This window comes from Mycobacterium sp. IDUB_9 (assembly GCF_055419505.1).
Window position 1 is genome coordinate 1 of record NZ_JBVAXU010000008.1, and the last position, 230,686, is coordinate 230,686.

At 66.7% G+C, this 230,686-nt stretch carries 202 protein-coding genes, 4 tRNA genes and 1 pseudogene (1 of these 207 cut by a window edge); 135 read left to right on the forward strand and 72 right to left on the reverse strand.

What is annotated here, in order from left to right; translation table 11 throughout:
- The 6 genes from ACZY08_RS26090 to ACZY08_RS26115 form a co-directional block, all read left to right on the forward strand.
- Positions 1-240: biotin/lipoyl-containing protein (locus ACZY08_RS26090; protein WP_463747517.1), on the forward strand; the 240-nt coding region annotated here is incomplete at its 5' end.
- 60 nt (positions 241-300) lie between these two features.
- Positions 301-1,212, forward strand: coding sequence for a mycobacterial-type methylenetetrahydrofolate reductase (locus ACZY08_RS26095; protein ID WP_463747518.1), 912 nt, complete (start codon positions 301-303; stop codon positions 1,210-1,212).
- Between the two features lie 496 nt (positions 1,213-1,708).
- Positions 1,709-2,308: a GNAT family N-acetyltransferase gene (locus tag ACZY08_RS26100; protein WP_463747702.1), complete on the forward strand. Its 600-nt coding sequence runs from the start codon at positions 1,709-1,711 to the stop codon at positions 2,306-2,308.
- 111 nt (positions 2,309-2,419) lie between these two features.
- Positions 2,420-2,683, forward strand: coding sequence for an acyl carrier protein (locus ACZY08_RS26105; RefSeq protein WP_463747519.1), 264 nt, complete (start codon positions 2,420-2,422; stop codon positions 2,681-2,683).
- On the forward strand, positions 2,680-4,245 hold the full coding sequence (mbtM, locus tag ACZY08_RS26110; protein ID WP_463747520.1) for a long-chain-fatty acid--ACP ligase MbtM: 1,566 nt from the start codon (positions 2,680-2,682) through the stop codon (positions 4,243-4,245). The genes ACZY08_RS26105 and mbtM overlap by 4 nt, the downstream gene beginning before the upstream one ends.
- Before the next feature lie 77 nt (positions 4,246-4,322).
- On the forward strand, positions 4,323-4,970 hold the full coding sequence (locus ACZY08_RS26115) for a dihydrofolate reductase family protein (protein ID WP_463747521.1): 648 nt from the start codon (positions 4,323-4,325) through the stop codon (positions 4,968-4,970).
- 24 nt (positions 4,971-4,994) lie between these two features.
- Here the strand turns inward: ACZY08_RS26115 and ACZY08_RS26120 are convergent, their stop codons facing one another.
- The 8 genes from ACZY08_RS26120 to ACZY08_RS26155 all read right to left on the reverse strand — a co-directional run bounded on the left by ACZY08_RS26120 (position 4,995) and on the right by ACZY08_RS26155 (position 14,672).
- Entirely contained in the window at positions 4,995-5,561 is a 567-nt protein-coding gene (locus ACZY08_RS26120; RefSeq protein ID WP_463747522.1) for a TetR/AcrR family transcriptional regulator, read from the reverse strand.
- Between the two features lie 22 nt (positions 5,562-5,583).
- Positions 5,584-8,472: an MMPL/RND family transporter gene (locus ACZY08_RS26125; RefSeq protein WP_463747523.1), complete on the reverse strand. Its 2,889-nt coding sequence runs from the start codon at positions 8,470-8,472 to the stop codon at positions 5,584-5,586.
- Entirely contained in the window at positions 8,472-8,912 is a 441-nt protein-coding gene (locus ACZY08_RS26130; protein ID WP_463747524.1) for an MmpS family transport accessory protein, read from the reverse strand. Before ACZY08_RS26130 ends, ACZY08_RS26125 begins: the two co-directional genes overlap by 1 nt.
- Before the next feature lie 298 nt (positions 8,913-9,210).
- Complete coding sequence (locus ACZY08_RS26135; RefSeq protein WP_463747525.1) at positions 9,211-10,170, reverse strand: D-2-hydroxyacid dehydrogenase family protein; 960 nt, start codon at positions 10,168-10,170, stop codon at positions 9,211-9,213.
- Positions 10,171-10,173: 3 nt separating this feature from the next.
- On the reverse strand, positions 10,174-11,442 hold the full coding sequence (locus ACZY08_RS26140; RefSeq protein WP_463747526.1) for an amidohydrolase family protein: 1,269 nt from the start codon (positions 11,440-11,442) through the stop codon (positions 10,174-10,176).
- Positions 11,443-11,463: 21 nt separating this feature from the next.
- Positions 11,464-12,237 (reverse strand): class II aldolase/adducin family protein, encoded by a 774-nt coding sequence (locus tag ACZY08_RS26145; RefSeq protein ID WP_463747527.1) that lies wholly within the window; start codon positions 12,235-12,237, stop codon positions 11,464-11,466.
- Complete coding sequence (locus ACZY08_RS26150; protein WP_463747528.1) at positions 12,224-13,831, reverse strand: class I adenylate-forming enzyme family protein; 1,608 nt, start codon at positions 13,829-13,831, stop codon at positions 12,224-12,226. Before ACZY08_RS26150 ends, ACZY08_RS26145 begins: the two co-directional genes overlap by 14 nt.
- 58 nt (positions 13,832-13,889) lie before the next feature.
- Positions 13,890-14,672 (reverse strand): FadR/GntR family transcriptional regulator, encoded by a 783-nt coding sequence (locus ACZY08_RS26155; protein ID WP_463747529.1) that lies wholly within the window; start codon positions 14,670-14,672, stop codon positions 13,890-13,892.
- A gap of 82 nt (positions 14,673-14,754) precedes the next feature.
- Here ACZY08_RS26155 and ACZY08_RS26160 point away from each other — a divergent pair, with 82 nt between their 5' ends.
- The gene (locus tag ACZY08_RS26160; protein ID WP_463747530.1) at positions 14,755-15,588 is read left to right on the forward strand and encodes an MBL fold metallo-hydrolase; all 834 of its coding nucleotides are present in this window, start codon (positions 14,755-14,757) and stop codon (positions 15,586-15,588) included.
- Between the two features lie 10 nt (positions 15,589-15,598).
- Here ACZY08_RS26160 and ACZY08_RS26165 read toward each other — a convergent pair whose 3' ends face one another.
- Both ACZY08_RS26165 and ACZY08_RS26170 read right to left on the reverse strand, forming a co-directional pair.
- Positions 15,599-16,087, reverse strand: a complete 489-nt coding sequence (locus tag ACZY08_RS26165) for a universal stress protein (RefSeq protein WP_463747531.1) — start codon at positions 16,085-16,087, stop codon at positions 15,599-15,601.
- A 419-nt stretch (positions 16,088-16,506) separates the two neighbouring features.
- Positions 16,507-16,582 (reverse strand) — tRNA-Arg (locus ACZY08_RS26170).
- A gap of 97 nt (positions 16,583-16,679) precedes the next feature.
- On the opposite strand from ACZY08_RS26170, the gene ACZY08_RS26175 reads away from it, so the two are divergent.
- The 10 genes from ACZY08_RS26175 (at position 16,680) to ACZY08_RS26220 (ending at position 33,095) form a co-directional block, all read left to right on the forward strand.
- Entirely contained in the window at positions 16,680-17,024 is a 345-nt protein-coding gene (locus ACZY08_RS26175; RefSeq protein WP_463747532.1) for a group I intron-associated PD-(D/E)XK endonuclease, read from the forward strand.
- Positions 17,025-17,121: 97 nt separating this feature from the next.
- Positions 17,122-18,594: a wax ester/triacylglycerol synthase family O-acyltransferase gene (locus ACZY08_RS26180; RefSeq protein WP_463747533.1), complete on the forward strand. Its 1,473-nt coding sequence runs from the start codon at positions 17,122-17,124 to the stop codon at positions 18,592-18,594.
- Between the two features lie 35 nt (positions 18,595-18,629).
- On the forward strand, positions 18,630-20,249 hold the full coding sequence (locus ACZY08_RS26185) for an HAD-IB family hydrolase (RefSeq protein ID WP_463747703.1): 1,620 nt from the start codon (positions 18,630-18,632) through the stop codon (positions 20,247-20,249).
- Positions 20,246-22,594 (forward strand): glycerol-3-phosphate 1-O-acyltransferase, encoded by a 2,349-nt coding sequence (locus tag ACZY08_RS26190; protein WP_463747534.1) that lies wholly within the window; start codon positions 20,246-20,248, stop codon positions 22,592-22,594. Before ACZY08_RS26185 ends, ACZY08_RS26190 begins: the two co-directional genes overlap by 4 nt.
- A 30-nt stretch (positions 22,595-22,624) precedes the next feature.
- Complete coding sequence (locus ACZY08_RS26195) at positions 22,625-24,655, forward strand: bifunctional copper resistance protein CopD/cytochrome c oxidase assembly protein (RefSeq protein ID WP_463747535.1); 2,031 nt, start codon at positions 22,625-22,627, stop codon at positions 24,653-24,655.
- 170 nt (positions 24,656-24,825) lie between these two features.
- Complete coding sequence (locus tag ACZY08_RS26200; RefSeq protein ID WP_463747536.1) at positions 24,826-25,284, forward strand: single-stranded DNA-binding protein; 459 nt, start codon at positions 24,826-24,828, stop codon at positions 25,282-25,284.
- A gap of 110 nt (positions 25,285-25,394) precedes the next feature.
- On the forward strand, positions 25,395-27,068 hold the full coding sequence (gene ettA, locus ACZY08_RS26205) for an energy-dependent translational throttle protein EttA (protein ID WP_463747537.1): 1,674 nt from the start codon (positions 25,395-25,397) through the stop codon (positions 27,066-27,068).
- Positions 27,069-27,166: 98 nt separating this feature from the next.
- On the forward strand, positions 27,167-32,035 hold the full coding sequence (locus ACZY08_RS26210) for an NAD-glutamate dehydrogenase (protein ID WP_463747538.1): 4,869 nt from the start codon (positions 27,167-27,169) through the stop codon (positions 32,033-32,035).
- A complete protein-coding gene (locus tag ACZY08_RS26215; RefSeq protein WP_463747539.1) occupies positions 32,032-32,439 on the forward strand; it encodes an acyl-CoA thioesterase in 408 nt (135 codons plus the stop codon). Before ACZY08_RS26210 ends, ACZY08_RS26215 begins: the two co-directional genes overlap by 4 nt.
- On the forward strand, positions 32,436-33,095 hold the full coding sequence (locus tag ACZY08_RS26220; protein WP_463747540.1) for a DUF8185 domain-containing protein: 660 nt from the start codon (positions 32,436-32,438) through the stop codon (positions 33,093-33,095). The genes ACZY08_RS26215 and ACZY08_RS26220 overlap by 4 nt, the downstream gene beginning before the upstream one ends.
- 53 nt (positions 33,096-33,148) lie before the next feature.
- Here the strand turns inward: ACZY08_RS26220 and ACZY08_RS26225 are convergent, their stop codons facing one another.
- Positions 33,149-34,717, reverse strand: coding sequence for a glycoside hydrolase family 13 protein (locus ACZY08_RS26225; protein ID WP_463747541.1), 1,569 nt, complete (start codon positions 34,715-34,717; stop codon positions 33,149-33,151).
- Position 34,718: 1 nt separating this feature from the next.
- Positions 34,719-35,105 (reverse strand): globin, encoded by a 387-nt coding sequence (locus ACZY08_RS26230; RefSeq protein WP_196808296.1) that lies wholly within the window; start codon positions 35,103-35,105, stop codon positions 34,719-34,721.
- A 162-nt stretch (positions 35,106-35,267) separates the two neighbouring features.
- Here ACZY08_RS26230 and ACZY08_RS26235 point away from each other — a divergent pair, with 162 nt between their 5' ends.
- The 3 genes from ACZY08_RS26235 to ACZY08_RS26245 are packed head-to-tail and all read left to right on the forward strand — an operon-like array spanning position 35,268 to position 36,662.
- The gene (locus ACZY08_RS26235; RefSeq protein WP_463747542.1) at positions 35,268-35,912 is read left to right on the forward strand and encodes an HNH endonuclease; all 645 of its coding nucleotides are present in this window, start codon (positions 35,268-35,270) and stop codon (positions 35,910-35,912) included.
- 59 nt (positions 35,913-35,971) lie between these two features.
- The gene (ctaJ, locus tag ACZY08_RS26240) at positions 35,972-36,205 is read left to right on the forward strand and encodes an aa3-type cytochrome oxidase subunit CtaJ (protein WP_463747543.1); all 234 of its coding nucleotides are present in this window, start codon (positions 35,972-35,974) and stop codon (positions 36,203-36,205) included.
- Complete coding sequence (locus tag ACZY08_RS26245; RefSeq protein ID WP_463747544.1) at positions 36,192-36,662, forward strand: DUF5130 domain-containing protein; 471 nt, start codon at positions 36,192-36,194, stop codon at positions 36,660-36,662. The genes ctaJ and ACZY08_RS26245 overlap by 14 nt, the downstream gene beginning before the upstream one ends.
- A gap of 77 nt (positions 36,663-36,739) precedes the next feature.
- Here ACZY08_RS26245 and ACZY08_RS26250 read toward each other — a convergent pair whose 3' ends face one another.
- The 3 genes from ACZY08_RS26250 to ACZY08_RS26260 all read right to left on the reverse strand — a co-directional run bounded on the left by ACZY08_RS26250 (position 36,740) and on the right by ACZY08_RS26260 (position 40,208).
- Complete coding sequence (locus tag ACZY08_RS26250) at positions 36,740-37,081, reverse strand: HNH endonuclease (RefSeq protein WP_463747545.1); 342 nt, start codon at positions 37,079-37,081, stop codon at positions 36,740-36,742.
- A 92-nt stretch (positions 37,082-37,173) separates the two neighbouring features.
- Positions 37,174-39,765, reverse strand: a complete 2,592-nt coding sequence (gene pepN, locus ACZY08_RS26255) for an aminopeptidase N (protein WP_463747546.1) — start codon at positions 39,763-39,765, stop codon at positions 37,174-37,176.
- A gap of 38 nt (positions 39,766-39,803) precedes the next feature.
- Positions 39,804-40,208: a DUF732 domain-containing protein gene (locus ACZY08_RS26260; protein ID WP_463747547.1), complete on the reverse strand. Its 405-nt coding sequence runs from the start codon at positions 40,206-40,208 to the stop codon at positions 39,804-39,806.
- A gap of 281 nt (positions 40,209-40,489) precedes the next feature.
- On the opposite strand from ACZY08_RS26260, the gene ACZY08_RS26265 reads away from it, so the two are divergent.
- From ACZY08_RS26265 to ACZY08_RS26295, 7 genes are all read left to right on the forward strand, one after another.
- The gene (locus ACZY08_RS26265; RefSeq protein ID WP_463747548.1) at positions 40,490-41,134 is read left to right on the forward strand and encodes a mycothiol-dependent nitroreductase Rv2466c family protein; all 645 of its coding nucleotides are present in this window, start codon (positions 40,490-40,492) and stop codon (positions 41,132-41,134) included.
- 67 nt (positions 41,135-41,201) lie between these two features.
- Positions 41,202-42,599, forward strand: a complete 1,398-nt coding sequence (locus ACZY08_RS26270; protein WP_463747549.1) for a purine-cytosine permease family protein — start codon at positions 41,202-41,204, stop codon at positions 42,597-42,599.
- Positions 42,596-43,036, forward strand: coding sequence for a nucleoside deaminase (locus ACZY08_RS26275; RefSeq protein ID WP_055115642.1), 441 nt, complete (start codon positions 42,596-42,598; stop codon positions 43,034-43,036). The genes ACZY08_RS26270 and ACZY08_RS26275 overlap by 4 nt, the downstream gene beginning before the upstream one ends.
- Positions 43,033-43,992 carry an isopenicillin N synthase family dioxygenase gene (locus tag ACZY08_RS26280; RefSeq protein ID WP_463747550.1) on the forward strand — a complete coding sequence of 320 codons (960 nt, stop codon included), beginning with the start codon at positions 43,033-43,035 and terminating at the stop codon, positions 43,990-43,992. The genes ACZY08_RS26275 and ACZY08_RS26280 overlap by 4 nt, the downstream gene beginning before the upstream one ends.
- Positions 43,993-44,029: 37 nt before the next feature.
- Positions 44,030-44,509: a ribose-5-phosphate isomerase gene (locus ACZY08_RS26285; RefSeq protein WP_463747551.1), complete on the forward strand. Its 480-nt coding sequence runs from the start codon at positions 44,030-44,032 to the stop codon at positions 44,507-44,509.
- A gap of 3 nt (positions 44,510-44,512) precedes the next feature.
- Positions 44,513-45,307, forward strand: coding sequence for an Fpg/Nei family DNA glycosylase (locus tag ACZY08_RS26290; RefSeq protein WP_463747552.1), 795 nt, complete (start codon positions 44,513-44,515; stop codon positions 45,305-45,307).
- Positions 45,308-45,344: 37 nt separating this feature from the next.
- Entirely contained in the window at positions 45,345-47,030 is a 1,686-nt protein-coding gene (locus ACZY08_RS26295) for a cation:proton antiporter (protein ID WP_463747553.1), read from the forward strand.
- 25 nt (positions 47,031-47,055) lie between these two features.
- Here ACZY08_RS26295 and ACZY08_RS26300 read toward each other — a convergent pair whose 3' ends face one another.
- The 3 genes from ACZY08_RS26300 to ACZY08_RS26310 all read right to left on the reverse strand — a co-directional run bounded on the left by ACZY08_RS26300 (position 47,056) and on the right by ACZY08_RS26310 (position 49,827).
- Positions 47,056-47,883 (reverse strand): DUF1542 domain-containing protein, encoded by an 828-nt coding sequence (locus ACZY08_RS26300; protein WP_463747554.1) that lies wholly within the window; start codon positions 47,881-47,883, stop codon positions 47,056-47,058.
- Between the two features lie 51 nt (positions 47,884-47,934).
- Positions 47,935-49,116 carry a serine hydrolase domain-containing protein gene (locus tag ACZY08_RS26305; RefSeq protein WP_463747555.1) on the reverse strand — a complete coding sequence of 394 codons (1,182 nt, stop codon included), beginning with the start codon at positions 49,114-49,116 and terminating at the stop codon, positions 47,935-47,937.
- 429 nt (positions 49,117-49,545) lie between these two features.
- Complete coding sequence (locus tag ACZY08_RS26310; protein WP_039380771.1) at positions 49,546-49,827, reverse strand: GlsB/YeaQ/YmgE family stress response membrane protein; 282 nt, start codon at positions 49,825-49,827, stop codon at positions 49,546-49,548.
- A gap of 238 nt (positions 49,828-50,065) precedes the next feature.
- Between ACZY08_RS26310 and ACZY08_RS26315 the strand changes: the two genes are divergently transcribed.
- The gene (locus tag ACZY08_RS26315) at positions 50,066-50,212 is read left to right on the forward strand and encodes a hypothetical protein (RefSeq protein WP_088304406.1); all 147 of its coding nucleotides are present in this window, start codon (positions 50,066-50,068) and stop codon (positions 50,210-50,212) included.
- A complete protein-coding gene (locus ACZY08_RS26320; RefSeq protein WP_463747556.1) occupies positions 50,205-50,738 on the forward strand; it encodes an MBOE_33420 family protein in 534 nt (177 codons plus the stop codon). Before ACZY08_RS26315 ends, ACZY08_RS26320 begins: the two co-directional genes overlap by 8 nt.
- Before the next feature lie 46 nt (positions 50,739-50,784).
- Here the strand turns inward: ACZY08_RS26320 and ACZY08_RS26325 are convergent.
- A tRNA-Gly gene (locus ACZY08_RS26325) sits at positions 50,785-50,858 on the reverse strand.
- 123 nt (positions 50,859-50,981) lie between these two features.
- On the opposite strand from ACZY08_RS26325, the gene ACZY08_RS26330 reads away from it, so the two are divergent.
- The 5 genes from ACZY08_RS26330 to clpX all read left to right on the forward strand — a co-directional run bounded on the left by ACZY08_RS26330 (position 50,982) and on the right by clpX (position 55,577).
- Positions 50,982-51,055, forward strand: a tRNA-Pro gene (locus ACZY08_RS26330).
- A gap of 41 nt (positions 51,056-51,096) precedes the next feature.
- A complete protein-coding gene (tig, locus tag ACZY08_RS26335; protein WP_463747557.1) occupies positions 51,097-52,524 on the forward strand; it encodes a trigger factor in 1,428 nt (475 codons plus the stop codon).
- Between the two features lie 121 nt (positions 52,525-52,645).
- The gene (locus tag ACZY08_RS26340; RefSeq protein WP_029109764.1) at positions 52,646-53,248 is read left to right on the forward strand and encodes an ATP-dependent Clp protease proteolytic subunit; all 603 of its coding nucleotides are present in this window, start codon (positions 52,646-52,648) and stop codon (positions 53,246-53,248) included.
- The gene (clpP2, locus tag ACZY08_RS26345; protein WP_166905455.1) at positions 53,245-53,889 is read left to right on the forward strand and encodes an ATP-dependent CLP protease proteolytic subunit ClpP2; all 645 of its coding nucleotides are present in this window, start codon (positions 53,245-53,247) and stop codon (positions 53,887-53,889) included. The genes ACZY08_RS26340 and clpP2 overlap by 4 nt, the downstream gene beginning before the upstream one ends.
- A gap of 407 nt (positions 53,890-54,296) precedes the next feature.
- Positions 54,297-55,577, forward strand: coding sequence for an ATP-dependent Clp protease ATP-binding subunit ClpX (clpX, locus tag ACZY08_RS26350; RefSeq protein ID WP_463747558.1), 1,281 nt, complete (start codon positions 54,297-54,299; stop codon positions 55,575-55,577).
- 70 nt (positions 55,578-55,647) lie between these two features.
- Here the strand turns inward: clpX and fdhD are convergent, their stop codons facing one another.
- Positions 55,648-56,472: a formate dehydrogenase accessory sulfurtransferase FdhD gene (gene fdhD, locus ACZY08_RS26355; protein WP_463747559.1), complete on the reverse strand. Its 825-nt coding sequence runs from the start codon at positions 56,470-56,472 to the stop codon at positions 55,648-55,650.
- Positions 56,472-58,784 carry an FdhF/YdeP family oxidoreductase gene (locus ACZY08_RS26360; RefSeq protein WP_463747560.1) on the reverse strand — a complete coding sequence of 771 codons (2,313 nt, stop codon included), beginning with the start codon at positions 58,782-58,784 and terminating at the stop codon, positions 56,472-56,474. Before ACZY08_RS26360 ends, fdhD begins: the two co-directional genes overlap by 1 nt.
- A gap of 118 nt (positions 58,785-58,902) precedes the next feature.
- On the opposite strand from ACZY08_RS26360, the gene ACZY08_RS26365 reads away from it, so the two are divergent.
- A complete protein-coding gene (locus ACZY08_RS26365; RefSeq protein WP_463747561.1) occupies positions 58,903-59,856 on the forward strand; it encodes a LysR family transcriptional regulator in 954 nt (317 codons plus the stop codon).
- Positions 59,857-59,907: 51 nt separating this feature from the next.
- On the opposite strand, the gene ACZY08_RS26370 is transcribed toward ACZY08_RS26365, so the two are convergent.
- Positions 59,908-60,093, reverse strand: a complete 186-nt coding sequence (locus tag ACZY08_RS26370) for a hypothetical protein (RefSeq protein ID WP_463747562.1) — start codon at positions 60,091-60,093, stop codon at positions 59,908-59,910.
- Positions 60,094-60,349: 256 nt separating this feature from the next.
- Between ACZY08_RS26370 and ACZY08_RS26375 the strand changes: the two genes are divergently transcribed.
- The 6 genes and pseudogenes from ACZY08_RS26375 (at position 60,350) to ACZY08_RS26400 (ending at position 67,233) form a co-directional block, all read left to right on the forward strand.
- The gene (locus ACZY08_RS26375; RefSeq protein WP_463747704.1) at positions 60,350-61,174 is read left to right on the forward strand and encodes a PfkB family carbohydrate kinase; all 825 of its coding nucleotides are present in this window, start codon (positions 60,350-60,352) and stop codon (positions 61,172-61,174) included.
- A gap of 340 nt (positions 61,175-61,514) precedes the next feature.
- Entirely contained in the window at positions 61,515-63,467 is a 1,953-nt protein-coding gene (locus ACZY08_RS26380; RefSeq protein WP_463747563.1) for a 2-oxoacid:acceptor oxidoreductase subunit alpha, read from the forward strand.
- Positions 63,464-64,546, forward strand: coding sequence for a 2-oxoacid:ferredoxin oxidoreductase subunit beta (locus ACZY08_RS26385; protein ID WP_463747564.1), 1,083 nt, complete (start codon positions 63,464-63,466; stop codon positions 64,544-64,546). The genes ACZY08_RS26380 and ACZY08_RS26385 overlap by 4 nt, the downstream gene beginning before the upstream one ends.
- A 28-nt stretch (positions 64,547-64,574) precedes the next feature.
- Complete coding sequence (gene mobA, locus ACZY08_RS26390; RefSeq protein ID WP_463747565.1) at positions 64,575-65,138, forward strand: molybdenum cofactor guanylyltransferase; 564 nt, start codon at positions 64,575-64,577, stop codon at positions 65,136-65,138.
- Between the two features lie 1,141 nt (positions 65,139-66,279).
- Positions 66,280-66,513 (forward strand): annotated as a pseudogene (locus ACZY08_RS26395) (transglycosylase family protein); the annotation flags it as partial.
- Positions 66,514-66,759: 246 nt separating this feature from the next.
- A complete protein-coding gene (locus tag ACZY08_RS26400) occupies positions 66,760-67,233 on the forward strand; it encodes a transglycosylase family protein (protein ID WP_463747566.1) in 474 nt (157 codons plus the stop codon).
- A 2-nt stretch (positions 67,234-67,235) separates the two neighbouring features.
- Here the strand turns inward: ACZY08_RS26400 and ACZY08_RS26405 are convergent, their stop codons facing one another.
- On the reverse strand, positions 67,236-68,384 hold the full coding sequence (locus ACZY08_RS26405; RefSeq protein WP_463747567.1) for an FAD-dependent oxidoreductase: 1,149 nt from the start codon (positions 68,382-68,384) through the stop codon (positions 67,236-67,238).
- Between the two features lie 133 nt (positions 68,385-68,517).
- On the opposite strand from ACZY08_RS26405, the gene ACZY08_RS26410 reads away from it, so the two are divergent.
- The 13 genes from ACZY08_RS26410 to proB all read left to right on the forward strand — a co-directional run bounded on the left by ACZY08_RS26410 (position 68,518) and on the right by proB (position 84,970).
- Complete coding sequence (locus ACZY08_RS26410; RefSeq protein ID WP_463747568.1) at positions 68,518-69,129, forward strand: hypothetical protein; 612 nt, start codon at positions 68,518-68,520, stop codon at positions 69,127-69,129.
- A gap of 64 nt (positions 69,130-69,193) precedes the next feature.
- Complete coding sequence (locus ACZY08_RS26415; RefSeq protein WP_463747569.1) at positions 69,194-71,161, forward strand: S9 family peptidase; 1,968 nt, start codon at positions 69,194-69,196, stop codon at positions 71,159-71,161.
- A 10-nt stretch (positions 71,162-71,171) separates the two neighbouring features.
- Positions 71,172-72,422 (forward strand): saccharopine dehydrogenase family protein, encoded by a 1,251-nt coding sequence (locus tag ACZY08_RS26420; protein ID WP_463747570.1) that lies wholly within the window; start codon positions 71,172-71,174, stop codon positions 72,420-72,422.
- A gap of 116 nt (positions 72,423-72,538) precedes the next feature.
- A complete protein-coding gene (locus ACZY08_RS26425) occupies positions 72,539-73,153 on the forward strand; it encodes a DUF937 domain-containing protein (RefSeq protein ID WP_463747571.1) in 615 nt (204 codons plus the stop codon).
- Positions 73,154-73,252: 99 nt separating this feature from the next.
- Complete coding sequence (locus ACZY08_RS26430) at positions 73,253-75,904, forward strand: valine--tRNA ligase (protein ID WP_463747572.1); 2,652 nt, start codon at positions 73,253-73,255, stop codon at positions 75,902-75,904.
- The gene (gene folC / locus ACZY08_RS26435) at positions 75,819-77,339 is read left to right on the forward strand and encodes a bifunctional tetrahydrofolate synthase/dihydrofolate synthase (RefSeq protein ID WP_463747573.1); all 1,521 of its coding nucleotides are present in this window, start codon (positions 75,819-75,821) and stop codon (positions 77,337-77,339) included. Before ACZY08_RS26430 ends, folC begins: the two co-directional genes overlap by 86 nt.
- A 77-nt stretch (positions 77,340-77,416) precedes the next feature.
- Positions 77,417-77,755: a DUF4233 domain-containing protein gene (locus tag ACZY08_RS26440; protein ID WP_463747705.1), complete on the forward strand. Its 339-nt coding sequence runs from the start codon at positions 77,417-77,419 to the stop codon at positions 77,753-77,755.
- A gap of 85 nt (positions 77,756-77,840) precedes the next feature.
- On the forward strand, positions 77,841-78,263 hold the full coding sequence (gene ndk / locus ACZY08_RS26445; protein WP_044522837.1) for a nucleoside-diphosphate kinase: 423 nt from the start codon (positions 77,841-77,843) through the stop codon (positions 78,261-78,263).
- Between the two features lie 288 nt (positions 78,264-78,551).
- Positions 78,552-81,542, forward strand: a complete 2,991-nt coding sequence (rne, locus tag ACZY08_RS26450; protein WP_463747574.1) for a ribonuclease E — start codon at positions 78,552-78,554, stop codon at positions 81,540-81,542.
- A 165-nt stretch (positions 81,543-81,707) separates the two neighbouring features.
- On the forward strand, positions 81,708-82,019 hold the full coding sequence (gene rplU, locus ACZY08_RS26455) for a 50S ribosomal protein L21 (protein ID WP_044522855.1): 312 nt from the start codon (positions 81,708-81,710) through the stop codon (positions 82,017-82,019).
- Positions 82,020-82,034: 15 nt separating this feature from the next.
- Positions 82,035-82,301 (forward strand): 50S ribosomal protein L27, encoded by a 267-nt coding sequence (gene rpmA / locus ACZY08_RS26460; RefSeq protein ID WP_463747575.1) that lies wholly within the window; start codon positions 82,035-82,037, stop codon positions 82,299-82,301.
- A 90-nt stretch (positions 82,302-82,391) separates the two neighbouring features.
- Complete coding sequence (obgE, locus tag ACZY08_RS26465; protein WP_463747576.1) at positions 82,392-83,840, forward strand: GTPase ObgE; 1,449 nt, start codon at positions 82,392-82,394, stop codon at positions 83,838-83,840.
- On the forward strand, positions 83,837-84,970 hold the full coding sequence (gene proB, locus ACZY08_RS26470; RefSeq protein WP_463747577.1) for a glutamate 5-kinase: 1,134 nt from the start codon (positions 83,837-83,839) through the stop codon (positions 84,968-84,970). Before obgE ends, proB begins: the two co-directional genes overlap by 4 nt.
- A gap of 25 nt (positions 84,971-84,995) precedes the next feature.
- On the opposite strand, the gene ACZY08_RS26475 is transcribed toward proB, so the two are convergent.
- Positions 84,996-85,547 (reverse strand): DUF5994 family protein, encoded by a 552-nt coding sequence (locus ACZY08_RS26475; RefSeq protein ID WP_463747578.1) that lies wholly within the window; start codon positions 85,545-85,547, stop codon positions 84,996-84,998.
- 459 nt (positions 85,548-86,006) lie between these two features.
- The gene (locus tag ACZY08_RS26480; RefSeq protein WP_463747579.1) at positions 86,007-86,642 is read right to left on the reverse strand and encodes a TetR/AcrR family transcriptional regulator; all 636 of its coding nucleotides are present in this window, start codon (positions 86,640-86,642) and stop codon (positions 86,007-86,009) included.
- 66 nt (positions 86,643-86,708) lie between these two features.
- Between ACZY08_RS26480 and ACZY08_RS26485 the strand changes: the two genes are divergently transcribed.
- Positions 86,709-87,980, forward strand: coding sequence for a cytochrome P450 (locus ACZY08_RS26485; RefSeq protein ID WP_463747580.1), 1,272 nt, complete (start codon positions 86,709-86,711; stop codon positions 87,978-87,980).
- Here the strand turns inward: ACZY08_RS26485 and ACZY08_RS26490 are convergent.
- Both ACZY08_RS26490 and ACZY08_RS26495 read right to left on the reverse strand, forming a co-directional pair.
- On the reverse strand, positions 87,949-88,791 hold the full coding sequence (locus ACZY08_RS26490) for an NAD-dependent protein deacetylase (protein WP_463747581.1): 843 nt from the start codon (positions 88,789-88,791) through the stop codon (positions 87,949-87,951). The genes ACZY08_RS26485 and ACZY08_RS26490 overlap by 32 nt on opposite strands.
- A 22-nt stretch (positions 88,792-88,813) precedes the next feature.
- On the reverse strand, positions 88,814-89,353 hold the full coding sequence (locus ACZY08_RS26495) for a cysteine hydrolase family protein (protein WP_463747582.1): 540 nt from the start codon (positions 89,351-89,353) through the stop codon (positions 88,814-88,816).
- A gap of 57 nt (positions 89,354-89,410) precedes the next feature.
- On the opposite strand from ACZY08_RS26495, the gene ACZY08_RS26500 reads away from it, so the two are divergent.
- Positions 89,411-91,453: an NAD(+) synthase gene (locus tag ACZY08_RS26500; protein ID WP_463747583.1), complete on the forward strand. Its 2,043-nt coding sequence runs from the start codon at positions 89,411-89,413 to the stop codon at positions 91,451-91,453.
- A 134-nt stretch (positions 91,454-91,587) separates the two neighbouring features.
- The gene (locus ACZY08_RS26505; RefSeq protein WP_463747584.1) at positions 91,588-94,287 is read left to right on the forward strand and encodes a S15 peptidase family protein; all 2,700 of its coding nucleotides are present in this window, start codon (positions 91,588-91,590) and stop codon (positions 94,285-94,287) included.
- A gap of 29 nt (positions 94,288-94,316) precedes the next feature.
- On the opposite strand, the gene ACZY08_RS26510 is transcribed toward ACZY08_RS26505, so the two are convergent.
- Both ACZY08_RS26510 and ACZY08_RS26515 read right to left on the reverse strand, forming a co-directional pair.
- A complete protein-coding gene (locus ACZY08_RS26510; protein ID WP_463747585.1) occupies positions 94,317-95,141 on the reverse strand; it encodes an enoyl-CoA hydratase/isomerase family protein in 825 nt (274 codons plus the stop codon).
- 44 nt (positions 95,142-95,185) lie between these two features.
- Positions 95,186-96,046: a PfkB family carbohydrate kinase gene (locus ACZY08_RS26515; RefSeq protein WP_463747586.1), complete on the reverse strand. Its 861-nt coding sequence runs from the start codon at positions 96,044-96,046 to the stop codon at positions 95,186-95,188.
- Positions 96,047-96,130: 84 nt separating this feature from the next.
- Between ACZY08_RS26515 and ACZY08_RS26520 the strand changes: the two genes are divergently transcribed.
- The 8 genes from ACZY08_RS26520 (at position 96,131) to ACZY08_RS26555 (ending at position 103,175) form a co-directional block, all read left to right on the forward strand.
- Positions 96,131-97,390 (forward strand): glutamate-5-semialdehyde dehydrogenase, encoded by a 1,260-nt coding sequence (locus ACZY08_RS26520; protein WP_463747587.1) that lies wholly within the window; start codon positions 96,131-96,133, stop codon positions 97,388-97,390.
- A gap of 30 nt (positions 97,391-97,420) precedes the next feature.
- A complete protein-coding gene (locus ACZY08_RS26525) occupies positions 97,421-98,308 on the forward strand; it encodes an AAA family ATPase (protein ID WP_463747588.1) in 888 nt (295 codons plus the stop codon).
- A 13-nt stretch (positions 98,309-98,321) separates the two neighbouring features.
- A complete protein-coding gene (locus tag ACZY08_RS26530; protein WP_463747589.1) occupies positions 98,322-99,776 on the forward strand; it encodes a vWA domain-containing protein in 1,455 nt (484 codons plus the stop codon).
- Positions 99,777-99,848: 72 nt separating this feature from the next.
- Positions 99,849-100,496: a nicotinate-nucleotide adenylyltransferase gene (gene nadD / locus ACZY08_RS26535; RefSeq protein WP_463747590.1), complete on the forward strand. Its 648-nt coding sequence runs from the start codon at positions 99,849-99,851 to the stop codon at positions 100,494-100,496.
- Positions 100,493-100,879, forward strand: a complete 387-nt coding sequence (gene rsfS, locus ACZY08_RS26540) for a ribosome silencing factor (RefSeq protein WP_463747591.1) — start codon at positions 100,493-100,495, stop codon at positions 100,877-100,879. Before nadD ends, rsfS begins: the two co-directional genes overlap by 4 nt.
- Before the next feature lie 7 nt (positions 100,880-100,886).
- Complete coding sequence (gene gpgP / locus ACZY08_RS26545) at positions 100,887-101,579, forward strand: glucosyl-3-phosphoglycerate phosphatase (RefSeq protein ID WP_463747592.1); 693 nt, start codon at positions 100,887-100,889, stop codon at positions 101,577-101,579.
- On the forward strand, positions 101,569-102,333 hold the full coding sequence (octT, locus tag ACZY08_RS26550; protein ID WP_463747593.1) for a diglucosylglycerate octanoyltransferase: 765 nt from the start codon (positions 101,569-101,571) through the stop codon (positions 102,331-102,333). Before gpgP ends, octT begins: the two co-directional genes overlap by 11 nt.
- Positions 102,334-102,335: 2 nt before the next feature.
- Positions 102,336-103,175, forward strand: coding sequence for a DegV family protein (locus tag ACZY08_RS26555; RefSeq protein WP_463747594.1), 840 nt, complete (start codon positions 102,336-102,338; stop codon positions 103,173-103,175).
- A gap of 110 nt (positions 103,176-103,285) precedes the next feature.
- Here ACZY08_RS26555 and ACZY08_RS26560 read toward each other — a convergent pair whose 3' ends face one another.
- Positions 103,286-104,338: an NAD(P)H-dependent amine dehydrogenase family protein gene (locus ACZY08_RS26560; RefSeq protein ID WP_463747595.1), complete on the reverse strand. Its 1,053-nt coding sequence runs from the start codon at positions 104,336-104,338 to the stop codon at positions 103,286-103,288.
- A 163-nt stretch (positions 104,339-104,501) separates the two neighbouring features.
- Between ACZY08_RS26560 and ACZY08_RS26565 the strand changes: the two genes are divergently transcribed.
- The 4 genes from ACZY08_RS26565 to holA all read left to right on the forward strand — a co-directional run bounded on the left by ACZY08_RS26565 (position 104,502) and on the right by holA (position 108,774).
- Complete coding sequence (locus ACZY08_RS26565) at positions 104,502-105,293, forward strand: SPFH domain-containing protein (RefSeq protein ID WP_463747596.1); 792 nt, start codon at positions 104,502-104,504, stop codon at positions 105,291-105,293.
- 98 nt (positions 105,294-105,391) lie between these two features.
- Positions 105,392-106,246: a helix-hairpin-helix domain-containing protein gene (locus tag ACZY08_RS26570; RefSeq protein ID WP_463747597.1), complete on the forward strand. Its 855-nt coding sequence runs from the start codon at positions 105,392-105,394 to the stop codon at positions 106,244-106,246.
- The gene (locus ACZY08_RS26575) at positions 106,227-107,798 is read left to right on the forward strand and encodes a ComEC/Rec2 family competence protein (protein ID WP_463747598.1); all 1,572 of its coding nucleotides are present in this window, start codon (positions 106,227-106,229) and stop codon (positions 107,796-107,798) included. The genes ACZY08_RS26570 and ACZY08_RS26575 overlap by 20 nt, the downstream gene beginning before the upstream one ends.
- Positions 107,799-107,823: 25 nt before the next feature.
- Positions 107,824-108,774, forward strand: a complete 951-nt coding sequence (gene holA / locus ACZY08_RS26580) for a DNA polymerase III subunit delta (RefSeq protein ID WP_463747706.1) — start codon at positions 107,824-107,826, stop codon at positions 108,772-108,774.
- A gap of 33 nt (positions 108,775-108,807) precedes the next feature.
- Here holA and rpsT read toward each other — a convergent pair whose 3' ends face one another.
- Positions 108,808-109,068 (reverse strand): 30S ribosomal protein S20, encoded by a 261-nt coding sequence (gene rpsT / locus ACZY08_RS26585; protein WP_463747599.1) that lies wholly within the window; start codon positions 109,066-109,068, stop codon positions 108,808-108,810.
- A gap of 237 nt (positions 109,069-109,305) precedes the next feature.
- Here rpsT and ACZY08_RS26590 point away from each other — a divergent pair, with 237 nt between their 5' ends.
- The 3 genes from ACZY08_RS26590 to ACZY08_RS26600 are packed head-to-tail and all read left to right on the forward strand — an operon-like array spanning position 109,306 to position 112,802.
- Positions 109,306-110,967 carry a circularly permuted type 2 ATP-grasp protein gene (locus ACZY08_RS26590; protein WP_463747600.1) on the forward strand — a complete coding sequence of 554 codons (1,662 nt, stop codon included), beginning with the start codon at positions 109,306-109,308 and terminating at the stop codon, positions 110,965-110,967.
- A gap of 20 nt (positions 110,968-110,987) precedes the next feature.
- Positions 110,988-111,962 (forward strand): alpha-E domain-containing protein, encoded by a 975-nt coding sequence (locus ACZY08_RS26595; protein WP_463747601.1) that lies wholly within the window; start codon positions 110,988-110,990, stop codon positions 111,960-111,962.
- Complete coding sequence (locus tag ACZY08_RS26600; protein WP_463747602.1) at positions 111,963-112,802, forward strand: transglutaminase family protein; 840 nt, start codon at positions 111,963-111,965, stop codon at positions 112,800-112,802.
- Here the strand turns inward: ACZY08_RS26600 and ACZY08_RS26605 are convergent.
- Positions 112,786-113,283, reverse strand: a complete 498-nt coding sequence (locus tag ACZY08_RS26605; protein WP_463747603.1) for a MarR family winged helix-turn-helix transcriptional regulator — start codon at positions 113,281-113,283, stop codon at positions 112,786-112,788. The two genes, ACZY08_RS26600 and ACZY08_RS26605, sit on opposite strands and share 17 nt — an antisense overlap.
- 87 nt (positions 113,284-113,370) lie before the next feature.
- On the opposite strand from ACZY08_RS26605, the gene ACZY08_RS26610 reads away from it, so the two are divergent.
- Positions 113,371-114,078 (forward strand): hypothetical protein, encoded by a 708-nt coding sequence (locus tag ACZY08_RS26610; protein WP_463747604.1) that lies wholly within the window; start codon positions 113,371-113,373, stop codon positions 114,076-114,078.
- Positions 114,075-114,956 carry a TIGR03560 family F420-dependent LLM class oxidoreductase gene (locus tag ACZY08_RS26615; protein ID WP_463747605.1) on the forward strand — a complete coding sequence of 294 codons (882 nt, stop codon included), beginning with the start codon at positions 114,075-114,077 and terminating at the stop codon, positions 114,954-114,956. Before ACZY08_RS26610 ends, ACZY08_RS26615 begins: the two co-directional genes overlap by 4 nt.
- Here the strand turns inward: ACZY08_RS26615 and ACZY08_RS26620 are convergent.
- Positions 114,923-115,783, reverse strand: coding sequence for a ribonuclease Z (locus ACZY08_RS26620; RefSeq protein ID WP_463747606.1), 861 nt, complete (start codon positions 115,781-115,783; stop codon positions 114,923-114,925). The two genes, ACZY08_RS26615 and ACZY08_RS26620, sit on opposite strands and share 34 nt — an antisense overlap.
- 104 nt (positions 115,784-115,887) lie before the next feature.
- On the opposite strand from ACZY08_RS26620, the gene ACZY08_RS26625 reads away from it, so the two are divergent.
- The 6 genes from ACZY08_RS26625 to ACZY08_RS26650 all read left to right on the forward strand — a co-directional run bounded on the left by ACZY08_RS26625 (position 115,888) and on the right by ACZY08_RS26650 (position 121,474).
- Positions 115,888-116,319, forward strand: coding sequence for a CBS domain-containing protein (locus tag ACZY08_RS26625; RefSeq protein WP_064930790.1), 432 nt, complete (start codon positions 115,888-115,890; stop codon positions 116,317-116,319).
- A 212-nt stretch (positions 116,320-116,531) separates the two neighbouring features.
- Positions 116,532-117,140: a GNAT family N-acetyltransferase gene (locus ACZY08_RS26630; RefSeq protein ID WP_463747607.1), complete on the forward strand. Its 609-nt coding sequence runs from the start codon at positions 116,532-116,534 to the stop codon at positions 117,138-117,140.
- Positions 117,141-117,598: 458 nt separating this feature from the next.
- Complete coding sequence (locus ACZY08_RS26635; protein ID WP_463747608.1) at positions 117,599-118,642, forward strand: ABC transporter substrate-binding protein; 1,044 nt, start codon at positions 117,599-117,601, stop codon at positions 118,640-118,642.
- Entirely contained in the window at positions 118,639-119,661 is a 1,023-nt protein-coding gene (locus ACZY08_RS26640) for an ABC transporter substrate-binding protein (protein WP_463747609.1), read from the forward strand. Before ACZY08_RS26635 ends, ACZY08_RS26640 begins: the two co-directional genes overlap by 4 nt.
- A complete protein-coding gene (locus ACZY08_RS26645; protein ID WP_463747610.1) occupies positions 119,658-120,683 on the forward strand; it encodes a FecCD family ABC transporter permease in 1,026 nt (341 codons plus the stop codon). The genes ACZY08_RS26640 and ACZY08_RS26645 overlap by 4 nt, the downstream gene beginning before the upstream one ends.
- Complete coding sequence (locus ACZY08_RS26650; protein ID WP_463747611.1) at positions 120,680-121,474, forward strand: ABC transporter ATP-binding protein; 795 nt, start codon at positions 120,680-120,682, stop codon at positions 121,472-121,474. Before ACZY08_RS26645 ends, ACZY08_RS26650 begins: the two co-directional genes overlap by 4 nt.
- Here the strand turns inward: ACZY08_RS26650 and ACZY08_RS26655 are convergent.
- Entirely contained in the window at positions 121,456-122,103 is a 648-nt protein-coding gene (locus ACZY08_RS26655) for a type II toxin-antitoxin system PemK/MazF family toxin (RefSeq protein WP_463747612.1), read from the reverse strand. The two genes, ACZY08_RS26650 and ACZY08_RS26655, sit on opposite strands and share 19 nt — an antisense overlap.
- A 67-nt stretch (positions 122,104-122,170) precedes the next feature.
- On the opposite strand from ACZY08_RS26655, the gene lepA reads away from it, so the two are divergent.
- The 5 genes from lepA to ACZY08_RS26680 all read left to right on the forward strand — a co-directional run bounded on the left by lepA (position 122,171) and on the right by ACZY08_RS26680 (position 129,374).
- On the forward strand, positions 122,171-124,045 hold the full coding sequence (lepA, locus tag ACZY08_RS26660; RefSeq protein WP_463747613.1) for a translation elongation factor 4: 1,875 nt from the start codon (positions 122,171-122,173) through the stop codon (positions 124,043-124,045).
- Between the two features lie 101 nt (positions 124,046-124,146).
- On the forward strand, positions 124,147-125,451 hold the full coding sequence (locus ACZY08_RS26665; protein ID WP_463747614.1) for an NtaA/DmoA family FMN-dependent monooxygenase: 1,305 nt from the start codon (positions 124,147-124,149) through the stop codon (positions 125,449-125,451).
- Positions 125,452-125,623: 172 nt separating this feature from the next.
- Positions 125,624-127,156 carry an APC family permease gene (locus tag ACZY08_RS26670; protein WP_463747615.1) on the forward strand — a complete coding sequence of 511 codons (1,533 nt, stop codon included), beginning with the start codon at positions 125,624-125,626 and terminating at the stop codon, positions 127,154-127,156.
- Positions 127,153-128,142 (forward strand): GNAT family N-acetyltransferase, encoded by a 990-nt coding sequence (locus ACZY08_RS26675; RefSeq protein ID WP_463747616.1) that lies wholly within the window; start codon positions 127,153-127,155, stop codon positions 128,140-128,142. The genes ACZY08_RS26670 and ACZY08_RS26675 overlap by 4 nt, the downstream gene beginning before the upstream one ends.
- A complete protein-coding gene (locus tag ACZY08_RS26680; RefSeq protein WP_463747617.1) occupies positions 128,139-129,374 on the forward strand; it encodes an acyl-CoA dehydrogenase family protein in 1,236 nt (411 codons plus the stop codon). The genes ACZY08_RS26675 and ACZY08_RS26680 overlap by 4 nt, the downstream gene beginning before the upstream one ends.
- Before the next feature lie 7 nt (positions 129,375-129,381).
- Here the strand turns inward: ACZY08_RS26680 and ACZY08_RS26685 are convergent, their stop codons facing one another.
- Positions 129,382-130,296, reverse strand: coding sequence for a zinc-binding dehydrogenase (locus ACZY08_RS26685; RefSeq protein ID WP_463747618.1), 915 nt, complete (start codon positions 130,294-130,296; stop codon positions 129,382-129,384).
- Positions 130,297-130,350: 54 nt separating this feature from the next.
- Between ACZY08_RS26685 and ACZY08_RS26690 the strand changes: the two genes are divergently transcribed.
- Positions 130,351-130,893: a class I SAM-dependent methyltransferase gene (locus tag ACZY08_RS26690; RefSeq protein ID WP_463747619.1), complete on the forward strand. Its 543-nt coding sequence runs from the start codon at positions 130,351-130,353 to the stop codon at positions 130,891-130,893.
- Between the two features lie 215 nt (positions 130,894-131,108).
- Here the strand turns inward: ACZY08_RS26690 and ACZY08_RS26695 are convergent, their stop codons facing one another.
- A complete protein-coding gene (locus ACZY08_RS26695; RefSeq protein ID WP_463747620.1) occupies positions 131,109-131,390 on the reverse strand; it encodes an ANTAR domain-containing protein in 282 nt (93 codons plus the stop codon).
- A gap of 77 nt (positions 131,391-131,467) precedes the next feature.
- A complete protein-coding gene (locus tag ACZY08_RS26700; RefSeq protein WP_463747621.1) occupies positions 131,468-133,498 on the reverse strand; it encodes a glycoside hydrolase family 15 protein in 2,031 nt (676 codons plus the stop codon).
- Positions 133,499-133,614: 116 nt separating this feature from the next.
- Between ACZY08_RS26700 and ACZY08_RS26705 the strand changes: the two genes are divergently transcribed.
- The 6 genes from ACZY08_RS26705 (at position 133,615) to ACZY08_RS26730 (ending at position 138,014) form a co-directional block, all read left to right on the forward strand.
- Positions 133,615-133,818: a hypothetical protein gene (locus ACZY08_RS26705; protein ID WP_463747622.1), complete on the forward strand. Its 204-nt coding sequence runs from the start codon at positions 133,615-133,617 to the stop codon at positions 133,816-133,818.
- A 139-nt stretch (positions 133,819-133,957) separates the two neighbouring features.
- A complete protein-coding gene (locus tag ACZY08_RS26710; protein WP_463747623.1) occupies positions 133,958-134,050 on the forward strand; it encodes an Ms4533A family Cys-rich leader peptide in 93 nt (30 codons plus the stop codon).
- Positions 134,051-134,232: 182 nt separating this feature from the next.
- Positions 134,233-135,225, forward strand: a complete 993-nt coding sequence (locus ACZY08_RS26715; protein ID WP_463747707.1) for a sulfate ABC transporter substrate-binding protein — start codon at positions 134,233-134,235, stop codon at positions 135,223-135,225.
- Positions 135,222-136,085: a sulfate ABC transporter permease subunit CysT gene (gene cysT / locus ACZY08_RS26720; protein ID WP_463747624.1), complete on the forward strand. Its 864-nt coding sequence runs from the start codon at positions 135,222-135,224 to the stop codon at positions 136,083-136,085. The genes ACZY08_RS26715 and cysT overlap by 4 nt, the downstream gene beginning before the upstream one ends.
- Positions 136,082-136,903, forward strand: coding sequence for a sulfate ABC transporter permease subunit CysW (gene cysW / locus ACZY08_RS26725; RefSeq protein WP_463747625.1), 822 nt, complete (start codon positions 136,082-136,084; stop codon positions 136,901-136,903). Before cysT ends, cysW begins: the two co-directional genes overlap by 4 nt.
- 22 nt (positions 136,904-136,925) lie before the next feature.
- Complete coding sequence (locus ACZY08_RS26730; RefSeq protein WP_463747626.1) at positions 136,926-138,014, forward strand: sulfate/molybdate ABC transporter ATP-binding protein; 1,089 nt, start codon at positions 136,926-136,928, stop codon at positions 138,012-138,014.
- A gap of 19 nt (positions 138,015-138,033) precedes the next feature.
- Here the strand turns inward: ACZY08_RS26730 and ACZY08_RS26735 are convergent, their stop codons facing one another.
- The 9 genes from ACZY08_RS26735 to ACZY08_RS26775 all read right to left on the reverse strand — a co-directional run bounded on the left by ACZY08_RS26735 (position 138,034) and on the right by ACZY08_RS26775 (position 146,095).
- Entirely contained in the window at positions 138,034-138,294 is a 261-nt protein-coding gene (locus tag ACZY08_RS26735) for a metal-sensitive transcriptional regulator (RefSeq protein ID WP_463747627.1), read from the reverse strand.
- 64 nt (positions 138,295-138,358) lie between these two features.
- Complete coding sequence (locus ACZY08_RS26740) at positions 138,359-139,219, reverse strand: sulfite exporter TauE/SafE family protein (RefSeq protein WP_463747628.1); 861 nt, start codon at positions 139,217-139,219, stop codon at positions 138,359-138,361.
- Positions 139,216-139,812 carry a rhodanese-like domain-containing protein gene (locus ACZY08_RS26745; protein ID WP_463747629.1) on the reverse strand — a complete coding sequence of 199 codons (597 nt, stop codon included), beginning with the start codon at positions 139,810-139,812 and terminating at the stop codon, positions 139,216-139,218. Before ACZY08_RS26745 ends, ACZY08_RS26740 begins: the two co-directional genes overlap by 4 nt.
- The gene (locus ACZY08_RS26750; RefSeq protein ID WP_463747630.1) at positions 139,812-141,023 is read right to left on the reverse strand and encodes an NAD(P)/FAD-dependent oxidoreductase; all 1,212 of its coding nucleotides are present in this window, start codon (positions 141,021-141,023) and stop codon (positions 139,812-139,814) included. The genes ACZY08_RS26745 and ACZY08_RS26750 overlap by 1 nt, the downstream gene beginning before the upstream one ends.
- Positions 141,024-141,045: 22 nt before the next feature.
- The gene (locus tag ACZY08_RS26755; protein WP_463747631.1) at positions 141,046-142,425 is read right to left on the reverse strand and encodes an MBL fold metallo-hydrolase; all 1,380 of its coding nucleotides are present in this window, start codon (positions 142,423-142,425) and stop codon (positions 141,046-141,048) included.
- 144 nt (positions 142,426-142,569) lie between these two features.
- Positions 142,570-143,283 (reverse strand): sirohydrochlorin chelatase, encoded by a 714-nt coding sequence (locus ACZY08_RS26760; protein ID WP_463747632.1) that lies wholly within the window; start codon positions 143,281-143,283, stop codon positions 142,570-142,572.
- Between the two features lie 7 nt (positions 143,284-143,290).
- Positions 143,291-143,992 carry a phosphoadenylyl-sulfate reductase gene (locus tag ACZY08_RS26765; protein ID WP_463747633.1) on the reverse strand — a complete coding sequence of 234 codons (702 nt, stop codon included), beginning with the start codon at positions 143,990-143,992 and terminating at the stop codon, positions 143,291-143,293.
- The gene (locus tag ACZY08_RS26770) at positions 143,989-145,665 is read right to left on the reverse strand and encodes a nitrite/sulfite reductase (RefSeq protein ID WP_463747634.1); all 1,677 of its coding nucleotides are present in this window, start codon (positions 145,663-145,665) and stop codon (positions 143,989-143,991) included. The genes ACZY08_RS26765 and ACZY08_RS26770 overlap by 4 nt, the downstream gene beginning before the upstream one ends.
- 124 nt (positions 145,666-145,789) lie before the next feature.
- A complete protein-coding gene (locus ACZY08_RS26775) occupies positions 145,790-146,095 on the reverse strand; it encodes an Ms4527A family Cys-rich leader peptide (protein WP_463747635.1) in 306 nt (101 codons plus the stop codon).
- Here ACZY08_RS26775 and hemW point away from each other — a divergent pair.
- The 3 genes from hemW to ACZY08_RS26790 all read left to right on the forward strand — a co-directional run bounded on the left by hemW (position 145,988) and on the right by ACZY08_RS26790 (position 154,174).
- Positions 145,988-147,190, forward strand: a complete 1,203-nt coding sequence (gene hemW, locus ACZY08_RS26780; protein ID WP_463747636.1) for a radical SAM family heme chaperone HemW — start codon at positions 145,988-145,990, stop codon at positions 147,188-147,190. The two genes, ACZY08_RS26775 and hemW, sit on opposite strands and share 108 nt — an antisense overlap.
- 149 nt (positions 147,191-147,339) lie before the next feature.
- A complete protein-coding gene (locus ACZY08_RS26785) occupies positions 147,340-148,737 on the forward strand; it encodes a salicylate synthase (RefSeq protein ID WP_463747637.1) in 1,398 nt (465 codons plus the stop codon).
- A gap of 229 nt (positions 148,738-148,966) precedes the next feature.
- Entirely contained in the window at positions 148,967-154,174 is a 5,208-nt protein-coding gene (locus ACZY08_RS26790; protein ID WP_463747638.1) for a type I polyketide synthase, read from the forward strand.
- Here the strand turns inward: ACZY08_RS26790 and ACZY08_RS26795 are convergent.
- The gene (locus ACZY08_RS26795) at positions 154,131-155,813 is read right to left on the reverse strand and encodes a (2,3-dihydroxybenzoyl)adenylate synthase (protein ID WP_463747639.1); all 1,683 of its coding nucleotides are present in this window, start codon (positions 155,811-155,813) and stop codon (positions 154,131-154,133) included. The two genes, ACZY08_RS26790 and ACZY08_RS26795, sit on opposite strands and share 44 nt — an antisense overlap.
- 94 nt (positions 155,814-155,907) lie before the next feature.
- Here ACZY08_RS26795 and ACZY08_RS26800 point away from each other — a divergent pair, with 94 nt between their 5' ends.
- From ACZY08_RS26800 to ACZY08_RS26840, 9 genes are all read left to right on the forward strand, one after another.
- The gene (locus ACZY08_RS26800; RefSeq protein ID WP_463747640.1) at positions 155,908-159,468 is read left to right on the forward strand and encodes a non-ribosomal peptide synthetase; all 3,561 of its coding nucleotides are present in this window, start codon (positions 155,908-155,910) and stop codon (positions 159,466-159,468) included.
- 61 nt (positions 159,469-159,529) lie between these two features.
- The gene (locus ACZY08_RS26805; protein ID WP_463747641.1) at positions 159,530-160,288 is read left to right on the forward strand and encodes an AMP-binding protein; all 759 of its coding nucleotides are present in this window, start codon (positions 159,530-159,532) and stop codon (positions 160,286-160,288) included.
- A complete protein-coding gene (locus tag ACZY08_RS26810) occupies positions 160,285-161,031 on the forward strand; it encodes a thioesterase II family protein (protein ID WP_463747642.1) in 747 nt (248 codons plus the stop codon). Before ACZY08_RS26805 ends, ACZY08_RS26810 begins: the two co-directional genes overlap by 4 nt.
- Positions 161,021-162,358: a beta-ketoacyl [acyl carrier protein] synthase domain-containing protein gene (locus ACZY08_RS26815; RefSeq protein WP_463747643.1), complete on the forward strand. Its 1,338-nt coding sequence runs from the start codon at positions 161,021-161,023 to the stop codon at positions 162,356-162,358. Before ACZY08_RS26810 ends, ACZY08_RS26815 begins: the two co-directional genes overlap by 11 nt.
- Complete coding sequence (gene mbtD / locus ACZY08_RS26820) at positions 162,355-165,393, forward strand: mycobactin polyketide synthase MbtD (RefSeq protein ID WP_463747644.1); 3,039 nt, start codon at positions 162,355-162,357, stop codon at positions 165,391-165,393. The genes ACZY08_RS26815 and mbtD overlap by 4 nt, the downstream gene beginning before the upstream one ends.
- A gap of 1 nt (position 165,394) precedes the next feature.
- Complete coding sequence (locus tag ACZY08_RS26825; RefSeq protein ID WP_463747708.1) at positions 165,395-170,863, forward strand: amino acid adenylation domain-containing protein; 5,469 nt, start codon at positions 165,395-165,397, stop codon at positions 170,861-170,863.
- Positions 170,860-175,284 carry an amino acid adenylation domain-containing protein gene (locus ACZY08_RS26830; protein ID WP_463747645.1) on the forward strand — a complete coding sequence of 1,475 codons (4,425 nt, stop codon included), beginning with the start codon at positions 170,860-170,862 and terminating at the stop codon, positions 175,282-175,284. Before ACZY08_RS26825 ends, ACZY08_RS26830 begins: the two co-directional genes overlap by 4 nt.
- Positions 175,281-176,636: an NADPH-dependent L-lysine N(6)-monooxygenase MbtG gene (mbtG, locus tag ACZY08_RS26835; protein WP_463747646.1), complete on the forward strand. Its 1,356-nt coding sequence runs from the start codon at positions 175,281-175,283 to the stop codon at positions 176,634-176,636. The genes ACZY08_RS26830 and mbtG overlap by 4 nt, the downstream gene beginning before the upstream one ends.
- On the forward strand, positions 176,614-176,826 hold the full coding sequence (locus ACZY08_RS26840) for an MbtH family protein (RefSeq protein WP_463747647.1): 213 nt from the start codon (positions 176,614-176,616) through the stop codon (positions 176,824-176,826). Before mbtG ends, ACZY08_RS26840 begins: the two co-directional genes overlap by 23 nt.
- Positions 176,827-176,848: 22 nt before the next feature.
- Here ACZY08_RS26840 and ACZY08_RS26845 read toward each other — a convergent pair whose 3' ends face one another.
- Entirely contained in the window at positions 176,849-177,163 is a 315-nt protein-coding gene (locus ACZY08_RS26845; protein ID WP_463747648.1) for a type II toxin-antitoxin system VapB family antitoxin, read from the reverse strand.
- 206 nt (positions 177,164-177,369) lie between these two features.
- Between ACZY08_RS26845 and hrcA the strand changes: the two genes are divergently transcribed.
- The 9 genes from hrcA (at position 177,370) to era (ending at position 185,568) form a co-directional block, all read left to right on the forward strand.
- On the forward strand, positions 177,370-178,401 hold the full coding sequence (gene hrcA / locus ACZY08_RS26850) for a heat-inducible transcriptional repressor HrcA (RefSeq protein WP_463747649.1): 1,032 nt from the start codon (positions 177,370-177,372) through the stop codon (positions 178,399-178,401).
- 43 nt (positions 178,402-178,444) lie between these two features.
- A complete protein-coding gene (dnaJ, locus tag ACZY08_RS26855) occupies positions 178,445-179,587 on the forward strand; it encodes a molecular chaperone DnaJ (RefSeq protein WP_463747650.1) in 1,143 nt (380 codons plus the stop codon).
- Between the two features lie 16 nt (positions 179,588-179,603).
- Positions 179,604-180,353: a 16S rRNA (uracil(1498)-N(3))-methyltransferase gene (locus ACZY08_RS26860; protein WP_463747651.1), complete on the forward strand. Its 750-nt coding sequence runs from the start codon at positions 179,604-179,606 to the stop codon at positions 180,351-180,353.
- Between the two features lie 38 nt (positions 180,354-180,391).
- Positions 180,392-181,165 (forward strand): hypothetical protein, encoded by a 774-nt coding sequence (locus tag ACZY08_RS26865; RefSeq protein WP_463747652.1) that lies wholly within the window; start codon positions 180,392-180,394, stop codon positions 181,163-181,165.
- 187 nt (positions 181,166-181,352) lie between these two features.
- Positions 181,353-182,399: a PhoH family protein gene (locus tag ACZY08_RS26870; RefSeq protein ID WP_463747653.1), complete on the forward strand. Its 1,047-nt coding sequence runs from the start codon at positions 181,353-181,355 to the stop codon at positions 182,397-182,399.
- Positions 182,400-182,460: 61 nt separating this feature from the next.
- Positions 182,461-182,997, forward strand: coding sequence for an rRNA maturation RNase YbeY (ybeY, locus tag ACZY08_RS26875; protein WP_463747654.1), 537 nt, complete (start codon positions 182,461-182,463; stop codon positions 182,995-182,997).
- Positions 182,994-184,277, forward strand: coding sequence for a hemolysin family protein (locus ACZY08_RS26880; protein ID WP_463747655.1), 1,284 nt, complete (start codon positions 182,994-182,996; stop codon positions 184,275-184,277). Before ybeY ends, ACZY08_RS26880 begins: the two co-directional genes overlap by 4 nt.
- A gap of 3 nt (positions 184,278-184,280) precedes the next feature.
- Positions 184,281-184,598, forward strand: coding sequence for a cytidine deaminase (locus ACZY08_RS26885; RefSeq protein ID WP_463747656.1), 318 nt, complete (start codon positions 184,281-184,283; stop codon positions 184,596-184,598).
- Positions 184,599-184,668: 70 nt separating this feature from the next.
- Complete coding sequence (gene era / locus ACZY08_RS26890; protein WP_163660170.1) at positions 184,669-185,568, forward strand: GTPase Era; 900 nt, start codon at positions 184,669-184,671, stop codon at positions 185,566-185,568.
- Positions 185,569-185,586: 18 nt separating this feature from the next.
- On the opposite strand, the gene ACZY08_RS26895 is transcribed toward era, so the two are convergent.
- The 5 genes from ACZY08_RS26895 to ACZY08_RS26915 all read right to left on the reverse strand — a co-directional run bounded on the left by ACZY08_RS26895 (position 185,587) and on the right by ACZY08_RS26915 (position 189,854).
- A complete protein-coding gene (locus ACZY08_RS26895; protein ID WP_463747657.1) occupies positions 185,587-185,961 on the reverse strand; it encodes a hypothetical protein in 375 nt (124 codons plus the stop codon).
- 67 nt (positions 185,962-186,028) lie between these two features.
- On the reverse strand, positions 186,029-186,577 hold the full coding sequence (locus tag ACZY08_RS26900; protein WP_463747658.1) for a hypothetical protein: 549 nt from the start codon (positions 186,575-186,577) through the stop codon (positions 186,029-186,031).
- Between the two features lie 4 nt (positions 186,578-186,581).
- A complete protein-coding gene (locus ACZY08_RS26905; protein ID WP_463747659.1) occupies positions 186,582-186,896 on the reverse strand; it encodes an ESX-1 secretion-associated protein in 315 nt (104 codons plus the stop codon).
- A 24-nt stretch (positions 186,897-186,920) separates the two neighbouring features.
- Positions 186,921-188,165, reverse strand: a complete 1,245-nt coding sequence (locus ACZY08_RS26910; RefSeq protein ID WP_463747660.1) for an EspA/EspE family type VII secretion system effector — start codon at positions 188,163-188,165, stop codon at positions 186,921-186,923.
- 189 nt (positions 188,166-188,354) lie between these two features.
- On the reverse strand, positions 188,355-189,854 hold the full coding sequence (locus ACZY08_RS26915) for an amidase (protein WP_463747661.1): 1,500 nt from the start codon (positions 189,852-189,854) through the stop codon (positions 188,355-188,357).
- Positions 189,855-189,917: 63 nt separating this feature from the next.
- On the opposite strand from ACZY08_RS26915, the gene recO reads away from it, so the two are divergent.
- Genes recO through ACZY08_RS26935 form a run of 4 tightly spaced genes read left to right on the forward strand, consistent with a single transcriptional unit; the run spans position 189,918 to position 192,456 of the window.
- Positions 189,918-190,769 carry a DNA repair protein RecO gene (recO, locus tag ACZY08_RS26920; protein ID WP_463747662.1) on the forward strand — a complete coding sequence of 284 codons (852 nt, stop codon included), beginning with the start codon at positions 189,918-189,920 and terminating at the stop codon, positions 190,767-190,769.
- Positions 190,708-191,598: a decaprenyl diphosphate synthase gene (locus ACZY08_RS26925; RefSeq protein ID WP_463747663.1), complete on the forward strand. Its 891-nt coding sequence runs from the start codon at positions 190,708-190,710 to the stop codon at positions 191,596-191,598. Before recO ends, ACZY08_RS26925 begins: the two co-directional genes overlap by 62 nt.
- A gap of 13 nt (positions 191,599-191,611) precedes the next feature.
- On the forward strand, positions 191,612-192,061 hold the full coding sequence (locus tag ACZY08_RS26930) for a hypothetical protein (protein WP_463747664.1): 450 nt from the start codon (positions 191,612-191,614) through the stop codon (positions 192,059-192,061).
- The gene (locus ACZY08_RS26935) at positions 192,058-192,456 is read left to right on the forward strand and encodes an NUDIX hydrolase (protein WP_463747665.1); all 399 of its coding nucleotides are present in this window, start codon (positions 192,058-192,060) and stop codon (positions 192,454-192,456) included. The genes ACZY08_RS26930 and ACZY08_RS26935 overlap by 4 nt, the downstream gene beginning before the upstream one ends.
- A 4-nt stretch (positions 192,457-192,460) precedes the next feature.
- On the opposite strand, the gene ACZY08_RS26940 is transcribed toward ACZY08_RS26935, so the two are convergent.
- A complete protein-coding gene (locus ACZY08_RS26940; protein WP_463747666.1) occupies positions 192,461-192,859 on the reverse strand; it encodes a Fur family transcriptional regulator in 399 nt (132 codons plus the stop codon).
- Positions 192,856-193,224 carry an ArsR/SmtB family transcription factor gene (locus ACZY08_RS26945; RefSeq protein WP_463747667.1) on the reverse strand — a complete coding sequence of 123 codons (369 nt, stop codon included), beginning with the start codon at positions 193,222-193,224 and terminating at the stop codon, positions 192,856-192,858. Before ACZY08_RS26945 ends, ACZY08_RS26940 begins: the two co-directional genes overlap by 4 nt.
- A gap of 97 nt (positions 193,225-193,321) precedes the next feature.
- Here ACZY08_RS26945 and ACZY08_RS26950 point away from each other — a divergent pair, with 97 nt between their 5' ends.
- Positions 193,322-194,719 carry a glycine--tRNA ligase gene (locus ACZY08_RS26950; RefSeq protein ID WP_463747668.1) on the forward strand — a complete coding sequence of 466 codons (1,398 nt, stop codon included), beginning with the start codon at positions 193,322-193,324 and terminating at the stop codon, positions 194,717-194,719.
- A 4-nt stretch (positions 194,720-194,723) separates the two neighbouring features.
- Here the strand turns inward: ACZY08_RS26950 and ACZY08_RS26955 are convergent, their stop codons facing one another.
- A complete protein-coding gene (locus ACZY08_RS26955) occupies positions 194,724-196,757 on the reverse strand; it encodes a TPM domain-containing protein (protein ID WP_463747669.1) in 2,034 nt (677 codons plus the stop codon).
- Between the two features lie 59 nt (positions 196,758-196,816).
- On the opposite strand from ACZY08_RS26955, the gene ACZY08_RS26960 reads away from it, so the two are divergent.
- Positions 196,817-198,091 (forward strand): deoxyguanosinetriphosphate triphosphohydrolase, encoded by a 1,275-nt coding sequence (locus tag ACZY08_RS26960; protein WP_463747670.1) that lies wholly within the window; start codon positions 196,817-196,819, stop codon positions 198,089-198,091.
- A gap of 4 nt (positions 198,092-198,095) precedes the next feature.
- Here ACZY08_RS26960 and ACZY08_RS26965 read toward each other — a convergent pair whose 3' ends face one another.
- Positions 198,096-199,079: a sensor domain-containing protein gene (locus tag ACZY08_RS26965; protein WP_463747671.1), complete on the reverse strand. Its 984-nt coding sequence runs from the start codon at positions 199,077-199,079 to the stop codon at positions 198,096-198,098.
- 59 nt (positions 199,080-199,138) lie between these two features.
- Here ACZY08_RS26965 and dnaG point away from each other — a divergent pair, with 59 nt between their 5' ends.
- Both dnaG and ACZY08_RS26975 read left to right on the forward strand, forming a co-directional pair.
- On the forward strand, positions 199,139-201,052 hold the full coding sequence (gene dnaG / locus ACZY08_RS26970; RefSeq protein WP_463747672.1) for a DNA primase: 1,914 nt from the start codon (positions 199,139-199,141) through the stop codon (positions 201,050-201,052).
- Positions 201,053-201,114: 62 nt separating this feature from the next.
- A complete protein-coding gene (locus ACZY08_RS26975; protein ID WP_463747673.1) occupies positions 201,115-201,423 on the forward strand; it encodes a DUF7155 family protein in 309 nt (102 codons plus the stop codon).
- 3 nt (positions 201,424-201,426) lie between these two features.
- Here the strand turns inward: ACZY08_RS26975 and ACZY08_RS26980 are convergent, their stop codons facing one another.
- On the reverse strand, positions 201,427-201,690 hold the full coding sequence (locus ACZY08_RS26980; RefSeq protein WP_039321988.1) for a hypothetical protein: 264 nt from the start codon (positions 201,688-201,690) through the stop codon (positions 201,427-201,429).
- 192 nt (positions 201,691-201,882) lie between these two features.
- On the opposite strand from ACZY08_RS26980, the gene ACZY08_RS26985 reads away from it, so the two are divergent.
- Positions 201,883-201,955 (forward strand) — tRNA-Asn (locus tag ACZY08_RS26985).
- Positions 201,956-201,977: 22 nt separating this feature from the next.
- Here the strand turns inward: ACZY08_RS26985 and ACZY08_RS26990 are convergent.
- Positions 201,978-202,292 carry a hypothetical protein gene (locus ACZY08_RS26990; protein ID WP_209914806.1) on the reverse strand — a complete coding sequence of 105 codons (315 nt, stop codon included), beginning with the start codon at positions 202,290-202,292 and terminating at the stop codon, positions 201,978-201,980.
- Positions 202,293-202,427: 135 nt separating this feature from the next.
- On the opposite strand from ACZY08_RS26990, the gene ACZY08_RS26995 reads away from it, so the two are divergent.
- Complete coding sequence (locus ACZY08_RS26995; RefSeq protein ID WP_463747674.1) at positions 202,428-202,919, forward strand: LppP/LprE family lipoprotein; 492 nt, start codon at positions 202,428-202,430, stop codon at positions 202,917-202,919.
- A gap of 6 nt (positions 202,920-202,925) precedes the next feature.
- Here ACZY08_RS26995 and ACZY08_RS27000 read toward each other — a convergent pair whose 3' ends face one another.
- Entirely contained in the window at positions 202,926-204,848 is a 1,923-nt protein-coding gene (locus tag ACZY08_RS27000) for an acyl-CoA dehydrogenase family protein (protein ID WP_463747675.1), read from the reverse strand.
- Positions 204,849-204,944: 96 nt separating this feature from the next.
- On the opposite strand from ACZY08_RS27000, the gene ACZY08_RS27005 reads away from it, so the two are divergent.
- The 3 genes from ACZY08_RS27005 to ACZY08_RS27015 are packed head-to-tail and all read left to right on the forward strand — an operon-like array spanning position 204,945 to position 207,256.
- Entirely contained in the window at positions 204,945-205,679 is a 735-nt protein-coding gene (locus tag ACZY08_RS27005) for a VIT1/CCC1 transporter family protein (RefSeq protein ID WP_463747676.1), read from the forward strand.
- Positions 205,679-206,740 carry an esterase-like activity of phytase family protein gene (locus ACZY08_RS27010; RefSeq protein WP_463747677.1) on the forward strand — a complete coding sequence of 354 codons (1,062 nt, stop codon included), beginning with the start codon at positions 205,679-205,681 and terminating at the stop codon, positions 206,738-206,740. The genes ACZY08_RS27005 and ACZY08_RS27010 overlap by 1 nt, the downstream gene beginning before the upstream one ends.
- Positions 206,741-206,767: 27 nt before the next feature.
- The gene (locus ACZY08_RS27015) at positions 206,768-207,256 is read left to right on the forward strand and encodes a hypothetical protein (protein WP_463747678.1); all 489 of its coding nucleotides are present in this window, start codon (positions 206,768-206,770) and stop codon (positions 207,254-207,256) included.
- Positions 207,257-207,359: 103 nt separating this feature from the next.
- Here the strand turns inward: ACZY08_RS27015 and ACZY08_RS27020 are convergent, their stop codons facing one another.
- From ACZY08_RS27020 to ACZY08_RS27030, 3 genes are read right to left on the reverse strand one after another with little or no spacing between them, the layout of a single operon-like run.
- Positions 207,360-208,037, reverse strand: coding sequence for a YoaK family protein (locus ACZY08_RS27020; protein WP_463747679.1), 678 nt, complete (start codon positions 208,035-208,037; stop codon positions 207,360-207,362).
- A gap of 54 nt (positions 208,038-208,091) precedes the next feature.
- Positions 208,092-209,315, reverse strand: a complete 1,224-nt coding sequence (locus ACZY08_RS27025; protein ID WP_463747680.1) for an MFS transporter — start codon at positions 209,313-209,315, stop codon at positions 208,092-208,094.
- Positions 209,316-209,333: 18 nt separating this feature from the next.
- Entirely contained in the window at positions 209,334-209,810 is a 477-nt protein-coding gene (locus ACZY08_RS27030) for a MarR family winged helix-turn-helix transcriptional regulator (protein ID WP_463747681.1), read from the reverse strand.
- A 105-nt stretch (positions 209,811-209,915) separates the two neighbouring features.
- Between ACZY08_RS27030 and ACZY08_RS27035 the strand changes: the two genes are divergently transcribed.
- Both ACZY08_RS27035 and ACZY08_RS27040 read left to right on the forward strand, forming a co-directional pair.
- The gene (locus ACZY08_RS27035) at positions 209,916-211,967 is read left to right on the forward strand and encodes an ABC transporter ATP-binding protein (RefSeq protein ID WP_463747682.1); all 2,052 of its coding nucleotides are present in this window, start codon (positions 209,916-209,918) and stop codon (positions 211,965-211,967) included.
- Positions 211,964-212,806: an energy-coupling factor transporter transmembrane component T family protein gene (locus ACZY08_RS27040; RefSeq protein ID WP_463747683.1), complete on the forward strand. Its 843-nt coding sequence runs from the start codon at positions 211,964-211,966 to the stop codon at positions 212,804-212,806. The genes ACZY08_RS27035 and ACZY08_RS27040 overlap by 4 nt, the downstream gene beginning before the upstream one ends.
- On the opposite strand, the gene ACZY08_RS27045 is transcribed toward ACZY08_RS27040, so the two are convergent.
- The 4 genes from ACZY08_RS27045 to ACZY08_RS27060 all read right to left on the reverse strand — a co-directional run bounded on the left by ACZY08_RS27045 (position 212,696) and on the right by ACZY08_RS27060 (position 216,814).
- Positions 212,696-213,691 carry a DUF4349 domain-containing protein gene (locus ACZY08_RS27045; protein ID WP_463747684.1) on the reverse strand — a complete coding sequence of 332 codons (996 nt, stop codon included), beginning with the start codon at positions 213,689-213,691 and terminating at the stop codon, positions 212,696-212,698. The genes ACZY08_RS27040 and ACZY08_RS27045 overlap by 111 nt on opposite strands.
- A 52-nt stretch (positions 213,692-213,743) precedes the next feature.
- Positions 213,744-215,069, reverse strand: coding sequence for an ABC transporter substrate-binding protein (locus ACZY08_RS27050; protein ID WP_463747685.1), 1,326 nt, complete (start codon positions 215,067-215,069; stop codon positions 213,744-213,746).
- Between the two features lie 73 nt (positions 215,070-215,142).
- Complete coding sequence (locus ACZY08_RS27055; RefSeq protein ID WP_463747686.1) at positions 215,143-215,955, reverse strand: carbohydrate ABC transporter permease; 813 nt, start codon at positions 215,953-215,955, stop codon at positions 215,143-215,145.
- Entirely contained in the window at positions 215,942-216,814 is an 873-nt protein-coding gene (locus ACZY08_RS27060) for a carbohydrate ABC transporter permease (RefSeq protein WP_463747687.1), read from the reverse strand. Before ACZY08_RS27060 ends, ACZY08_RS27055 begins: the two co-directional genes overlap by 14 nt.
- Before the next feature lie 187 nt (positions 216,815-217,001).
- Between ACZY08_RS27060 and ACZY08_RS27065 the strand changes: the two genes are divergently transcribed.
- The gene (locus ACZY08_RS27065) at positions 217,002-217,784 is read left to right on the forward strand and encodes a cutinase family protein (RefSeq protein ID WP_463747688.1); all 783 of its coding nucleotides are present in this window, start codon (positions 217,002-217,004) and stop codon (positions 217,782-217,784) included.
- Between the two features lie 51 nt (positions 217,785-217,835).
- Here ACZY08_RS27065 and ACZY08_RS27070 read toward each other — a convergent pair whose 3' ends face one another.
- On the reverse strand, positions 217,836-218,822 hold the full coding sequence (locus ACZY08_RS27070) for an NAD-dependent epimerase/dehydratase family protein (RefSeq protein ID WP_463747689.1): 987 nt from the start codon (positions 218,820-218,822) through the stop codon (positions 217,836-217,838).
- A 99-nt stretch (positions 218,823-218,921) separates the two neighbouring features.
- Positions 218,922-220,589 (reverse strand): sulfatase-like hydrolase/transferase, encoded by a 1,668-nt coding sequence (locus ACZY08_RS27075; protein ID WP_463747690.1) that lies wholly within the window; start codon positions 220,587-220,589, stop codon positions 218,922-218,924.
- 33 nt (positions 220,590-220,622) lie between these two features.
- Between ACZY08_RS27075 and ACZY08_RS27080 the strand changes: the two genes are divergently transcribed.
- From ACZY08_RS27080 to ACZY08_RS27095, 4 genes are read left to right on the forward strand one after another with little or no spacing between them, the layout of a single operon-like run.
- A complete protein-coding gene (locus ACZY08_RS27080; protein ID WP_463747691.1) occupies positions 220,623-221,177 on the forward strand; it encodes a P-loop NTPase family protein in 555 nt (184 codons plus the stop codon).
- Positions 221,178-221,212: 35 nt separating this feature from the next.
- On the forward strand, positions 221,213-222,730 hold the full coding sequence (locus tag ACZY08_RS27085; RefSeq protein ID WP_463747692.1) for a TldD/PmbA family protein: 1,518 nt from the start codon (positions 221,213-221,215) through the stop codon (positions 222,728-222,730).
- Positions 222,727-224,097, forward strand: coding sequence for a metallopeptidase TldD-related protein (locus ACZY08_RS27090; protein ID WP_463747693.1), 1,371 nt, complete (start codon positions 222,727-222,729; stop codon positions 224,095-224,097). Before ACZY08_RS27085 ends, ACZY08_RS27090 begins: the two co-directional genes overlap by 4 nt.
- Positions 224,098-224,104: 7 nt before the next feature.
- The gene (locus ACZY08_RS27095; RefSeq protein ID WP_463747694.1) at positions 224,105-224,797 is read left to right on the forward strand and encodes a YwaF family protein; all 693 of its coding nucleotides are present in this window, start codon (positions 224,105-224,107) and stop codon (positions 224,795-224,797) included.
- On the opposite strand, the gene ACZY08_RS27100 is transcribed toward ACZY08_RS27095, so the two are convergent.
- The 3 genes from ACZY08_RS27100 to speB are packed head-to-tail and all read right to left on the reverse strand — an operon-like array spanning position 224,754 to position 228,797.
- Complete coding sequence (locus tag ACZY08_RS27100; RefSeq protein WP_463747695.1) at positions 224,754-226,226, reverse strand: sodium:solute symporter family protein; 1,473 nt, start codon at positions 226,224-226,226, stop codon at positions 224,754-224,756. The genes ACZY08_RS27095 and ACZY08_RS27100 overlap by 44 nt on opposite strands.
- 14 nt (positions 226,227-226,240) lie before the next feature.
- The gene (locus ACZY08_RS27105) at positions 226,241-227,845 is read right to left on the reverse strand and encodes a thiamine pyrophosphate-binding protein (protein ID WP_463747696.1); all 1,605 of its coding nucleotides are present in this window, start codon (positions 227,843-227,845) and stop codon (positions 226,241-226,243) included.
- Positions 227,838-228,797: an agmatinase gene (gene speB, locus ACZY08_RS27110; protein WP_463747697.1), complete on the reverse strand. Its 960-nt coding sequence runs from the start codon at positions 228,795-228,797 to the stop codon at positions 227,838-227,840. Before speB ends, ACZY08_RS27105 begins: the two co-directional genes overlap by 8 nt.
- A 217-nt stretch (positions 228,798-229,014) precedes the next feature.
- On the opposite strand from speB, the gene ACZY08_RS27115 reads away from it, so the two are divergent.
- Together ACZY08_RS27115 and ACZY08_RS27120 are read left to right on the forward strand one after the other, a co-directional pair.
- On the forward strand, positions 229,015-229,920 hold the full coding sequence (locus ACZY08_RS27115) for an Lrp/AsnC family transcriptional regulator (protein ID WP_463747698.1): 906 nt from the start codon (positions 229,015-229,017) through the stop codon (positions 229,918-229,920).
- Between the two features lie 7 nt (positions 229,921-229,927).
- Positions 229,928-230,686 carry the 5' portion of a carboxymuconolactone decarboxylase family protein gene (locus tag ACZY08_RS27120; RefSeq protein ID WP_463747699.1) on the forward strand. It continues 84 nt past the right edge of the window, so the window shows 759 of its 843 coding nt (coding positions 1-759); the start codon lies at positions 229,928-229,930; its stop codon lies beyond the right edge, outside the window.

Genomic DNA, 230,686 nt, shown 5'->3' on the forward strand with positions numbered 1-230,686 from the left:
CCGGCCGCGGAGAAGGCCGACCGCAACAACCCGGATCATGTCGCGGCACCGTTCGCCGGTGTGGTCACCGTCGGTGTTGAGTTGGGAGACAAGGTCGAAGCCGGGGAGACCATCGCCACCATCGAGGCGATGAAGATGGAAGCAGCCATCACCGCGCCCGAATCGGGCACAGTGGCAAGAATCGCGGTCGCCCGGACCGTGCAGGTCGAGGGCGGCGATCTTCTCGTCGTCGTCAGCTAGCCCGGTGACCGCTATGGTCCACTGCGACTGGCGGATTCGCCGCCGCTATTGGAGGTACCGATGCCGTTGAACACCGTCGCGCTCGAGTTGGTACCACCCAACCTCGACCGCGGGCTCCAACACGCGTGGGAGGAGTCGCAGAAAATACTGCGGTTGTCGGCGGAGTCCGGCATCGACGCGCAGCTGGGGCACGTCATGATCCCCGCAATGATCGCCGAAGACGGTGACCGGCCGATCGAGATGAGGCCCAAGCTCGATGTCCTCGACTACTGGTCGATCATCGGGGCCGAGTTTCCCGAGGTACGTGGGCTGTGCACCCAGGTGACGTCGTTCTCGGATGAGACCGCATTGCGTAACAGGCTCATCGACCTCGGCGGAGCAGGGTTCGACGGCGTGATCTTCGTCGGCGTGCCACGCACGATGAGCGATGGCGAGGGCTCCGGCGTAACACCGGCCGACGCATTGTCGAAATTCGACGGCCTCGTCGAGAACCGCGGGGTGATCCTGATCCCGACCCGGAACTCTGAACACGACCGCTTCTCCTTCAAGTGCGACAAGGGTGCCACGTTCGCCATGACGCAGTTGCTCTTTTCAGACGCAGTGGTCGATTTCCTCCGGCGGTTCGCGCAGGAAAACGACCATCGGCCAGAGGTCCTGCTGTCGTTCGGCTTTGTGCCGAAGCTGGAGACGAGAACCGGCCTCATCGACTGGCTCATTCAAGACCCCGGAAATGAGGCCGTCGCACATGAACAGGCTTTTGTGAAATCGCTTGCCGCCAGTGAGCCTGAGGCCAAGCGGCGGCAGCTGGTCGATCTGTACAAGAGGGTCATCGATGGAGTGGTCGATCTCGGGTACCCCCTGAGCCTGCATCTCGAAGCTCCATACGGCGTTTCCCGGCCTGCCTTCGAGACGTTCGCTGAGATGCTGGCCTACTGGTCACCCGATGAAGATGCACCGCGGAGTGTGGGATAGGCCACTCCTGGAGCGGGTGCCGGCACAGAATTGGCTGAGACGAGTGGGTGGTGTGAAAAGACGACCACAAACGCACTGCTCGCTTCACGCCGGCGTTCGCCATGGCGGCTCGATCGCATTACGGCGACTATCACCGCATTTCGATAATGATTGGCTTGGCGTGAAGCCGTCTCCTGCCTCGCGCGGGTTGTGAAAAGAGCTGTTGTACTGCATGTTTGAAAGTTCCGTCAAATATTGACGGTGGCTGTAGAACGCGCCTGTTGCCTCATGTGGGCCGAAAGGGAACCCCCCACCGCCTGAAATGTTTTGGTTAGTCTCACCTCGCTGGTCCAAGGAGGCTGCGGGTCTGAGCGTGGCGCACACGTATGTGGCGCCCCCGGTCTGCGCCGGAGACAGGGGGTGTGGCTTTGACGTGTGATGAAGTGCTGCAGCACAGCACAACTGGCGTTGCAGGTTCTCGAACGCAGTGCGCGTGACCGATCCGGTGGTCTACCCGGTGCTTCCACGGGAACTCAAGAACATCTCCGAGGATGTGCGGCGGGTTCCGGGACCACCGATTCCACAATTGTTGAAACCAAGCAGGATTCGGGTGGCGACCCCCGATGGAGACGCTGCGCTGATCGCCGAGTGGATGAACCGGCCACACTTGGCCGAGACCTGGGAATATGACTGGCCCGTCGAACGCTGGCGCAGGCATCTGAAAGGCCAGGTGGAAGGCGACTATTCGTTGCCTCTCGTCCTGAGCATCGGCGGGGTGGACCGGGGTTATCTCGAAATCTATCGGGCTGCCAAGGATTCCATCGCTGATCGGTATGACAGTGAGCCGCACGATCTGGGTCTGCACGGCGCGATTGCCGACGAGGAGTTGGTCAACCGGGGCCTCGGCCCCATGCTGTTGCCCAAGATCGTCGCAAGTGTCCTGGCCGCCGATCCTGAATGTCAGCGGATCATGTTCGACCCCGACCACCGCAACGCCACTGTGCGTGGGTTATGTGAGTTCGCCGGATGCCGGTTCCTCGGCGAGCACGAGATGTCCAACCGCAGGATGGCGCTCTACCAACTCGACCGGGACACCGCCCGGAAATGGATGGCCTGAGTCCAGCCTTGCCAACCCGACTGGCTGACAGTCGGTTCGATTGCAGTCGACCGATCCCGTACCGGAAACGAAAGGTGGGGCTGGGTCTCATCGACCCGCCGATACAAGAAAATGACCACTAGCGATTCACCCACATCGCCCGCCGTGTCCGAGGGGCTGGCCGCGATTCTTCGTGACGACCTGGAACTCCCATGTCAATCACTCAGCTCCGGTACACGTCTCGTCGACGACCTGGGAATGGACTCGGTGTCATTCGCCGTGGGCCTGGTGACGATCGAGGAGAAATTCGGCGTGCAGCTCAGCGAGGAGGACCTCATCACCTGCCGCACCGTGGGTGACCTGCAATCGGTGATCGATCTCAGGAGTGCAGCATGAATCCGCTCGCAGGCGCACTGAGGGAGGCGATGGTCGGGTCACCGCACGACCTGGTGGTCCTGGATCGCGACACTGATACTTGGCGGCGCCGCCCGTGGCCCGAGGTACACGGCATCGCCGAGCACATTGCGGCCTACCTGCTGGGCCGGGACCAGCCCGGCGCGGTAGGTCTCGTGGGCGAGCCGACAGTGGAACTGATTGCCGCCATTCAGGGTTCGTGGCTGGCGGGCGCCGGAGTGTCGATCCTGCCGCGTCCCCAGCGGGGCGCCGAACCTTCGGAGTGGGCACGGGCCACGCTGTCCCGGTTCAGCAGCATCGGCGTGACCACAGTGTTCAGCTATGGCACCACCCTCCAGCTACTGCGGGACGCGGGCGCGTCGCTGACGGTGTGCGATGTCGCCGACGCTGCCAGCACACCGAACTCGACGCAGCTGCGGTATCCCGACTACGCGGACGTGGCAATCCTGCAGGGGACAGCCGGATCCACCGGCTCTCCTCGTACGGCAGTGTTGGCGCCGGAGTCTGTGCTCAACAACCTTCTGGCCGTGACCCAGCGATTGTCCCTGAGCCGCAACGACATCGGGTGTACATGGCTGCCGATCTATCACGACATGGGTCTGGCGATGGTGTTGGCGTCGACAATGTCCGGTATGCCGCTGTGGCTGGCGCCCACGGGTGCCTTCTCGGCGGCACCGCTGCGGTGGGCCGAATGGCTCTCCGAATCCTCGGCGACCTTCACCGCCGGACCGAATTTCGGTTACTCGGTGCTCGGCCGATTCGCCAACCGAGTCTCCGACGTCGATCTCGGCGCGGTACGGATCGCGATCAACGGGGGCGAGCCCGTCGACTGTGCCGGTGTCGATCGATTTGCCACGGGAATGAGCAGGTTTGGTTTCGACGCCTCAGCGATGACTCCCTCCTACGGGATGGCCGAGTCGACCTGCGCGGTGACCATTCCCGCGCCGGGGGAAGGCCTCCGCATCGACATTCCGGACGCGGCGGACACCGGCCGGCGCTTTGCGCTGCTGGGTCGTCCGGTGCCCGGCATGGAGGTTCGTATCGTTCCGTCTCCGCACGACGAGACCGGCGAATCCGGCGAAGTCGAGATCCGTGGTTCGTCGATGATGACGTCCTACCTGGGACATGCTCCCGTCGACGCGGGCAGCAACGGGCAGTGGTTCGCGACCGGCGACATCGGCTACCTCGTCGACGGTGCACTGGTGATCTGTGGGCGGTCCAAGGAGATGATCACGATCGCCGGACGCAACATCTTCCCCACCGAGATCGAGCAGGTCGTCGGTGAGGTGGACGGCGTCCGCGAGGGAGCGGTCGTCGCGGTCGGCACAGAATCCGGGGCCGCGCAATCACGGCTCCTGGTGGCAGCGGAGTTCACCGGGACTGAGCAGGACACCACCCGCAGTGCCGTGATCCGGCGAATCGTGTCGGTGTGCGGCGTGACGCCCGCCGACGTCGTGCTGATGTCGCCCGGATCGTTGCCACGGACGTCGTCGGGAAAGCTCAGGCGACTCGAGGTCCGGCGACAGCTGGAGGCGGCACGGTAGCCACCTGCCGCGCGATGAGTTTCGCGCCCAACCCTGGTCTAATCAGCATCCAATGTTGACTGAACGGGAGAGAACGCGTGGCTCAGCTGCTCAAGGTCCAGAACTTCAACGTCTCCAGCGACGGCTACGGCGCCGGCGAGAACCAGAGCTTTGAGCGTCCGTTCGGTCATGCCGAGCCGGGTGAGATGTTCTTCTGGGCCGGGGCCACGGCAAGCTGGCCCAACCGCACCGAACCTGGTGGCAGCCGTGGCCTCGACGACTACCTCACCCGCGATTTCCACCACAACATCGGTGCCGAGATCATGGGCCGCAACAAGTTCAGTCCCTACCGTGGCGCCTGGGAGAACCACGAATGGCAGGGCTGGTGGGGTGACGAGCCGCCATTTCATACCCCGGTGTTCGTCCTGACCCACCACCAGAGGCCGTCGTTCACCCTGTCCGACACGACGTTCCACTTCGTCGACGCCGATCCGGCTACGGTGCTCGAACAGGCGCGCGCCGCCGCGCAGGGCAAGGATGTGCGCCTCGGCGGGGGAGCGAGCACCATCCGGGAATTCCTTGACGCCGGGCTGGTCGACACCCTGCACGTGGCGGTGTCGCCGGCCGAGTTGGGCAGCGGGTCCCGCCTGTGGGAATCGCCTGATGAGTTGAACGACAGGTTCCATCATGACGTCGTACCCAGCCCCAGCGGCGCCGTCACCCATCACCTGTTTTGGCGGCGATGACTGTCCAGCGCGGCGGTGACCCGCTCAATCGCGGCAACGCACTCCGCGCTCGAACGTGCGGATGACGGCGGGTGCGGCCGCGTGCTGCGGCATGAGGCCGTCCTTGGAGTCCTGGCAGGCCCACATCACCAGACCGTAGAGCGCGTGCTCGAGCCATTGGGTGCTCGACTCAGGGTCGAACACACCTTCGGCCTGGCCGCGTTCGATCAGGCTCGTCAGGTAGGTGCTGTCAGGCACCAACTCGGGTGGCAGGCCACGAAGAACGGTGGGGTCGTCGAAGAGAAACAGAAGCCGGTTACCGACCGAGATCATCGCGTTGATCACGCGCCGCATCGCCTCGATCGGGCAACCGTCCTCGGGTGCGGCAGCGGCCACCGCGTTGGTCAAGACCTGCACCGAGTCGACAATCGTCGCGTTGATCAGGCTTTCCCGGTCCGGAAAATAGCGGTGCACCGTGGTGCGGCCCACCCCGGCCGCCTTTGCGATTTCGGGCAAGGTGGCGGTCCGGTCGTCGGCCAGGACTGCGGCGGCGGCCTCGATGATGGCCCCGCGGGTGCGCGCCTGGGTGCCCGAGAGCTCGCCTGTGGTCATCCGTCGATGGTATCGACGGATGTCACGAAGGTCTTGCGACCGGTATCGGCGTCGTCCGGTCCGACAGGAAACGCGCGGGACGTTGCCGGACGGGCAGCGGCCACCAGAACCACCGGCCGAGGATCGCGGCGATCGTCGGCGTCATCAGCGAGCGCACGACGAGGGTGTCGAACAGCAGACCCAGGCCGATGGTCGTGCCGCCCTGGCCGATGGCGATCAGATCGCTGGTGGCCATCGACGCCATCGTGAATGCGAACACCAGGCCGGCGGCGGTGACCACACCACCGGTGGCTCCCATGGCCCTGATGATGCCGGTGTTGATACCCGCGCTGACCTCTTCCTTCATCCGCGAGACCACCAGCAGGTTGTAGTCCGACCCGACCGCCAACAGGATGATGACCGAGAACGCCAGTGTCATCCAGTGCAGATCCATTCCGAGCAGGTACTGCCACACCAGGACGGACAGGCCGAACGATGCTGCGAGGGAGAGGATCACGGTGCCGACGATGACGAAGGACGCGATCAGTGCGCGGGTGATCAACAGCATCACGATGAAGATCAACGTGATCGCGCCGCAGGCCGAGATCAGCAGATCCCACTGGGCGCCGACCTGGATGTCCTTATAGGTGGCCGCAGTGCCGCCGAGGTAGATCTTGGCGTCGGCGAGCGGCGTCGTCTTGATCGCCTCGCGTGCCGTCTTCAGCAGCGGGTCGACATGCGAAATACCTTCGGAGGTGGCCGGATCCACGTCGTGAGTGATGATGAACTGCGCGGCCTGACCATCCGGAGAGACCATCAGATCCAACCCGCGCTTGAAGTCCGGGTTGTCGAACGCCTCCGGCGGCAGGTAGAACGAGTCGTCATTGCGGGCATCGTCGAACGCCTGGCCCATCACGGACGCCGTGTCGGTCATCTTGCCGATCTGGTCCACCAGCCCGTTGAACGTGCTGAACATCGTCTTCATCGTGCCCTGCATGGACTTCGAGATGGCGATCAACGGTGGCAGTTGCGCCACCAACTGAGGCATCAGCTGATCCATCTCGTTCATGTTCTTCACCGATTGCGAGAGGGTTTCGGTCATGGTGTCGATGCCGTCGAGCCCGTCGAACAGCGAGCGCATGGACTGGCACATCGGGATGTCGTAGCAGTGCGGTTCCCAGTAGAGGTAGTTCCGCATCGGCCGCATGAAATCGTCGAAATCAGCCATGTGATCCCGCATTTCGTTGGTGCTTTCCTGCATGTCGTTCATGCTGGAGGTGAGTTCGTGGGTGATGCCGGTCATCCGGTTCATCAGGCCCAGCATGTTCTCCATGATCCCGATCATCCGGCCGAGATCGTCGGTCAGCGTATTCATGTCGCCCATGCGCTCGCGCAGGAACTGCAGGTTCTCGGTCATCGACACCGACTGCATACTCACCTGGAAGGGCACCGAGCTGTGCGCGATGGGACGGCCCAACGGGCGAGTGATGCTCTGCACGCGGGCGACGCCGGGCACGCGGATCAGCTCCCTGGCGATCTTGTCCAGCACGATCATGTCGGCCGGGTTGCGCAGATCCCGTCCAGCGTCGACGAGCAGCAGATCGGGATTCATCCGAGCGGCCGTGAAATGTCTTTCAGCGGCGGCGTATCCGACGTTGGACGGCAGGTCCTTGGGAATGTAGAGGCGCTCGTTGTAGGAGGTCTGGTAGCCGGGCAGGGCGAGCAGCCCGACCAGAGCCACCGCGATGGCCGCGGCGAGGATCGGAACCGGCCAACGCACCACCGAGGTGCCCAGCCGGCGCCACCCCCGCGAACGGATCTCGCGCTTGGCGTCGAGCAGGCCGAACCGGCTGCCGACCACCAACATTGCCGGCGCAAGGGTGAGTGAGGCCAGTACCACGACAGACATACCGATGGCGCTCGGCACACCCATCGAACTGAAGTAATTCAACCGGGTGAAGTGCAGACACAGCATGGCGCCGGCCACCGTGAGTCCCGAGCCGAGGATGACGTGCCCGACGCCGTGAAATGCGGTGTAGTAGGCGTCTTCTCGTTCCTGGCCCTTCTGCCGGGCCTCCTGATATCGGCCCACCAGGAAAATGGCATAGTCGGTTCCGGCCGCGATGGCCAACGAGGTCAGCAGGCTTACCGAGAACGTCGACAAGCCGAGGAGGCCGGCGTGGCCGATGGCGGCGACCACGCCGCGCGCCGCCGACATCTCCAGCAACACCACGATCAGCATCAGCAACATGGTCGCGAGCGACCGGTAGACGACGATCAGCATCACGGCGATCACGGCGATCGTGACGAAGGTGATCTTGACCATGCTCTTGTCGCCGGCTTCGTTCATGTCCGTGGTGAGCGGACCTTGGCCGGTGACATAGGCTTTCACGCCTGCAGGTGGGTGCGAGTCGTCGATGATCTTGCGGACCGCGGCCACCGATTCGTTGGCGAGCGTCTCGCCCTGATTGCCCGCGAGGTTGACCTGCACATAGGCGGCCTTGCCGTCGGTGCTCTGGGACCCCGCCGCGGTGATGAGGTCGCCCCAGTAGTTCTGCACGTGCTGAACGTGTTCGGTGTCGGCCTGCAGTGTGCGGACCAGCTCGTCGTAATAGTGATGGGCTTCGGTGCCGAGCGGCTCGTCACCCTCCAGCACGACCATCGCGATCGTGTCGGAGTCGAACTGATCGAAGCGCTCACCGATCTTCTTCATCGCCACCAGTGCCGGTGCGTCCTGCGGTGACAGTGATACGGCGTGCTCGTGGCCGACGACCTCGAGTTGGGGGACGAGGGCGTTGAGGACGACGACGAGTACCACCCACGCCAGGATGATCGGTATCGAGGCGACGCGAATGACGCGGGCGATGCCCTTGTGTTCGAGAGTGGCATCGTGGTTATTGGCACTGTGGTTACTGGCACTGTGGTTGCTCATCAGGCGGCCTTGTCCAAGCAGAAGGCCTGGGCGTCGTGCTGATTCACGGTCTGCTCATCTCGGACGTCTCCGTTGACCACGATTCGGCAGGTGATCATGCTGCTGTCTCCTTGTGCAACCACGTTGGCGAACACCGTCGGCAGGGTCGTGACCACCTCGTGCCGCCACGGCAGCGAGCTGAAGCTCTCGGTGTGGGGTTGGGCGTCGGCATCCAGGAAGCTGACGTGCCCACTGGTCCCACTCGGGCCCTCGATCTCGTAGACGACGCGCTTCGGGTTGAACTCCACGATGTCGTCGCCGGCCGACTGGCCCGGATCGGTGTTGATGTGGGTTCCGAAGATTCCGTGCATCCGATTCATCGCAAACCCGCTGATCGCCACGGCCGCCACCAACACCAGTGGTATCCAGAAGCGTTTCGCAAGCCGAGAAACCGCTGCCACGGCACACCCACCTTTCCGGATCTGCGCACGGCGACGAAACCCTCCGACCGCGCATTAGTTGGCTGAACGTAACAGTCCCTTAGTGGATCTTCAACGTTCCATTAAGGAATGTTGATCTTCCTCACAGTTACTTCCCAAACGGAATTTTTAGCTCCCCGCGATGCAGTGTTCAGCGCACATGATCTTCGGGATCTAGCTCCAGCGAACAAGATTGGGCCTCGGAACCTGATGTCCCAACACCGCGTCGGCGCTGCCCTCGGTTTGCTGCCCGCGGGAGCCGCCTCGGCCGGTGGCGAACCTATGCGGTGAGCAGGCGCACCGGGGACCCCGCGCAGTAGGCGGCAATGTCCTCGACGATGTCCCGGTAGAAGATCGTCATCACGCCCTCGGTGACGTATCCGAGGTGCGGGGTCAGCAGTGTGTTGGGCAGCGTCGACAACGGGTGTTCCGACGGCAAGGGCTCCTGCTGGTAGACATCCAGCGCCGCGCCGCGAATCGTCTTGCTGCGGAGTGCTCCCACAAGTGCGTCCTCATCGATCAGGCCGCCGCGTGAGGTGTTCACCAGGATCGCCGACGGCTTCATCGCGGCGAGTTCGGCCGGCCCGATCAAGCCGCGGGTCGAGTCGGCGAGCACCATGTGCAGCGATACCACGTCGGCATCGGCGAACAGGGTGTCGCGATCCACCCGCGTGACACCGGCTTTGGCGGCACGCTCGTCGGTGAGGTTGGGACTCCACGCGATGACGTCCATGCCGAAGGCCTTGCCGATCGCGGCCACCCGGCTGCCGATCCTGCCCACCCCGACCAGACCCAGGGTGGCCCCGGAGAGGTCGGTGCCGACCGTGCTCTGCCACAGCCCGCCGCGGATGCGCTGATCCTCGACGACCAGGTGGCGCTGCAGTCCGAGGATCAGTGCCCACGTGTGTTCGACCGTCGGTGTGATGGCTCCGCCGGTGCCCGACACGGTGATGCCGAGGCCAAGCGCGGCGGCGACGTCAATGGCCGCGTTGAACGGTCCGGTGGTCACCAGCAGTTTGAGCGCGGGCAACTGGGCGAGCAGCGTCGCGTCCAGCGGGGTGCGTTCCCGCATCGCGACGACGACCTCGTAGCCGGCGAGGGTCTCGACCAGTGCAGGACCGGGCGCGACGTGTTCTCGCAGTGATGTGATCTCGGTGGCGCGGGGAATCGGTGACCAGTCGATGGTGTCGGCGATTCCCTGGTAGTCGTCGAGGACGGCGATACGCAGCGGCTCGGTCATGGATCAGTAGGCATTCGGATCGTTCTGCACGGCCGGCGGCACTGGATGCTGGTAGAGCTGGGATGCGTTCTCCCAGGTGATCTTCCGGATCACCTCGGCGGGCAGGCCCTGGATCTGTTCATGGATGATGCGCTGGGTGTGCGGCCAGGTCGAGTCGCAGTGCGGGTAGTCGGCTTCGAGCAGGATGTTGCCGGTACCGATCCGCTCGTGCTGGATGAACGACGATTGGTCCTCGACTGCGCAGAACCAGAAGTTCCTGGTGAACACCTCGGCGGGGGAGAGGGTTTCGCCCAACGCCTTCCATGTCCCGTACATCTCGTGGTAGCTCAGCATGTGGTCCAGACGATCGAGTAGCCCCGCCACCCAACCGATTCCGCCTTCGGACAGACATATCTTGAGATTCGGGTACCGGCTGGGCAGGCCGGAGTACAGCCAATCGACCGCGGCGGTGATCGCGTAGGCGAAGAACAGCACACCCTGAACGTCCGGTGGGGCGTCGTCGGTGGTGGACGGTGCCGAGCCCGAGGACCCGATGTGCAGGTTGACCACCGTGCCTGTTTCCGCGCACGCCGCCATCATCGGTTCCCAGTACCCGGAGTGGATGGTCGGCAGCCCCAGCATCGCGGGGTTCTCGCTGAACGTCACCGCGTGGAAGCCGCGTTCGGCATTCTCGTAGATCATCTGGGCGCCGACCTCGGGGTCGAGGAGCCACGGCAGTTGGCAGGGGATGATCCGGTCGGGATACGAACCGGCCCACGCTTCGAGATGCCAGTCGTTCCAGGCCCGCACCGCAGCCATCGCCAGGTCCTGGTCCTTGGTCACCTGCTGCAACCGCTGGCCGGCGAACCCTGGAAGGAACGACGGGAAGTTGAGCGACGCGTATACGCCGTTGAGGTCCATGTCCTTGACGCGTGCATGAATATCCCAGGCGCCTCGGCGCATCTCGTCGAATCGCGCGGGCTCGAACCCGTACTCATCGACCGGGCGGCCGACCACGGCGTTGAAACCCACGTTGGGCAGCGACTGCCCGTCGTACATCCAGGTCTGTCCACCATTTTCGGTGTCGACCACCTTCGGGGCGCGGTCGGCGAACTTGCGTGGCACGCGGCCGGTGAACGTATCCGGCGGTTCGACGATGTGATCATCGACGGAGATCACCGTGTAGAGACGTTCTGCCCGCTGCGGTTCCGGCAGAAACGTGACCGTGCGGTCGGCGCCCTTGTTGGCGGTCGTGAAGTCGAGATTGCCGGCAAGCTCGTCGATGGACTTCATGGGCTGAATCTCCTTGCTGCGTCAGGCCAGAACTTCTGGATCGGCCTTGATGGTCATGCGGGCGGCCCCGGCCCAGTACACGTCGGCGGCCCGTTCGATGAGCGAGGCCTTCATGCCGTACATGTCGGAGCGGTTCATCGCCGTGGGCTCCCGGCCGGTCAGCATCACCTGGTAGGCGAGTTTGCAGACGCGGTCGATCGATGCGGCCCGGTACACGGCCTCTGCCACGGTGCCTCCGGTGGTGATGACACCGTGGTTGGCCAGAATGGTCAGATTGGCGGCGCCGATCCGCTCCGCGAGCTCGCGGGCGCGGGGTGCCGAATCGACTTCGCCGTCATAGGTTTCGACGAAGCACATGTCATCGAGAAACAGCGACCCGGTCTGGTGCACCAGGTCCGGTAGCTTCCCCAACGCCGCGATGAGGCTCACGTAGTAGGGGTGGTTGTGGATGACGACGCGGGCATCGTCGCGTGTGCGGTGCAGTTCGGTGTGGATGTGGATGGCCGGCGTGACATCCCAGCGGCCTCGCACGACGCGCGCATCTTCGTCGACCACACAGATGTCGGATGCGGTGAGCTCCTGCCACCACAATCCCCACGGGTTGACCAGCATCTCGGTACGTCCCTCGGGCTGCCAGGTGATGTGGCCGGCCATGTTCTCGGCGAACCCGATCGAGGCCAGGTGCCGGAACGCCACGGCCAGCGCCTGCTCCTCGGTCAGGTCGACACCGATCGGCGGCGTGACCGAGGGAGACCACACTTTCAACCCACCCTGTCGCATCTCACCGACGTTCATAGCCGCCTCCCAACCGCGTCCGGATATCCTCGCGGAGTTGCCCTTTGGCGATCTTCCCGCCCGAGGACCGGGGCAGCTCGTCGAGCACGATGAGCTTCTCGGGCAGCAGCTCCCTCGACATCCCCTGCATCAGAAGGTGCTCGAGGAGCCCAGGAAGGTCGATGGCCTGCCCGTTGGCGGATGCTACGGGCGCCACAAGCTCGATGTAGATGCAGACCTTCTCGCCGAAGACCGGGTCGGGCATCGCCACCGCGGCCGCCACGGCCACCGCGGGGTGAGTCATCACCGCATCCTCGACCTCGCCCGCACTGATGTTCTTGCCACCGCGCACGATGAAATCCGAGGTGCGGCCGGTAACCGATAGGTACCCCTCGGCATCGACTTCGCAGACATCGCCCATCCGCATCCAGCCGTCGCGGGTGTAGAGCTTGTCGTGGTCCACACCGCCCAGATAGCCCAGGCTGGTGGCCGGCCCGCGGCAGGCCGGTTGGCCGCGCCCGGTCGAGGTCACGTCGTCCTCCCCGTCGAACAAGCGGACTGCCATCTCCGGTACCAGGCGTCCGGCGGTGCGTAGCCTGCGCTCGCGGGAATCCTGCAATGTGGTCCCGCTCAGCAGGCCGGTTTCGTTGGAGCCGTAGAACTGCAGGATGGTGGCGCCGGTGAGTTCCTCGAAGTCGGCGGCCCGCTGATACGGCAGCGCCTCACCTCCGGTGAAGACCACGCGAAGCGAGCTCAGGTCATACTCACGCGATGCCGGGTCGGCCATGATCATCATCAATTGGGTGCTGACACAGCACAACACGCTGACCCGGTGGCGGTCGATCGCCTCGCACACGGCTGCCGCGGCGAACTTTTCCAGCAGGACCGTGGTGGCACCGAGGTAGATCGGGGTGGTGTGTGCAGTCCAGATGCCGAACCCGAATGGAGCGGGGATGACCGGCAGGAAAATGTCGTCGGAACTCAGCGCACCGTTGGCCACTGCCTGCTGATGAAAGTAGTGCCACCGGTTCTGCGTGTGCACAACACATTTGGGAAGGCCGGTGGTGCCCGATGTCGAGTTGATCAGGAACACGTCGTCGGCTCCGACGCCCGCGGCCGGTGGTCGCGAGGGAGTGTCGGTGTCGAGGGACAAACCGTCCAACACCAGCGCGCTGATCTCAGGAGTCAGTCCCGAGACGGTGGCACGTGCCGACGACTGCCGCGTCGTGTCACTGACCAGCAGGCGCGGCGCAGTGGTCCGCAGGATCTGAGTGGCCTCGCGAGTCCCGGCGCGAGCGCCGATCCCGACGACGACGGCGCCGCATCGCTCGATCGCCACGAACAGCACGTGGATGGCCGCGGTATCGCCGTGCCAGACCGCGACGCGATCACCGGGCGTGATACCCAGGCCGGCGAACTGGGCGGCGAGGCGAGATGCGGCACAGTCGAATTCGTGCCAGGTAAACGTAGTGGCCGGGTAGTCGACATAGGCCGGCTTGTCGGGTTGGGCGCGGGCGTGTTCACGCACGGTCTGCGAGAGTGTGCGGTCCGACCACCATCCGGCCGCGCGGTAGTGGGCTGCGTCGGCAGCAGGGGCGGCGTCGCCAGCCTTCATCACCAAATCATATGAAAATAAGGACCCGTGTCAACGGGCGCACTGCGACCGCTGGGGTTCACGGTCTGCGCGGGCCGGACTGGGTCCAGGTACGCACCATGGTCGGGTCGACGACGCCGTCGACACCCGGGTACTGCTGGGCGTTGACCAGATGTGCCGCGGCCAGATCGCGGGCTCGCTGCGCATCGCCCATGTCGATCGCGTCGATCACCTGCCGGTGATCCTCCAGGACGGCCCGGCGTTCCTCGACGGGCACCGTCGAGTGATCCGTCACCTGGGCCGACCAGTTTTGCTCATGTGCCGACCACAATGCCTCCAATGCGCCCGCCAGGATGATCATCGTCTCGTTCCCGCAGTGGCGGACCAGTGCTTCGTGATACCGCCGACTGGCGGAGGTGGCCTGCAGCAGATCCGATACCGATCTGACTGATTCGTCGTGCAGCTCACGGAGAATGGGGACGACGGTACGTTTGCGGTCCGCGCGTTGGGCGCAGAGTGCGGCGCATGCCGGTTCGACCTGCAGCAGCGCAGTGCCCACGTCGCCGAGCCCGACCTGCCCGGCGCCCAGGACCAGCCCCATGGTGTAGGCAAGGTTTGCGGAGTCGGGTCGGTGGACCACCGCACCGCCCAGCTTGCCGCGCCGTACCGTCAACAGCCCCTCGGCCTCAAGGATGCGCATCGCCTCGCGAAGCGACGGCTTGCTGATCGGGTACTCGACGAGAAGTTCGTCCTCCTTGGGGAGGATGCTGCCGTCGGTCAGTTCCCCGGCGAGGATCCGGCGCCGCAACTGGTCGGCGACCTGTTCGGCAAGTCGCTGAAACCGGACATTTGGCTGCGCCACGCATCGAGTGTGCCAGATGGCCGGCCGTTCAGGAGGCCACGCCGAGCCTTGTATCCAAATGATTTGTCTCATACGGTGAGCCATGCAGAAGTGGACCATCGGCACGCTGACCGTTCATTCTGTGCTCGAGACGGTGGTGCCGACCCCGCCTGACCGGGTGTTTCGCGGGCTGCCATCGGAGCTCCCACGCTGGCTGCATCCCCACTATGTCGATGATGCCGGCAACTTGCTGGTGGCCATCCAGTCGTTCTTCATCGAATCCGGTGAGGACCTCGTCGTGGTCGACTGCTGCTTTGGCGAAGGCCACGACCTGCCATACCAAATCCCCATGGACCCGGACCAATACCGACAGTCGCTGGCCGCAGCCGGATTCACCCCCGCTGATGTGACCACCGTTGTCTGCACGCACCTTCACCTCGACCATGCCGGACGCCACACGACGCGGCGCGACGGCGCGTGGGTCCCCACCTATCCCAACGCGACGTACCTCCTCACCGCCGACGAATACACGTCATGGCGGCATTCCTCGGCGACGAACCGCGCGGCCGCCGAGACCGTCGAACCGCTTGTCGCACACGATGTCCTGCGGCTCACCGAGATGGACCACGCGATCACCGACGAGATCCGGCTGATCGCGACGCCCGGTCACACGCCGGGGCACGCCGCGGTGCGGATCGAATCCGGCAGCGAGGTGGCGGTCATCAGCGGGGACGTCGTCCACCATCCGCTGCAGATCACGCATCCCGACGTGCAGGCTCTGCCCGATGACGATCCAGCGGCGGCCGCGGTGACCCGCGCCCGGTTGCTGAGCAGCATCGCCGAAGAGCAGGCCTTGCTGCTCGGCACCCACTTCGCCGCCCCGACCGCAGGCACCGTGATCGCCGATGACGGTCGGCTGATGTGGGTGGCGATGTAGGCGCCGCGTCCTAGTTCGCCGTGTGGACGATGAGGATGTCGATCTTGACGCGCCGGGCGATGGTGGCAGGCACCGAGCCCAACAGGCGGCCGGCGACGGAGTCCAGTCCGATGTCGCCGACGACGATCAGATCCGCATTGACCTCTTTGGCGAGTTTCACCAAGGCGTCGACCGGGGCACCTTCGACTGCCCGCTCGACTATATCCGTGGCACCGGCGGCCTTGGCCCGGTCGCGCGCCACCTGCAGGATCTCGTAGACCGGGGCGGCGCCGTGCATCCGGTAGCCCTCGCTCTTGAGGCTGTCCTCCGCACGGGTATCGACCACATGATCGGGCGACGGCGGTCGCGACCAGCCGCCCTTTTCGGCCACGGGTTGGTGAGCACTCGCGACGATCAGCTTCGCATTCTCCTGCGCGGCGATCTCGGCGGCGCGGTGGACCGCTCGTAGCGACGAGTCGGAACCGTCGGTCCCGACAACGATCGTCCGATAGGTGCTCATGTCGTCTCCGAACTGTCGGCTACCAGGACAAACAGACCTTAATGCACGTCAATCTTCAGCTGGTGGAGATTGGGCTTCGCGCCGCGTCAAGGATCAACCGAGACAAGTGTCAACCATCAGCCGACGTCACACAGATGGAAAGGGGTTCTCGGTCATATCCGCCGAGTAAACGGCAACGTTGAAGGCCCCTGCCGACTGAGAAGGTGGCCAAATGCGCTTGATGCTTTCGCCGAACGGGCACGCCGGCGAGGCCAACGCCGAAACGAGCATGCTGCCGAGCGTGTCCGCTAATCAGACGAGCTGCGTGAGGTTCAGGCTCACCTTTTGTAGTGAGCAAGCACTCGACCGACGTGGAGTTGTCGGATGTGCGGGGTACCGTGCGCTCAAGAATGAGAAGCACACGTCAAACGAACGAGACATGGCACCCCCGACAGGATTCGAACCTGCAACCGACCGGGTAGAAACCGGATGCGCTATCCGTTGCGCCACGGGGGCAAGTCGGACCACCACAATTTACACCGCGTGGATGTCGTTACCGAAACGGATATGCACGTGGGCTGCTCGAACCACACCCGATGAAGCGAGCGAGTCAGTGGGTCGACATCACACCAAAGACAAAGGCGATCTCGGCGTCGCAAAAGCGCATGCCGACCTGGTTGGCAAGGGTTTTTACGTGCTGTTCCCCGCGACCGAGCATGCGCCGTTCGACCTTGTGGCGTACGCGGCGGGCACCTTCCACCGCATTCAGGTGAAGTACCGGTCGGCACGAGCGGGAGCGGTCAGACTCAACTTCCGGTCCACCTGGGCCGATCGCCGTGGTGCGCACAGCACGCCCATCGACAAGGCCGCGATCGACGTCATCTGCATCCACTGCCCGGACACACAAACACCTCCCGCCGATCGGCGAAACCCGTACTTCGGCGTGAAGGGGCGGTGACGCGCGAGGGACGCCCGGCAAAGCGGACCCCCGGGGCCGGAGGCGGACTAGCGTGGACGCTGCACTGGCGGCCTGGGGAGGGGAGAGGGACCACGCTATGAGCGATGTGCCGGAGTTGGACGCGGCCGGACTGCCCGAAGAACTGAGCGCAGTCGATCAGCTGTTGCATCGGGGAGAGGCAAACCCGCGCACCCGGTCCGGGATCATGGGCGTCGAGATTCTTGACACCACACCGGATTGGGACCGTTTTCGGACCCGGCTCGAGTACGCGTCGCGCAGAGTGATGCGGCTGCGTCAGAAGGTGGTCATGCCCACGCTGCCCACGGCCGCGCCGCGGTGGGTCGTCGACCCGGATTTCAATCTGGACTATCACGTACGACGGATGCGGGTGCCCGAGCCGGGCACCCTGCGCCAAGTGTTCGACCTGGCAGAAGTGGCATTGCAGTCGCCGATGGACATCTCGCGCCCGCTGTGGAGCGCGACGCTGGTGGAGGGGCTGGCCGGCGGCAAAGCCGCCACGATCCTGCACCTGAGCCATGCGGTGACCGACGGTGTCGGGCTCGTCGAGATGTTCGCCAGCCTCTATGACCTGGAACGCGATCCGGAACCCACCGCAACGCCCCCGGTGCCCATCCCGCAGGATCTCTCCCCGAACGACCTGATGCGCCAGGGCATCAACCGGCTCCCCGGCTCGATCGCCGGTGGCATCGTCGGTGCGCTCGGTTCCGCGGCGCGCGCGGCGACAAAGGTCGTGCGGGATCCGGTATCCGCGGTCAGCGGAGCGGTCGATTACGCGATGTCGGGCGCCCGGGTGATGGGCTCGGCCGCCCATCCGTCACCGCTGCTGCGCCGTCGCAGCCTGTCCACCCGTACCGAAGCGATCGACATACCGTTCGGCGATCTGCACCGCGCGGCCAAGGCCGCCGGCGGTTCGATCAACGACGCATACCTGGCCGGCCTGTGCGGTGCGCTGCGGCGGTACCACGACGCCTTGGGCATCTCGTTGGAGACGTTGCCGATGGCAGTGCCGGTGAACCTGCGCTCGGAGGACGACCCTGCCGGAGGCAACCGCTTCGCCGGGGTCAATCTGGCTGCGCCGGTCGGCATCGCCGACCCAGAGATGCGGATCAAGGCCGTCCGTTCGCAGATGACCAGCAAGCGTGAAGAGCGCGCCATCGACGTGGTCGGCCTCATCGCACCGGTGCTCAGCCTGCTGCCCGACACCTTCCTCGAATCGATGGCAGGGTCGGTGGTGAACTCCGATGTGCAGGCCAGCAATGTGCCGGTGTTCCCCGGCGACACCTACATCGCCGGGGCTAAGATCCTGCGGCACTACGGTATCGGCCCGCTTCCGGGGGTGGCGATGATGGTGGTGCTCATTTCCCGCGGCGGCTACGTCAGCATCACGGCCCGCTACGACCGGGCGGCCATCACCGACGGATCGCTGTTCGCCCGATGCCTGGTGGCGGGCTTCGACGAGGTGCTGGCACTCGGCGGGGACGGCCGCGCGGTGCCGGCGTCGTTCAGTCTCGACGACTCCTCGGCGACGAATGGGAGTGCTGCACAGTGACTTCGAAAGAATCGGTCCCTCGCGGAACCAAACAGATGCGGCTGCCCGGCACGCTGGCCGAGATCGAGGGAAGCCCGGAGGGGCCGCAGATCGGCGCCTTCTTCGACCTGGACGGCACACTGGTGGCCGGCTTCACCGGGGTCATCATGACCCGCGACCGGTTGCGCCGTGGCCAGATGGGCGTCGGCGAATTCATCGGGATGGTGCAGGCCGGGCTCAACCACCAGCTGGGGCGTTCCGAGTTCGAGGACCTGATCGGCAAAGGCGCCCGGATGCTGCGAGGCAACTCGCTCAGCGATCTCGACGAGCTGGGTGAGCGGCTGTTCGTCCAGCACGTTCAGGGCCGTATGTACCCGGAGATGCGCGCCATGGTCCGCGCCCACATGGCCCGCGGGCACACCGTGGTGCTGAGCTCTTCGGCGCTGACGGTCCAAGTCGAGCCGGTGGCACGCTTTCTCGGCATCGACAACGTGCTGTGCAACGAGTTCGAGACCGACGCGGACGGGTTGATCACCGGCGAAGTCAAGACACCCGTCATCTGGGGTCCCGGCAAAGCCCGTGCGGTGCAGAACTTCTCGGCGGCCAACGGGGTCGATCTGTCCAAGAGCTACTTCTACGCCGACGGCGACGAGGACGTCGCCCTGATGTACCTGGTAGGCAATCCACGTCCGACGAATCCGGCAGGCAAGCTGGCCGCCGTCGCCGCCAAACGCGGCTGGCCCGTACTGAAATTCAGCAGCCGCAGCGGCAGCAGCCCCATCGCGCAACTACGAACGCTGGCCAGCCTCGCCACCATCCCCACGGTCGCCGCCGGCGCGATCGGACTCGGACTGCTCACCCGCAACAAGCGCACAGGGGTCAACTTCTTCACCTCGAACTGGAGCAAGCTGCTCATGCTCACCACGGGCATCGAGCTCAACGTCCTCGGTGAGGAAAACCTGACCGCGCAACGCCCCGCGGTGTTCATATTCAATCACCGCAACCAGGCTGATCCGATGATCGCGGGCCGGCTGGTCGGCGTCGATTTCACCGGCGTCGGGAAGAAGGAACTGGAACGCAACCCCCTCATGGGGCCGCTGGGCAAGGTCATGGATGCGGCGTTCATCGACCGCGACGATCCGGAGAAGGCCGTGGAGGGCCTGCACAAGGTGGAAGAGCTTGCCCGCAAAGGCTTGTCGATCCTGATCGCCCCCGAGGGCACCCGGCTCGACACCACCGAGGTCGGCCCGTTCAAGAAGGGGCCCTTCCGCATCGCCATGGCGGCCGGTATCCCGATCGTGCCGATCGTGATCCGCAACGCCGAGGTGATCGCACACCGCGATTCCAGCACGTTCAACCCCGGCAAGGTCGACGTCGCGGTCTACCCGCCGATCCCCGTCGAGGACTGGACGGCCGACAACCTGACCGAGCGCATCGCCGAGGTTCGCCAGATCTACCTCGACACCCTGAAATCCTGGCCGCAGGACGAATTGCCGACGTTCGACATCTACGCCCGCATGCCTGCGAAGGCGGCCGCTCCGCGCCGGCCCGCGAAGAAAGCAGCGGCAAAGAATGCGCCCGCGAAGAAGGCCACCGCGAAGAAGGTCACGGCGAAAAAGGCTGCCCCCAAACCGGATACCTCGTCCGCACGGTCGACCCCGAAGGGCCGACCGTGACCGCCGGTCTCGACGATTTCCCCAGCTTCAGTACCACCGACGATGCGCTCGTTCTCGCGTCGGTGTCCTCACCGGCCGAACTGGAACTGCTCAACGACTGGCTCAAGACGCAGCGGCGTGAACACCCGGACTCGACAGTCGAGGTACTGCAGTTGCCCGCCACTGACGAACCTGCGCCCGGGGTGGTGGCCCGGTTGGTCGAGGAGCTGGAAGCCGACGAGCAACGGCTGGTGGTTCCGGTGCGGGTGTTCTGGGTGCCCGCCGGATTACCCACCCGGTTGAAAGTGGTCGGGTTGATCTCGGGCCGCGACACCTACCGGCCGCCAGAAATCCTGCAGCGGCGCATTCTGCGCAAGGACCCGACGCGGGCGCGGGTCGTGGCCGGTGAGCCGGCCAAGGTATCGGAGCTGCGCAAGCAGTGGAGTGAGACCACGGTTGCGGAAAACCCCAGGGAATTCGCCCGATTCGTGCTCCGCCGGGCCGCGCTGGCGATCGAGCGGGTAGAGCTTCGCCTGCTGGGCCCTGAATACAAGTCGCCGCGGCTGGTCAAGCCGGAGATGCTCGACTCGGCGCGCTTCCGTCAAGGACTCGAGCAGATTCCCGGCGCGTCGATCGAGAAGGCCGGCGAGATGCTCGACGAGCTCTCCACCGGGTGGAGCCGCTTCTCGGTGGATCTGATCCCGACCCTGGGCCGGGCGATCTTCAGCCGCGGATTCGATCCGCGTATCGACTACGACCGCTCCGAGATCGAGTCGATGCGTCATGCCCTGGAACAACATCCGGCTGTGTTGTTGTTCTCGCACCGGTCCTATCTCGACGGCGTCATCGTCCCCGTCGCCATGCAGGAGAATCGACTTCCTCCGGTGTACACGTTCGCCGGGATCAACCTGTCGTTCGGCCTGATGGGTCCGTTGTTCCGGCATTCCGGCGTCATCTTCCTGCGTCGCAAACTCGATGACCCGCTGTACAAGTATGTGCTGCGGCAGTACGTCGGCTACATCGTGGAGAAACGGTTCAACCTCAACTGGTCCATCGAGGGCACCCGGTCACGGACCGGAAAGATGTTGCCGCCCAAGCTCGGACTGCTCGCTTACGTCGCCAACGCCTACCTCGACGGCCGCAGCGACGACATCCTGCTGCAGCCCGTGTCGATCAGTTTCGACCAGTTGCACGAGACCGCCGAGTACGCCGCATATGCGCGGGGTGGCGAGAAGACCCCCGAGGGCCTGAGCTGGCTGTACAACTTCATCAAGGCGCAGGGCGAACGCAACTACGGCAAGATCTATGTCCGCTTCCCCGAAGCGGTTTCGATGCGTGAGCACCTCGGTGAGCCGAACGGCGACATGGTCCACGACGAGGCGGCCAAACGCCTGGCCATGCAGAAGATGGCCTTCGAGGTGGCCTGGCGGATCCTGCGGGTCACCCCGGTCAACGCCACCAACCTGGTGTCGGCGCTGTTGCTGGGCGCCCGTGGAGTTGCCCTGACCCTCGATCAACTGCACCACACACTGCAGGACTCACTGGATTATCTGGAGCGCAAGAACACCCCGATGACCAACAGTGCGCTGCGGTTGCGGACCGCCGAGGGCGTGCGTTCGGCCGTCGACGCGCTGTCCGGCGGGCACCCCGTGACGCTGGTGGACAGCGGGCGCGAGCCGGTGTGGCGGATCGCCCCCGAGGACGAACTGGAGGCGGCGTTCTACCGCAATTCACTGATCCACGCCTTCCAGGAGACCTCGATCGTCGAGCTGGCCCTGGCATACGCCGCCCGCGCCACCGACGATCCACTGCAGGCGTTCTGGGACCAGGTGATGCGGCTGCGTGACCTGCTCAAGTTCGATTTCTATTTCGCCGATTCGGCGGCCTTCCGCGACAACGTCGCCGAGGAGATGTCGTGGTACGACAAGTGGGAAGAAAAGGTCACCGCCGGGAGCGACGAGATCTATCAGATGCTGCGGGACAAGCAACCGCTGTTGGTGGGCGCCATGTTGCGGCCGTTCTTCGAGGCCTACGGGATCGTCGCCGACGTACTGCGCGACGCGCCGCCCGAGATCGGGGAGCGGGACCTGACCAAGCGTGCGCTGGGCGTCGGGCGCCAGTACGTCGCCCAAGGCAGGGTGGGCAGCAACGAGTCGGTTTCGGCGTTGTTGTTCGCCACGGCGCGCCAGGTGGCGGCCGATCAGAACTTGTTGGTCAACGGCCCGGATCTGCGGGCCCGCCGCAACGCCTTCCGCGACGAACTGCGCGGGATCGTCGCCGATATGGACAAGGTCGACGAGATCGCACGTGAGCAGTTCTACATCCGGGAGCAGCTGCGCCGCGCTGAACGAGGACTGACCGGCTAGGCGCCGCGCCCCACGCCATACCCTTGCACCATGACTTCAGCCGGCCCGGTGGTCGCATCCAGCGTGCGCAACAGCGCAGTGTGGCCGGTGCTGGTCGGTGTGGGCCTGTTGGCCGGAGCAGTGGCGGCCGGTATCGGCGCGCTGTCGCTGGCCGACGCGCTGACCGCCACCGGCCTGCCCGATCCGGGCCCGGTCACCACCTACGGCCTGCCGTTCGTCCGGGCTGCCGGTGAGATCGCCGCCGTCGTCGCCGTCGGGGCCTTTCTGTTCGCGGCGTTCCTGGTGGCACCGCAGACCAACGGCGTTTTGGATGTCGCCGGTTACCGTGCGCTGCGGCTCGGTACGGCCGCCTCGGGCGTGTGGACGGTGTGCGCCGCGCTGCTGGTTCCGTTGACGATCTCCGACGTGTCCGGACAGCCGCTGCTCGATCATCTCGGTCCGGTCGACGTGTGGTCGGCGGCGAGCCTCGTCGACGTCTCCGCCGCCTGGCGCTGGACGGCGATCCTGGCGGCCGGCGTCACCATCGCGAGCCTGCCGGTATTGCGGTGGGGATGGACACCGGTGTTGCTGGCCGGATCCCTGGTGACTTTGATGCCACTCGTCCTGACCGGACACTCGTCGGCCGGTGGCGCTCACGACCTGGCCACCAACAGCCTGTTCATCCACCTCGTGGCGGCCGCGCTGTGGGCCGGCGGACTGCTGGCGTTGTTGGCCCATGCCCTCCGTGCCCGGGGCGCGGCTGACGGATCCAACACCGCGCTGGCGGCCCGACGCTTCTCGGCGCTGGCGTTGTGGTGCTTCATCGCGATGGCCATCAGCGGGGTGCTCAACGCAATGGTGCGGATCCAGCTGCCCGATCTGGTGCGCACCAACTACGGCTGGCTCGTGGTGGGCAAGGTCGTCGCGCTGACCCTGCTCGGTCTGCTGGGTTGGCGACAGCGACGGGTCAGTCTGACCGCCCTGGCCACCGACCCCGGCACGCGCACACCACTGATCCGGTTGGCGCTGACCGAGGCTGCACTGTTCGGCGTCACGTTCGGCATCGCCGTCGGGCTGGGCCGCACCCCACCGCCGCCGGAGCCGAGAGTTCCGAGCGCCACCGAGGTCGCGATCGGATATGACTTCGCCGGGCCGCCGACGGTCGCCCGGGTGTTGTTCGACTGGCGGTTCGACCTGCTGTTCGGGACCGCGGCGATCGTCGCGGCAGTGGTGTACCTGGCCGCGGTGTACCGACTGCGCCGACGTGGCGATGCCTGGCCGGTGGGCCGCACGTTCGCCTGGCTGCTGGGCTGCGCAACCTTGCTGTTCACCACGTCATCGGGTCTCGGCCGCTACATGCCGGCCATGTTCAGCATGCACATGATCGCCCACATGATGCTGTCCATGCTGGTCCCCGTCCTGCTGGTGCTGGGCGCCCCGGTGACCGTGGCGCTGCGGGCGCTGCCCGCTGTGGGCCGCGGATCGCCGCCCGGCCCCCGGGAATGGATCCTGGCAGCTCTGCACTCGAGGGTGTCGCAGTTCCTGACCCAGCCCATCGTCGCGACCGTGCTGTTCGTGGCCGGGTTCTACGGCTTGTACTTCGGCGGCATCTTCGACGCAGCGGTCAGCAACCACGCCGCGCACATCGTGATGAATGTGCACTTCCTGCTGTCGGGGTACCTCTTCTACTGGGTGGTCATCGGTGTGGACCCGACCCCGAGGCCCGTCCCGCACCTGGTCAAGATCGGGATGGTGTTTGCCTCACTGCCGCTGCACGCGTTCTTCGGTGTGGTGATGATGGGCATGGACACCGTGCTCGGCGAAAGCTTCTACCGCTCACTGCAATTGCCGTGGCACACCGATCTACTCGGAGACCAGCACCTCGGTGGCGGGATCGCCTGGGCGGCCGGGGAAGTCCCGCTGGTCATCGTGATGTTGGCGCTGCTGATCCAGTGGCGGCGCAGCGATCAGCGCACCGCCAAGCGGTTGGACCGGGCGGCTGACCGCGACGACGACGCCGATCTGGTTGCCTACAACGCCATGCTTGCCGAAATGGCGCGGCGTGACCGTCCTTCCGGATAGTCAGCGGTAGTAGTCGGGGTTATCCCCAGCGTTCGTTTCATCCACAGCCGACGCGTGCACCGGGTCCGCCGCGTATCTCCTGTCGGGGTGCCGACGGTCAATGGCTGCGTAAGGCGGTCGACGCTTCAGCTCCGGCCGCCGGCACAGATGAAGCGAAAGGAAACAGAAAAATGTTCGAGACCCCGTTCACCATCGTCGGCAACATCATCACCAATCCGGTTCGGCTGCGGTTCGGCGACCAGGAGCTCTACAAGTTCCGGGTGGCCAGCAATTCGCGGCGGCGCACCTCCGACGGCACCTGGGAGCATGGCAACTCGCTCTACGTCACGGTCAACTGCTGGGGCAATCTGGCCACGGGCGCCAGTGCATCGCTCATGAAGGGGGACGCGGTCGTGGTGGTCGGGCAGGTCCACACCAGTGAGTACGACGACAAGGAAGGTGTGCGCCGGTCATCTGTCGAGGTGCGGGCTACCGCAGTCGGCCCCGATCTGTCGCGGTGCACGGCCAAGCTCGCGCCCTTGCCGAAGCCGAGCGCCGGCCCGGTGACAGAGCCGGAACGAGAACCCGGCGACATGCTGGACGACGATGAAACCGAGCTTGACGAGGGGGACTTGCCACTGTCGGCCTGACCACATTCGACCACGCTTAGGATGGGCGCGAGTGAGTTGGGCTTGCCGCGTCCCGTCGCGCACGCGCCCATCCGACATTCCCGAAGAGCTTCAGAAAGGCACATCACGGCATGGCCGAATTTATCTACACGATGCGCAAGGTTCGCAAAGCGCACGGCGACAAGGTCATCCTTGACGACGTCAGCCTGAACTTCCTTCCCGGCGCGAAGATCGGCGTCGTCGGTCCCAACGGGGCTGGTAAGTCGAGTGTGCTGAAGATCATGGCCGGCATCGACCATGCCAACAACGGCGACGCGCTGCTCGCACCCGGCGCCTCCGTCGGCATCCTGATGCAGGAGCCGCAGCTCGACGAGACCAAGACGGTCCGCGAGAACGTCGAGGCCGGCGTGGCGATCAAGGGCAAGCTCAACCGGTACAACGAGGTCGCCGAGCTGATGGCCACCGACTACACCGATGAGCTCATGGAAGAAATGGGCCACCTGCAGGAGGAGCTCGACGCCGCCGATGCCTGGGACATCGACTCCCAGCTCGAGCAGGCCATGGACGCACTGCGCTGCCCACCGCCCGACGAGCCCGTCACCCACCTCTCCGGCGGTGAGCGCCGCCGCGTGGCGCTGTGCAAGTTGCTGCTGTCCAAGCCGGACCTGCTGCTGCTCGACGAACCCACGAACCACCTCGACGCCGAGAGCGTGCTGTGGCTCGAACAGCACCTGGCCAACTACAAGGGCGCCATCCTGGCAGTCACCCACGACCGCTACTTCCTGGACAACGTCGCCGAGTGGATTCTCGAACTCGACCGCGGCCGGGCCTACCCGTACGAGGGCAACTACTCGACCTACCTGGAGAAGAAGGCCGAGCGCCTCGAGGTCCAGGGCAAGAAGGACCAGAAGCTGCAGAAGCGGCTCAAAGACGAGCTGGCCTGGGTCCGTTCGGGCGCCAAGGCCCGGCAGGCCAAGAACAAGGCTCGCCTCGGCCGCTACGAGGAAATGGTCGCCGAAGCGGAGAAGAGCCGGAAGCTCGACTTCGAAGAGATCCAGATCCCGACCCCGCCCCGGCTGGGCAGTGTGGTGGTCGAGGTCGAGCACCTGGACAAGGGCTTCGAAGGCCGCACGCTGATCAAGGACCTTTCCTTCACACTTCCGCGCAACGGCATCGTCGGCGTCATCGGTCCCAACGGTGTCGGCAAGACCACGCTGTTCAAGACCATCGTCGGCCTTGAGCAGCCTGACAGTGGTGAGGTCAAGGTCGGCGAGACGGTCAAGCTCAGCTACGTCGACCAGAGCCGTGCCGGCATCGACCCGAAGAAGAACGTCTGGCAGGTCGTCTCCGACGGCCTGGACTACATCGAGGTCGGCCAGAACGAGATCCCGTCGCGCGCCTACGTGTCCGCGTTCGGTTTCAAGGGACCTGATCAGCAAAAGCCCGCGGGCGTGCTGTCCGGTGGTGAGCGCAACCGGCTCAACCTCGCGCTGACCCTCAAAGAGGGCGGAAACCTGATCCTGCTCGACGAGCCGACCAACGACCTCGACGTCGAGACGCTGTCCTCACTGGAAAACGCACTCGAGCAGTTCCCGGGCTGCGCCGTGGTCATCAGCCACGACCGCTGGTTCCTGGACCGCACCTGCACGCACATCCTGGCGTGGGAGGGCAACGACGACAACGAGGCCCAGTGGTTCTGGTTCGAAGGCAACTTCGGTGCCTACGAGGAGAACAAGATCCAACGTCTCGGCGCCGAAGCAGCGCGTCCGCACCGAGTGACCCACCGGAGACTGACCCGCGACTGACCTGTGAGGGGATAAGGACGCAGCAAGCTCGGGGACGCTACTAGTGTCGCAGCTACGCACCGAAGCCGGTGGATGGGCGTGAGTCAGGAGTGATCCGTATGGCGACCGAACCGGGAGCTGTTTCAGGGCAGGGGATTAGCGGCTTGGCTGATTTACAGGCGCCGCCTGAGGTGATCCACCGCCTTGCGCTGGCCTTCCTGTCCACCTACCGGGCTCCTCAGGTCGACGCGCCCGGAATCGCCGCTACCGGTCCCCAGGCCTCCGGTGTCGCCGAGCGACTGGTCTCCGACGGCACGGTCGTTGCCCAGTACGCGCTGGGCAGCCACCGGGCGCCGGGGGAGACCAAGGTCGCGGTGTATCCGGGCGATGCCGACTCGGGCCCGGCGCTGCAGATCGTCACCGAGCAGACAGCGATGCTGGTCGATTCGGTGACAGTGCTGCTGCACCGCAACGGCATCGCCTACCCGGCCATCATGAACCCGGTCTTTCGGGTGCACCGCGACGCCGATGGCGCACTGCTTGACTTCCGGCCTGCGGCCGAGGCCACCGGAGGGGACGGCGTCGACGAGTGCTGGATCCTCGTCCCGGTGATCGGGGCGGCCGACGGCCCCGCGCTCACCGAGGTGGTTCGGTTGCTGCCCGGCGTGCTCGCCGAGGCCCGCCAGATCGGCATGGACTCCGCGGCGATGGGCGCCGCGCTCCATGCCCTGGCCAACGATGTGGCCACCGATGTCGAGGGCCGGTTCCCCAATGCCGACCGCAGGGATGTCGCCGCACTCCTGCGCTGGCTGTCCGACGGACATTTCGTGCTGCTGGGGTATCAGCAGTGCGCGATCAGCGACGGGCGCGCCACGGTCGATCCGGGCAGCCGGCTCGGTGTACTCAAGCTGCGCGAGGATGTGCTCCCGCCGCTCACTGCCGCCGATGATCTGATGGTGCTGGCGCAGGCCACCATGCCGAGCTATGTGCGCTACGGCGCCAATCCATACATCGTCGTCGTTCGCGAGAGCGGCGGCGAACGGCGTGATGTCACCGCTACCGAGCATCGTTTTGTCGGCCTGTTCACCGTGGCCGCGATGAACGCCAACGTGCTGGACATCCCGTTGATCTCGCGGCGGGTAGAGGAGGCGCTGGCCATGGCCCGGCGCGATCCGAGCCACCCCGGCCAGCTGCTGCGTGACATCGTCCAGACCATCCCGCGCCCCGAACTGTTCGCGCTGAGTTCCAAGCAGCTGCTGGACATGGCGCTGACGGTGGTGGACCTCGGGTCGCGGCGCCGGACCCTACTGTTCCTGCGCGCGGATCAGCTGGCGCACTTCGTGTCCTGCCTGGTGTACCTGCCGCGAGACCGTTACACCACTGCGGTGCGGCTCGAAATGCAGGACATCCTGGTGCGCGAGCTCGGTGGTGAGAGCATCGACTACTCGGCGCGGGTCAGCGAATCGCCCTGGGCAGTAGTCCATTTCATTGTGCGCCTACCCGACGGTGCGGTCTCACACACCGTGGACACCTCGAGCGAGAACGAGAACCGGATCCAGAACCTGCTGACCGAGGCCACCCGCAACTGGGGTGACCGGATGACCAGCGCGGCAGCGCACGCGGCGCTCACCCCGGCCGCCGTCGAGCACTATGCCTCAGCCTTCCCGGAGGACTACCGGCAAGCCGTTGCGCCGGCGGATGCCATCGCCGACATCGCGATCATCGAAGCCCTGCAGGACAATTCGGTGAAGTTGGTGTTTAGTGAAGGTGACGACGACGGTGTCGACCGTGGCGCCCAGCTCACCTGGTACCTGGGCGGCCAGTCGGCCTCGCTGAGCGAACTCCTGCCGATGCTGCAGTCGATGGGTGTGGTGGTGCTGGAGGAGCGCCCATTCACGGTCCGGCGGGCCGACGGCCTGCCGGTCTGGATCTATCAGTTCAAGGTCGCCCGGCAGCGCAGTCTCCCCGGGGCGCCCGACGCCGCTTCGCGCGAGGCCACTGCCCAACGATTCGCCGATGCGGTGACCGCGATCTGGAAAGGCTGGGTTGAGGTAGACCGGTTCAACGAACTGGTGCTGCGCGCCGATCTCACCTGGCAACAGGTGGTGATCCTGCGCGCCTACGCGAAGTACCTGCGCCAGGCCGGTTTTCCGTACAGTCAGTCGCACATCGAGTCGGTGGTCAACGAGAATCCGCACACCACGCAGTCGCTGGTGCAGCTGTTCGAGGCGCTGTTCGACCCCTCCGAGGACACCGCGGGGGCCCGCGATGCCCAGGGGGCAGCTGCTGCGGTGGCCGCAGACATCGACGCGTTGGTGAGTCTGGACACCGACCGGGTGCTCAGGGCCTTCGCCACCTTGATCCAAGCCACCCTGCGCACCAACTACTTTGTGCAGCAGCCTGATTCGGCGCGGCAACGCGGTGTCGTGTCGATGAAGCTGAACCCGGGCCTGATCAACGAACTGCCGCTGCCGCGGCCCAAGTTCGAGATCTTCGTGTATTCGCCCCGCGTCGAAGGCGTGCACCTGCGGTTCGGGTTCGTGGCGCGCGGCGGGTTGCGCTGGTCGGACCGCCGCGAAGACTTCCGCACCGAGATCCTCGGCTTGGTCAAGGCCCAGGCTGTGAAGAACGCCGTCATCGTGCCGGTCGGCGCCAAGGGCGGGTTCGTGGTCAAGCGGCCACCCGAGCCGACCGGCGACGCAGCCGTCGACCGGGAAGCGACGCGCGCCGAAGGCGTTGCGTGCTACCAACTTTTCATCTCCGGGTTGCTCGACGTGACCGACAACGTCGACAAGGGGACCGGTGCCGTCGTCACGCCACCGGAGGTGGTGCGCCGCGACGGGGAGGACGCTTATCTGGTGGTCGCGGCCGACAAGGGCACGGCCACGTTCTCCGACATCGCCAACGAGGTCGCCAAGTCCTACGGGTTCTGGCTGGGCGACGCGTTCGCCTCGGGCGGTTCCATCGGTTATGACCACAAGGCCATGGGCATCACCGCCAAAGGTGCCTGGGAGTCGGTGAAGCGCCACTTCCGGGAGATGGGGGTCGACACCCAGAGCCAGGACTTCACTGTCGTCGGCGTCGGCGACATGAGCGGTGACGTGTTCGGCAACGGCATGTTGCTCTCGAAGCACATCCGGCTGATCGCCGCCTTCGACCACCGGCACATCTTCATCGATCCCAACCCCGACGCCGCGCGGTCCTGGGTGGAGCGCAAGCGCCTGTTCGACCTGCCCCGGTCCAGTTGGGAGGACTACGACAAGGCGTTGATCAGTGAGGGTGGCGGTGTCTTCAGCCGTCAGCAGAAGTCGATTCCGATCAGCCCGCAGGTTCGCGCCGCACTCGGGCTCGATGCGGAAATCGAGGAACTCACGCCGCCCGCGCTGATGAGGGCCATTCTCAAGGCTCCGGTGGACCTGCTGTGGAACGGCGGCATCGGCACCTACGTCAAAGCCGAGACCGAGGCCGACGTAGGCGATCGCGCCAACGACCAGATCCGGGTGTGCGGTAACGAGGTGCGGGCCAAGGTCATCGGTGAGGGCGGCAATCTCGGCGTGACCTCGCTGGGGCGTATCGAATTCGATCTGGCCGGCGGACGGATCAACACCGACGCGCTGGACAACTCTGCGGGCGTCGACTGTTCGGACCACGAGGTCAACATCAAGATCCTGATCGACTCGCTGGTCACAGCTGGCCAGATCAAGCCCGGTCAGCGCACCGATTTGCTGCTGTCGATGACCGACGAGGTCGGCGCCCTGGTACTGACCGACAACAAGCACCAGAACGATCTCATGGGCACCAGCCGGGCCAACGCCGCGAGCATGCTCTCGGTGCACGCCCGGATGATCAAGGAGTTCGTGGCCAACCGTGGACTCAACCGTGAGCTGGAGGCATTGCCCTCGGAGAAGGAGATCCGGCGCCGGATCGATGCCGGAATCGGTTTGACCTCACCGGAATTGGCCACGCTGATGGCTCACGTCAAACTGAATCTCAAAGACGACGTGCTGGCCAGTGACCTGCCCGATCAGGAGGTGTTCGCGTCCCGGCTGCCGCAGTACTTCCCGGAGAAGCTGCGTGAACAGTTCACCGGTGAGATCCGGTCGCATCAGCTGCGCCGGGAGATCGCCACCACCATGCTGGTCAACGATCTCGTCGACACCAGCGGGATCAGTTACGCCTACCGCATCACCGAGGACGTCGGGGTCGGCCCGGTCGACGCGGTGCGCAGCTATGTCGCCACCGATGCCATCTTCGGGATCGGTGAAATCTGGCGCCGGATCCAGGCCGCGGGCGACGCCGGGGCGCCGGTGATCGTCACCGACCGCATGACCTTGGACCTGCGCCGGCTGGTCGACCGAGCCGGGCGCTGGCTGCTCAACTACCGTCCACAGCCGTTGGCCGTCGGCGCCGAGATCAACCGGTTCGCCGCCAAGGTGTCCGCTCTGCGCCCTCACATGCCGCAATGGCTGCGTGGTGACGATAAGGCGATCGTCGAGAAAGAGGCCGGCGAATTCGCCGCGCAGGGCGTCCCCGACGATCTGGCCTACGCGGTGGCCACCGGGCTGTACCAGTACAGCCTGCTCGATGTGATCGACATCTCCGACATCGTGGACCGTGAGCCCACCGAAGTGGCCGACACCTATTTCGCGTTGATGGACCACCTCAGTTCCGACGGGCTGCTCACCGCGGTCTCCCGACTGAGCCGAGACGATCGGTGGCATTCCTTGGCGCGGTTGGCGATTCGCGACGACATCTACGGTTCGCTGCGCGCGCTGTGCTTCGATGTGCTCGCGGTCGGTGAGCCCGACGAGACCGGTGAGGAGAAGATCGCCGAGTGGGAGCTGACCAACAGCTCCCGGGTGACCCGCGCCCGCCGGACGCTGACCGAGATATACCAAGATGGTGAGCAGGATTTGGCGACGCTCTCTGTGGCGGCGCGGCAGATCCGCAGCATGACACGAACTAGTGGAACGGGAACGACTGCGTGAGCTTTACTACGCCGGTGCATGTGCGCTGGTCGGACATCGACATGTACCAGCACATCAATCACGCCACGATGGTGACTCTTCTCGAAGAGGCCCGCATACCGTTTCTGCGTGAGCCCTTCGGCGCCACGATCGAAACCATCGGTCTACTGATCGCCGAGGTCAATATCGCCTACAAGGGGCAGCTGCGGCTCGTGGACTCACCGCTACAGGTGACCATGTGGTCCAAGCGGGTGCGGGCCGTCGACTTCACCATCGGCTACGAGGTGCGCTCACTGCACGCCGATCCTGACTCCAAGCCGTCGGTGATCGGCGAGACCCAATTGGCCGCGGTGCACATCGCAGAGCAACGTCTGGAACGTCTGACGGCCGAGCAGCGCGGCTATCTGGAGAGTCACCTGCGATGACCGCCCCCGAGCGCGGTCTGTGGATCGATGATCCGCGGGACCGTGCGGATCTTGCGACGTTCCTCGACCGTGCGCTGCGGTTGGACGACGCCGCGGTGGTGCGGTTGCGGGAGCGGAGCGATGCCGGCGCGGCGGTGGCCTGGGTGGCGACCGGGCTGGAGGTGTTGGCCAGCCGGGTGGTGCGCGGTCGGGTGCGCCCATCGGACCTGTCCGCGGGAGCCGACGCTGTGGTGTCCGGGTTGTCCACTGCGAGAAACGGATACGTCGAAACCGGCTTCCCGATGGACTCAGCCTGGCGCGGTGGTCTGCCACCCGAGGACGGATTCGTCCACCTCGACGACGTCCCCGCGCGGGTGATGCTCGACCTGGCTCAGCAGGGCGGCGCACTCGCCCGTGAGCATGGCAGTGCCCACGGGCCGCCGGCGTCACTGCTGGACCAGGAGGTCATCGCGGTCAGCGCGGGTGACGTCGCCGTCGGAGTGCCCATGCGATGTGTTTTCGCGTTGACCGCCATGGGTTTTCTGCCGCAGACCGGCAACGAGGTGAGTGAAGGGGAGATCGTCCGGGTCCGCGCACACCCGTCGTGGCTGCGTATCGACGCCCGGTTCGGGTCGGTCTACCGCCGCCGCGAAAGTGCCGCCCTGATCCTCGGCTGATTTCCTCTCGCGAGCAGACATAAACTGCCCATTTCGCCCTGAGAATGGCAGTTTTATGTGTGCTCGCGGGGCGTCGGGACCACCCAGGCGGCGGTATCGGCGGGCAGGAGAGACTCGGTCGGCTCACCACTGCTCAGCAGAACCTGGCCGGGCGGCAGCGGCACCGGCTCGAGACCGGTGTTGAGGACACACACCAGACCGCCTTCACGCCGCAACGTCAGAACCTCGTCGGCGGTGTCCAGCTCGATCCGATCGCCGGCGAATTCGGCACGGGTGGAGCGTAATTGGATAGCCCGCCGATAGAACGCCAGAGTGGAGGTCGGGTCGGCCTGCTGACGCTGCACCGTCAGCGATGCCCACTCGGCCGGCATCGGCAGCCAGGTGTCGGAACTGGTGGAGAACCCGAACGGCGGGGCATCGCCTGCCCACGGCATCGGCACCCGGCACCCGTCGCGTCCGCGTTCGGTGTGGCCCGACCGCTCCCACACCGGATCCTGGAGCACGTCGTCGGGCAGATCGACGCTTGCCAGCCCGAGTTCCTCGCCGTTGTAGACGAATACCGCGCCCGGTAGTGCCAGCATCACCAAGGCCATCGCCCGCGCTCGCGCCAGCCCCCGGGGGCCGCCGCCGTAGCGGGTGACCTCGCGTTCCACGTCGTGATTGGACAGCGTCCAGGTCGGCGTCGCCCCGGCCAGCTCGGCAGCGGCCATCGCGTTGTCGATCGCGTCGTGGACCTCGCCGGCGTCGAAATCAGCTTGTACCAGACGGAAGTTGAAGCCGAGGTGTAGCTCGTCGGGACGCAGGTACTTCGCGAAGCGTTCATTGCCGTGCACCCACACCTCGCCGACGGCCACCGCGTCGGGATAGTCGTCGAACACGGTCCGGATGAAGCGGTGGATGTCGTGGACGCTGTCGTTGTCGAACCGCGGGTCGTCGTCGCTGCTGCGCAGCAGCGCGGTGTCGGTGACCGCCATGTCGGGCAGCTCGGCTGGTTTGGCCATGCCGTGCGCGACGTCGATGCGGAAACCGTCGACCCCGCGATCGAGCCAGAACCGCAGCGTCTTCTCCAGATCCTCGAACACCGCGGGATGGTTCCAGTTCAGGTCGGGCTGGGCGGGGTCGAACAGGTGCAGATACCACTGGCCCGGCCTGCCGTCGGGTTCGGTGACGCGAGTCCAGGCCGGTCCGCCGAACACCGATACCCAGTTGTTGGGTGGCGTGTCACCGTGCGGGCCACGGCCGTCGCGGAAGATGTAGCGGTCGCGTCGCCGCGGATCGGCCACAGCCTCGACGAACCACGGGTGCGCCGAACTGGTGTGGTTGGGCACCAGGTCCATGGTGACGCGGATGCCGCGGGCATGAGCGGCGTCGAGAAGGCGGTCCAGGGCGTCGATGCCGCCGAACAGCGGGTCGATGTCGCGCGGGTCGGCGACGTCGTAACCATGGTCGGCCATCGGCGACACCATCACCGGGTTGAGCCACAGGGCATCGACGCCGAGCGCGGAAAGATAGTCCAGCCCGGCGCTCACCCCGTCGAGGTCACCGACCCCATCGCCGTTGCTGTCCCGGAACGAGCGGGGATAGACCTGGTAGAAAACCGCGTCCGCCCACCACCGGCGCATGTCAGAACGCCGAGTTCACCATCGAGTCCGCGGCCATGTTCAGATAATCCAGCAACGCCTGCCGGTGGGGCTCGTCCAGAGTCGCCGAGTCGATCGAGGCCACCGCGGTGTGCATGCAGCGCAACCAGGCGTCACGCTCGAGATACCCGATCCGGAACGGGGCGTGCCGCATCCGCAACCGGGGGTGGCCGCGCTGGTCGGAGTACGTCCTGGGCCCACCCCAGTACTGCTCAAGGAACATCCGCAGCCGTTCCTCGGCGCCGTCGATGTCGTCCTCCGGATACAGCGGGAGCAGGATCTCGTCCTCGCGCACCAGTTGGTAGAAACGCGACACGATCGCTGCGAACGTCTCGTGGCCCCCGACTTCGTCGTAGAAAGATCGTTGCACCTGCGTCACGTCACTCATTGTGGTCCATTGTGGCCCCAGCGGACGTCGGGGCCGGTCACGGCGGTCTGGTCACCCCATGTTCATTGGACTGACCTGCGAACACCCGAAGAATTTTCGTGCGTATTGCCGGGATCCGTGGTGGACTGTCTCCTCGGAGGCTCCATGGCGCACAGCAAAAAAGGCCATATACGACGGACCGGCCACATTCCCGGCCCCTCGGGACCCCATGTGCCCAATCGCCCTCTACACAGCGTCGAGATACTTCCCACCAACGCTCCCGACGCGTCCCTGTGGGGGCGCCGCCGCGTCCTGCTGCTCAACTCCACCTATGAACCGCTGACCGCACTTCCGCTGCGTCGCGCGGTGATCATGGTGATGTGCGGAAAAGCCGACGTCGTGCATGACGACCCGTCGGGACCCCTCATCCACTCGGCCACCCGCACCATCGTGGTGCCCTCGGTGATCCGGCTGCGCACATTCGTGCGGGTGCCGTACCGGGCCCGCATCCCGATGACCCGTGCGGCCCTCATGCACCGCGACCGCTTCCGCTGCGCGTACTGCGGCGGGCGTGCCGACACGGTCGACCACGTGATCCCGCGCAGCCGCGGCGGCGAGCATTCGTGGGAGAACTGTGTGGCGGCGTGCGGACCGTGCAACCACCGCAAGGCCGACCGATTGTTGACCGAACTGGGCTGGTCGCTGCGGTGCGTGCCGATGCCGCCGAAGGGTGAGCACTGGCGGTTGCTGTCGACGATCAAGGAGCTCGACCCGGCGTGGGTGCGCTATCTCGGCGAGGGTGCGGCATGATGCCCGACTCGCTGGGCACTCTCGACGCGCCGGCACATCGGGGCTGATACGGTTTGCCCGTGAGCACAGCACTTACCCATTCCCTCCTCGGAGGGGTTCCGCTGTTGTTGTTCGTGGTCCTGGCGTTGATCTTCTTGACCCGCAGGGGACCGCACCCGACTACCTACAAGATGTCCGAGCCGTGGACCCACGAGCCCATTCTGTGGGCTGCCGAGGAGCCGCAGGATCACGGGCACGGCGGGCATGATTCACACGGCGTGACGATCGGAGGCGGCGCAAGTGGCAAGTGGTGAACTGGCGACTGCCACGCAGGACCTGGACCTGCCCTACGGCTATGCCCTGACCTACAGCGGTCGGATCTCGGGAGTCACCGAGCCCGGTGAGCTGTCAGTGCACTACCCGTTCCCGACCATGGATCTGGTCGTCCTCGACGACGCGCTGAAGTACGGCTCGCGCGCGGCGAAGGCCCGGTTCGCGATCTACATCGGCGACCTCGGCGCGGACACCGCCGCCGCGGCACGCGAGATCCTGGCCAAGGTGCCGACCCCCGACAATGCGGTACTGCTCGCGGTCTCACCCGACCAGCACGCGATCGAGGTGGTCTACGGCGCCGCCGTCAAGGGCCGTGGTATCGAAGAGGCTGCCCCGCTGGGCGTCTCGGCTGCTGCTGCTTCCTTCAAGGAAGGCAACTTGATCGACGGTCTGATCAGCGCGGTGCGCGTGCTGTCGGCCGGCGTTGCCCCCGCCTGATCCGCTCTATCTACGCACAGCGAGCGTGCGTGTTTGTCTGCTGACAAGCACGCACGCTCGCTGCGTTTCGCGGTCTGCTAACCCGTCAGTTCCTGGCGGATCTCGACGAAGCGGGTCAGGAACTCGCGCTCGTCGAGCCGCTTGCGCCGCATCCAGGTGCTGACCTCGAAGTTGCACTTGCTGGCATTGCACGATGCGCACGCGGGCACCACGTTGTCCACGGTGTAGCGCCCGCCGCGCGAGATCGCCATCACGCAGTCCTTCTGAAACGGGCCGCCGCTGCCTCCGCAGTAAGCGCACCCACCCCATGCCGCCTTGATGGCGTCCCACTGCTCATCGGTGAGGTCGTGGACCACGAGGTCCATTCGCCGCTTGCGCTTGCGGGCAGCCCGTGCCGCGCGGGTTCGACTGACCGCCATGGGCACAGCGTATGACCGCGAGCGTGCGCAGAATGCGGCTCTGGCACGGCGTGTCGGGACGCAGACCCGCACGCTCGCGGTGCAACGGCGGCCTACCCGGCGTCGAAGGCGCGGGCGCGCAGGGAACGCTCCACGCCGGCACGCCCCTCGATCACCAGGCGGCGCAGCGCAGGCGGCACCTCCGGATCGGACAGGAAAGCGTCCGCCGCGTCGAGCCCGTTACGGCTGATGTCCCACGACGGGTACAGCCCGATCACCACGGTCTGCGCCACCTCGCTGGACCGCCGCTCCCACACCCCGGAGATCGCGGCGAAGTAGCGAGTGGTGAACGGAGCCAACAACTCGGCTTGACCGGGCTGCACGAAACCACCGACGATCGCGCGCGTGGTGATGTTGGCCATGGTGTCGTCCTCGATGACCTGTTCCCACGCCGCGGACTTCACCTCGTCCTGTGGGCGGGCCGCCGACGCCGCTGCGGCGTGACGCTTGCCGGCCGCGGTCGGGTCGGCCTCGGCCTCGGCGTCGATGAACGGCGTCTCGGGTCCGTCGGCGTCGACCTGTCCATTGCGGGCGAGTGCGGTGACGATCCGCCAGCGCAGGTCGGTGTCGATCACCAGGCCTGGCATGTTCACCTCGGCCGGTTCGTTGTCGAGCAGCGTCGACAGCACGGCGACGTGGTTCGGCGCCAGCACCGAGGTGCACAGCGCGTTCACGAAGGCGAGCTGGTGATCCGAACCGGGGGCGGACGCGCGCGCGCGATCGAGCAGCGCATCGCCGAATGCCGGCCAGCCGATCTCGGTGGCCCAGGCGGGATCGGCGTAGGAACCGAGCGCGGTCTGGGCCTGCATCAGCAGCCGCTGCGCGACACCGACCTCGGATTCGGCATGGATGCCGCTCATCACCAGGGCGACGAAGTCGCGAGCCTTCATCTCGGCCTCGCGCGTCATTTCCCAGGCCGCCGACCAGGCCAGCGTCCGGGGGAGCGGATCGGCGATGTCGGCGATCCGAGACAGCACGGTCGACAGCGAGGCCGGGTCCAGCCGCAGCGAGCAGTAGGTCAGGTCGTCATCGTTGACCAGGATCAACTTCCCGCGCGAAACACCGACCAGGGCAGGAACGTCCGTTACCGGACCTTCGACGTCGAGCTCCTCGCGGTGCACCCGGACGAGCTTGCCGGAGCCGGCCGGGTCGTCGTCGTAGATACCGACGGCCAGGCGGTGCACCCGGGTCTCCCCGGCGCCGGGCGCCGCACCCGACTGCGCGATGGCGAACCTGGTGAACGCACCCGAATCATCCACGTCGAAATCAGCCCGCAGCGTGTTCAAACCCGTTGTCTTGAGCCATTGTTGGCCCCAGCCCGACAGGTTGCGCCCGGAGGACTTCTCCAGCGCGCCCAGCAGATCGCCGAAGGTGGCGTTGGCGAAGGCGTGGTCGCGGAAGTAGTCCCGCAGCCCGGAGAGGAACTCTTCGAGCCCGACGTAGGCCACCAGCTGCTTGAGCACCGAGGCGCCCTTGGCGTAGGTGATGCCGTCGAAGTTGACCTCCACGGCGGCCAGGTCCGGGATGTCGGCGGCGACCGGATGGGTCGAGGGGAGCTGATCCTGGCGGTATGCCCAGGACTTCTCCACATTGGCGAAAGTAGTCCACGCGGTGTCGTATTCGGTGGCCTCGGCCTGGCACAGGACCGATGCGAACGTGGCGAAGGACTCGTTGAGCCACAGGTCATCCCACCACTGCATGGTGACCAGGTCGCCGAACCACATGTGGGCCATCTCGTGTAGCACGGTCTCGGCGCGGCGCTCGTAGGATGCCCGGGTCACCTTGGACCGGAAAACGTAGTCCTCCAGGAACGTCACCGCGCCGGCGTTCTCCATGGCGCCCGCGTTGAACTCGGGCACGAACAGCTGGTCGTACTTGCCGAAGGCGTACGGCGTGCCGAAGTTCTTGTGGTAGAAGCCAAAACCCTGCTTGGTCTCGGTGAAAAGCCGCTCGGCGTCCATGAACTCGGCCAGTGAGGCCCGGCAGAAGATGCCCAGTGGGATCTCGCCGTGGGAATCGGAGTACGAGTCGCGCCACACCGCGTACGGCCCGGCGATCAGTGCCGCGAGGTAGGTGCTCATCTTCGGGGTGGTGGCGAAGGTGTGCACGGTGCCCGAGCCGTTGGGCTCGGCGGTGGTGGTGGCTCCGTTGGAGATCACCTGCCAGTGCGAGGGTGCGGTGACCTGGACGTCGAAGGTGGCCTTGAGGTCGGGCTGGTCGAAGCAGGCGAACATTCGCTTGGCGTCGGCGGTCTCGAACTGCGAGTAGAGGTACACCTCGTTGTCGACCGGGTCGACGAAGCGGTGCAGGCCCTCGCCGGTGTTGGAGTACAGGCAGTCGGCATCGACCACCAGGGTGTTGTGTTCGGCCAGGCCGGTCAGCGCGATGCCGGCGGATTCGTCATAGCCGGATACGTCCAGTGCGACACCGTTGAGCGTCGCGCTGCGGACGGTATCGGCCGCCAGGTCGATGAAGGTGTCGGCGCCGGCGAGGGCGTCGAACGTCACAGTCGTGGTGGACCGGAAGGTGCGTTCGCCGGGGTTGCCGTTGCCGTCGGTGAGGTCGAGGATGACGCGGTAGTTGTCGACGGTGACCAGAGCGGCGCGCTCGATGGCCTGTTCGCGGGTGAGATTGGGAAGTGCCACCCGTCCAACTTAGTGGCTGGACGTCTGCCGGACTCGGCCTACTGGGGGAAGCCGGCGATCCCGGCGAGTCCGTTCAGTGCACCCAGGTTGTTCAGGATCGAACCGTCGCTGATCGAGGACATCATCTGCGGGCAGTACATCTGGATGGCGATGCCGGTGAAGAACGACGCCATCTGGGGGGACATGCCGCCGTCGCCGCGCATCTCGGAGGCCACCGAGGCGAAGTCCTTGCCCGGCTCGACCAGCATCGGACACACGTCCTGGCCCATCTGGACGGCGGTGTTGGGGTCTCCGTAGCCCACTCCGGCGTTGTTCAGCGCGTTCAGGAACGAGCTGTCGTTCGGGTCGGCCGGGGCCGGGACGGGATCGGCTTGCGCAGGCGCTGCAAACGCGAGGACGGCGGCGACTGCACCTGCGGTCGACAGGAGGGCACGAGCGGCCATATTAAGCTCCTCAGCTATCACGCAGAACCCTTACGTCGCTCTGCTTACTTGGGCAACAGTGGTTTACCAGGGTCACAGGAACACCACGTTTCGGTAAAGGTTCGCGCACTATGCGTTTCCTGTGCTGCTGCCGTGACTTCAGCATGCATGTCGACATGCCAGCCATCATTGTTGTCGCAAAAGGTACCCGGATAGTTACTCGCGTCGGGAACATGTCGACAGGGGTGCACAGTTGTGCTGAACGCACCTGTGCCCTGAACCACGTCGAGAGGAACGCGTAGATGGCTCCCAAGGATCAACCCAACGATCAGAAGGCCGCAGACCAAAAGGACGTGGCCGGCTTCTGGTTCGACCCGCTGTGCCCATGGTGCTGGATCACCTCGCGCTGGATCCTCGAAGTCGAGAAGGTCCGTGATGTCGACGTCCAGTTCCACGTCATGAGCCTCGCCGTGCTCAACGAGGGCCGCGATCTGCCCGAGAACTATCAGGAATTGATGAAGAAGGCGTGGGGCCCGGTCCGGGTCGCCATCGCCGCCGAGCAGCTCAAGGGCCCGGAGATACTCGGTCCGCTCTACACCGCGATGGGCTTCCGGATTCACAACCAGGACAACAAGGACCTCGACACCGTCATCGCGCAGGCCCTCGACGAGGTCGGCCTGCCCGCCGAACTGGCCGAGGCGGCCACCACCGACAAGTACGACGAGGCCCTGCGCAAGAGCCACCACGCCGGTATGGACGCCGTCGGTGACGATGTGGGCACCCCGACCATCCACGTCAACGGCGTTGCGTTCTTCGGTCCGGTGCTCTCGAAGATCCCTCGTGGCGAAGAGGCCGGCAAGCTCTGGGACGCGTCGGTGATATTCGCGTCGTACCCGCATTTCTGGGAGCTCAAGCGCTCCCGCACGGAGGCTCCGCAGTTCGACTGAGGGGTGAACCCCGGCCAAAATCGCGATTCCGGTTGCGTAACACCGCGGCTCACGCCACGGTGTACGGATGACAGCGGCCGAGCCCAGTACCGACGGTTCCTACCGCGACAGGATCGCCGCTGTCGAGCCGGGAGGTAACGAGCACATCGCCGAGGCCGACCGGCACGGCAAGCCCAGCCAGTTGTTCTGGACCTGGACCTCGCCCAACCTGGAATTCGCCACGATCTTCCTGGGCGTGCTGGCGGTCTCCGTCTACGGAATGACCTTCTGGCAGGCGGTGGCAGGCCTGGCGCTCGGTACCGGTCTCGGCGCGCTCGCGCATTACTTCCTGTCCAAGCGCGGGCCACTGCACGGAGTGCCGCAGATGGTGTTGGGCCGGCTGGCGTTCGGCTTCAAGGGCAACGCCGTGCCCTCACTGTTGATGACGGTGACCGCCGGCATCGGCTGGTTCGCCACCAACAGCGTCAGCGGCGCGTTCGCGCTCTCCACCCTGTTCGGTGTCGCACCGGTGCTGGCCCTGGTGTTCGTCGTCGTGGTGCAGACCACGCTGGCGGTATTCGGGCACAACCTGGTGCAGGCTTTCGAGCGGTGGGCGTTCCCGGTCCTCGCGGTGATCTTCGCGATCACCTCGGTGGTGATCCTGAGCAAGGCTGATCTGGGCGCTCCGGCGGTCACCGGCGGTGTCGGCGGTATGGGTGGTTTTCTGCTCACCGTGGGTACCGCGTTCGGCTACGTCGCGGGCTGGGCGCCGTACGCGGCTGACTACACTCGGTACCTGCCGCGGTCAGCGGCCGGCCCGCGCACCGGATTCTTCGCTGCCGCAGGGCTGTTCGTGTCCTGCATGCTGTTGCAGACGGTGGGTGCGGCCTCGGTGACCATCGGCCCGGCGGTCTCGGACAATCCCACCACTGCATTCACTTCGGAGCTGGCCCCGTGGCTGGCGAGCCTGACCCTGCTCGCGATCGCGATCGGGGCCGTCGCCGCCAACGCAATCAACATCTATTCGGGCGCAATGGCTTTCGTGACCATCGGGATCAAGCTGCCGCACCACATCGCAAGGGCACTGGCGACCGCGTTCTTCGGGGTCGTCGGATTCCTCATCGCCCGGTGGGCGCTGGCCGACGCCGCGGCGAGTTACGAGGCCTTCCTGCTGATCATCGCGTACTGGATCGGGCCGTGGCTCGGCGTGGTGTTCGCCGACGAATATCTCCGCGGCGACGCACCCGTCGCGCAGTTCCTCTACGACCGGTCCTATACCAACTGGCCCGGCCTGGCGTCGTTCCTGCTCGGCCTCGTGGTGTCGGTGACGCTGTTCGGCAACCAGACGAAGTTCGTCGGCTACATCGCGCGTGAGTTGCCGCAGTTGGGCGACATCACGTTCTTCGTCGGGTTCCTCATTGCCGGTGCCGGCTACCTGGTGTTGTGCCGATCCAAGCTGACCGCGGAACGAAAGGTGCCGGCATGACCCCGGAACAGATGCTCGACGTCGCCGTCGAGGAAGCGCGAAAAGGGTTGGCCGAAGGCGGTATTCCGATCGGCGCCGCACTGTTCGGTTCGGACGGCACCCTACTGGGTGCCGGGCACAACCGGCGGGTGCAAAACGACGACCCGTCGATCCACGCCGAGACCGACGCCTTCCGGGCTGCCGGGCGTCAGCGCGGCTACCGGTCGACGATCATGGTGACGACGCTCTCGCCGTGCTGGTACTGCAGCGGGCTGGTGCGTCAGTTCAACATCGGCGCCTTGGTGATCGGGGAGAGCCGAACCTTCACCGGTGGTCATGACTGGCTGGCCGAGCACGGAGTGGCGGTTACCCTGCTCGACGACGAACGCTGCGTGGCAATGATGGAGGACTTCATCGCCGAGCGGCCGGATCTGTGGGCGGAGGACATCGGCGAATGAGCGCCATCGCAACTGTGGACATGTCCCGCTGGTACGCCGGTGGGGCCGCGGCCGACGCGGTCGCCGCCGAGGTCGACGCCGGGCTGCAGCGTGCTGGGTTCATCGTCGTCACCGGCCACGGTGTCGACACCGACCTGGCGGTCAAGGTCCGCGCGGCCAGTCGGGAGTTCTTCGCGCTGTCCCACGAGGTCAAGGAGCGCTACTCGGTGCCGGTCGGCGGTCACGGCTGGATCGGGCCGGGAGCCGAGGCCAATGGCTACGCCGAGGGCACCGAGACCCCACCTGATCTCAAGGAGAGCTACAGCCTGGGCGCCGAGACCGCGACCGGCGACGTCGACGTCGACCGCATCTGGTTCGCCCCCAACGTGTGGCCGGCCGAGGTTCCCGCGCTGCAGTCGTTGGTGGACGAGTACACCGCCGCCATGCGGAAGGTCTCTGACGACCTGCTGGCGCTGTTCGCCCACGCCCTCGGACTGGCGGTCAATCCCTTTGTCGCGCTGGCAGACCGGCCGACGTGGACCATGAACATCAATCACTATCCGCCGGTCAGCGTGGTGGGTGAGCCGGAGGCGGGCCAGTTCCGCATCGGTCCGCACACCGACTTCGGCACCGTGACGGTCCTGGACCGCGAGCCGGGTGCGGGCGGGTTGCAGGTCTACTCGGAGCAGGAGGGCTGGGAGGACGCGCCGTGGGAACCAGGATCTCTCACGGTCAACATCGGCGACCTGCTGGAGTACTGGAGCGGCCGGCGTTGGCCCTCGGGCCGGCACCGCGTGCTGCCGCCGCAGCCGCACGCCCCCGAAGAAGACCTGGTCTCGTTGATCTACTTCTACGAGGCCAACCACGACGCACTCGTCACCCCGCTGGAGCCACCCATCGGCAAGGTCGCGGGCTTGGAACCGGTGACGTCATCGGCGTTCATCAAGGAACGCCTCGACGCCATCACCATCGGGTAGCTCGGGGCGGGTCGCGTCGTCTGAGAGAATGACCGGCATGCGCGTCTACATCGGTGCCGACCACGCCGGATTCGAGTTCAAGCAGACCATCATCGAGCACCTCAAGAAGACCGGCCACGAGCCGATCGACTGCGGTGCCTACGCCTACGACGCCGATGACGACTACCCGGCGTTCTGCATCGACGCGGCGGTCAAGACAGTCGCGGACCCGGACAGCCTCGGCATCGTGTTGGGCGGTTCGGGCAACGGTGAGCAGATCGCCGCGAACAAAGTGCCCGGCGCCCGCTGTGCCCTGACCTGGAGCGTCGAGACCGCCAAGCTGGCCCGCGAGCACAACAACGCGCAGCTGATGGGCCTGGGCGGACGCATGCACACCGAGGAGGAGGCACTGGCCATCGTCGACGCGTTCCTGTCGACGCCGTGGTCGGAGGCCGAGCGGCACCAGCGCCGCATCGACATCCTCGCCGAGTACGAGAAGGACCACGTAGCCCCGCCGGTTCCCGGCGCGCCTGCCTGACCCATGCCCGAAGGGCACACCCTGCACCGGCTGGCCCGGCTGCACCAGAAGCGGTTCGGCCGGGCACCAGTGGTGGTGTCCAGCCCGCAGGGGCGGTTCGCCGACGGTGCGGCCGCGGTCAACGGCCAGGTGTTCAAACAGGCCGACGCCTGGGGCAAACACCTGTTCCACCACTACGACGGTGGCCGGGTGGTGCACATTCACCTCGGCCTGTACGGGACGTTCACCGAAGCTCCCGTCCCGCTGGGGTTGCCGGTCGGTCAGGTGCGGATGCGGATCGTGGGTACCGGTTACGGCACCGACCTGCGCGGGCCGACCGTGTGTGAGGTGATCGCCGAGCCCGAGATCGCCGACGTGGTAGGCCGTCTCGGTCCCGACCCACTGCGCAAGGATGCCGACCCCGCGTTGGCCTGGGCGCGAATCAGCAAGTCGCGTAGAACAATCGGCGCGCTGCTGATGGACCAGTCGGTGATCGCCGGCGTCGGCAACGTATACCGCAGCGAGCTGCTGTTCCGTCACCACATCGATCCCTACCGGCCCGGCACCCACCTGGGGCAGACCGAATTCAGCGACATGTGGACCGATCTCGTCGAGCTGATGAAGGTCGGCGTACGTCGGGGCAAGATCGTCGTCGTCCGCCCCGAGCACGATCACGGGGCGCCGGCCTACGGTCCCGGCCGGCCCCGCACCTACGTGTATCGGCGCGCGGGGGAAGCCTGCCGGGTGTGTGGAACCCCTGTGCGCACCGCCGAATTGGAGGCACGCAACCTGTTCTGGTGCCCGACCTGCCAGGTGTGAGTGCGCGGCCTCGGCGTGGACACGGGACAATCTCGGAGTGGAATTGATCCTCGTCGTCGTCGGAGCCATTCTCGTCACAGCAATCGCACATCGACGCGGGATGGAACCCGCCCTGATCATCGTGGTGATCGGTAGCGCGGTCTCGTTCCTTCCCGGGTTCGAACCGCCTGAACTCGATTCGCACATTCTGTTGACGGTGGTGCTGCCGCCGCTGCTGTACTCGGCGGCGCTGAACTTCTCCTTCCCGACGTTCTTCCGCAACATCCGTCCGATCCTGGGACTTGGCGTAGGCCTGGTCGTGGTGACGGCTTTCGCGGTGGCAGCGGTGTCGTCGTGGCTGGTGCTCGTGCCGTTGACCTTCGGGCTGGCCCTGGTGCTGGGCGCGATCGTCGCACCGCCCGACGCGGTCACCGCCGTCGCGGTGGGCCGCAAGCTCGGGCTGCCCAAACGGGTGATGGCGATCCTCACCGGCGAGAGCCTGATCAACGACGCGGCCGCGCTGACGCTGTTCTCCATCGCGGTGGCACAGGTGGCGGGTAGCCACACCTTCATCGAGAACCCCCTCCTGCTGTTCGGCTACAGCGCCACCATCGGTCCACTGGTCGGGGCGCTGCTGGGTTATGTGACGCTGTGGATTCGCAAGCACCTGGACAACCCGGGCCTGGAGACGGTGCAGGGACTGGTGGTCCCGTTCGCGGCGTTCATCACCGCCGAGGAGGTGCACGCCTCGGGCGTGCTGGCAGTGGTGGTCGCCGGTTTCGTGGTCGGCAACGGCGCGATGGGTGCGGGATACCAGACGCGGCTGCAGGAACGGTACGTATGGAACTCGTTGGACGTTCTGCTTGAGGCATTCGTGTTCGCCTACATCGGACTGCATCTGCGCTTCGTACTGGAACATCTGAACGAAGCCCACGAGTCGCTGGCCGAAGTCGCCATCGCCTCGGCGATCGTGTTGGTGATCGTGCTGTTCATCCGCCCGCTGTCGGTGTTCCTGATGTTCGGCCGCAACAAGCTGTCCCGGCACGTGGAGAGCAAGTTCACCGCGCCGGTTCCCGACGGCGCCGGAGGTGTGCTCAGCCGGCGCAGACGAAAGCCCAAGGCGCACTGGCGCACTCTGATCGACCGTCGCTCGTTGAGTTGGCGAGAGAATCTCGTCGTGTCCTGGACAGGGATGCGCGGAGTGGTGACATTGGCAGCGGCCGCCGCGATCCCGGCCACCACCGCTACCGGCGAACCGTTCCCGGAACGCGCCACCATCCAGGCCATCGCCTTCGTGGTGAGCGTGGGCACCCTGCTGATCCAGGGCTGGACCCTGCCGCTGCTGATCCGCCGGCTGAATCTGTCCCGGTTCTGCGACGACCACGCCGCCGACCGCGAAGAAGAACTCAAGGCCGAGCGAGTGGTGCACGATGCGGCCGACGAGGTTCTCGACGCGTTCGAGGCAGATCCTCCCGACGGCTTGGATCCTCGTGTGGTGACCGAGATTCGCGCGGTGATCGCCCGGCATTCACAGGACGCCGACGAAATGCCCGATCCCGAGGCGCTCACCAAACGGGCTGCGGTGTTCTCGGGCCTCTACCGCAATGTGCTTGCGGCCCAACGCGGGGCACTCATCGCCGAGCGTGACGAAGGCCGGATCGAAGACGAGGCGGTACGCGCCATGCTGGAGCGTCTGGATCTGCAGGAGGCCGGTGTGTCGTCGCGTCTGGAGAGCCGCCTCTAAAGCCCGAGCGTCTGCTCGGCAGGGGTCAGAAGCCCCCGAAATCACCACCGAAGTCGCCGAAGCCACCACCGTCGAAGCCGCCGCCATCCCAGCCGCTGGCATCCGTGCCGCCCCAGTCACCGCCGCCGTCGGCACCGCCGGTGTCGCCACCGTCGAAGCCACCGGCGTCCTGGCCCGCGGCGAGACCGTCGGAATAGCCGTCGCCGTAACCGCTTTCGAAACCCTGTGCGCCGTAGCCGACTCCGTGCATGCCCGAGAACATCGCGTCGAACAGCAGTACCGAGCCCAGACCCCAGGCGCCGGCCACCAGGGCCGGCTTCCACCACGGTTCGGAGTACCAGCCGGCGGGCACCGGGCGACCGGCCACCCGTCCGCCGGGGTAGTAGTTCGGCGTGCGCTGCGACGGGGTGGGGGAGGCCTCGATCTCGCGGCCCTCGAAGGCGATCCGACGGTCTTCGGTGACCTCGCCGGCCGAGCGCTGGCCGCTCAGCGACTCCAACTCGGGACCCGGATCCATGCCCATCGCGGTGCGGGCCGCGCGCACGTAATAGAGCCCCTCGATGGCGCTCTCCTTGGCCAGCGCGGCCTGCTTGGCCGTGGTGGCCTGATCGATCTGTGAGGACGCCGCGGTGTAGCGCTCGGAGGCGTCGGCCAGCGCCTGCTTGGACGCATCGTCTGAGCCGGTGAGGTTGAGCACCTGCCCGCCGAGACGCTCGATCAGCCGGCGCGCGTCAGCCTTGGCGTCGGCCAGCGACTCCGCGGATCGGCGGCCGTTGGCCTGCGACGAGCTGTACACAGCGAAGGCGATCGCGGCGATGACCAGGACGATGAGTACCAGCAAAACGCTGTTCATGGCGTCCAGCGTACCGACGGGAAACGGCGCTTCCGGGTTCTCGAAGCGAACTCAAATTACGCCGAGAGCGGAGTACACCTCGTTGGACAGCGCGACCGTGCGCGGATCGGCATTGCACTTGGTGGCGTCGAAATAGTTCATCACGTACGCGTAGCCGATTCGGTGCTCCAGATCGACGAAGGCGAACGAGCCACCCGACCCGCCGTGGCCGAAGATGCCGGTGTTCGGCCCGGACACACCGCGCTGGTTGAGCATGTAGCCCAAGCCCCAGCCGTGATCGGCCACCCGCGCGCCCAGCACCACGTCGACGTCGAATCCGCCCTGGGAGACCCGGCACCGCTCCATGTGCTCGCGCGTGAGCAGCTTCTCCTGGGCCAGCGCGTTGTAGAAGGTAGCCATGCCGAGTGCCGAGACGTGCCCGTTGGTGCTCGGAAACTCTGCCGCGCGCCAGGCGTCCAGGGCCTGCACACCCAACTCGTCATCGGGCACGAAGTCCATCGATACCGCCCAGCCGGCCATCGGATGGTCGTCGAGGGAGGCCGGCGGTTGGTTGACGTGGTTGTCGGCCAGCAGGCTGCGCACGGAGGGTTTGTTCACCATCTCCGCGCACCGGTGATGGTCCCAGGCGGGCAGGCCGATGTGGATGTCCGCGCCCAGCGGTTCGGCGATCTCGGTGCGCAGATACTGGCCGATGGTGCGGCCGGTGACCCGGCGCACCACCTCGCCGAGGATGAAGCCGAACGTCACGACCTGGTAGCCCTGGGCGCTGCCGGGCGGCCACCACGGTGTTGCGGCGGCGATCCGGGTGCATACCGCGTCCCAGTCGGTCACCTGCTGCCAGCCCATCGGCTCGCGCGGGCCGATCACACCAGAGCGGTGACCGAGCACCATCGCAATGGTGATGTTCTGCTTTCCGGCCTGGCCGAACTCGGGCCAATATCGGGCCACCGGCGCATCCAGGTCGATCTCACCGCGATCGGCCAACAGATGGATGCACGTGCTTGCCAGGCCCTTGGAACCGGAGTACACGCTGGCCAGGGTGTCCTGCTGCCACGGTCGGGTGCCTGCCGCGTCGGCCGATCCACCCCATAGGTTGACCACCAGATCGCCCTCGACCCAGACCGCGACAGCGGCGCCGACCTCATTGTGGTGGGCGAAGTTGTCCGCGAAGGCGTCGCGCACTCGGGCGAATTCCGGTGCGCACGTGCCTGCGATGGCGGTCAGTACGGGCATGCGACTCCTGCACAGGTGGGGCTTTACGGCAGCGGTGCGAGAACCTGCTCAGCGCGCGGCCATGTCATCTTCAAGATCGGTCAGTCAAACCCACCCGTTACTCACGGTAGGTGGGCCGCAACCGCGAAGCACCCCCGAAGTACGGATCGAAAACCATTCGAGACGGGGCCGTGATGATCGGGAGTGTCCTGCAGTTGTCGATCAGACGCCGCTCTGAGTGCTTTGGCCACCGTTTTCTGTGCCAGGGTCGTGCCTATGGCCGGGCGCGCGTCGTTTCCTACCTCAGGGTCGTGCCGCCGACCTGGCAACGACCATCCGGTAGAAATCGGCGGGCCAGGCCGGGGTGAACTTGTCCCGCGCCCGATGACCATGACGCAAAGGCGGCTCCGCCGACCGAGGGACACGATCGGCGGAGCTCAGGTTCCCTGCCTAGTGACCGACGGGCGTGCCGCGTCGGCCCGAAAGGCCGGTGTAGACCGCGATCAGCACGATCGCCACCACGACGCCAACGACGAACGGGATGATCTGGAACCCGCCGTTCGCGTTGCTGTATCCGAATGCGGAAGTGATCCAGGAGCCGAGCAGGGCACCGGCGATCCCGAGCAGGACAGTCATGAGTGTGCTCAAGTTCTGCCTACCGGGCATGATGAGTCGCGCAAGAACGCCGATAATCGCGCCGACGACGATTGCGCTGATAATTGCTCCGATCATCTCGCTGCCTTTCGTTCAAGCCGACTTCCTTTTCGTCGGTGTGATGTACACCACTCTCCTCCGAATTTGGCCTGTCCGCCCGCGCCGAGATGTAGTCGATACCCAGCAGCCGCCTACTCGTCGGTAAATCGCTCCCCGGCCCGGCCGCATGAGCGAGCAGCGCCGACATGTCCGCGATGGCCGATTGCCGGGCTCGAAACCGCACTTAGACCGCTATGACCGCGCGATAATCGGCCTCGTGTCCGTTGCGCTCTGGGTGCTTGCCGCGGTGTTCGCCATCGGAGCCGTTGCCGGTGGGTTGTTGCGGATTCGTGCCTGGCTCGCCAAGCCCGTGCCACCCGAAGTGATCGAGGCTGCGCACCGTGATGACGACAAAGATGACTAGTGCCGTGAGAAGCGCCCTCGTCGGTGCGTTCGCTGCGGGGACCGTATCGATCGGGTCTCCGGTCGCTCATGCGGATCGAGTCGAACCGCCGCCGCTGTACGGGCACTACAACCTGTACATCGACTTCTCGAAGCAGACGTTCAACGGAATGCCGACACCGATGAATCCGATTACGGTGCCTGTCGAATTCACCACCAGCTGTGCCGCGGATGGATGCGTTGCGCGCATGGACAACACGGGCGATCACGCTCGCAACCCAGGCGCTCCCGTGGCATATGAGTACCGATGGAACGGCGGACGTTGGGATACGAGCGGCGAGTATCCCTACTTCTGCGATCGCAGTGACCCGAGCAGCGCAGTGCAGGCCCGGCGCTCGGATTACTGGATCCCGAACGCCGACGGCAGCTTCTTCGGAGAGCGCACCCTGGTCACCGAAGGGGTCGGGTGCCCAGGTGAGGGACCAGGCACCCACTGGCTGCCGATAACGCTGATTCCCATAGATCCACCACCTGGGCCGGCGCAGTGATTCGGGGGTAGGCAAACAAAAAACCGCCCCAGCGGGGCGGTTCATGTGGAGCGGGCGACGGGAATCGAACCCGCGTAGCTAGTTTGGAAGACTAGGGCTCTACCATTGAGCTACGCCCGCATGTGCAGCATCAGCACTGTACCGGTGTGCCCCCGATCAAAGCCAATTGAATGCTCCGTGCCGTGAGCACGTAGTATCTCGCGTGGTCCGTTCGTGGGTTTTGCCGCAGCGGATCGACCACCACGGGGTGTAGCGCAGCTTGGTAGCGCATCCGCTTTGGGAGCGGAAGGCCGCAGGTTCAAATCCTGTCACCCCGACTCACCCGCCAGTGCGAAAGAACTATCTAGGAGCAGGAAGAGTGAAGAGCACAGTCGAGCAGTTGAGCCCCACCCGGGTTCGCATCAACGTGGAGGTGCCCTTCACCGAGCTTGAGCCCGATTTCGACCGCGCTTTCAAGGCGCTGGCCCAGCAGGTCCGCCTGCCCGGTTTCCGTCCGGGCAAGGCCCCGCGCAAGTTGTTGGAAGCCCGTGTCGGTCGCGGTGCGGTGCTGGAGCAGGTCGTCAACGACGCGCTGCCGAGCCGCTACAGCGAGGCCGTCACGGCCTCCGACGTCAAGCCGCTGGGTCAGCCCGAGATCGAGGTGACCAAGCTGGAGGACGGCCAGGAGCTGGCGTTCACCGCCGAGGTCGACGTGCGTCCCGAGATCACCCTGCCCGAGTTCGACTCACTCAAGATCACCGTCGATCCGATCGAGGTCGACGATGAGGCCGTCGACGCCGAGCTGCAGTCGCTGCGTGCCCGCTTCGGCACCCTGACCGGCGTCGACCGCGGTGCCGCCGAAGGCGATTTCGTCTCGATCGACCTGTCGGCCACCGTCGACGGCACCGAGGTGCCCGAGGCCGCCACCGAAGGCCTGTCGCACGAGGTCGGTTCCGGTCAGCTGATCGAGGGCCTCGACGATGCGATCACCGGTCTGAAGGCCGGCGAGTCCAAGGTCTTCACCACGAAGCTGGCCGCCGGTGAGTTTGCCGGCAAGGACGCCGAGGTGACGGTGACCGTGAAGTCGGTCAAGGAGCGCGAGCTGCCCGAGGCCGACGACGACTTCGCCCAGCTGGCAAGCGAATTCGACACCATCGGCGAGCTCAAGGAGAGCCTCACCGACCAGGTTCGCCGGGTCAAGAGCGTGCAGCAGGCCGAGCAGATCCGCGACAAGGCCATCGAGACGCTGCTGGAGCAGACCGAGGTTCCGTTGCCGGAGAAGATCGTTCAGGCCCAGATCGACGACGCCCTGCACAACGCGATCCACGGTCTCGAGCACGACGAAGACAAGTTCGCCGAGCAGCTGACCGAACAGGGCAGCAGCCGTGAGGAATTCGACGCCGACAACAAGTCGAATGCCGAGAAGGCCGTCAAGACGCAGCTGTTGATGGATGCCGTCGCCGACAAGCTCGACATCCAGGTCGGCCAGAACGATCTCACCGAGCGTCTGGTGCTGATGTCGCGTCAGTACGGCATCGAGCCCCAGCAGCTGATCCAGATCCTGCAGCAGAACAACCAGCTGCCGGCCATGTTCGCCGACGTGCGCCGCGGGTTGACGATCGCCGCTGTCGTGCACGCCGCCACCGTCACCGACACCGACGGCACCGTGATCGATACGACGGAGTTCTTCGGACCGGCTGAGGCGGCGCAGGGCGAGGGTGCCGACGACGCGCCTGCCGATGACGCGTCTGCCGAGGAGTCCGACGAAAAGGCCGCCGACGAAAAGGCCACCGACGCCGCCGAGTGACGCTGTGAGCGAACGCGCCCCCGTACGGGAGTGCGTGGGGCCGCAGTTTCGTTAGTGTCGTCGTAGTGCCAATGCGTTTACCGAAGACGTAGAAGAAAGCAGGTATCCAGTCGTGACTGACATGCGTTCGAACGGGAGCGGGTTCAGCCTCGTCGACTCCGTCTATGAGCGCTTGCTTGCCGAGCGGATCATCTTCCTGGGGTCGCAAGTGGACGACGACATCGCCAACAAGCTGTGCGCGCAGATCCTGTTGCTGTCGGCGGAGGATCCCACCAAGGACATCCACCTGTACATCAACTCGCCCGGCGGCTCGATCAGCGCCGGCATGGCCATCTACGACACGATGGTCCTGGCGCCGTGCGACATCGCCACCTACGCGATGGGCATGGCGGCTTCGATGGGTGAATTCCTGCTGGCCGCCGGCACCAAGGGCAAGCGTTACGCCCTGCCGCACGCCCGGATCCTGATGCATCAGCCATTGGGTGGTGTCACCGGTAGCGCCGCGGACATCGCGATCCAGGCCGAGCAGTTTGCGGTCATCAAGAAGGAAATGTTCCGGCTCAACGCCGAGTTCACCGGACAGACGATGGAGCGCATCGAGGCCGACTCCGACCGCGACCGCTGGTTCACTGCGCCCGAAGCCCTGGAGTATGGGTTCGTCGACCACATCATCACCAGCGCCAACGTCAACGGCACCGGACCGGGAGCAGGACTAGACAAATGACCGACCATACTGATCCCCGGCTTCAGCCGCAGGCCCGCTACATCCTGCCGTCGTTCATCGAGCACAGCAGCTTCGGCGTCAAGGAATCCAACCCGTACAACAAGCTGTTCGAGGAACGCATCATCTTCCTCGGCGTGCAGGTGGACGACGCGTCGGCCAACGACATCATGGCCCAGCTGCTCGTGCTGGAGTCGCTGGATCCCGACCGTGACATCACCATGTACATCAACTCGCCCGGTGGCTCGTTCACCTCGTTGATGGCGATCTACGACACCATGCAGTACGTGCGCGCCGACATCCAGACCGTGTGCCTCGGGCAGGCCGCCTCGGCCGCCGCGGTGCTTCTGGCGGCCGGTACGCCCGGTAAGCGTCTGGCCCTGCCCAACGCCCGGGTGTTGATCCATCAGCCTTCGCTGGGCGGCGTGATCCAGGGCCAGTTCTCCGATCTGGAGATCCAGGCCGCCGAGATCGAGCGGATGCGCACCCTGATGGAGACCACGCTGGCCCGCCACACCGGAAAGGATCCGGAGCAGGTCCGCAAGGACACCGACCGGGACAAGATCCTCACCGCGGAGCAGGCCAAGGAATACGGGATCATCGACACGGTCCTCGAGTACCGCAAGCTGTCCGCTCAGGCCTAGCGGCACGACGGCGGTTCCAGCCCGATGACACACGCCCTGCCCGGTCACTCCCGGTGCGGGGCGTGCGTCGTCGAGGGACGACCTGGAAATCCCGCTGACCTGCATGCGCGCCGGGCCTTGGACGGCGTCGGTATCGTCGACCACGGTAAATGCCGCGTACGGACCACGTGTCACGGCTATTCGTCCGCGTTGCCCAACGACACGCCAAGGACACGGTCAGCGCGCCGACAGGTGACAAGCCGCCAGGAGAGATATGTTCTCCTGCACGTGAACAAATACCACCGGAGCGATTCGGCCTTATCGGTCGCACCGCGACGGAACGAACGGGTAGCGTCGGGTTTACGCCCGAGGTAACCGAGCAAGTGGCGTAACGACCGACCTGCGAACAGGAAGTAGGACCTCCCCATATGGCGCGCATCGGAGACGGCGGTGACCTGCTGAAGTGCTCGTTCTGCGGCAAGAGCCAAAAGCAAGTCAAGAAGCTCATTGCTGGTCCCGGCGTGTACATCTGCGATGAGTGCATCGATCTGTGCAACGAGATCATCGAGGAGGAACTCGCCGACGCTGACGACGTCAAGCTCGACGAGCTGCCCAAACCCGCGGAGATCCGGGATTTCCTCGAGGGCTATGTCATCGGGCAGGACACCGCGAAGCGGACGCTGGCCGTGGCGGTCTACAACCATTACAAGCGCATCCAGGCTCAGGAGAAGGCCCGCGATTCCCGGTCCGAACCGGTTGAGCTGACCAAGTCCAACATCCTGATGCTGGGCCCCACCGGCTGCGGCAAGACCTACCTGGCCCAGACGCTGGCCAAGATGCTGAATGTCCCGTTTGCAATAGCGGATGCGACGGCGCTGACCGAGGCCGGCTATGTGGGCGAGGACGTCGAGAACATTCTGCTCAAGCTGATTCAGGCCGCCGACTACGACGTCAAGCGCGCCGAAACCGGCATCATCTACATCGACGAGGTCGACAAGATCGCCCGCAAGAGCGAGAACCCGTCGATCACTCGTGATGTTTCCGGTGAGGGCGTGCAGCAGGCGCTGCTGAAGATCCTGGAAGGCACCCAGGCGTCGGTCCCGCCGCAGGGTGGCCGCAAGCACCCACACCAGGAATTCATCCAGATCGACACCACGAACGTGCTGTTCATCGTGGCGGGCGCATTCGCGGGCCTGGAGAAGATCGTCTCGGACCGGGTCGGCAAGCGCGGACTGGGCTTCGGCGCCGAGGTGCGGTCCAAGGCCGAGATCGACACCCAGGATCACTTCGCCGAGGTGATGCCCGAGGATCTGATCAAGTTCGGTCTGATCCCGGAGTTCATCGGGCGCCTGCCGGTCGTGGCGTCGGTGACCAACCTGGACAAGGAGTCCTTGGTCAAGATCCTCTCCGAGCCGAAGAACGCTCTGGTGAAGCAGTACGTCCGGCTGTTCGAGATGGACGGCGTGGAGCTGGAATTCACCGAGGATGCACTCGAGTCCATCGCCGATCAGGCCATCCACCGTGGCACCGGAGCTCGCGGGTTGCGCGCCATCATGGAGGAAGTCCTGCTGCCGGTGATGTACGACATCCCCAGCCGCGACGACGTCGCCAAGGTGGTCGTCACCAAGGAGACCGTCGAGGACAACGTGCTGCCGACCATCGTGCCGCGTAAGCCGCCGCGTTCGGAGCGCCGCGACAAGACCGCCTGAGTCCTCTCGCGAACAGACGCAAAACTGCCCCTTTTCACTCGAAAAGGGGCAGTTTTGTGTCTGCTCGGCGTTAGCGGGTGACCCGATCGGGGCGGGTGTAGACGTTCATCGAGTCGCCCCGCAGGAACGCCACCAGGGTCAGCCCCGATTGGCTGGCCAGGTCGACGGCCAGTGAGGACGGCGCCGAGACGGCCGCCAGGATCGGGATGCCCGCCATCACGGCCTTCTGGGTGAGCTCGAACGACGCCCGGCCGCTGACCAGAAGCACGGTGGCAGTTGACGGAATCCTCTTGTGTTCCAGTGCCCAGCCGATCACCTTGTCGACGGCGTTGTGCCTGCCGATGTCCTCGCGGACGACGAGCATGGTGCCGTCGACGGTGAACAGCGCCGCCGCGTGGAGGCCGCCGGTGCTGGCGAAGACCTTCTGGGCATCGCGCAGCTTCGCGGGCATCGCCGAGAGCACCGCGGCGGGAACCGTGGACGGGTCATCGCCCGGGCAGTGCTTGCTGCTCAATCGCACCGCCTCAAGCGACGCCTTGCCGCACACCCCGCATGACGAGGTGGTGTAGAAGTTGCGGGTCACGTCAACCTCAGGCTTGGGAACATCCGGGGCCAAGGTCGCGTCCAACACGTTGTAGGTGTTGACCCCGTCTTCGTCGGCGCCCCGGCAGTAGCGCACCGATACCAGATCCTCGCGCCGGCGGATCAGCCCCTCCGTCAGCAGAAACCCTTGCGTCAACTCGACATCGGCGCCCGGGGTGCGCATGGTGACGGTGATGGGTGTGCCATCGACCCGGATCTCCAGAGGTTCCTCGACCACCAGGGTTTCCGGCCGCGCCTCGGCCGTCCCACCGGTGACGTGGTGGGCGCGACGGCGGGCGGTCACCCGTCCCATCAGGGGGCTTCCGTTCCGCGACGCTGCAACCGGATGACGACAGCTTTGGACACCGGTGTATTGGACTTCGCGGCCGTATGGTCCAGCGGCACCAGCGGATTGGTCTCGGGGTAGTACGCCGCGGCGTTGCCTGCCGGCGTGGAGTAGGGCACCAGCAGGAAGTCGTCGGCGCGGCGTTCCTGGCCGCTGAATTCCGATACCAGGTCCACGCGATCACCTGCCTGGAACCCCAACCGCTCGATGTCGACGGGGTTGACGAACACCACCCGCCGTCCGCCCTTGACACCGCGGTAGCGATCGTCAAGGCCGTAGATCGTGGTGTTGTACTGATCGTGGCTGCGCAGGGTCTGCAGCACGAGCCGTCCCTCGGGCACCGGCACCCACTGCAGGGGGTTGACTGCAAAGTTGGCTTTGCCTGTGGTGGTGGGGAATTCGCGGGAATCCCGTGGCGGGTGGGGGAGCTGGAACCCGTCGGGCCGGCGCACCTTGGTGTTGTAATCAGCGCAGCCGGGGACCACGGCGGCGATCGCGTCGCGCACGGTGTCGTAGTCGCCGGCGAAGGTTTCCCACGGCACCGGATGGTCCGGGCCCAGCAGGGCGCGGGCGAGCTCGCAGACGATGCCGACCTCGCTGCGCAGCTGATCGCTGGGCGGGTGCAGGCTGCCGCGCGACAGGTGCACCATCGACATCGAATCCTCGACCGACACCTGCTGCTTGTGTCCGTCGACGATGTCGCGGTCGGTGCGGCCGAGGGTCGGCAGAATCAGTGCGGTCCGACCGTGCACCAGGTGACTGCGGTTGAGCTTCGTCGAAATCTGAACGGTCAGCGCGCAACTGCGCAGCGCGCGCTCGGTGACCTCGGTGTCGGGGGTGGCCGACACGAAGTTGCCGCCCATCCCGATGAACACACTGGCCCGGCCGTCGCGCATGGCACGAATGGCGTCGACGGTGTCGTAGCCGTGCCTGCGCGGGCTGGTGATACCGAATCGCTTGTCGAGCGCATCCAGGAACGCGTCGGGCATCTTCTCCCAGATGCCCATGGTCCGGTCGCCCTGGACATTGGAGTGGCCGCGCACCGGGCATACCCCGGCACCGGGCTTGCCGATCATGCCGCGCAGCAGCAGCAGGTTGGTGGCCTCACCGATGGTCGCCACCGCATGATGATGCTGGGTGAGTCCCATGGCCCAACACACGACGGTGCGCTGGGAGGCAGCCAGCAGGTCGGCGACTCGCTGCAGCTGAGCACGGTCCACGCCGCTGGCTTCGGTCACGGTGTCGAGGTCGACGCCGCGGGTCTGGGTGGCGTACTCGTCGTACCCGGCGCAGTGCTCGGCGATGAACTCGTGGTCCAAGACGGGCGCCACGGCTCCAGCCCTTTCGTCGGCCTCCAGCAGCAACCGGCCCAGCCCGGCGAACAGCGCCATGTCCCCACCGATGCGGATCTGCACGAACTCGTCCGCGATCGGGACGCCGTGCCCGACGACACCGTTTACCTTCTGCGGATCCTTGAACCGGATCAGGCCGGCCTCGGGCAGCGGGTTGACCGCAATAATCTTGGCGCCCTTGGCTTTCGCCTTCTCCAGTACCGAAAGCATGCGGGGATGGTTGGTGCCGGGATTCTGCCCGGCGATCAGGATCAGATCCGCCTCGGTCACATCCTCGACGGTGACCGAGCCCTTCCCGATACCGATCGACTCGGTCAGCGCGGCACCCGAGGACTCGTGACACATGTTGGAGCAGTCCGGCAGGTTGTTGGTGCCGTAACTTCTGACCAGCAGTTGATAGAGGAACGCGGCTTCGTTGCTGGTGCGCCCGGACGTATAGAAGAGGGCCTCGTCGGGGGAGGCCAGCGCATTGAGGTGCTCGGCGATCAACCGGTAGGCGGCGTCCCAGGAAATCGGCCGATAGTGGTCCTCGTCCGGCGCCAACACCATCGGATGGGTGAGCCGACCCTGTTGAGACAGCCAGTATTCGGGCTTGGAATCGAGTTCGGCGACGCTGTGGCGCGCGAAGAACTCGGGTGTCACCACACGTTTGGTGGCTTCTTCGGCGACGGCTTTGGCGCCGTTCTCGCAGAACTCGGCGAGTTTGCGGCCACCGTGCTCCTCGGGCCAGGCGCAGCCCGGGCAGTCGAAGCCGTGTCGCTGGTTGAGTCGGGCCAGCGCGGCAGCGGTCCGCAGCGGCCCCATCTGCTCGAACCCGCGCTGCATGGACACCATGACGGCCTTGACCCCGGCGGCCTCGTCTTTGGGTTCGGTGATCAACGCGGCGCGCTCGTCGTAATCGGCATCGATGTCCTTGGCGCTGGTCATGAACCCAATCTAGTCCCCGAAAAACCGGGGGAGGCCCCGCTTGGCGGGTGGCCACATTCGATATTTCACATGCAGTGATAGATGCTTTCTATCGAACTGGGCGGATGCGGGGGAGACGATGGCAAGTGACGTGCTACTTCAGCAGCTCGACTATCTGCTGGCACTCGCGACCGAGCGGCACTTCGGCCGGGCAGCCACGCGATGCCACGTGAGTCAACCGACCCTGTCGGTGGCTATCCGCCGGTTGGAGCGCGAGTTGGGCATCGTCATCGTGCAGCGGGGCCATCGCTTCGAAGGATTTACCGAAGAAGGTCAGCGCGTCGTGAGCTGGGCCCAGCGGATCGTTGCGGAACGCGATGACATGCTCGCCGATATCGACCGCATGCGGGGCCGGTTGACTGTCACCGCCCGGATCGGTGCAATACCCACAGCGGTGCCCACCGGCCCGTTCATCACCACCGAATTCCTGCGCCGCAATCCCGCGGCGTCGGTGCGTATCGAGGCATTGTCATCACGCGAGATAGCCCGGCGGCTCGCTGATTTCGAGATCGACGCCGGGTTGACATATCTCGATGACGAAGCTCCGCCCGGAACCAGGTCGGTGGAGATGTACCGGGAGCGCTATGTCCTGGTGGCGCCGGCCGACCATGCACTGATGCGCCGCCGAGAGGTCGCGTGGTCGGATGCGGCCGGGCTCGAACTCTGCGTGCTGAACACCACGATGCGTAACCGGCGCATCCTCGATGCCAACATGGCCGCTGAAGGGGTGCGCTATCGCCCTGTGGTGGAGGCGGACTCGGTCGATGCGCTGTATGCGCACCTGACGAACTCGCCGCGCGCGACCATCGCATCCACCGCATGGCTGCCACAGCTCGGGGTGCCGTCGGGCTTTACTGCGAGGCCCATGGTGCAGCACGGTCCGCGCCCGACGATCGGACTGGTGGTGCTCGACCGTGCGCCTGCGTCGATCGTGGCCGCCGCGCTCGTCGAGGTGGCCGCCGATGTGGACGTCGGCGCACGCATCGACCGCTGGTGGGGCGAGACGGGGCAGGCGAGCGCCGAAATTATGTAGATCGTCAGAGACCGCGTACTCCCTTGCCACCGAGGGCATGGTCGGTCAGGTTTATCCGGGCTCGGCTGTCGGGGCCGGCTCGGCCTTGACCGGTGGCGTGGCAGCGGGTGTGTCGGGCGTCGATGGCGGTACGGACTGGGTCACGGTCTCGCCGAAGTGCATGGTGGGTTCGGCTGCTGGGACGGACATCTCGGGTGTCGTGCCGACCTGGGCCGTTTTCAGACCAACTACGGCCATGGCTGCTACCGCCGCAAATCCGGCCGTACAGAGGAGACGCTGGACCCTCGAATCCATGTGCATTGCGCAATACCCTTCATCGTCACATCGGTTGCCTATGTGATTTCCAATGCGTATTCGGCGCCCGGCATTCCATACCTGCCGTTGTGACATGGGTCACATTTCGATTTCGGGTCGGAGATCGGGCGGGGCCGGGGAGCATGGAGGCTGCGCTGAGCGGGAGACTTCATCCATGCCACGAGACCTAGCCCCCGGGGTGACCGTGCTCGGCAATCTTGCGATCGACGTCATCAACGGGGCGCCGCCCAGTCCGGGGGGTTGTGCGTCGTTCGCCGGGGTGGCCCTGCAGGCGGCGGGCGGACCTGGCCGGATCGTCGCGATGGGTGCTGAACGCGATCACGTTCTGTTCGACGGGCTTCGCGCACGGTTCGGGCCGCTGGTGCAGATCCTGCCCTCGGCGGCGACGAGTTCGTTCAGTCTCGATTACGACGACACCGACCACCGGCATATGGGTGTGCAGGCGATCGGCCCGGTGTGGACGGCCGCGGACATCGAGGTGGCCGATCCGGCGACAACATGGGTGCACCTGGCTCCGTTGTTGCGTACCGATTTCCCGGCCGCGACGCTGGCAGCGCTCAGGGCCCGTGGTCACCGCGTCGCCTACGACGGGCAGGGCCTCGTGCGGGCCGACCGATTGGGGCCGCTGGTCGAGGATCGCCACTTTCCCGCCGACCTACTGGTCAACGTAGACATCCTCAAACTCGCCGAGGACGAGGCGGTGATCGTCGCCGACGGCGCTTTCGACGCGTCGGCCGCGGAACGACTCGGCGTCTCGGAGATCCTGGTGACGTACGGCTCGGAGGGATGCGACATCTATGTCGACGGTGCCGTGCAACGTGTACCGGCTGCCTGGCGGGTGCTGGATGTCCAGACCACGGGGGCCGGGGACATGTTCACCGCCTGCTATGTGGCACACCGCGCGGCGGGCCATGATCCGCGTCGCGCGGCGGAGGCGGCGAGCGCACTCGTGGCGCGGGAGTTGGACAAGCGTGCGCATGTCGGCACGGCCGATCAGAAGTGAGTGCGCGTCGGGGTTAGACTCGACAGGTGTCAAGTTTATGCTTGCCAGTGCTAGCGGAGAGCTACCGGCCGGTAGCCTTTTCCTTAGAGAATGACATTCTCCTAAACGTGACGAAAACCACAGTGTTGTCTCAAATGGGGCTTGTTCACGTCGGTGAACTGCATCTTCGTCAGGTTCTCACCCGCGTGTCGGGGTGCAACGCGGTGAAGCCCAGCCTAAGAGCAGTGCAATAATCGGTACTGGTAGTGACATCAAAATTCGGTGGACGTTCGATCCGGCGGCGCGTCACGCGACAGCGGCCCGGAAAGACGTGGTCAAAGCAGTGTGAAAGGCGGTAGCCGTGGGTGAGAACGGCAACGGCAATGGCGCCGCGCCGCGGCAGAAGCTGGAGAAGGTCGTCATCCGCTTCGCCGGCGACTCCGGCGACGGTATGCAGCTGACCGGTGACCGCTTCACTTCTGAAGCTGCACTGTTCGGCAACGACCTGGCGACCCAGCCGAATTACCCGGCCGAGATCCGCGCGCCACAGGGCACTCTGCCCGGTGTGTCGTCGTTCCAGATCCAGATCGCCGACTACGACATCCTCACCGCCGGTGACCGCCCCGACGTGCTCGTGGCGATGAATCCCGCCGCGCTCAAGGCCAACGTCTCGGATCTGCCGCGCGGCGGCCTGATCATCGCCAACTCCGATGAGTTCACCAAGCGCAACCTCGCCAAGGTCGGATACGACAGCAATCCGCTAGAGGATGACACGTTGTCCGACTATGTGGTGACGTCCGTCGCGATGACGACGCTGACCCTGGGTGCCGTCGAGGCGATCGGCGCCACCAAGAAGGATGGCCAGCGCGCCAAGAACATGTTCGCCCTCGGCTTGCTGTCGTGGATGTACGGCCGCGAGCTCGAGCACAGCGAGGGGTTCATCCGCGAGAAGTTCTCCCGCAAGCCCGATGTGGCCGAGGCTAACGTCCTCGCGCTGAAGGCCGGCTGGAACTACGGCGAGACCACCGAGGCGTTCGCCACCACCTACGAGGTGTCGCCGGCCAAGCTGAAGTCCGGTGAATACCGTCAGATCTCGGGCAACACCGCACTGGCCTACGGCATCGTCGCCGCCGGACACCTGGCCGAGATCCAGGTGGTGCTCGGCACCTACCCGATCACCCCGGCTTCGGACATCCTCCACGAGCTGTCCAAGCACAAGAACTTCAACGTCCTGACTTTCCAGGCCGAGGACGAGATCGCCGGTATCGGTGCGGCCATCGGCGCCTCCTACGGCGGTGCACTGGGTGTCACCAGCACCTCGGGCCCCGGTGTCTCGCTCAAGTCCGAGGCGATCGGCCTGGCCGTGATGACCGAACTGCCGTTGCTCATCGTCGATGTGCAGCGCGGTGGCCCGTCGACGGGCCTGCCGACCAAGACCGAGCAGGCCGACCTGCTGCAGGCGCTGTTCGGCCGTAACGGTGAGTCGCCGGTCGCGATCCTGGCCCCGAAGTCGCCGTCGGACTGCTTCGACATCGCCGTGGAGGCCTCGCGCATTGCGATCGACTACCACACCCCGGTCATCATCCTGTCCGACGGTGCAGTCGCCAACGGCTCTGAGCCCTGGCAGATTCCGGACATCAGCACCTATCCGCCGATCGACCACAAGTTCGCCAAGTCCGGCGAGCCGTTTGCGCCGTACGCCCGCGACCCCGAGACCCTGGCCCGGCAGTTCGCGGTGCCCGGCACCCCGGGTCTGGAGCACCGGATCGGTGGCCTTGAGGCCGCCAACGGTTCGGGCAACATCTCCTACGAGCCCAAGAACCACGACCTCATGGTGCGGTTGCGCCAGGAGAAGATCGCCGGCATCACGGTGCCCGATCTGGAGATCGACGACCCCACCGGCGACGCGGAACTGCTGATGCTGGGGTGGGGTAGCAGCTATGGCCCCATCGGCGAGGCGTGCAGACGCGCCCGGCGCAAGGGCATCAAGGTGGCCCAGGCCCATCTGCGCCACCTGAATCCCTTCCCGGCCAATCTCGGGGAGGTGCTGCGCCGCTACCCGAAGGTGGTGGTGCCGGAGATGAACCTCGGTCAACTGGCCATGCTGCTGCGCGGCAAGTACCTGGTCGACGTCCAGTCGGTGACGAAGGTGGAAGGCATGGCCTTCCTCGCCGACGAGGTCGAAGGCATCATCGACGCGGCCCTGGACGGCACACTGGCCGACAAGGAAGCGGACAAGGCCAAGTTCGCGAGGTTGGCGGCGGCCACCATCGAGGAACCAACTGAGTCGAATGCTGTGGGAGCGAACGCATGACTGACCTGATCGGCGCCGATCTCGGGCTGAGCGAAGCCCCGATGAACAAGAACGCTCTGGTGCCCACCACCGACCAGCCGCAGAAGGGCAAGGACTTCACCAGCGACCAGGAGGTCCGCTGGTGCCCGGGTTGCGGTGACTACGTCATCCTCAACACCATCCGCAACTTTCTGCCGGAGTTGGGCCTCAAGCGCGAGAACATCGCGTTCATCAGCGGCATCGGCTGCTCCAGCCGGTTCCCGTACTACCTGGAGACCTACGGCTTCCACTCGATCCACGGTCGTGCCCCGACTATCGCCACAGGCCTGGCGCTGGCCCGTCCGGACCTGTCGGTGTGGGTCGTCACCGGTGACGGTGATGCGCTGTCGATCGGTGGTAACCACCTGATCCACGCGCTCCGCCGCAACATCAACATCACGATCCTGCTGTTCAACAACCGGATCTACGGCCTGACCAAGGGCCAATACTCGCCGACCTCCGAGGTCGGCAAGGTCACCAAGTCGACTCCGATGGGCTCGCTGGACTACCCGTTCAACCCGGTGTCGCTGGCTCTGGGCGCCGAGGCCACGTTCGTCGGCCGCGCTCTGGACTCCGACCGTAAGGGCCTGTCCGAGGTGCTGCGCGGCGCAGCCGAGCACCGCGGTGCCGCGCTGGTGGAGATCATGCAGGATTGCCCGATCTTCAACGACGGATCCTTCGACGCCCTGCGCAAGGAAGGCGCCGAGGAGCGGCTGATCAACGTGAGCCACGGTGAGCCGATCACATTCGGTGCCGATGGCGAGTACTGCGTGGTCAAGTCCGGGTACGGCCTGGAGGTTGCCAAGACCGCCGAGGTCGCCGCCGACGACATCGTGGTGCACAACGCCGAGATCGATGATCCCGCTTACGCATTCGCACTGTCGCGCTTGAGCGAGCAGAACCTCGATCACATGGTGATGGGTATCTTCCGCAAGGTCAGCCGGCCGACGTATGACGACGCCGCGCGTCAGCAGGTCAACACGGCCATCGAATCCAAGCCCCATGACACCGCGGCTCTGCAATCCTTGCTGCGTGGCAAAGACACCTGGACTGTCGAGTAGTTGCACCGACCCCGCTGACCAACAGCACTTGAGCACAGCCCCGCTCGCCGCGGTAGTTCTGGCGGGCGGGGCTTCGCGCCGTATGGGGCGTGACAAGGCGACGCTGCCGTTCGACGGTTCGACGATGGTCGAGCATGTGGTCGCCGCCGTGAGCAGGCGCTGTTCACCGGTTTTCGTGATCGCGGCGCCCGGCCAGCCGCTGCCCGAACTGAGCGCCGAGGTGTTGCGCGACGAGGTACGCGGTGTCGGACCGCTGGTGGCGACGGGTCGCGGGCTGCGCGCCGTCGCCGAGGCCGGCCTGGATCGCGCATTCGTCTGCGCGGTCGACATGCCGTATCTGGATTCCGAGCTGATCGATGTCCTGGCCGCCGCCGCTGATCGGATACCCGCCGATATCGTGTTGCCCTGGGACGGCAGGGCTCACTACCTGGCGGGGGTCTACCGCAGCGCGCTCGCCGACCAGATCGCCGTCTTGGTGCACGAAGGACGGCGCAGCATGCGCGCGCTGGCCGAGTCCGTCGACACCCAGCGGATCGTGATGTCACCGCAGCGAGCACTGACCAATGTCAACAGCGTGGCTGATCTGCCCTGAGCGGAGCAATTCGGTCGAAGCGCGTACAGCAAATTACGAATTCGCACGGAAACTGGGCGCAATTTATCGTTTCGAAATAATTGGTCGATATTTCCTCGATATTCGGAGCTGTGTAAGGCGGGTGAATTCGGGAAACGTCACCGTTCAGGCTGTCGCGGTGATTTGTGAAAGCTGCTGGGGCTCAGGATTATTCGCTGTCGCAGGCGGTGTGTGAATGAGGCGCGGTATTCGCTGGCGACTGCTCTGAGCGTGCCTGATTCTGCACAAGACAACTCTGACCGTGCGCTTTGGCGGCGATCGGGGGATCGCGCGCCGAGCGGCCGTGTTGTCCAGGGAGGCTGACGCTTCTGGCGGTGTCTCGTAAAGGTCTGTGACACAACGGGTTCAGTCGTTGCGCCCGTGCTCCGAGGTGTCGGGTGGAGTGCGGGCCGGCTTCGGTCGGGACTGGCTGTGCGCGTGATATGTGCTGTGTTCCAGTGTGTTTGGCGCCAGGGCCGACTTCGGGACCGGGGAGTGCTGCAGCGAACGAATTCGCGCGATGTGACGCTTGATGACACTCGTCGGTGGCATCTACCTGCGCTTTCTGTTCCCTACGGCCATACGCGGTGGTTTTGCTGCAACTGATTCAAGTGGGCCAGTTCACAATAATTGGGTGATCTCGCTCACGTTTTGTTTGCGCCGATCACGAAACGGTAACGGCGATAGCGCTGCGCTGACCTGCGTAAACGATTCGTTGGTCGTCCCGTTATCTGTCCGTGATCTTTCCGCGATCGCTTCTACATCGAGATGACTTCTCTTCGAGACCTTTGTACGGTCCAAAGCGTCTCCGACACGGAGCAAATAATTTCAACACCAAGAACCTGCGTGTGAGTGGGGCCGCGGTGGCGATTACGCCCGATGCGGGGGCCTGGGTCTGATCCCGGGCCGGGCACTGTGGCCCTCCCTTTCGTGCCTGACCGAGACGGCGCGAACCAACCCCTCCGGCCTGGATTCAGGCTGCCGCACCCGCCTAGGCGGGTGTCGATGGCGCGCGCTTGGCGAGAGGAATGAAGTGAAGAACATCCGCAAGACGTTTGGCCTGGGCATCATTGCTGGAGCGCTCGCTGTGGCTCCCGTGGCACTGGGTGCCGGCACCGCCAATGCGGACAGCGTTAACTGGGACGCCGTCGCTGCCTGCGAGTCGGGTGGCAACTGGGCGATCAACACCGGTAACGGTTACTACGGTGGCCTGCAGTTCAACATGGGCACGTGGCGTGCCAACGGCGGCTCCGGTTCGCCGCATCAGGCCTCGCGCTCGGAGCAGATCCGCGTCGCTGAGAACGTGCTGCACAGCCAGGGCATCGGCGCGTGGCCGGTGTGCGGCAAGCGCGGCTAATACAGCGCCACCAGCACGACAAAAAAATACTTGATATGAGGCGGTGCCGGGCAGTAGCCCGGCACCGCTTCTGTTTCATCAGACGGCTCTCCGGTTACTCCAGCCCCGGCAACCTCGTAAAAAACTTCAGCCTCCTCTGTAACGCGTGACGTTTGTCACACGAACCCATTAGTGACCGCACAGTTGCACGAACGTGATCGGCATCTGCAGCGGTCCTGGTGTCAAAGGTCGGGGAAGGGCCGTGAGATGACCATACGAAGGGCATTTACCAGGGTTTTCTGGATAACCGCAGCGTCGGCGGGCGTCATGCTCATGCCACTGTTCACGGGCACGGCGACCGCCGGTGCCGACACGGTGAACTGGGATGCGATCGCCGACTGTGAGTCGGGCGGCAACTGGTCGACCGATACCGGCAACGGTCACTACGGCGGTCTTCAGTTCAAGCCCGCCACCTGGGCTTCGAACGGCGGGATCGGATCGCCTGCCTTCGCCCCCCGCGAGGAGCAGATAAGGGTCGCCGAGAACGTCCTGGCCACCCAGGGCATCGGGGCCTGGCCGAAATGCGGCGCCCGCGGTGGGATGCCGACAGCCTGGGCGGCACCCACCGCCCCGACGGGCTGCCAGACGGTGCGCCCGGGTGCCGTGCTGGGCATCTTCGACCTACGCCGGATCTGCACGACCTTCCTCGACCCGCTGGGTGCCTTCGGCGTTCCGCACTGACCTCAGCGCACCGGGGTGAAGGCCCCGCGCGCTGCGATCGAGGCCAGGTGCCGTGTCAATACGAACTCGGGTACCAACACGGACGCCCGCGTGGCCGCGGCGCTGAGTACCTCCGGACGCAGGTTCACCACCCGGCCGATGAACTGTGACTCGCGCACGATCGCCATGGCCCGCTTCCGGCGCAGGGCCGCGAATCGGGCGAAGGCAGTCGGCAGATCCGGCTCCCGAACCGCGAGGCCGGCCAGTGTGGCGGCATCCTCCAGCCCCTGGCAGCCGCCCTGGCCGAGATGCGGGCGCATCGGATGAGCGGCGTCCCCGGCGATCACCACCGGCCCCCGGGCCCAGCAACGGGCGGGGGCCCGGTCGTAGAGATCGTTGCGCAGTACCTGATCGGGATCGGTCGTGGCGAGCAGTGTCGGGAGCGGCTCCGCCCACGACGTGAAGGTCCTTCTCAGGTGGGCCAACTCTCCATCGGAGGCCGCGTGGCCGCGGGGTGCGCGCTGGGTGGCGAACCAGTATGTGTGCTCGGCGCCCAGCGGCACATGCCCGACCAGCAACCCGGAGCCGTGCGTTTCGCCCGACAGTTCGGGATCGAGCGGGCAGGCGGCCACCGCGCGCCAGGCGGTGTAGCCGGCGTAGCGGCGGGGCAGCGGCCCGTTCAGGTGGCGGGCCACCACGGAGTCGACGCCGTCCGCGCCGACTACGCCCGCCTCCTCGCGAACCGAGCCGTCGGAGAACGTGACGCGTACGCCGGAGGCGTCGACCTCGAGGCGCTCGGCGGTGAGCTCGCACTGGACGGTCCCCGGAGTCAGCGCTCGGGTCAGGATCTCGGTCAGCGTCGCGCGCCTGATCACCACCAACGGTTCGCCCAGCGCCCGGGTGAACCGTTGCGCCGCCGGTCGGCGAAGCCAGGAGCCGTCGGGCCGGCGCAGTGCCCCTGCGGTGACCCGGCCGCCTGCAGCGCGCACCTGGTCGCCGAGGCCGATCTCGTCGAGCGCGGCCAACGCGTTGGGCCAGAGGCTGATTCCCGCACCGGGCGTGACATCGCCGCGCGCTTCTGCCACGCACACCTCAAACCCCTGCCGCTGCAATGCGACTGCGGTGGCCAAGCCGGTGATACCCGCACCGACGACGAGGACGGACGCTGCCATCGGTCAAATCTAGCCCGATGGTTTCGGGGGGCCGCCACGGGCAAAGTTGGGATCGGTAGCCTTCCAGCGTCCGCACAGTGTGTGTACAGGTTTCCCGGCCGAACTCGCTGGGATGAGATGAATGAGAGGTCTGATGAAACTCACCCGCTTCGGTATCGCCCTGAGCGCCGCGGCTGTTGCCGTCTCCGCACTGAGCGGTTGCTCGAAGGCCACCGAACTAAGGGACGCGGCGGCCGGGGCTGCCGAAAAGGTGGTCTCCTCGGGGACCGAGAAGATCACTGAAGCAGTCTCGGGCAACCTGTTCACCGCGGAGGGCATCGACAACGCCTATGCGGCGATCGGCGAAAAAGTCGGCGCCAACCCGATGCAGGTCGTCGAGATCAATATCGCGCCAGGGGTGCTGAGCGTCGAGGCGGTCGATCCGAAAGCGCCGACCGAACTGAACCAGTGGAGCTACACATCCGGGGCGGTAGGACCGTCGCGTCCCATCGACTACGACGAGGACACCGAGGCTCTGCAGCAGAATCTCTTCGCCACCGCCGACGTGCCCTCCAGCGCGATCGCCGCGGCGATCGACGGTGCAGTGGCAGCCAGTGAGGTCAAGGACGGCAAGGTCCAGACGGTGAGCATCAAGCGCAACATGCCGTTCGATGAGAACGTGATCATCTTCATCAACGTCCAGGGCGAGCGCAGCAGCAAGCAGGTGCGGGCGGACGTCACCGGAAAGGTCACCGAGGTGGTCTGACCGACGCGCATCCCGCGGCCCGTACCGGACTCCGGTGCGGGCCGCGCCGTTACGGTGGGGAGCCATGACGGTGTTCGACGATCTCGACAGCTACCTTGCGTTGCCCCGGGTGTCAGGGCTTGCGGTGTCACCTGATGGCTCCCGACTGGTCACCACGGTCAGCGCGCTCAACGACAAGGGCACCGAATTCCTCAGCGCAATATGGGAATTGGATCCCACCGGCGTGGAACCGCCGCGCCGGTTGACCCATGGCGTGAAGGGGGAGTCCGCGCCGGCGTTCACCGCCGAGGGGGACCTGCTGTTCATCGCGGCGCGGCCAGGCGACGATGAGGACAAACCGCCCGCCGCGTTGTGGCGTCTACCCCGGGTGGGCGGCGAGGCGTCCGAATTCGTGGCCATGCCCGGTGGTGTCAACGGTGCGGCGAGCGCCCGGGCTGCCGACGCCACGGTGGTGACCGCGCCTCTGCTGCCGTCGTCGACCGGCGTCGTCGACGACAAGGCCCGACGCGAGGCGCGCAAGGACAACAAAGTGTCGGCGATCCTGCACACCGGCTATCCGGTCCGGCACTGGGATCACGATCTCGGCCCGGACCAACCCCACCTCTTCGACGCCGACGGGCAGCGGGATCTGACCGCCGACCCGGGCGCGGCGTTGCGGGAGACGACCTTCGATCTCAGCGCCGATGGCGGATTCGTGGTGACGTCCTGGCAGGCGCCGGGCCCTGGCACGGCCCTACGGGTGGTCCTGGTGCGTATCGACCGGGTCACCGGCGAACGCACCATCATCGCCGAAGAACCCGGGGCCGACCTGGAACGCCCCGCGATCGCACCGGATGGCAGCGCTTTGGCCTTCACCCGCGAAACCCATTCCACTCCCACCTCGCCACCGCGGATCACGCTGTGTTGCATGCGATTCGGTGACGAGCCGGTGGAGCTGACAGCGGCCTGGGATCGCTGGCCGTCGTCGGTGACATGGACGGCGGACTCGTCTGCGCTGATCGTGACGGCCGACGACGGCGGACGCGGGCCGATTTTCTCCGTCGATCCCTTATCGGGGACGGTGACGCGACTGACCCACGACGATTTCACCTACACCGACGTACGACCCGCACCCGGCGGAGTGATCTATGCCCTGCGCAGCTCGTATGCCGTGCCGGCGCACCCGGTGCGGATCGACGCGGACGGCACTGTCACCGAGATCCCGTGCCACGACGCACCCGAACTGCCGGGCACGCTGACCGAGGTCACCGCGACCGCGGACGACGGCACACCGATCCGGTCCTGGCTCACGCTGCCCGCGGGGGACGAGCCTGCCCCGCTGGTCCTCTGGATTCACGGCGGTCCGCTGGGCAGTTGGAACTGCTGGCACTGGCGGTGGAACCCGTGGCTACTCACCGCACTGGGCTATGCGGTGCTGATGCCGGACCCGGGGCTGTCCACCGGCTACGGCCAGGACTTCATCTCCCGGGGCTGGGGCGCCTGGGGTGCCGAGCCCTACACCGACCTGATGGCCGCCACGGATGCCGCGTGCGCACATCCGCGCGTCGATGCCTCACGCACCGCCGCGATGGGCGGGTCCTTCGGCGGCTACATGGCCAACTGGATCGCCGGGCACACCGACCGGTTCGACGCGATCGTCACACATGCCGGCCTGTGGGCTCTGGACCAGTTCGGACCCACCACCGACGGTGCCTACTGGTGGGCCCGGGAAATGACTCCCGAGATGGCCCAGCACAATTCGCCGCACCTGTTCGTCGGTGAGATCACCACGCCGATGCTGGTGATCCACGGCGACAAGGACTATCGCGTACCGATCGGTGAGGCGTTGCGGCTGTGGTACGAGCTGCTCACGTTTTCGGGGCTGCCTGCCGACGAGAACGGTGAAAGCCGGCACCGGTTCCTCTACTACCCGACCGAGAACCACTGGGTGCTGGCCCCGCAGCACGCCAAGATCTGGTACCAGGTGGTGAGCGCATTCCTGGGGGAGCAGCTGCGCGGCGAACCGATGCAGCTGCCCGAACTGCTCGGGTAGCGTCGAGATCGTGACACAGCGTGAGTTCGACCTGGTGCTGTATGGCGCCACAGGATTTGCCGGAAAACTGACCGCTGAATACCTCGCCAGGGCCGGGGGAGCGGCCCGGATCGCCTTGGCCGGCCGGTCCGAGGAGAGATTGCGGGCCATCCGCGACGGTCTGGGGCCCGACGCGCAATCGTGGCCGTTGGTGACCGCCGACGCGACGGCGCAAGCCTCCCTCGACGCGATGGCCGCGCGTACCCAGGTTGTGGTGACCACGGTCGGTCCTTACGCGCGCTACGGAATGCCGTTGGTCGCGGCCTGCGCTGCCGCCGGCACCGACTACGCCGATCTCACCGGTGAGACGACATTCATCCGCGACAGCATCGACCTGCATCACAAGCAGGCGGTCGACACCGGCGCGCGGATCGTTCATTCGTGCGGATTCGATTCGGTGCCATCCGATCTCACGGTGTACGCGCTGTATCAGCGGGCCCTCGCGGACGGCGCGGGCGAACTCGGCGACACGAACCTGGTGGTGCGCAGTTTCGCCGGCGGCGTGTCGGGCGGCACCGTGGCTTCGATGCTGGAACTGCTCGACACGCTGTCCTCCGATCCGGAGGCCAGAGCGCTGATGAACGATCCGTACACACTCAGCCCCGACCGTGGCGCGGAGCCCGAACTCGGTGCTCAACCCGACGTGCGGTGGCACCGCGGCGGTGAGATCGCTCCCGAGCTCGCCGGCTACTGGACCGGTGCATTTGCCATGGCTGCGCCGAACACTCGAATTGTGCGGCGCAGCAACGCATTGCTGGACTACGCCTACGGGCGCCGGTTCGAGTATGCCGAACAGATGAGTGTGGGCCGTTCATTCGCCGCGCCGGTGGTCGCAGCCGTGGTCACCGGAGCCAACGCCCTCACCTTGGGGATGGGCGGCCGCTACTTCAACCGACTGCCCAGCGGCCTGGTCGAGCGATTGGTTCCCAAGCCGGGAACAGGTCCCAGCGAGCGGGCCCGCGAGCAGGGCCACTACCGCGTCGAGACCTACACCACGACCACAACTGGCGCCCGGTACGTGACAAGCATGGCGCAGCAAGGAGACCCCGGATACAAGTCGACCGCGGTGTTGCTCGGCGAGTGCGGGCTCGCGCTGGCCACCGACCGTGATGCGCTCTCGGAACGGCGCGGTGTGCTGACACCGGTGGCCGCGATGGGGGACGTCCTGCTCACCCGATTACCGGCGGCCGGGGTGTCGCTGGAAACCACCGCCCTGAGCTGAGCCGGCTCAACATGAATGGATCAGCCTGGGTCGAACACCTGTGGGCCAAGATCACATTCGACTAGTGTCGGTTGCGACGACTTCCAGTACGCCAGCAACGAAGGTGGGATAGAAAAATGGCCGGTCTCGACGATCTCTTCGCGCAGATCCCCGTGGCGGATATTGCCAGCAAGCTCGGCGCAGATGAAGGCGAGGTGAGCGCCGCCATCAAGACCCTGGTTCCGGCCCTGGTCGGCGGTGTGGCAGAGAACGTACAAGCAGACAACATCGATTCGAGTGACCTCGAGTCCGCAGTCTCGGCGCAGGGCGCCAGCGGCCTGCTCGACGGTGGAGTCAGTGTCGACCAGGTCGACGCCAACGAGGGCAACCAGATCGTTTCGAAGATCTTCGGCGGCAACGACAGCAACCAGGTCGCATCGGCGTTGGCCGGCACCGGTGCCGGCGGCGGTGATCTGATCAAGAAGCTGCTGCCGATCCTGGCGCCCATCGTCCTGGCCTACATCGGCAAGCAGTTCGCGCAGAAGAATGCCGCGCCGGCTGAAGCGGCCCCGCAGGCTTCCGGCGGCGGGCTCGGCGACATCCTCGGCAGCATCCTGGGCGGCGCGACCGGTGGCGGCGCTGCCGCCAACAACCCGCTGGGCAGCATCCTGGGCAGTGTGCTCGGCGGCGGTGGCGGCCAGGGCAATGCCATCGGCGAGATCCTCGGCGGCCTGCTCGGCGGTAAGAAGTAGACGTACCACCACCCAGCGCCAGAGCCTCCGACGCCCAGCGAACGCACCGGGCATCGGGGGCTTTCGCGTATTCGGCCCCGTCCTTCTTAGAATGGCTCGGTGACCCCCACCCCTGACAATCGTGCCGATGCCCTCCCCAAATCCTGGGATCCGGGCGCGGTAGAAGCTGACCTCTACCAGGGCTGGGTCGATGCCGGATACTTCACCGCCGATCCGGCCAGCGAAAAGCCGCCCTACTCGATCGTGCTGCCGCCGCCCAACGTGACCGGCAGCCTGCACATGGGCCACGCGCTCGACCACACGCTGATGGATGCTCTGACGCGCCGCAAGCGCATGCAGGGTTTCGAGGTGTTGTGGCTGCCCGGCATGGATCACGCCGGCATCGCCACCCAGACCGTGGTGGAAAAGCAGCTCGCCGTCGACGGCAAGACCAAGGAAGACTTCGGCCGCGAGCTGTTCGTCGAGAAGGTCTGGGACTGGAAGCGCGAATCCGGCGGCACCATCGGCGGGCAGATGCGCCGCCTCGGTGACGGCGTGGACTGGAGCCGCGACCGCTTCACCATGGACGAGGGCCTGTCGCGTGCCGTGCGCACCATCTTCAAGCGGCTATTCGATGCCGGGCTGATCTATCAGGCCGAGCGCCTGGTCAACTGGTCACCCGTGCTGGAGACCGCGATCAGCGACCTCGAGGTCAAGTACGAAGACGTCGAGGGTGAGTTGGTCTCGTTCCGCTACGGCTCGATGAACGACGACGAGCCCCACATCATCGTGGCGACCACCCGGGTCGAGACCATGCTCGGTGACACGGCGATCGCGGTGCACCCTGACGACGAGCGGTACCGCCACCTGGTCGGCAAGACCCTGCCGCACCCGTTCGTCGAACATGAGATGATCATTGTGGCCGACACCCACGTCGACCCCGAATTCGGTACCGGCGCAGTCAAAGTCACCCCCGCGCACGATCCCAACGACTTCGAGATCGGGTTGCGCCATCAGCTGCCGATGCCGACGATCATGGATACGAAGGGCCGGATCGCCGACACCGGAACGCAATTCGACGGCATGGACCGGTTCGAGGCGCGCGTCAAGGTGCGCGAGGCACTGGCCGACCAGGGCCGGATCGTCGCCGAGAAGCGGCCCTACCTGCACAGCGTCGGGCACTCCGAGCGCAGCGGCGAGCCCATCGAGCCCCGGCTGTCGCTGCAGTGGTGGGTCAAGGTGGACGGCCTGGCCAAGGCGGCCGGTGACGCGGTGCGCAACGGCGACACCGTGATTCACCCGCCGAGCCTGGAGCCGCGCTGGTTCGCCTGGGTGGACAACATGCACGACTGGTGTATTTCCCGGCAGCTGTGGTGGGGCCACCGCATCCCGATCTGGCACGGCCCCAACGGCGAGACCGTGTGCGTGGGCCCCGACGAGGCCCCGCCGGCGGGCTGGGAGCAAGACCCAGACGTGCTCGACACCTGGTTCTCCTCGGCACTGTGGCCGTTCTCCACCATGGGCTGGCCCGACCACACGCCCGATCTGGCCAAGTTCTATCCCACCTCGGTGCTGGTCACCGGCTACGACATCCTGTTCTTCTGGGTGGCCCGGATGATGATGTTCGGCACCTTCGTGGGCGATGACCCGGCGATCACCTTCGATGGTGCCCGGGGGGCGCAGGTGCCGTTCGAGAACGTCTTCCTGCACGGCCTGATCCGCGACGAGTTCGGCCGCAAGATGAGCAAGTCGCGCGGCAACGGCATCGACCCGCTGGATTGGGTGGAGAAGTTCGGGGCCGACGCCCTGCGATTTACTTTGGCCCGCGGTGCCAGCCCCGGCGGTGATCTGTCCATCGGTGAGGACCACGCCAGGGCCTCGCGTAATTTCGCGACCAAGCTGTTCAACGCGACCCGCTTCGCGCTGATGAACGGGGCGGCTTCCGCTCCGCTGCCCGGGATCGCCGAGCTGACCGACGCCGACCGCTGGATCCTGGGCCGGCTCGAAGAGGTCCGTGCCGAGGTGGATGCCGCACTCGACAGCTATGAGTTCAGCCGGGCCTGTGAATCGCTGTACCACTTCGCCTGGGATGAGTTCTGTGACTGGTATGTCGAGCTCGCCAAGGTCCAGCTGAACGAGGGCGTCACTCATACGACTGCGGTTCTGGCCGCCGTGCTCGACGCGCTGCTCAAGCTGTTGCATCCCGTCATGCCGTTCGTCACCGAGACGTTGTGGAAGACGCTCACCGACGGCGAGTCGATCGTCATCGCGCAGTGGCCGCAGGCTTCCGGAATGGCCCTCGATCCGCTTGCGACACAACACATTGCCGACATGCAGAAGCTGATCACCGAGGTGCGTCGCTTCCGTAGCGATCAGGGGCTGGCCGACCGGCAGCGCGTTCCGGCGCGGCTGTCGGCGATCAGTGAGGCCGGCCTGACCGAGCAACTGCCGGCCGTCACGGCCCTTGCCTGGCTGACCGATGCCGCGGACGGGTTCACGCCTTCGGCCTCGGTCGAGGTGCGTCTGACGCAGGCCACGGTGCTCGTCGAGGTGGACACCTCGGGCACCGTCGATGTCGCGGCCGAGCGACGCCGGCTGGAAAAGGATCTGGCCGCCGCGCAGAAGGAACTGGCCACCACCACGGCCAAACTCGGCAACGAGGCATTCCTGTCCAAGGCGCCGGAGAATGTTGTCGACAAGATTCGGGGCCGTCAGCAGCTGGCCGGCGAAGAGGTCGAGCGGATCACCGCCCGCCTGGCGGCGCTGCGATGAGCGCCTGCGCGAAGAACCGAGAATCCAGGTGACAGACCCGATTCCAACACCGGATGAGATCGCCGCGCTCCTGCAGGTCGAGCACCTGCTCGATCAGCGCTGGCCCGAGACCAAGCTGGACCCCAGCACGGCGCGTATCGCCGCCCTGCTGGAGCTGCTGGGCTCACCGCAGCGGGCCTACCCGTCGATCCATGTCACGGGGACCAACGGCAAGACGTCGGTGGCACGCCTCATCGACGCGTTGCTGATCGCCCTGCACCGGCGTACCGGACGGACCACCAGCCCGCACCTGCAATCCGCGGTCGAGCGCATCTCGATCGACGGAAAGCCCATCAGCCCAGCGCAATACGTCGAGACGTACCGTGAGATCGAGCCGTTCGTGGAACTGGTGGACCAGCAGTCCGAAGCTGCCGATGGCCCGAAAATGAGCAAGTTCGAAGTCCTGACCGCGATGGCGTTCGCGGCCTTCGCCGACGCGCCGGTCGATGTCGCCGTGATCGAGGTCGGCATGGGCGGACGGTGGGATGCCACCAACGTCGTCAATGCCCCGGTCGCGGTGATCACCCCGATCGGCATCGACCACACCGACTATCTGGGTGACACGATCACCGCGATCGCGGGGGAGAAGGCCGGCATCATCACCCGGCAACCCGACGCACTGGTGCCGACCGACACGGTTGCGGTCATCGCCAAGCAGGTTCCCGAGGCCATGGAGGTTCTGCTCGAAGAGACGGTGCGCGCCGACGCGGCCGTCGCTCGCGAGGACTCCGAATTCGCGGTGCTGTCCAGGCAGGTCGCCATCGGCGGCCAGGTGCTGGAGCTGCAGGGCCTGGGCGGGGTGTATTCCGAGATCTTCCTGCCGCTGCACGGTGAGCATCAGGCCCACAACGCCGTTCTCGCACTGGCCGCGGTCGAGGCGTTCTTCGGCGCCGGCGCGGACCGCCAACTCGACGTGGACGCCGTCCGGGCCGGCTTCGCGGCGGTGGAGAGCCCCGGCCGTATGGAGCGGATGCGAAGTGCGCCAACGGTTTTCATCGATGCGGCACACAATCCCGCCGGTGCCGCGGCATTGGCGCAGACCCTGCAGCAGGAGTTCGACTTCCGCTTCCTGGTCGGGGTGGTATCGGTGATGGGGGACAAGGACGCCGCAGGCATCCTGAACGCACTGGAGCCCGTGTTCGACCAGATCGTGGTCACCCACAACGGTTCACCACGGGCGATGGATGTCGAGTCGTTGGCATCGCTGGCGGAGGAGCGTTTCGGTCAGGATCGGGTGATCACCGCCACGACGCTGCCGGATGCCATCGAAACCGCAACCGCCCTGGTCGAAGAATCCGGGGAAGACGAAGGACTGTCCGGGGCGGGCATGGTGATCACCGGTTCGGTGGTGACCGCCGGCGTGGCCCGGACCCTGTTCGGACGGGACCCGCAGTGACCGATCAGACCCCTGGTGACAACACGCCGAGCGAAAGGCCGGCACCGCCGGACCCCTGGAAGAGCTTTCGCGGGGTGATGGCCGGGACGCTGATCCTGGAAGCGATCGTCGTATTGCTGGCACTACCGGTGGTCGGTGTCAGTGGCGTAGGGCTTACTTGGACGTCGGGCGGATTCGTGGTCGGCCTGGCCGTCGTCTTGATCCTGATGTCGGGGATCCAGGGCCGGCCCTGGGCCATCTGGGCGAACCTGGGTATCCAGCTGGTCGTGATCGCCGGTGCGCTGGTCCATGGCGCGATCGGGTTCATCGGCGTGATCTTCGCCGTGGTGTGGCTGCTGATCGTGTACCTGCGCAGTGAGGTCAAACGCAGGCAGGATCGTGGCCTGTTGCCCGGTCAGCAACCGCCCAGCGAATAGCCGTGCGGTAGCGGGGCCACAGGGCGGACTCCGTCGGGGGCCCGCGATGGCGCGGCCCGGTTACCGACCGGTACGCTCACTGCTCGTGACTGAGCAGACCCTTGTGTTGATCAAGCCCGACGGCGTGCAGCGCCACCTGGTCGGAGAGATCCTCGGCCGGATCGAGCGCAAGGGTCTGACCCTGGCGGCGCTCGAACTGAAGAACGTCAGCGTCGAGCTGGCCAAGCAGCATTACGCCGAGCACGACGGCAAGCCGTTCTTCGACTCGCTGCTGGAGTTCATCACCTCCGGACCCGTCGTCGCCGCCATCGTGGAGGGACCGCGCGCTATCGCGGCGTTCCGTCAGATCGCCGGTGGCACCGACCCGGTGGAGAAGGCTGTGCCCGGCACCATCCGCGGTGACCTGGCGCTTGTGACCCAGGACAACCTCGTGCACGGATCGGATTCGCCGGAGTCGGCGGCCCGTGAGATCGCCCTTTGGTTCCCTGGCGAAGCCTCCGCTGGATAACCTTCTCGCAGTCTGGTCTGTACCGCGTCAGTGATGTGGGATACTGGTTGCGGGTAGCCGGCCTCAACCGAGGCTGGACACCCGAATGAAGACTTCGACGAGCGCGACCACCGCAATCCGGTGCGGCGCGGGCCGTCCAGCCATCATTCAGCCAGGCACCGGGTGGGTTCGGTAGCGAACCGCCCGGAGCGAGACCACAACAAGCCCGGGGAAAGTGTCCCGGGCCAATAGCGGAAGCCCTCGCGTGGCCGCGTCGTTACGACGCGCCCGGGGGCTTGAGGAGAATTCGTGGCCGAAGATGCCCAGAATGACGACCTATCAACCCAGACTCCGCAGCAGGAGGGACTGCCCGAGCGGCTGAGAGTCCACTCCCTGGCTCGGGTGCTCGGCACCACGAGCAGGCGGGTGCTCGACGCCCTGGCTGAGTTCGACGGGCGCCAGCGCAGTGCGCATTCCACGATCGACAAGGTTGACGCCGAGCGGGTGCGTGACGCACTCGCCCTCGAAGCAGCCGAGCCGGCGCCCGTTGAGCAGGCGGAACCGGTCCAGGTCGAGGCCGTCAGTGTCGCCGTGATCGAGACCTCAGCTGAAGCCCCGGCGGCCGAAACCCAGCTGGCGGCCGAGGCCGACGCCGTCCTGGTGGGCGATGAACCTGAGTCGCGCTTGATCCTGGAGACCGCGAACATCCCCTCGGTCCGGGAAGCTCACTCCGAGCGGGCCGATTACCTGCCGCTGTTCGTCGCGCCGCAGCCCGTCAGCTTTGTGCCGGTGCGTGTCCAAGAAGACGACGACGAGGACGATGACGGCGATGACGGCAGCGATGCCGACACCGACTCCGATATCGACGACGAGCAGGCGGATCGCCCCGCCGCGCGTCGACGCCGTCGGGGCCGTCGGGGCCGCGGTCGGGGCCGCGGCGAGCAGAGCGATGAGAACGGGGACGGCCCGGATTCCGATATCGACAACGCCGATGATCAGAGCGACTCCGGCGACCAGGATTCCGATGACGACTCCGATGAGTCGGACGACAGCAACGACGAGGACACCACGGGCGGCGATGGAAACAGCCGTCGTCGGCGTCGTCGTCGGCGTCGCAAGTCCGGATCCGGTGACAACGACGACGCGACCTCGCCGGATGACCCGCCCAACACTGTCGTGCACGAGCGTGCACCCCGGCCCGAGCGGTCGGGCAAGAGCAGCGATGACTCGGAGATCCAGGGGATCAGCGGATCGACCCGACTCGAGGCCAAGCGTCAGCGCCGCCGTGATGGCCGCGACGCCGGCCGGCGTCGTCCCCCGATCCTGAGCGAGGCCGAGTTCCTGGCCCGGCGTGAGGCCGTCGAGCGGACGATGATCGTGCGCGACAAGGTCCGCACCGAACCGCCGCACGAAGGCGCCCGCTACACGCAGATCGCGGTGCTGGAAGATGGCGTCGTCGTCGAGCACTTCGTGACCTCGGCGGCCCAGACGTCGCTGGTCGGCAACATCTACCTCGGCATCGTGCAGAACGTGCTGCCCTCGATGGAGGCCGCCTTCGTCGACATCGGCCGCGGCCGCAACGGTGTGCTCTACGCCGGTGAGGTGAACTGGGAGGCTGCCGGACTCGGTGGCGCCCAACGCAAGATCGAGCAGGCCCTCAAGCCGGGCGACTACGTCGTCGTCCAGGTCAGCAAGGATCCGGTGGGGCACAAGGGCGCCCGGCTCACCACGCAGGTGTCGCTGGCCGGGCGTTACCTGGTCTACGTGCCGGGTGCCTCCTCCACCGGCATCAGCCGCAAGCTGCCTGACACCGAACGCCAGCGGCTCAAGGAGATCCTCAAAGAGGTCGTTCCTGCCAATGCGGGCGTGATCATCCGCACCGCGTCGGAGGGCGTCAAAGAAGAGGACATCCGCTCCGACGTCGAGCGGCTACAGCAGCGCTGGACCGAGATCGAGGCCAAGTCCGTCGAGGTCACCGGCAAGAAGGCCGGCGCGGCCGTTGCGCTCTACGAAGAGCCCGATGTTCTGGTCAAGGTCATCCGTGACCTGTTCAACGAGGATTTCTCCGGCCTGATCGTCTCCGGTGACGAGGCCTGGGACACGATCAACAAGTACGTGAACACCGTCGCCCCCGACCTGATGGGCCGGCTCACGAAGTACGAACCTGCCGGTGGTGCCGAGGCTCCCGACGTATTCGCCGTGCACCGCATCGACGAGCAGTTGGCCAAGGCATTGGATCGCAAGGTGTGGCTGCCCTCGGGTGGCACGCTGGTCATCGACCGCACCGAGGCGATGACCGTCGTCGATGTCAACACCGGCAAGTTCACCGGTGCCGGCGGCAACCTCGAGCAGACCGTCACCCGCAACAACCTGGAAGCTGCCGAGGAGATCGTGCGGCAACTGCGGCTGCGCGACATCGGCGGCATCGTGGTCATCGACTTCATCGACATGGTCCTCGAATCGAACCGGGATCTGGTGCTCCGCAGGCTGACCGAGGCGCTGGGCCGCGACCGCACGCGCCATCAGGTGTCCGAGGTGACTTCGCTGGGCCTGGTGCAGCTGACCCGAAAGCGGTTGGGTACGGGTCTGATCGAGGCGTTCTCGACGTCCTGCCCGCACTGCGCAGGCCGCGGCATCGTGCTGCACGGTGACCCGATCGACACGGCCTCACCATCGAACGCCGGCCGCAAGACCGAATCCGCCGGTGGCGGTGGCGGTGGCCGCCGGAGTAAGCGCGGCAAGCGGGCCAATGCCCGTCCGGAGCCCGAAGAGGTGCCGGTCGTCAAGGTGCCCGACCACCCGGCCGGCGAACACCCGATGTTCAAGGCCATGGCTGCGGCGAACGGTCGCCCCGAAGACGACGAAGGTCATGAGGGCCACGAGGGCTTCGACGAGCACGCCGCCGCGACGCATGACGGCGAGGGCGACGAGGGCGACGAGCAGGCGACGTCCGAACACCCGGATGTGACCGACGAATCTCCCGACGGCGAGTTCGACACGCAGGACGCCGACGAGTCCGAGGAATCCGACGAGGAACCGGACGAGGACGAAGACGAGATCGACCTCGACGATGAGGACCTCGACGACGACGAAGAGGACCTCGTCGACGACGAAGAGGACTCGGATGACGAAGACGAGGACGACTCGGAGGACGAGGACGACGAGTTCGAGGACTCCGATGAGCCCGAAGAGGACGTCTACCAGGCACCGGAGCCCGTGGTGGTGAAGGTGCCACCGAGCCGCGGCCGCACTCGTCGACGTGCCGCAGCCAGGCCCGCGGGGCCGCCCGCCCACGAGTAGAGGGCGGTTTGACCCTCTACCCGCTGGTCAAGTACCCTTGACCAGTTGTCTCCAGTGCCTGCGGTAGTCGCAGGCCGGTGACGGCGGGGCATCCCGCCACCCAAGACCCGCGCACGCACCGACCGGTAGCGCGCGCCCGCAGAGAGCAGCAGAGCAGAGGACACGATGGCGACATACGCAATCGTCAAGACCGGCGGCAAGCAGTACAAGGTTGCCGTCGGTGACGTGGTGAAGGTTGAGAAGCTCGACTCCGAGCCTGGCGCGTCGGTATCACTGCCCGTCGCGCTGGTGGTCGACGGTGCCAAGGTCACCAGCAAGTCTGATGACCTGGCCAAGGTCGCCGTGACCGGCGAGGTGCTGGAGCACACCAAGGGTCCCAAGATCCGCATCCACAAGTTCAAGAACAAGACCGGCTACCACAAGCGCCAGGGGCACCGTCAGCAGCTGACCGTGCTCAAGGTCACCGGCATCAAGTAACGAGGGAGCGTACTAATGGCACACAAGAAGGGCGCTTCCAGCTCTCGTAACGGTCGCGATTCCGCAGCACAGCGGCTCGGCGTGAAGCGGTTCGGCGGTCAGGTCGTCAAGGCCGGCGAGATCCTCGTCCGCCAGCGCGGCACTCACTTCCACCCCGGCGTCAACGTCGGTCGTGGTGGCGATGACACGCTGTTCGCGCTGTCCCCGGGCTCCGTGGAGTTCGGTTCCAAGCGTGGCCGCAAGCACGTGAACATTGTTCCCGTGCCGCGCCCGGAGGCCTGAGACTCCGAGGATTCTCCGCGAATGTGAAGCAGCTGCGAGTTCTCGATAGGACTATCGCAATAGCTTCACATTCGACGGAGAGGATGTCCGATGCCCCGGTTTGTCGACCGCGTCGTGATCCATGCGAGCGCAGGCAACGGCGGCCACGGCTGCGCGTCGGTGCACCGCGAGAAATTCAAACCCCTCGGCGGTCCTGACGGCGGCAATGGTGGTCGCGGCGGCAGCATCGTGCTCGTCGTGGATCCCCAGGTTCACACCCTGCTGGACTTCCACTTTCATCCCCATGTCGTCGCGCCCTCGGGTAAACCGGGCGCAGGCAGCAACCGTGACGGTGCTACCGGCGACGATCTGATGGTCCGAGTGCCGGACGGCACCGTGGTGCTCGATGAGAACGGCCGCATGCTGGCCGATCTGGTCGGTGCCGGTACCCGTTTCGAGGCCGCGGCCGGTGGTCGCGGTGGCCTCGGTAACGCCGCACTCGCTTCCCGGGCCCGCAAGGCACCCGGCTTTGCGCTGCTCGGTGAGAAGGGCCAGACCCGTGACCTCACCCTCGAGCTCAAGACCGTCGCCGATGTCGGCCTGATCGGCTTCCCCTCGGCAGGCAAATCGTCTCTGGTGTCGACCATTTCGGCGGCCAAGCCCAAGATCGCCGACTACCCGTTCACCACACTGGCGCCCAACCTGGGCGTGGTGTCGGCCGGGGACAACACCTTCACCGTCGCCGACGTTCCGGGTCTGATCCCGGGCGCGTCCGAGGGCCGTGGCCTCGGCCTGGAATTCCTGCGCCACCTTGAGCGCTGCGCGGTGCTCGTGCACGTCGTCGACTGCGCCACCCTGGAACCCGGGCGTGACCCGATCTCCGACATCGAAGCGCTGGAGGCCGAACTCGCGGCGTACACCCCGACGTTGCAAGGCGATTCGACCCTGGGCGACCTGGCATCGCGGCCCCGTGCGGTGGTGCTCAACAAGATCGACGTTCCCGATGCCCGCGAGTTGGCCGACTTTGTGCGTGAAGAGGTGCAGTCCCAGTTCGGCTGGCCGGTGTACGAGATCTCGACAGTCAACCGCGATGGTTTGCGGCCGTTGATCTTTGCATTGTGGGAGATGGTGAAGGCGTATCGCGATGCGCAACCCGAGGTGGTGCCCAGGCGTCCGGTGATCCGTCCGATCGCGGTCGACGAGAGCGGCTTCACCGTGGAATCGGACGGGCACGGTGGATTTTTGGTGCGCGGTACCCGTCCCGAGCGCTGGATCGCCCAGACCAACTTCGACAACGACGAGGCCGTCGGGTACCTCGGTGACCGGTTGGCACGGTTGGGCGTCGAGGACGCGCTGTGGAAGAAGGGCGCCAAGCCCGGTTGCGCCGTGACCATCGGCGATATGACCTTCGACTGGGAACCGCAGACCCCCGCCGGTGTCGACATGCCGCTCACCGGGCGTGGTACCGACATCCGGCTTGAGCAGACCGACCGGATCGGTGCTGCCGAACGTAAGGTGGCGCGGCGCGAACGGCGCCAGCCCGGGAGTGACGACGAGTGACGAGTGCAGGCTCGGCGCCCTCGGTACATCGGGACGCGGTCCGGACCGCACGCCGGGTCGTCGTCAAGATCGGCACCACCGCGCTGACCACTCCGTCCGGGGTGTTCGACGCCGGCCAGCTCGCGGTCTTGGTCGAGGCCATCGAAGGCCGGATGCGCGCCGGCTCTGATCTGGTGATCGTGTCCTCGGGTGCCATCGCCGCCGGAATCGAGCCGCTCGGGTTGTCCAAGCGCCCAACCGATCTGGCCACCAAGCAGGCGGCGGCCAGCGTCGGGCAGGTAGCCCTGGTCAACGCCTGGAGTTCAGCCTTCGCCGTCTACAACCGTACGGTGGGGCAGGTACTGCTGACCGCTCAGGACATTGCGATGCGGGTGCAGCACAACAACGCTCAGCGCACCCTGGATCGGCTGCGTGCCCTGCATGCGGTTGCGATCGTCAACGAGAACGACACGGTGGCCACCAATGAGATCAGGTTCGGTGACAACGACCGGCTTTCGGCGCTGGTGGCCCAGCTGGTCGGTGCCGACGCGCTGATCCTGCTGTCCGACATCGACGGCCTGTATGACGGTGATCCACGGAAAGCGTCCCCGGACAACCCGGCGCGCTTCATTTCTGAGGTTGGCGCGCAGGGGGATCTCGACGGGGTGGTGGCCGGCGGCGGCAGCAACCTGGGTACCGGCGGTATGGCCTCGAAGCTGTCCTCGGCGCTGTTGGCCGCCGATGCCGGGGTGCCGGTGCTGTTGGCCGCCGCCGCGGATGCCGGTGCGGCACTCAGTGACGCCTCGGTCGGCACCGTGTTCGCGCCGCGTCCCGAGCGGATGTCGGCGCGGCGGTTCTGGGTGCGCCACGCCGCGGAATCGCATGGGGCGCTGACCCTCGACGACGGTGCGGTGCGCGCGGTCGTCAAGCAGCGGCGCTCGCTGCTGCCTGCCGGGATCACGGCGGTCACGGGGCACTTCCACGGTGGTGATGTGGTGGACCTGAGAGCGCTCGACGGGGCGACCGTTGCGCGTGGTGTGGTGGCCTATGAAGCCTCGGAGCTGGCTGCGATCATCGGCCGCTCGACGCCCGATCTGCCCGCGGAGCTGCGTCGGCCCGCGGTCCATGCCGACGATCTGGTCGCCACCTGAGCGATTTCCAAAAATGACCGACCAGCTAGCCGAGCAATGCTCCCAGGACCGGCGCACGCGATGCCATGGCTCCGCCGTCAGATTCCCAGCGTTCTCGAGCGATGGACGTCTGCGTCTGCCATGCCCGGTCGCGCTCACTGGTCATGAGCAGTCCATCAACGCTGGCGGCGTTGTCCGGTTCAGCCGCGGTCATCATCGAGGAGTGGGCATCGTCGGGGTTGGTGTGCGGCGGGATCACCAACAGGGTCAGCCGATTGCCGTCGAGGCCGAGAACTTCAATGGTGTTGGTGGGTTGAAGCCGGTACCCGTCCAGGCGTACCGCGTGTCCTCCGGTGAGGAACTTTCGTGGCGCTCGGGCCCATGCCTTCAGGTGATACAACACCCGGTCGATGCGGCCCAGCCGGACCGAGAGCACCGCCAGTAGGTCGGGCAGTTCGGCGGTGAGGTCATCGGTGTGCGGCCACCATGCACCGTCGACATATCCGCTTTGGGGTCCCTTCGACTTCAACCGCAGTCGCGGTGTGTGCGCCGGCACGGTGGAGTTCTGATCGTTCTTGCGTGACTGTTGTGGCGTCATGGCGACGCTCCCGTCTCGGCCGGAATCGGCCCTACCCTGCAATTCAGCGATGACACGCCATAGTTCGCGTTGTCAATGCTCTTGGTGTTCCTTGCGGTTATCGCACCGCTGCTGGTGTGCCAGTCGGTTGTCGCGAGAACAGTCCGCAAATCGCGCTCTGCGGCGAATTATGTCGGTCACCCGTCGACCGTCGGCGGCTCGGCTGGCCGGAGGCTCTCCGGCTGTCAGGCTGTGCAACATCGCCGCGAGCAGCACCATCATGGACGCCACGACCCCGCACCTGGGGCAGCCGAAACGGACGCCACGTTACCTGTTTTTTGGACATTCATTGTCCGACCTCATCTGTACCGCTACGTCCAGTAGACGCTGGTTGACCGGCGCTGTCAATGACCGCGCACAGTCTGCCGATCGCGCGGCTCATCGATGTGGAATGCCCTTGTGCAGCAATAGTTTTGACTGCTACGGCGTTGGGGGCTCCAAGTAGAGGGCGCCCCAGATGATTTCGGTAAGCGTGTCGGCCAGCTCGGCGTCGTAGGTGCTCGGGTGTGAAGGCAGATTCTGATGGCAGGTCCGCTCGACCATCCAGGTCAAGGTGCTCGCGGTGGTGGCAGCAGGCAGTCGCGGTCTGATCGACCCGCCGGCCTGGCCGTCCTCGATCACCCTGGCGAGTTGGTCGGCGATCCCGGTCAGCAGCTCTCCGTAGGTCTGCCCGACGAGTGGGTCATAGCCCGACATCTCATTGAGTGCCATCAGCACCGGTTGGTGCCGACGGTAGCTGGCGATGATGCCGGACATGGCGGCGTGGACGTCGGCAGGGTCGCGCCGGGACGCGACACCCCACCATTGCTGGGCGGCGTCGCTGAGGTCACCGAACACCTGGGTGGCCAGGCGGCGCAGCAGGTGGCCCTTGTCCTCGAAGTAGATGTAGAAGCTGGCCCGCGAAATCCCGGCCTCGGTGGCCAGTTTGTCCACGCTGAGCTCGGTGAAACTGGTGCCGTCGGCCATCAGCCGGTCGGTCGCGTCGAGCAGTTGCCGTTCGATCCGCTCGCGGCGTTCCTCCCGGTTGGCCTGCGGTTTTCGCGTTACCGATGGCATGGGCCCAGAGTATCGGCTTCGGCCACACCTTGACTAGACATAGTGTCTAGACTTACTGTCGGCGACATGACTGTGTCGCCGATCACAACGAAGTCGTCGCGTCCGTATGACCCGATCGACATCTCGTCGAAGGCCTTCTGGTCCACCTCTGCCGGCGAGCGCGAGAAGTCCTTCGCGCAGTTGCGGGCCCGCCGGCCGGTCAGCTGGCACCGGCCGGTCGAGGAGACGCTCGTTCCCGATCCCGAGGATCCCGGCTTCTGGGCGCTCACCCGCCACGCCGACATTCTCACCGTCAGCCGGGACAGTGAGACGTTCCTGTCCGGCAAGGGCGTGCTGTTCGACACGGTGCCCGAGGAGCTGCTGGAGGCGTCGCAGTCCTTCCTGGCGATGGATGCGCCGCGGCACACGTTGATTCGCAAACTCGTCCATTCGGCATTCACCCCTCGGCAGGTGGCCCGCATCGAAACCTCCATCCAGGACAACGCCCGTCAGATCGTGGCCGAGCTCAGGGCCGCCGGCAGCGGGGTGGATTTCGTCGAGCAGTGCGCCAAGGAACTGCCCATCCGCACGTTGTCGGACATGGTCGGGATTCCCGAATCCGAACGCCAGCAGGTGGCGCATGCTGCCGACGCCCTCGTGTCCTGGTCCGACCCGGTGTATCTGGCCGGGCGCAACCCGTTGGAGGTGGTGCTGCAAAGCCAGATGTACCTGCACCACGTGGCGAATGCGCTTGCCGCGCAGCGCCGGGACAATCCGGGCGACGATCTGTTCAGCGCGCTGGTCCACGCGGAGGTCGACGGTGATCGGCTCGCCGATGCCGAGGTGGCGGCATTCTTTGTCCTGCTGGCGGTGGCGGGCAACGACACCACCCGGCAGGCCACCAGCCACGCACTCAAGGCTCTCACCGACCACCCTGGCCAACGGGCGTGGCTGATGGCCGATTTCGATGATCGGATCGGCGGCGCGGTGGAGGAGTTCGTCCGGTGGGCCACCCCGGTGATGACGTTCCGCCGCACCGCCGCGGTCGATGTCGAACTGGGTGGGCAGCAGATCGCGGCGGGGGACAAGGTGGTGATGTTCTATGCCTCGGGCAACTGGGACACCGACGTGTTCGACCGGCCCGAGGCTTTTGACCTGAGCCGAAAGCCCAACCCGCACCTGGGGTTCGGTGGCGGCGGGCGGCACTTCTGCCTGGGCGCGCATGTTGCCCGGACGCAACTTCGGGCCATCTTCGGTGAGCTGCTGCAGCAGCTGCCCGACATCGCCGCCGGCGAACCGGCCTATCTCGAGGGCAATTTCGTGCACGCTATCCGGTCGATGCCGTGCACGTTCTCCTGAGCTCACCGACCAGCAGGACCAGCATCTCCGAACATCCCGCCTCGACCTTGACGGTGGCCAGGTCGTCGCCGCGCGTGGGCCCGCGGTTGATGATCCCCACCGGGATGCCGTGTGCGGCCGCGTGCCGGACGAACCGGTAACCGGAGTACACCGTCAGCGAGGACCCTGCCACCAACAGTGCGTCGGCTTCGTCGATCATCGAATACGCCTGATCGACACGGGGTTTGGGAACGTTCTCGCCGAAGTAGACGATGTCGGGTTTGAGCATGCCGGCGCATACCGGGCAGTTCACGATGATGAAGGAGTCTGTCTCGCTGACCAGGGCGTCGGCATCGGGTGCCACCGCGATGCCACCGACCGACTCGGCGTGTTCGAGGAAGCCGGGATTCGCCGCCTCCAGTGCAGCGGCCAGCTCGTCCCGGGCCATTGTCGCCCCACAATCCAGGCAGATCACCTGCGCGTAGGTGCCGTGCAGGTTGACCACCGATCGGCTGCCGGCCTTGCTGTGCAGGAGATCCACGTTCTGGGTGATCAGGCCGGTGACCACCCCGGCCGACTCCAGCGCGGCGAGGGCGCGGTGCCCGGCATTGGGCAGGGTGTCGTCCATGTGGCGCCAGCCCACGTGATTGCGGGCCCAGTAACGCTGGCGGAACACCGGATCGGCGGTGAACTGCCGGATCGTCATCGGATTGCTCGGCGGGGAATCCGGGCCGCGGTAATCGGGGATGCCCGAATCGGTGGACATCCCGGCGCCGGTGAGTACCGCGACGCGACGTCCCTGTAGCAGGGCGACGAGTTCGGGGGCATCCACGAACCCCAGGGTAGGCCGCCGCTCACCCGAGGCACTTGGCAGCAGGCATCACCTCTGCGCTCATGTTGCGGCGCATCATCTCCAGCGCGGCATCGCCCAGGTCGGCATCAATGTGCGCGACCGCATCCGCCGGGATCACCACATCGAAATGCCGCACGTAGGCATCCAGCGCGCTGTAGAGGATGCACTGCTCGGTGACCTGGCCTGCCAGCACCACCCGCCGGCTGCCCAACCGGCTCAGCAGGTAATCCAATGCAGTCGCATAGAAGACGCTGTGGCGCACCTTGGTCAGCAGCAGACAGCCATCCGAGGGGACGATCGGGCGCACGAGATCAGGGCGTTCACCGGCGAGTGCCGCGGCGACGATGTCACTGAACTGTGCGGTGAAATCGCCATAGTTGTCATTGACGTAGATGACGTCGACATCGTTGCGCTCATGGGCTGTTTTGACCAGTCCCACCAGAGGATCGACGATCGTCGCCACGTTGGGTGCCAGCAGTTCGGCATCTTCGTGCCGGTAGTGGTTGAGCATGTCCACAACCACCAGCGCGGTATCGCTCATGCGTCATTTGGTACCCAGTAACCCGATCTTGACACTTTTCGGGTGACAATGGGCGCGATGGACTTCTACAGCGCTTACCACCACGGTTTCGCGCGGGTTGCCGCCTGCACCCACCACACGGCGCTGGCGGATCCGCCGGCCAACGCCGAATCGGTGCTCCGGTTGGCACAGGACTGCCATGACGACGGGGTGGCGGTGGCGGTATTCCCCGAGCTGACACTGTCGGGCTACTCGATCGACGACATCCTGCTGCAGGACACCCTGTTGGAGTCGGTGGAGCAGGCGCTCATCGAAATCGTCGCGGCCTCGGTGGTGTTGACGCCGGTGCTGGTCGTCGGTGCGCCGCTGCGGTACCGGCACCGCATCTACAACACCGCGGTTGTCATCCACCGCGGCGCGGTGCTCGGTGTGGCCCCCAAGTCCTACCTGCCGACGTACCGGGAGTTCTACGAGCGCAGGCAGATGGCAACCGGTGCCGATGTGCGCGGCACCATCCGGGTGGCCGGCGCCGAGGTGCCGTTCGGGCCCGACCTGCTGTTCGTGGCATCCGACCTTCCCGGACTGGTCCTGCACGTCGAGATCTGCGAGGACATGTTCGTGCCGGTGCCGCCCAGTGCGCAGGCCGCGCTGGCGGGGGCGACGGTATTGGCCAACCTTTCGGGCAGTCCGATCACCGTCGGCCGCGCCGACGATCGGTGTCTGCTGGCTCGGTCGGCTTCGTCGCGCTGTCTGGCCGCATACATCTATGCCGCTGCCGGAGAGGGGGAGTCGACCACCGACCTGGCCTGGGACGGCCAGACCATGATCTGGGAGAACGGGCTGCTGCTCGCCGAGAGTGAGCGCTTCCCGCGCGGTGAACGACGCTCGGTGGCCGATGTGGATCTGGAGTTGCTGCGTTCCGAGCGGCTGCGGATGGGTACGTTCGACGACAATGCCGGACACCATGGCGCCCAAGTGGATTCGTTCCGCCGTGTCGAGTTCCAGCTCGACCCGCCGACCGGTGACATCGGACTGCTGCGCGAGATCGAGCGGTTCCCGTTTGTGCCGGCGGATCCTGCACGCCTACAACAGGATTGCTATGAGGCCTACAACATCCAGGTCTCCGGGCTGGAACAGCGGTTGCGGGCGCTGAACTACCCCAAGGTGGTGATCGGGGTGTCCGGTGGCCTGGATTCCACTCACGCCCTGATCGTGGCGGCGCGGGCGATGGATCGGGAGAACCGCCCGCGCAGCGACATTCTCGCGTTCACGCTTCCCGGTTTCGCCACCGGTGAACGCACCAAGAACAACGCCATCGGGTTGAGCCGTGCCCTCGGTGTGACGTTCGAAGAGATCGACATCAAGCAGACCGCCGAGCTGATGCTGACCGAGATGGACCATCCATTCGGTCGCGGTGAGAAGGTCTACGACGTCACGTTCGAGAACGTCCAGGCCGGCCTGCGCACCGATTACCTGTTCCGGCTGGCCAATCAGCGCGGCGGCATCGTGCTCGGCACCGGTGATCTGTCCGAGCTGGCGCTGGGTTGGTCGACCTACGGCGTGGGCGACCAGATGTCGCACTACAACGTCAATGGCGGAGTGCCGAAAACCCTGATTCAGCATCTGATCCGGTGGGTCATCTCATCGGGTGAGTTCGGCGGCGAGGTCAACGAGGTGTTGCAGTCGGTGCTCGACACCGAGATCACCCCCGAACTGGTGCCCACCGGTGAGGACGAGGAGATCCAGAGCAGCGAGGCCAAGGTCGGTCCGTATGCGCTGCAGGACTTTTCGCTGTTCCAGGTGCTGCGCTACGGGTTCCGCCCGTCCAAGGTGGCGTTTCTGGCGTGGCATGCCTGGCATGACGCGGCCCGCGGCGACTGGCCCGCTGGGTTCCCCGAGGACAAGCGCCCGGCGTATTCGCTCGGCGATATCCGGCACTGGCTCCAGGTCTTCGCGCAGCGGTTCTTCTCGTTCTCACAGTTCAAGCGTTCTGCGCTGCCGAACGGCCCCAAGGTGTCGCACGGCGGTGCTCTCTCGCCGCGTGGGGACTGGCGGGCGCCATCGGACATGTCGGCGCGGATCTGGCTCGACGAGATCGAGCGGAGCGTGCCCGAGCAGTAGTTTTGCGTCGCCGTGCGGCCGATTCCAATTGACGACGCAAAAAATTGACAAGCTAACCTTCTGGACCGCACCGACGCGCTAATGTGCGTCGGGTCACAGTTCGGCATCGCCGAGCGTCGGTCGAGGAGGTCGGGTTGGGTGCTGCAAAGTACGTCGGTCGGGTAGGCGGATTGGCGGTTGCGCTCGGTGTCGGGTCAGCCCTGGTTCTGGGTGGGCAAGTCCTGGGTGTTCCGGTGGCCTCGGCGTCGCCGGGGGGCGGCGACACATCGTCCGAATCCTCGTCGGCCCCGGCGGCCAAGAAGGGTCCCGCCAAGGACCGGCAGAGCGCCCGCTCGTCGCGGCAGGCGACGGTGCGTGCGGCGATCAAGAGCCGGACCGAAAAACTCGGCGAGTCGGGCCGCCACCACGTGAGTTCGACGACGCCGAAGTCCGATGTCGTGCAATCGATCACCGACCGGCTGTCGGCGGCACAGGCCAAGGTCGAGGCCGGGCTCAACCGTCATGGCGGCAGCGACGCAGGACAGGGCTTCCCGACGGTCGAAAAGCCCAAGGCCACCGTCCCCGGCGAAGCGCCGGTGCCGGGCCTGTCGTTCGTCAAGCCGAACCTGCCCCGGCCCCCGCGGGATCACCCCCGGGCGCCGACGACGGGCGTGACCGCTGACGAGCCCACGCTCGAGACCACCGACATCGGCGTGGCCGACGAATCCGCCGCGTCCCCGGCGGTCACGGCGACGGCCGCGGCCGCACCGCCGTCGACAGCGGCCGTGGCTCCCGTACGGGGCCTGATCGCCACCGTGGTCAACGACATCGCCGCGACGCTGGCCGGAAACTCGCCGACCGCACCACCGGCCGACTCCCCGGCCGGGTGGGTTCTGCTGGCGGCCGCACGCCGGGAGTTCTCCGCCTCCGCCGTCGCACCGTCCGTCAGCGCCACCGGTGGCATCACGGCGAATCCCGCGGTCGGCATTACCGACGGCATCATCCACGGCACCACCGGGGCCACCAGTTCGAGCGGTCTGCCGCTCACCTACACCGTGATCGGCGATCCGAGTGGAGGTGGCAAGGTCCGGCTCGACTCGGCCCACGGGACCTTCACGTTCCTGCCCTACGCGACCGTCGTGGACAGCGGCGGCACGGAGAAGTTCACCGTCCTGGTCGCCGAAACCACGGCGTTCGACGCTGCGCTGCAACAGATCCCGATCGTGGGCATGTTCGTGCCGCAGGTGCTCGTGATCGTCCATCAGGTGCCGGTCGTGAATGACCTGTTGGCGCCGCTCATCGGTAAGTCGGAGATGGTGGATGTCAATGTCGACGTCGGCGAACTGGCACCGGCCGGCACCCCGGTGGCGTACACGGTCAAGGTGACGTCGTTCGACGGTACGCAGATCAGCATGAACTACTTCCCGGCATCGGGCCTTGCGGAAGGGGATACGGCGCCGACCATTTTCAGCGGCGCGGGCCTATCCAGTGCGGGTGACACGAACCCGTACACCGGCGGCGCCACCGGCGTCGGCACGTTCCGTGACGCCGGCTACAACGTCGTCACCTGGGATTCGCGCGGCGAGCACGACTCGGGCGGAATCCTGCAGCTGGACAGCCCGTTCTTCGAGGGTCGCGATGTTTCGGCGTTGATCGACTACGTCGCCAAGGCGCCCGGGACGTTGCTCGACGGCGCGAACGATCCGCGCATGGGCATGGTGGGCCCGTCGTACGGCGGCGGCATCCAATGGGTGACCGCAGGTACCGACAACCGGGTCGACGCCATCGTCCCGACGATCTCGTGGAACTCGCTGAACAGTTCCCTCTATCCCAACGAGGCGTTCAAGACGTCGTATGCCGCGCTGCTGTTGCTGTCCCTGGTGACCTCGGGGGCGAACATCAACAGCCAGCTCTACGGCGGCATCTTCACCGGTGCACTGCTGGGTGTTCTCACCCCCGAGCAGCAAGCGCTGCTGGCCAGCAGCGGCCCTACCTCCCTGGTCAACAAGGTCACGGCTCCGACGCTGATCATCCAGGGCACTGTCGACGTGTTGTTCCCGCTGCAGCAGGCCATCGACAACGCGCAGATCCTCGACGCCAACGGCGTGCCGGTGAAGATGGTGTGGTTCTGCGGAGGCCACGGCAACTGCGAGACCCCGCCAGGTGACAGCGACGAGATGGTCCAGACCGCGACACTGAGCTGGCTGGACACCTACGTCAAGCACAAGGGCGAAGATGTGGACGACGGTCTCCCGAAGTTCCAGTGGATCGATCAGAACGGTGACCACTACACGTCCGATCTCCTGCCGACCGACCCGAATTTCACGGGGACTCCCGTCACCGCGTCGGGTAGCGGCGGGCTGCTGGGGATCGTCCCGATCCTCGGCGGTTCCGGACCGGGCGCTGCGGGGATTCCGTTCGGGCTCGGGGACGGTACCAAGGCCACCAATGCGGTGAACGTCAAGGTGACCGCGCCGTCGGGCACTGCCACTCAGGTGGTCGGTGCGCCCGAGCTGACGATGACGTACTCCGGCATCGGCACCAGCCGCCACGTCTACGCCCAGATCGTCGACGATCAGACGGGGCAGGTGATCGGCAATGTGGTCACCCCGATCCCGGTCACGCTCGACGGCAAGGAGCACACCGTCACCATTCCGATGGAAGCGGTGGCCTACACGCTCGAGCCAGGGCACACAGCCACGGTGCAGATCACCACTTCGGCCACACCGTTCCTGAACTTCACCGAGTTCGGCGCCATCAACATCTCCGGCGTCGAGGTGTCCCTGCCTACCGCCGGACCCGGAGCCGATGCGCAGCTCGCGACAGATGCCCGGGAAGACCTGGTCAGCGTGTAGCGGTGCGAGGGCCGTATCTTTCGCGATGCCTAGATGCGGCCCTCGACGCGCAGGTCCGGGTGGACCCACTCCGGTGAGCGTCGCGCTTTGAAGGCGCGGAAACCCTCGGCGGCCTCGTCGCCGCTGTAGCTGGCCTTCATGCCGATCCGGTCGTAGAGGCCCATGTAGCTGTCCAGACTGGACTTGACCACCCCGCGCGCCCGGGGCGCAGTCCGGCAACACTGGGCGAGCACTTCGGTTGCGGCGTCGGACAATTCGTCGTGCGGCACCACCCGGGCGACCATTCCCCAGTCGACGGCCTCCTGCGCGCTGAGCGTGCGGCCGGTGAACATCAGGTCGCGGGTGCGGACCGGGCCGATCAGGCGGGCCAGCATCTGGCTGTAGTAGGTGTCGGCGATGCCGCGGTACAACTCGGGCACCCGGAATGTGGCGCGGTCGCTGACCACCGCCATGTCACTGCAGATCGCGATCTGCAGCCCACCGCCCTGACACAGCCCGTTGACCGCGCTCACCACCGGCTTGACGGATTGGCGCAGCGTTTCGAACGGAGTGACGTCCATCGACAGGGCCGCACCGAAGCTCATCCAGTCGTCGACGCCGTTGCCGCCGCCGAGGTCACCGCCGGGCGCGAACACGTCCCCGGTGCCGGTGATCAGCAGCCCGGCCAGATCGGGGTCCGTCTCGACGTGCGTGACTGCATACCGGATACCGAAGTACATGGCCGGCGTCATCGCGTTGCGAGCCTCGGGCCGGTCCAGGGTGACCACACCGAACGGCCCCTGCCGGTCGAACTTGAGATATGGCGTGCCGAGCCAGTCGCCTTCTGGGGGTCGCGGAGTATTTCCCTGGGTCATGTCGGCGACTATAACGACAACGGTATCGGCTCCAGTTGGCCGTCTCAGTGCGTCAGGACGGCATCGATGTCGGCAGCCGACGGCGCGCAGTCACCGGCCCCGCGCACCAGGGTGGCCAACGCTCCGGCCGCGCATGCGCGCCGCAGTGCCGACTCGTGGCCGGCGGTCCAGCCGGCGGCCAACACCCCGGCGAACACGTCGCCGGCGCCGGCGGTGTCCAGCGCCCGCACCGCGGGGGCCGGCACGTCGAAGCGTTCGTCGGTGCCCACGTAACTGGCCCCTCGTGCTCCCCGGGTGATCACCAGATGCCGCACCGGCCAATGCCACTCGGCTGCCTCGGTCTCGTTCACCACCACGACGTCGACCAGCTCCGACAAGGCCAGCAGCTGATGGGCGGCGGTACCTCCCGGTGAGGCGTTGAGCATCACCGCCGCCCCGGCAGCCTTGGCCAGCCGGGCGGCCGCGACCGCCGTCGCCACCGGGATCTCCAACTGGATCAACACGACCTCGCTCCAGACGATGGCCGTGCGCGCCGCGGCGGAGTCCACCTCGAGGCGGGCGTTGGCGCCGGGTGCGACCACGATGCAGTTCTCGCCGACTGTGTCGACCAGGATCGCGGCCGATCCACTCGGGCCCGGCACGCACGTCACGGAATCGGTCGCGACCCCATTGGCCCGGAGATGCTCCCGCAGGTTTGTCGCGGCGGCATCGTCACCCACCGCGGCCACCAGTGCGACCTCGGCCCCGGCCCGCGCGGCCGCCACCGCCTGGTTGCCGCCCTTGCCGCCGGGCGCGGACGCCAGCGACGACGCGAGCACCGTCTGTCCCGGGCGCGGCAAGGCTCCAACGGTGAAGGTGAGGTCGGCGTTGATGCTCCCGACGACGCAAACCCGCGCAGCGGCCATAAACGAAAAGGCTAGCCCGGCGTGCTTGTCCTAGGGCGCCTGACACCTGTCGAAGGGCGTCAACAGGTTCGATACGCTGGCTAGATGAGCGTTCAGACCCAGTCGCCGGCGGTGCCGCAAGCAGACCTGCGCGAGCAGGTGCACGAGGCGGCCCGTCGGGCCCGCGTCGCTGCCCGCACCCTGGGCACCCTGAGCGCCGAGATCAAGAACCGCGCGCTGCATGCCGCTGCCGACAGCGTGCTGGCCCACGTCCACGAGGTCCTGGCAGCCAACGCTGCCGATGTCGATGCGGCCCGCGAGGCCGGAACCCCCGAGGCGATGCTGGACCGCCTGGCGCTCAACCCGCAGCGGGTCGACGGCATCGCGGCCGGACTGCGCCAGGTCGCCGGGTTGCCCGATCCCGTCGGCGAGGTGCTGCAGGGGCGCACCCTGGCCAACGGATTGCAGCTGCGTCAGCAGCGGGTGCCGCTGGGCGTGGTCGGCATGGTCTACGAGGGCCGCCCCAACGTCACGGTGGACGCGTTCGGTCTCACCCTGAAGTCCGGCAACGCCGCCCTGCTGCGTGGCAGCTCATCGGCGGCCCGGTCCAATCAGGCGTTGGTGACCGCCCTGCGATCGGCGCTGGAGTCGGTGGGGCTGCCGACCGACGCGGTGCAGTTGCTGCCCAGTCACGACCGCGCCAGTGTCACCCACCTGATCCAGGCCCGCGGCCTGGTCGACGTGGTGATCCCGCGCGGGGGAGCCGGGCTGATCGAGGCCGTGGTGCGCGACGCACAGGTCCCCACCATCGAGACCGGTGTCGGCAATTGCCATGTCTACGTTCATTCCTCGGCCGACATCGACCGGGCCGAGAAGATCCTGCTGAACTCCAAGACGCGGCGCCCCAGCGTCTGCAATGCCGCCGAGACCCTGCTGGTGGACCGCACGCTTGAGGCCACCGCGCTGCCCCGGCTGACCGCTGCGCTGCGTGAGGCCGGGGTGACCGTGCACGCCGACCCCACCGACGAAGAGCTGCACACCGAGTTCCTCTCGATGGACATCGCCGTCGCAGTGGTCGACGGGCTCGACGCCGCGATCGCCCACATCAACGAATACGGCACCGGTCACACCGAGGCCATCGTGACAACTGATCTTGCTGCGGCCCAGCGCTTCACCGAACAGGTGGATGCTGCCGCCGTGATGGTCAACGCATCCACCGCGTTCACCGACGGAGAGCAGTTCGGTTTCGGCGCAGAGATCGGCATCTCCACCCAGAAGCTGCATGCCCGCGGACCGATGGGCCTGCCCGAACTGACCTCGACGAAATGGATCGTGTGGGGAGACGGTCAGACCCGCCCGGCCTAGCTGCCGACCAGATACAGACCAGGAGACCACATGAGCGTGCCCGCTCGCCCCGCTCCGTTGTTCACCGACATCGACGATGTCGCACGCCGACTGGCGGAGACCGGCTACCTCCCCGACACCGCCACCGCGACAGCGGTTTTCCTCGCCGACCGGCTGGGCAAGCCGTTGCTCGTCGAAGGGCCCGCGGGTGTCGGCAAGACCGAGCTGGCCCGTGCGGTGGCCGCGACCACCGGCTCCGAACTCGTCCGGTTGCAGTGCTACGAGGGCGTCGACGAGGCCCGCGCGCTCTACGAGTGGAACCACGCCAAGCAGATCCTGCGGATCCAGGCCGGGCAGAACGCGAATGGCGGTGACTGGGACCAGACCAAGATGGACGTCTTCAGCGAGGAGTTCCTGCTGACCCGTCCGCTGCTGACCGCGATCAAGCGCACCGATCCGACCGTGCTCCTGATCGACGAGACGGACAAGGCTGACATCGAGATCGAGGGCCTTCTGTTGGAGGTGCTCTCCGATTTCGCGGTCACCGTCCCGGAACTCGGCACGATCATCGCCGAGCGGCCGCCGTTCGTGCTGCTCACCTCCAACGCCACCCGTGAGCTCTCCGAGGCGCTCAAGCGTCGTTGCCTGTTCCTACACATCGACTTTCCGGACCCGGATCTGGAGCGCCGCATCCTGCTGTCGCGGGTGCCCGAACTGCCCGAGCGCATCGCGACCGAGCTGGTGCGGATCATCGGGGTGATGCGCGGTATGCAGCTCAAGAAGGTGCCGTCGGTCGCCGAGACCATCGACTGGGGCCGCACCGTCCTGGCTCTCGGCCTGGACACCATCGACGACGAGATGATCGCCGCCACCCTCGGTGTGGTGCTCAAACACCAGTCAGACCAGGTCAAGGCGGCCGGCGAACTGAAGCTGAACTGATGGGGTTGAACTGATGGTGCCCCGCCGGGTTCGACCGCCCCAGCCGCTGGCCCCCCACGGCCTGCCGGGGCATCTCGTCGAGTTCGTCGAAGCCCTTCGCGGGCAAGGTATCTCGGTCGGTCCGTCGGAAACCGTGGACGCAGGCAGGGTGATCACCGTGCTGGGGTTGGGCGATCGTGAAACGCTGCGCGAGGGCATCGCGTGCGCAGTGTTGCGGCGCCCCGACCACCGTGAGACCTACGACGCGATGTTCGACCTGTTCTTCCCGGCTGCCCTGGGCGCACGCACCGTGCTCTCGGATGACGACGATGGCGAGACCGGTGACGAGGATCGGCTCCAACTGCCGCCCGAGGACATCGAGGCGATGCGCGAGGCGTTGGTGCAGATGCTGGCCGACAACGAGGATCTGGCCAACCTCGACGACCGGATGGCGGCGATGATCGCGCGGATCGTCGAGGCCTATGGCCGCTACAACTCCAGCCGTGGCCCGTCGTACTCGTCGTATCAGGCCCTCAAGTCCATGAGCCTCGACGATCTGGAGGGCCGGCTGCTGGCCGGGCTTCTCGCCCCCTACGGCGACGAACCCACGCCCACCCAGGAGGAGATCGCCAAGGCGCTGGCCGCCCAGCGCATCGCCCAACTGCGCAAGATGGTCGAGTCCGAGACCAAGCGGCGCACCGCCGAGCAGTTGGGCCGCGACCACGTGCAGATGTACGGGGTGCCGCAGCTGGCCGAGAACGTCGAATTCCTGCGGGCCTCCGGCGAGCAGCTCCGCCAGATGCGCAAGACCGTGCAGCCGCTGGCGCGCACGCTGGCCACGCGGCTGGCGGCCCGGCGCCGGCGGTCCCGGTCCGGGGAGATCGACCTTCGTAAGACGTTGCGCAAGTCGATGTCCACCGGCGGTGTGCCCATCGACGTCGTCCTCAAGAAGCCGCATCCGGCCCGTCCGGAACTCGTGGTGCTCTGCGATGTGTCGGGATCGGTGGCCGGGTTCAGCCACTTCACCCTGATGCTGGTCTCGGCACTGCGTCAGCAGTTCTCCCGGGTTCGGGTCTTCGCCTTCATCGACACCACCGACGAGGTCACCGACATGTTCGGTCCGGAGGCCGATCTGGCGGTCGCGGTGCAGCGCATCACCCGCGAGGCCGGCGTCTACACCCGTGACGGGCACTCCGACTACGGACACGCGTTCGTGTCCTTCCTGGACAAGTACCCCAACGTGTTGTCCCCGCGCAGCTCGCTGCTGGTGTTGGGCGACGGCCGCAACAACTACCGCAACCCCGAGACGGCGCTGCTCGCCCACATGGTGTCGGCCAGCCGGCACGCGCACTGGCTCAACCCGGAGCCCAGGCACCTGTGGGGCAGCGGGGATTCTGCAGTCCCCAAATACCTCGAAACCATCCCGATGCACGAGTGCCGCTCGGCCAAGCAGCTGGCCGGGGTGATCGACGGGTTGCTGCCGGTCTGAGCGCCGCGCAACCGGGCCGGAGCTTTCGCACGGGTGCCGACGCTCGTCAGCGCTCCCGTAAGCTGCCTCTTTGTGGCAAGACGGCGCAGGCTGGGTGTGATGGGTGGGACGTTCGATCCCATCCACAACGGGCACCTGGTCGCTGCCAGTGAGGTGGCCGACCTGTTCGAGCTCGACGAGGTGGTGTTCGTCCCGACCGGTCAGCCCTGGCAGAAACACGACCGGCGGGTCAGCGCGCCCGAGGACCGGTACCTGATGACGGTGATCGCCACCGCGTCCAACCCGAGGTTCTCGGTCAGCCGGGTCGACATCGACCGGGGCGGGGCGACCTATACCAAGGACACCTTGCGAGATCTGCGTGATCTCAATGCCGATACCGACCTGTACTTCATCACCGGAGCCGATGCCCTGGCCTCGATCCTGTCCTGGCAGAACTGGGAGGACCTGTTCTCCATGGCGAGGTTCGTCGGCGTGAGCCGGCCAGGCTATGAGCTGGACGGTGAACACATCGAGGCGGCGCTGCGTGAACTGCCGCCTGACACGTTGACATTGGTCGAGGTGCCCGCGCTGGCCATCTCGTCCAGCGACTGCCGTAGGCGGGCCTCCGAAGGCCGGCCGATCTGGTACCTGGTACCCGATGGCGTGGTGCAGTACGTGGCCAAACGCGGGTTGTATTCCGCAGACGGGAAGGGTGAATACATCATGGAGCCGGTTCGATGAGCGCTACCGAAGAGGCCGTCGCGATGGCGACGGTGGCCGCCCAGGCCGCCGCGGCCAAGTTGGCCGACGATGTGGTGGTCATCGATGTGTCGGGCCAACTGGTGATCACCGACTGCTTTGTGATCGCATCGGCCTCCAACGAGCGTCAGGTCAACGCGATCGTCGACGAGGTCGAGGACAAGATGCGGCTGGCCGGCTACAAGCCCGCGCGCCGCGAAGGTACCCGCGAGGGGCGCTGGACGCTGCTCGATTACGTGGACATCGTCGTGCACATCCAGCATCAGGACGAGCGGGAGTTCTACGCCCTGGAACGGCTGTGGCGTGACTGCCCGACGGTTCCGGTCGAGCTCGGTGGGCCGGTGGACCCGGAGTTGGCAGAATGAGGGCGCGATGAGGGTCCGTCGGCTGGTGCTCTTGCGTCACGGGCAGACCGAGTACAACGCCGGCAGCCGGATGCAGGGCCAGCTCGACACCGAGTTGTCCGATCTGGGCCGCGACCAGGCGGCTGCCGCCGCCGAGGTACTGGCCAAGCGCCAACCGTTGATCATCGTGTCCTCGGATCTCAAGCGCGCCCTGGACACCGCGATGGCCCTCGGCGACCGCGCCGGGATCGCGGTGGCCGTGGACGAGCGGTTGCGTGAGACGCATCTGGGCGACTGGCAGGGTTTGACGCACCAGGAGGTGGACGCGGCTGCCCCGGGCGCCCGCGCGGCGTGGCGCGAGGACGCACGGTGGGCACCGCACGGTGGTGAGAGCCGCGTCGACGTGGCCGCCCGTAGTGTTCCGGTTGTCGCTGAACTTGTTGCCGGACAATCTGATTGGGGCCTGGATCAAGCCGGGGGAAGTGCGGACCGCCCCGTCGTGCTGGTCGCCCACGGCGGGCTGATCGCGGCCCTGACTGCCGGCCTGCTCGGCCTGCCGGTGGACAACTGGCCGGTGCTCGGCGGCATGGGGAACGCCAGTTGGGTTCAGCTGTCGGGACATGCGGACGATTCCGCGGCGGATGGAGCCGCGTTCGACGTCATCAAATGGCGGCTGGATGTGTGGAATGCCTCGGCGCAGGTGGCCAACGATGTCCTCTGATCACGTGTCGTCCGAGTCCTCGCATCGCGACCGTCCGGTCCTACTGGTGTTCTGCGACTCCCTGTCCTATTTCGGCCCGACGGGTGGGCTGCCATCCGACGATCCGCGGATCTGGCCCAACATCGTGGCCGAGCAGTTGGGCTGGGACGTGGAACTCATCGGCCGGATCGGCTGGACCTGCCGCGACGTCTGGTGGGCCTCGACCCAGGATCCGCGGGCGTGGGCGGCATTGCCGCGCGCCGGCGCGGTGGTCTTCGCCACCAGCGGCATGGATTCGCTGCCCTCGCCGTTGCCGACGGCGTTGCGCGAACTGATCCGCTATGTGCGTCCGGCCTGGCTGCGGCGCTGGGCGCGTGACGGCTACGGCTGGGTTCAGCCGCGGTTGTCGCCGATCGCCCGCGCGGCGCTGCCACCGCATGTGACGGTCGAGTACCTCGAGATGACGCGCAACGCCATCGATTTCAACCGGCCGGGCATTCCGGTTGTGGCCTCGCTGCCGTCGGTGCACATCGCCGACACGTACGGCAAGGCCCATCACGGTCGTGAGCCCACGGTCAGGGCGATCACGGACTGGGCGGCCGAGCATGACGTGGCGTTGGTGGACCTCAAGGCCGCGGTGGCCGACGAGGTGCTCAACGGGCGGGGCAACCCTGACGGCATCCATTGGAATTTCGAAGCCCACCGGTCGGTCGCCGAGCTGATGCTCAAGGGCCTGGCCGATGCCGGTGTGCCACAAATGGATCCCACCGACTGACGATGGCGGTCATGGTGGTCACCGACTCCACGTCGCGGTTGCGGCCCGAGTTGTGTGAGAAGTGGGGTATTCGCCAGGTGCCCTTGCACATCCTCGACGAGGGCATCGACCTGCGCGACGGTGTCGACCCGATGCCGTCAGACATTCACGACCGGGCCAGGGTCACCACCTCCGGGGCCGCCCCGGCCGATCTCGCCGACACCTATCGGCAGGCGCTGGCCGACAGTGACGGCGACGGTGTTGTCGCAGTCCATATTTCGGCTGCGCTGTCGAGCACATACAGCACGGCAGCGGCGGTAGCTCGTGAAATCGGGCAGGCCGTACGAGTGGTGAACTCCCGTGCGGCAGCGATGGGGGTGGGTTTCGTCGCCCTCGCCGCCGCCGAATCAGCCCGTGGCGGAGGAACACTCGACGCAGTCGAGGCGGCGGCTCGTGCCGCGATACCGCGCGGGCAGGCGTTCATCGTCGTACACCGCCTCGACAACCTGCGGCGCAGTGGCCGGATCGGTGCGGCAGCGTCGTGGCTGGGCACCGCATTGTCACTCAAACCACTGCTACGCCTCGATGTGGACGGCCGGCTGGTGCTCTCACAACGCATCCGGACGATATCGAAAGCACATGCGGCACTTGTCGATCAGATCGCCGACGCTGCAGGGGACCGCGCGGTGCGGGTGGTCGTGCATCATGTCGACAATCCGGACGGCGCCGAGGAGATCGCGGCGGCACTCACCGACCGGCTACCGAACCTGCGGTCTCTGTCGGTGACCGGTATGGGTCCGGTGCTGGCCGTTCATGTCGGTGGCGGCGCGGTCGGCGCCTGCATCACCGTGGAGGACGCCTAGCTGGGGCCGCTTGACGGCGCCGGTTTCTACCTCACGGCTGTCGATCGGCGGCGCGCACAACCCTCAGGTGGAAAACGGCGCAAACAGCGGCAGCGGCGACGCGCCCCGAGCTAACCGGCGAACCGGCCGGTGACCGGCGGTAGGTCCTTGAGTGTGAGGATGCCGGGTGCGGCGGCCACCACGGCGGGCACTGCATTGGTGACGGGCAGCGCGGTGTAGATCATGCCGAGACCGTTGAGGCTGACCTCGCTCCAGTCCTTCGACGGCAGGCAGTACACGACGGTGCGCATGTTGGGGACGCCGAAGACCTGGATCACGTGACCGTGCGCGACGGGCTTCGGCGGGGTGACGTGATTGCCCATGATCCAGTTGAATCCGACGCTGACGACGTTCTTGTCGCCCACCCAGCCGCGGTGGTAGCCGAACACGCTGGCCACCGTGCCCTTGGGGATCTGCATGAACCCGAGGTCGGAATCATCGGTGGCCGCGGTGAATTCGACGTCGAACGTCATCCGGTCGAGCTTGGCGCCGATGGCGTCGGCCATCATGGCCGCCGACTCGGCGAACACCTCACTCTCCAGCCGCACATGCTCGGCCAGCCCCGGCGTCTCGGGATCTTGTGCGAATCCCATCGCGGCCATGGTTCCGGCTGATTCATAGACCCCGCAGTCGACGGACTCGGTGATCCGGATCTCGTCGACGCTCTCGCACGCGCTGGACAGCACCATGCCCATCATGTTGGTCAGGCCGGGGTGGGCACCGCTGCCGAAGATCGTGGAATTACCTGTCTGGCAAGCCTTCTGGATTCGCTCCAGGTCTTCGGGGGACTGCTTGCCGCCGGTGATCCAGGCGGCACTGGAACACACGTTGATCCCGGCCTCCAGTAGGCGGACCAGTTCGTCGACGCTGGGCCAGATCGGGTTGTAGCAGCAGGCATCGGGTTTGAGCGCGATCAGATCGTCGATGGAGTTGGTGGCCTTGATGCCGGTCGGCTCGGGCCAGCCGGCCAACTCGGCGGCATCGACACCGACCTTGTCGGCGCCGTAGGCGTACACGCCGACCAGTTCCATGTCGTCGCGGCCGATGATCGCGTGCAGCGAGCGTCGTCCGATGTTGCCGGTGGTCCATTGGATGACCCGAATCGGCTTACCCGCTGCGGTCATGATCGTCTCCCTCGCTGAGCCCTGCGCCGGACTCTAGACACTATCGGGGACTTGTTCACCCGCGGTAGGCGCATCCGTCCCTCCTGGCGGGAGACCCACCGGCGTCGCACAATCGAACTGTGGGGCGCGTTCGCCTCGCAAAGCCATGAATCGAGGTCAGATCATGGACATGCTCTACGCGCTCGCATCGGCGGGGGCCGGCGCCATTGCCCTGGTGTGGCTCGGCTTGAGCAACATCCGCGTGGTCAGGCAGTACGAACGGGGTGTGGTGTTCCGGTTCGGCCGGGTCCGCGACAACGTCAGGCAACCCGGGCTGACGATGCTCATTCCCGTCGCGGACCGGTTGCAGAAGGTCAACATGCAGATCATCACGATGCCCGTGCCCGCACAGGACGGCATCACCCGCGACAACGTCACCGTGCGGGTCGATGCGGTCATCTACTTCAACGTGCTCGATCCGGTGCGGGCCGTCGTCGACGTGCAGGACTACATGTCGGCGATCGGTCAGGTGGCGCAGACCTCGCTCCGGTCGATCATCGGCAAGAGCAATCTGGACGACCTGCTGTCCAACCGGGAGCGGCTCAACCAGGGCCTCGAACTGCTCATCGACAACCCTGCGGTGGGCTGGGGGATACACATCGACCGGGTAGAGATCAAAGACGTCGTCCTACCGGATTCGATGAAGCGGTCCATCGCGCGTCAGGCCGAGGCCGAGCGGGAGCGGCGGGCCCGCGTGATCACCGCCGACGGCGAGCTGCAGGCGTCCGAAAAACTCGCCGCGGCGGCCGATGTGATGTCGGCCGACCCGGCGGCCCTGCAGTTGCGGCTGCTGGAGACCGTCGTCGAAGTGGCCGCGGAGAAGAATTCCACCGTGGTCCTGCCGTTCCCGGTGGAACTGCTGCGATACCTGGAACGGGCCACGCCCCAACAGCCCTCCACCGGTGCCGCGGGATGACCACGTGGTAATCCACAACGCGAGATTCATCCACAGCCGGCCGGTGCCGTAGGCCAGGGCGCCCGGAATCGTCGTGGCCCGCGCTTACCGTCGCGAGCATGGGAACCGAATTGTCGGTGGAGCGGCTCCGTCGTCTGGGTGGGGGCCGTCCGGGCGGCGGGGATGATGCCGACACCGAGGAAGGCGGCGGCGGCGACGATCAGGACACCGCGTCGGAGAGCGCGCTGTCGAGATGGCTGCCCGATACCGCCCAGGGGGACGGCCCGGGCTGGCTGACCAGGGTGCGCGCCGACCCGGGCCGCGCCGGTGCCCTGGTCCTGGCCGGTATCGGGGTCCTCGCGATCCTGGTCACCGTTTTCACCCTGATCCGGCAGCAAGCACCGCCGGTCGCCTCGGCGAATCTGCCACCGGTGCAAATGGTTTTGTCGGCAGGTCCGACACCGGACGCGAACGCCCCGGCAGGGCCGGTGGTGGTCAGCGTGGTCGGCCTGGTGCACAAGCCGGGCCTGGTGACGTTGCAGTCCGGAGCGAGGATCGCCGATGCGCTGGAAGCGGCCGGTGGGCCACTGGACGGTGCCGACCTGATCGGGTTGAACATGGCTCGCCGGGTCGGCGACGGTGAACAGATCGTGGTCGGTATCGACGGGCCGCCGGGGCAACCGACGACCATGGGCAGTTCGGTCGCCGGCGATGCCCCGGGTTCGGCACAACCCGGTGCGTCGCAAAAGGGGGCTCCGAAAGCCAAGGCCGGCGCGTCGGCGGAGCCGGTGGACCTCAATACGGCGACCGTCGAGGACCTCGACACGCTGCCCGGTGTCGGCCCGGTGACCGCCGAGGCGATCGTGGCCTGGCGTGCCGCCCACGGTCGGTTCGACAGTGTCGATCAACTCGGTGACGTCGACGGCATCGGTCCGGCACGGCTGGAGAAACTGCGTGAGCTGGTCCGGGCGTGATGCTTCCGGCGGGGACGGGCAGACCGGCGACGGGTGGGCCGCGGGGCAGCCACTGGATCTGCGCCTGGTCCCGTCCGCCCTGACCGCGTGGTCGGTGTCGGCGGCCGCAGTCGTCTGGCATCCGGGCGCGGCCGTGGTGGTGGGCCTGGCCGCCGTGGGGCTGACTTGGCTGGCCGGACGGTGGGGAGAGAGCGACGGTACGGACGTCACCGCTGCCGTTCTGGCGGTGGCGGCCGTCGCGGCTGGATTCACCGTCGCTGTCGGACTGCGGGTGCACCAGGTCGAACATCATCCGGTCGGCCGTCTCTACGGCGGAACCGCGACGGTTGAGGTCGTTCCCACCGAGACGCCGCGGGCGATCAAGGGCGGTCGGGTGATGTTCCGGGCCGCGTTGCGCCGGGTCGATCAGGCCCCGATGTCAGGCCGAGTCCTGGTGTTCGCGCCGCCGGGTTTCGGCGAGGTAGGTCCGGGGCAACCGGCGACATTCCGGGCCTCCGTGGGGCGCCCGGGCCGCAGGGACCTGAGTGTGGCCGTGCTGGCGGCGTCGGGACAGCCGTCGTTGGGGGAGGCCTCGGCGGTACAGCGCATCGCCCAGCGGATACGTGTGGGCTTCGCGGAGGCGGCACGGGCAGTGTTGCCCGCCGATCAGGCCGCCATGCTGCCGGCCTTGGTGCTGGGCGATACCTCGATGGTCACCGCCACGACCACCGCGCAGTTCCGTACGTCGGGTCTGACGCACCTGACCGCGGTGTCGGGCGCCAACGTGACCATCGTGTGCGGCGCGCTGTTGCTCAGCGCGGCGCTGGTCGGGCCGAGAGCGGCCGTGTCGCTCGCCGGCGCCGGACTGGTCGGCCTCGTCATCGTCGTGCAGCCGTCGGCCAGTGTGCTGCGGGCAGCCGTGATGGGTGCGGTGACCCTGCTCGCGGTGTTGACCCATCGGCGTCGGCAGGCGGTGCCCGCGCTGGCCGCCAGCGTGATCGCGCTGATGGTCGCGGCCCCCGAACTCGCGGTCGATGTGGGATTCGCGTTGTCGGTGTGTGCGACGGCAGGCATCGTCGTCCTCGCCCCGATGTGGTCGGGCCGGCTGGAGGCCCGTGGCTGGCCGCGTCCGCTGGCGGCCGCGGTCAGCGTCGCGGCGGTCGCCCAGCTGGTCACCGCCCCACTGGTGGCCGGGATATCGGGGACCGTCAGCCTGGTGGCCGTCGCGGCCAATCTCGCAGTGGCCGGGGTGATTCCGCCGATCACGGTCCTCGGTTCCGCGGCGGCCGTGTGCTCGGTGGTCTGGCCGGGCGGAGCCCAACTACTGATCCGGTTCACCGGACCGGAGCTTTGGTGGCTGCTGTCGGTGGCCCGATGGGCTTCGGCGCTACCGGGGGCCGCTCTGCCGTCACCCTCGGGGCTGGCCGGCGTGGTGTCGGTAGCACTCGGAGGTGTGGCGCTCGCGGTGCTGTGGCGGCTGCGCTGGATGCGGCGCGGACTGGCCGTGGGGGTGTTCGGCCTGCTGGCCTGGGCGCTGGCGGGCCAGGTGGTCGGGGCTGTCGGGCCGTCGTGACACGATCATCGGTGTGAGTCAACAGATCGACGGCCTGCACCTGGTTCTGGGCGATGAGGAACTGCTGGTCGAACGAGCAGTGGGGGCGGTGCTGCGGGCGTTGCGCCGGCAGGCCGGATCCGATGACGTTCCGGTGGACCGGATGCGGGCCGGTGAGGTCAGCACCAGCGAGCTCGCCGAGCTGCTGAGCCCGTCGCTGTTTGCCGAGGAGCGCCTGGTGGTGCTGGAGGCCGCCGCCGAGGCCGGTAAGGATGCGGTGGCCCTGATCGCCTCGGCCGCAGCCGATCTGCCGCCCGGCACCGTTCTGATCGTCATCCACTCCGGCGGCGGGCGGGCCAAGGCGCTGGCTGATCAGTTGAAAAAGCTTGGGGCACAGGTGCATCCGTGTGCGCGTATCGCCAAACCGGCGGAGCGTGCGGATTTCGTACGTGCCGAGTTCCGCCAGTTGCGGGTCAAGGTCTCCGACGACACGGTCACCGCGGTGCTCGACGCGGTCGGATCGAACATCCGTGAGCTCGCCGCGGTGTGCTCACAGCTGGTGGCCGACACCGCCGGCCAGGTCGACGCCGTAGCGGTGCGCCGCTATCACAGTGGCAAGGCGGAGGTGAAGGGCTTCGACATCGCAGACAAGGCCGTCACCGGTGATGTGGCCGGGGCCGCCGAGGCCTTGCGATGGGCGATGCTGGCCGGTGAACCCCAGGTGGTGTTGGCCGATGCGCTGGCCGAGGCGGTGCACACGATCGCCCGGGTGGGCCCGCTCTCCGGGGATCCGTACCGGCTGGCCGGTGAGCTGGGGATGCCGCCCTGGCGGGTGCAGAAGGCGCAGAAGCAGTCGCGCAGATGGTCACGCGACTCCGTGGCCGAGGCGATGCGGGTGGTCGCGGCGCTCAATGCAGACGTAAAGGGCGCAGCGGCAGATGCCGACTACGCCCTTGAGACAGCGGTACGCCGGGTGGCGGAACTCGCCACCCGGTGAACCGGCGATATCGTTCGGGTAAGCCCGGAAGGATCAGAGCTTGTTGAGCGCGACGGCCAGGGCCGACTTCTTGTTGGCGGCCTGGTTGGCGTGGATGACACCCTTGCTGGCGGCCTTGTCGAGCTGACGGCTGGTCGACGCCAGCAACTCGGCGGCCTTGTCCTTCTCGCCCGCCTCGACGGCCTCGCGGAAGCCGCGCACAGCCGTACGCAGCGACGACTTCACCGACTGGTTACGCAGCCGACGACGCTCGTTGGTGAGGATGCGCTTTTCCTGCGACTTGATGTTGGCCACGTAAAAATTCCTTCGTAGTTCTCTAGCTGGGGTTACCGAAGTCTGGGTGCGCACACCCGCACTGCGGGCAGCGACTGTTCAGGGTACCAGCGAGGCGTCCGAACTCCCAAAGCGGTGCAGGCGGAACGCCGGTCGCCGACGCCCGAATTTACCGCCCTAATACCACCTCAACCGCCCGTTGGCCTGCCGAAACGGGCTGAGCCGTTGACCCGGCGAAACAGCGTCAGGTGCGGCAGCATGGCAGGGGTGAGCCTGAGAGCAGTCCGTACACCGGGGGCAGGGTCGAACGGGTCGCGCCCGCCCGGACAGCGCGCTGCGGCGCGACGCGTCAAACATCGGGGCGTCTTCGACGGCTACGACCGGCTGGGCCGATACTCCGAGGCCTTCGACGAGATGTTCGACGCCTCTGGCAACGTCCGCGGACCGTACAAGGGGATCTTCGCCGAGCTTGCTCCGTCGGACGCCTCCGAGTTGCGGTCGCGCTCGGACGCACTGGGCCGGGCCTTCATCGATCAGGGCATCACGTTCTCGCTGTCCGGCCAGGAGCGGCCGTTCCCGCTCGACCTGGTGCCGCGGGTGATCTCGGCGGCCGAATGGTCCCGGCTGGAACGCGGCATCATCCAGCGGGTCAAGGCGCTGGAGATGTATCTCGACGACATCTACGGCGAGCAGGAGATCCTGCGTGACGGGGTGATCCCGCGTCGGCTGGTCACCTCGTGCGAGCACTTCCACCGTGAAGCCGCGGGCATCGTCCCGCCCAACGGGGTGCGTATCCACGTCGCGGGCATCGATCTGATCCGTGACGACAAGGGTGTCTTCCGGGTGCTCGAGGACAATCTGCGGTCGCCGTCGGGAGTGTCCTATGTGATGGAGAACCGGCGCACCATGGCGCGCGTCTTCCCCAATCTGTTCGCCACTCACCGGGTGCGCGCGGTCGGTGACTACTCCTCACACCTGCTGCGGGCACTGCGCAACGCCGCACCCACCAACGTCGCCGACCCCACCGTCGTGGTGCTCACTCCCGGCGTCTACAACTCGGCCTACTTCGAGCACTCGCTGCTGGCCCGGCAGATGGGGGTCGAGTTGGTCGAGGGCCGCGATCTGTTCTGCCGCGACAACGCCGTCTACATGCGCACCACCGAGGGCGAGCGCCAGGTCGACGTCATCTACCGCCGCATCGACGATGCGTTCCTGGACCCCATGCAGTTCCGGCCCGACTCGGTGCTCGGGGTGGCCGGCCTGCTCAACGCGGCCCGGGCCGGCAACGTCGTGATCTCCAGTGCGGTGGGCAACGGGGTCGGCGACGACAAGCTCGTCTACACCTATGTCCCGACGGTCATCGAGTACTACCTCGGTGAGAAGCCGCTGCTGGCCAACGTCGACACCTACCGCTGTTGGTTGGACGCCGAACGGGAGGAGGTGCTCGACCGGATCGATGAACTGGTGATCAAACCGGTGGAGGGTTCGGGTGGGTACGGCATCGTGTTCGGCCCGGACGCCTCCGAGAAGGAGCTCGCCGCGGCTGCGAGGAAGATCCGCAACGACCCGCGCGGCTGGATCGCCCAGCCGGTGATGCAGCTGTCCACGGTGCCCACCCAGATCGGCGACAAGCTGGCGCCTCGTCACGTGGACCTGCGCCCGTTCGCGGTCAACGACGGCAACGACGTCTGGGTGCTGCCCGGCGGGCTGAGCCGGGTGGCGCTCCCGGAGGGGTCTCTGGTGGTCAATTCCAGTCAGGGAGGCGGGTCGAAGGACACCTGGGTGCTGGCGTCGCGGACGTCGGCGGCAGATCGCGAGCTCGCTGCGGCCGAGGTGGTGCGGTCGCTGCCCGAAACTGCCAATGGGCCCAAAACTGATGGCGCGCCTGACGGTTCGACGTCCCAACAACAACAGCAGTAGTAGCAGAGGGGGTGCGGTAGATGCTGGCGCGCAATGCCGAGTCGTTGTATTGGATCGGACGCTATGTGGAACGGGCCGACGACACCGCACGCATCCTCGATGTCACGGTTCATCAGCTGTTGGAGGACTCCAGTGTCGACCCGGACATCGCCTCACGGACGCTGCTGAGGGTGCTCGGCATGGAGCCGCCGACCCAGCGCCTGGACATGTGGTCGTTGACCGACATCGTGGCCTTCAGCCGCGACAGCAACGGCAACTCGATCGTGGATGCGATCTCGGCGGCTCGCGAGAACGCCCGCGGTGCCCGCGAGGTCACCTCGACCGAGATCTGGGAGTGCCTCAACACGACTTACAACGCGCTCGCCGAGCGGGAGCGCGCGGCCAAACGCCTGGGCCCGCACGAGTTTCTGTCCTATGTCGAGGGGCGCGCGGCGATGTTCGCGGGGCTGGCCGATTCGACGTTGAGCCGCGACGACGGTTACCGGTTCATGTTGTTGGGCCGCGCGATCGAGCGAGTCGATATGACGGTGCGGCTGCTGCTGTCGCGGGTTGGGGACAGCGGGTCGTCGCCGGCGTGGGTCACGTTGCTGCGCTCGGCCGGTGCCCACGACACGTACCTGCGCACTTACCGCGGTGTGCTCGATGCCGGTCGCGTGGTCGAGTTCATGCTGCTTGACCGGCTGTTCCCCCGGTCGATCTTCTATTCGCTGCGGTTGGCCGAACACAGCCTCGACGAATTGCTCAATCGCCCGCACAGCCGGCTGGGGGCCACCGCCGAGGCGCAGCGGCTCCTGGGCCGGGCGCGCAGTGAGCTCGAGTTCCTGCAGCCGGGCGCATTGCTCGAATCTCTGGATGCCCGGCTGGCCGGGTTGCAGAAGACCTGCCGCGATGTCGGAGAAGCGTTGGCGCTGCAGTACTTCCACTCCGCACCGTGGGTGGCGTGGACCGACGCCGGACATGGTGATGTGGTTGTGATCGAGGAGGGCGAGGTCTAGATGTGGCGGTTGCGCGTAGTGCATTCGACTGGATATGCCTACCGGTCGGCGGTGACGGCGTCCTTCAACGAGGCCCGATTGACGCCGCGGTCGGATTCGCGTCAGAACGTGATACTGAACCGCGTCGAGACCATCCCGGCCACCAGGTCCTATCGATATGTCGATTACTGGGGTACGGCGGTGACAGCCTTCGATCTGCATGCTCCCCACACCGAGTTGGAGGTCTCGGGCTCCTCGGTGGTCGAGACCGATGTCGCGGAGAAACCCGAGGAGCTCGTCGGGTGGGATGATCTGGGTACCGAGGCGGTGATCGACCGGTTCGACGAGGTGCTCAGCCCGACCCATTACACACCGCACAGCCAGCGGATCACCCGCGTGGGACAGCGGATCGCCAAAGATCATGATCCGTTCGATGCGGTCGGGGCGGTGGCGCAGTGGGTGCGCAGTCAACTCGACTATGTGCCGGGTACCACCGGGGTGCACTCTTCGGGCGTGGATGCTTTGCGCGAGGGTAAAGGCGTGTGTCAGGACTTCGCCCACCTGTCGTTGATCATGTTGCGGTCCATGGGAATTCCGGCCCGGTACGTGTCGGGCTATCTGCATCCCAATGGCGAGGCGGAGGTGGGGGACACCATCGACGGCCAAAGCCACGCCTGGATCCAGGCGTGGACCGGAGGCTGGTGGCATTACGACCCGACCAATGACTCCGAGGTCAATGAGCAGTACGTCAGCGTCGGCGTGGGTCGGGATTACTCGGATGTGGCCCCGCTCAAGGGAATCTATTCGGGTGAGGGGTCGACGGATCTCGACGTGGTCGTGGAGGTCACCCGGCTGGCTTGACCGGGCCGGCACCCGCGCGGCCCAGGTTGCGAAACCCGGGGTGCACGTGGGGGGTCAGCTCGTGTTGAACGGCCAGCGTCTGCAACAGCTCGTGGAGGTTGTCTCGTTGTGCCGCATCGAGGCCGGCTGTCATGCGCTCGTCGTGCCGGCGCGCCAGCTCTCCGATGCGGCGCAGCGTCTTCTTTCCCGCGGAGCTGAGAAACAGTGCGTGCAGCCGGCGATCGTCGGGATTGCGGCGTCGTTCCACGTAGCCGCGGTCCTCGAGGTCGTCGACGTAACTCACCACCCGGCTCGGTAGCAGGCTCAGCTGGGTGCTGAGGGATTGCTGGCTGAGTCCCGGCTGGCCGCCGATGGCGCGCAGGATGCCGGCGTGCGGCGGAGTGAGCTCGAGTGTCGCCATCTGTTCGGCGAACAGGGCCGCCGCGCGGTGGCCGAGTTGTGCCAGCAGGAATGCCACGGTATCCGACGGGCCAGGTTCCATGCCGAAACCGTATCAGCATCAAATGGTTCACGACCGAAAACATTCAGCCTGTTGCCGCAACGCGCCCACGGGCATATCGTTCAAGTCATGAACGATTCAACATCAGATCGAATTCGGGCCACACGACCTCCCGGCCGACAGGGCGGACCGCCTCTCGCTCCGGTGGCGGCGGTCTCGCTCGCGCTGATACTGGTCGGGTTGGGTGTCGGCGTCGCGCTCGGCGGGGTGATGCCGCTGCCGTACGGCGCGGGCGCAGACGTCCTTCGATATGTCCGCGATCACCACGCGGCGGTGCAGGCCACCGCGGTAGGCACGTTCGCGGCGTCGGTACCGCTGGCGATCTACGCCGCCACCGCAAGTACACGCCTGCGGCAACTGGGCGTGACGGCGCCGGGCGCGACGATCGCACTGGCGGGCGGGATTCTCGCCTCCGGCACCCTCGCACTGGCGGGGCTGATCTGCTGGACGATGTCCCGGTCCGAGGTCGTCGTCGACGACGGCCTGATCCGCGCGCTGTACTACCTGGTCTTCCTCACCGGCGGGGTCGGGCACATCGTGGCGCTCGGTCTGCTGCTCGCCGGGATCGCGGTGCCCAGCCTCGTCCTCGGACTCTTGCCTCGGGCGTTGGCCTGGACCGGCCTGGCCATCGCGGTGCTGGCCGAGTTGGCGACGCTGGTGCTCATCTGGCCCGAAGCGGCCGTGATCCTGCCGGTCGCCCGGTTCACGGGTCTCACCTGGCTCGTCGTCGCCGGTGTGCTCCTGCCGAGGCGTCGGGCCGAGGTGCGGCACGCATGAAGATCAGCGTGAGTGTCACGAACTACTCGTGGCCGGGACCGATTCACGACCGGCTCGCCGATCTGGCGGCGTTCCTCGATGGCACCGTCGTCGACACCCTGTGGGTGGCCGACCACCTCATACAGGCCGATCCCTCCTGCCAGATGGACGAGCCGATGCTCGAGGCTTACACCGTGCTCGGTTACCTCGCCGCCGCGACGCGACGCATCCGGCTGGGCTCGTTGGTTACGGCGGCGACCTTCCGGGCGCCCGCGCTGTTGATCAAGTCGGTGACGTCGCTCGACGTGCTCTCGCAGGGGCGGGCGTGGCTCGGTCTCGGCGCCGGTTACAACGCGGCTGAGGCGACCGCGATGGGATTGTTCCTACCGGACACCGCGGAACGGTTCGAGCGGATGGCCGAGCTGTTGCGACTGGCCCGGCAGATGTGGCGCGGTGACCAAACGAGTTACCGCGGTGAGTATCTGACCGCGCAGCAGCCGATCAATGTTCCGCCTCCCATGACCGCGCCCCATCCTCCCGTGCTGATCGGCGGTACTGGCGAGCGACGCACACTGCGGCTCGTGGCGCAATATGGCGATGCGTGCAACCTGTTCGACGTCCCAGACGGTGGCGCCGCGATCCGGAGACAGCTCGACGTTCTCGTTAGGCACTGCGCCGATGTCGGACGGCGACCCGACGAGATCGAGCGCACGGTGACCACGGCGCTCCGTGACGGTGAGCCGTCCGACGCGCTGGCCGAGCGCTGTCACGTACTGGCCGGCTTGGGCGTCCAGCACGTTGTGGTGATCGCCCGCGGCCGGCCGCTGACCGACACCGATCTCAATTGCATTGCGCGCGCGGCAGATCAGCTGCGCGGCTTGGTACAGACTCCGGGGTGAACCTGGACGCGGTGCAGATCGTCGCCCAGTTCGATCTGTCGGTCGAATTCAGCGGCCGCCAGCGCGCGCCAGTCGTCCTCGGTGCCCGGAGCGATGGCCGGCACATAGTGGGTCAGGATCAGGATGCCCACCCCTGCCCGGGTGGCGGTGGCGGCAGCCTCTTCCACCGAGGAGTGGTAGTCGCAGATGTCACGGATCCGTTGCATCGGAAGTTGATTCACGAGGTCTTTGCGGATCACGGTGTGCACCAGGGCCCCCGCGCCGGCGGCCAGGGTATCGAGGCTCTCGCACGGCACGGTGTCGCCGGCCAACACAACCGACGCTCCGGCATGCTCAACCCGGAACCCGATGGTCGGTGTCACCGGCCGGTGATCGGTGGGTGCGGCCTGGATGCGCACCCCGTCGTGGTCCCACACCGCACCCGCGGTGTGCTCATGCACCTCCACCGGCGGCGGAGCTGTCAGATCCGCATGATGGGCGATGCGGTAGCCGATGTCATGTCCGAAGGCCCGCAGTGTCGCCTCGACCACCTCGGCGGTGCCCGGCGGCCCGATGATCGGCAGGGGCGGAGCGTCTGGCGTGAACGTACTCACCCAGCGGGTGATGATCACGTCGCCGAGGTCGGTGATGTGATCGCTGTGCAGGTGAGTCAGCAGCAGCGCGCTGAGCTGGTTGGCGCCTGACCCGGCGGCCGCCAGGCGCTGCAGCACGCCGCGCCCGCAGTCGATCAGAAAACTCTGGCCGCCGGCGCGCACCAGGGTTGACGGCCCGGCTCGCTCCGGATCGGGAATCGGGCTACCGGTGCCGAGCAGCGTGACCTCGATCATGGCCCCATTCCTACTCCGTTCCGGCCCGAACAGGCGTGGCTTCTTTCTTCCTGACGACCATCGACCTAGCCTGGTGTGAGGTGGATCACGATCGGAGGCTGCCGATGCGAATCGCGGACGTGCTGAAAAACAAGGGCACGGCGGTGGTGACGATTTCGCCCGAGACCACGGTGACCGAGCTGCTGGCGGGGCTGACCGAGCTGAACATCGGTGCCATGGTCGTGATGGGGCCGGACGGTTTGGCCGGCATCGTGTCGGAACGCGATGTGGTGCGCAAACTGCACGAACGTGGCAGCAGCCTGTTGGCGCAGCCGGTATCGGAGATCATGACCACGGTGGTGGCGACCTGCACGCCACGCGACACCGTCGATCACCTCAGCGCCTTGATGACCGAGAACCGGGTGCGTCACATTCCGGTGCTCGACCGCGGCAGGCTGGCCGGAATCGTCAGCATCGGGGACATCGTCAAGACCCGCATGGAAGAACTCGAGGCCGAGCAGGAACAGTTGCAGGCCTACATCACCCAGGGCCGCTGACCGGGCGTAGGAATCGAATGCGCTGCGACAGGCCGCGGCGGTCGGTGAATACCTTGCTGGGCAACGGCATTCAGCGCTGTCGTCATGCGGTGTGCCTACCGGCCGTGCCGGACATCACCGGGAAACCCTGCACTACCGTCGGCCTTCGGGCTGGTCTGTCCCAGGAGGCGGCGGGTACGGCGCAGTGCGTGAACGTGTGCGATGGTGGGTTGGTGGCCACCATCGCTGTCCGCCCGCCGAACAAGTCCGACGTCAGCCAGCTTGCCGCCGTGCTGGGCCGAGCCTTCCACCACGACCCGGTGATGTCGTGGATCCTGGCCGACGACACCCGTCGCATCAAGGGGCTGCCTCGACTGTTCGCAGCGATCACACGCCACCATTTCCTCGCCGGCGGTGGTGCCGAAGTGGCCATCCGTCACGGTGAGATCGGCGGGGCAGCGCTCTGGGACGGGCCGGGCCGATGGAAGCAGACCCCGGGCGAAGAACTGCGCATGCTGCCCACGATGGTGCTGGCCTTCGGCCGCGACATGCGACGTGGCCAACAGGTTGTCGAGCTCATGAAGAAGCACCATCCCGAGGAGCCGCACTGGTATCTGGCGGTGATCGGTAGCGATCCGACCGTGCGCGGTGGCGGTTTCGGGCACGCCCTCATGCAGTCCCGGCTGGACCGCGTCGACGCCGAACACGCTCCGGCGTATCTGGAATCGAGCAACCCCGACAACGTCCCGTACTACTTGCGTTTCGGGTTCGAGGTCACCGGGGAGATCGCGCTGCCTGACAGCGGGCCGGTCATGACTGCGATGTGGCGCCGGCCGCGGTAAGCCATCGCCGGGGCAGCCGCCTTAGTCGAAAACGCCGGACATCCTCATGATCAGCAACACGCCGACCGCGACGAACACCGCGATGAGCAGCACCAACCCGATGATCGCGGCCACCGAAGTGGGACTGTACTTGTGCCTGGGCCGCGGCGCGGGTTCGCCCAGCCCCAGGTTTGCTAGAGATCGGGGGTCTCGGCAGGATCCGGATCGGGTGGGAGCGCAGTCATGGCCTTGGAGTGCCCCCTGACGCCGGTTCAATGCATCGGCTTGCTCGTCGCGCGCGGGCAATCGAGCAACATCGTGGCTGTTACAGTGCGGAGGCCGACCAACAGGGGAATCCGGTGAAAAGCCGGAACTGACGCGCAACGGTATGAGGCACCGCCTCGAGTCCGATTACCTGTGGCCGGGAATGACTGTCGACGGCTCCGCGACCGAGCCCTGCATCGAAGGAAGTCCTGGGCGTGCGTGTATCCGCCGTACTGCTGTTCCTGTTGTCTGTCACCTTGTCGGTCACCGTGGCCTGCGGGCATCGAGAGCCCGCCGCGCCCCGGGAGCTGGACCGGGAGGTCGCCGGGGCCGGTCCCACCAGTTATCCGCTCACCATCGAGAACTGCGGGGTGAGCGTCACTTTCGACGGGCCGCCGCAGAGGGCGGTGTCGCTGTACCAGGCCTCGACCGAAATCATGCTGGCACTGGGTCTCGCCGATCGGATGGTCGGCAGTTCGACCTGGTTTGATCCGGTGCTACCCGAACTCGCTGCCGACAATGCCACCGTGCCTCGGCTCGCGGACAACGACCCGGGACTGGAGACGGTGCTCGACGCCGGGCCGGACCTGGTGACCTCGGCCAGCGCTCACACGTTCACGCCTGCGGTGGTCGCCGACCGCAGTCGGTTCACCCAGCTGGGAATCCCGACTTATCAGTCGCCGTCGGTCTGCGTCGGGGCGACAGTCGACGGTGAGACAGTCACCCGCACCGAACCGCTGGCCCTCGACACACTGTTCCGGGAGATCGACGAGTTGGCGCAGATCTTCGACGTGCAACAGCGCGGTCGGGACCTGATTGCCCGCCTCACCCGGCGGCTGGACCGAACTGCGTCGATCACCGAGCCTGATACCACCGTCGCGTTCTGGTTCTCTGGGCTACGGACGCCGTATCTGGCCGGCTGCTGCTCGGCACCCGGGCTGTACGCCACCGAACTCGGCGTCACCAATGTCTTCGCCGATACCCGTGCGGACTGGCCAGAGGTCAGCTGGGAGGTGCTGGCCGACCGCGACCCTGACGTGCTGGTGCTGGCCGACCTCGATCGCAGGCGCGTCGACGGGGATGCGCTGGACGCGAAAGTGACGTTCCTGGAATCGAATCCAGTGACCAGGAACATGACCGCGGTGCGCCACAAGCGCTACGTCGTACTGTCCGGGTCCGAACTCGACCCCGGAATCCGTGAGATCGATGCGCTGGAGAAACTCGCCGCCGGTTTCAAGGCATTCGGGCTGGCCCGATGAAGGTTGCGGTCCGGCTGGTCGTGGCCGTGGTCAGTGTGCTGCTGCCGGTGGGGTGCGCCCAGGCTGCCGGTCCGGCCGCGGGCACTGCCGCCGCACCCGGATATCCGCTGACCGTGCAGAATTGCGGCAGGCAGGTGGTGATCGATGCACCTCCGCAGCGGGCTGTCTCGCTGAACCAGGGCTCCACCGAGATTCTGCTCTCGCTGGGCTTGGCGGACCGCATGGTCGGCACCGCAACGTGGACAGACCCGGTCCGCGCCGGCCTCGAGGCCGAGAATGCCCGGGTGCCACGGCTGGCGGTGAACAAGCCGTCGCTGGAGACGGTGCTCGACACCGAGCCTGATTTTGTGTCGGCGTCTTTCGGCGGCACCCTGGGGCCCGGCGGTGTCGCCGACCGTGACCAGTTCGCCCAGCTGGGCGTGCCGACCTATCTGGCCCCGAGCGACTGCGAAGGCAAGACCTCGGTCAACGGTGACGGCGCGCGCAGCGCCCCGTTCAGCATGGATGCCGTCTACACCGAAATTCGGCACCTCGCAACAATATTCGATGTCGCTGAACGCGGCGATCGGCTCATCGCACAGCTGCGCCGGCGGATGGACACCGTCGCCGCGGCCCCGACCGGCGTCGGCGTGGCGTTCTGGTTCTCCGATGTGCGGGCGCCCTACTTCGCCGGCTGCTGTGGATCACCCGGAGTGATCGCCGGGACTGTCGGTGCGCGCAACGTGTTCGCCGACACCACCGAAGAATGGCCGCAGGTGAGTTGGGAGAGTGTGGCCGACCGCGACCCGGACGTGCTGGTGCTGGGCGATCTGAGTCGCCGCACGATCGAAGGTGACGCACTGGGGACCAAAATCGATTTCCTGGAATCGAATCCGCTCACCCGGGGCCTGACCGCCGTTCGGCACCGCCGCTACATCGTGGTGAACGGGGCCGATCTCAACCCGTCGATCCGCACGGTGGACGGCGTCGAGAAGGTGGCGAAAGGCCTGGCCGAACTCGGGTTCGGCAGGCCGCGGTGAGTTTACGCACCGGCTGGCTCGGCGGATTGTGGGCCGCCGGGCTCGTCCTGCTGGTGTTCTCTGCCGCGGTGGCCATCACCATCGGGCCCGCCGCGCTGTCGGTGGCGGACGTGTATCGCATCATCGGCGATCGGCTCGGCGCGGGCCCTTCGGGCGTGACCCGGCTGCAGGACAGCATCGTCTGGCAACTGCGACTGCCGCGGGTGGTTCTGGCGGCAATCTGTGGGGCCGGTCTGGCGCTGTGTGGGGCGGTATTGCAGTCGCTGCTGCGCAATCCGCTGGCCGACCCGTTCGTGCTGGGGGTCTCGTCGGGTGCCTCCACCGGTGCCGTACTGGTCGCGGTACTCGGCGTCGGCGCGGGCACGTTGACGTTGTCCGGCGGCGCCTTCGCCGGTGCGGTGCTGTCGTTCGCCGTGGTGCTGGTGCTCGCCTATGCCGCCGGCGGCGGGACCGATCGGGTGGTGCTGGCCGGAGTGGCCGTCACCCAGCTGTTCTCGGCCCTGACATCCTTCATCGTGTTGTCCTCGGCCGACGCCGAACAGACCAGGGGAGTGCTGTTCTGGCTGTTGGGTTCACTGGCTGGGGTGTCCTGGTCCGACGTTCTCACCTGCGCCGTCGTGGTCGGCGTCGGGCTGGCGGTGTGCCTGGCCTATGGGCGCACCCTCGACGCCTTCGCATTCGGGCAGGACACGGCCGCCACGCTGGGGGTCGCGGTGACCCGGGCCCGCGTCGTGCTGCTGGTGATGACCGCATTGGTGACGGCCGCGCTGGTCAGTGCGGCCGGGGCCATCGGGTTCGTCGGGCTGGTCCTGCCGCACGCCGCGCGCTTTGTCGTAGGGCCCGGTCATCGGCGTCTGTTGCCGACGGCGGTGATTCTGGGCGCTGTCTTCATGGTGTGGGTGGACACCCTGGCCCGGACGATCTTCGCCCCACAGGAATTGCCCACCGGGGTGGTCACGGCACTGCTCGGCGTCCCCGCATTCGCGTTGATCTTGTTGCGGCGCAGGGGGATGCGTCGGTGACCTTGCAAGCGGTCGGGGTGTGCTGGACCCGTTCGGGGCGGGTCGTGCTCGATGGTGTCACGGTCGACCCGGTTCCGGGAAGCACCGTCGGATTGCTGGGCCCCAACGGATCCGGCAAGTCATCACTGCTGCGACTGTTGGCCGGGATCGACCGTCCCGATTCCGGGACTGTCCTGCTCGACGGTCGCGAGCTGCACACGATGTCGCGGCGAGCGGTGGCGCGCCGGGTGGCGATGGTCGGGCAGCACGCCGACACCGATCTGGACATCGCGGTGCGCGACGTGGTTCGGCTGGGGCGGATCCCGCACAGTTCGGTATTCGGCGGTGGTGGCGACGACACGACCGCGGTGGCCGCCGCGTTGGCGGCCACCGGTCTCGACGGCATGGCCGACCGTCTGTGGCACACCCTCTCGGGCGGCGAGCGTCAGCGTGTGCAGATCGCCCGGGCGCTGGCGCAGAAACCCAGTGAGTTTCTGCTCGACGAGCCGACCAATCACCTCGACATCGCCCATCAGTTGGAGATCCTGGCGCTGATTCGCACACTCGACGTCACCAGCGTGGTGGCTCTGCACGACCTCAACCTCGCGGCGATGTTCTGCGACCACGTGGTGATGCTGTCGGCGGGCACCGTGGTGGCCACCGGCAGCCCGGCCGACGTGCTGACCGAAGATCTGGTGGCCGACGTGTACGGGGTCCGGTGCCGGATCAGCGTCGATGACGCCGGACCATATGTCCGGTTCGAACACGGCCGCCCGACGCGCGGCGCGGCCGGTCAGCTCCAGGAGTACTGAGCGCGCAGGCGGATCGCCACCGCTTCGAACCGCCCACGGTCCAGGATCGCGCCCTCGCGGCGGATGCCTTCCTCGGGAACGTCGAGCACCCGGTCCAGCCTGACCCAACTGGGCCGGCCGTCGTAATCCCAGGTGCCGGTGCCGATGCCGATCCAGTCCGGATCATCGCGGTGGTAGTCCTGACTGGACAGCATCAACCCGAGCAGGGTGTGCTGGTCACGACCCACCACCAGGACCGGACGGTCTTTGCCCTGGGTCGGATCGTCCTCGTAGACCACCCAGGTCCAGACGACCTCGCCGGGATCGGCCTGCCCGTCCAGGTCCGGGGCGTAGACGACTTTGCGGGCCCGATGCGCGGTGGGCACGCTGTTCTTCGATACCGGGCGGCCGGCGGTGATCGCCTGGGGCGGCGGAGCGGCAGCGCCGGCGAGCACGCCCAGGCCCAGCCGGAGGCCCTGCTGAAGCCCCTGTTGGATACCTTGCTGAACTGTCCGCGGCACGTTGTCCGTGGTCTGAAGCTGGCGTACGAACTTGGGTGCCTCGTTGAACACCAGGTTCTCGGCGCCACCTACGACGCCCCTGACAACCTGTTGGAACGCCTTCCACTGCGACGCCATGGTGTCGAGCATATGCGAGTGGCCCCCCGGCGATTGTGTCGCGACGGTCCTTGCTCGATACCCTTAGGGAGCACAGCACGTGCTGGACACCCACGCTCACCAGGAGATTCCCATCAGCAGCTTCGCCGACAAGACGTTCACTGCGCCGGCGCAGATCAGGAACTTCTGCATCATCGCCCACATCGACCACGGCAAATCGACGCTGGCCGACCGGATGCTGGGCATCACCGGCGTGGTCGCGGACCGGGATATGCGGGCCCAGTACCTGGACCGGATGGACATCGAGCGCGAACGCGGCATCACCATCAAGGCCCAGAACGTGCGGTTGCCGTGGAGTGTCAACGGCGAGGACTTCGTACTGCACCTGATCGACACGCCTGGCCACGTCGACTTCACCTATGAGGTGTCGCGTGCGCTGGAGGCCTGCGAGGGCGCGGTGCTGCTGGTCGACGCGGCGCAGGGCATCGAAGCGCAGACTCTGGCCAACTTGTACCTGGCGCTGGACCGGGACCTGACGATCATCCCGGTGCTCAACAAGATCGATCTTCCCGCCGCCGACCCGGACCGCTACGCGGGTGAGATCGCCCACATCATCGGGTGTGAACCGTCCGACGTGCTGCGGGTGTCCGGCAAGACCGGTGAGGGGGTCCGCGAACTGCTCGACGAGGTGGTTCGGCTGATCCCCGCGCCCGTCGGCGACGCGGACGCGCCCGCGCGGGCGATGATCTTCGACTCCGTCTACGACATCTACCGCGGCGTGGTGACCTATGTGCGCGTGGTGGACGGCAAGCTCAACCCTCGCGAGAAGATCGCGATGATGTCCACCGGCGCCACCCACGAACTGCTCGAGGTCGGCATCGTGTCTCCCGAACCGAAGGCCAGCGACGGTCTCGGCGTCGGAGAAGTCGGCTATCTCATCACGGGTGTGAAGGACGTTCGTCAGTCCAAGGTCGGCGACACCGTGACGACGGCGCGCAAGGGTGCCACCGAGGCGCTGACCGGTTACCGGGAGCCCCGGCCGATGGTCTATTCGGGGCTCTACCCGGTGGACGGCTCGGACTATCCGGTACTGCGCGAGGCGCTCGACAAGTTGCAGCTCAACGATGCTGCGCTGACCTATGAGCCGGAGACGTCGGTGGCGTTGGGCTTCGGGTTCCGCTGCGGGTTCCTCGGGTTGCTGCACATGGAGATCACCCGCGAGCGCCTGGAACGCGAGTTCAACCTCGACCTGATCTCGACCGCGCCCAACGTGGTGTACCGGGTCATCAAAGACGACGGGTCGGAAATAGTGGTGACCAATCCGTCGGACTGGCCCGAAGGCAAGGTCCGCGAAGTCTACGAGCCGGTGGTCAAGACCACCGTCATCGCGCCCAGCGAGTTCATCGGCACCATCATGGAGCTGTGCCAGTCCCGGCGCGGCGAACTTGGCGGCATGGACTACCTGTCACCCGAGCGGGTCGAGCTGCGCTACACCATGCCACTGGGCGAGATCATCTTCGACTTCTTCGACTCGCTGAAATCCCGCACCCGTGGCTATGCCAGCCTCGATTACGAGGAGGCCGGCGAGCAGTTGGCCGATCTGGTCAAGGTCGACATCCTGCTGCAGGGTGAGGCCGTGGACGCATTCAGCGCCATCGTGCACAAGGATTCGGCCGCGGCTTACGGCAACAAGATGACCACCAAGCTCAAGGAGCTCATCCCGCGCCAGCAGTTCGAGGTGCCGGTGCAGGCCGCAGTCGGGTCGAAAATCATTGCCCGCGAGAATATCCGGGCGATCCGCAAGGACGTGTTGTCCAAGTGCTACGGCGGTGACATCACCCGTAAGCGCAAGCTGCTGGAGAAGCAGAAAGAGGGCAAGAAGCGCATGAAGACCATCGGTCGCGTGGAGGTTCCCCAGGAGGCGTTCGTCGCGGCGCTGTCCACCGACGCCGCGGCCGACAAGCCCAAGAAGTAACTGGCCGGCTGCTCGCCGAGGGAGCTGAGGCCCTGGCCGGGATTGCTTCGCGCTGAGCGCAACTCTCGGCTCGGGGCAACCGCGACCGTAGCGTCGGCGCAGTGCCCAGAGAACTGCACCTGCTCGCTTTCGGCAACACCCGGTCGGCCGGGCCCTGGCGGCATCCCGACATCGACAACAGCCCCGCCGGGGTCCGCCGTCATCTGATCGGCTATGCACAGACCGCCGAGGCCGGCACCTTCGACGCCCTGTTCTTCGCCGACGGACTGAACTACGGCCCGCCCGCGACCTGGGCGTACAAGATAACCGAGGACTTCGAACCCCTCACCGCGACGGCGGCGCTGTCCTCGGTCACCGACCGGATCGGGTTGGTGGTCACCGGCTCAGCCACCCTGGCGCATCCCTATCATCTGGCCCGCCAGCTGCTTTCGCTCGACCACCTCAGTGGTGGCCGGGCCGGCTGGAATCTGGTCACCAGCTTCGCGCAGGCCGCGGCCGACAATTTCAGCGCCCGCGGCGTGGTGGCCCACGACGAGCGCTACCGCATCGCCGAGGAAGCGCTTGCCGTGGTGCGCAAGCTGTGGGACGGCTGGGGCGAGGACACCGTCGTCGAAGACCGCGCTGCAGGAATCTTCAACGACATCAACAGAATTCGACCGACGGATCACCATGGGCGCTACTTCGACGTGGCCGGCCCGTTGGGTTCGGCTCGGTCGGCACAAGGGCAGCCGGTCATCTTCCAGGCCGGATCCTCGGAAACCGGGCGGGGTTTCGCCGCGCGGCACGCCGAGGTGATCTTCACCAGTCACGGCAACCGGGCGCGGGCGCGGGCGTTCTACACCCAGATCCACGAGGAGTCGCGCCGGCTGGGCCGGGCCAGACCGCCGCTGATCACGCCGTCGCTGCGGTACGTCGTCGGCTCCACCGAAGCGGAGGCCCGCCGCGCGGAACAGCTGGAGTACGAGTACTTCAGCCCCGAGTACCAGGCCGGCTGGCTGCTGGAAGTCGATGTCGACGTCACCGGTGCGGATCTGGACGGTCCGGTTCCGGAATCGGCATTCCCGGCGCACACCGAGACCCATCAGACCGCGCTGGCCGGTTACCGGCTGCTGGCCACCGACGGAGATCCCACGGTGCGAGAGTTTCTCTACCGCACGGTGAACGGTTGGGGCGCATCGGTGGTAGGCACTCCTGAGCAGATCGCCGATGAGTTCGAACAGTGGTTCACCACCGGCGCCGCCGACGGGTTCGTGCTGCGCGATTCCGGGTTACCCGGCCAGCACGAACTTTTCGTCGAGCAGGTGGTGCCGGTGCTTCGCAAGCGTGGACTGTTCCGCCACGAATATGCCGGCACGACCTTGAGAGCCCATCTGGGGCTTGATATCCCGCGCCGCCAGCCGTTGTAACCGGAACCCGACGCGACGCATTTCGCGGGAATTCCCGTCACTCGCAATAGAATCCCGTCGATTCCATAGCTGACGCCGCGAAAACGATTGCGGCAGTGTGACAACACATACCGACTTACCATCCGTGCCGGTTCGCGAACGGGTGGCGTCGCGGTCAGAAAGGGACATTGCCGTGACCACTACAGAAGACCCGAAGGCGCCCCCGACGGTGGGGGCCGGGGGCCGCACGCTGATCGCCGCGGAATCGACCGGCCTGGAAGCCGGGGCACTCGGCGCGTGGGGCGTGTTCGCACAGGGCCTGGCCGCTGCGGCGCCCAGCGTGGCCCTGGCCGTGGTGCCGTTCTCGTTGTTCGTCGCCGCAGGTAAAGGCGCGGCGTGGGCAGCGGTGATCGGGCTGTCCATCGTGGTGCTGGTGGCCATCACGATCAGCTTCCAGGCCAAACGCACGGTGTCCTCCGGATCGCTGGGCACCTACACGGGAAACGGGCTCGGGCCCGGCTTCGCGTTCGCCGCCGGGTTCAGCCTGCTGTTCGGCTACATCGGTTTCGCCACCACCGGCACCCTCGGCGGCGTGTTGTACCTCGATGCGTTCCTGGAGTCGATCGGCCTCGGATCACAAGCAGTGTGGTTCCGGCTGCTGCTGGTGATCGTGGTGGTCGGCGTGGCGGTGTACCTGCCCTACCGCGGGGTCTCGCTGGCCGCCAAATACGAACTGGCCTTTGAACTGCTGGCCATCGCGTCGATCCTGGTGATCATCGTGGCTTCCTACGTCGGCTACGGCTTCCGCATCGACTGGGAGCAGTGGAATCCAGCGCACCTCGGATCCAGCGCGACGTTCATCGCCGCGGTCACGGCGGTGGGCTCCTATGCCGGGTTCGAGAGCGTGGCCTCGCTCGGGGCCGAAGCCAAGGATCCGCACCGTAACATCGCCAGATCTCTTCTGCGCGTGGTCCTCCTGATCGGTGCGCTCTACATCTTCGCGACCTACCCGCAGATCCTGCACTTCGGCGAGATCGACGGTGACAAGGCGGTGCTGCCGCAGCTGGCGACCAGTGTCGGGGTGGACTGGGTGAACCAGATCGTCAGCGGCACCGTGGCGATCGCCTTCATCGTGTTCGTCACCGCGGTCACCACCGCCGCGGCACGATCGTTGTTCACCTTCGCCCACGAGGGCGCGTTGCCGCAGGTCTTCAGCAAGGTGCACCCCACCTACAAGACGCCGTGGGCCGGTGTGGTGTTCGTCGGGATCCTGGCCCTGGCGTTTTCGATCGTGGCCACCTTCAGCTCCGCCGGCCGCCTGGTGTTCGACGTCTACGGAGGTTACGTGGCCAACTGGGGCTTTCTGGTGAGCTATCTGCTGGTGGTGATCGCGACACCGATCTGGCTGCGCAAGATCGGCGCCCTGACCCCGGCACGGCTCGCGGTCTCGATCGCGGCCACCATCGGCCTGGGATACGTGATTGTCAGCAACTTCTATCCGGTGCCCGAGTTCCCGTTCAACATCCTGCCTTTCGTGTTCGGGGCCATCCTGCTGGCCGGTCTGTCCTGGTACTGGTACCTGAAGCGGACCAACCCGGAGGTGGCCAATCGGATCGGCAGCATCCAGACCCTGTCCGAGGGCGAGCAGCAGCGGCTGGCCGACGAGGGCATCGGCGCGGTACTCGAGCAGGCGCAGACGGCGCCGACCGACGAGGAACGCAAATGACCCTCACCGACCATCGGACAGCCACCGGCTGGACGGTGGAGCCGGCCACCACACATGACTATCCACTGATCGCGGATTTCCTTGCCGTCACTCCAGGGCTGGCGGGTCGCCTGTTCGCCGCCGATTCGCGTGACGTCGCCGAGCAGTTCGACGGCGTGTATCCCGGGTCGGCAGTGGTTCTGCGCGGCGGGTCGGCAGAGGTGCTCGGGTACGCGGCGCTGCACCAGCCCGACAATGTCGAGCCGGAGGTGTTGGGACACTTCGTATTCGGCCCGTCGGTCGCGCGCGCGGCGGTCGACGCGGTCGTCGGCGACACCGTCGACCGGTTCCACCGGCTCACTACCCCCGGCGCCTATCTGCGGGTGTACATCGGGGCCGATCAGCCGGCGGCGATCGAGGCGCTGGTACGTCGCGGCGCGCGTCAGGAGCGGCAGTTCGTCGCGACCCGTAAGTCGTTGCTCGCCGAGGATCGCGCCGCGCTGGCAGCTGCGCACGTCGACGGCCTGACGATTGTGTCCTGGCCCGAGGTGATCTCGCGCGGATTCGCCGAGCAGGTCCGGCGACTGCAGTTCGACACCTTCAGTGAGCACTTCGGGAACATGTCGAAAACCCCGCAGCGGTGGGAGCATCACCTGCGCAGCCGGGCATTCAACCCGGACTTCAGCGTCGCCGCCATCGACGACAGCGATGTGGTGGTCGGTTATGTACTGGGATCCACCCACACCACGGGCATCGGTGCCGACGAGGAACGCAGCGCGCACACCGACTACATCGGCGTGCGCCGCGACCTGAGAACACGTGGGACCGGGGAACTGTTGCTGCGCAAGGTCTGGCTGGCCGCGCTGAGACGCGGGTTCACCGCCGCGTCGCTGGGCACCGATATCGACAACGCCAGCAGGGCGCATGAGCTCTACCACCGACTGGGGTACCTGGCGGTCCGGGATCAGTACGCATATCGCATCGACAACGACGGGAGCATCGAATGAGCAGGACAGGTACGTATCTCAAGCGACCGTCCGGATACGACGCCGAGCTGCAGTCGGTGTTCCGGCCGATCTTCGAGCGGATCGCGGAAGGCAATGTGGCCCGCGAGCACGATCGGGCGTTCCCTCACGAACAGGTGCGCTGGCTCGCTGACGCTGGGTTCGGCACCCTGCGGATCCCCGCGGAACAAGGCGGTTTCGGTGCCTCGTTGGAACAGACCTTCCTGTTGGTCGCCGAGCTGGGGGAGGCCGACGCGAACGTCGCCCACATCTGGCGCAACCACCTGGCTTTCGTCGAGGACCGGCTCAATGCCCCGGCCACCGAGGACAACAACACCTGGATCAAGCGGTTTCTGGCGGGCGAGTTCGTCGGAGGCGGCTGGACTGAGGCGAACAACGTCACGCTGGCCAATCTGGCCACCACGGTCACCGCACAGGAGGGCCACTGGCTGGTCTCGGGTGCGAAATACTATGCGACAGGCAGCCTTTACGCCGACTGGCTGGATGTACTGGGTCGCGGTGACGACGGCGAACTGTGGACGGCGTTGGTGCGTGCCGAGGACCCGGGCGTGACACTGACCGACGACTGGCGGGGGTTCGGGCAGCGCACGACCGCGAGCGGCTCCGCGCACTACGACGCCGCGCGCGCCGAGCCGGGCAACGTGTTTCCCGCCGCCGAGCGGTTCACCTATCAGGCCCACTTCTATCAGATCGCGATGCTGGCCGTGCTGACCGGAATCACCCGGGCCGTGCACCGTGATGGGACGGCCGCGCTGCGGCAACGTACCCGCAACTACCCGCAGGGACTTGCCGCGGTGCCGGCCGACGACGCTCAACTGTTGCAGGTGATAGGGGAGATCTCGGCCGAGGCGTTCGGTGCCGAAGCGGCTCTGGGGTTGAGTGCGCGCGCCCTCGATCGGATCGTCGCGGGCCGGCTGGCCGGCAGTGACGACCATGCCCGGGAGCTGTTGATCGACGCCGAGGTTGCGGTGGCGCGCGCGCAACTGACAATCATCGGAGCGGCGCTGCGGTCCACCACCAAGGTATTCGACGCGCTCGGGGCTTCTGGTGTGTCCGAAGAGCTCGGCCTGGACCGACATTGGCGCAATGCCCGTACCTTGGCGTCGCACAATCCCGTGGTCTACAAGGCGAGGATCCTGGGGGACTGGTTCGTCAACGGCAAGGACCCGGTGGCCGATCTGGTGAGCCGGGGCCGCGGCGGCCAGGGCAACTGAGGGGTCGTCAGTCGACCTGCAGCACCGCCTTGCCCGCGACCTTGCGGTCGAGCAGGGCCTGCGCGGCCGCAGCGATATTGCCCCACGTGTCGCGCAGGCCGATCTGGGGGTCGAGTTCGCCGTCGGCCACCAGCCTCAGCAGGTATTCCAGGTCGGCCTGGAACGGTGCCCGAACGGTGAACGGCTCCAACCGTTTCCGGTTTCCGCGGCGCCGCTCGGCCTCGAAGTCGATGGTGGTCGGCTCGTTGGACGCCATCCCGATCGACTGCACCGACCCGCCGTCGGACACCAGGCTGAAGGCCTGCGCCAAGAGTTTCCCCCCGACATTGTCGAGCACGCCGAACACCGGCTCGGTCACTCCGTCGAGCCCGACGACGACTTCGGCTGCGCCCAACTCCTCCAGGCCCTCACCGCGCGGCGCGCTGCCGACCGCGGCCACCACATGCGCGCCGGCCCGCGCGGCCAGTTGCACCGCGAACCGCCCGACACCTCCGGAGGCACCCGTGATGAGGACCCGGCGACCCACGACCGGGCCGAGGGCGCGTAGCGCCTGCAGCGCCGTCACGCCCGCTACCGGAAGCGCGGCGGCTTCCTCGAACTCGACGAATTCGGGAAGCTCGGCCAGATTGTCGGTCGACACCGCGCGTCGCTCGGCCCAACCGGCTTCTCCGCTGAAGGCCACCACGCGCGTGCCGACGACGGGGCCCGTCCCGTCCGCCGCGGCCCTGGCCACGATGCCCGCGCTGTCCCACCCCGGCACCTCACCAGGGCGGCGCATCTGATCGATGAAATGCACCTCGCCGAAGTTCAGCGCGATCGCATGCACGTCGATCAGCGCCTGCGATGCGGTGACCGAAGGTTCGGCCACGTCGTCGAACCGGAGATTTGCGGGAGCGTGCGGGTCGTAGACGAGGGCTCGCATGAAGGGGCTAACCCCGAACCCCCATCCGCTATTCCCTCCCTTAGGGTGGCCGACGTGAGCGAGAAGGACCGCGTGCGCTGGGACGCGGCGTATACCGACCGGGAGGCGGATGACGTGCCGGCCCCGCCGCGGGCCTTCGTCGGCCACACCGACCGGTTTCCGGTGACCGGTTCGGCGCTCGACGTCGCGTGCGGATCGGGTCGGGCTGCGGTGTGGCTGGCTCAGCGCGGACTACAGGTGCGGGGTGTCGACGTCTCTGCCGTGGCGATCGGCCGAGCCAAGGCCCTCGCCGATCAATGCGCGGTTACCGAGGACTGCCGTTTCGATGTCGTCGACCTCGATGGCGGGTTGCCACCCGGCCCACTGGTCGACGTCATTCTGTGCCACCGCTTTCGCGACCGCAGACTGGACCGCGCACTCATCGGGCGCCTGGCGCCAGGTGGTTTGTTGGCGATCAGTGCGCTCAGCGAGGTTGGTGCGGCGCCCGGTCGGTTCCGGGTCGCACCGGGCGAACTGGTTGCGGCGTTCGCGGAGTTGGAGCTGATCGCGTCGGGGGAGGGCGACGGCGAAGCCTGGCTGCTGGCCCGGTCCCGCTGATCCGGCGGTCAGCTACTCGACGTGGCACCTGTGAGCGTCCTCGGACCCTGTTCTCATCGAAACTGATGCCAGCGACAACATCGGCGCAGTTTCTATACCTCAGTGCAATCTCGATGCGGCACTTACTCTTTGGTGTTCACGTGGGTAACGCTGTGGCGGAGATCCGCGCCGAGAATCGCCACGGCGTTACTCACGCGTAGCGTGCTCGACGCCCGCTACGGCGTGGCGTTGGCAGGAATGCGGCGGGCCTGTGCGAGCAACTCACCCCAGGCGTTGAACGCCTCGGCGTACTCGGCCGAGGTCCCGGAACTGCCGCCGGCGAGGTCGACCAATGCCCTTGCGATGCTGCCGATTCCGATACCGGTGCGCTGGACCACCCGCACCAGTTCGGCGAAGGCCTGATCGGGCGCGCAACCGCGCAGGGCGACCAGAACACCGATCGCCACGTCGATCTTGATGCGTGAGGTGTCATCTGCACGGAGGCGGTTGTAGCTCATGACCAGATGATGCTCCGCCGGCACCGCCCATCACAGAGATCGGCGCATGGTGATTGTGTCCGCGCAGTGGCCAACCCCTACATCGGCGCGTTGGCGGGCTGGAACACCCCGGAACTGTCGGACTCCTCCTCGGCGCGGATGACGTGCACCACGGCGTTGATGAGGGCCAGGTGGGTGAAGGCCTGCGGGAAGTTGCCCAGGTGACGGCCGGTGCGCGGCTCGATCTCCTCGGCGTACAGGTGCAGGGGGCTGGCGAACGAGAGCAACCGTTCCAGCAGATGCTTGGCCCGGCTCACCTCACCGATCTCGACGAGCGCGGAAACCAGCCAGAACGAACAGATGGTGAAGGTGCCCTCTTCACCGGACAGGCCGTCGTCGGTCTCCTCGACCCGGTAGCGCAGGACCAGCCCGTTCTCGGTGAGCTCGTCGGCGATCGCCAGCACCGTGGCCCGCACCCGCGGGTCGTCTGAGGGCAGGAACCGCGTCAACACCGCCAGTAGCAGCGATGCGTCCAGCGCGTCGTCGCCGTAGCGCTGGGTCAGCACACCGCGGGAATCGACGCCGCGGGCCAGGATATCGGCCTTGATCTCCTCGGCGGTCGCGCGCCACTGCTGCGCATAACTCTTCTCGCCCTGCAGTTCGGCCAGTTTCGATCCACGATCCAGCGCCACCCAGCACATGATCTTGCTGGAGGTGAAGTGTTGCGGTTCGCCGCGCACCTCCCAGATCCCGCGGTCGGGTTCCTTCCAGTGCTTGATGGCTTCCTCGACCTGATTCTTCAGCACCGGCCACAGCGCCTCGGGAATCTGCTCGCGCGACTTCGCGTGCAGGTACACCGAATCGAGCATCGTGCCCCAGATGTCGTGCTGCATCTGGTTGTAGGCACCGTTGCCGATCCGTACCGGCCGGGCGTTGTCATAGCCCGACAGGTGGTGCAGTTCTTCTTCGACGAGGCTGCGTTCACCGCCGACGCCGTACATCACCTGCAGCGGGTGGCGTTCCCCGTTGTTGGCACCCGAGACGTCTGCGATGAACGAGAAGAAGTCGTCAGCCTCCCGGTCCAGCCCGAGTGTGTACAGGCCCCACAGTGCAAACGTGGAGTCGCGAATCCACGAGTAGCGGTAGTCCCAGTTACGTTCGCCCTGAGGAGTTTCCGGCAGTGATGTGGTGGGCGCGGCCAGCAGGGCACCGGTCGGCGAGTAGGTCAGGCCCTTGAGGGTCAGCGCACTGCGTTGCAGGTACGACCGCCACGGGTGATCCGGGAAGTCGCCGATGTTGATCCACTGACGCCACGACTCGCTGGTCTTCCACATCTTCTCGGCGGCCTCTTCGTAGGTCTGCGGGGCCGGGTGCTTGGACCAGCTGAGCGCGACGAACACGTTGTCGCCCTCGGTCAGGCGGGTGCGGGCGCGCGCCTCACGACCCTCGATGCCGATCCGGAGGTTGGTGGTGAGCCGCAGGGTGGGGTGCGAATCGGGGTTGCGGCTGGCGCGGGCGATGGCCTCACCATAGGCGGGGCCGGAGTACTCCCACGACGCGCTGACCCGGTGGTAGTCGAAGGCCGGCTCGCAGTTCATCACCAGTTCCACGGTGCCGCTGACACAGCGCACGGTGCGCAGCAGGATGTGCTCTGCGTCCCAGTCCATCGGGGTGCGCCGGTGGGTGCGGGACCGGGTGTCGAGGTCATGCCAGGGACCCATCACCAATGCGTCGCGCACGATCAGCCAGCCGGTGTGGGTCTGCCAGGTGGTCTCCAGGATCAGGCTGCCCGGCAGATAGCGCCGCGCCGACGGAACCGTGACGCCGTAGGGACCGAGCCGGAAGTGGCCGGCGTTGCGGTCCAGGATCGCGCCGAACACGCTGGGGGAGTCGGGCCGGGGGACGCACAGCCACTCCACCGACCCGGCCGAGGAGATCAGGCAGGTGTTCTCGCAGTCGGACAGGAAGCCATAGTCGGCGATCGGCGGGAACGGGTTCCGCAGCGACGCGCCCGACGAGTACGGAACCGGGGCTGTCGCCGTCAGCGGCGACTCGGGTGCCTTCGGCGTATCAGGAGTCTTGTCGAGTGCCGCGACGACATCCGTGGGCTCGGTGTGTTGCAGAACCATGCGGACATCATCATCTGCGGATACAGGTGCCGTCTACCCAAGACACGTGTGTCGGACGTTACGGGTGCGACGGGATGAACTCACAGACACCTTCGGCGATCGCCTAGGCTTGCCCCATGGCGGCAATCCTGAACTGGTGGGACGGCGTCGAACTGTGGCTCACCGGGCTGCCGTTCGTCGTGCAGACCGCGGTGGTGATGCCGGTGGTGCTGGCATTGGCCTACGGCAGCGCATTGGTGCTCGACGGCGCGCTGGGCTGGGGAATCACCGGGTTGCACCGGCTGCGCCACGACTCTGCGGCAGAGGTGGAATCCGAATGAACGGTATGCCGCGCTCACGTGTCACGTTGATCTTGGTTCTGCTGGTTGTCCTGGTCATCGTGATGTGGCTGCTGACCCGCTGACTCCGCGCCTGATCGCTCGACGGGCGCGACATCGGAATTCTGTTATTCTTCGCGCCATGCATTCAGCGTCCGGCAAGATCGAGAGCCATGTCCTGGCTCTCATTGCCGTGGGTTCATGCGCTGTTGCTGACGTCGCCTGTTGTCGCTGACTCCAACCCGTCCGCGGTTTGGTGTCGGTGGCGGTTCTGCGCCCGGATGCTCTTCTCTTGCCTCCCTCGCCTCCCCAGCCTTTCCGCACGACGGACCTCGTAATGTCCGCTGTCCTCAAGAAAGGTCCTCCGTGTCCGTTAACAAGCCCCATCTCAGTAGGTTCTGGCGTACTGCCACCGTCCTGGCCACCACCGGCGTGCTGGCCGTCGGTTGCGGCGGCGGCACCAGCGATGTCGCCGGCGGTGATCAGGGCGCTGCGGATGCCGACACCACGCTGACGCTCGTCGCCTATGCAGTGCCCGAACCGGGCTGGAGCAAGATCATCCCGGCGTTCGCCGCCAGCGAGGAAGGCAAGGGCGTTGCGGTGCGGACGTCGTACGGCGCATCGGGCGACCAGTCCCGGGCCGTGGCCGACGGCAAGCCGGCCGACATCGTCAACTTCTCGGTCGAACCCGATGTGGCCCGGTTGGTCAAGGCCGACAAGGTGGCCGACGATTGGAGCGCAGGCAACACGAAGGGCATCCCGTTCGGTTCTGTGGTGTCATTGGTGGTGCGCAAGGGTAACCCCAAGGGCATCAAAGACTGGGATGACCTGCTGCAGCCCGGGCTCGAGGTGGTCACCCCGAGCCCGCTGAGTTCGGGTTCGGCCAAGTGGAACCTGCTGGCCCCGTATGCGGCAAAGAGCAACGGCGGCAAGGACTCTGCGGCCGGTCTCGACTTCGTCAACAAGTTGGTGACCGAGCACGTCAAAACCCGGCCGGGTTCGGGGCGGGAGGCTACCGATGTGTTCCTGCAGGGCACCGGCGACGTCCTGATCAGCTACGAGAACGAGGCGATCAACGTCGAGCGGCAGGGCAAGGACGTCGAGCACGTGAACCCGCCGCAGACCTTCAAGATCGAGAACCCGGTGGCGGTCGTCAAGACCAGCGCCCACGCTGACAAGGCGAAGGCACTGCAGAACTTCCTGTTCACCGCCGAGGGGCAGAAGTTGTGGGCCGAGGCCGGATTCCGTCCGGTCGATCCGGCGGTGGCGGCGGACTTCGCCAAGGATTTCCCGGCGCCGGAGAAGCTCTGGACGATCGCTGATCTCGGCGGATGGAAAGAGGTGGACCCGGCGTTGTTCGACAAAGACAACGGCTCCATCACCAAGATCTACAAGCAGGCGACTGGATGACCTCTGCAGTCCAGACCGATTCGGTTGTGCCCGCGCCGGGGGATCCCACCCCCGGCGCGCGGCCCGGCCGCTACGGGAGCACCTCGCTGCGCGTGGGCGCGGCTTCGATCTGGCTGAGCGTCATCGTGCTGCTGCCGTTGGCGGCGATCCTATGGCAGGCGGCGGGTGGCGGGTGGGACGCCTTCTGGCTGGCGATCACCTCCAACGCGGCGCTGGAATCGTTCCGGGTGACGCTGACCATCTCGGCCGGCGTGACGGTGGTGAATCTTTTCTTCGGCCTGGTGGTGGCCTGGGTGCTGACCCGCGACGACTTCCCGGGTAAGCGACTGGTCGACGCCGTGATCGACCTTCCGTTTGCCTTGCCGACGATCGTGGCGAGCCTGGTGATGCTGGCGCTGTACGGCCCGGCCAGTCCGGTCGGCCTGCACCTGCAGCACACCAAATGGGGTGTCGGCATCGCACTGCTGTTCGTCACGCTGCCGTTCGTGGTGCGTTCGGTGCAGCCGGTGCTGCTCGAGCTCGACCAGGAGACGGAGGAGGCAGCCGCCTCGCTGGGGGCCAGCAACCGGGTCATCTTCGTGAAGGTGATCCTGCCGGCGTTGTTGCCCGCGTTGCTGTCCGGCGCCGGGCTGGCGTTCTCCCGGGCGATCGGCGAGTTCGGTTCGGTGGTGCTGATCGGTGGTGCGGTTCCCGGAGAGACCGAGGTGTCCTCACAGTGGATCCGGACCCTGATCGAGAACGACGACCGAACCGGTGCCGCGGCGATCTCCATTGTGCTGCTGGTGATCTCGTTCCTGGTGCTGTTCGTGCTGCGTGCCGTTGGTTCGCGGGCAGCCAAGCGTGAGGAGCTTTCGGCATGACGCTCTCACCGCGGGTGCGCTACCTGCTGCGCTTTCTGGCGCTGGCCTATGTGGCGGTGCTGGTGGTGGTCCCGGTCGGGCTGATCTTGTGGCGTACCTTCGGTCCCGGTGTCGGGGCGTTCTTCGCATCGGTGGGCACTCCGGCGGCGATCTCGGCCCTGAATCTGTCGCTGTTGGTTGTTGCCATCGTGGTGCCGCTGAACGTGCTGTTCGGCGTTCCCACTGCGCTGGTCCTGGCGCGCAATCGGTTTCGGGGCAAGAGCGCCCTGCAGGCCGTGATCGACCTTCCGTTCGCGGTGTCGCCGGTGGTGGTGGGTGTCGCGCTGATCCTGCTGTGGGGCTCGGCGGGATTGTTGGGCTTCGTCGAGAACGATCTGGGGCTGAAGATCATCTTCGGGCTCCCGGGCATCGTGCTGGCCAGCATCTTCGTCACCGTCCCATTCGTGATCCGGGAGGTCGAACCGGTGTTGCACGAGATCGGCACCGACCAGGAGGAAGCTGCCGCGACGCTGGGATCGACCTGGTGGCAGACATTCTGGCGTATCACCCTGCCGTCCATCCGGTGGGGCCTGACCTACGGCATCGTGCTGACCATCGCGCGCACTCTGGGGGAGTTCGGTGCGGTGATCATGGTGTCCTCGAATCTGCCGGGCACCTCCCAGACACTGACCCTGCTGGTGGCCGACCGCTACAACCGCGGCACCGCGGATTCGGTGTACGGGGCGTACGCCATCTCGACTTTGCTCATGGCGGTGGCCGTGATCGTCCTGGTCGTCCAGGTGATCCTCGACCGACGCCGAACCAAGGCCGCGCAGTAGGCCCGAGAAGGAGACAAGAGCTATGACCGACGCGATCGTGGTTCGGGGCGCCAACAAGCGCTACGGCGATTTTGCGGCGCTCGACAACATCGACTTCGAAGTGCCGTCCGGTTCGTTGACCGCACTGCTGGGCCCGAGCGGCTCGGGCAAGTCCACCCTGCTGCGCGCCATCGCGGGCCTGGATCAGCCCGACACCGGGACCATCACCATCAACGGCCGTGATGTCACCGGAATACCGCCGCAGCGGCGTGACATCGGATTCGTGTTCCAGCACTATGCCGCGTTCAAACACCTGACGGTCCGCGACAACGTGGCATTCGGCCTCAAGATCCGTAAGCGTCCCAAGGCCGAGGTCAAGGAGAAGGTCGACAACCTGCTGGAAGTGGTGGGGCTGGCCGGTTTTCAGACCCGCTATCCCAACCAGCTCTCCGGCGGTCAGCGCCAGCGGATGGCACTGGCGCGGGCACTGGCCGTGGACCCGCAGGTGCTGCTGCTCGACGAACCGTTCGGGGCGTTGGATGCCAAAGTGCGTGACGATCTGCGCACCTGGCTGCGCCGCCTGCACGACGAGGTACACGTCACCACGGTGCTGGTGACGCACGATCAGGCCGAGGCGCTGGATGTGGCGGACCGGATCGCGGTGCTGAACAAGGGGCGCATCGAGCAGGTCGGCTCGCCGACCGAGGTGTACGACGAGCCCGCCAACGCATTCGTGATGTCGTTCCTGGGTGCGGTCTCCGAGCTCAACGGAATTCTGGTGCGTCCGCATGATATTCGGGTCGGACGCAATCCCGAGCTGGCCGTCGCTGCCGGCGATGGCACGGCCGAGGCCACCGGGGTGCTGCGGGCGACCATCGACCGGATCGTGATGCTGGGCTTCGAGGTTCGGGTCGAACTGACCGGTGCCGCAACACATGTCCCGTTCACCGCGCAGATCACCCGCGGTGACGCCGAAGCGCTGGGACTGCGCGAGGGTGACACGGTCTATGTCCGGGCGACCCGCGTTCCTCAGATCGCCGGGGGAGTGCAGATTCCGGTGAGCGGCAAGGATTCATCCGCGAAGAAGTCCGAGAAGAGCAATGACGAGGACGAGGCGCTGACCGTCAGCTGAGACGGTCAGGCAGGTCCGGTCAGGCCAGGGTCAGGAACAGTTTCTCCAACTCGGCGACGTCCAGGGTTTCGTCACTGTTGCCGGCCAGGCATTCGCGCAGACTGGTGGCGACGATCTTGAATCCGGCGCGGTCCAGTGCGCGCGACACCGCGGCGAGCTGGGTCACGACATCTTTGCAGTCGCGGCCCTGCTCGATCATGGCGATGACGCCCGAGAGCTGTCCTTGTGCGCGCCGCAGCCGGTTGAGGATGGCAGCGATCGATTCTTCGTCGCAGATCATGTTGTCCCCCTTGAGGGTTGGGTTGGTTGGTTTCGATCATACCCGCGGGGGTATGTACGTGTGGTCATGTTGCCGCGGCGGGTGGGCCGAAAAGCCATCGCAGCGGACACCATCCGAGGCGGGCGCAGCTGAGGTTGCCGAGGCCGGCAAGTACCGTCAGGCCGGCCGCGGTGAGCCCGATGGCCGGGTGGACTTCCTGGCCGAGGATCAGCGACGCCATGAGCAACACGAACCAGCCGAAGGCCCGGCGCACCGCGCCGGGGTCGACGTGCGCGGTCAAGCGGGTGCCCAGCAGACTGCCCAGTACCGCTGCGGCGGTGACTGCGCCTGCGATCTTCCAGTCGATCGGCACGGTGCTCAGATGTCCGGCCAGACCTGCGGCCGAGTTCATCGTGATCACCAGCAGCGAGGTTCCCACCGCGACGGGCATGGGCAGACTGCCCAGCAGGGCCAGGGCGGGCACCACCAGGAATCCGCCCCCGGCTCCGACTGCTCCGGTCACCACCCCGACCCCAAGCCCCATCGGCAGGACCTTGGCGACCGGCATCGTCCGCGTCGTCGGATCGCATGCCTTGCGGCCCCTGATCATTGCGATGCCCGTGGCGATCATCACCACCGTGAAGGCGATCAGCAGTACCGACCCGGGGATGACGTAACTCAGCAGCCCACCCAGGTAGGCCCCGGCCATACCGGCCGCGCCGAACAGCAGGCCGCTGCGCCATTGCACCCGGCCCGCCCGGGCATGTGACAGTGTGCTGACCGCGCTGGTGACCCCGACCACCACAAGCGAGGTGGCGATCGCCTGCTTGGTCTCCATGCCGGCAACGTAGGCCAGCAGCGGAACGGTCAGGATCGAGCCACCCCCGCCGAGGAGTCCGAGTGACACCCCGACCAGCACGGCCAGCGCGACAGCCAGGGCGATCATGCCAACGCGCCCGAATGTGCCTGTTTGGAGCCGATCAACTGCGCGACAACGCTGTCGGCGTCACAGGATGTGCCCCGGTTGTAGGGCAGTTTCGCCAGCATCATGCCCATCGCGCAGGTGTTCGTCAGCGCCGCTGTCGTCAATCCGGCACCGATCGCCGCGGCGACCCATTTCAGCTTGGGCGCCGCGATGCTGCCGAGGACACTGCTGAGCACGATCGACCCGGCGACCAGCCGAACTTGGCGTTCCAGGTCCCAGCGCTGTGCGCCACGACGCACGCCGAATCCCTTTTCCTGCCAGGCGGTCATGCCGCCGTCGAGGATCGAGACGTTCGGCAGGCCGGCGTCGCGCAGGGTCTGGCCGGCGGTGCCCGCCCGTTGACCGGAGCGACAGATCAACACGACATCCTCGTCGAGGTGTTGGGCGATCTCGTCCCGATGTTCCTGCAGCAGGTCCAGCGGCACGTTGTAAGCGCCCGGGATATGGGCGGTTTCGAATTCGCCGGGGGTACGGACGTCGATGAGCCGCGGGCCGGCACCGGCCTGTTTGAGCTCGTTCAGTTCCGCGGCGTCGATGAACGACGAGGTGGACATCAGGCCAGACCTTTCAACATCAGATTCCAGTACATGGCGGGCAGCCCGTACTTCTTGAGGAACCAGTAGGGCCGGTGCGGCGCGACCGGATCGAGGAGGGGGAAGGACGGTTTGAGGGTGAAGTCGTAGTCGAACTCGGCCAGCAGCATCTCGCGTGAGGAGGTGACGATCGGGCAGGACGCATAGCCGTCGTAGGACCCGGACAGCGGGCGCCCACTCAGCACCGCGCCGATGTTCTCGACGACTGCGGGCGCCTGCTTGCGAATGGCCGCACCGGTTTTCGAGTTGGGGGACGATCCCGCGTCGCCGAGTGCGAACACGTTCGGGTAGCGCACGTGCTGCATCGTGTGCTTGTCGATGTCGACATAACCATTGGCGTCCCCGCCGACATGGCTCGTGGACAGCGGGCTGGTCTTGATCCAGTCGGGTGCCGACTGATGGGGGACCACGTGCAGCACGTCGTAGGGCAGCGTGGTCTCGGTACCGGCCGCGAGATTGGTCATGGTCACCTTGCGGGCCGCCGAATCGATGGACCGCACTTCACTTCCGGTGTGCAGCGTGATGCCGTAGTCGGCGATGACCTTGTCCAGGTTGTCGGCGATCGCGGGGATGCCGAAGATCCGTGGCGTCGGGACCACCAGGTGCACGTCGATGTTGTCGAGCACACCCTGGCGCCGCCAGTGATCGCAGGCCAGGTAGGCGATCTTCTGGGGTGCGCCGGCGCACTTGATCGGCCCGGACGGCATGGTGAACACTGCGGTGCCGGACCGGGTGTTGCGGATGAATTCCCATGTGCGCGGGGCGAGATCGAAGAGATAGTTCGACGAGACGCCGTCCTTGCCGAGGGTGTCGGCCAGGCCCTCGGTGCGTTCCCAGTCGAGCTGGATACCCGGCGCGACCACCAGGACGTCGTAGGAGTAGGTCGTGCCATCGGCACACGTCACCGCGTTGGCGTCCGGGTCGATCGACGTCACCGCACTCTTGATCCAGGTCGCGCCGCGCGGCATCACCGACGCTTCGGCGCGCTCGGTTTCGGCGGCGGTCGCCTGCCCACCGCCCACCAGTGTCCACAAGGGCTGGTAGTAGTGCTTGTCGGACGGTTCGATGATCGCGACGTCGGTGTGGTGCTTGCGCAGCAACCGGGCCGCCACGGTGATCCCGGCCGTGCCGCCGCCGATGATCAGGACCTCGTGCTTGAGCGGGGTGGACATACTTGTTGTGTTCTCCTGTCTCTCAGACGGTTTGGGTGCTGTCCGCCCAGGCGCCGTAGCCACCCAGGATGTCGCTGACATCGGCGAAGCCGCGCTGGCGCAGCAGGCTGGCCGCCACCGATGAGCGGTAGCCGCCGGCGCAGTAGACCACGGTCGGGCGGGTGGGATCCAATTCGCCGGTCCGGTCGGGCAGCTGACCCACCGGAATGTTGACCGCGCCGGGGATCGTGCCCGCCTCGGTCTCGCCGGGATTGCGCACGTCGACGATCTGCAGGTTTTCGACGGTGGCGGCGCGATCATCGAAGGCGGTGGCAGTCAACCGTGAGGCGATGGTCACGTCATCGGAGTGCTCGAACATCGTCCGCTCCGGATGGTCGAGGTAACCCAGCACCCGGTCGAATCCGATGCGGGCCAGCCGATTCTTGCCTTCGCGCTCCTCGCCCGGGTCGGTGACCAGCACGATGTCGGCGTCGGGCTTGACCACCGAGCCGGCGAATTCGGCGTAGCGCCCCGCCAGGCCGATGTTGATCGCGTTGCGCACGTGGCCCAGCGCGAAGTCCTCGGGGCTGCGGCCGTCGATCAACATGGCCCCGCCGGCCACGGCGTCGGTGGCCTGACGGTAGTCGAGCGCCTCCGGCGTCGCCTCCTCGTCCAGCAGCGCGCGGTCCTTGCGGTTGAGGATCGCGTCGTAGACGAAGTAGCCCGGGGCGGGCGGCTGGCCCGCGGTGACCAGTTCGACGAACGACTGCTTGCCGGGGGCACGCAGGGCGTAGTTGGTCTGCTTCTGCTCACCCATGGTGGACGACAGCTCGGTGGACAGGTTCTTGCCGCAGGCCGAACCTGCGCCGTGCGCCGGGAAGACCCGGGTGGCATCGGGCAGCGGTAACAGCTTCTCGTGCAGCGAGTGGTAGAGCTTGTCGGCCAGTTCCTCGCGGGTGAAGCCGATCGAGGCCAGCAGATCCGGTCGGCCGACATCACCGATGAACAGGGTGTCGCCGGTCAGAACACCGTAGGGCACGGTGTCATCGGCGCGCTCGTAGACCACGATGCTCATCGATTCCGGGGTGTGGCCGGGGGTGTGACGGAACTCCAGCACCACCTCTCCGAGTGAAATGCGTTGGCCGTCTTCGACTCCCATGTGATCGAACTCCGGCTTGGCGACCGAGGAGTACACGATCGTGGCACCGGTGGCCTTTGCCAGCTCGAGATGGCCGGACAGGAAGTCGGCGTGAAAGTGGGTCTCGATGACGTGGGTGATCTGCATGCCCAGCTTCTCGGCATCGGCGACGTATTCAGAGACGTCGCGCTGGGGGTCCACGACGACGGCGCGGCCCGTGGATTCATCGCCGATCAGGTACGACGCGTGGGACAGACAGTCCAGGTAGTACTGGATGAACTTCATTGTTCGACTCCTCAGTGGGCGGCCTGTATACCTAGGGGGGTATACCAATAAGGCCAAATATACCCCTTGGGGTATAGGAGTCAAGCCGACGAATGCGCCCCCGGTGGGTATCCGGGGGCGCGATCGTATTCGGGGCGGAGCGGGTCAGGCGGCGAAGCCGGCGCTGCGCGCAGCCAGCGCCTCTTCGTAGCGATCCAGCACCGTGGCGGCCACCAAGCGGTGCGGACCGAGTGGTTCGGCCATCGGAATCCCTGTGGCGCAGGCAAATTCAGCGACCCGATCAGTGATGCGGCCGTGTGCCAGGAACCAGGGGGCGATCACCAGGCGCCGTGCGCCGCGGCGGCGCAAGCGGTCGACGGACTCCGGCAGGGATGGGGTCTGCCCTGTGGCGAACGCCACCTCGGTGCCGGCCCAGCGGGTGCCCTCGGCCAATGCGCCGGCCAGGGCGGCCGTACGGGCATTGGCGGCCGGATGCGATGAGCCGACGCCGACCAGGACCACGCCGAGGTCGGCGTCGAATCGAGACACTCCCACCGCGGTCAGCCGCTCCCGCACCACCTGCAGCAGCCGGGGATCGTCGCCGAGCACGTCGGCCTGGGTCACCACGGCGCCGGAGTTGGCGATCAGCTCGGGAATGTCGATCCGGGCGTGATAAGCGCTGCCCAGTAGCAGCGGCACCACCACGGCTCCGGGCTCGACATCGGGCAGCACCTCGGTGAGGTTGGGTGCGTTCTGTTCACAGAACGCGACCCGCACCTCGGTGTCGGGCAGCAGGCGGCGCAGATGCCCGCCGATGGCGTGTGCGTTCGCCGACGAACGCGGATCTGCGCTGCCGTGTGCGGTGAGAACGAGTGTCATGAATGCCTCACGAGGCGTGCAGCCCGCACTCCGTCTTGGACTGACCGGCCCACCGGCCGCTGCGCGGATCGGCGCCGGCCTCAGGTTTGGCGGTGCACGGCGCGCATCCGATGGACGGATAGCCTTCGTAGACAAGGGGATTGACAAGGATGTCGTTGGCGTCGATATACGCCTGCATCTCCTCGTCGGACCAGGCCGCGATCGGGTTGATCTTGACCAGGCCGAAGGCGGCATCCCAGCTGATCAGCGGGGCGTTGGCGCGGGTCGGTGCCTCCACGCGGCGGATGCCGGTAACCCAGGCGGTGTAGCCGGCCAGGGCCTTGACCAGCGGCTCCACCTTGCGCATGCGGCAGCATGCCGCGGCGTCGCGGGCGAACAGGTCCTTGCCGTGCAGTTGGTCCTGCTGGGCGACGGTCTTCTCCGGGTGGACGTTCACCACGTTGACGCCGTACACCTGCTCGACAGCGTCACGGGTGCCGATGGTCTCGGCGAAGTGGTATCCGGTGTCCAGGAACAGCACATCGACACCGGGGCGCACCTTGGCCGCCATCTCGACCAGAACGGCGTCCTGCATGTTGGACGCCACGACATACTTGCCGCCGAAATGCTTGTCGGTCCAGCGCAGCAACTCCTCCGCGCCGGCATCGGCCAGCTCGGCCGCACCGCGCTCAGCGAGCTCGATCAGTTCCGCCTCAGTCAATGTGGTCACCTCAAGTCGTCCTCGTCGGCCCGTACGGCCCACTGGGCGAAACGCTCGCCGGCCTCGCGTTGTTTCACGAAATTGCGCACGATCCGCTCGATGTAGTCGCCGAGCTCGCTGGCCAGCACCTTGTGTTGACGCAGCTTGCGGCCGAACCCGCTGTCCAGGCCGAGGCTGCCGCCCAGGTGGACCTGGAAGCCTTCCTCGGGGCCGTTGCCGTCGTCCACCATCTGTCCCTTGAAACCGATGTCGGCGACCTGGATGCGGGCGCAGGAGTTGGGGCAGCCGTTGATGTTCACGGTGACCGGCACGTCGAGCTCGGCGTTGAGGTCGCCCAGCCGCGCCTCCAGCTCCGGCACCAGGGTCTGCGCCCGTCCGCGGGTGTCGGCGAAGCTCAGCTTGCAGTACTCGATGCCGGTGCAGGCCATCAGGTTCTGACGCCAGTGCGACGGCTGCGACTGCAGTCCCAGCGCGTCCAGTCCGATGCGCAGGGCATCGAGCTTTTCGTCGGGCACATCGAGGATGATCAGCTTCTGATACGCGGTCAGGCGGGCGCGGTCTGCACCGGCCGCTTCCATCAGATCGGCGACTTTGGTCAGGATGGTGCCCGACACCCGGCCGGCGATGGCGGAGACACCGACGGCGTTGAGGCCGTTACGGATCTTCTGCACGCCGACGTGGTCGACGGTGTGCGGGACCTGTTCGGGGGCGGGTCCGTCGATGAGGGGGCGCTTCAGGTATTCCTGTTCGAGAATCTCCCTGAATTTTTCGGTGCCCCAGTCCTTGATCAGGAACTTGAGCCGCGCCTTCGACCGCAGTCGGCGGTACCCGTAGTCGCGGAAGATCCCGACGACGCCGGCCCAGACTTCGGCGACTTCCTCCAGCGGCACCCACACGCCGACCCGCTGCGCCAGCATCGGGTTGGTCGACAGGCCGCCGCCGACCCACAGATCCAGGCCGGGCCCGTGCTCGGGGTGGTTGACCCCGATGAACGACACGTCATTGATCTCGTGGGCCACGTCCTGCAGGCCGGAGACGGCGGTCTTGAACTTGCGGGGCAGGTTGGAGAACTCCGGATTGCCGATGTAGCGCTGTTCGATCTCCTTGAGCGCGGGCGTCGGGTCCAGCACCTCGGCCAGCGAATCGCCGGCCAACGGGGACCCGAGCATGCCGCGGGGGCAATCGCCGCACGCCTCCATGGTCTGCAGGCCGACCTCGTCCAAGCGGCGCCAGACGTCGGGGATGTCCTCGATGCGCAGCCAGTGGTACTGCAGGTTCTCCCGGTCGGTGATGTCGGCGCTGTCGCGGGCGAAGTCGATCGAGATCTGGCCGAGGGTGCGGATGGCCTGAGCCGACATCGCCTTGCCGTCGGTGCGCACCCGCATCATGAAATACTCGGCCTCGAGCAGGTCGGCGTTGTCGTCACCGGTGAAGGTGCCGTCGTAACCCTCGGTGCGCTGGGTGTACAGGCCCATCCACCGGAACCGGCCACGCAGGTCGTCCTTGGCGATGCTGGCAAAGCCGTCCCGCGAGTACACATTGAGGATGCGGTCGCGCACGTTGAGTGCGTCGTCTTCCTGCTTGAACTGCTCGTTGTGGTTGAGTGGGTCGCGGCTGCCCAGCGCCCACTGGCCTTCGTCGCGGGGGCGCTTGGCCTTGGCAGGGGCCTCGGGGGTTGTCACTGTTGTGCTCCTCGGAGAAAGGAGCTGGCATGTAGACCGCGCACGTCACCGGTGGCTGTCCGGCGGCGCAGATCCGGTGCCAGCTGAAACTATGGGGCGGGCGGGGTCCGAAATCAACGCATGATTAGGGCAGACAGCAACAGCTACATACGCGCTTGAAATCGACATGCCGACGAGCCACCAGCGCAATGCGGGTGGTGCTGTTGTGGGCGGCAGTCACGCCTGCCATTCTGCCACGATTGTCGCCACCTGCCCTAACCGGGCCATATTTGCGTTCAGGGTGAGCAAAAGTCGCCGCTGGACAGTCTGGGAAAATAGAACCATGAGCACCCGCACCGCGCCCGTTGGCCAACCCCGGCTGGCCACCGATGAGCGCTTGCGCGAAGAGCATGGCGGCGTGCCCGGGCGCGCATTCGGCATCTATATCCATGTGCCGTTCTGTGCGACCCGGTGCGGATATTGCGACTTCAACACCTATACGCCCGGCGAGTTGGGGGGTGCCAATCCCGACGGCTGGCTGGCCGCACTGCGCGTCGAGCTGGCCCTGGCTGCCGCGACAGTCGGTTCCGTGCCGGTGCAGACGGTGTTCGTCGGTGGCGGCACGCCCTCGCTGCTCGGCGGGCCAGGCCTGGCTGCGGTGCTGGGCGCCGTTCGCGACAACTTCGAACTGGCCGCCGGCGCCGAGGTGACCACCGAGGCCAATCCGGAATCCACCTCACCCGAGATGTTCGCGACGCTACGTGAGGCCGGCTACACCCGAATCTCTCTCGGTATGCAGTCGGCGGCGCCGCAGGTGCTGGCGGTCCTGGACCGCACGCACTCCCCAGGACGCGCGCCTGCTGCGGCGCTGGAGGCCAGGGCTGCGGGGTTCGAGCACGTCAGCATTGATCTGATCTACGGCACGCCGGGGGAGACCGATGATGATCTGCGGCGCTCGATCGATGTCGCGCTGGGCGCCGGCGTCGACCACGTATCCGCGTACTCGCTGATCGTCGAGGACGGCACGGCCCTGGCTCGCCGGGTGCGCCGCGGTGAGATCAGCCGGCCCGACGACGACGTGCTCGCGAAGCGCTACGAACTGCTCGACAGCCGGCTGTCGGCGGCGGGGCTGCACTGGTATGAGGTGTCGAACTGGAGCACCGGCGGCGGGGAGTGCCGGCACAACCTCGGCTACTGGGACGGTGGCGAGTGGTGGGGCGCCGGTCCGGGAGCGCACGGCTTCTTGGGCGCCACTCGTTGGTGGAACGTCAAGCATCCCAATGCTTATGCCCAGGCTCTGGCTGAAGAACGTTTACCGATCGCGGATTTCGAGGAGCTTGATGACCGCGACCGGCATGTGGAGGAAGTGATGTTGCGGGTCAGGGTGCGCGCCGGCCTGCCGGTCGCACTGCTCGGCGCAGAAGAACTCGATCGGGCCGAAACTCTTTGTGGTGAAGGGCTTCTCCTGCGCAACCAAGATGCCCTGGTGCTCACCGACCGTGGTCGCCTGCTCGCCGACGGAGTCGTCCGCGACCTGCTCGGGTAGGAAACGTAACCGCTGGACTCTCGTGAAATACCTGTGAACTGGCTGTGTTCGCATGTGTGGAATCTGTGCGGAAGATTTTGATCCCATGGTAGATACGTGGCAGGTACGTAGGTCTGTGCAATGGAAATCATCGGGCTACTGTTTGCCGAATGCTCACCAGGAACGACCAAGCTGACTGCACTGCCTCGGCGGCGCTCGTCTCGTTCGAGCTGCCCACGGGTGACAACGCGACCGGCCCAGCCGATTTGGTCGCCGAGATCGCTCGCGTGCTGTCCGGCGACGGCAGTGATTACGTGGTGTACGAGCGAGGAAACCGATGGATCCTGGCTTCCGGAGCGCAGTTCGGTGTCGAGTTGGACTGCGATGAACTGAGACTCACCCGCGACGGTGCGGTAGTGGCCAGACGGTCGTGGACCGGTAGGCCGGGGGCGGTCCTCCGCGACGCGGTGGATCAGATGCTCGCCGATGCCGAAACCAGTGCCGATGCCGCATTCGGCTGGATCGCATTCGAATTCGGTGCGTTCAAGTTCGGGCTCCAGGACAAGTTGGCACCGAAGACGCCGCTCGCGCGGGTCTTCACCCCGCGGACACAGATCGAGGTCACCGCTGACCGGGTAACGGTGCGTGGTGGCGGCGAGCGCGATCACGATGTCGTGCGCCGATTGATCGTCGACGGCTTCGAGTCCACGGCCGAACCTCGCGCAGTTGACATTCGGCAGGACGGCAGTGCCTATCGCGACCGGGTGGCATCCGCGATCGACGAGATCGCCGGGGGCCGGTATCAGAAGGTCATCTTGTCGCGCCGTTTCGATGTGCCGTTCCGGCTCGACTTCCCGTCGACCTACCGGCTGGGCCGCCGGCACAACAACCCGGCCCGGTCATTCCTGTTGCGGCTCGGTTCACTTCGTGCGCTCGGCTACAGCCCCGAACTCGTTGCCGCCGTCCATGGGAACGGCTTGGTGGTGACCGAACCGTTGGCCGGTACCCGGGCATTCGGCCGCGGCGCCGCCGATGATCAGGCGGCCCGCGACGATCTCGAATCCAACTCCAAGGAAATCGTCGAGCACGCGATATCGGTGCGCAGTTCGCTCAAGGAGATCGCCGAGGTCGCCGAGCCGGGCACGGCGACCGTGACCGACTTCATGACGATTCGTGAGCGCGGGAGCGTGCAGCACCTGGGGTCCACAGTGGGAGCTCGCCTCGACCCGTCGATGGACCGCATGGACGCGCTCGAGGCGCTGTTCCCCGCGGTGACCGCGTCGGGGATCCCCAAAGCCGAGGGGGTCGACGCGATCCTGCGGCTCGACGAACTGCCCCGGGGCCTGTACTCCGGCGCGGTGGCGATCTTCTCGGCAGACGGGTCCCTCGACGCAGCACTCGCACTACGGGCGGCCTACGAAGCTGATGGGCACACCTGGCTGCGGGCCGGAGCCGGAATCATCGCCGAATCCACGCCCGAGCGGGAGTTCGAGGAGACCTGCGAGAAGCTGGGCACGTTGTCGCCCTATCTGATCGCGGCAGAGGAAGGCCTGCCGACATGTGAGTGAGCTAACACCGCACCGCGGCCGTGGCCGATCTCGAAAAAGGTAACCAGTACGGCCACGTCTAACCGTGAAAGTGCACGTCATCGCCGCTGGGGAGCTTCCCAGCAGTTTCACAGCATCGGTTCGGGGTAGAACACCTGATCTGTCGCGCAATGTGCCACTATTGTCCGCATGTCGGCACCCTATTTAGGCAAGGCTATCCAGACCTCGGCCCGGTTGGGATGCCGCTGACATGGCACCTGAGGCCTCGACTCCGGAACCTGTCGCCGTCATCGGACTGGGCTGCCGGGTAGCCGGCAGCGTCACCACGCCCGCGGATTTCTGGAGCTTCCTGCTCGAAGGGCGCAGCAACGTCAGCGAGGTCCCCGCCGAGCGGTGGGAGCCCTATCTGCGGCGTGACCCGCGCAATGCCGCGGTGCTGCGTGAGGTCACCCGGCTCGGGACCTTCCTCGACGATCTGGCCGGCTTCGACGCCGAGTTCTTCGGTGTTTCGCCGCGTGAAGCCGAGGTGATGGACCCCCAGCAGCGGATGGCGCTCGAAGTCAGCTGGGAGGCGCTCGAACACGCCGGGGTGTCGCCCCGAATGCTGGCCGGCAGCGACACCGCCGTGCTGATGGGCGTCAACTCCGACGACTACGGCAAATTGATCATGGAAGACCTGCCCGGGATCGATGCCTGGACAGGTATCGGAACCTCGCTGTGTGGCATCGCCAACCGGGTCTCGCATCTGCTCGATCTGCGGGGCCCGAGCGTGGCGCTCGACGCAGCGTGTGCGGCCTCGCTGGTCGCGGTACACCAGGCCTGCCAGATGCTGCGGGCCGGCGAGACGTCGCTGGCGCTGGCCGGTGGCGTCAGCGCGTTGATCGGTCCGGGCCTCACCCGAGTGCTGGACGAGGCCGGGGCCACCGCCCCCGACGGCCGCTGCAAGACCTTCGATGCCGCAGCGGACGGTTACGGGCGCGGTGAAGGCGCCGGTGTCGTCGTCCTCAAGCGGCTTGCTGATGCCCAGCGCGACGGTGACCGCATTCTGGCCGTGGTGCGCGGCGGTGCCACTGCGCAGGATGGCCGCACCGTGGGCATCATGTCTCCCAACGGCGCCGCCCAGGCCGACATGTTCCGGCTCGCCTGCCGAATGTCGGGGGTTGACCCCGCCGGCATCGGGTATATCGAGGCGCACGGAACCGGAACTCCCACAGGCGATCCCACTGAGGTCGGTGCCCTGGCCGAGGTGTACGGCGCCGGGCGTACCGAGGTGGACCGGTGCCGCATCGGGTCGGTCAAACCGAACATCGGCCACCTCGAGGGTGGTGCCGGGGTGATGGGCCTGATCAAGACAGTCCTGGCGCTGCACCACGAGACGATCCCGCCCACGGCAGGGCTGCGCCAACTCACCGGTGCGGTGGACTGGGCCAACACCGGGCTGCGGGTGCCCACCGAGGCCGAGTCGTGGGCCCGTACGGACACTCCACGTCAGGCCGCGGTGTGCAGTTACGGCTATGGCGGCACGATCGCGCACATCCTGCTCGAAGAAGCCCCGGTATCTCTGGATCCGTTGGAGCGCAGGCCCTCCGGTCCGCTGATCGTTCCGCTCTCCGCGCGTTCCGGACAACGGTTGGCCCGCCAGGCCGAAGTGCTGGCAGATCACCTGCGGGCCGGTCACCAGGACGTGGCGCCGGTGGCTGCCACCTTGTGGGCCCGGCGTACTCACGAACCGGTGCGGGCCGCGGTGGTCGCCGAGCACCGGCATGAGTTGATCGCCGGCCTCGACACGTTGGCCCGGGGCGAATCCGGCGGGGGTCTGGTCACCGGCGCAGTGCCGGGCGGGCAGGCGCGGGACGCGGTATGGGTGTTCTCCGGACACGGTTCACACTGGGCCGGTATGGGTCGCGAGTTGCTCAGCGCCGAACCAACTTTCGCCCGCGTCATCGACGAGGTCGACGAGGTGTTCGGGCCCGAACTCGGGTTCTCTGCCCGTTCTGCGCTGGGCAGCGAAGATCTCGGTGGCACCGACCGGATCCAGGCGTTGACCTTCGCGATGCAGGTCGGACTGGCCGCGGTGTTGCGGGAGCGGGGGGTCCGGCCCGCCGCGGTGATCGGGCACTCGGTCGGTGAGGTCGCGGCATGCGTTGTCTCCGGAGTGTTCGACCTGCGCCAGGGCGCAGCGGTGGCGTGCTACCGGGCCCGCGGCTTCCGGGCCGTGATGGGTTGCGGTGCCATGGCTTTGGTGCGGCTGCCGTTCGACCAGGCTCAGGAGCGGCTGGCCGGCCGCGCCGACGTGGTGGCGGCCATCAGTGCATCGACAGAATCCTGCGTCATCTCGGGTCTCACCGAGGCGGTCGAGGAGGTGTGTGAAGCGTGGGCGGAGGATGGCGTCGTAGTACGCCGGGTGAACACCGACGTGGCGTTCCACAGCCCCGCGATGGATGACCTGACCGGTGCCCTGGCAGAGAGCGTCGCCGGCCTTCATCCGCCGTGCGATGCGGCAATCCCGCTCTACACCACGGCGTTGACCGATCCGCGTTCCACGGCGCCGCGCGACGCCGACTACTGGGTGCAGAACCTGCGCGGGCAGGTCCGGTTCGCCGAGGCCGTCACGGCCGCCGCCGAGGACGGACACCGACTGTTCCTCGAAGTGTCCGCACATCCGGTGGTGTCGCACTCCATCGTCGAAACCCTGCTGCACCTGGGTATGGACGAGCATGCCGTCATCCCGCTGCTGCGGCGTAACGCCCCCGAGTCGCCCGCCGTCACCACGGCCATCGCCACCCTGTACTGCCACGGTGCCGATGTCGAACATGGTGTCGCCCAGGCTGACCCGTGGGACGCCGACTTGCCGGTCACCCAATGGCAGCACCGCCGGTTCTGGCGGGTGCCCACCGCGGCGTCCGGCGGGAGTGCGGTCCACGACACCACCAGTCACACGTTGCTGGGCGGACGCACCGACGTGGCCGGAACCGTCTCCACCCGGATGTGGCAGACCCGGCTGGACTTCGACACCCGGCCCTACCCGGGAGACCATCCGGTGCAAGGCACCGAGATCGTTCCTGCCGCCGTGCTGCTCAACACTTTCCTGACGGCAGCCGGCGCGGGCGCCGTATTGACTTCTGGCGCGGGCGCCGTATTGACTTCTGGCGCGGGCGCCGTATTGACAGAGGTGCGGCTGCGCACGCCGGTGGCCCCGGCCCGCGCGCGTGACCTTCAGGTGGTGCTGCAGGACCGCGAGTTGACCCTGGCCTCCCGGTTGGCGGATGCTGCCGGGGATCAGGACGGCGGATGGCTGACACACAGCAGTGCGGTGGTCACCCGTGCTGAAGTAGACGAGAACGTCGACCCGCCCATCGACCTGGCCGCGGCGGTGACGCGTTGCCCCGAGAACCTGGCGCCGCGGCACGTGATCGACACCCTTGCCGAGTTGGGCGTCGCTGCCATGGGATTCGATTGGGACATCAAGGATCTGCGCCGCGGCGACGGTGAACTGCTGGCCCGGGTGAGTTCCGAGTCCGATGGTGGGCAGCCCCGAACGTGGGCATCGCTGGTGGACGCGGCGACCTCGGCGGCCTCGACGAGCTTCGACGGCCCGCCGCGGCTGCGCATGCCTGCCCGCATCGAACGGGTGCAGGTGCACGCCGCACCTCCGGCCACCGCGATGCTGTCGGTCCGGCGTCGGCCCGGGACCACCACCACCGATGTGGTGATCGCCGATGAATCCGGATCGGTGCTGCTGTCGATCGGCGGGATGACCTTTGAGGAACTCGAGAACCCTGGGCGCGAAAGGTCAGCCGCCGACACCCACCGGATCGTGCACCGGATGGCATGGCATCCGGTGTCGGCCCGCGATGAGCGAGTGCCCAGCGGGGTGGTGTTGGTCGGCGGTGACGTCGACCGGCTGGAAGCCGCCGTCGATGACCTGAGTGCCGCCGGGGTGCCCTACCGAGCGGTCGAAGATCCCGCCGAGCTGGAGTCGATCGTCGAAAGCGGCGTGTTACCAGCAGAACTCGGCGATTCCGCGGTGCTGCTCGTGTTGCCCCGCGATGATGACTCACCCGAGGGCGCCGTCGAGCTGGTGACCAGGACGCTGACGGTGCAGCAGCAACTGGGCGTGTCCGCGCGACTGTGGGCACTCACCGTCGGCGTCCACGAGGGAGCAAACCTGACCCATGCACCACTGTGGGGGCTGGGCCGGGTCGCCGCCGCCGAGCATCCGCAGCTGTGGGGCGGTGTCCTGGATGTGGCTGACGGGCGCCTGCCGTTGACAGCACTGGGATCGTTGGCCGGACACGGCGTTTTGGTGGTCCGAGACGGAGTGGCCCTGGCTGCTCGTCTCGCGGCGTCGGGCTCGGCTCCCGCCACGCAGGTCAACCCGATGCGATGCACGCCCGGCGGCACCTACCTGATCACCGGTGGCACCGGCGTGCTGGGTTTGAAGATGGCCCAGCGCCTTGCCGATCTCGGCGCCCGCCGGCTCGTGCTGCTGTCGCGGTCGGGTCTGGGGGACCGCTCGTCGTGGGTGGACAACCAGCAGTCGGCTGCGGTCCGCGCGGTCACCGCACTGGAGGAGCGCGGCGTGTCGGTGACCGTCGCCGCAGTCGACATAGGGGCCGCCGGATCGGCCGATGCCCTGCGGGATCTGCTGCGTCCGTTGCCGCAGGTGCGCGGAGTGATCCATGCCGCCGGCGTGGAAGCCGGTGCGCTGCTGATGAATACGACGTCCGATGAGTTCGCCGCGGCCATGCATCCCAAGGTGCACGGCACCCTGGTCCTGCACGAGGTGTTCCCACCAGAACAACTCGACTGGATGGTGCTGTTCTCCTCGTGTGGCTATCTGGCTGGTTTCCCCGGCCAGGGTGCCTATGGCTGCGCCAACTCGTTCCTCGATGTGATGGCCCGGCACCGGCGCGGACTGGGGGACCGCACCACAGCCGTTGCCTGGACCGCGTGGCGCGGAATGGGGATGGGCTCGGCATCGGAATTCGTCGCGGCACAGCTCGATGCGCTCGGCATGGGGATGGTCGACGCCGACGACGCGCTCCGCGCGCTCGATCTGGCGATGCGCGAAGACACGGCCAACGTCGTGGTGCTGCCGGTCCTACCGGCCGCCGCCGCGGTGCCGATTCTGGTGGACGTGGCGCCCGAAGAGGAACCCGACGATGATCTGTCGTCATCGACCGCGGGGGAGTACGACCCCGACCAGCTGGCCGCCCACGTATTGACCGCGGTGGCAAGCCAATTGGGCCTGGCAGAGGCGGACGTGAACGTCGACCTGCCGTTGGTGGAATTGGGTGTCGACTCGATCATGACGGTGCGGCTGCGGCGCCAACTGGAGAAGCAGACCGGGCTGTCGCTGCCGCCGACCCTGCTCTGGGAGCATCCCACCGCCGCGGCCGTCACGGCCAGGATCATCGAGCTGATGGCCCCGGCGGTGGAGTGCGAAGTTCGGTGATCGCGGCGATGAGTTTCTTCTTGTCCACCTTGCCCACCGCGGTGGTGGGCAGCGTCGGCATCGGAACCAGCACATCCGGCCGGGCATGGGCCGATGTGCCGCGCTGATCGAGAAACTCGTTGAGCTGAACGAGAGTGACCGGAGCGCCCTTGAAAACAACTGCGGCACAGATCTTCTCACCCAGGTAGTCGTCGGGCAGCGCTACTGCCGCGGCCGCGTAGACCGCGGGGTGGGTCAGCAGGTGATCCTCGAGGTCGGTGGCTGACACCGTCTCCCCGCCGCGGTGGATGACGTCCTTGATCCGGCCGGTCACCTCGACGTAGCCGGCCCGCGGCCCGTCGTGGAAGATCCGGACCCGGTCGCCGGTGCGGAAGAAGCCGTCGGGGCTGAAGGACCGGGCATTGGCCTCCTCGGCGCGGTAGTAGCCGTTGAGGGTGTACGGTCCGCGCACCAGCAGCTCACCCTCTTGCCCGGGGGCGACCTCGTGGCCGTCCTCGTCGACCACGCGCATCTCGTCATGTGGCGACATCGGCCGGCCCTGGGTGTGCTCCACCACGTCCACCGGATCGCCCGGCCGGGTGAAATTCAGCATCCCTTCGGCCATTCCGAAGATCTGCTGCAGGCCCGAGCTCAGGCCCTGGTGCACGAAACGGGCCTCTTCCGGGGACATCCGTGATCCGCCCACCTGGACCACCCGCAGCGACGTCGGCAGGACCGGTTCCCAGTCGCAGGCCTGGGCCCACAGCTTGGCCAGGGCGTTGACGAGGCCGGTCACGGTGACGCCGTGGGTGTTGATCAGGGCGAACGCCGATTCGGGACTGGGGTCGTCGGTGTAGACCGTCGTCGCCCCGACCGTCATGGAGCCGAGCAGGCCGGGGCAGGCGAGCGGGAAATTGTGGCCGGCGGGCAAGACCGCCAGATAGACGTCGTCGTGCACCATTTCGCAGGCCTGGGCGCAGGCCGCGGCGTTGTAGGCGTAGTCGTCATGGGTGCGTGGGATGAGCTTGGGCAGGCCGGTGGTCCCGCCGGATACCAGCAGTACGGCAGGACCGCTGGTGTCGATGGTGATGTTCGGTGGTTTCGGGTCGTCGAAATCCTTGAGGGCGGACCAGGATTGGAAGGATCCGGGATCGCCGTCGACGAGGATGTGGCGCAACCGGGGATGCTCGGCGGCGAGTTGGGCAGCCAGGTCGCGGTGGTCGAATCCGGCGATGATGTCGGGGATCACGAGTCCGACTGCGCCGCTGACCTCGGCGAAATGGCCGAGTTCGGCAGACCGGTGACCGGGCAGGCACAGCACCGGGACCACCCCCGCGCGAAGCAAACCGAAAGTGGCGACGGCGAATTCACGAGTGTTGGGAAGCTGTACCAGGACACGGTCGCCGGGGGAGATGCCGCGGTGGGCCAGTGCCGCACCGATCCGGTCGGCGAGGGCGTCGAGTTCGGCGAAGGTGTGGCCGCCGGTGGCGTCGATGACGGCCGGCTTGTCTGGCCAGCGCTGCGCGGCCTCGCGCAGGATGCTGTCCAGTGGTTTGCCCTGCCAGTAGCCGGCCCGGCGGTACACCTCGGCACGGTCCTCGGGGAACCCCGTGAATCCGTTTGCCAGTTCGTCCTGTTCACGGTCAAAACCGGTGGTCATGGCTGTTCTGGCTCCTGTCGGGTGAGTGTGTCGGCAGATCGAATATAGGGTAACCTCCACTAAGTTAGGGCAGCCTTTACTAATTGTTAGGAGGATGGTGAGCGTGCTGGCGACGAGTTCCCAGACGGTCCGCGACGAGGTCGCCGAACTCCTGGGGGTCAGCCCCGACGCCGTCGATCCCGACGCGGACCTGATTGCCTCCGGGCTCGATTCGATCCGGATGATGTCGCTGTCCGGCCGCTGGCGTAAGCAGGGCATCAACGTCGGATTCGCCGCCCTGGCAGCCAATCCCACCGTCGCCGCCTGGATCGAGCTGGTCGCCGAGCATGCTCCTGATGCGCCCGCCGAAGCGTCCGTGCCGGACACCCCCGGCGAGGAAGGCGACACCTTCGCGTTGGCGCCCATCCAGCACGCTTTCTGGGTGGGACGAAACCACGATCAGCAGCTCGGCGGTGTCGGTGCTCATCTCTACGTCGAATTCGACGGCGCCGGCGTCGACCCGCAACGGCTGCAGTCCGCAGCGGCGAAGCTGGCTGCACGCCACCCCATGCTGCGGGTCGAGATCCTGCCCGACGGCACCCAGCGGATCGGCAATCGGCCGCTGCCGGTTACCGTCTACGACCTACGAGACCTGGATGAGGCTGCGGCACAAGCGCAGTTGGAGATGATCAGGGAATCCAAGTCCCATCAGATGCTGCACGACGAGGTGCTCCAGCTCAGCCTGTCGCTGCTGCCCGGAGAGCGCACGCGTCTCCATGTCGATATGGACATGCAGTGCGGGGACGCGGTGAGTTACCGCAATTTCATGGCTGATCTGGCCGTGTTCTACCGCGGCGCCGACCTGCCCGATCTCAGCTGCACCTACCGCGAATACCGGGCCCAGCTGACCGCCTCGGCGCCGCCGCCGTCGCAGGAGGACGTGAAGTGGTGGGCCGAGCGGGTGCCCGATCTGCCGGACCCGCCTGCGCTGCCACTGGTTCCGCTGCCCGATCAGCGCAACCCGCACCGCAGCATCCGGCTCTGGGAAACCCTCGACGTGCCGACCCGCGACGCATTGTTCGCGGCGGCACATCGGCGCGGCATCACTCCGGCCATGGCGGTCGGAGCGTCGTACGCCAATGCGCTGGCGCACTGGTCGACGCAGTCCAGGTTCCTGCTCAACCTGCCGATGTTCGGCAGGGAGCCTTATCACCCCGATGTGGACAAGCTGGTCGGTGACTTCACGTCCTCGCTGTTGCTCGACATCGACCTGACCGGAGCCGACACGGCCGTGAAGCGGGCCCGGGTGGTCCAGGAGACGCTGCACGCCACGGCCGCGCATTCCTCGGTGTCCGGCCTCGATGTGCTGCGCGACGTGAGCCGCCACCGCGGCAGCCAGACGCTGGCCACCATCGTCTACACCAGTGCGCTGGGCCTGGGTGATCTGTTCGCCGGTGATGTCACCGACCAGTTCGGCGCGCCGGTGTGGACCATTTCGCAGGGGCCGCAGGTGCTCATCGATGCTCAGGCGACGCCGCTCGCCGACGGCCTGATGATCAATTGGGACGTCCGCATCGAGGCGTTCCGGCCTGGAGTGGCCGAGGCCATGTTCGCCTACCATCTGGACGAACTACGCCGACTGGCCGCCGATGACGCGGCCTGGGATGCCGCGGACCCGCCGGCCGCCTCCGCCCAACAGCGCCAGGTGCGGGCCGAGTTGAACGCTTCGGCATCGACACCCAGCGGTGATGTCCTGCACACCGGTTTCCTCGCGAATGCCGACGCCACCCCCCACGCACCCGCGGTGTACTGCAGCGCAGGCGATCTCACCTATGGCGAGCTCCGCGACAAGGTGCTGACCGTGGCTGCCGCCTTGCAATCCCGGGGAGTGTGCCGGGGCGAGGTGGTCGCGGTGCTGGGCCCCAAGAGCGTCGAACAGGTCATCGCGTTGCTGGCCATCTCGATGGTCGGCGCCGCGTATCTGCCGGTCGGTGTCGACCAGCCCGCCGATCGGGCCGCGCGCATCCTGCACACCGGCGGCGTCGACTTCGTCCTGATCTGTGGATCGGGGTCCGAGCATCCCGAACTGCCGCACCTCACCGTTGCCGATGCCGAGATCATCGGTGATCCGGCGCATTTCGAGCCCGTGGGCCTCACCCCGGACGATCTGGCGTACGTGTTGTTCACGTCGGGCTCCACCGGCGAGCCCAAGGGTGTCGAGGTCACCCACGACGCGGCGATGAACACCATCGAATTCATCAACGACCATTTCGAGATCGGGCCGGCCGATCGGTGCCTGGCGTTGTCGCACCTGGAATGCGACCTGTCGGTCATCGACGTCTACGGGACGCTGCGCTCAGGTGGCTCGCTGGTCGTCGTCGACGAGGAGCACCGCCGCGTTCCGGATGTCTGGGTCAAGCTCATCGACGAGCATCAGGTCACGGTCCTGCACTTCCTGACCGGATGGTTGGAGATGCTCGTCGCCGCCGGCGGAGCCGGCGGAGCCGGCGCATCTGGCACAGCCGGCGGAGCCGGCGCATCTGGCACAGCCGGCGGTTCGCTTTCCTCCCTGCGGGTGGTTCCCACCGGCGGCGACTGGGTGCGTCCGGACCTGGTGCGGGCGCTGCGCGCCGCGGCGCCGCGGGTCCGCTTCGCGGGCCTCGGCGGGGCAACCGAGACCGCGACCCACAACACCATCTTCGAAGTCGGATTCGGTGACGACGCCCTGCCCTCGCACTGGACTTCGGTGCCGTTCGGTGTCCCGCTCTCCAACAACTGCTGTCGCGTGGTCGACACACGGGGCGAGGACTGCCCCGACTGGGTGCCGGGTGAGCTGTGGGTCGGCGGGCGCGGCATCGCCCGCGGGTATCGCGGGCGCCCCGATCTGACCGCCGACCGGTTCGTCGAGCACGACGGCCGCCGCTGGTACCGCACCGGGGACCTGGTGCGGTCGTGGCCCGACGGCACGCTGGAATTCGTCGGGCGGGCCGACGACCGGATCAAGGTGAGCGGCTTCCGTATCGAGTTGGGCGAGGTCGAGGGCGCCTTGTGCCGCGTCCCCGGCGTGGACGCGGCCGTTGCGGTGCTGGTACCGGTCGACGGCGGCCACGATCTGCTCGGAGCGGTGGTCCGTGCGGATCTGAACCAGAACCACCTGACCCCTGAGTCGGTGGGAGCGGCGCTGGCCGAGCTGGTGCCGGCGCACATGATCCCGCAGGTGCTGCTGGTCGCCGACGAAATTCCCTACGCCAGGGGCAAGACCGACCGCGCGGCGGCAGTCCGGCTGCTCTCGGCGGTCGGCGCCCCCGAGACCAGGGGGTATCAGGCGCCGTCGGGCCCGCTGGAAACGGCCCTGTGCGCGATCGTCGGGGACGTTCTCAAGCGGTCCGGCGTCGGAGTCGACGACGATTTCTTCGCCCTCGGCGGTGACTCGGTGCTGGGTACGCAGCTGGTGGCCCGGATCCGGGACTGGCTGGACACCTCGACCGTGATGGTCGCCGATGTCTTCGCGGCGCGAACGGTCGCGAAGATGGCCGCGTTGCTGGAGGGCCGGGAGGCGGGCTCGGACCGCCTGCAGCTGGTGTCCGAGCTGTATCTGGAGGTCACAGGTATGGACAGCGCCGATGTGGCCACCGAGTTGGCACGCACGTCCCCAGAACCGGCGTTGGGCAACTAAGGTTAGAGTTACTTCAGTTAGGGCAGGCTTTGCTTATCGTCAGGAGGTCGTTGTGGACGCCGTGAGTCGCACGACTACGCAGACCGGGCACGCAGTGGCGACCGAACCGCTGCACCAGGGGTTCTTCGCGCACGCGCAGGCCGCACCCGACGACATCGCGGTGGTCGGTCCGACCACCCGCTGGACCTACCGGCAACTGCGTGAGCAGGCGGTGTCGGTGTCCGGTGCGCTCGCCGTGGCCGGTGTGCGCGTCGGTGACCGGGTCGCCGTCGTCGGCCCGACCGGCCTTGACACGGTGATCGCCACGCTGGGGATCCTGGCGGCAGGCGGTGTCTGTGTGCCGGTCGACTCTGCCGATCCGGTCGAGCCGGTCCTGGACCACGCGGGTGTGCGGATGGCGCTGTTCACCGGCGACGGGCCGCCCAACTGGCTGCCTGCGCTCACCGTCTCCGAGGCGTTGCGGATCGGAGAGCGCACCTGCGGCGTCGCGCCGGTCTGCTCCGAGCCGCGTGAACCCGCCTTCCTGGCATCGCTCGACGAGGCCGGATATGCAGTGGTGACTCACGCCGCGGCCCACGATGCCGTGGTGGAACTCGGCGCCCGGCTCGGCGTGACCGGCGATGACCGCATCGGCGCGTTCTCTGCGGCGGGCGCTGCGGCTCCGATCCTCATGATGCTGGTGGCACTGACCGCGGGCGCAGCCGTCGTGGTTGCCGATGATGCGCCGCGGCGCAACCTCGAGCGGGGCATGAACGGCTTCGCCCTCGCTGTGCGGCATCGGGGTGCGGTGGCTGCTCTCGACACCGCCGTGCCATCGTGACCGGGGCGGATACCCAGATCACCGCCAAACCCTGGGTGAAGCGCTACCCAGGGGCCGAAAGCGCAACAGCCACACTGGTATTCCCGCACGCCGGCGGAGCGGCGCTGGCCTACCGCGGATTCGGGATGGCGCTGGCCGCGGCCGGGTCCGACGCCTATGTCATGCAATACCCGCAGCGTGGCGACCGGTTGTCGCATCCGGCCGCGCCCACGGTGGGCGATCTCGCCGAAGATCTGTTCAACGCGGCTGACTGGGCGGGCGTCGAATCGATACGGCTGTTCGGACATTGCATGGGGGCGGTGGTGGCCTTCGAATTCGCGCGGATCGCGGAACGCAACGGCGTGGCGATCGATGCCCTGTGGGTGTCGGCCAGCGAGGCGCCGTCGGCGGTGGCGGCTGCGCCCGCACTGCCCATGGCGGAGTCCGAGATCCTCGCCGAGATGGTCGATCTCGGCGGCACCGATGAGGCACTGCTGGCCGACGACGATTTCGTCGAACTGCTGCTGACGGCAGTGCGGGCCGACTACGCGGCATTCAACCGGTACTCGTGCGCGGCCGACGTGACGATCGCCGCCGACATCTACGCCCTGGGCGGCGACCGTGACCACCGAATCAGTGAGGACATGTTGCGGCGCTGGGAATCTCATACGACCGGCGCCTTCACGTGCTCCATGTTCGACGGCGGGCATTTCTACCTCAACTCCCAGCTTGAGGATGTGGCGGAGCTCGTGAATGAGCTCTAGCCGCCGGCTTCCCGGGCCTGACAGCGCCGATCCGGTGGTGATCGTGGGGATGGCGCTGGAGGCACCCGGCGGAATCGACACCGCCGACGACTACTGGTCGCTGCTGACCGAGCAACGTGAAGCGCTCGGCCGATTTCCCGCCGACCGCGGTTGGTCGGTACGCGACCTGTTCGACGGTTCGCGCCGCGACGGGTTCAAACGTATCCACGACTTGGGCGGATTCCTCTCCAGCGCAGCGACATTCGATCCTGCCTTTTTCGGGATCTCACCGCGAGAAGCGGTGGCGATGGATCCGCAGCAGCGCATCGGACTGCGTATCGCGTGGCGTGCACTGGAGAACAGCGGCATCAACCCCGACGACCTTGCCGGGCACGACGTGGGTTGTTATGTCGGTGCATCGGGCCTGGAGTACGGGCCGGCCCTCTCCGAGTTCTCCCACCACAGCGGACATCTGATCACCGGCACCTCGTTGGGCGTCATCTCCGGGCGGATCGCCTACACGCTGGATCTGTGTGGCCCGGCACTGACCATCGACACCTCGTGCTCGTCGGCGTTGACGGCGTTCCACACCGCCGTGGCGGCGGTGCGGGCCGGGGACTGCGACATGGCGTTGACCGGCGGTGTGTGCGTGATGGGCACACCGGGGTACTTCGTCGAGTTCTCCAAACAGCACGCGCTGTCCGACGACGGGCACTGCCGGCCCTACAGCGCGCACGCCAGTGGCACGGTGTGGGCCGAAGGGGCGGCGATGTTTGTGCTGCAACGTAAATCGGCGGCCGCACGGGACGGTCGGCGCATCCTGGCCGAGGTTCGCGCGACTGCGGTGAACCAGGACGGCCGGACCACCGGTCTGACGGCGCCCAGCGGCGCCGCCCAGCAGCGGTTGTTCGCCAAGGCGATCGAGCAGGCGGCCGTGCGCCCAGAGGATGTCGGCTTGATCGAGGGGCACGGCACCGGAACCCGGCTCGGAGATCGCACCGAACTGCGTTCCCTGGCGCAGACTTACGGAGCCACCGCGCCAGGGGCCGGCGCCTTGTTGGGGTCGGTGAAATCCAACGTCGGGCACTCCCAGGCCGCCGCGGGCGGGCTGGGACTGGCCAAAGTCATCCTCGCTGCCGAGCATGCCTCCATCCCGGCCACCCTGCACGTCGACGAGGTGAGCCGGGAGATCGACTGGGACAGTCAGGGTTTGCGGCTGGCCACCAAGCAGACCCAGTGGTCGGCGGTCAACGGGCAACGCATCGGAGCGGTGTCGGCCTTCGGGATGAGCGGCACCAACGCACACGCGATCGTTGCCGTGCCCGATGTTCCCGGAGCCGCCGCATGAGCGAAGCTTGCGAGCGAATCGTGCTGCCTGAGGGCGAAGCCGGCGTCCTGCCCGACGCTCGGACGCCGGTCCTGCTCAGCGCGCACGCCGAGGATCTGATCGCCACCGACGCCGCGGCCATCCTGCGCTATCTGGACTCGCGTCCCGAGGTGAGCGCAGCCGACGTCGCCGCCACCCTGCGGACCACCCGGCGCCTGCGCCGCCATCGCGCCGTGGTCCGGGCCGACGACCGCGAAGAACTCGCCGCGGGCCTGCGTGCGTTGGCCGAGGGCGCCGACCATCCGTTGGTCACCCGCGCGCAGGGCGGGGCGCAGGCGCCGGGTTCCGGTGCCCGCATCGCCTTCGTGTTTCCCGGTCAGGGCAGCCAGTGGCCGTCGATGGGCGTGCAGGCCTACGAGCTGCTGCCGGCCTACCGGGCCGAGGTCGACCAGTGCGCCGCGGAGTTCCAGGCCGCCGGTGCCAGGTCCCCGCTGGATTACCTACTGGCCGAGCCGGATTCGGGCGCGGTCACCAATGATTTCTCCCAGGTGCAGATCCAGGGCGCTCAGTTCGTCCACGGCGTGGCATTGGCCCGGGTCTGGCGGTCCTGTGGTGTGCTGCCCGATATCACCGTCGGTCACAGTCTCGGCGAGATCGGGGCCGCGTATGTGGCCGGCACCATCACGCTGTCCGACGCGGTGGCCGTGGTGATCGCCCGTGCGACCGTACTGGACCGGTTGACCGGTCCCTACCGGGTCGCGGTGCTCGGGATCACCCCCGACGACGCGTCGAAAGTGGTTGCCGAGACACCGGGCTGGCTGGAACTGTCGGTGGTGAACTCGCGGTCATCGGTCGCGGTGTCGGGGGATACGGATGCGGTGGCCGCGGCGGTGGCCACCGTCACCGGTCGCGGATCGTTCGCCAAGGAGATCGAGATGTGGTTCCCGGCGCACACCACTGCGCTGGACGGGTCGCGCGGCGAGCTCGAATCGCTTCTTCCCGTGGCACAATTCAGTGAATCGCCAGTGCAATTCGTCGGCTCGGCCACCGCAGACGTCGTCGAGGCCGGCGCCGGATTCGCCGACTACTGGTACACCAACCTGCGCAGCACCGTGCGCTTCGACCGGGCTATCGAAACGGCGGCGCGGCGCGGTGCCCGGATCTTCGTCGAACTTTCCGCGCATCCGGCACTACTGTTCGCCATGGGCGACCTGCTCGACGACGCTGTCGAACTCACCGGCGGTCCGGCGGTAATAGTGGGATCGGGCCGGCGCGACGAACCGATCACCGAGCGGCTCAGCACCAACATCATCTCCGTCGCGATGGCGGACTCCGGCTACCGCTGGGATGACCTCCCCAACCACACGCCGGCCCTGTTGCGCGACTTCCCCTTCGCTCCGATGCGGGCCGAGCACCTCTGGGCGACACCGCAACCACTGCCTCCGGTCGCGGGGCTGACCGTGGCCGTCGAGCATTGGGAGGAGCGGACCCGTAGCGACGCACCGCCCGGACAGCGTCGGGTCGCCGTGCTCGATCTGGCGGCCGGCCAAGGGCCCGCCGCGGCGTTGGAACGTGCGCTCGAAGAGGTTGTCGGGCCCACCGCGGTTGCTCCCGACGATGCCGACCTGCTGATCGTGGTCGCACCGGTGTCGGAGCAGGCCGATGCAGTGGCCGCGGCAGAAACCTTGAGCCGCCGCGTGGACGAGGGTCTGCTCGGCTACGCCCGGGCGATCACGCCGGATACCCGCGACGTGTGGCTGGTCACTGTCGGTGGCGAACAAACCGGCGGCGAAACGCAGGGTCCACGGCCCGAGGCGGCTGCGCTGGCCGCGGTGCACAGCAGCATGAGCTACGAACACCCGGACCAGACCTTCCGTCACCTGGACCTGGCCGAGCCGGCCCCCGACCTCGCCGCCGCCGTGACAGCGATCACCGCCATGCTGACCGATGCCGATCACATCGCGCTGCGGGACAACGGTTCCGGAACCACGGTGTGGCACCGAGGGATGCGCGATGACACTTCCGACGCCCGGTCCTGGACCGCCGAATCGGGGATGTTCGAAGAGGTGGTCATCACCGGCGGAGCCGGGGCGGTGGGCCTGCACTATGCCCGTCACCTGGCCGAGCAGGGGGCCCGGCGCATCGTGCTGCTCAGCCGCAGCGGCCTCGATGACGCGCAGGTCGCCTCGCTGGCCACCCACGGCACCGAGATCGTCGCTCCCCGCTGCGATCTCACCGACCCGGCACAGATTGCTGCAACCGTCGCCGAACTGGCGGTCGGCCCGGCGTCGCTGGTGATCCACGCAGCCGCGTCCGCCATCATTGCCCCGGGAAACGAGCTGACCGGTGCGACGGTGCGAGATACCTTCGCGGCCAAGGTGAGCGGGCTGGCCAATCTGACGGCGGCCTGGCCGATGCGCCCCGATGCCCGAATCGTGTTGTGCTCCTCGGTTTCCGGCCTGTGGGGTGGATACGGTCACGCCGCCTACTCGGCGGCCAACCGACTGCTCGATGCCCTCGGCAGGCAGCTGCGCGAACAGGGCAGGTACTGCACCTCGGTGCGGTGGGGACTGTGGCCGGGAGACGGCATCATCGATTCCGGTGAGATCAGCCGGGTTGAGCGGTCCGGTCTGCGGGCCATGGCGTCCGACCTTGCGGTGGAGGCCGGCCTGCGTGACTACCCGGCCGATCCGCTGGTATTCGCAGCCGACGCCGAGCGGCTGCAGACCTTCCTCGGCGCGGCGGCTCAATCCGGTCGCCTCGGCGACACCGCCGAGGCTCCGCAAGACGACGTCGCCGAGACCGCCGATGCCACCGGCGCGATGAAGATCGCGTTGGGCGCCGTGCTGAAGCTCGACGACACCACCGCACTGGATCTCGACACGTCGCTGCTGGATCTCGGCGTCGACTCCCTGTTGGCGATCGACCTGCGCAAGAAGCTCAAGAAGGCCACCGGCCGTGCAGTGCCGCTGGCCACCATCCTCGGTGGCGCCACCGCCGCCGAATTGATCGAGCATTTGGAAAGACCTGAAAAGGAAGCATTTTCGCGTGACTGACATGGTTAGTGCCGATCCGGCAGCCCCCCGCACCTCCGACGCGCGTCTGGAGCTGATGCGGCGCAAGCTCGCCGAGCGGGGCCTCGCGTCAGCATCGGGAGATTCCGGGCAATCGGCCACCGGCATGCAAGGTGCGCCGATCGATCCCACGGTGCTGTCGGACGGGCAGCGCCGGATGTGGTTCGTGCAGGGGTTCGATCCGAGCGGGGTACTGCTCAACATCTGTCTGTCCTACCGGCTCGACGGGGTGATCGATGCCGAGCGGTTGCACGACGCCGTCAACGCGGTGGCACAACGACACCCGATCCTGCGCACCACCTACCAGGCCGACGAGAACGGCGAGCCGACGGCGACGGTGCACGATGACCTGGCCCCGGGGTGGATGTTCCATGACCTGTCGGACAAGTCCGAGCGGGCACGCAAGCTACGCCTTGAGGTGCTGGCCCAGCGCGAGTTCGGCACAGCCTTCGAACTGAACAGCGACTCCCCGTTGCGGATCACGCTGATCAAGACCGGTCCGAGTGAGCACGTGATGTTGCTCGTGGCCCATCACATCGCCTGGGACGACGGTTCATGGCGGGTGTTCTTCACCGACCTCACCCGGGCCTACGGTGGGGCGCAGCTCGCCGAGACACCGCGCGTGACGGTATCCGAGGCGCCAGACGGCGATGCGGATCTGGCCTACTGGCGCGAGGCCCTGGCCGATCCGCCGGAGCCGCTGGAGTTGCCCGGGCCCGCGGGTTCGGTGGTGCCCAGCGGTTTCCGGTCCCAGCGCAGCACGGTCCGGTTGTCCGTCGGGACCGTCCAGCAGGTGTCGGCCCTGGCGCGCGACACCGGCGCCACCCCGTACATGGTGCTGCTCGCGGCGTTCGGTGCGCTCGTCTACCGCTACACCCATACCGACGATTTCCTGGTCGCCACCCCGGTGCTGAACCGCGACACCGACGAAACCATCGGCTATTACGGCAACACGGTGGCAATGCGGCTTCGGCCACAGGGTACCCTCGGGTTCCGCGAACTGGTCGCGGAAACCCGGGACACCGCCATCGGTGCGTTCGCGCATCAGCGCGTCAACCTCGACCGGGTGGTGGCCGAACTCAACCCGGACCGGCGCCACGGCGCCGAACGGATGACGCGGGTGAGCTTCGGGTTCCGCGAGTCCGACGGCGGCGGGTTCCGCCCGGACGGCGTGACGTGTGGCCGTGCCGACCTGCGCGGCCAACACACCCAGCTGCCACTGGGTTTCATGGTCGAGCTCGACGCCGAGGGTGCGGTCGTGGAGGCCGAACATCTCACCGAGGTGATGGATGCCGAGCTGGCCGCGCAGATGCTGCGGCACTTCGCCGTGCTGCTCGACAGTGCGCTCGCCGAGCCTGATCGGCCGCTGTCTGCGCTGGACCTGTTCACCGCCGAGGATGCCGAGTGGATGCGGGCAGTGTCCACCGGTGAGCAGTTCGACACGCCGGGAACCACGTTGGCCGCGCTGGTCACCGAACAGGCCGCCCGTACCCCCGATGCCATCGCCGTGGTCTATGAGGGCAGGCAATACAGCTACCGCGAGATCAACGAATCGGCGAACCGGTTGGCGCACTGGCTGATAGGCCAGGGCATCGGCACCGAGGACCGCGTCGCCGTGCTGCTGGAAAAATCGCCGGAGCTGGTCATCACCGCGCTGGGCATCGTCAAGGCCGGAGCCGTGTACCTCCCTGTCGACCCGACCTATCCCGAGGATCGACTCACCTACATCCTCGCCGATTCCGACCCGAAGACCATTCTTCGCGAGCCGGTCGACGGCCTGGAGAGCTATCCGGCCACCGATCCCACCGACGCTCAACGGATCCGGCCGCTGCGCCCGGACAACACGGCGTATCTGATCTACACGTCGGGATCCACGGGTTTACCCAAGGGCGTACCGGTGCCGCACCGGCCGATCGCGGAGTACTTCGTCTGGTTCGGGCGCGATTACCAGGTCACCGAAGACGAACGCCTGCTGCAGGTGGCATCGCAGAGCTTCGACGTGTCGATCGGCGAGATCTTCGGCATGCTGGCCGCTGGTGCGCGCCTGGTGATCCCGAAGCCGGGTGGTCTGGGCGACATCGGATATCTCACCGACCTGTTGCGCGACGAGGGCATCACCTCGATGCACTTCGTCCCGTCGCTGCTCGGGCTGTTCCTTTCGCTGCCCGGCGTCAACGAGTGGCGCACGCTGCAGCGCGTGCCGATCGGTGGCGAGGCGCTGCCGGGGGAGATCGCCGACAAGTTCCTCGCCACGTTCGACTCGCTGCTGCACAACTTCTACGGTCCCACCGAAACGGTGCTCAACTGCACGCGTTACAAGGTGGAGGGCAAGCAGGGCGCCCGGATAGTGCCGATCGGTACACCGAAGATCAACACCACGATCCATCTGCTCGACGATGCGTTGCAGCCGGTACCGGTCGGGGTGATCGGTGAGATCTACATCGGCGGAACACATGTCGCGCACGGCTACCACGACCGCCCCCGCCTCACGGCAGAGCGGTTCGTCGCCGATCCGTTCAACCCCGGCGGACGGATGTACCGGTCGGGCGACCTGGCTCGGCGCAACGCCGACGGTGACATCGAATTTGTCGGCCGCGCCGATGAGCAGGTCAAGATCCGTGGCTTCCGAATCGAACTCGGCGAGGTCTCCGCGGCCATCTCGGTCGACCCGTCGGTGGGTCAGGCCGTGGTGGTGGTCAGCGACCTGCCGTCGCTGGGCAAGAGCCTGGTCGCCTACATCACACCGGCCGCCGATGCCGAAATGGTGGAGGTCGACCGTATCCGGGCCAGGGTGACGGCCGCGCTGCCCGAGTACATGATCCCGGCAGCGTTCGTCGAGCTGCCCGAGATCCCGATCACGGCGCACGGCAAGATCGATCGCCGGGCACTACCCGAGCCGGAGATCCGCTCGGCCACAGTATTCCGTGCTCCGGACACCGAAACCGAACATGCGATCGTCGCGCTGTTCGGCGAATTGCTCGAGCGCGACGGTGTCGGCGCCGACGACTCGTTCTTCGATCTCGGCGGTCACTCCCTGCTGGCCACCAAATTGGTTGCCGCGGTGCGGGCTCGCTTCGGGGTGGATCTCGGGGTCGCCGACGTGTTCGAGAACGCCACGGTGGCGGGCCTGGCCGCTCGGGTCGACGAATTACTGGCATCGGGCAGCGGCACGGGCCTGCCCCCGATCGTGGCCGTCCGGCACGACGGACCGTCGCAGATGTCGGCGGCCCAGCACCGGCAGTGGTTCCAGTTCCGCATCGACGGACCGAACCCGGTCAACAATGTGCCCTTCGCAGCACGACTGACCGGACCCTGCGATGTGGAGGCCCTGGCCGGGGCGGTCGGCGATGTGGTTTCCCGGCACGAGATCTTGCGCACCACCTACCGCGAAATCGACGGTGTCCCTTACCAGGTCATTCATCCCGCGGGCCCGGTGACGGTGCGCCGAGCCGAGGGCACCGGTGAAGACTGGTTGCAGGGCGAACTCGATGCCGAGCGGCGGTATTGCTTCGACCTGGAGAACGAGTGGCCGATTCGGGCGGCGGTGCTGTCCACCCCAGGTGCGCATGTGCTGTCGTTGATGGTTCACCACATCGCCGCCGATCATTGGTCGGGCGCTGTGCTGTTCACCGATCTGATGACCGCCTACCACGCCCGCCGGGCCAATTCGACGCCCGAGTGGGCCCCGCTGCCGGTCCAGTACGCCGACTTCGCGGACTGGCAGGCCGAAATGCTGTCGAGCGCGGGCGAGCGAATCGGTGAGCAACGCGACTACTGGACAAAGCAACTGGCTGGTCTGTCGGCTGACCACAATATCGAGAACGGCCTTCAACCGGACTTCCCGCGCCCGCCGGTGCCCACTGGTGAGGGCAAGGCGCTCGACTTCACCATCGACGCAGCCGTCCGCGGCAAGCTCGTCGAACTCGCCCGTGAGCTCGGCGTCACTGAGTTCATGGTGCTGCAGGCCGCCGTTGCGATCGCCCTGCACAAAGCCGGGCAGGGCACCGACATCGCGCTGGGCACACCGGTAGCCGGGCGTACCGCCCCCGAACTCGATGCGCTGATCGGGTTCTTCATCAACATCGTGGTGCTGCGGAACGACCTGTCCGGCAACCCGACACTGCGCGAGGTGCTGGGGCGTTCCCGCGACATGGCACTGGCCGCCTACCAGAATCAGGACCTGCCGTTCGACCGGGTGGTCGACGCGGTGAGCCCGGTGCGCTCGCTGTCGCGCAACCCGCTTTTCGGTGTGGTGGTGCACGTGCGTGAGGATCTGCCGGCACGTCAGGTCATCGATACCGGAGCCGACGGTGAAACCCATTTCACCGCACTGGAACCCACCTTTGACGTGGCGCATGCGGACCTGTCGCTGAATTTCTTCGCCGAGGCCGGCGGCGGGCAGCAGGGCGGATATCGGGGCACCGTCATCTACCGCACCGAGCTCTACGAGGCGGCCACCGCACAACGCCTCGTCGGCTGGCTGCAGCGCATCGTCGCGGCATTCGCCGGCGACGCCGACCAGACCGTGCGCGACATCTCGGTTCTCGATCCGGCCGAGCGCGACCTGCTGGTCGACGACTGGAGTCGCAAGGCGGCACCGCCGGCCGGGCTGCCGCAGACCGAAGGCGCCGACCGCGTCTACCTGCTTGACGAATGGCGGCAGCCGGTGGCCATCGGTGTCGTGGGCGACGTCCACTACGCCGGCGGTGCGGTGGACGAGGCATCCGGCGCGGCCACCGGCGTCGGCGCAGATCGATTCGCGCCCAATCCGTTCGGGGACGGGCAGTTGTACCGCACCGGGGACCGGGCCCGCTGGACCACCGACGGGCGGCTCGAGCCCATCACCGCGGGTGAACCACGGCTGCAGGCCGCCCTGGAAGACCTCGACGGGGTCGCCGCTGCGGCGACCCGATACTGGGAGGCCCGCGGGGCCACGACACTGGCCGGGTACGTGGTGCTCGAGCCGGAAGTGGCTGACGCCGAAGCCTTCCTGGAGACAGCGCGGGCCGCGCTGCCCGAGGAGTTCACCGGTGCGCTGCTGACGGTGGCCGATACCGTCGAAACCGCCAAGCTGACCCGTCCGCGCATCACCACGACGGCACCCGCCGAGCCGCCGGCCACCCCGACCGAGGAGACCCTGGCGGCGATGCTGGTAACCCTCCTCGGCGTGACCGAAGTGGGACGGTACGACGACTTCTTCACCCTTGGCGGCGACAGCATCCTGGCCGTGCAGCTCGCGGCACGGGCCAGGGATGCCGGGGTGGCGATGACGGCGCGCATGGTGTTCGAACATCCCGGCCTGGCCGACCTGGCCGCCGCGATCGATGCGTCGGCCACGAAAGAAACAGTCGCCGACGTCCACCATGAGCCGATGTCCGCATCGGGCCTGTCGCCCGACGAGCTGGCCGCGCTGACCGCGGGATGGGGCCAAGACCAGGGGATCGCGACGTGACGACCACCGGAACGCCGCCCGGCGTCGAGGATGTCCTGGCGCTGAGCCCGCTGCAACAGGGGTTGTATTCGCTGGCCGGCCTGACCGAAGGTGACGCCGGCGCCGACCCCTACGTCATCGCGATGGCCGCCGACATCGACGGGGCGCTGGACGCCGAGCTGCTGCGGGCCTGTGCCGAGGCGATGCTGGTGCGCCATCCCAACCTGCGGGCCAGCTTTTTCCAGGGGAACCTGAGCCGCCCGGTGGCGGTGGTCCCGTCGGCCGTCGAATTGCCGTGGCGGCATGTGCATGCCGATGACGAGCAGGCGCTCACCCTGGAAGCTGAGGAACGCGCCCGGCGCTTCGACCTGGGTCGAGGGCCGCTGATCCGGTTCGTGCTCATCGAAAAGCCCGGGCAACGTTGGCGACTGGTGATTGTTGCCCATCACATCGCAATCGACGGCTGGTCGCTACCGGTCTTCGTCGGTGAGCTGATCGCCCTCTACGGCGCCAAGGGCGACGTGGCAGCGCTGCCGTCGGGGGTCCGGCCATATCGCGACTACATCGGCTGGCTGGCCGGGCGCGATCAGGAGGCCAGCCGGGCGCGTTGGCAGGCACATCTCTACGGCATGGACGCCCCCACGTTGTTGTCGCCGGTGTTGTCCGGACTGACGGCCGAGCCTGGTCTGCCCGCACGCACCGAGGTGACCCTCGACGAACAGCAGTCCGCCGAAATCCTCGAGGCCGCCCGGCGACGCGGCGTCACGGTCAACACGCTGTTCCAGATGGCTTGGGCAACAATCCTTTCGGTTTTCACCGACCGCACCGATGTGGTGTACGGCGTCACCGTGTCGGGTCGCCCCGACGAGCTGGCCGGAGTGGAATCGATGGTCGGCCTGTTCATCAACACCGTGCCGCTGCGGGTCAGGGTCGACCCCAAGGTGCTCGTTGGGAATCAGTGCCTGGCGCTGCAGCGCGAAGCCGCCGAGCTGCGCGAGCACAGCTACCTCAGCCACACCGAGTTGCGTTCGCTCGGCGGGATCGGCGAGCTGTACGACACACTGCTGGTCTACGAGAACTTCCCGCCCGGCGGGCTGGTCGGCAGTGACGAATTCGCTCTCGGTGAGGCGGTGCTACGGCCCTCGGCATTGGAGAGCCTGTCGCATTTCCCCGTCACCATCGCCGCGCATCCCAGCCACGGCCGGCTCACCGTGCTGGTCGAAACCCTCGACGGGGCACTGGGAATGCTCGATCCGCAGGCACTGGGCCTGCGGGTGCTGAGCGTCGTGCAGCGGCTGTTGGACTGCTGGGAGCGTCCGCTGCGCGAGGTCGCGGTCACCCTCGATGGTGAGTCGCAAGCCGTCGGTGCGCCGCAGATTGCTCAGATGTACGACGGATTACCCGCTGGCTTTCATTCCGCGTTCAGTGAGACGGCTGCCGAGCGGCTCGGTTCGGTCGCCTTGAGCTGGGACGGGGGAGAACTCAGCTATCGCGAACTCGACGATGCTGCGGATCGCCTGGCCGCCGAGCTGATCCGGCGCGGCGTGGACGACGAAACTCCTGTGCCGATCCGGTTGCGCCGTGGGCCCGACTACGTGGTCGCGATGCTCGCAGTGCTCAAGGCGGGCGCGATGATCGTGCCGCTGGATCCCGCCATGCCCGATGAACGGGTGGCCGAGATCCTGCGTCAGATCGGCGCGGGCCGGCACTCACTCGTCGTCGACGAGGCCCTGCTGGCGTCCGTCGGTACCGAGCCGGACGTCGATTACCGGCCCGCACCGGTGTACCCCGGGCAGGGTGCCTACATCGTGTTCACCTCGGGAACCACCGGAAAACCCAAGGGCGTCATCGGAACCCATCAGGCCCTGTTGGCCTACTGCGCCGATCATGCCCACCAGCTGCTGCAGCCGGCGGCCACCCGACTCGGCCGTCCGTTGCGGGTGGCCCACGCGTGGTCGTTCACGTTCGATGCGGCTTGGCAACCGTTGGCGGCTCTGCTCGACGGGCATACCGTGCACATCGTCGCCGACGAGGTGCAGCGTGACGCCGAGGCGCTGGTGGAGACCATCGGGCGCTTCGCGATCGACATGATCGACACCACGCCGTCGATGTTCGCCTCCCTGCGGGCCGCGGGCCTGCTTACCCAGGTGCCGCTGGCGGTGCTCGCGCTCGGCGGCGAGGCCATCGACACCGCCACGTGGCGGGGTATCCAGGCCGAATGTGAGCGCACGTGGATGTCTGCGCACAACTGCTACGGTCCGACCGAGACCACCGTGGAAGCCGTCGTCGCGACGATCGGCGAGTACGCGCAGCCCTGCATCGGGCGTCCCACGGAGTCGACCGAGGCCTATGTGCTCGACGGCTGGCTGCGGCCGGTTCCTGACGGTGTGTGCGGCGAATTGTATTTGGCCGGTGGCCAGTTGACCCGCGGGTATCTCGGCCGGCCGGGAGAGACAGCCGGACGGTTCGTCGCCGATCCGTTCACCGCAGGTGCCCGCATGTACCGCACCGGCGACGTGGTGCGCCGGAATCCGGACTCGAATGCTCTCGAGTTTCTCGGCCGCAGCGACGACCAGGTCAAGATCCGTGGCTTCCGGGTGGAGCCCGGAGAGGTGGCCGCGACGCTGCATACCCACCCCGGGGTGCGGCATGCCCATGTGGCGGTTCGGCAGCACCGGAGCGGGCCGCGCCTGATTGCGTACGTGGTGACCGATACTCCGGTCACCGAGTTGCGCGGGATGCTGACCGACACCCTGCCAAGACATCTGGTGCCTCACCACATCGTGGCCGTCGACGAGATCCCCCTGACCACCAACGGCAAGGTCGACGACGCCGCACTCGCGGCGCTGGGTACCGGCGGACGCTCCGAAGGGGCTGAGCACCCCGCCACCGAGACGGAGCGGCTGCTGGCCCAGGTGCTGGCCGAAGTGCTGGGGACCACTGACGGTGCGGGCGTGGACGTCACCGCGGACTTCCTCGATCTCGGGCTGGACAGCATCGTGGCCTTGTCGGTCGTGCAGGCTGTGCGGCGCCGTGGTGTGGCGCTGCGCGCCCGTCTGATGTTGGACTGTGCGACTGTCCGTGAACTCGCGGCCGCGATCGACGCCGATGCGGCCGCCGTGGCGCGGGCGCAAGGCGCGGCCGACGAAGCCCCACCGGATACCGGCCCGATCCCGTTGCTGCCCAACGGGCGTTGGCTCTACCAGTACGGCGACCCGCGCCGGCTCGCACAGACAGAGGTGTTCCGCCTGCCCGCCGGGATGACCCGAGATCAGCTGGAAGCACTGCTGCGCAACGTGATCGACGGACATGAGGTGCTGCGCACCCGATTGGACCGCGCGACCCTGACCTTGGTTCCGCATACACCAGGTGAGGTGTTCTCGGAGGCGACCGGGTCGGGTGAGATCAATGCCGCGGTGGCCGAGCAGGCTGACCTCTCGGTGCAACGCCTGGATCCGCAGAACGGGTCGATGCTCGATGCGGTGTGGCTGCATCACCCGCAGACCGAAGACGGCCTGTTGATCCTCACCGCCCACGTGCTGGCGCTGGACCCGGCGTCGTGGCGGATCCTGGTCGGTGAGCTCGAAAATGCCTGGCATGCAATATCGTCCGGTCGCACCCCACTCCCGGTGCGGGAGCACACTTCGCTGCGACAGTGGTCCCGGCTGCTGTCCGAGCGGGCGGCCACGCTCGACACCTGCGGCTTCTGGGAGCAGCAGTTCGAGGGCGACGATCCGGAAATCGGCGCGCGGCGGATCGATCCGTCCGCCGACCGGATGGCCGATGTGACGATCAAGATGGCCTTCGCCGAGCCCGACGTGACGGCCCGACTGCTCACCGGTGCGGTGCCGGTGACCGAGGTGCTGGCCGCGGCGACCGCCCGTGCCCTGAGCACCTGGCGTCGCCACCGCGGCCAGCCGACCCCTGCGCCCGTGTTGGCGCTGGAAACCCACGGCCGGTCCGACGCGGTGGTGTCAGATCATGACGAGGTCGATACCGGCGACACCGCAGGGTTGCTCAGCATGATCTACCCCTTGCGGTTGAGCGCCGACGACGCCCGTGGGGTCGCCGCGCAGGTGGCCGCGATCCCAGGCGACGCGATCGACTACGGGTTGCTGCGGTACTTGCGCGAGGACACTGCCGAACGGCTGGGCGCACATCGGGATCCGCAAGTACTGCTCAACTATCTGGGCCGTATCGAACTGGATGCGGCCGACCATGCCCTACTGCAGGACCGTTCGTTGCAGACCGGGGTGACTCCGGTTCCCGAACCGAATGTCGCTGTGCGCCATGAACTGACGGTCATGGCCGCGGTAATAGACCGCGACGGGTCGGCCGTGCTCGGCACCCAATGGCGGACCCTGCCCGACATTCTGTCCGCCGAGGACATCGCCACCCTGCAGGCGATGTGGCTGGACGCATTGCGAGAGGTGATCACATGAGTGCCCCATCGGCTCCCACCCTGGCCGTCATCGGTGCCGGGCCCAAGGCCATCGCGGTGGCGGCCAAGGCGGCCGAGCTGCGGGCGATGGGCGTGCCCGCCCCCGACGTTGTCGTCATCGAACGCGCCGGGGTGGCCGCCAACTGGCAGGCCGTCGGCGGTTGGACCGACGGTAACCATCGCCTCGGCACCGGTCCGGAGAAGGACGTCGGCTTCCCCTACCGGTCGTCTCTGGTGTCGCGGCGCAACGCCGAACTCGACGAGCGGATGACCCGGCACAGTTGGCAGGCCTACCTGATCGCCACCGGCGGATTCGCCGAATGGGTCGACCGGGGCCGGCCCGCACCGACCCACAAACGCTGGAGTCAGTATCTGGGCTGGGTGGCCGAGGACGTCGGGATGAATGTGGTTTCCGGTGAGGTGGAACGTATCTCGGTTGGCGCTGACGCCGGCGGTGCCGGCAATTCTGCCGACGCCGACGGTGCCGGCAATTCTACGGACGCTCACCGGTGGGTGCTGAACACCGCCGAGGACACCGTGTACGCCGACGGGCTGATGGTGACCGGGCCCGGTCAGGCCGAACGTTCGGTGCTGCCCGGCAATCCCCGGGTGATGTCGATCGCGCAGTTCTGGCATCAGGCCGGTAAGCACGAAATGATCAACGCCGAACGGGTGGCGGTGATCGGGGGCGGCGAGACCGCCGCGTCGATGCTCAACGAGCTTTTCCGCCACCGGGTTTCGACGATCACGGTGATCTCGCCCACGGTCACCCTGTTCACCCGCGGCGAGGGGTTCTTCGAGAACACCCTGTTCTCCGACCCGACCGGATGGACCGGGCTGACCATGGCCGAGCGCCGGGATGCCCTGGCCCGCACCGATCGTGGGGTGTTCTCGGCCCGGGTGCAGGACGCGTTGTTGGCCGACGATCGGATCCGTCATCTGCGTGGCCGGGTCGCCCACGCGGTGGCCCGCGACGAGCGGATCCGGTTGACGTTGTCGACCAACACCGGGGGCGAAGCGGTCGAGACGGTGCACGGCTTCGACCTGGTGATCGACGGGTCCGGTGCCGACGCGCTGTGGTTCGCGCCGTTGTTCAGCCAGGACGCGCTGGACCTACTCGAGCTGGGGCTCGGCGGTCCGCTGACCGGTGACACCCTTCAAGAGCACATCGGGCACGATCTGGCCCTGAACGACGTGTTCCCCAAACTGTTCCTGCCGGGGCTGGCCGGGCTCACCCAGGGGCCGGGCTTCCCGAACCTGAGCTGCCTCGGCCTGTTGTCCGACCGGGTGCTGGGTGCGAACCTGGCCAACCCCTCGATGAGGAGAGTCGATGAGTTCCAATCCGTTCGATGACGAGAACGGCACGTTCTACGTGCTGGTCAACGATGAGGACCAGCACAGCCTGTGGCCGGCATTCGCCGATGTGCCCGAGGGCTGGCGGGTGATCTTCGGTGCGGCCGGCCGGGCCGAGTGCCTGAGCCATGTCGAGCAGGCCTGGTCGGACCTGCGGCCCCGGAGCCTGCGTGAGGCAATGGCACAGTAGCGGGGGACTGATCCGCCAACAGCTAGGCCAGGTTCGGGGCGAGCGCGTCCATGTCGAACAGCCGGGCGTGCAGGATGGTGCGATTCCGGAGGGCTGAACGCACCGCACGGTGCAGCCCGTCCTCCAGATAGATGTCGCCGCGCCATCTCACCGCGTGGGGGAACAGGTCGCCGTAGAACGTCGAGTCCTCGGACAGCAGCCGGTCCAGCGCGAGCACTGTGGTGGTCGTGACCAGCTCGTCGAGGCGCAGCTGGCGAGGCGGGATGCGGGACCAGTCCCGGTGGGAGAGCCCGTGCTCCGGGTACGGTTTGCCCTCTTGGACGCCCTTGAAGATCATCGCCGGCCCGCCTCCGTCGCAGTAGTGCGCGGTGTTGCCATCGGCATAGTCGCCTAGGTTAATACCCTCGTGGGTGATTGCCCGCGCCGGTGTCGCTCGGCACGATGACCCGGAGCTGTCACCGCAGAATCGGTAAACCTGCTGCTGGTCGGTAAAATGAACCGAGCTGAACGCACACATCGCTGCTGCGAAGGGTAGGTGAACTGGTGGGGAGTGCCGACGAGCGTCGTTTCGAGGTGCTGCGCGCCATCGTCGCCGACTTCGTGGCCACCAAGGAGCCGATCGGCTCCAAGACTCTGGTGGACCGTCACAACCTCGGCGTGTCGAGCGCCACGGTCCGCAATGACATGGCGGTGCTCGAGGCCGAGGGCTACATCACCCAGCCCCACACGAGCTCGGGGCGGGTGCCCACCGAGAAGGGCTACCGCGAGTTCGTCGACCGCATCGACAACGTCAAGCCGCTGTCTTCATCGGAGCGCCGCGCGATCCTGTCCTTCCTGGAGTCCGGGGTCGACCTCGACGACGTGCTACGGCGCGCGGTGAGGCTGCTGGCGCAGCTGACCAGGCAGGTCGCGATCGTGCAGTACCCGACGCTCTCCACGTCGTCCGTCCGCCACCTCGAGGTGGTTGCGCTGACTCCCGCCCGGTTGCTGCTGGTGGTCATCACCGATTCGGGCCGGGTGGATCAGCGCATCGTGGAGCTCGGCGATGCGATCGACGAGCATGAGCTGTCCAAACTCCGCGAGATGCTGGGGCAGGCGTTGGAAGGCAAGCCGCTGACGGCGGCGGCGATCGCGGTGAGCGATCTGGCCACGCATCTCAACGGCCACGGCGCACTGGCCGATGCCGTCGGCCGATCGGCGACGGTCCTGGTAGAGACCCTCGTCGAGCACACCGAAGAACGACTGCTGCTGGGCGGCACCGCCAACCTGACCCGCAACACCGCCGATTTCGGCGGATCGCTGCGGTCGGTGCTGGAGGCACTCGAGGAGCAGGTGGTGGTACTGCGGCTGTTGGCGGCCCAGCAGGAAGCGGGCAAGGTAACCGTGCGGATCGGTCACGAGACCGAGGCCGAGCAGATGCTGGGAACGTCGGTGGTGAGCACCACGTACGGCAGCTCGGGCAAGGTGTACGGCGGAATGGGTGTGGTAGGTCCCACCCGAATGGACTACCCGGGAACGATCGCCAATGTTGCGGCGGTTGCTCTTTATATCGGCGAAGTCCTAGGTACTCGTTAATCCAGCCGGTCGATCCGGCATAGAAAGGTCAGGCAAGGTCAGCGTGGCACGCGATTATTACGGCTTGCTCGGAGTGAGCAAAGGCGCGAGCGATTCAGAGATCAAACGCGCCTATCGGCGGCTGGCGCGTGAGCTGCACCCCGACGTCAATCCCGACCAGGAAGCCCAGAGCAGGTTCACCGAGATCCAGGTCGCCTACGAGGTGCTGTCGGACCCGGAGAAGCGCCGCATCGTCGACATGGGTGGCGACCCGATGGAGTCGGTCGGTGGAGCGCCCGGCGGGTTCAGCGGATTCGGTGGCCTCGGCGATGTGTTCGAGGCATTCTTCGGTGGCGGAACCTCCTCGCGGGGGCCGATCGGCCGGGTGCGGCCCGGCGCGGATTCACTCCTGCGAATGCGGTTGGACCTTGCGGAGTGCGCCACCGGCGTGACCAAGCAGGTGGCTGTGGACACTGCGGTGTTGTGCGATCTGTGTCAGGGCAAGGGCACGAACGGCAATTCCACCCCGGTCGCCTGTGACACGTGCGATGGTCGCGGCGAGATCCAGACCGTGCAGCGCTCGCTGCTGGGACAGGTGATGACGACCCGTCCGTGCCCCGTGTGTGGGGGAATCGGTGAGGTGATCCCCGATCCGTGCAACCGTTGCGGTGGTGACGGTCGGGTGCGCGCCCGCCGTGAGATCAGCGTCAAGATCCCGGCCGGTGTGGGCGATGGCATGCGGGTGCGCCTGGCCGCGCAAGGTGAGGTCGGACCGGGCGGCGGACCGGCAGGCGATCTGTACGTCGAGGTCCATGAGAAGCAGCACGAGATCTTCGTCCGCGACGGCGACGACCTGCACTGCACGATCTCGGTGCCGATGGTCGACGCTGCGCTGGGCACCACGGTCAGTGTCGACGCGATCCTCGACGGGCCCACCGAACTGACCATCCCCGCGGGCACGCAGCCCGGTGCGGTGACCACATTGCGCGGCCACGGCATGCCGCACCTGCGTTCCGGGGTGCGCGGTGATCTGCACGCCCACATCGACGTGGTGGTGCCATCGAGGCTGGACAGCGCCGATATCGACCTGCTGCGGAAGCTGAAGGAGAATCGGGCCCGCGACGCGGCGGAGGTGCGTTCGACGCAGGCCTCAGCGGGCTCCGGTGGTCTGTTCAGCCGGTTGCGCGAGACGTTCTCCGGCCGCTGACACTGCGGGCGGCACAGTGAGTTCAGCGCTTTTCTATGTCGACGCACTGCCGGGCGCGGGGGAGCTCGCCGTCGTCGACGGCGACGAGGGCTTCCACGCCTCCAACGTGCGTCGCATCCGGGTCGGCGAACAGATCGATCTGAGCGACGGCGCCGGGACGCTGGCCCACTGCGTCGTCGAGGCCACCGCCAAGGGCCAGTTGTCGGCGCGGGTGACCGAGCGGGCCGCCATCAGCGCCCCGCGCCCGACCGTGACCGTGGTGCAGGCGTTGCCCAAGTCCGACCGCTCAGAACTGGCCGTCGAGCTGGCGACCGAGGCGGGTGCGGACAGGTTTGTCGCGTGGCAGGCGACGAGGTGTGTGGCCCGTTGGGAGGGTCCGAAAGTGGACAAGGGTCTGCGGCGCTGGGAAGCGGTGGCACGCTCGGCGGCTCGGCAGTCCCGCCGTACCTACATTCCGGCGGTCGAGGGCGTGGTCTCCACGGCGGCACTGACCCAACGTGTCGCCGACACTGTGGCCGCCGGGGCGATGGTGCTCGCACTGCACGAATCGGCCACCGCTCCTCTGGCCGAACTGCCTCTGGCTCAGGCGGATTCACTGATGCTCATCGTCGGACCCGAAGGTGGCATCGCCGATGAGGAGATCGCGGCCCTGACCGGGGCCGGCGCGCAGGCCGTCCGCCTTGGCCCGACCGTTCTGCGGACGTCGACGGCCGCGGCCGTGGCGCTGGGGGCGATCGGTGCGCTGACGGGACGCTGGGAGATTTAGCGCCGACGGGCATGCTGTCCAGGCATTACGCTCCATTCGTGAGTTTGCCGCCCCAGGGCCCGCCGCCCCAAGGTTCGCCGTCGCCCTACGGGCAGCAGCCCCCGCACTGGCCGCCACCACATCCGCAGCAATGGCCCGGGGCGCCGGGTGCTCCGGGCCCATATGGCGCATACGGGCCGCCCCCGTACGGGCAGCCTCCGAACTGGTCTCCGGCTGGACCGCCACTTCAGCCGAAGAAATCAGGACTCGGCAAGGTGATCGTCGGCGGCGTCGTCGTCCTGAGCGTCGCGGTCCTCGCAGTGATCGGGTACGGGGTCGCCAAGGTCTCCGGTGAGGGACAGGACCGGACTGCCTACTCGGCATCCAGTTTCTCCGACGTCTGCGACAAGGATTGGATCAGTACCGCCCCGGAATACGGCAAGCCCTACAACATCGCGGCCTTCTACCAGGGGCTCGGAATCATGGGCGAAGCCTGGTTGTCGGTCCCTTCCAACAAATGGGCCACGTCCAACGAGTACTCCAAGATCAACGTCGTCGCCTGCCTGGACCGAAAGACGGGCACCGAGGCGAAATCCATTCCGTGTGTCTTTGACGACGACGGGAGCCGTATCACCGTCGACTACTACTCCGCCGACTACACGATCGAGCTCCGCGAAGCCAAGACCGGCAAGGTCGTCCAGGACCTGGGCACGGTGTCGGGTACTGCCGACTCGTGTCCGTTCATCGCGTCCTACGAGCGCCGGTCCAAGAAGATGTACGCCGCTCCGGACGGTGACGCAGTGCAGGCCAAGTTGGACGCGTTCGCAGGCTAAGATCCGCCATCCCGTTACGCTGACCTGTGCGTTTACCCAGTCAGTGGGCCCGGCCCGTCAACCGTGACGCACCGATCACCGCCGGGGCGCTCAACCATTGGGGCGTGTCGTTGACCAGCGGTAAACTGGGGACAGTACAACGGCAGCCGGCCGTTTTGAGAACACGGAAAGCAGGCACAAACTCCACGTGACGCCCCGCGACACGACCGCTGACTCGTCGACCACCGCATCGGAATCGGTCCGCAGCAGCATCACTGTTCCGCCCGACATCATCGTGGGCCTGCTCGGCTCGGCTGATGAGAACTTGCGGGCACTCGAAAGACTTCTGACTGCCGACATCCACGTCCGCGGCAACGAGATCACCTTCACCGGCGAGCCGGCCGATGTGGCACTGGCCGAACGTGTCGTCGCCGAGCTGATCGCCGTCGCGTCGAGCGGCCAGGCGGTGACTCCCGAGGCGGCGCGGCACAGCGTCGCGATCCTCACCGGTACGGAGGACGAGTCCCCGGCCGAGGTGCTCACCCTCGACATCCTGAGCCGCCGCGGCAAGACGATCCGGCCCAAGACGCTGAACCAGAAGCGCTACGTCGACGCCATCGATGCGCACACCATCGTGTTCGGCATCGGTCCGGCCGGTACCGGCAAGACCTACCTGGCGATGGCCAAGGCCGTCAGCGCCCTGCAGACAAAACAGGTCAACCGGATCATCCTGACCCGCCCCGCGGTCGAAGCCGGTGAGCGCCTCGGCTTCCTGCCGGGCACGCTGAGCGAGAAGATCGACCCGTACCTGCGCCCGCTGTACGACGCGCTGCACGACATGATGGATCCCGAGCTCATCCCAAAGCTGATGAGTGCCGGGGTGATTGAGGTCGCGCCACTCGGGTACATGCGGGGCCGCACCCTCAATGACGCGTTCATCATCCTCGACGAGGCGCAGAACACCACCGCCGAACAGATGAAAATGTTCCTGACTCGGCTCGGTTTCGGATCCAAAGTCGTTGTCACCGGCGATATCACGCAGGTGGACCTGCCCGGCGGTGCCACCTCCGGGCTACGCGCGGCGATGAACATTCTCGACGATATCGACGACATCCACTTCGCCGAGCTCACCAGCGCCGACGTGGTCCGCCACCGCCTGGTGTCCGAGATCGTCGACGCCTACGCGCGACACGAGGAGCCGGCATTGCTCAACCGTTCCCAACGCCGTTCGTCGAACGGGCGGCCCCGCCGATGAGCGACGCTTGCGGAGCGAATCAACAGACGGCATGCGGGGCCCGAGCCTGCGAGGGGACCGCATGAGCATCGAGGTATCCAACGAGTCGGGCATCGATGTCTCCGAGGATGAGCTGATCAGCGTCGCGCGCTTCGTCATCGCGAAGATGGACGTGAACCCGGCGGCTGAGCTGTCGATGGTGCTGCTGGACAGTGCAGCCATGGCCGACCTGCACATGCGGTGGATGGACCTACCCGGCCCGACCGATGTGATGAGTTTCCCGATGGACGAGCTCGAGCCCGGGGGCCGGCCGGATGCGCCCGAGCCGGGTCCGGCCATGCTCGGGGACATCGTGTTGTGCCCGGAATTCGCAGAGCAGCAGGCTGCCAAGGCCGGGCACTCGCTCGGTCAGGAGTTGGCGTTGCTGACGGTGCACGGTGTACTGCACCTGCTCGGTTACGACCACGCCGAGCCGGACGAGGAGAAGGAGATGTTCGCACTTCAGCGCCAGCTCCTCGAGGAGTGGGTGGCTGATCAGGTCGAGTCCTATCACGCCGACCGGCAGAGTGAGAAAGACCAGCGGCTGCTGGACAAGTCCCGATACTTCGATCAACCGTGACCGGCTTGCTCCCGCTGCTCGGCGCCGTGGTGCTGGTCGGGTTCGGCGGGCTTTTTGCCGCGATTGACGCCGCCCTGTCCACCGTCTCGATCGCGCGGATCGAGGAACTGGTCCGCGATGAACGTCCGGGTGCCGCCCGGCTCAGCCGGGTAGTCGCCGAACGGCCCCGGTACATCAATCTCGTTGTGCTTCTCCGGATTACCTGCGAGATCACCGCCACCGTGTTGCTGGCGTCCTTCCTCGACGGGCATCTCGGCGTCGGGTGGGGCCTGGTGGCTTCCGCCGCGATCATGGTGGTGACCAGCTTCGTGGCCATCGGCGTCGGCCCGCGCACGGTCGGTAGGCAGAACGCCTATTCCATCGCGCTGATCTCGGCCTTGCCGCTGCAGGCGATCTCGGTGTTGCTCACGCCGATCAGCCGCCTGCTGGTGCTGATCGGTAACGCGCTGACTCCCGGCCGCGGTTTCCGCAACGGTCCGTTCGCGTCCGAAATCGAGTTGCGTGAGGTCGTCGACCTGGCCCAGCAGCGCGGCGTGGTGGCCGATGAGGAACGCCGGATGATTCAGTCGGTGTTCGAGCTCGGCGACACCCCGGCCCGTGAGGTCATGGTGCCGCGCACCGAGATGGTGTGGATCGAAAGTGATAAGTCAGCGGGCCAAGCGACGTCATTGGCGGTGCGCAGCGGGCATTCCCGCATCCCGGTGATCGGTGAGAACGTCGACGACATCGTCGGCGTGGTCTACCTGAAAGACCTTGTCCAGCAGACCTATTACTCGACCAACGGGGGCCGCGACACCAATGTGGCACAGGTGATGCGTCCGGCGGTGTTCGTCCCGGACTCCAAGCCGCTGGACGAGCTGCTCAAAGAGATGCAGCTCGACCGCAACCACATGGCGCTGCTCGTCGATGAATACGGCGCCATCGCCGGGCTGGTCACCATCGAGGACGTGCTCGAAGAGATCGTGGGAGAGATCGTCGACGAGTACGACGCCGGGGAGGTCGTCCCGGTGGAGGAACTGGGCGAGCGGCAGTTCCGGGTCTCCACCCGGCTGCCGATCGAGGACCTCTGCGAACTTTACGAACTGGAGCCCGACGAGGATCTGGAACCGGACACCGTCGGTGGCCTGGTCGCATTCGAACTGGGACGGGTACCGCTTCCCGGCGCCGAAGTGATCTGGGACGGCCTGCGGCTGCGCGCCGAAGGCGGTTCGGACCACCGTGGTCGGGTGCGGATCGGCACGGTGCTGGTCAGCCCGGTAAAGCCTGAGGAGGACAAGTAACCGATGACTGAACTCGATACCGAGGACACCAAACTCGTGGTGTTGGCCCGCGGCGCGATGGGCCGCGCCGAGGCGGGCACGGGCGCGGCGGTGCGCGACCAGGACGGCCGCACCTACGCGGGTGCCCCGGTGGCCCTGGCGGCGCTGAAGTTGACCGCGTTGCAGGCGGCGGTGGCCGCAGCGGTGTCCAGCGGTGCCACCGGACTCGAGGCCGCGGTGCTGGTGGGGGGCTCCGCCGATGACCCAGGCGTCGCCGCGGTGCGGGAACTGTCCGCTGATGCCGCGGTGATCGTCACCGACCGGGCGGGAAGCCCGGTATGAGCGGCGAGTGTGCGCTGAGATCGTCCATTCAGCGGATTTCGCGATCTGAGTGCACGATCGGGGTGCTGTGATGAGTGAATTCCGTTCCGGCTTCGTCTGTTTCGTCGGCAGGCCCAACACAGGCAAGTCGACCCTGACCAACGCCCTGGTGGGCCAGAAGGTCGCGATCACCTCGAACCGGCCGCAGACGACCCGGCATACGATCCGCGGCATCGTGCACCGCGAGGACTTCCAGATCATCCTGGTCGACACCCCCGGCCTGCACCGCCCGCGCACCCTGCTCGGACAACGGCTCAATGAGCTGGTCAAGAACACCTACTCCGAGGTGGACGTGATCGGTATGTGCTTTCCGGCCGATGAGCGCATCGGTCCCGGTGACCGCTGGATCTATCAGCAGATCCGGGCGGTGGCACCCAGGACAACGCTGATCGCCATCGTCACCAAGATCGACAAGGTGCCCAAGGATCGCGTCGCCGAACAGCTGATGGCCGTCAGTGAACTCCTGGGACCGGATGCCGACATCGTGCCGGTCTCGGCCACCGCGGGTGAACAACTCGATGTGCTCACCGATGTCCTCGTCTCGAAACTGCCGCCGGGGCCGGCCTATTACCCCGACGGCGAGCTGACCGACGAGCCCGAGGAAGTGTTGATGGCCGAGTTGATCCGCGAGGCAGCGTTGGAAGGCGTGCGCGATGAACTGCCACACTCGCTGGCCGTCGTCATCGAGGAGGTCGAGGAAAGAGCCGACCGAGACGACCTCATCGACGTGCGCGCCATCCTCTACGTCGAGCGAGACAGCCAGAAGGGCATCGTGATCGGGAAGGGCGGCGCCCGCCTGCGTGAGGTCGGCACAGCCGCCCGCACCCAGATCGAAAAGCTGCTCGGCACAAAGGTTTATCTCGACCTGCGGGTCAAGATCGCCAAGAACTGGCAGCGCGATCCGAAGCAGCTTGGGCGGCTGGGGTTCTGAGCCGCTCAGCTATCGCGGCTACTTGCTCGTCATCACGACTATCGCGATCGCCATCGCGATCACCAAAAACGTTGTGCCAAAAATGATCAGTGCTGTCTTGACGCGATCCCGTGAAGTTTTGCCAAGGCCGTAAGACGATGAACCGCTGAAGAGATCCAACAGCCCCTCCATCATCCGCCAGCCCCACGAGTTGCCGCTGTCTTTCTTGACATCCGGTTGCGGCGGGACGGGCGGCGGGGGGTAATACGGCGGTTGTGGGCGGGCACCGTGAGGTGCGGCGGGTGGATACCCACCGTTGGGTGGATAACCATAGCCGTAGGGGCCGGGTGGCGGTGGTGGATACTGCCCTGGCGGAGGTTGCTGTTGGGGGTGATACGGATCCGGATAGCTCATTGCGGCACTCCCCTTGCCCTGTTCGATAGCCTGCAAAATCCTACTTGGCCGGCACGCTGTGGGCCGGTCACCGTCCATCCCGCAGATACGCGGCCGTCGCCTCGGCCTGGGCTACCTCGGACTGTGCCGGTGTGGGCAAGTCGGCGATGTCGTCGATGAATTGTGCGGCGACGTCCGGGTCTATGCCCTGATTCATGAGCAGGCTTTGGACCATAGCGCGCTGGATCGCTCGGGCCTGGATGTTCGCCAGCTTGACGGTGGTCATGATATCGCGGGCGAGGTCCGATTCGGTCATCGACGTTGTCGTTGAAGACAACTCGATCCGATTGATCGCCCCCGAGATCGTGGCTTGCGCGGTGATCGTTCCGGCCGGGTTGGTCACTCCGAAGGTCACCGGCCCTTCCGGATCGCTCGGGTCATCGGGACCGGACGTGGTCGGTTCAAGCATGTCTGCCGTTGGCCCGCCGACGGTTTCATCGACCGTGAACGCGTCCAGCGCGGACCAGTCGTCTTGGTCGTCATCGCTGTGTTGCACGTCGTCGAAACCCAGCGCGTCGAGGTCGCCGGCGAACTGCTCGTCTTCGGGATCGTCATCGTCCCAAGTGTGATCGGTCATGTGGCTAGCAGTGCATGGTCCGGTCGAGATTGCCGGATTCGTGCGTATCGGTCTGGTCGTACTGTGTGGCGGCCATGGTCAGCTTCTGGGACAGGTCATTGGACGTCTTCATTATCGCTTCGGCAGCGGACTTTCGGACTTCGTTCGCCTCGCACAGTGCTTGCTGGGACGACCAGCAGATCGGGCCGTGCGTAGCCAGCACCTTCCATTCCACAAACGACGTCGTATTGCCCGCCGCGGAGAATCCGGCCGCGGCCGCGTCATGCGTAGTCGACATATCTCGGAGATCTGAAGTGAGAACGTTCAATTCATCAGACATACTTGCTCCCTGCTCCTTCCGCGGTTACAGGTCGGTGGTGAGGTGTTGCGGCGCAGCGTGGTTCGTGGTCTCAGCGCCGAACGAAGCATTGATCGGTGCGCGGCCGGCCTGCGACTGACCACCTGTCGCGACACTGGACTCGCCGTCGTTCGGCCCGTTCAGGTCCTGGTGCACTGCCTGCGTCACGGTCTCTACGATCTGTCCGGCGGCCCCCATGAGACCGCCGAGCTTGCCGGTGCCGCCGCCACTGGAACCCCCGCCCATTTGCGGAAGCGACGGCATGCCGCCCATTCCGCCACCAGAGCTCGCGGCACCAGTCGGCATGCCGGTCGTGTTGGGCATCGATGTCGCCGATCCCCGGCCGCCACCGGAGCCTGATCCGCCGCTGCCGGTGCCAGACCCGCCCCCGGCACCCGAACCGCCACCGCCGGACTGATTGCCCGAGCGTGGGGTGCTCGCGGGCTCGCTCTGGGTGCCCGGGGTGTCCTGCCCAGATGGATCGCCCGGGTTGTTGGACCCGTTCTGGCCGCCGGAACCAGCCAGTGAGGCAGGCGCACCGGAGCCTGAGGGGCCTACCGCGCCCGCTTGCCGGTACTGTTCCGTGGCTTCCCGAATCTGCGCGGCATTGTCCTGCGCGTAGGTGAGCAGATTGGCTGCTGCGGCGCCGGCGACGGCGCTCGCCACGGCCACCGCAGAGAACTGGAGTGCAATCGACTCCGGGGCTCCCAATACGCTGGCCTCCAGCGCCATTGCCACCGGAATCATTGCGGCCAAACCTTTTGAGGCCCAGTCGACTTCGGTGCGGGCATGGTTGACCTGTCCCGCCTGCGTGGACAGGATCCGAACGATGGAGTTGTCAGCTTCCAACATCGCCGACGCACGCTGGATCTGGTGTGAGTTCTGCGTCGTGTAGGCGTTAGAGGCTGCGCCGGACCACGTTTCGGTAGGGTAGGCGCCTTCGAGGGCCTTCCCGTGGGTCTGGAACTGTTTCGCGCCGTCGCTGAAGGCACCACCACCGTCGGGGCTTCCCATACCCATGCTTTTGCTGATTCCGGTCAGGACGTACAGGCCGTACTGGATCACCGGCGTGGCGATAGCTTCGGGAATGAGTAGCTGCGCCCACTTGCCGGCGTCGCCGAACAGGCCGACCGCACCGATCGGGTCGCCTTCCATGAGCTTCTTGAAGTCGCTGTACGTGCTCCAGGCGGTTGCCGCGACGCCGAACTTGCTGGGGGACTTGCTGCCTCCGTCGTCCTCTGAACCGCTCACTCGTTTCCCTGCCCATTGCACATGGATTGATCAGTGCGCACGCCTCTTGGCCCTCCCCGGCAGATTCAACGAATTCGTCGCGGCCCCCACGCCGTGGATTCGAGCGTAGCAGCGGGTGCGAGGCACCAATTACGCTAATTCTCACAGCAATTCGACAGCTGTCTGCCAGGTGTGACTCGGTCCTCCGGCCTACCCGTCAAGCGCATTGATCGCGGCGGCCGCCTGTGACGCGTCCGTCTGTGACGGGGCAGTCCACCAGACGTCGGGCTGCTTGGCGGCCCAGCCGGTGATCGCCTCCAACTCGGCGGCCAGCGAGATCAGCAGCGGCTCACTGTCAGCCGGCCCCATCAACTGGATGCCGATCGGCAGTCCATCGGAGGTGAAGCCGGCGGGCACATTGATCGAGGGCCAGCCCAATAGGTTCCACGGCCAGGTCACCGGGCAGGCGGCGATCGAGGTGCGTTCGGTGGCAGACCACCCGCGGCGGTCGAATTCGTGTGTGAGCGGCGGTGGTTGGGCGGTGGTCGGCGCAATGATGACGTCGACGAGGTTGAAGATCCAGGAGATGCGGCGCTGCGCGGCGGCCTCGTGTGCCCGGGCCTTGCGCAGCACGTCCTGTGACAGCAACCGGCCGATCCTCATGTTGGCCACCGTGCGCTCGTCGTAGGCCACATCGCCGAGGCGGTCGGTCCAATCCAGCAGGCCGGCGGTGGAACGGGCCAAAAAGTCCCATGACATCCGCAAGCTGTAGTTGGGGTCCTTTTCCACCACGGTGTGTCCCAGGTGCCCGAGTTGGTCGGCGATGCTCTGCAGCGCGGCGCGGATCTCGGGGTGCAGCGTGGCCCGGAAACCGGTGAACGGGAACTTCGTCGACATGGCGACCCGCAGCGGCCCGGGGGCGCGGCCGACGTGCTCGGCGGCCTGTATCGGCGCGGGCTTGTGCAGGTCGCCGTCGGTGTTACCGGATGCGGCGTCGAGCACCAGGGCCGCGTCGGTGACGGTGCGCGCCAGCACCCCGTTGACCGTGATGCCGTTGAACGCCTCGGGCAGCGGCCACGTGGAGATGCGACCGCGCTGCGGCTTGATGCCGACCAGGTGCGTCCATGCCGCGGGGATGCGGACGCTGCCGGCACCGTCGGATCCGATGGCCGCGGTCACCAGACCGGCGGCAACGGCTGCGGCGCTGCCGCCCGAGGATCCACCCGGGCTGTGCTTGCGTGACCACGGGTTACGGGTGTGGCCGAACCCCGGCCCGCCGGTGAACGGCCACTGTCCGAGCTCGCAGGTATTGGTCTTCCCGACGATCACCGCGCCGGCGGCCTTCAGGCGGCGCACCACCTCGGCGTCATCGGTGGCGACGCGGGTGGAGCCGTCGGTGCCGAACCGGGTGGGCACTCCGGCGACGTCGACGTCGTCCTTGACCGCGATGGGGATTCCCAGCAACGGGAGTTGTTTGCCGGCTGCGCGAGCGGTATCGGCCTTGGCGGCGTCGGCCAGCGCCTGCTCGGTCAATACGACGCGGAATGCGTTGAGGGTGGACTGGCTCGCTGCGATGGCATGCAGCGACTGCTGTACCAGTTCCTCAGAAGTGACTGCGCCGCTGGCAAGTTGATAGAGCTGATTGGTCAGGGTCGGAAAGGGAATCGGCGGTATGACAGAACCAGGGTCGGAAGTCGCAGATTTGGCCATCACTTTCGAGAATATCGGCGGTGCGTAACGGAACCTGTCCGGCCATGGTGCGACACTGTCACGATGCGGCTGTACCGGGACCGGGCGGTGGTGCTGCGCCAGCACAAGCTCGGCGAAGCCGACCGGATTGTCACCCTGCTCACCCGCGACCATGGTTTGGTACGCGCGGTGGCCAAGGGGGTCCGGCGTACCCGCAGCAAGTTCGGTGCACGGCTGGAGCCGTTTGCCCATATCGATGTGCAGCTGCATCCGGGGCGCAACCTCGACATTGTCACCCAGGTGCAGGCCATCGACGCGTTCGCCGCCGACATCGTCAGCGACTACGGCCGGTACACGAGTGCGTGCGCGATGTTGGAGACCGCCGAGCGGCTGGCCGGCGAGGAACATGCACCGATGCCCGACCTGCACCGGCTCACAGTGGCCGCGTTGCGTGCGGTGGCCGACGGCCGCCGGGCCCGCGAGTTGGTGCTGGATTCCTACCTGTTGCGGGCGATGACGATCGCTGGGTGGGCACCGGCGCTGACCGAATGTGCCCGCTGCGCCGCGCCGGGTCCGCACCGGGCATTTCACGTCGCCGCCGGCGGCAGTGTGTGCGTGCACTGTCGGCCCAGCGGATCCAGCACTCCACCCCAGCCCGTGCTGGAACTGATGTCGGCGCTACACGAGGGTGACTGGGAGTACGCCGAGGCATCCTCATCGGGGCATCGCAGCCAGGCCAGCGGACTGATCGCGGCACATCTGCAATGGCACCTGGAGCGTCAGCTGCGGACATTACCTCTGGTCGAGCGGGTGTACCGGATCGATCGGACAGTCGCCGAGCAGCGCGCGACGCTGGTCAGGCAGGATATGACCCATGGCTTTGAAGCGGGACAGGCGGGGCAAATCAACCTACCCACAGCTGCCCCCGGCGCCTGAGGACTATCCGGTCTTCCCGGATACCTCGACCTGGCCCGTCGTCTTCCCCGAGATCCCGGCCGGCACCAACGGCAGCTTCGCCCGCCCGCCCCAACACACGTCCAAGGCCGTCGCGCCCCGGATCCCTGCCGAGCAGGTGCCCAATCACGTCGCCGTGGTGATGGACGGCAACGGTCGGTGGGCCACCCAGCGCGGCCTGGGCCGCACCGAAGGCCACAAGATGGGCGAGGCGGTGCTGATCGATATCACCTGCGGTGCCATCGAATTGGGCATCAAACATCTCAGCGTCTACGCCTTCTCCACCGAGAACTGGAAGCGCAGCACCGAGGAGGTTCGGTTCCTGATGGGGTTCAACCGGGAGGTGGTGCGTCGCCGCCGGGAGAACCTGAACGCCATGGGTGTGAACATGCGCTGGGTCGGATCGCGGCCCAAGATGTGGCGCAGTGTCATCAAGGAGTTCGACATCGCCGAGCAGATGACCGTCGGCAATGACGTCATCACGGTCAACTACTGCGTGAACTACGGCGGCCGCACCGAACTCGTCGAGGCTGCGCAGGCACTGGCCGCCGAGGCCGTCGAGGGCAAGATCAACCCGAGCCGGATCAGCGAGGCGTCGTTCGCCAAGCATCTGCACCGCCCCGACATCCCCGACGTGGACCTCTTCATCCGGACATCGGGGGAGCAGCGGGCCAGCAACTTCCTGCTGTGGCAGTCGGCCTATGCCGAGTTCGTGTTCCAGGACAAGCTCTGGCCCGACTACGATCGGCGCGACCTGTGGGCGGCGTGCGAGGAGTATGTGAACCGCAATCGTCGCTTCGGGAGAGCCTGAGGGGAGGCCTGATATGCCCAGTCTGTTGCAGCGGTTGTCCTCGGTACTCGGCGAGGTGATGTCCGTCGTCGACGAAGACGACGACGCGCTGACCGTGACGGTCGACGGTTCGGTGGCGTCGGTGCGGGTGGTGGCCATCGCCGACGACCTGGAGATGGTGTCGCTGACCCAGCCGTTGGCATGGGATCTGCCCCTGAACAACAAGATTCGTGAACGGGTATCCGACCATGCCAGCAAGACCATGCTGGGCACGGTGGTCTTGGTTGAGAAGGTTGGTGAAGGCCCGGCGACGGCCACGAACGGCACTAAAGGTGCCGTCCGCAAGCGCCCGGCCAAGAAGGTTGCCGACGTGATGCTGCGCTACAACTTCCCGGCCGCCGGACTCACCGACGACGCGCTGCGAACGCTGATCCTCATGGTGCTCGCCACCGGTGCCGATGTGCGCCGGGACCTGATGTCGTGACGGTCATTCGCATCGTTGCGGCAGTGGTGCTCGGCGAGGACGACCGGTTACTCCTGGTCCGCAAGCGCGGCACGACGGCGTTCATGCAACCGGGCGGCAAGATCGAGCCGGGGGAGCAGCCGATCGAGGCACTGGCCCGCGAGGTGCGTGAGGAACTCGGGGTCGGTTTTGACGTTTCGGGGGCCGAAGAACTCGGCCACTTCACCGCACCCGCCGCCAATGAACCCGGCCACACCGTCGATGCGTGGCTCTACCTGGTCAGCCTCGACGGTGAGCCGCGGCCGCAGGCAGAGATCGCCGAGATGACCTGGATCGACCTGCGTGCACCCGGTGACATCGAGCTCGCGCCGTTGACTCGCGACCCTGTGCTCGTACTGGCGCGCGATCGGGTCTAGCGGTCTAATTCACCCTATCGGTGCACTCGCCGCACGTCCCGAAGATCTCGATCGTGTGGCTGACGTCGGAGAAACCGTGCTCGCGGGCCACGTCGGCGGCCCAGGCCTCGACGTGGCCGCCTGAGATCTCGACGGTGGCGCCGCAGGCCCGGCACACCAGATGGTGGTGATGGTCTTCGGAGCAGCGTCGGTAGACCGACTCGCCGGTGTCGGTGCGCAGCGTGTCGACGCTTCCGGTGGTGGCCATGGTCTGGAGGGTGCGGTACACCGTGGTCAGGCCGATGCCCTGGCCGCGGCGGCGCAGCTCGTCGTGCAGTTCCTGGGCCGAGCGGAAGCCGTCGGTCTCATTGAGCAGGTCGGCGATCGCCGCACGCTGCCGGGTGGACCGGACCGCGCCCGTCACTCGTGCTCCTCACTGGCGTGGGCGACGGCGTCGGCGACGATGTGGGCCAGGTGGTGATCGACCAGGCGGTAGAGCACCTCGCGGCCGGCCCGCTCGCTGGCCACGACTCCGGCCTGCTTGAGAATCCGGAGATGCTGGCTCACCAGCGGCTGCGGCACGGCGAGGGCGTCGACCAACTCGTGCACACAGCGCCCCGACTGCTGCAGTTGCAGCACGATCGCAATCCGCAGGGGAGCGGCCAGCGCACGCAGCAGCTCGCCAGCGGTGTCGAGGACCTCGCGCGGCGGCAGCTCGGGCGCCGGGACGGCCACGTGCTCGCGTGCGTCGTCGTGTTGATTCGTCGTGAAATTGGAAATCGTTTCCATTACGGGTCAGAATACATGCGCGGTATTGCATGTCAACCGCGCCGGCGGTCGCGCCGGATTATCGCCGGCGGCAAGCTGGTCGCTACTCTGATGCACCGTGGCATCCATCATCGACACCGTTGCGAACCTGGCGAAACGCCGTGGCCTGGTCTTCCAGTCCGGAGAGATCTACGGCGGCACCAAGTCCGCGTGGGATTACGGCCCGCTAGGTGTCGAGCTCAAGGAGAACATCAAGCGCCAGTGGTGGAAGTCCATGATCACCGGTCGCGACGACGTCGTCGGGCTGGACAGCGCGATCATCCTGCCGCGGCAGGTGTGGGTCGCCTCGGGCCACGTCGAGGTCTTCAACGACCCGCTGGTTGAGTGCCTGAACTGCCACAAGCGGCATCGGCAGGACCACATGCAGGAGGCCTACGCCGCGAAGAAGAGCACGCGCGACACCGCCGTAGATCCAGACACCGTGTCGATGGACGAGATCGTCTGCCCGGACTGTGGCACCAAGGGCCAGTGGACCGAGCCGCGCGACTTCAACATGATGCTCAAGACCTACCTCGGACCGATCGAGTCGGAGGAGGGTCTGCACTACCTGCGCCCGGAGACCGCTCAGGGCATCTTCGTGAACTTCGCCAACGTCGTCACCACGGCGCGCAAGAAGCCGCCGTTCGGCATCGGCCAGATCGGCAAGAGCTTCCGCAACGAGATCACCCCGGGCAACTTCATCTTCCGCACCCGCGAGTTCGAGCAGATGGAGATGGAGTTCTTCGTCGAGCCGGAGACCGCGCCGGAATGGCACAAGTACTGGATCGAGACGCGGCTGCAGTGGTACGTCGACCTCGGCATCAACCGGGACAACCTGCGCCTGTACGACCACCCGAAGGAGAAGCTGTCGCACTACTCCGACGGCACGGTCGACATCGAGTACAAGTTCGGTTTCGCCGGCAACCCCTGGGGTGAGCTGGAAGGTATCGCCAACCGCACCAACTTCGACTTGTCCACGCACGCAAAGCATTCCGGTGTTGACCTGTCGTTCTACGACCAGGGCGCCGACACCCGCTACGTGCCGTATGTGATCGAGCCGGCAGCCGGCCTGACGCGCTCGCTGATGGCATTCCTGGTCGATTCCTACACCGAGGACGAGGCCCCCAACGCCAAGGGCGGGGTGGACAAGCGCACCGTGCTCAAGCTCGACCCGCGTCTGGCCCCGGTCAAGGCCGCGGTGTTGCCGCTGTCGCGGAATGCCGATCTGTCACCCAAGGCCCGCGACCTGGCCGCCGAACTACGCAAGAACTGGAACGTCGAATTCGACGACGCCGGTGCGATCGGCCGGCGTTACCGTCGCCAGGACGAGATCGGCACGCCGTATTGCGTGACAGTCGATTTCGACACCCTGGAGGACAACGCGGTCACCATCCGCGAACGCGACGCCATGACCCAGGAACGCATCGCGCTGGACAAGGTGTCCGACTACCTGGCGGTGCGGCTCAAGGGCGCCTAACCGGCTAGAACCGGCCGCCACCGCCGCTGTAGCTGCGGCCCGACGAATGTGACGACCCGCCGTACGACGTCGGGCGCCCCATGCCGCGGCCACCGCCGAAGCCGCCCCCGTACCCTCCGCCGAAGCCACCGCCGAAACCGCCACCCCCGCCGCGCAGGATGTTGCCGATGAGGATGCCCCCGAGCACCGCGCCCATGTCGGACCCGCCACCCCCGCCGTACTGCGAGGTGTAGGAACGTTGCGCGGAGCGGACGTCATCGTTGGCCAGGCCCTGCGCTTGCGCGGCCAGCGTCGACGCTCCATTCGCGTGTGCAACGGACTCATTCGGATTCGAGGCGCGCTTGGCCTCGGCGGCCTGAAGTTGGCGCTGTGCCTCGGCCAGCCGGGTGCGGGCCTCCGGTCCGATGCTGCCGCGCCGGGTCTCGATGAAGTCCGACACCGCCTTGATCCGTGACTGGGCGGTGAACAGCGCCTGCTCCAGGGCGCGGGCCAGCCGCTCGGCGGCTTCCTGTTGTTCGTGGACGCCGGCAAGCAGCTGGTCGAGTTCGGCGTCGGCCTTGGTCAGTCGCGTGAAGGTTCCCAGTGGGTCGGCCTTGCCATTGGCCGTAGCTTCGTCGGCAGCCTTCGTCGCCGCGTCACGCGCCGCACTCAGTTTGTCGGCCTGCGGTGTACCGGATTGCCCCAGAAGCGAATTCGCCTGGTCGATACCGGCCTGAATATCGGTGATCGCCGCGGGCAGACCGGCCAGGGCCCGGTTGATGTCGGTCGCCGCGCTGTCGACCGCGTCGAGGAGGGTCCGGGTCTGATCGAGGGCGGACTCCGCCGAGCGCACCGCATCCACCAGTGCGGTCTGATCGGTGGCCGGCCGGGATACCAGGCTGCGCGCGGTGGTGATGCTGCGGTCGGCGAACGCCAGCCGTTCCTTGGCGGTATCCACATTGGTCGACACCGAACTCAGTGCGGTGGAGTCGAATTGGGAGTGCAGGTTGCCCAGTGTCTGGCTGGACGGTTCGATGCGGGCGGTCAGGTCGACCATCTGCTGGGTCATGCCGTCGAGCCGGGTTGGGGCGTTGATCACCAGATCGCGCAGCTGCTCGAAGGCCTGGCTCTGGGCGTCCAGTTCGCGGTCGGCTCTGGCGGCCGACACCACCACCTTGGTCAGCAGTTCCCGCTGTTGCAGCGGTGTCTCGGGGGCGTCGTCATCGAGCGTCTGGCGCACGGTGAAGGCCTGGGCCAGCGCCTTCTTCGCATTCTCCAGGGCCGCGCTGAACGGTTCGGTTCGTTTGGCGCCGAACTCCTCGATGGCCAGTTCCAGCTCAGCGTCACTGGTGCGGACGGCATTGTCGACATCGACCACGATCGAGCGGGACAGCTCATCGAGCGCCTCCAGTGGCACCGACGCCAACGCGTTGGCGTCGGTGGGATCGACCCGCTTGGCGGCCTCGAACTCGGCGTGGCGGCGCTTGGCCCGGCGCCGGCGAGACCACCACCACAGCAACCCGGCCAGCACCAGCACCACGCCCAGGGCGATCAGCATGGACGGCCACGAGATCCCGTCTCCTGCCGGTGTGGCAGGAGGATTGGCGTTCAAGCCGTTCGCGGCGGCGATGGCCGCGCCGGCCCAGTCCTCGCGACGCAGGGCCGGGGTGATGCTGTCGGTCCGGATTTCGTCGGCGCGTGCCGCGCCGCTTACCGTCGAGGGCACCTGGAATGCGAACGCCCGGTCCACCGTCGCGACCGCGAGCAGCGCGTCGTCGTCACCGAAATCGCTCAGCCGCATGGTGTTCCGGGCCCAGTCGTCCCGGCCCTGGCCCGAGAAATCCTCTGTGAAGACCACCCACAACTTGATGTGGCGGTCGTCGTAGAGCCTGTCGATGGCACGTTCCACATTGGCGCGCTGAGATGCCGACAAGGCCCCGGCGTTGTCGGTGAGTTGGGTGGCCAACCGCAACGGCGGCTCGGCGGCGGCGCCGGGGGCCGCCAGCAGTCCGGTCATCAGGATCGCGAGCAGCATGGACAGCAGACGGGCGATACGCATGACCGTCAATCTAGTGCGCCGCGAGGTCGTCGCGTCGGTTCCTGGCAGACTGTGCGTCGGTGAACGGGGATACGCAGGCCTGGTATGGCGACTTCGACCGGCAACGTCTGGTGGTCGAGTCGGCCAAGGGCGCTGCGCTGCCCGGCACCGACACCGAGCACCGCACTGACTTCGCCCGTGATCGGGCCCGCGTGTTGCACAGTGCGGCGCTGCGGCGGCTGGCAGACAAGACGCAGGTCGTCGGACCACGGCACGGCGACACCCCGCGCACCCGGCTGACCCACTCGCTGGAGGTGGCCCAGATCGGGCGCGGCATGGCGATCGGGTTGGGCTGCGATCCCGACCTGGTGGACCTGGCCGGCTTGGCCCACGACATCGGGCACCCACCCTACGGACACAACGGCGAGCGCGCGCTCGACGAGATCGCGAAACCTTTCGGCGGGTTCGAGGGCAACGCCCAGAACTTTCGGATACTCACTCGGCTGGAGCCCAAAGTGCTTGATGCCGAGGGTCGTTCGGCCGGGCTCAACCTCACGAGGGCCGCGCTGGACGCGGTGGCGAAGTATCCGTGGCCCAGCTTCGGCACCCGTAGAAAATACGGCTTCTACGACGATGACGCCGAGGCCGCCGAATGGGTGCGCGCCGGCGCGCCCGCCGAGCGACCGTGCCTGGAGGCCCAGGTGATGGACTGGGCCGACGACGTCGCCTATTCCGTGCACGACGTCGAGGACGGGGTCATCTCCGGGCGCATCGATCTGCGGGTGCTCGGCGATCCCGATGCGGCTTCCTCGCTGGCGGACCTGGGTGCCAAGAACTTTTCCAGCGTCACGCACGACGATCTGCTGGCGGCCGCCGAGCGGCTGTCGCACGTGCCGGTGGTGGCCGCGGTGGGAAAGTACGACGGAACTCTGGCGTCCTCGGTCGCACTGAAGACGTTGACCAGTGAACTCGTCGGGCGGTTTGCCAATGCGGCGATCACGCAGACCCGGGCAGTTGCCGGGCCGAGACCGCTACGTCGTTTTGATGCCGACCTGACCGTCCCGCCGCTGGTGCGCGCCGAGGTGGTGCTGCTCAAGATGCTCGCATTGCAGTTCATCATGTCCGACCACCGTCACCTGCAGATCCAGGCCGATCAGCGCACGCTCGTCCACGAAGTCGCCCTGGCGCTGTGGGCACAGGCCCCGGGCAGCCTGGACCCGCAGTTCGCGCCCGAGTTCGACCTGGCCGCCGACGACGGCGCCCGGTTGCGCGTGGTGGTCGACCAGATCGCGTCCTACACCGAGAGTCGGCTGGAACGGGTGCACGAGGCACGTTCGCCCCGGCCGTTGGGTTGAGCTCTCAGCCGATCTTCTCGACGATCGCCTTGAGCACATCGTTGGTCCGGCCGTCCAGCGTCTGCTTGGTTTCCCGGTCGCGCCAGCCGCGGATTTCGAGGTCGACGATGTAGTTGCGCTGCAGCGCAATGGCACGCGTCACCCGCTTGTAGCTGTCGACGCTGTGATCGAGATTGTTTTTGTTGTCGATGAACGCGAAGAGCGTCTCCGGTGTGGCCCGTACCTCGTTGATGGTGCGGGTCGAGTTCAGCTTCGCGTCGGATACGGTCTCCGCCACCGTCTTGCCTTCGCAGCTCTTCCAAATCTCGGAAAACTCGTCGAACAGCGTCTGAGCCGACGCGACATCGGGCAGGGCGATGACGTTCTGAATTACGAACATCGCGGGCCCGAGCGAAGGGCCCCACCGCCATACCGTGCCGGCGAAGGCCTCCTCCTGTGCGGATTCGTAGCTGGACTTCTGCGCGGCGAAGGGCACGCCGACGCAATTCGGCGCATCCGAGGTGACCTTCGCTCGGCGTAGACCGCCGTTGCTGTCAGTCAGATCGCTCATCAGCTGATAGTCCGATTGCATCGCCCGGTCGACCTCGGGTTCGGTCAGCAGGTACTGCTGAACGGACTGCTGGTCGGTCGGTCCGGCGGGCAGCGTGGTCCGTGACGGCGAGCCCGACGAGGAAACGGTCAGCCACGCAACGAGTGCCACCACGGCGACGAGGATGACGACGTACGACAGCGTGAGCCCGACGATGGCCCGACTTCGGCCATTCTGCGGACGCTTCTTGATCTGTGAAAGCGCCAGATGACTCAACACCGCACCGGCGGGGGCGAACAGGAAGGCGAAGACGATCGAGAGTGTGGCCAGTTTGTTGGTTTCGGCTTGCGGCGGAGGCGGCGCGGACGCTGAGATGACCGGTGGCGGCCCGGCGGGAGCGCCGAAGGGCGCGCCGCCGAACGGGTCCGACGGCGGTCCGCCATATCCACCAAAGCTCACCGATACCCCCCTCAAGCAACCCGCGTAACGCGACCTCCGCGCACGCATAGACTATGTCGGTGGCCGGCCGGATTTCAGATCGCGATATCGCGGCCATCCGTGAAAAGGTCCGCATCGAGGATGTCGTCGGTGACTACGTCCAGTTGCGGAGGGCCGGGGCCGACTCGATGAAGGGGCTCTGCCCGTTCCACGACGAGAAGTCGCCGTCGTTCCATGTGCGGCCGAATCACGGTCACTTCCACTGCTTCGGCTGCGGCGAGGGCGGGGACGTCTACGCCTTCATCCAGAAGATCGAGCACGTCAGCTTCGTCGAGGCCGTCGAGTTGTTGGCCGACCGGGTCGGCTACACCGTCACCTACACGGGCTCGTCGACCACCAATGTGCAGCGGGACCGGGGCAGTCGCAGCCGGTTGCTCGCCGCGAATGCCGCCGCCCAGGAGTTCTACGCCGAGGCGCTGGCCTCGGAGGAGGCCACCGAGGCGCGCAAGTACCTGACCGAGCGCAACTTCGATGCCGCTGCGGCCGCCCAGTTCGGGTGCGGGTTCGCGCCGTCGGGGTGGGACAAGCTGACAAAGCACTTGCTGCGTTCGGGTTTCGAGTTCAAGGAATTGGAAGCGGCCGGGCTGAGCCGGGAGGGCAAACGCGGGCCGATGGACCGGTTCCATCGGCGGCTGCTGTGGCCGATCCGGGTGTCCTCGGGAGAGACCATCGGCTTCGGCGCGCGTCGGTTGTTCGACGACGATCAGAACCAGGCCAAGTACGTCAACACCCCCGAGACGGTGCTCTACAAGAAGTCGCAGGTGCTGTTCGGACTGGACCGCGCCAAGAGGGACATCGCCAAGGGACATCAGGCCGTCGTCGTCGAGGGCTACACCGACGTGATGGCCATGCACCAGGCCGGGGTGACCACCGCGGTGGCCTCGTGCGGCACCGCGTTCGGTGAGCAGCACCTGTCGATGTTGCGCCGGCTGATGATGGACGACAACTTCTTCCGCGGCGAGCTGATCTACGTGTTCGACGGCGACGCCGCGGGTCGGGCCGCCGCGGTCAAGGCGTTCGAAGGCGAGCAGAACCTGTCGGGACAGTCGTTCGTGGCGGTGGCGGCCGACGGAATGGACCCCTGCGATCTGCGGCTGCGCTCCGGTGACGGTGCCCTGCGGGATCTGGTGGCGCGGCGAACCCCGTTGTTCGAGTTCGTGATTCGCAGTGCACTGGCGGAATATGATCTGGACAGCGCCGAGGGGCGGGTGGCCGCGCTGCGGCACTGCGTGCCGGTGGCGGCCCGGATCAAGGATCAGACGCTGCGCGACGAGTACGCCAGGCAGCTGGCCGGCTGGGTCGGCTGGGACAACGTCGCCCAGGTGATCGGCCGGGTGCGGGAGGAAGCCGGTGGTGGCCGCAAGGGCGCGCGGCGTCAGCCCGCGGGGCAGCAGGCGAGACCCAGACAGACCCCGGTAGCCGCACCCATCGGCCGCCCCGATCCGACCGATCCGACGCTCTGGCCGCAGCGCGAAGCGCTCAAGGCCGGTCTGCAGTATCCGGCGATCGCCGGGCCCGTCTTCGACTCGCTGACCGTGGAGAGCTTCACTCATCCGGGGTACGCCGCGGTGCGTTCGGCGATCGAGGCGGCCGGTGGCATGACGTCGGGCAAATCCGGTGCCCAGTGGATCGAGGCGGTACGCGAGCAGTCTTCGTCGTCGCCGGCGGCGGCGGGCCTGATCAACGAGTTGGGCGTGGAGGCCATCAACGTCGAGGACGACGACCGGTTGCCGCGCTACATCAGCAGCGTGCTGGCCCGCCTGCAGGAAGTCTGGGTGGGTCGCCAGATCGCCGAGGTGAAGTCCAAGCTGCAACGCATGTCACCGGTGGAGCAGGGAGACGAATATCACGCCCTGTTCGGTGACCTGGTGGCCATGGAGTCCTACCGGCGCAGCCTGCTCGAACAGGCCAGCGGCGACGACCTGACTGCGTGATCACCCACATCGCGATAGGGTGAGGCGCAGTCGGGCACCGTCAGGCAAGAGAGGCAGACCTGGTGACATTGTTCAGCACGCGGACGCGGCGGTTCATCGCAGTGGGCGCATTTGCGCTGGCCACGGGGGTCGCAGCGGCTGCCCCGGCGTTCGTCGCAGCGTCCAACACAGGGTCCACGGGCGGCCCGCAGGTCACGGCACAGCCGGCCTGCTTGGCCTGGTTCGGCAACAAAGAGGACGGCAAGTGCCTGTCCTACTCCAACGGCATGCCGGCCAACGTGGGAACACCGTGGGTGGGCGCGGGCGGCAATGGCGGATTCGTCACCGGTCCGCTGCTGCCGGGAACGTCGATCAATCAGGGTATCGGCTAGGCCCTACCAGGTACGTTTTGCCGAACCGTCGGTGCTCTCCTTCGTGGCGAGCACCGACGTTTCTGCGTCTATGGGGGTCAACGTGAGGAACTGCGGATCCGGCGAGACCTGCTTGGCGATCTTGCGCCGTCCAGCGTCGATCACCGCTTTGGTGGCCGGGTTGGCGGTCACCGCGCGGTAGGTACTGGCGATCTGCTCATAGCGGCGTCGCCCGGCCTTGGCGCCAAGCACGTAGCCGACGGCGATCACGGCGGCATAGCGGATCACAGTGTTCCTCCCAAAGCGACGTGCCTCCCAAAACTACGTGCCCCCCAAAACTACGTGCCTCCCAGGCACAGATGAGTGCCCTCCATCCTGCCTCACCTTCGCCCCGACGCGCCCGTCCGGGAGCGCATTGGCGGCAGCGGCGGTCCGTGCGCTAGAGTCAACGCTCGGCCGCGGAGCTTCCGCGGAAGGTAGTCCCCTGTAGCTCAATTGGCAGAGCTCCCGACTGTTAATCGGGCGGTTATTGGTTCGAGTCCAATCGGGGGAGCAAGTTCTCTTGAACCTCGGTCTCAGGACTGGGGCCGGGCCTGCGCCTGACGCGCCGCCTGGGTAAGCGCCTCCACCAGTGGATTGGATGCCGACGCGAGGGCATTTCGTTCCTCGTCGGTCAGTTGATAGAACGTCCACACACCCCAGGCCGCCGGCCGCACGTACACCGTCACCTGTTGCCTGTTGTTCGCCAGCACGGCCGGGACGGGTACCGCGCGATCGAGGGTGGCCGCGCTGGCCATCTCCTCCGCGATCTGTTGGACGTTGACTGATTCCTGCAGTTGGTACAGGACGGCCTTGTTGGCGGGGCCTTCCATCGCGAGGAACCAAGCCATCAGTGTCTCCTTGGGGGTAAGTGGTGCGAGCGGTGCGCTCCGACGGATCGTGAGTCGGATCGCACACAGTGTCGCCTATCGACGCGCCGTCGTCAGCCCGCTCACTAAGCCGGTCTGATTCGCTACCCTCGAGGTGTGTACCCACGGCTGATCGCCATCGTCGCCTTCGTCGGTCTACTCGCGGTTGGATGCGGCTGGAAACCGTCATCCGCGCCGCCTCCGAAGCCGGATACCTGCGCACCGACCGACGGCCCCAACGCCGACACGGTCGCCGATCAGATCGCCAAGCTGCCGGCCCCGGCAGCGGGTCGGCAGTGGACTCAGATCGGCACCGGACACACCACGAACTGCCGCTTGTACTGGGTGCAGGTGGGCCAGACCAACCCCGAGCCGAACAGCGCCGGGCAGCTGCTTTTCTTCGACCGGCAGACCCCGCTCGGCCCGGCCACCCCGGAGCCCCGGCCCTACATCAACGTGGTGACCAACGCCGATGACACCGTGGTGGTGAACTACCAGTGGCAGCAGGGCCATGACTCGCCCACATCGCCAACCGGTATCGCCACCGTGCGGTTCCGGATCGGGGACGACGGCAAACTCGTTGCCGTCGACCCGATTCCGAAGCCCTGAGGCGCCTCAGCCGTTGATCAGCTCGGCGGGGTCGAGCATCGCCGCGTAGCGCAACTGCTCGGGGATGCCGAACCCGTCGACGAGGGTCTCGACGTGCGGACGCAGTGCGCGACAGCGCTCGTTGATCCCACGTGTCACGGCCTTTGCACGTTCGGTGGACAGGTAGCGGTGCTCGATGAACCAGGCCTTGTCGCCCTCGATCACCGACAGCGCGTACAGATCGCAGACGTCGTCGAGGAGCTCGCGGGCCGTGTCGTCCTCGCAGGCGTCGATACCCGCGACGAACGCCTCCAGGATCACCCGGTCGATGTGTGCCTGGGCGGCATGCAGCACGTGGTCCTGTACGGAGTTGAACGCGTCGAAGGCCGACATCTCCTTGGCCTTGCCCTGCAGCCGCCGCGCCACCGAGGCCAGCATGTACTCCTCGCGGTCCTCGAACATCTTGACCTGGGTGCCGCGGTTGAACAGGCTGCCTTCCTCCTCGTTGTCCTGGCGGGTGTCCAGGACGGTCTGGATGATGGTCTCCGCGGCAGTGCGTTTGAGGACCCGCTCACCGGCGTAGTTGGCCGCGAACCGGACCCATTCGACGGGGCTCATGCCCTTGATGTCGTCGGCGTAGGCGGTGAGCAGTTCCTTGGCCACCAGTTGGGTCAGCACATGGTTGTCGCCCTCGAAGGTGGTGAACACATCGGTATCCGCGCGCAGGGCGATCAGCCGGTTCTCGGCGAGATAGCCTGCGCCGCCACAGGCTTCGCGAGCCTCCTGGATGGAGTGGCTGGCATGCCAGGTGTTGGCGGCTTTCAGGCCTGCCGCGCGGGCCTCCAGTTCCCGTTGCTCCTCGGCATCGGGATCGTCGGAGGTCTGCAACTCATGGCATTTGGCCACCAGTTCGTTCTGGGCGAACTGCAGGGCGTAGGACTTGGCGATCAGCGGTAGCAGCCGGCGCTGATGCACGAGGTAGTCCATGATCAGAACTTCCTCGGTGCTCTTGGGCGCCTCGAACTGCCTGCGTTCCAACGCATACCGGGTGGCGATGTCGAGGGCGACCCGGGCCGCGGCTGCTGCGCTGCCGGCGACGGTGACCCGGCCGCGGATCAGCGTGCCCAGCATCGTGAAGAACCGCCGGCCCGGGTTCTCGATCGGTGAGCTGTAGGTGCCGTCGGGGGCGACGTCGGCATAGCGGTTGAGCAGGTTCTCCCGCGGAACGCGCACGTGGTCGAACACGATGCGGCCGTTGTCGACGCCGGGCAGGCCGCCCTTGTAATGGCAGTCCGACGTCGTCACCCCGGGCATGTCGTTCCCCATGTCGTCACGGATCGGCACCACCAGGCAGTGCACCCCGTGCCCTTCGCCGTCGGGCGTGATGAGTTGTGCGAAAACCGCTGCAACCCTGGCGGTCTCAGCGGCGCCGCCGATGTAGTCCTTGCGCGCGTTGGGGGTGGGGGAGTGAATGACGAATTCCTGGGTCGCCGCATCGTAGGTGGCGGTGGTCTCCAGCGATTGCACATCGCTGCCATGACCGGTCTCTGTCATCGCGAAACAGCCGAGCAGGTCCAGGTCGATGAGCCGACGCACGTAGGCCTTGTGGTGGCGCTCGGTCCCGAGATTCTCGATGGCACCGCCGAACAGGCCCCATTGCACCCCGGCCTTCACCATCAGCGACAGGTCGCTCATGGCCAGCATCTCGATCTGGGTGATGGCCGCGCCGACATTGCCGTTGCCGCCGTGCTCCTTCCGGAAGCCGTCTTCGGCGGCCCCGGCCGCCGCCATGATCTTGAGTTGCTCGGTCACCTTGGCCCGGGCGATGGCGGTGTTGGGGGTGTAATGCGGCCGGAAGATCTCGTCCGACAGCGTGGTCCGCATGGCGTTCTTGACGTCGCGCCAGCGACCGTCCAGCGTGTTTCGCAGATGCTCGGCAGTGGAGGTCATACCCGACGGTAACGCGTTCGGCCGTCGGGGTGGGTGCGTTGCAACGAAGGCAAACCTTCCTGGACAAGCGAGACCCTGCCGCGCAAGACTGGCGCCATGCCGGAGTCGGTCGGTAAGTCGCTGTCTCCCACCGGCTTGCCGCATGTGAGCTATCACCGGCATGCCGATGTGACCGGAGGCTGGCTTCGTGCGGCGACCTTCGGCGCGATGGACGGTCTGGTCAGCAACACCGCGTTGATCGCCGGTGTCGGGGCCAGCGCCTCGGCCCAGACAGTGGTGCTCAGCGGCGTGGCAGGACTGCTGGCCGGTGCCTTCTCGATGGCTCTCGGCGAATACACCTCGGTGACCACCGCCAACGAGCAGGTCGATTCCGAGGTCAGCGTCGAGCGTCGGTCGTTCCACAAGAACCCGCAGGCCGAGCAGGCCGAACTCGTGGCCATGCTCCAGGAGATGGGGATGACGCCCGAGACGGCGGCGAAAGCCAGCGGGGAGATCCACCGCGACGAGAATCGGGCCGTCAACTTTCACCTCGTGCAGGAGCTGGGGGTGGACCCCCGGGAGAAGCCGTCACCGTGGGTGGCCGGAGCTTCGTCCTTTGTGCTGTTCGCGATCGGTGCGATCGTTCCGCTCATCCCGTATCTGCTGGGCTTCGAGTCGTTGTGGGCCGGGCTGGCCTGCGGTGGGCTGGGCCTGTTGATCGCCGGTGCGGTGGCGGCCAGGTTCACCCGTAAGCCGGTGGCCATCGCCGGAGTGCGGCAGTTGGTGTTCGGAGCCATCGCGATCGCGGCCACCTACGCCGTCGGCATCCTGGTCGGCGCCGTCATCACCTGATGTTGTACCGAATCCTGGCGGCCGGGCTCCTGGTTCTGGCCGGTTGCACCCCCGCGCGTGCCGCGTCGGGCTTCGAGTTCCTCGGCCAACGCCAGATTGCCTCTGCCGCGCTGCTGGACGGCACGGTGATCGGCGGATTGTCGGGGATCAGTTACGACCCGGCCGCCGATCTGTACTACATCGTCAGCGACGACCGCTCCGCCAAGAGTCCGGCGCGGTTCTACGCAGCGCGGATCACGTTGTCGGACAACGGTATCGGCGGCATCGAGTTCGTCGGCACCCATCCGTGGCTGAACCGTGACGCGCAAGCGTTCCGGCCGCTGGATATCGATGCGGTCCCGCCGGTGGTCCCCCCGGACCCCGAGGCGATCGCCTTCGATGCGCGTCGACAGCGGTTGTACTGGACCAGCGAGGGGGAGCGGCGGGTCGAGGGACCCGGCGTTCCGGTCCTGCTGGACCCGTGGGTGCGAACCGCCGGGCTCGACGGCAGCTTCCTCGGCGAGTTCGCGCTGCCCGAGGCCCTGCGGATGTCTGCCGGCGAACACGGCCCGCGCCGCAACAGCGCGTTGGAGGGGCTCACGCTGACACCGGATGGACGGTATCTGTGGGCGGCCATGGAGGGACCTGGATACGACGACGGCCCGCCACCCGATGAACAGCACGGTGCATGGGCTCGGGTGATCCGTTTCGACACGGACTCTGGGGCAGTCGACGGCCAGTATGCCTACCCGCTGGACCCGGTCGGTGCCGGGCCGGGCGGCGACAACGGGTTGTCAGATCTGGTCGCCCTCGACAACAGCAGCTTTCTGGTGGTCGAGCGTGGCTTCGGCACCCACGTGGCAGTGCGGATCTATCTGGCTTCCGTCGTCGAGGGCTCCACCGAGATGACCAAGACCCTGCTCGCGGATCTGACCAGCACGCCCGGTCTGGTGCCGCTGGACAATATCGAGGGAATCACGTTGGGCCCCAAGCTGCCTGATGGACGGCAGTCCGTGATCGCCGTCAGCGACGACAATTTCTCGCCTACCCAGGTGACGCAGTTCCTGTTGTTCGCGTTGTGAGAATTCGTGCTCTGGGGCGCCTCTGGTGTGCTGGATGATCGTTTCGTGAGCGATGAATGGTATGTCGTGTTTCCGACCGACCCGCGATGGACGCCCAATGCTGAACGCGAGGACGCGGCACGTGCCGTGTTCGAGGTGCTCATGGGCGATAGCGACGAGGTCAAGGCGAACCGGCCCGGGCGGGTGGTGTTGGAAGATGCCGGCGCAGGGGTTCAGACGATCAACTGCCCCGCGTGCGGAGACCTGATCGGCGAAAATCCGGGCAACATGGAGTGGTGGGTCGCGCAACTTGACCGCGTTTGGACCGAGAGCGCTGGGTTTTGGCCACTGGATGTGACGACGCCGTGTTGTGGCGCGGAGACGTCACTCAACGATTTGGTATACGACTGGCCCCAAGGGTTCGCTTCCTGGTCGGTCAGCGTGCGAAACCCTGTGTACAACATGACCGACGAGCAGTTGGAGTTGGTGGGCGCCGCACTAGGGCACCCGGTGCGTTGGGCGCATCGGCACATCTGACCGTATGGGTTCTAGCGGGACTCGTGTTCGTAACCCGGCGGCGGTCGCGAGCGCGTTTCTCCGCCACCACGTTACGAACGTGAACACGTCGCGAAAGTACCCGCTACTTCAACAGCGCGTGGCGATCAAAGTAGAAGTAGGTGTAGCCCGCGGTGATCGCGCAGACCAAGGTGGCCACCAACAGCATCTGAGATCCGCTGACCACCACGCTGATGAAGCCGCCGACGATGGCACCACCGGCGAACCCGGCCCACAGCAGGAAATACCCGAGCCAATCGCTAAGTTGGCCTCCGCTGATGTGGCGTTCGATACCTTGCCCCATCTTGACGAGCGTGCCGGTCACGTAGCTCAGCGGGATCGACACCTCGCCGTCTTTGACGAACGACGTGTTGAGGGCGCCGATACCGAAGGCCACGAACAGGATTGGGACGTAAGGAACATCGCGGGCCGTCCAGCCGCGCTCGATGAGGTCGACCACGGTGGACACCACCAGCGCAAGCGTGGTCAGCACCGTCGCGCCATGGGGATGGTTGACCCACAGATGGCGGCGACACAAGGAAGCGATCACCACTCCGCCCACAAAGGCAGTTATCAGCAATGCCGCACCGATCGCCAGCCATTCTTCGCCTTGGAACAGCCCGAGAAATGCCCGCTCGGTGTTGCCGGTCATGAAGGTGACGAAGTATCCCGCGGAATGGGTGAACGCCGCTGCCCCCAGCACTCCGGCGAGGCCGGCCAGAATCCACGACAACCGGGCCTCGCCGTCGAACTGTTGCGACATGTCACCCATTGTGGGGAGCCGTGCGGCCGCTCCGGGCGGGAATCGCCCGTGGCGTCAGCTGTCGGAACCCACGGTGACCGCTGTCGCCTCGTCGGTCAGCTCGTCGATCTCGGTTTCCGCCGTGTCTTCCTCGACGTCTATCCCGGTCAGGTGCGGCCGCGTCATGAACAGCACGCCGGCACCGGCCAGCACGGCGCCCGCGCCTACCCAGTACGGCAAGTGCACGCTGACCTGCTCGCCGAGCACCCCGGCCAGCCATGGGGCGACGGCGGCACCGCCGAAGCGCAGGAAGCTGTAGGCCGCCGAGGCCACGCCGCGCTCGACGGGCGCGGCCTTCATCACGGTCTCGGTGATGAGCGTGTTGTTGATGCCGATGAACAGACCGGCGATCACGACACACGACGCCAGGACGGTCCTGGAATCCGTCCAGACCGCCATCACGGCCAGCACCGTGGTGAACGCGAGCAGATTGAGGATGAGCACGCGCACCGTGCCGAAGCGGTGTTGCAGCCGTGGTGCGACCACGACTGAGGTGAACGCCAACGCCAGGCCCCAGCCGAAGAAGATCAGCCCGATCTGGTGGGCGGTCATGTCCAGTGGGAAGGGCGTGAACGCCAGCAGGGTGAAGAAGCCGAAGTTGTAGAGCAGTGCGGTGATCGCGACGCCCAACAGCCCCCGGTGGCGCAGCGCCCGGAACGGGTCGGCCAACGTGGTGGCATGTTCGGCCCGCGGGGTGGCCGGTAGGAGGAACGCGGTGATCACCAGGGCGAAGGCCATCAGCGCCGAGACGCCGAAGAACGGGCCGCGCCAGGAGATCGAGCCGAGTACGCCGCCGACCAGCGGGCCGATCGCGATGCCCAGGCCGAGTGCCGCTTCATAGAGGATGATGGCTTGTGCCACAGAGCCTTTGGCGGAGTTGACGATGGTGGCCAGCGCGGTCGCGATGAACAGGGCGTTACCGAGGCCCCACAGTGCGCGCCAGCCCACGATCTCCATGACGGAGTCGCTCATCCCGGCCAGACCGGCGCCGGCGATGATGATCACCAGGCCGAGCAGCAGCGTGCGCTTGGGGCCGATGCGGCTGGACACCACGCCGGTGATCAGCATCGCTACGCCCATCACCGCCATGTAGCTGGTGAACAGCAGAGACACCTGCGACGGAGAGGCGCCGAGGTTGTCGGCGATCGGTTTGAGGATCGGATCGACCAGTCCGATGCCCATAAAGGCGACGACGGAGGCGAAAGCGACGGCCCATACGGCCTTGGGTTGGCGCCACATCAGGGCGGTAACTCCTAACTAGTTTTCGGTTGAGAGGGGACGCTCGTCGACGTCGCTGAGCAACCGGCGGATGATGCCGACGGAGGCTGCCAGCGTCCGGCGTTCCTCGGCGGTGAGCCGTTCGAGCCTCGGGTTGATCGCCGCGGCACGGTCCGCCCTGGCCTGCTCGAGGGTCTGCCGGCCCTGCTCGGTGATCCGGATCAGTACCGCGCGGGCATCGCCGGGATCGGTGGTGCGGGACACCAGGGCGGCGTCCTCCAGACGGCGAACCTGGGTGGTCATGGTCGGCTGCGAGCAGTGGTCGAGGTATGCGAGGTCGGATATGCGGGCCTCGCCCTGGTCCTCGATGGTGGACAGCAACCGGGCCTGAGCCCAGGGGAGCGGCAGGCGGGCGCGTTGGGTGGCGAGTCGATTCAACCGGGCGACGACCGACAGCAGGTCGGCGCCAAGCTCGGATTCGTCGGTTACCGTGACATCCTCGGTCGGGGTCGGCATGCCTCCATATTTACATAGATTCACTATGTAGTCTAGCTGCTCGTCGTGCTGTCGCTCACACAACGGGCAGCCGACGCCGACGATCGCGGCTGGCAGAATCGAACGATGACCGCGATACCCCCGGCGACGACGCCTCGGCGCGGCCTCACCCCAGGCGAGCTTGCACAGGCCGCGGTGATGGCTGCGCTGTGTGCGGCCACCGCGATCATCGCGGTGGTGGTGCCGTTCGCAGGCGGGCTCTCGGTGCTGGGAACGGTGCCGATGGGCCTGCTTGCCTACCGCTACCGGCTGAGGGTGCTGCTTGCGGCCACCGTCGCTGCCGGCACCATCGCTTTCCTGATCGCCGGCATGGGCGGACTGATGACGGTCGTCGACTGCGCCTACATCGGCGGACTGACCGGTGTGGTCAAGCGTCGCGGTCGAGGCACCGCGACGGCATTCGGCGCGGCGATCGTGGCCGGCGCGCTGTTCGGGTCGGCGATCGTGGTGGCGCTGACCGTGCTGACCCGACTGCGCAGCCTCATCTTCGACTCACTGAGCGCGGGCATCGAAGGGATGGCCAAAGTACTCGAGCGCATCCCGGTGCTCGACGTGGCCGCCGAACCGCTGCGGACCATCTTCGCCACGATGCTGGACTACTGGCCGCTGCTGATGTTGTTCCTCGGCATCACCAGTATCACCTCGGTCAGCATGATCGGCTGGTGGGCGCTCTCGCGAATCCTGGCTCGACTACTCGGGGTCCCGGATGTGCACAAACTCGATGCCGACACCGAAAGTGACAACGTGCACGGCACCGTCGCCCCCGTTCCGGCGCGGCTGACCGACGTGCGGTTCCGGTACCCGGGCGTCGAGCGCGACGCGCTGGGCCCGGTGTCGATGGAATTCCAGCCCGGCGAGCATGTCGCGGTGACCGGACCGAACGGCTCGGGCAAGACGACGCTCATGCTGATGCTGGCCGGGCGCCGACCCACTTCGGGCAGCATCGAGCGGGCCGGCGCCGTGGGACTGGGGCGCATCGGCGGCACCGCAGTGGTGATGCAGCACCCGGAAAGCCAGGTGTTGGGCACGCGGGTGGCCGACGACGTGGTGTGGGGACTGCCCGCTGGCGCGACCGCCGATGTTGAGCGTCTCCTGGCCGAAGTGGGGCTTGACGGGCTCGCCGAACGTGACACCGGGGGATTGTCCGGTGGCGAACTGCAGCGGCTGGCCGTAGCCGCGGCGCTGGCCCGCGAACCCTCGCTGCTGATCGCCGACGAGGTCACCAGCATGGTGGACCAACAGGGCCGCGACACCCTGATGAGCGTCCTGTCCGGGCTGACCGATCATCATCAGATGTCACTGGTGCATATCACGCACTACAACGACGAGGCCGATTCCGCCGACCGTACGGTGAAGCTCAGCGGCAACGGCGGCACCGCCGACAACACCGACATGGTGCAGACGTCGGCCGTCCCCCTGGAAGTGACGCGTGCCGCTCCCAGTGCTGCGCCGGTGCTGGAGTTGACCGGCGTCGGACACGAATACGCCAGCGGAACCCCTTGGGCGAAAACGGCTTTGCGTGACATCACCTTCACCGTCAACGAGGGTGACGGAGTGCTGGTCCACGGCCTGAACGGTTCCGGAAAATCAACCCTGGCCTGGATCATGGCCGGGCTGACCGTGCCCACCTACGGCGCATGCCTGCTCGACGGAGCGCCGGTGGCACAGCAGGTGGGCTCGGTGGCGATCTCGTTCCAAGCTGCCCGCCTGCAATTGATGCGCAGCACCGTCGGGCGCGAAATCGCATCGGCCGCAGGCTTCTCGACGCGTGAGCACGACAAGATCGCGCGTGCACTGGAGATGGTCGGTCTGGATGCGGCACTGGCGGAGCGCCGCATCGACCAGCTCTCGGGCGGTCAGATGCGTCGTGTCGTGCTGGCCGGGCTGTTGGCCCGCTCGCCACGCGCGCTGATCCTCGACGAGCCCCTGGCCGGACTGGACGCCGCCAGCCAACGGGGGCTGCTGCGGTTGCTCGAGGATCTGCGGCACAACAACGGGCTCACGGTCGTCGTCATCTCGCATGACTTCACCGGCCTGGAGAGCCTCTGCCCACGCACGCTGCACCTGCACCGCGGTGAACTCGCTCTTGCCCCGACGACCGCCAAAGGTGCCCGATGACCGCTCCGACCCGAGGACAACGCAAACCGGTCGTGCTGTTGCGTCCTGTTCCCGGCGACACCGTCATCCACCGGTTGTGGGCCGGCACCAAACTGCTTTCCGTGGCGGGTATCGGTGTGCTGCTGACCTTCTATCCCGGATGGGTGCCGATCGCCGCCGTCGCGGCGCTGGTTCTGGTGACCGCGAAGCTGGCGCGCATTCCGCGTGGCGTGCTGCCGTCGATCCCGTACTTCTTGTGGATCCTGCTGGCGCTCGGCGGGGCGCTCGCCGCGCTGGCCGGCGGCTCCCCGGTAATCGACATCGGCTCGGTACAGATTGGTTTGGGCGGGCTGCTCAACTTCCTGCGGGTCACTGCACTGGCGATCGTGCTGCTCGGGCTCGGCGCGCTCGTGTCCTGGACGACGAACGTCGCCGACGTCGCCCCGGCGGTGGCCACCTTGGGTCGTCCGCTGCGGCTGCTGCGCATCCCCGTGCACGACTGGGCGGTGACGATTGCGTTGGCGCTGCGGGCTTTCCCGATGCTGATCGACGAGTTCCGTACCTTGTACGCGGCGCACCGGCTGCGCCCGGTCGAACCCGCCGAGACGTTCCGGGCGCGGCGCAGACAACGGGTGGCCAATCTGGTAGATCTGCTCGCCGCTGCCGTCACCGTGGCGTTGCGCCGCGGCGACGAGATGGGCGACGCCATCACCGCACGCGGTGGTGCGGGCCAGATCTCGGCGGTGCCGTCACGGCCCAGGGCGCGCGACTGGATCGCCTTCACCATCCTCGTTCTGGTCTGCGGCACTGCCCTGGCCCTGGAGCTCACCGTCCTGCCCACCAGCCTGCCCCGTCGCTGAAGGCTGCGCGGGGCGCGACCTGGTCAGCCGGATGACTACGTAGACGATCACGGCCGCAATGACGAAGGCCGCCAGCCACGGCAGCAGCAGGCCGAACAACATCACGAACCCGGAAGCCGCCGACACCAAGCCGTGCCAGCCGCGCTCGACCTGGCCCCAGAACCCCTGATACTGCGGGGTGGGCCCACCGATCTGCTCGGCGGTGATGTCGAGATTAACTGTGCTGTAGTCGATCTGGTCGCCGAGCTGAGTGCGCTGTGCACGCAGGCTGTCGAGATCGGCCTGGCGCTGCGACAAGGCGTCCTCGGCCTTGATCAACGCCTCGGGGTCCTTGGCGTCGCGCATGATCCCGAGCAGCCGGTCCACCGAAGTCTGCAATGCCTTGATGCGGGCATCGAGATCGACGCGCTGCGAGGTCACATCGTCAGAGCGGACCTCGACGGTCTGTACCGTGCCGAGTTTCTTGAACTCGTCGAGGGTGCCCTCAAGCTTGGCGGCCGGGACGCGTAATGCCAGTGAGATGTGTGCGCGCCCGGAGCTGGAGCCGGCGTCCTCGGAGCGGCTGTCCACCCGGCCGCCGGCGTCGGCGGCGAGCGCCACCGCCTTGTCGGCCATTGCGGCCGGGTTGCCGGTGGTGATCGTCATCGACGCGGTCTTGACGATGTCGCGCTTGACCTCAGCCGGTATCGGCGCGTTCTTCATGCCCGGGCCGCTTTCGGGTGCCGGCGCCGCCGGGGCGAATCCGGCGTCATTAAGCGGGGCGGCCGGCGCCGAGGAATTGGGAGAGTGTCCGGCCGCGCAGGCCGGAGCGAAGGCCAGCGTGGCCGCGGCAATCAGGGCCACCGTCAAGCGGCGGTGGCGGGATGCACTGGTGAGCTGGGGCATCCGCCCAATGTAGGCGATGTACCGGATGGCAGAGGCTGATCGCTCCCCGTGGTCAGCGCGCTGCGGCGGTGTTGGCCGCCCACTGGGCGTCGGCCAGCGACTTCTCGACATCGCGGCGGCCCAGGAACATCTCGTCGAAATATGGCTTGAGGGCCTGATATCCGGCGGGGAAGCCGGCCGCGCCCGGCGCTGGGATCCGCGGCCCCCGCAGCACCCGGAAGAACGGGCTGACATCAACGCCGCGTGCCTTCCAGTAATCGTGGTAGACAGGCTGGGCTGCCAGTACGGCCGGGATTGCGGCACCGCCCGCGCCGAGGAATTCGTTGCCGCGCTTGCTACCCATCCAGTTCAGCACCTCGCGCACCGCAGCGGGATGGTGCGTGGCCGAGTTGGCCGCTGCCGCAATGCCGTTGGTCACACTGACCCGGCCTTTGGGTCCGGCCGGCAGCATGACCACGCCCCACCGGAACCGGGCCTGATTCGCAATGGCGGCCAAGTTGTAGGTGCCGGACTGGAACAGCGCCATGCGGCCCTGCAGAAAGGTATTGCGGGAGAAGTCCCCGTTGTTGTTGGTGGCCGACGCCGGTGGGGCGACGTGATCGTCGTTGATCATCCGGACCAGATACGTGAAGGCCTCGACGGCTTGCGGGTTGTCGAAGGCGAAACGGTCTCCGATGTTGAAGATGCCACCCGCCGAGCCGATGTAGTTGAGGTAGATGCCCTGCAGATCATTGGCGGCGTTGTAGCCCCACTGCCGGATCCGGCCTGCGTCGAAACCCTCGGCACCGGCCGTGCGGCCCTGCTCATCGACCGTCAGCCTGGCCGCCAGCGACCGCAGGGTGTCATCGGGCCCGTTCGACCACCGCAGCGTGGTCAGGTCGGCGAGGTCCACCCTGGCGGTGTCGATCAGGTCGGCGTTGAAGTAGACCGCGATACCGGCATCGGTCAGCTGCGGAACGGCCCACAGGGCGTCGTTGCGGGTGAACTGGTCGACCACCGAAGGCTCCCAGGCCAGGGCGGCATCGGTGCCCAAGGTCTGCCCGATGTCCAGCAACCGGTCGTTGTCGGCATATCCGGCCAGGTAGGCGTTGGAGAGCCAGAAGATGTCCTCGGCACTGCCGCCGGCCACATCGGTGCGCAGGCTGTCGAAGTAGGACGAGTAGGCGACGGTGTTGACCCGCACCTCGATATCGGGATGCTCCTTGCTGAACTCGGCAAAAGACTCCCGATAGGCCGCCGCGACCTGTGAGTCCCACAGGCGCACGGTCACCACGGTGCGGCCCTCGGGTTCGGTGGTGCGGCCGAGCAGCACGGCGGCGACCAGCAAGACGGCCATGGTGAGTGCCAGGCCGGCGGCCAGCAGACTGGAGCGCCTCATGGTCGCCACCCGCGAGATCGACGTGAGGGTCGTTGCGGAGGCGGTTTCACAGCCCTGGTGTAGATCTCGGCGATCATTTGATGCCCGTCACCACGATCGAGCGGACGATGTTGCGCGAGAATGCGACGAACAACACGATCAGCGGGACGATCGCCACCGTGGTGGCGGCCATGACCAGCGTCCACTGCGCGTTGTACTGCGTCTGCAGACCGGCCGTCGCGACCGTCAGTACCTGCCACTTGCTGCCGCTGGTGATCACCAACGGCCACAGGAAGTTGTTCCACTGGCTCACCACGGTGATCAACGCCAGGGTGACCAGGATCGGGCGACTGGCCGGCACCACCACGTGGGCGATCACGTCGAGGGTGTGGGCACCGTCGAGGCGGGCTGCGTTGATCAGATCTCCGGGAATCGAGCGAAAGTACTCGCGCAGCAGGAAGATCGCGTAGGGCGAGCCGAACATGAACGGCAGCACCAGCGCCCAGAAGGTATTGCGCAATCCCGCCTCGGCCATCATCAGATACAAAGGCACCACGGTCACTGTCGCGGGCACCATCAGCGTCGCGATGTAGATCCAGAACAGTGCGTCGCGTCCGGGAAACCGCAGCCGGGCAAAGGCATAGGCGGCGAGCACCGAGAACACCAGTTGGCCCAGCAGGATAGTCGAGGTCACCACTGCAGTTACTACAAAAGCGCGACCGAACCCGGCGTCGGACAGCCCAACATAGTTCTCCAGCGTCGGGGGCGTGGGCAGCGACAACGGGGGATCGGTGGCGAACTGCTCAGCCGAGGTGAACGAGGTGAGCAAGCCGAGCCCGAACGGCAGCAGCGTGATCACCGCGCCGAGCAGAAGGCCCACGTAGATCAGTGCGTTACGTGAGGTCATAGCTGATCCTGCGACGGAAGTAGACGTGCTGGAGCAGCGTGATGCCGACGAGGATGACGAACAGCACGATGGCCATCACCGAGGCCCGGCCCACCGCGGCCGCACCGAACGCCTCGGCATAGATGCGGTGGGCCACCAGGTCCGTGCGACCTTGCGGTCCGCCTGCCGTCAGCGCGTACACGGTGTCGAATACCTGTGCGGCGCTCACGATTCCGGTGACCAGCACGAAGAACATCGTCGGGCGCAGCATCGGCAGGGTGATGTGACGGAACCGCTGCCAGTCGGTGGCGCCGTCGGTGCGGGCGGCGTTGTGCACATCAGCGGGGATGTTGAGGATGCCGGCCAGGAAGAACAGGGTCACGTAGCCGACATTGGTCCACACCACCACCGCGGACACGACCGGCAGGGCGAGTCCCGGGTCGGTGAGCCACTCGACGGGCCGGCCCAGCACGGTGCTCAGCGCCCCGTCGGTGGGGGCCAGGATCCATTTCCACAACACCGCGATGGCCAGTGGTGCGCAGATCCACGGGAGCACGTACACGGTGCGGAAGAACCCGGTGCCCGGCAGTCCCCGGGCGAGCAGCGACGCCGCGATCAGCCCCAGCACGGTCTGCGTCGGCACCACCAGCAGCACGAACAGCAGTGTCACCCCCAGCGAGGTGGCGAACGACGAATCGGTGAGCACCGACGTCCAATTGTCCAGCCCCACATACTTGATCGGGCCCAGCAGATCCCACTGCTGCAGGCTCAGCCAGAGCACTACCAGCATGGGCAGCAACAGGAAGGTGACGACGCCGAACAGGCTGGGGGCGACAAGCGCATATCCCAGTGCAGTCGTGCGGACACGCGAGGTGGCCATCGAGTCATTAAAGCGGTTCGTGAGCCACAGGGGCCACGGTGGGCACCTTCAACGTCCAAATGCCTCGGCGTCATCCCGGACGGTGCAATTTGCGCAGATGACGTACATCACTTGACCGCTGCGGAATCGAAGTCCCGGCTTTGCGCTTGTAGCTGGTAACAGCAACAGAATGACCGGGGGTTATCTCATGAGCACAGCGCAACCAGCCCGAAAGGGCAGCGTGATCTCCACGGTGGCACAGTCCGCGATCTTTACTGCACTCGCTCTGGTCGCGATCGTGTTCGGTTCGCTGGCCGGCCCGATCGCCTCGGCCAACGCTGCCGACGGATGCTCCGACGTCGAGGTCGTGTTCGCCCGCGGCACCAACGAGGCGCCCGGTGTGGGCGCGACCGGACAGGCATTCGTCGACGCGCTCACCGCCGACCTGCCCGGGAAGACCGTTGACGTGTACGGGGTGAACTACCCGGCATCGCTGAACTTCGGCCAGGCGGCCGACGGCATCGCCGACGCGAGCAACCGGATCCAGTCGATCGCCGCGACGTGCCCGGCGACCAAGATCGTGCTGGGCGGTTACTCGCAGGGCGCCGCGGTGGCGGGGTACACCACCGCCAGTAACGTTCCCGCCGGATATGTCCTGCCCGCGAGCATCAGCGGACCGATGCCGGCATCGGTCACCTCACACATCGCGGCCGTGGCGCTGTTCGGAACCCCCGACGAGTGGGTTCTGGGCCTGGCCGACCGCAGCGCACCACCCATCGTCATCGGTGCGCCGTACGTGGCCAAGACGATCCAGCTGTGCGCCCCCGGTGACCCGATCTGCTTTCCCGGCGGACTGAATCGTGCCGCCCACAGCTCCTACAAGGACAACGGAATGGCAGTCCAGGCAGCCGATTTCGCGGCCCGCCAATTGGGTGGCGGCGCTCCGGCGGCGACGGTGGTGCAGACCGCCGGCGAGGCCGGCACCAACTGACGCCAACTGAACAAGTCAGACGGCCGGAAGCGGGCACACCGCTTCCGGCCGTCAGCGCTCGAGGCCTCGGAACCCGGCGACGGTGTCAGCCAAGGTGATTCGCGGATCACGGTAGGTGATGCCCAAATCGCGTTTGCTCGGTGAGTCGTCGGAAGCCGGCATCTGCGTGTAGTACTGCATCCCGGCTTCGGTGAACGGTGTCTGGAACGGCAGAAACGGCCCCATCCGGTCGAGCACCTGTCCGGCGACGCGCAGCACGGTGTCGGGAACCGGGACGGCGAACATGGTCTTGTCGCCCACCTCGGTGAGCAGCTTGGCCAGTTGGTCCACCGGAATGCGATGGCCTCCGGCCATGTAGCGGCGGGGTCCGCGCCCGGGTTCCAGCAGCGCGACATGCAGGGCGGCCAGGTCACGACCGTCGACGATGGTCCAGGCGGCGCTGCGACCGGGAATCGCTCCGAGTTGCAGTGCGGCGGCAACCCCCTCGCCGGCCTCGCCGAACTGATTGCCGACCGGCGGGCCCATGACCATGCCGGGATAGGTGATGTTCACCGGCGCGCCGGCGTCCTGCATTCCGCGGGCATAGATCTCGACCTGTGCCTTGGACCGCCCGTACCCGTCGGTCCCGCCGAACACCGGCAGGTCCGCTTCCAGAGTGTCAACATCGGGGTTGAACAGCGCGGTGATGCTCGAGACGTGGATGATCGGATCGAGGCCGAGTTCCGCGGCGCCGCCCAACACATTCCGCGCACCGTCCATGTTGGTGCTCATCATCTGCGCGGTCTGGCTCGGATCGGTGGCCACCAACGCCGCGCTGTGCAGCACAGCGTCGCAGCCCTCCAGTGCGCGCATGACCGAATCGCGGTCGGTGATGTCGCCGACGACATGGTCGGAGACGTCGACCCCGAGCTTGGCGACGCTGGTCTGCAGCCGGTCCGGATTGCGCACCAGAAAGCGAACGGAATGACCGGCGTCGGCAATCGCTTTCGCGCTCCAACCGCCCACAAATCCGGTCCCGCCGGTGACCAACACTCGCATGACGCCAAGCTAGTCCGTCTAGCGCGGCAGGGAAGCCGTTTGGTCGGCTCAGCCTCCGTGCCGTTTGGTCGGCTCAGCCTCCGTGCTGAATTTGTCGGCTCAGCCTCCGCGCAAAGTGGCGAGCTCCTTCATATTCGCCAACCCCTGCTCCTGCGCCTCATCGAGGAACCCCGGCAGCGGGGCCCGCAATTCGGGCGATACCTCGTGGTCGAGCAAAGCCTGCAGGTCGGCCTGCTTGGCGCTCCGGCCGGCCTGGTTGTCGAGCTCTTGAATACCGGAATCGGTTGTGTAGTCGTACAACTCGTGATGGATGGGCCGGGAGGCGTCGATGTCCATACTGCCGGGCTTCCAGTACGTGTACATGCCGAGCTTGGCCTGCGGCGTACGTACGGCGACGATGTGGCTGGGCGCCGAGGTCGGAATCTCGGTGGGTGGGCCGGAAGCGCCGAAGAACTTCTTCGCCAGTGGCGATTTCATCAAGGCGGCCATCTCCTCCACTGACATGTCGTCGGTGGCATGCGCGATCCACGGTCGGCCCGAAGCCGCTGCGTCGGAGGCGATCCCGGCGATGTCGGCGCGGCTCGCCAGGTAGGAGTAGCGGGAGTCCGACCGCCAGCTCGCACCCCCGTGGGCGATGGTCATCAACAGCGGCGCCAGGTCGGCGCTGGAAGTCAGCTGGGTGCGGGTGTCGCCGGGCCCCGGTGTCAGGCGACCCGACGGATCGCGGATGTAGAGCGGTACCCGGATGCTCTCCTCGTAGACGGCGGCCCCCTTGCCGCGCAGGCCGTGCGACCCGGCGTACTCGCCGTGGTCGGACGTGAACACGACGATGGTGTTCTCGTCGATGTCCGGCCGGGTCGCCAGCGTGTCGAGCACCCGGCCGATCTGGGTGTCCACCTGCTGATGCAGCCACAGGTACATGTCCAGGCACCGTGCCCACTGCGCGGCTGACTCTGGCCCGGTGTAGTCCATCGCACCGGTCATCAGGGGCGACATGAAGTTCATGTAGTCGATCTGCAATTGGGGCTTGCCACGACGACGCAGATCGTCGGCGGTCTCGAAATTTACCGGCTTCGCACTGAACCGGCGCGGAACATCTTCCGGCAGAGGGTTTTTCGGCCACCAGCAGATGTCATGCGGGTTGACCAGCGACACTGTGGTGCACCAGGGGCCCTCGTTCGCGTGGGCGTCGAACCACCCGGCGAACTGATCGACGATCGACGGGTCCTGCTGCAGGCCCTGGTTCGGCGCGCCGTTGGGGGATGGGTACGTGCCGCCGGAGAAGCCGTGGACGTCCAGGCCGTCGGGTGTGTTGTCGGCCGCGCTGCCCAGGTGCCACTTGCCCCACCACCAGGTGCGGTAGCCGGCGTCGCGCAGCATCGTCCCCCACGTGGGGAACCGGGCCGCCAGCGTCGACTCCGTCGGACCTTCGCCGGTGTACAGGCACCCGGTCTGGTGGGAGTACAGCCCTGTGGTCAGTACCCCGCGCGACGGTGTGCACATGTTCGACGCGCTGTAGTGCGAGCCGAACGAGGTGCTGCGCGTGCGCAGCTGGTCGAGGTTCGGCAGCAGTGCGCCGAGTTGCTGCGCATCGGGGAACCATTGCGGCGCCCGCATCTGGTCGACCATCACGACAAGGATGTTCGGCTGCGCGGCCACGCCCGGGCTGCGTCTGCCCAGCAACTCATAGCCGCCGAATCCGACCGCGGCCGCGCCGGCGGCCACTGCCGCACCACCCAGGACTGTCCTCCTGCTGAGCTCTGCCATCCAGCCAGGTTAGGCCTCGCTACGATCGGTGTGGTGTTGACGGCTCAAGATTCGGTGACCTGGGAGCCGCGACGCATCGCCGTCGCCGGGACGACAGGGTCGGGCAAGACGACGCTTGCGACGCGACTGTCGCGCCAGTTCGACCTTCCGTACGTCGAGATCGACAGTCTGTATCACGGACCGGGCTGGGAACCCCGGCCCACGTTCATCAGCGACGTCGAACAGTTCATCGCGGGAGATTCCTGGGTGATCGAGTGGCAGTACCGCGCCGTGCGAGGTCAGATCCTGGCGCGAGCGGACACGCTGCTGTGGCTCGACCTGCCGACCCCGGTGGCCATGCGTCAGTTGACGCGTCGCACCGTTCGAAGACGAGTCCGCCGCGTCGAGTTGTGGAATGGCAACACCGAACCGCCTCTGCGCACGATCTTCACTGACTCGGACCACATCCTGCGCTGGGGTTTCCGCACTCGAAACAAGCTCCGCGACAGTATCCCTGTGCTGGGACCGCAGTTGCCCCACCTGCACATCGTCCGATTCACGCGCCACCGTGATGTCGAGGCCTGGTTGAGCCGCGTTGCTCCTACCTGAACCAAGCCGGCCCGCGGCGCCGCTACCGTGGGGGCGTGACAGCTCAACGACGCGTGGACGCCGACTTCCTGGAGCTGCCCCGGTTCGAGTTGGCTGACGCGGCACTTGCCGCGGCCGCCGCCGCGGGCGCCAGCTATGCCGATCTGCGGGTTCACCGCATCACCACCGAGATCATCCAGCTACGCGACGGCGAGTTGGAGATGTCGGTGGTCAACCGTGAAGTGGGGTTGGCGGTGCGGGTGATCGTCGACGGCGCGTGGGGATTCGCCTCTCATGCCGAACTGGCACCGGCAGTGGCGGCCGATACGGCCCGCCGCGCCGTGCAGGTGGCCAGGACGCTCGCGCCGCTGAATGCCGAGCGCATCGAGTTGGCCGTCGAACCGGTCTACTCCGATCTGACCTGGGTGTCCGATTACGGCGTCGACCCGTTCGTGGTCCCCGCTTCCGACAAGATCGCGTTGCTCGGCGAATATTCGAGCCGGCTGCTGGCGTCCGACGGGGTGGACCACGTGTCGGCCGGGGTGAATGCCGTCAAGGAACAGACCTTCTACGCCGACACCTTCGGATCGTCTGTCACCCAGCAGCGGGTACGGGTGATGCCGACGATGGAGGCGGTGGCCGTCGACCCCGCTGCCGGGTCGTTCGAGACGATGCGCACCCTGGCGCCGCCGACCGCTCGGGGCTGGGAAGCACTCGCCGGCGATGAGGTGTGGGACTGGACCTCTGAGCTGGCGGAGCTGCCAACGCTGCTGGCCGAGAAGACCAAAGCGCCGTCGGTCATTGCCGGCCCCACCGACCTGGTGATCGACCCGTCCAACCTGTGGCTGACAATTCACGAATCCATCGGGCACGCCACTGAATACGACCGGGCCATCGGCTATGAGGCGGCCTACGCCGGGACGTCGTTCGCCACCCCGGACAAACTCGGCGCCATGCGCTACGGCTCGCCGGTGATGAATGTGACGGCAGACCGCACCGTGGAATTCGGCTTGGCCACCGTCGGTTTCGACGACGAAGGGGTGCGGGCCCAGAGTTGGGACCTGGTGCGCGACGGCGTGTTTGTCGGGTACCAACTGGACCGAGTGTTCGCGCCTCGTCTTGGTCAGTCTCGCTCCAACGGCTGCTCGTATGCCGATTCGCCACACCACGTTCCGATCCAGCGGATGGCCAATGTCTCCCTGCAGCCCGGTCCGGAGGATCTGAGCACTGACGACCTGATCTCGCGGGTGTCCGACGGCATCTACGTCGTCGGCGACAAATCCTGGTCAATCGACATGCAGCGGTACAACTTCCAGTTCACCGGCCAGCGGTTCTACCGGATCCGGGACGGCCGGCTCGACGGGCAATTGCGCGATGTGGCGTACCAGGCCACCACCACCGATTTCTGGGGTGCGATGGAAGCTGTCGGAGGCCCGTCCACCTGGCGGCTCGGCGGGGCATTCAATTGCGGTAAGGCCCAGCCCGGGCAGGTGGCGCCGGTCAGCCATGGTTGCCCGAGCGCGCTGTTCCGCGGCATCAACGTACTGAACACCCGGACGGAGGGCGGCCGATGATCGGCGCACAGCAGGTCGTCGACATCGCTTTGGCCGCTGCCGATCAGCGGGACGGAGCCCGCGAAACCGTAGTGTTGGTCACCGACCGCACCGATGCGTCGCTGAGGTGGGCCGGGAACTCGATGACCACCAACGGTGAGACGGTCAGCCGCACCATCACGGTGATCTCGATCATGCGCCGCGGGGACAAGGCACATGTCGGGTCGGTGCGCTCCACCGAGGTGGATCCGGCGGTGATCCCGGAACTGGTGGCGGCCGCTCAGCGTGCGGCGGTGGCCTCGCCTGAGGCGCGTGACGCCGCACCGCCACTGCCGGGCGCGGGGATACCGGCCGATTGGGATGCGCCGGTGGCGGGCACCGGTACGCAGGTGTTCACCGGCATCGCCGGCGATCTGGCCAAGGGATTCGCCGGTTCCGACCAGCTTTACGGGTATGCCCGCCACGTCATGGAGACGACGTTCGTGGCCACCTCGACCGGCCTGCGGCGTCGCTACACCCAGCCGACGGGGTCGGTGGAGATCAACGCAAAGCGTGATGGGGCCAGCGCCTGGGCCGGGGTGAGTACCGCGGATTTCGCTGATGTGCAGGTGGATGCGTTGCTCGACGAATTGTCGCTCAAGTTGGGCTGGGCCGAGCGGACCGTCGAACTTCCGGCCGGCCGATACGAAACACTGATGCCGCCCTCGACGGTGGCCGACATGATGATCTACCTGACCTGGGCCATGGACGGCCGCGGAGCGCAAGAAGGGCGGACGGCCCTGTCGGCTCCTGGCGGGACGCGAGTGGGGGAGAAGCTCACCGATCTGGGGCTGACGTTGTACTCCGACCCGCTCGCCGAAGCGCTTGCCTGCCAACCGTTCGTCGCGACACCGACCTCCTCGGAGCGGGTGTCGATCTTCGACAACGGCATGGACATCGGCCGGGTCGACTGGATCCGCGACGGTGTGGTCAACGCGTTGGCCTACCCGCGGGCGGTAGCTGCCGAATACGGCACACCCGTCGCGGTGCCGGCAGACAACCTGCTGATGACCGGTGGCACAACCGAATTGGCCGACATGATCGCCGGTACCGAACGCGGACTCCTGCTGACCACGCTGTGGTACATCCGCGAGGTCGACCCGACGGTGCTGCTGCTGACCGGGCTCACGCGGGACGGCGTCTACCTCATCGAGGACGGCGAGGTGACTGCTGCGGTGAACAACTTCCGGTTCAACGAGAGCCCGCTGGATCTTTTGCGGCGCGCCACCGAGGCCGGCCTCAGCGAGGTCACCCTGCCGCGCGAATGGGGTGACTGGGCCACCCGGGCATCCATGCCAACACTACGGATCCCGGATTTCCACATGTCCTCGGTGAGTCAGGCGCAATGAGGTAACGGTGTTGTCCCAGCGGCAGTTCACGGTGTACGGCCCGTCGCACTGGGCCGCCATCGCCGTGTTTGTCTCCGGCGCGGTGCTGGTGGTCTGGCTCGGGCGGCGCCAGAGCGGCCACCAATCAAGGATATTCGGCCGTATCCTCGGCGCGCTGACAGCAGCGATCTACGTCGCGATGCTCGCCTACACGCTCATCCCGCCGTCGATCGACCGGTCGGTGCCGTTGCGGTTGACCGACTTGGCGACCGTCGTCGGGGCTTACGCGCTGTGGTCGCAGCGGCACTGGGCATTTGTGCTCACCTACTACTGGGGCCTCGTGCTGAGCATCCAGGCCCTCATCTCACCGGTGCTCAAGAGCCCAGACTTCCCGCACTACGAATTCCTGGCGTTCTGGTCCATCCACCTGCTCGTGGTCTGGGCGGCAATCTATTTGACCTGGGGGCGCGGGATGCGTCCGCGGTGGCGTGACTATCGATTGGTGGTGCTGGTGACCGCAGTGTGGGCCGTGGTCACCATGGCGTTCAACGGTATTGCCGGCACCAACTACGGATTCCTCAACGCCAAACCTTCCACTGCGTCGTTGCTCGATCTGATGGGTCCGTGGCCGGTCTACGTGCTGGTGGCAAGTTCCTTGGTGGCAGTCGTGTGGGCGCTCATGACGTGGCCATGGGAACGTCGACGGGTTCGTGGCCACTGAGGCGCTCGTCCCACGCCTGCAACACCCGCGCGGAGGTACGCGGAGTCGCCAGGCTCACGACGACGTACGTGATCAGGCTGGACACCAGGCCGTAGTAGATGGGCTCGTTCGCCAGCACATCGCCGACGACTGCCATGGTTCCCAGCGTGACGATCGTGCCGACCGCCATTGCCGCCAACGCGCCCGCGCCGGTGGCGCGCTTCCACAGGAACCCGCCGATGATCGGCACCAGCAATCCGCCGACCAGGATGTCGTAGGCGATGGTCAGGGCGCCGACCACGTCGTTGAGCAACGCGGCGATGATGATCACGATGACGCCGAGCACCGCGACATAGCGGCGGTCGGAATGCACGTCCACCTCTGGGTTTTCGGCTTGCTCGGGCTTGCGGCCGAGCATGCGCAGCAGCAGCGGCTTGATGTCGGTGCGGGCCACCGTGGCGGTGGCGATCAGTGCGCCCGAGGCGGTGGACATCATCGCGGCGACGGCCGCGGCGAGCACGATACCGCTGATACCCACGGGCAGAATCGCTTCCGCGATCTGGGCATACACGTCATCCTTGGCCTTGATATCAGGCATGAAGGTCGATGCCGCCAGGCCGATCAATGCCCCTGCGATCCCGTAGAATACGCAGTAGACGGCGGCCGTGGTTCCACCCCACCGCGCTACCTGCGGTGAGCGGGCGGTGAAGACCCGCTGCCAGATGTCCTGTCCGATCAGCATTCCGAAGCTGTAGACCACGAAGAACGTGATGATGGTGTCGGTTCCGATTGCGGTGAGGTTGAAGACAGTGTCACCGGCGCGGTCGCGGATGCCGTCGAATCCGCCGGCCCGGTGCCAGGTGAACGGCAGCAGCAGGAAGAACACGCCGATGGTCTTGAGCACGAACTGCACCATGTCGGTCAGGGTGATCGACCACATGCCACCGATCGACGAGTACAGCATGACGACCGCGCCGCCAATGACCACCGAAAGCGTTCGGCCCGTGCCGAACAGGACGTTGAACACGGTCGCGTAGGCGATGGTGGAGGTGACCGACAGCATGAGGGTGTAGGCCGCCATCACCAGCCCGGAGGCGGACGTCGCGTCGACCCCGTAGCGCAGGCTCAGCATCTGCGCGACCGTGTAGACCCGGAGGCGCTGAATAGGTCCGGCGAACAAAAGACTCAGTGCCAGTAGGCCGACGGCGATCGCCACCACCAGCCACATACCCGAAACTCCCCATTTGTAGCCCAGGCCGACGCCGCCGACGGTCGACGCGCCGCCGAGGACGACGGCCGCCATGGTGCCGGTGTACAACGCGGGCCCGAGGCGTCGGCCCGCGACCAGGAAGTCGGCGGAGTCCTTGGTGCGGGACTTGCCCCAGAATCCGAAGGCGAGCATTGCCACGAGATAGACGACGACGATCGCGATATCGACTGGTTTACCCACGATGGTTCCTTCGGTCAGAGGTGAGTGGGAGCGAACATCTTGAGCACTGCGGGCAGGACGACAACGGCCGGGCCGTCGGTGTCGAACGTGGCGGCCACCATGTCTCCGACGTCGTCGGGTGTGGCGGTGTACGCGGGAATCCCGAAACTGGCTGCGAGCCTGGCGAAGTCGGGCCTGGCCAGTTCGGTGGCGGTCGCGGTGCCGAACTCGGCCGTCATGTACTCACGGAGGATCCCGTAGCCGCCGTCGTCGACGATCAGCCAGGTGACGTTAGCGTCGTGCTGGCGGGCGGTGGCCAATTCGGCGATCGAGTACATACCCCCGCCGTCACCGGACACCGCGAACGTCCGTTGTCCGGTGCTGATGGCGGCGGCCAGAGCGGCGGGAAACGCGAAACCCAAACCACCTGCACCCTGGGCGGAATGGAAGGCACCGTCTTGTGGATCCCACACCGACCAGGCCCAGTACCCGGCAATCGTCATGTCCCAGAAAGTGTGGGTGCTCGACGGGACCGCGCCCCGTAGATCAGCCATCAGTCGCAGCTCGGTGGCCACGTCCTGCCCGGAAAGCCTGTCCTGCACAGCGCTTCGCAATGCGGCGGCCTGCGTGACGCCGAAGGCGTTGTCGCGAGATTCGACGTGCTCGGCCAGGGCACGCATCGCCTGTGTGGCGTCGGCGTGGATGGCGAGTGCGGGGTGGTTGGCCTCGAGCACGCGCGCCTCGGCATCGATATGGATGATCTGTCCGTGCGGCGAGAACGTGAAGTAGTTGCTGGTGACCTCGCCCATCGCGGTGCCGACCGCAACCAACACATCGGCATCTTCCAACAACTCGGTGGTGTAGCGGTCCTCGATCCAGGATGCCGCCGACAGCGGGTGGTCGAAGGAGATGGCGCCCTTGCCGCCGACCGTGGAAACCACCGGGGCGCCCAGCTTTTCAGCCAATGCCAGCAACGTCTCCGGTCCGCCGGCCGACCTGCGCACGCCCCCGCCGGCCAAGATGACCGGTCGACGCGCGGAATTCAGCAGGGTCGCGGCCTCCCGCACCAGCTCGCCACGCGGGGCGCGTTGCGTCGGCGTCGCCCCGAGCGCGGTCACCGGCGGTACCGTCGTCGGCTCCAGCAGCACGTCCTGCGGAATCTCCACCCACGTCGGCCCCGCCGCCGCCGAGCGTGCGAGTGCGTAGGCGTCGGCGATCAGGCTGGGAATTTCGGCGGCCTGCCGCACGGTGGCAACACTTTTGGTGACGTTGACCGCACTGGCTTTCTGATCGTCGAGCTGGTGCAGCATCCCCCGGCGCAGTCCCATGCCGGATCGCGGCACCTGACTGGCGATCACCAGCACCGGCACCCCGGTGGCGTAGGCCTCCTGCAGCGCGCCGAGTGCGGTCAGCGCGCCCGGCCCGGTTGACAGGAACAGCACGCCGACCTCGCCGGTCACGCGGCTGTAGCCGTCGGCGCCGAACGCGGAGTTGTTCTCCACCCTTGAGCTGACGAACGTCAGGTCACTGCGCCGGATGGCGTCGAACAGGCCTAGCGCGTTCTGGCCCGGGATGCCGAACACATGCGAGACACCCAGCGCGGTAAGGGTTTCGACGACAAGGTCGCCGCCGTTACGCATCAGGGCCCAAGGCCAGCAGAGACACCAGATCGTAGGCGACGTGCGACGCGGCGACACCGGTGATCTCGGCATGGTCGTAGGCGGGAGCCACCTCGACCACGTCGGCGCCCACCAGGTTCAGGCCGCGGAACCCGCGCAGGATCTCCAGCAGCTCGCGGCTGGTCATGCCGCCGGCCTCGGGCGTTCCGGTGCCGGGCGCGTGAGCCGGGTCGAGCACGTCGATGTCGATCGACACGTAGACGGGCCGGTTCCCGAGGCGCTGGCGAAGCTTGTCGACGACCTCGCGTACGCCTTGGTAATACACGTCGGAGGAGGTGACGATGCCGAAGCCGAATCGGCGGTCGTCCTCGAGGTCCTTCTTGCCGTACAGCGGCCCCCGCGTACCGACGTGCGACAGCGCCTCGGTGTCGAGAATGCCCTCCTCGACGGCGCGGCGGAAGGGCGTGCCGTGGGTGTACTCGGCACCGAAGTAGGTGTCCCAGGTGTCGAGGTGAGCGTCGAAGTGCACCAGTGCGACGGGGCCGTGCTTGGCGGCCGCGGCGCGCAGCAGGGGCAGCGCAATGGTGTGGTCGCCGCCGATGGTCACCAGTTTGGTGCCGTCGGAAGTGAGGTCGCGGGCGGCGCCTTCGATGGTCTCGATCGCCTCGTGGATGTTGAAGGGGTTGACCGCGATATCGCCGGCATCGGCGACCTGGATGAGCTCGAACGGGGACACGTCCATGGCGGGGTTGTACGGCCGCAGCAGACGAGAGGACTCGCGCACGTGGGTGGGACCGAACCGGGCACCGGGACGGTAGGACACACCGGAGTCGAAAGGAATACCGACAACGACCACTTCTGCCTTCTGGGATGCATTGGTGACCTGGTCGAGTCGGGGCAGGCGGGCGAAGGTGGCCGGGCCGGCGAAGCGCGGGATCTTGGATGCGTCGACGGGGCCGATCGGGGTGGACATGCTGTCACTTCCTCTGCGGTCAATGTGATGTGCGTTACGGTAAACCCGCAGCTCAGGACATGCAATCGATTCGATCATCAGATGCGGCACGGAGATATTGATGTGACGGTGCCGAATATCATTTCGATCAGAAGACGCGGAGAATCGTGCCGATGATGATCTTTGTGCCGGTAGATTTGCGAGGAAAATTTTTCGGCTGAATTTCGGGCGGTGTCGAGTGGACGAGGTCGACGAGGCGATCATCAGCCTGCTGGAGGGCGATGGGCGGTTGACTCACCGTGACATCGCGCAGCGGGTCGGGCTGTCGCGATCGGCAGCGGCTGCGCGGACGCAACGTCTGATCGACGCCGGGCAAGTGGTGATTCGCGGCGTCGTACACCCCGCGGTGCTCGGCCGTGGCGCCCTGGCTCATGTGAGCGTGATGGTCGACGGACCGGTCACCCGGATCGCGACAAGCCTGGCGCAGCGCGCCGACATCGCGTTCCTATCGCTGACCAGCGGTGCGCACGGGCTGATCGCGGAGGTGCGGGTCGGGTCGATCCGCGACATCGACGGCGTGGTCGCCGAGTTGCGTGCGATGGAGGGTGTCGTCGGGGTCGACACGCTCACCTATGTCGAGGTGCTGCGCGACGTCGTCGGCCCGGTCGGGGATGTCAGCGTCGACGTCGATGATCTGGATCTGGCGCTGCTACGGGCCTTGCAGGATGACGGGCGGGCGTCCTATGTGGATCTTGCCGAGACGGTGGGACTTTCGCCTGCGGGAGCGCGACGGCGCGTGGTGCGGTTGGTCGAATCTCAGGTGGTGCGCGTCGGCGCAGTGGTCCGCCATTCCGGGCAGGATCGCCAGAGTGCGCTGGGTCTCGGCATCCGGCTGACCGGGGCGGGCGGTGAGGTGGTGTCGGCGCTGCTGGGGATGCGGTCGGTGATCTTCGTGGCGCGCACCCTCGGTCACTTCGACCTGTTGGCCACGGTGCGGGCGTTCTCGGCGGCGCAACTGGTCGAAATCCTCGATGCGGTTCGCGCGTTGCCCGGCGTCGGAGTGGTCGACAGCTGGGTACATCTGGACGTGATCAAGGAGAGCTACGCCTCGGGTCTGGACATCTTTCAATCAGGGGCCGGGTAACCGCACGATGCCGGACGCGGTGGTGGATACTGCCGGTGTGTCTGCCGATCTGCTCAGCGAGTTGACGCACCTGGTTGCGCTGTCTCCACCAAAGTTGGCCGATATCAATGCCGACGTGCGTGAGGTGTGTGCGTCGACGCTGGGGCTGCCGCCTCTGCCGGCGGAGAGCCGCGGCGGCGCCGTCGATCCCATGGTCACCGAGTTCGCCGAGCAGTTCAGCATCGACGTCACCGGTATCACCGCCGCCCAGCGGGCCGCGTTCTCCGACCTGCTCGGGCCCGATGTGTTCACCGTGACGACGCTGATCTATGTGGCCGACTTCGTGCCGCGGATGCGCGCCGGGTTGTCCGCCCTGGGTGTGGACTGGCCGGCCGAGCCCGTCGTCTGGGACCACGAAACAAACGCAGCCGACTATGTGCTCGACACCTTCATTCCCGCGGTGGGGCGGATGCGTGAGCTGGACCCGGTGACCTCCGAGATCGTGCGGCTGCGTGGGGCCCGTCAGCACAACTGCCGGTTGTGCAAGTCGCTGCGGGAAGCCGGGGCACTGGAGGCCGGTGCTACCGAGTCGGACTACGACGGCATCGACGACTTCGAGAACTCGAACCTTTCGGAACGGCACAAAGCCGCGCTGCGGTACGTCGACGCGCTGATCTGGACTCCGGCCCAGGTGTCAGGTGACGAACTACGCCAACACTTTTCGCAGGATGAGGCGGTCGAACTGACCCTCGACGTCATGCGTAACGCGTGCAACAAGGTGGCAGTC

Coding starts and splice junctions, on each gene's coding strand:
- ACZY08_RS26095 (WP_463747518.1), top strand. CDS start 301: ATGCCGTTGAACACCGTCGCGCTCGAGTTGGTACCACCCAACCTCGAC.
- ACZY08_RS26105 (WP_463747519.1), top strand. CDS start 2,420: ATGACCACTAGCGATTCACCCACATCGCCCGCCGTGTCCGAGGGGCTG.
- mbtM (WP_463747520.1), top strand. CDS start 2,680: ATGAATCCGCTCGCAGGCGCACTGAGGGAGGCGATGGTCGGGTCACCG.
- ACZY08_RS26120 (WP_463747522.1), bottom strand. CDS start 5,561: ATGACCACAGGCGAGCTCTCGGGCACCCAGGCGCGCACCCGCGGGGCC.
- ACZY08_RS26125 (WP_463747523.1), bottom strand. CDS start 8,472: ATGAGCAACCACAGTGCCAGTAACCACAGTGCCAATAACCACGATGCC.
- ACZY08_RS26135 (WP_463747525.1), bottom strand. CDS start 10,170: ATGACCGAGCCGCTGCGTATCGCCGTCCTCGACGACTACCAGGGAATC.
- ACZY08_RS26140 (WP_463747526.1), bottom strand. CDS start 11,442: ATGAAGTCCATCGACGAGCTTGCCGGCAATCTCGACTTCACGACCGCC.
- ACZY08_RS26145 (WP_463747527.1), bottom strand. CDS start 12,237: ATGAACGTCGGTGAGATGCGACAGGGTGGGTTGAAAGTGTGGTCTCCC.
- ACZY08_RS26150 (WP_463747528.1), bottom strand. CDS start 13,831: ATGAAGGCTGGCGACGCCGCCCCTGCTGCCGACGCAGCCCACTACCGC.
- ACZY08_RS26160 (WP_463747530.1), top strand. CDS start 14,755: ATGCAGAAGTGGACCATCGGCACGCTGACCGTTCATTCTGTGCTCGAG.
- ACZY08_RS26165 (WP_463747531.1), bottom strand. CDS start 16,087: ATGAGCACCTATCGGACGATCGTTGTCGGGACCGACGGTTCCGACTCG.
- ACZY08_RS26180 (WP_463747533.1), top strand. CDS start 17,122: ATGAGCGATGTGCCGGAGTTGGACGCGGCCGGACTGCCCGAAGAACTG.
- ACZY08_RS26185 (WP_463747703.1), top strand. CDS start 18,630: ATGCGGCTGCCCGGCACGCTGGCCGAGATCGAGGGAAGCCCGGAGGGG.
- ACZY08_RS26195 (WP_463747535.1), top strand. CDS start 22,625: ATGACTTCAGCCGGCCCGGTGGTCGCATCCAGCGTGCGCAACAGCGCA.
- ACZY08_RS26200 (WP_463747536.1), top strand. CDS start 24,826: ATGTTCGAGACCCCGTTCACCATCGTCGGCAACATCATCACCAATCCG.
- ettA (WP_463747537.1), top strand. CDS start 25,395: ATGGCCGAATTTATCTACACGATGCGCAAGGTTCGCAAAGCGCACGGC.
- ACZY08_RS26210 (WP_463747538.1), top strand. CDS start 27,167: ATGGCGACCGAACCGGGAGCTGTTTCAGGGCAGGGGATTAGCGGCTTG.
- ACZY08_RS26220 (WP_463747540.1), top strand. CDS start 32,436: ATGACCGCCCCCGAGCGCGGTCTGTGGATCGATGATCCGCGGGACCGT.
- ACZY08_RS26225 (WP_463747541.1), bottom strand. CDS start 34,717: ATGCGCCGGTGGTGGGCGGACGCGGTTTTCTACCAGGTCTATCCCCGC.
- ACZY08_RS26235 (WP_463747542.1), top strand. CDS start 35,268: ATGGCGCACAGCAAAAAAGGCCATATACGACGGACCGGCCACATTCCC.
- ACZY08_RS26250 (WP_463747545.1), bottom strand. CDS start 37,081: ATGGCGGTCAGTCGAACCCGCGCGGCACGGGCTGCCCGCAAGCGCAAG.
- ACZY08_RS26260 (WP_463747547.1), bottom strand. CDS start 40,208: ATGGCCGCTCGTGCCCTCCTGTCGACCGCAGGTGCAGTCGCCGCCGTC.
- ACZY08_RS26265 (WP_463747548.1), top strand. CDS start 40,490: ATGGCTCCCAAGGATCAACCCAACGATCAGAAGGCCGCAGACCAAAAG.
- ACZY08_RS26270 (WP_463747549.1), top strand. CDS start 41,202: ATGACAGCGGCCGAGCCCAGTACCGACGGTTCCTACCGCGACAGGATC.
- ACZY08_RS26275 (WP_055115642.1), top strand. CDS start 42,596: ATGACCCCGGAACAGATGCTCGACGTCGCCGTCGAGGAAGCGCGAAAA.
- ACZY08_RS26280 (WP_463747550.1), top strand. CDS start 43,033: ATGAGCGCCATCGCAACTGTGGACATGTCCCGCTGGTACGCCGGTGGG.
- ACZY08_RS26285 (WP_463747551.1), top strand. CDS start 44,030: ATGCGCGTCTACATCGGTGCCGACCACGCCGGATTCGAGTTCAAGCAG.
- ACZY08_RS26290 (WP_463747552.1), top strand. CDS start 44,513: ATGCCCGAAGGGCACACCCTGCACCGGCTGGCCCGGCTGCACCAGAAG.
- ACZY08_RS26300 (WP_463747554.1), bottom strand. CDS start 47,883: ATGAACAGCGTTTTGCTGGTACTCATCGTCCTGGTCATCGCCGCGATC.
- ACZY08_RS26305 (WP_463747555.1), bottom strand. CDS start 49,116: ATGCCCGTACTGACCGCCATCGCAGGCACGTGCGCACCGGAATTCGCC.
- ACZY08_RS26310 (WP_039380771.1), bottom strand. CDS start 49,827: ATGATCGGAGCAATTATCAGCGCAATCGTCGTCGGCGCGATTATCGGC.
- ACZY08_RS26320 (WP_463747556.1), top strand. CDS start 50,205: ATGACTAGTGCCGTGAGAAGCGCCCTCGTCGGTGCGTTCGCTGCGGGG.
- ACZY08_RS26340 (WP_029109764.1), top strand. CDS start 52,646: ATGCGTTCGAACGGGAGCGGGTTCAGCCTCGTCGACTCCGTCTATGAG.
- clpP2 (WP_166905455.1), top strand. CDS start 53,245: ATGACCGACCATACTGATCCCCGGCTTCAGCCGCAGGCCCGCTACATC.
- clpX (WP_463747558.1), top strand. CDS start 54,297: ATGGCGCGCATCGGAGACGGCGGTGACCTGCTGAAGTGCTCGTTCTGC.
- fdhD (WP_463747559.1), bottom strand. CDS start 56,472: ATGGGACGGGTGACCGCCCGCCGTCGCGCCCACCACGTCACCGGTGGG.
- ACZY08_RS26360 (WP_463747560.1), bottom strand. CDS start 58,784: ATGACCAGCGCCAAGGACATCGATGCCGATTACGACGAGCGCGCCGCG.
- ACZY08_RS26365 (WP_463747561.1), top strand. CDS start 58,903: ATGGCAAGTGACGTGCTACTTCAGCAGCTCGACTATCTGCTGGCACTC.
- ACZY08_RS26370 (WP_463747562.1), bottom strand. CDS start 60,093: ATGGCCGTAGTTGGTCTGAAAACGGCCCAGGTCGGCACGACACCCGAG.
- ACZY08_RS26385 (WP_463747564.1), top strand. CDS start 63,464: ATGACTGACCTGATCGGCGCCGATCTCGGGCTGAGCGAAGCCCCGATG.
- ACZY08_RS26400 (WP_463747566.1), top strand. CDS start 66,760: ATGACCATACGAAGGGCATTTACCAGGGTTTTCTGGATAACCGCAGCG.
- ACZY08_RS26405 (WP_463747567.1), bottom strand. CDS start 68,384: ATGGCAGCGTCCGTCCTCGTCGTCGGTGCGGGTATCACCGGCTTGGCC.
- ACZY08_RS26410 (WP_463747568.1), top strand. CDS start 68,518: ATGAAACTCACCCGCTTCGGTATCGCCCTGAGCGCCGCGGCTGTTGCC.
- ACZY08_RS26415 (WP_463747569.1), top strand. CDS start 69,194: ATGACGGTGTTCGACGATCTCGACAGCTACCTTGCGTTGCCCCGGGTG.
- ACZY08_RS26425 (WP_463747571.1), top strand. CDS start 72,539: ATGGCCGGTCTCGACGATCTCTTCGCGCAGATCCCCGTGGCGGATATT.
- folC (WP_463747573.1), top strand. CDS start 75,819: ATGTTGTCGACAAGATTCGGGGCCGTCAGCAGCTGGCCGGCGAAGAGG.
- ACZY08_RS26440 (WP_463747705.1), top strand. CDS start 77,417: ATGGCCGGGACGCTGATCCTGGAAGCGATCGTCGTATTGCTGGCACTA.
- rplU (WP_044522855.1), top strand. CDS start 81,708: ATGGCGACATACGCAATCGTCAAGACCGGCGGCAAGCAGTACAAGGTT.
- rpmA (WP_463747575.1), top strand. CDS start 82,035: ATGGCACACAAGAAGGGCGCTTCCAGCTCTCGTAACGGTCGCGATTCC.
- obgE (WP_463747576.1), top strand. CDS start 82,392: ATGCCCCGGTTTGTCGACCGCGTCGTGATCCATGCGAGCGCAGGCAAC.
- ACZY08_RS26475 (WP_463747578.1), bottom strand. CDS start 85,547: ATGACGCCACAACAGTCACGCAAGAACGATCAGAACTCCACCGTGCCG.
- ACZY08_RS26480 (WP_463747579.1), bottom strand. CDS start 86,642: ATGCCATCGGTAACGCGAAAACCGCAGGCCAACCGGGAGGAACGCCGC.
- ACZY08_RS26485 (WP_463747580.1), top strand. CDS start 86,709: ATGACTGTGTCGCCGATCACAACGAAGTCGTCGCGTCCGTATGACCCG.
- ACZY08_RS26495 (WP_463747582.1), bottom strand. CDS start 89,353: ATGAGCGATACCGCGCTGGTGGTTGTGGACATGCTCAACCACTACCGG.
- ACZY08_RS26500 (WP_463747583.1), top strand. CDS start 89,411: ATGGACTTCTACAGCGCTTACCACCACGGTTTCGCGCGGGTTGCCGCC.
- ACZY08_RS26510 (WP_463747585.1), bottom strand. CDS start 95,141: ATGACCCAGGGAAATACTCCGCGACCCCCAGAAGGCGACTGGCTCGGC.
- ACZY08_RS26515 (WP_463747586.1), bottom strand. CDS start 96,046: ATGGCCGCTGCGCGGGTTTGCGTCGTCGGGAGCATCAACGCCGACCTC.
- ACZY08_RS26520 (WP_463747587.1), top strand. CDS start 96,131: ATGAGCGTTCAGACCCAGTCGCCGGCGGTGCCGCAAGCAGACCTGCGC.
- ACZY08_RS26525 (WP_463747588.1), top strand. CDS start 97,421: ATGAGCGTGCCCGCTCGCCCCGCTCCGTTGTTCACCGACATCGACGAT.
- ACZY08_RS26530 (WP_463747589.1), top strand. CDS start 98,322: ATGGTGCCCCGCCGGGTTCGACCGCCCCAGCCGCTGGCCCCCCACGGC.
- rsfS (WP_463747591.1), top strand. CDS start 100,493: ATGAGCGCTACCGAAGAGGCCGTCGCGATGGCGACGGTGGCCGCCCAG.
- gpgP (WP_463747592.1), top strand. CDS start 100,887: ATGAGGGTCCGTCGGCTGGTGCTCTTGCGTCACGGGCAGACCGAGTAC.
- octT (WP_463747593.1), top strand. CDS start 101,569: ATGTCCTCTGATCACGTGTCGTCCGAGTCCTCGCATCGCGACCGTCCG.
- ACZY08_RS26555 (WP_463747594.1), top strand. CDS start 102,336: ATGGCGGTCATGGTGGTCACCGACTCCACGTCGCGGTTGCGGCCCGAG.
- ACZY08_RS26560 (WP_463747595.1), bottom strand. CDS start 104,338: ATGACCGCAGCGGGTAAGCCGATTCGGGTCATCCAATGGACCACCGGC.
- ACZY08_RS26565 (WP_463747596.1), top strand. CDS start 104,502: ATGGACATGCTCTACGCGCTCGCATCGGCGGGGGCCGGCGCCATTGCC.
- ACZY08_RS26570 (WP_463747597.1), top strand. CDS start 105,392: ATGGGAACCGAATTGTCGGTGGAGCGGCTCCGTCGTCTGGGTGGGGGC.
- ACZY08_RS26590 (WP_463747600.1), top strand. CDS start 109,306: ATGGCAGGGGTGAGCCTGAGAGCAGTCCGTACACCGGGGGCAGGGTCG.
- ACZY08_RS26595 (WP_463747601.1), top strand. CDS start 110,988: ATGCTGGCGCGCAATGCCGAGTCGTTGTATTGGATCGGACGCTATGTG.
- ACZY08_RS26600 (WP_463747602.1), top strand. CDS start 111,963: ATGTGGCGGTTGCGCGTAGTGCATTCGACTGGATATGCCTACCGGTCG.
- ACZY08_RS26605 (WP_463747603.1), bottom strand. CDS start 113,283: ATGGAACCTGGCCCGTCGGATACCGTGGCATTCCTGCTGGCACAACTC.
- ACZY08_RS26610 (WP_463747604.1), top strand. CDS start 113,371: ATGAACGATTCAACATCAGATCGAATTCGGGCCACACGACCTCCCGGC.
- ACZY08_RS26615 (WP_463747605.1), top strand. CDS start 114,075: ATGAAGATCAGCGTGAGTGTCACGAACTACTCGTGGCCGGGACCGATT.
- ACZY08_RS26620 (WP_463747606.1), bottom strand. CDS start 115,783: ATGATCGAGGTCACGCTGCTCGGCACCGGTAGCCCGATTCCCGATCCG.
- ACZY08_RS26625 (WP_064930790.1), top strand. CDS start 115,888: ATGCGAATCGCGGACGTGCTGAAAAACAAGGGCACGGCGGTGGTGACG.
- ACZY08_RS26640 (WP_463747609.1), top strand. CDS start 118,639: ATGAAGGTTGCGGTCCGGCTGGTCGTGGCCGTGGTCAGTGTGCTGCTG.
- ACZY08_RS26655 (WP_463747612.1), bottom strand. CDS start 122,103: ATGCTCGACACCATGGCGTCGCAGTGGAAGGCGTTCCAACAGGTTGTC.
- ACZY08_RS26675 (WP_463747616.1), top strand. CDS start 127,153: ATGACCCTCACCGACCATCGGACAGCCACCGGCTGGACGGTGGAGCCG.
- ACZY08_RS26680 (WP_463747617.1), top strand. CDS start 128,139: ATGAGCAGGACAGGTACGTATCTCAAGCGACCGTCCGGATACGACGCC.
- ACZY08_RS26685 (WP_463747618.1), bottom strand. CDS start 130,296: ATGCGAGCCCTCGTCTACGACCCGCACGCTCCCGCAAATCTCCGGTTC.
- ACZY08_RS26695 (WP_463747620.1), bottom strand. CDS start 131,390: ATGAGCTACAACCGCCTCCGTGCAGATGACACCTCACGCATCAAGATC.
- ACZY08_RS26700 (WP_463747621.1), bottom strand. CDS start 133,498: ATGGTTCTGCAACACACCGAGCCCACGGATGTCGTCGCGGCACTCGAC.
- ACZY08_RS26705 (WP_463747622.1), top strand. CDS start 133,615: ATGGCGGCAATCCTGAACTGGTGGGACGGCGTCGAACTGTGGCTCACC.
- ACZY08_RS26710 (WP_463747623.1), top strand. CDS start 133,958: ATGCATTCAGCGTCCGGCAAGATCGAGAGCCATGTCCTGGCTCTCATT.
- cysT (WP_463747624.1), top strand. CDS start 135,222: ATGACCTCTGCAGTCCAGACCGATTCGGTTGTGCCCGCGCCGGGGGAT.
- cysW (WP_463747625.1), top strand. CDS start 136,082: ATGACGCTCTCACCGCGGGTGCGCTACCTGCTGCGCTTTCTGGCGCTG.
- ACZY08_RS26730 (WP_463747626.1), top strand. CDS start 136,926: ATGACCGACGCGATCGTGGTTCGGGGCGCCAACAAGCGCTACGGCGAT.
- ACZY08_RS26735 (WP_463747627.1), bottom strand. CDS start 138,294: ATGATCTGCGACGAAGAATCGATCGCTGCCATCCTCAACCGGCTGCGG.
- ACZY08_RS26740 (WP_463747628.1), bottom strand. CDS start 139,219: ATGATCGCCCTGGCTGTCGCGCTGGCCGTGCTGGTCGGGGTGTCACTC.
- ACZY08_RS26745 (WP_463747629.1), bottom strand. CDS start 139,812: ATGTCCACCTCGTCGTTCATCGACGCCGCGGAACTGAACGAGCTCAAA.
- ACZY08_RS26750 (WP_463747630.1), bottom strand. CDS start 141,023: ATGTCCACCCCGCTCAAGCACGAGGTCCTGATCATCGGCGGCGGCACG.
- ACZY08_RS26755 (WP_463747631.1), bottom strand. CDS start 142,425: ATGAAGTTCATCCAGTACTACCTGGACTGTCTGTCCCACGCGTCGTAC.
- ACZY08_RS26760 (WP_463747632.1), bottom strand. CDS start 143,283: ATGACACTCGTTCTCACCGCACACGGCAGCGCAGATCCGCGTTCGTCG.
- hemW (WP_463747636.1), top strand. CDS start 145,988: ATGAGCACCCGCACCGCGCCCGTTGGCCAACCCCGGCTGGCCACCGAT.
- ACZY08_RS26775 (WP_463747635.1), bottom strand. CDS start 146,095: ATGGATATAGATGCCGAATGCGCGCCCGGGCACGCCGCCATGCTCTTC.
- ACZY08_RS26785 (WP_463747637.1), top strand. CDS start 147,340: ATGCTCACCAGGAACGACCAAGCTGACTGCACTGCCTCGGCGGCGCTC.
- ACZY08_RS26790 (WP_463747638.1), top strand. CDS start 148,967: ATGGCACCTGAGGCCTCGACTCCGGAACCTGTCGCCGTCATCGGACTG.
- ACZY08_RS26795 (WP_463747639.1), bottom strand. CDS start 155,813: ATGACCACCGGTTTTGACCGTGAACAGGACGAACTGGCAAACGGATTC.
- ACZY08_RS26800 (WP_463747640.1), top strand. CDS start 155,908: ATGGTGAGCGTGCTGGCGACGAGTTCCCAGACGGTCCGCGACGAGGTC.
- ACZY08_RS26815 (WP_463747643.1), top strand. CDS start 161,021: ATGAGCTCTAGCCGCCGGCTTCCCGGGCCTGACAGCGCCGATCCGGTG.
- mbtD (WP_463747644.1), top strand. CDS start 162,355: ATGAGCGAAGCTTGCGAGCGAATCGTGCTGCCTGAGGGCGAAGCCGGC.
- ACZY08_RS26825 (WP_463747708.1), top strand. CDS start 165,395: ATGGTTAGTGCCGATCCGGCAGCCCCCCGCACCTCCGACGCGCGTCTG.
- mbtG (WP_463747646.1), top strand. CDS start 175,281: ATGAGTGCCCCATCGGCTCCCACCCTGGCCGTCATCGGTGCCGGGCCC.
- ACZY08_RS26840 (WP_463747647.1), top strand. CDS start 176,614: ATGAGTTCCAATCCGTTCGATGACGAGAACGGCACGTTCTACGTGCTG.
- ACZY08_RS26845 (WP_463747648.1), bottom strand. CDS start 177,163: ATGATCTTCAAGGGCGTCCAAGAGGGCAAACCGTACCCGGAGCACGGG.
- ybeY (WP_463747654.1), top strand. CDS start 182,461: ATGAGCATCGAGGTATCCAACGAGTCGGGCATCGATGTCTCCGAGGAT.
- ACZY08_RS26885 (WP_463747656.1), top strand. CDS start 184,281: ATGACTGAACTCGATACCGAGGACACCAAACTCGTGGTGTTGGCCCGC.
- era (WP_163660170.1), top strand. CDS start 184,669: ATGAGTGAATTCCGTTCCGGCTTCGTCTGTTTCGTCGGCAGGCCCAAC.
- ACZY08_RS26895 (WP_463747657.1), bottom strand. CDS start 185,961: ATGAGCTATCCGGATCCGTATCACCCCCAACAGCAACCTCCGCCAGGG.
- ACZY08_RS26900 (WP_463747658.1), bottom strand. CDS start 186,577: ATGACCGATCACACTTGGGACGATGACGATCCCGAAGACGAGCAGTTC.
- ACZY08_RS26905 (WP_463747659.1), bottom strand. CDS start 186,896: ATGTCTGATGAATTGAACGTTCTCACTTCAGATCTCCGAGATATGTCG.
- ACZY08_RS26915 (WP_463747661.1), bottom strand. CDS start 189,854: ATGGCCAAATCTGCGACTTCCGACCCTGGTTCTGTCATACCGCCGATT.
- recO (WP_463747662.1), top strand. CDS start 189,918: ATGCGGCTGTACCGGGACCGGGCGGTGGTGCTGCGCCAGCACAAGCTC.
- ACZY08_RS26925 (WP_463747663.1), top strand. CDS start 190,708: ATGGCTTTGAAGCGGGACAGGCGGGGCAAATCAACCTACCCACAGCTG.
- ACZY08_RS26930 (WP_463747664.1), top strand. CDS start 191,612: ATGCCCAGTCTGTTGCAGCGGTTGTCCTCGGTACTCGGCGAGGTGATG.
- ACZY08_RS26945 (WP_463747667.1), bottom strand. CDS start 193,224: ATGGAAACGATTTCCAATTTCACGACGAATCAACACGACGACGCACGC.
- ACZY08_RS26955 (WP_463747669.1), bottom strand. CDS start 196,757: ATGCGTATCGCCCGTCTGCTGTCCATGCTGCTCGCGATCCTGATGACC.
- ACZY08_RS26990 (WP_209914806.1), bottom strand. CDS start 202,292: ATGGCTTGGTTCCTCGCGATGGAAGGCCCCGCCAACAAGGCCGTCCTG.
- ACZY08_RS27000 (WP_463747675.1), bottom strand. CDS start 204,848: ATGACCTCCACTGCCGAGCATCTGCGAAACACGCTGGACGGTCGCTGG.
- ACZY08_RS27005 (WP_463747676.1), top strand. CDS start 204,945: ATGCCGGAGTCGGTCGGTAAGTCGCTGTCTCCCACCGGCTTGCCGCAT.
- ACZY08_RS27010 (WP_463747677.1), top strand. CDS start 205,679: ATGTTGTACCGAATCCTGGCGGCCGGGCTCCTGGTTCTGGCCGGTTGC.
- ACZY08_RS27020 (WP_463747679.1), bottom strand. CDS start 208,037: ATGTCGCAACAGTTCGACGGCGAGGCCCGGTTGTCGTGGATTCTGGCC.
- ACZY08_RS27025 (WP_463747680.1), bottom strand. CDS start 209,315: ATGTGGCGCCAACCCAAGGCCGTATGGGCCGTCGCTTTCGCCTCCGTC.
- ACZY08_RS27030 (WP_463747681.1), bottom strand. CDS start 209,810: ATGCCGACCCCGACCGAGGATGTCACGGTAACCGACGAATCCGAGCTT.
- ACZY08_RS27035 (WP_463747682.1), top strand. CDS start 209,916: ATGACCGCGATACCCCCGGCGACGACGCCTCGGCGCGGCCTCACCCCA.
- ACZY08_RS27040 (WP_463747683.1), top strand. CDS start 211,964: ATGACCGCTCCGACCCGAGGACAACGCAAACCGGTCGTGCTGTTGCGT.
- ACZY08_RS27045 (WP_463747684.1), bottom strand. CDS start 213,691: ATGCCCCAGCTCACCAGTGCATCCCGCCACCGCCGCTTGACGGTGGCC.
- ACZY08_RS27050 (WP_463747685.1), bottom strand. CDS start 215,069: ATGAGGCGCTCCAGTCTGCTGGCCGCCGGCCTGGCACTCACCATGGCC.
- ACZY08_RS27055 (WP_463747686.1), bottom strand. CDS start 215,955: ATGACCTCACGTAACGCACTGATCTACGTGGGCCTTCTGCTCGGCGCG.
- ACZY08_RS27060 (WP_463747687.1), bottom strand. CDS start 216,814: ATGGCCACCTCGCGTGTCCGCACGACTGCACTGGGATATGCGCTTGTC.
- ACZY08_RS27065 (WP_463747688.1), top strand. CDS start 217,002: ATGAGCACAGCGCAACCAGCCCGAAAGGGCAGCGTGATCTCCACGGTG.
- ACZY08_RS27070 (WP_463747689.1), bottom strand. CDS start 218,822: ATGCGAGTGTTGGTCACCGGCGGGACCGGATTTGTGGGCGGTTGGAGC.
- ACZY08_RS27075 (WP_463747690.1), bottom strand. CDS start 220,589: ATGGCAGAGCTCAGCAGGAGGACAGTCCTGGGTGGTGCGGCAGTGGCC.
- ACZY08_RS27090 (WP_463747693.1), top strand. CDS start 222,727: ATGATCGGCGCACAGCAGGTCGTCGACATCGCTTTGGCCGCTGCCGAT.
- ACZY08_RS27105 (WP_463747696.1), bottom strand. CDS start 227,845: ATGCGTAACGGCGGCGACCTTGTCGTCGAAACCCTTACCGCGCTGGGT.
- speB (WP_463747697.1), bottom strand. CDS start 228,797: ATGTCCACCCCGATCGGCCCCGTCGACGCATCCAAGATCCCGCGCTTC.